The sequence below is a fragment of the Allosaccharopolyspora coralli genome, assembly GCF_009664835.1.
Classification (GTDB): Bacteria; Actinomycetota; Actinomycetes; order Mycobacteriales; family Pseudonocardiaceae; genus Allosaccharopolyspora; species Allosaccharopolyspora coralli.
Window position 1 is genome coordinate 1421324 of sequence record NZ_CP045929.1, and the last position, 230686, is coordinate 1652009.

Annotated in this window: 213 protein-coding genes, 3 tRNA genes, 3 rRNA genes, 1 other RNA gene, 4 pseudogenes and 1 riboswitch (2 of these 225 cut by a window edge); of the genes and pseudogenes, 135 read left to right on the forward strand and 89 right to left on the reverse strand. The window is 68.5% G+C overall.

Translation table 11 applies throughout. The features are described 5' to 3' along the window. From dnaJ to GIY23_RS06810, 11 genes are all read left to right on the forward strand, one after another. Nucleotides 1-954, forward strand: the 3' portion of a protein-coding gene (dnaJ, locus tag GIY23_RS06760) for a molecular chaperone DnaJ (protein ID WP_154075876.1). It extends 225 nt beyond the left edge of the window; the window shows 954 of its 1179 coding nt (coding positions 226-1179); its start codon lies off the left edge, out of view; the stop codon is at nt 952-954. 7 nt (nt 955-961) lie between these two features. Continuing rightward, nucleotides 962-1696, forward strand: coding sequence for a 16S rRNA (uracil(1498)-N(3))-methyltransferase (locus GIY23_RS06765; RefSeq protein ID WP_154075877.1), 735 nt, complete (start codon nt 962-964; stop codon nt 1694-1696). A gap of 155 nt (nt 1697-1851) precedes the next feature. Beyond that, on the forward strand, nt 1852-2217 hold the full coding sequence (locus GIY23_RS06770) for a histidine triad nucleotide-binding protein (protein ID WP_154075878.1): 366 nt from the start codon (nt 1852-1854) through the stop codon (nt 2215-2217). Between the two features lie 140 nt (nt 2218-2357). After that, nucleotides 2358-3461, forward strand: a complete 1104-nt coding sequence (locus GIY23_RS06775) for a PhoH family protein (protein ID WP_154075879.1) — start codon at nt 2358-2360, stop codon at nt 3459-3461. Next, nucleotides 3458-4018 carry an rRNA maturation RNase YbeY gene (gene ybeY / locus GIY23_RS06780; protein WP_154075880.1) on the forward strand — a complete coding sequence of 187 codons (561 nt, stop codon included), beginning with the start codon at nt 3458-3460 and terminating at the stop codon, nt 4016-4018. The genes GIY23_RS06775 and ybeY overlap by 4 nt, the downstream gene beginning before the upstream one ends. Before the next feature lie 5 nt (nt 4019-4023). After that, the gene (locus GIY23_RS06785) at nt 4024-5415 is read left to right on the forward strand and encodes a hemolysin family protein (RefSeq protein WP_154075881.1); all 1392 of its coding nucleotides are present in this window, start codon (nt 4024-4026) and stop codon (nt 5413-5415) included. Next, on the forward strand, nt 5408-5761 hold the full coding sequence (locus GIY23_RS06790; RefSeq protein WP_154075882.1) for a cytidine deaminase: 354 nt from the start codon (nt 5408-5410) through the stop codon (nt 5759-5761). The genes GIY23_RS06785 and GIY23_RS06790 overlap by 8 nt, the downstream gene beginning before the upstream one ends. A 280-nt stretch (nt 5762-6041) precedes the next feature. Then, nucleotides 6042-6950, forward strand: coding sequence for a GTPase Era (era, locus tag GIY23_RS06795; RefSeq protein ID WP_154075883.1), 909 nt, complete (start codon nt 6042-6044; stop codon nt 6948-6950). 110 nt (nt 6951-7060) lie between these two features. Continuing rightward, nucleotides 7061-7801, forward strand: coding sequence for an RDD family protein (locus GIY23_RS06800; RefSeq protein ID WP_154075884.1), 741 nt, complete (start codon nt 7061-7063; stop codon nt 7799-7801). Between the two features lie 149 nt (nt 7802-7950). Beyond that, nucleotides 7951-8709 (forward strand): RDD family protein, encoded by a 759-nt coding sequence (locus GIY23_RS06805; RefSeq protein WP_154075885.1) that lies wholly within the window; start codon nt 7951-7953, stop codon nt 8707-8709. Nucleotides 8710-8713: 4 nt separating this feature from the next. Then, the gene (locus GIY23_RS06810; protein WP_228717579.1) at nt 8714-9133 is read left to right on the forward strand and encodes a DUF2752 domain-containing protein; all 420 of its coding nucleotides are present in this window, start codon (nt 8714-8716) and stop codon (nt 9131-9133) included. Here the strand turns inward: GIY23_RS06810 and GIY23_RS06815 are convergent, their stop codons facing one another. Further along, nucleotides 9134-9481, reverse strand: a complete 348-nt coding sequence (locus GIY23_RS06815; protein ID WP_187352052.1) for a DUF4190 domain-containing protein — start codon at nt 9479-9481, stop codon at nt 9134-9136. A gap of 109 nt (nt 9482-9590) precedes the next feature. Beyond that, the gene (locus tag GIY23_RS06820; protein WP_222850253.1) at nt 9591-9980 is read right to left on the reverse strand and encodes a DUF4190 domain-containing protein; all 390 of its coding nucleotides are present in this window, start codon (nt 9978-9980) and stop codon (nt 9591-9593) included. A gap of 296 nt (nt 9981-10276) precedes the next feature. On the opposite strand from GIY23_RS06820, the gene recO reads away from it, so the two are divergent. From recO to GIY23_RS06850, 6 genes are all read left to right on the forward strand, one after another. Beyond that, nucleotides 10277-11059 carry a DNA repair protein RecO gene (gene recO, locus GIY23_RS06825; RefSeq protein ID WP_154075888.1) on the forward strand — a complete coding sequence of 261 codons (783 nt, stop codon included), beginning with the start codon at nt 10277-10279 and terminating at the stop codon, nt 11057-11059. Next, nucleotides 11056-11667: a GNAT family N-acetyltransferase gene (locus tag GIY23_RS06830; RefSeq protein ID WP_228717580.1), complete on the forward strand. Its 612-nt coding sequence runs from the start codon at nt 11056-11058 to the stop codon at nt 11665-11667. The genes recO and GIY23_RS06830 overlap by 4 nt, the downstream gene beginning before the upstream one ends. 190 nt (nt 11668-11857) lie before the next feature. Then, entirely contained in the window at nt 11858-12709 is an 852-nt protein-coding gene (locus GIY23_RS06835; protein ID WP_154075889.1) for an isoprenyl transferase, read from the forward strand. Next, nucleotides 12706-13131, forward strand: a complete 426-nt coding sequence (locus GIY23_RS06840; RefSeq protein ID WP_154075890.1) for a hypothetical protein — start codon at nt 12706-12708, stop codon at nt 13129-13131. The genes GIY23_RS06835 and GIY23_RS06840 overlap by 4 nt, the downstream gene beginning before the upstream one ends. Nucleotides 13132-13334: 203 nt before the next feature. Beyond that, the gene (locus tag GIY23_RS06845) at nt 13335-14345 is read left to right on the forward strand and encodes a permease (RefSeq protein ID WP_154075891.1); all 1011 of its coding nucleotides are present in this window, start codon (nt 13335-13337) and stop codon (nt 14343-14345) included. After that, nucleotides 14345-15079 (forward strand): TIGR03943 family putative permease subunit, encoded by a 735-nt coding sequence (locus GIY23_RS06850; protein ID WP_154075892.1) that lies wholly within the window; start codon nt 14345-14347, stop codon nt 15077-15079. Before GIY23_RS06845 ends, GIY23_RS06850 begins: the two co-directional genes overlap by 1 nt. A 4-nt stretch (nt 15080-15083) precedes the next feature. On the opposite strand, the gene GIY23_RS06855 is transcribed toward GIY23_RS06850, so the two are convergent. Both GIY23_RS06855 and GIY23_RS06860 read right to left on the reverse strand, forming a co-directional pair. After that, nucleotides 15084-15503, reverse strand: a complete 420-nt coding sequence (locus tag GIY23_RS06855; RefSeq protein ID WP_154075893.1) for a Fur family transcriptional regulator — start codon at nt 15501-15503, stop codon at nt 15084-15086. Continuing rightward, a complete protein-coding gene (locus GIY23_RS06860; RefSeq protein WP_154075894.1) occupies nt 15500-15997 on the reverse strand; it encodes an ArsR/SmtB family transcription factor in 498 nt (165 codons plus the stop codon). Before GIY23_RS06860 ends, GIY23_RS06855 begins: the two co-directional genes overlap by 4 nt. Nucleotides 15998-16145: 148 nt before the next feature. Between GIY23_RS06860 and GIY23_RS06865 the strand changes: the two genes are divergently transcribed. The 7 genes from GIY23_RS06865 (at nt 16146) to GIY23_RS06895 (ending at nt 22548) form a co-directional block, all read left to right on the forward strand. Continuing rightward, nucleotides 16146-16526 (forward strand): antibiotic biosynthesis monooxygenase family protein, encoded by a 381-nt coding sequence (locus tag GIY23_RS06865; RefSeq protein ID WP_187352053.1) that lies wholly within the window; start codon nt 16146-16148, stop codon nt 16524-16526. A gap of 133 nt (nt 16527-16659) precedes the next feature. Beyond that, complete coding sequence (locus GIY23_RS06870; protein ID WP_154078666.1) at nt 16660-18045, forward strand: glycine--tRNA ligase; 1386 nt, start codon at nt 16660-16662, stop codon at nt 18043-18045. Nucleotides 18046-18151: 106 nt separating this feature from the next. Beyond that, nucleotides 18152-18811 (forward strand): YdcF family protein, encoded by a 660-nt coding sequence (locus GIY23_RS06875; protein WP_228717581.1) that lies wholly within the window; start codon nt 18152-18154, stop codon nt 18809-18811. Nucleotides 18812-19063: 252 nt separating this feature from the next. Next, on the forward strand, nt 19064-20350 hold the full coding sequence (locus GIY23_RS06880) for a deoxyguanosinetriphosphate triphosphohydrolase (RefSeq protein WP_154075896.1): 1287 nt from the start codon (nt 19064-19066) through the stop codon (nt 20348-20350). A gap of 159 nt (nt 20351-20509) precedes the next feature. After that, nucleotides 20510-20695: a hypothetical protein gene (locus tag GIY23_RS06885; protein ID WP_154075897.1), complete on the forward strand. Its 186-nt coding sequence runs from the start codon at nt 20510-20512 to the stop codon at nt 20693-20695. 89 nt (nt 20696-20784) lie between these two features. Further along, nucleotides 20785-21888 (forward strand): serpin family protein, encoded by a 1104-nt coding sequence (locus GIY23_RS06890; RefSeq protein WP_154075898.1) that lies wholly within the window; start codon nt 20785-20787, stop codon nt 21886-21888. Between the two features lie 93 nt (nt 21889-21981). Next, a complete protein-coding gene (locus GIY23_RS06895; RefSeq protein ID WP_154075899.1) occupies nt 21982-22548 on the forward strand; it encodes a carboxymuconolactone decarboxylase family protein in 567 nt (188 codons plus the stop codon). A gap of 191 nt (nt 22549-22739) precedes the next feature. On the opposite strand, the gene GIY23_RS06900 is transcribed toward GIY23_RS06895, so the two are convergent. Further along, on the reverse strand, nt 22740-23678 hold the full coding sequence (locus GIY23_RS06900) for a sigma-70 family RNA polymerase sigma factor (RefSeq protein ID WP_228717582.1): 939 nt from the start codon (nt 23676-23678) through the stop codon (nt 22740-22742). 77 nt (nt 23679-23755) lie between these two features. Between GIY23_RS06900 and dnaG the strand changes: the two genes are divergently transcribed. From dnaG to GIY23_RS06920, 4 genes are all read left to right on the forward strand, one after another. Beyond that, entirely contained in the window at nt 23756-25654 is a 1899-nt protein-coding gene (gene dnaG / locus GIY23_RS06905; RefSeq protein WP_154075901.1) for a DNA primase, read from the forward strand. Beyond that, nucleotides 25651-26190 carry a hypothetical protein gene (locus GIY23_RS06910; protein WP_154075902.1) on the forward strand — a complete coding sequence of 180 codons (540 nt, stop codon included), beginning with the start codon at nt 25651-25653 and terminating at the stop codon, nt 26188-26190. Before dnaG ends, GIY23_RS06910 begins: the two co-directional genes overlap by 4 nt. 46 nt (nt 26191-26236) lie before the next feature. Beyond that, nucleotides 26237-27001, forward strand: a complete 765-nt coding sequence (locus GIY23_RS06915) for a trans-aconitate 2-methyltransferase (protein WP_154075903.1) — start codon at nt 26237-26239, stop codon at nt 26999-27001. 110 nt (nt 27002-27111) lie between these two features. Further along, nucleotides 27112-27186, forward strand: a tRNA-Asn gene (locus GIY23_RS06920). 252 nt (nt 27187-27438) lie between these two features. On the opposite strand, the gene GIY23_RS06925 is transcribed toward GIY23_RS06920, so the two are convergent. Continuing rightward, nucleotides 27439-28728 carry an IS256 family transposase gene (locus GIY23_RS06925; RefSeq protein ID WP_154075433.1) on the reverse strand — a complete coding sequence of 430 codons (1290 nt, stop codon included), beginning with the start codon at nt 28726-28728 and terminating at the stop codon, nt 27439-27441. Between the two features lie 254 nt (nt 28729-28982). Between GIY23_RS06925 and GIY23_RS06930 the strand changes: the two genes are divergently transcribed. The 3 genes from GIY23_RS06930 to GIY23_RS06940 all read left to right on the forward strand — a co-directional run bounded on the left by GIY23_RS06930 (nt 28983) and on the right by GIY23_RS06940 (nt 32081). Further along, nucleotides 28983-29189: a hypothetical protein gene (locus GIY23_RS06930; protein ID WP_154075904.1), complete on the forward strand. Its 207-nt coding sequence runs from the start codon at nt 28983-28985 to the stop codon at nt 29187-29189. A 322-nt stretch (nt 29190-29511) separates the two neighbouring features. Then, nucleotides 29512-30288, forward strand: a complete 777-nt coding sequence (locus tag GIY23_RS06935) for an IS5 family transposase (protein ID WP_154075434.1) — start codon at nt 29512-29514, stop codon at nt 30286-30288. Nucleotides 30289-30800: 512 nt separating this feature from the next. After that, the gene (locus GIY23_RS06940) at nt 30801-32081 is read left to right on the forward strand and encodes a DUF418 domain-containing protein (protein WP_154075905.1); all 1281 of its coding nucleotides are present in this window, start codon (nt 30801-30803) and stop codon (nt 32079-32081) included. 25 nt (nt 32082-32106) lie between these two features. Here the strand turns inward: GIY23_RS06940 and GIY23_RS06945 are convergent, their stop codons facing one another. Further along, nucleotides 32107-32367: a DinB family protein gene (locus tag GIY23_RS06945; protein ID WP_154075906.1), complete on the reverse strand. Its 261-nt coding sequence runs from the start codon at nt 32365-32367 to the stop codon at nt 32107-32109. 126 nt (nt 32368-32493) lie between these two features. On the opposite strand from GIY23_RS06945, the gene GIY23_RS06950 reads away from it, so the two are divergent. Next, nucleotides 32494-33705: an APC family permease gene (locus GIY23_RS06950; RefSeq protein ID WP_154078668.1), complete on the forward strand. Its 1212-nt coding sequence runs from the start codon at nt 32494-32496 to the stop codon at nt 33703-33705. A 244-nt stretch (nt 33706-33949) separates the two neighbouring features. Here the strand turns inward: GIY23_RS06950 and GIY23_RS06960 are convergent, their stop codons facing one another. The 3 genes from GIY23_RS06960 to GIY23_RS06970 all read right to left on the reverse strand — a co-directional run bounded on the left by GIY23_RS06960 (nt 33950) and on the right by GIY23_RS06970 (nt 38416). Further along, the gene (locus tag GIY23_RS06960; protein ID WP_154075907.1) at nt 33950-35410 is read right to left on the reverse strand and encodes a catalase; all 1461 of its coding nucleotides are present in this window, start codon (nt 35408-35410) and stop codon (nt 33950-33952) included. A gap of 699 nt (nt 35411-36109) precedes the next feature. Then, nucleotides 36110-37111, reverse strand: a complete 1002-nt coding sequence (locus GIY23_RS06965; protein WP_222850254.1) for an IS30 family transposase — start codon at nt 37109-37111, stop codon at nt 36110-36112. Nucleotides 37112-37280: 169 nt separating this feature from the next. Further along, nucleotides 37281-38416, reverse strand: a protein-coding gene (locus GIY23_RS06970; RefSeq protein WP_154075908.1) for an IS3 family transposase whose coding sequence is annotated in 2 segments (ribosomal slippage) — nt 37281-38218 and nt 38218-38416 — 1137 coding nt in all. Because the reading frame shifts where the segments join, the coding sequence is not laid out codon by codon here. A gap of 231 nt (nt 38417-38647) precedes the next feature. On the opposite strand from GIY23_RS06970, the gene brnA reads away from it, so the two are divergent. After that, entirely contained in the window at nt 38648-38884 is a 237-nt protein-coding gene (brnA, locus tag GIY23_RS06980) for a type II toxin-antitoxin system BrnA family antitoxin (RefSeq protein ID WP_154075909.1), read from the forward strand. A 98-nt stretch (nt 38885-38982) separates the two neighbouring features. Here brnA and GIY23_RS06985 read toward each other — a convergent pair whose 3' ends face one another. Next, nucleotides 38983-39366: a tyrosine-protein phosphatase gene (locus GIY23_RS06985; protein ID WP_154075910.1), complete on the reverse strand. Its 384-nt coding sequence runs from the start codon at nt 39364-39366 to the stop codon at nt 38983-38985. Between the two features lie 85 nt (nt 39367-39451). Here GIY23_RS06985 and GIY23_RS06990 point away from each other — a divergent pair. Both GIY23_RS06990 and GIY23_RS06995 read left to right on the forward strand, forming a co-directional pair. Continuing rightward, nucleotides 39452-40620 (forward strand): IS3 family transposase gene (locus GIY23_RS06990; RefSeq protein WP_154075584.1). Its coding sequence is split into 2 segments (ribosomal slippage): nt 39452-39713 and nt 39713-40620, totalling 1170 coding nucleotides; the frame shifts between segments, so codons are not numbered across the junction. A 175-nt stretch (nt 40621-40795) separates the two neighbouring features. Next, nucleotides 40796-41931 (forward strand): IS3 family transposase gene (locus GIY23_RS06995; protein ID WP_154075908.1). Its coding sequence is split into 2 segments (ribosomal slippage): nt 40796-40994 and nt 40994-41931, totalling 1137 coding nucleotides; the frame shifts between segments, so codons are not numbered across the junction. 9 nt (nt 41932-41940) lie between these two features. On the opposite strand, the gene GIY23_RS07000 is transcribed toward GIY23_RS06995, so the two are convergent. Continuing rightward, a complete protein-coding gene (locus GIY23_RS07000; protein WP_222850255.1) occupies nt 41941-42270 on the reverse strand; it encodes a tyrosine-protein phosphatase in 330 nt (109 codons plus the stop codon). A 132-nt stretch (nt 42271-42402) separates the two neighbouring features. Beyond that, nucleotides 42403-43065 carry a GntR family transcriptional regulator gene (locus GIY23_RS07005; RefSeq protein WP_154075911.1) on the reverse strand — a complete coding sequence of 221 codons (663 nt, stop codon included), beginning with the start codon at nt 43063-43065 and terminating at the stop codon, nt 42403-42405. Between the two features lie 118 nt (nt 43066-43183). On the opposite strand from GIY23_RS07005, the gene GIY23_RS07010 reads away from it, so the two are divergent. The 4 genes from GIY23_RS07010 (at nt 43184) to GIY23_RS07025 (ending at nt 47556) form a co-directional block, all read left to right on the forward strand. Continuing rightward, nucleotides 43184-43840: a flavin reductase family protein gene (locus GIY23_RS07010; RefSeq protein ID WP_154075912.1), complete on the forward strand. Its 657-nt coding sequence runs from the start codon at nt 43184-43186 to the stop codon at nt 43838-43840. Between the two features lie 14 nt (nt 43841-43854). Continuing rightward, nucleotides 43855-45168 carry an MFS transporter gene (locus GIY23_RS07015; RefSeq protein ID WP_222850256.1) on the forward strand — a complete coding sequence of 438 codons (1314 nt, stop codon included), beginning with the start codon at nt 43855-43857 and terminating at the stop codon, nt 45166-45168. Nucleotides 45169-46114: 946 nt separating this feature from the next. Further along, nucleotides 46115-46837, forward strand: coding sequence for a GAF and ANTAR domain-containing protein (locus GIY23_RS07020; protein WP_154075914.1), 723 nt, complete (start codon nt 46115-46117; stop codon nt 46835-46837). Nucleotides 46838-46995: 158 nt separating this feature from the next. Then, nucleotides 46996-47556 carry a site-specific integrase gene (locus GIY23_RS07025; RefSeq protein ID WP_228717695.1) on the forward strand — a complete coding sequence of 187 codons (561 nt, stop codon included), beginning with the start codon at nt 46996-46998 and terminating at the stop codon, nt 47554-47556. A gap of 86 nt (nt 47557-47642) precedes the next feature. Here GIY23_RS07025 and GIY23_RS07030 read toward each other — a convergent pair. From GIY23_RS07030 to GIY23_RS07065, 8 genes are all read right to left on the reverse strand, one after another. After that, nucleotides 47643-47720, reverse strand: a tRNA-Met gene (locus GIY23_RS07030). A gap of 65 nt (nt 47721-47785) precedes the next feature. Next, the gene (locus tag GIY23_RS07035) at nt 47786-48190 is read right to left on the reverse strand and encodes a hypothetical protein (RefSeq protein WP_154075915.1); all 405 of its coding nucleotides are present in this window, start codon (nt 48188-48190) and stop codon (nt 47786-47788) included. 66 nt (nt 48191-48256) lie between these two features. Further along, nucleotides 48257-48853, reverse strand: coding sequence for a TetR/AcrR family transcriptional regulator (locus GIY23_RS07040; protein WP_222850257.1), 597 nt, complete (start codon nt 48851-48853; stop codon nt 48257-48259). A gap of 35 nt (nt 48854-48888) precedes the next feature. Then, nucleotides 48889-50220, reverse strand: coding sequence for a phenylacetate--CoA ligase PaaK (paaK, locus tag GIY23_RS07045; protein WP_154075916.1), 1332 nt, complete (start codon nt 50218-50220; stop codon nt 48889-48891). Then, the gene (gene paaI / locus GIY23_RS07050; RefSeq protein WP_154078671.1) at nt 50217-50615 is read right to left on the reverse strand and encodes a hydroxyphenylacetyl-CoA thioesterase PaaI; all 399 of its coding nucleotides are present in this window, start codon (nt 50613-50615) and stop codon (nt 50217-50219) included. Before paaI ends, paaK begins: the two co-directional genes overlap by 4 nt. A gap of 404 nt (nt 50616-51019) precedes the next feature. Continuing rightward, the gene (locus tag GIY23_RS07055) at nt 51020-51436 is read right to left on the reverse strand and encodes a hypothetical protein (protein ID WP_154075917.1); all 417 of its coding nucleotides are present in this window, start codon (nt 51434-51436) and stop codon (nt 51020-51022) included. Next, nucleotides 51420-51659, reverse strand: coding sequence for a DUF397 domain-containing protein (locus tag GIY23_RS07060; RefSeq protein ID WP_154075918.1), 240 nt, complete (start codon nt 51657-51659; stop codon nt 51420-51422). The genes GIY23_RS07055 and GIY23_RS07060 overlap by 17 nt, the downstream gene beginning before the upstream one ends. Before the next feature lie 270 nt (nt 51660-51929). Then, nucleotides 51930-52826 carry a helix-turn-helix domain-containing protein gene (locus tag GIY23_RS07065; RefSeq protein WP_154075919.1) on the reverse strand — a complete coding sequence of 299 codons (897 nt, stop codon included), beginning with the start codon at nt 52824-52826 and terminating at the stop codon, nt 51930-51932. A 305-nt stretch (nt 52827-53131) separates the two neighbouring features. Here GIY23_RS07065 and GIY23_RS07070 point away from each other — a divergent pair. Then, nucleotides 53132-53970, forward strand: a pseudogene (locus GIY23_RS07070) (SAM-dependent methyltransferase). A gap of 85 nt (nt 53971-54055) precedes the next feature. Here the strand turns inward: GIY23_RS07070 and GIY23_RS07075 are convergent. Then, nucleotides 54056-54265: a YbdD/YjiX family protein gene (locus GIY23_RS07075; RefSeq protein WP_154075920.1), complete on the reverse strand. Its 210-nt coding sequence runs from the start codon at nt 54263-54265 to the stop codon at nt 54056-54058. After that, nucleotides 54262-56397, reverse strand: a complete 2136-nt coding sequence (locus tag GIY23_RS07080) for a carbon starvation CstA family protein (RefSeq protein ID WP_154078672.1) — start codon at nt 56395-56397, stop codon at nt 54262-54264. The genes GIY23_RS07075 and GIY23_RS07080 overlap by 4 nt, the downstream gene beginning before the upstream one ends. Before the next feature lie 417 nt (nt 56398-56814). On the opposite strand from GIY23_RS07080, the gene GIY23_RS07085 reads away from it, so the two are divergent. The 3 genes from GIY23_RS07085 to GIY23_RS07095 all read left to right on the forward strand — a co-directional run bounded on the left by GIY23_RS07085 (nt 56815) and on the right by GIY23_RS07095 (nt 60014). After that, entirely contained in the window at nt 56815-57345 is a 531-nt protein-coding gene (locus GIY23_RS07085; protein WP_228717585.1) for a SigE family RNA polymerase sigma factor, read from the forward strand. Then, nucleotides 57342-58397, forward strand: coding sequence for a hypothetical protein (locus GIY23_RS07090; protein WP_154075921.1), 1056 nt, complete (start codon nt 57342-57344; stop codon nt 58395-58397). The genes GIY23_RS07085 and GIY23_RS07090 overlap by 4 nt, the downstream gene beginning before the upstream one ends. Before the next feature lie 192 nt (nt 58398-58589). Continuing rightward, nucleotides 58590-60014 (forward strand): dihydrolipoyl dehydrogenase family protein, encoded by a 1425-nt coding sequence (locus tag GIY23_RS07095; protein ID WP_154075922.1) that lies wholly within the window; start codon nt 58590-58592, stop codon nt 60012-60014. Between the two features lie 56 nt (nt 60015-60070). Here the strand turns inward: GIY23_RS07095 and GIY23_RS07100 are convergent, their stop codons facing one another. After that, nucleotides 60071-60901, reverse strand: a complete 831-nt coding sequence (locus tag GIY23_RS07100) for a hypothetical protein (protein ID WP_154075923.1) — start codon at nt 60899-60901, stop codon at nt 60071-60073. 410 nt (nt 60902-61311) lie between these two features. Between GIY23_RS07100 and GIY23_RS07105 the strand changes: the two genes are divergently transcribed. After that, nucleotides 61312-61788 carry a DUF3145 domain-containing protein gene (locus GIY23_RS07105; RefSeq protein ID WP_228717696.1) on the forward strand — a complete coding sequence of 159 codons (477 nt, stop codon included), beginning with the start codon at nt 61312-61314 and terminating at the stop codon, nt 61786-61788. Nucleotides 61789-61862: 74 nt separating this feature from the next. Next, nucleotides 61863-62453, forward strand: coding sequence for a hypothetical protein (locus GIY23_RS07110; RefSeq protein ID WP_228717586.1), 591 nt, complete (start codon nt 61863-61865; stop codon nt 62451-62453). Here the strand turns inward: GIY23_RS07110 and GIY23_RS07115 are convergent, their stop codons facing one another. From GIY23_RS07115 to GIY23_RS07145, 7 genes are all read right to left on the reverse strand, one after another. Then, on the reverse strand, nt 62454-63014 hold the full coding sequence (locus GIY23_RS07115; RefSeq protein WP_154075925.1) for a dihydrofolate reductase family protein: 561 nt from the start codon (nt 63012-63014) through the stop codon (nt 62454-62456). It abuts the gene before it with no gap. A gap of 316 nt (nt 63015-63330) precedes the next feature. Next, on the reverse strand, nt 63331-64767 hold the full coding sequence (locus tag GIY23_RS07120) for an acyl-CoA carboxylase subunit beta (protein WP_154075926.1): 1437 nt from the start codon (nt 64765-64767) through the stop codon (nt 63331-63333). Between the two features lie 42 nt (nt 64768-64809). Next, the gene (locus tag GIY23_RS07125; RefSeq protein WP_154075927.1) at nt 64810-66057 is read right to left on the reverse strand and encodes a beta-ketoacyl-[acyl-carrier-protein] synthase family protein; all 1248 of its coding nucleotides are present in this window, start codon (nt 66055-66057) and stop codon (nt 64810-64812) included. Further along, on the reverse strand, nt 66054-66293 hold the full coding sequence (locus tag GIY23_RS07130) for an acyl carrier protein (RefSeq protein ID WP_154075928.1): 240 nt from the start codon (nt 66291-66293) through the stop codon (nt 66054-66056). Before GIY23_RS07130 ends, GIY23_RS07125 begins: the two co-directional genes overlap by 4 nt. 72 nt (nt 66294-66365) lie before the next feature. Continuing rightward, nucleotides 66366-67331 carry a beta-ketoacyl-ACP synthase III gene (locus GIY23_RS07135; protein ID WP_154078675.1) on the reverse strand — a complete coding sequence of 322 codons (966 nt, stop codon included), beginning with the start codon at nt 67329-67331 and terminating at the stop codon, nt 66366-66368. 14 nt (nt 67332-67345) lie between these two features. Beyond that, on the reverse strand, nt 67346-68287 hold the full coding sequence (locus GIY23_RS07140; RefSeq protein WP_154075929.1) for an ACP S-malonyltransferase: 942 nt from the start codon (nt 68285-68287) through the stop codon (nt 67346-67348). A gap of 203 nt (nt 68288-68490) precedes the next feature. After that, nucleotides 68491-69705, reverse strand: coding sequence for a PucR family transcriptional regulator (locus GIY23_RS07145; RefSeq protein WP_187352054.1), 1215 nt, complete (start codon nt 69703-69705; stop codon nt 68491-68493). Between the two features lie 247 nt (nt 69706-69952). Between GIY23_RS07145 and GIY23_RS07150 the strand changes: the two genes are divergently transcribed. Then, complete coding sequence (locus GIY23_RS07150; RefSeq protein WP_228717587.1) at nt 69953-70699, forward strand: mechanosensitive ion channel family protein; 747 nt, start codon at nt 69953-69955, stop codon at nt 70697-70699. Between the two features lie 109 nt (nt 70700-70808). Continuing rightward, on the forward strand, nt 70809-71378 hold the full coding sequence (locus GIY23_RS07155) for a peptidoglycan recognition protein family protein (RefSeq protein ID WP_228717588.1): 570 nt from the start codon (nt 70809-70811) through the stop codon (nt 71376-71378). Between the two features lie 20 nt (nt 71379-71398). On the opposite strand, the gene GIY23_RS07160 is transcribed toward GIY23_RS07155, so the two are convergent. Continuing rightward, nucleotides 71399-71626, reverse strand: a complete 228-nt coding sequence (locus GIY23_RS07160; protein ID WP_154075931.1) for a DUF3263 domain-containing protein — start codon at nt 71624-71626, stop codon at nt 71399-71401. A 159-nt stretch (nt 71627-71785) separates the two neighbouring features. After that, a riboswitch (FMN riboswitch) is annotated at nt 71786-71918 on the forward strand. A gap of 102 nt (nt 71919-72020) precedes the next feature. On the opposite strand from GIY23_RS07160, the gene GIY23_RS07165 reads away from it, so the two are divergent. Further along, the gene (locus GIY23_RS07165) at nt 72021-72665 is read left to right on the forward strand and encodes a nicotinamide mononucleotide transporter family protein (protein WP_154075932.1); all 645 of its coding nucleotides are present in this window, start codon (nt 72021-72023) and stop codon (nt 72663-72665) included. A 219-nt stretch (nt 72666-72884) separates the two neighbouring features. On the opposite strand, the gene aceE is transcribed toward GIY23_RS07165, so the two are convergent. Next, on the reverse strand, nt 72885-75746 hold the full coding sequence (gene aceE, locus GIY23_RS07170) for a pyruvate dehydrogenase (acetyl-transferring), homodimeric type (protein WP_154075933.1): 2862 nt from the start codon (nt 75744-75746) through the stop codon (nt 72885-72887). A 233-nt stretch (nt 75747-75979) separates the two neighbouring features. Here aceE and GIY23_RS07175 point away from each other — a divergent pair, with 233 nt between their 5' ends. The 3 genes from GIY23_RS07175 (at nt 75980) to GIY23_RS07185 (ending at nt 77124) form a co-directional block, all read left to right on the forward strand. Next, nucleotides 75980-76414, forward strand: coding sequence for a DUF3052 domain-containing protein (locus GIY23_RS07175; protein WP_154075934.1), 435 nt, complete (start codon nt 75980-75982; stop codon nt 76412-76414). Between the two features lie 139 nt (nt 76415-76553). After that, on the forward strand, nt 76554-77015 hold the full coding sequence (locus GIY23_RS07180; RefSeq protein ID WP_154075935.1) for a peroxiredoxin: 462 nt from the start codon (nt 76554-76556) through the stop codon (nt 77013-77015). 37 nt (nt 77016-77052) lie between these two features. Next, nucleotides 77053-77124: transfer RNA gene (locus GIY23_RS07185), tRNA-Val, on the forward strand. Nucleotides 77125-77256: 132 nt separating this feature from the next. On the opposite strand, the gene GIY23_RS07190 is transcribed toward GIY23_RS07185, so the two are convergent. The 3 genes from GIY23_RS07190 to GIY23_RS23465 all read right to left on the reverse strand — a co-directional run bounded on the left by GIY23_RS07190 (nt 77257) and on the right by GIY23_RS23465 (nt 79335). Further along, nucleotides 77257-77586: a hypothetical protein gene (locus tag GIY23_RS07190; RefSeq protein WP_154075936.1), complete on the reverse strand. Its 330-nt coding sequence runs from the start codon at nt 77584-77586 to the stop codon at nt 77257-77259. A gap of 436 nt (nt 77587-78022) precedes the next feature. Then, nucleotides 78023-78619 (reverse strand): DUF4190 domain-containing protein, encoded by a 597-nt coding sequence (locus tag GIY23_RS07195; RefSeq protein WP_187352055.1) that lies wholly within the window; start codon nt 78617-78619, stop codon nt 78023-78025. A 293-nt stretch (nt 78620-78912) separates the two neighbouring features. Then, nucleotides 78913-79335 (reverse strand): MmcQ/YjbR family DNA-binding protein, encoded by a 423-nt coding sequence (locus tag GIY23_RS23465; protein ID WP_154075938.1) that lies wholly within the window; start codon nt 79333-79335, stop codon nt 78913-78915. Nucleotides 79336-79465: 130 nt separating this feature from the next. Between GIY23_RS23465 and GIY23_RS22630 the strand changes: the two genes are divergently transcribed. Continuing rightward, nucleotides 79466-79747, forward strand: a complete 282-nt coding sequence (locus GIY23_RS22630; protein ID WP_187352056.1) for an alpha/beta fold hydrolase — start codon at nt 79466-79468, stop codon at nt 79745-79747. Beyond that, the gene (locus tag GIY23_RS07205; RefSeq protein WP_187352057.1) at nt 79744-80658 is read left to right on the forward strand and encodes an alpha/beta hydrolase; all 915 of its coding nucleotides are present in this window, start codon (nt 79744-79746) and stop codon (nt 80656-80658) included. Before GIY23_RS22630 ends, GIY23_RS07205 begins: the two co-directional genes overlap by 4 nt. A 62-nt stretch (nt 80659-80720) precedes the next feature. Here GIY23_RS07205 and GIY23_RS07210 read toward each other — a convergent pair whose 3' ends face one another. After that, the gene (locus GIY23_RS07210) at nt 80721-81419 is read right to left on the reverse strand and encodes an IclR family transcriptional regulator (protein WP_187352058.1); all 699 of its coding nucleotides are present in this window, start codon (nt 81417-81419) and stop codon (nt 80721-80723) included. 62 nt (nt 81420-81481) lie between these two features. Here GIY23_RS07210 and GIY23_RS07215 point away from each other — a divergent pair, with 62 nt between their 5' ends. The 6 genes and pseudogenes from GIY23_RS07215 (at nt 81482) to GIY23_RS23200 (ending at nt 85382) form a co-directional block, all read left to right on the forward strand. After that, complete coding sequence (locus GIY23_RS07215) at nt 81482-82240, forward strand: alpha/beta fold hydrolase (RefSeq protein WP_154075941.1); 759 nt, start codon at nt 81482-81484, stop codon at nt 82238-82240. Next, complete coding sequence (locus GIY23_RS07220) at nt 82240-83481, forward strand: cytochrome P450 (protein ID WP_154075942.1); 1242 nt, start codon at nt 82240-82242, stop codon at nt 83479-83481. Before GIY23_RS07215 ends, GIY23_RS07220 begins: the two co-directional genes overlap by 1 nt. A gap of 162 nt (nt 83482-83643) precedes the next feature. Beyond that, nucleotides 83644-84330 carry a TetR/AcrR family transcriptional regulator gene (locus GIY23_RS07225; protein ID WP_154075943.1) on the forward strand — a complete coding sequence of 229 codons (687 nt, stop codon included), beginning with the start codon at nt 83644-83646 and terminating at the stop codon, nt 84328-84330. A 222-nt stretch (nt 84331-84552) separates the two neighbouring features. Continuing rightward, nucleotides 84553-84711, forward strand: a pseudogene (locus GIY23_RS22790) (TetR family transcriptional regulator); the annotation flags it as partial. A gap of 34 nt (nt 84712-84745) precedes the next feature. After that, nucleotides 84746-85039, forward strand: coding sequence for a TetR family transcriptional regulator C-terminal domain-containing protein (locus GIY23_RS22795; protein ID WP_222850259.1), 294 nt, complete (start codon nt 84746-84748; stop codon nt 85037-85039). A gap of 208 nt (nt 85040-85247) precedes the next feature. Then, nucleotides 85248-85382: a hypothetical protein gene (locus GIY23_RS23200; protein ID WP_267313238.1), complete on the forward strand. Its 135-nt coding sequence runs from the start codon at nt 85248-85250 to the stop codon at nt 85380-85382. Nucleotides 85383-85553: 171 nt separating this feature from the next. Here the strand turns inward: GIY23_RS23200 and GIY23_RS07235 are convergent, their stop codons facing one another. Then, entirely contained in the window at nt 85554-85964 is a 411-nt protein-coding gene (locus tag GIY23_RS07235; protein ID WP_187352059.1) for a VOC family protein, read from the reverse strand. A gap of 55 nt (nt 85965-86019) precedes the next feature. Here GIY23_RS07235 and GIY23_RS07240 point away from each other — a divergent pair, with 55 nt between their 5' ends. Next, nucleotides 86020-86748: a PIG-L deacetylase family protein gene (locus GIY23_RS07240; protein ID WP_222850260.1), complete on the forward strand. Its 729-nt coding sequence runs from the start codon at nt 86020-86022 to the stop codon at nt 86746-86748. A 191-nt stretch (nt 86749-86939) separates the two neighbouring features. Here GIY23_RS07240 and dapA read toward each other — a convergent pair whose 3' ends face one another. Then, nucleotides 86940-87848 (reverse strand): 4-hydroxy-tetrahydrodipicolinate synthase, encoded by a 909-nt coding sequence (dapA, locus tag GIY23_RS07245; RefSeq protein ID WP_154075946.1) that lies wholly within the window; start codon nt 87846-87848, stop codon nt 86940-86942. Nucleotides 87849-87919: 71 nt separating this feature from the next. Between dapA and GIY23_RS07250 the strand changes: the two genes are divergently transcribed. The 3 genes from GIY23_RS07250 to GIY23_RS07260 all read left to right on the forward strand — a co-directional run bounded on the left by GIY23_RS07250 (nt 87920) and on the right by GIY23_RS07260 (nt 90615). Beyond that, nucleotides 87920-88837: a LysR family transcriptional regulator gene (locus GIY23_RS07250; protein WP_154075947.1), complete on the forward strand. Its 918-nt coding sequence runs from the start codon at nt 87920-87922 to the stop codon at nt 88835-88837. 357 nt (nt 88838-89194) lie between these two features. Next, entirely contained in the window at nt 89195-89674 is a 480-nt protein-coding gene (locus GIY23_RS07255; protein WP_154075948.1) for a hypothetical protein, read from the forward strand. Between the two features lie 359 nt (nt 89675-90033). Next, entirely contained in the window at nt 90034-90615 is a 582-nt protein-coding gene (locus tag GIY23_RS07260) for a TMEM165/GDT1 family protein (RefSeq protein WP_154075949.1), read from the forward strand. Nucleotides 90616-90628: 13 nt separating this feature from the next. On the opposite strand, the gene GIY23_RS07265 is transcribed toward GIY23_RS07260, so the two are convergent. The 5 genes from GIY23_RS07265 to GIY23_RS07285 all read right to left on the reverse strand — a co-directional run bounded on the left by GIY23_RS07265 (nt 90629) and on the right by GIY23_RS07285 (nt 99793). After that, complete coding sequence (locus GIY23_RS07265; protein ID WP_154075950.1) at nt 90629-91204, reverse strand: hypothetical protein; 576 nt, start codon at nt 91202-91204, stop codon at nt 90629-90631. A 156-nt stretch (nt 91205-91360) separates the two neighbouring features. After that, nucleotides 91361-92635 (reverse strand): TIGR02679 family protein, encoded by a 1275-nt coding sequence (locus GIY23_RS07270; RefSeq protein ID WP_228717589.1) that lies wholly within the window; start codon nt 92633-92635, stop codon nt 91361-91363. Continuing rightward, complete coding sequence (locus tag GIY23_RS07275) at nt 92632-96822, reverse strand: TIGR02680 family protein (RefSeq protein ID WP_154075951.1); 4191 nt, start codon at nt 96820-96822, stop codon at nt 92632-92634. The genes GIY23_RS07270 and GIY23_RS07275 overlap by 4 nt, the downstream gene beginning before the upstream one ends. Beyond that, entirely contained in the window at nt 96819-98096 is a 1278-nt protein-coding gene (locus GIY23_RS07280) for a TIGR02678 family protein (protein ID WP_154075952.1), read from the reverse strand. The genes GIY23_RS07275 and GIY23_RS07280 overlap by 4 nt, the downstream gene beginning before the upstream one ends. Next, nucleotides 98093-99793 carry a DUF2397 domain-containing protein gene (locus GIY23_RS07285; RefSeq protein WP_154075953.1) on the reverse strand — a complete coding sequence of 567 codons (1701 nt, stop codon included), beginning with the start codon at nt 99791-99793 and terminating at the stop codon, nt 98093-98095. The genes GIY23_RS07280 and GIY23_RS07285 overlap by 4 nt, the downstream gene beginning before the upstream one ends. A 114-nt stretch (nt 99794-99907) precedes the next feature. Here GIY23_RS07285 and GIY23_RS07290 point away from each other — a divergent pair, with 114 nt between their 5' ends. Next, a complete protein-coding gene (locus GIY23_RS07290; RefSeq protein WP_154075954.1) occupies nt 99908-100840 on the forward strand; it encodes a cobalamin biosynthesis protein in 933 nt (310 codons plus the stop codon). A gap of 193 nt (nt 100841-101033) precedes the next feature. Here GIY23_RS07290 and GIY23_RS07295 read toward each other — a convergent pair whose 3' ends face one another. The 3 genes from GIY23_RS07295 to GIY23_RS07305 all read right to left on the reverse strand — a co-directional run bounded on the left by GIY23_RS07295 (nt 101034) and on the right by GIY23_RS07305 (nt 103241). Then, nucleotides 101034-101849 carry an SURF1 family cytochrome oxidase biogenesis protein gene (locus tag GIY23_RS07295; protein ID WP_154075955.1) on the reverse strand — a complete coding sequence of 272 codons (816 nt, stop codon included), beginning with the start codon at nt 101847-101849 and terminating at the stop codon, nt 101034-101036. Between the two features lie 61 nt (nt 101850-101910). Beyond that, nucleotides 101911-102780 (reverse strand): fructosamine kinase family protein, encoded by an 870-nt coding sequence (locus tag GIY23_RS07300; RefSeq protein WP_154075956.1) that lies wholly within the window; start codon nt 102778-102780, stop codon nt 101911-101913. Continuing rightward, nucleotides 102777-103241: a low molecular weight protein-tyrosine-phosphatase gene (locus GIY23_RS07305; RefSeq protein ID WP_154078679.1), complete on the reverse strand. Its 465-nt coding sequence runs from the start codon at nt 103239-103241 to the stop codon at nt 102777-102779. The genes GIY23_RS07300 and GIY23_RS07305 overlap by 4 nt, the downstream gene beginning before the upstream one ends. Nucleotides 103242-103383: 142 nt before the next feature. Here GIY23_RS07305 and cobC point away from each other — a divergent pair, with 142 nt between their 5' ends. From cobC to npdG, 16 genes are all read left to right on the forward strand, one after another. Beyond that, nucleotides 103384-104448 (forward strand): Rv2231c family pyridoxal phosphate-dependent protein CobC, encoded by a 1065-nt coding sequence (gene cobC / locus GIY23_RS07310; protein ID WP_154075957.1) that lies wholly within the window; start codon nt 103384-103386, stop codon nt 104446-104448. Further along, nucleotides 104445-105302, forward strand: coding sequence for a Nif3-like dinuclear metal center hexameric protein (locus tag GIY23_RS07315; protein WP_154075958.1), 858 nt, complete (start codon nt 104445-104447; stop codon nt 105300-105302). Before cobC ends, GIY23_RS07315 begins: the two co-directional genes overlap by 4 nt. Beyond that, nucleotides 105299-106039 (forward strand): zinc ribbon domain-containing protein, encoded by a 741-nt coding sequence (locus tag GIY23_RS22970; protein ID WP_228717590.1) that lies wholly within the window; start codon nt 105299-105301, stop codon nt 106037-106039. The genes GIY23_RS07315 and GIY23_RS22970 overlap by 4 nt, the downstream gene beginning before the upstream one ends. A gap of 2 nt (nt 106040-106041) precedes the next feature. Next, complete coding sequence (locus GIY23_RS07320; protein ID WP_228717698.1) at nt 106042-107175, forward strand: bifunctional RNase H/acid phosphatase; 1134 nt, start codon at nt 106042-106044, stop codon at nt 107173-107175. A gap of 10 nt (nt 107176-107185) precedes the next feature. Continuing rightward, nucleotides 107186-107571, forward strand: an RNA gene (gene rnpB / locus GIY23_RS07325) — RNase P RNA component class A. 515 nt (nt 107572-108086) lie between these two features. After that, a complete protein-coding gene (locus tag GIY23_RS07330) occupies nt 108087-108293 on the forward strand; it encodes a hypothetical protein (protein ID WP_154075960.1) in 207 nt (68 codons plus the stop codon). 658 nt (nt 108294-108951) lie between these two features. Further along, nucleotides 108952-109248 carry a hypothetical protein gene (locus GIY23_RS07335; protein WP_154075961.1) on the forward strand — a complete coding sequence of 99 codons (297 nt, stop codon included), beginning with the start codon at nt 108952-108954 and terminating at the stop codon, nt 109246-109248. Nucleotides 109249-109254: 6 nt separating this feature from the next. Next, a complete protein-coding gene (locus GIY23_RS07340; protein WP_154075962.1) occupies nt 109255-109788 on the forward strand; it encodes a hypothetical protein in 534 nt (177 codons plus the stop codon). Continuing rightward, nucleotides 109763-112687: an ATP-binding protein gene (locus GIY23_RS07345; protein ID WP_154075963.1), complete on the forward strand. Its 2925-nt coding sequence runs from the start codon at nt 109763-109765 to the stop codon at nt 112685-112687. Before GIY23_RS07340 ends, GIY23_RS07345 begins: the two co-directional genes overlap by 26 nt. Next, nucleotides 112684-114600, forward strand: coding sequence for a hypothetical protein (locus GIY23_RS07350; RefSeq protein ID WP_228717591.1), 1917 nt, complete (start codon nt 112684-112686; stop codon nt 114598-114600). The genes GIY23_RS07345 and GIY23_RS07350 overlap by 4 nt, the downstream gene beginning before the upstream one ends. A 40-nt stretch (nt 114601-114640) precedes the next feature. Next, nucleotides 114641-115234, forward strand: coding sequence for a hypothetical protein (locus GIY23_RS07355; RefSeq protein WP_154075964.1), 594 nt, complete (start codon nt 114641-114643; stop codon nt 115232-115234). A gap of 67 nt (nt 115235-115301) precedes the next feature. Then, a complete protein-coding gene (locus GIY23_RS07360; protein WP_222850334.1) occupies nt 115302-116225 on the forward strand; it encodes a C40 family peptidase in 924 nt (307 codons plus the stop codon). 283 nt (nt 116226-116508) lie between these two features. Further along, nucleotides 116509-116991 (forward strand): hypothetical protein, encoded by a 483-nt coding sequence (locus tag GIY23_RS07365; protein WP_228717592.1) that lies wholly within the window; start codon nt 116509-116511, stop codon nt 116989-116991. 63 nt (nt 116992-117054) lie between these two features. Then, a complete protein-coding gene (locus GIY23_RS07370) occupies nt 117055-117243 on the forward strand; it encodes a hypothetical protein (RefSeq protein WP_154075966.1) in 189 nt (62 codons plus the stop codon). A gap of 6 nt (nt 117244-117249) precedes the next feature. Next, nucleotides 117250-118731, forward strand: coding sequence for an RNB domain-containing ribonuclease (locus GIY23_RS07375; protein WP_154075967.1), 1482 nt, complete (start codon nt 117250-117252; stop codon nt 118729-118731). 458 nt (nt 118732-119189) lie between these two features. Beyond that, on the forward strand, nt 119190-119855 hold the full coding sequence (gene npdG, locus GIY23_RS07380) for an NADPH-dependent F420 reductase (protein ID WP_154075968.1): 666 nt from the start codon (nt 119190-119192) through the stop codon (nt 119853-119855). A gap of 1 nt (nt 119856) precedes the next feature. Here the strand turns inward: npdG and GIY23_RS07385 are convergent, their stop codons facing one another. Beyond that, nucleotides 119857-120603, reverse strand: coding sequence for an SDR family oxidoreductase (locus GIY23_RS07385; protein WP_154075969.1), 747 nt, complete (start codon nt 120601-120603; stop codon nt 119857-119859). A 58-nt stretch (nt 120604-120661) separates the two neighbouring features. On the opposite strand from GIY23_RS07385, the gene GIY23_RS07390 reads away from it, so the two are divergent. Next, complete coding sequence (locus GIY23_RS07390; RefSeq protein ID WP_154075970.1) at nt 120662-121642, forward strand: glutathione S-transferase family protein; 981 nt, start codon at nt 120662-120664, stop codon at nt 121640-121642. A gap of 199 nt (nt 121643-121841) precedes the next feature. Here the strand turns inward: GIY23_RS07390 and panB are convergent, their stop codons facing one another. Beyond that, entirely contained in the window at nt 121842-122693 is an 852-nt protein-coding gene (gene panB, locus GIY23_RS07395; RefSeq protein ID WP_407646869.1) for a 3-methyl-2-oxobutanoate hydroxymethyltransferase, read from the reverse strand. Between the two features lie 241 nt (nt 122694-122934). On the opposite strand from panB, the gene GIY23_RS07400 reads away from it, so the two are divergent. From GIY23_RS07400 to GIY23_RS07450, 11 genes are all read left to right on the forward strand, one after another. After that, a complete protein-coding gene (locus GIY23_RS07400; RefSeq protein ID WP_228717593.1) occupies nt 122935-124515 on the forward strand; it encodes an alpha/beta hydrolase in 1581 nt (526 codons plus the stop codon). Nucleotides 124516-124571: 56 nt separating this feature from the next. After that, a complete protein-coding gene (locus GIY23_RS07405) occupies nt 124572-125915 on the forward strand; it encodes a glutamine synthetase family protein (RefSeq protein ID WP_154075972.1) in 1344 nt (447 codons plus the stop codon). Between the two features lie 93 nt (nt 125916-126008). Next, on the forward strand, nt 126009-129815 hold the full coding sequence (locus GIY23_RS07410; protein WP_228717594.1) for an FkbM family methyltransferase: 3807 nt from the start codon (nt 126009-126011) through the stop codon (nt 129813-129815). A gap of 492 nt (nt 129816-130307) precedes the next feature. Continuing rightward, nucleotides 130308-131843 (forward strand): 16S ribosomal RNA (locus tag GIY23_RS07415). 305 nt (nt 131844-132148) lie between these two features. Beyond that, a 23S ribosomal RNA gene (locus GIY23_RS07420) occupies nt 132149-135243 on the forward strand. A 181-nt stretch (nt 135244-135424) separates the two neighbouring features. Further along, nucleotides 135425-135542 (forward strand): 5S ribosomal RNA (gene rrf, locus GIY23_RS07425). The 16S, 23S and 5S rRNA genes sit together here, the layout of an rRNA operon. A gap of 147 nt (nt 135543-135689) precedes the next feature. Next, nucleotides 135690-136544: a GNAT family N-acetyltransferase gene (locus GIY23_RS07430; RefSeq protein ID WP_187352060.1), complete on the forward strand. Its 855-nt coding sequence runs from the start codon at nt 135690-135692 to the stop codon at nt 136542-136544. Nucleotides 136545-136554: 10 nt separating this feature from the next. Beyond that, nucleotides 136555-137307, forward strand: a complete 753-nt coding sequence (locus GIY23_RS07435) for a type 1 glutamine amidotransferase (protein WP_154075974.1) — start codon at nt 136555-136557, stop codon at nt 137305-137307. A 66-nt stretch (nt 137308-137373) separates the two neighbouring features. Next, nucleotides 137374-140433, forward strand: coding sequence for a bifunctional [glutamine synthetase] adenylyltransferase/[glutamine synthetase]-adenylyl-L-tyrosine phosphorylase (locus GIY23_RS07440; protein WP_154075975.1), 3060 nt, complete (start codon nt 137374-137376; stop codon nt 140431-140433). A 58-nt stretch (nt 140434-140491) separates the two neighbouring features. Beyond that, nucleotides 140492-141427 (forward strand): NADP-dependent oxidoreductase, encoded by a 936-nt coding sequence (locus GIY23_RS07445; protein WP_154075976.1) that lies wholly within the window; start codon nt 140492-140494, stop codon nt 141425-141427. Between the two features lie 461 nt (nt 141428-141888). After that, nucleotides 141889-142626 (forward strand): aminoglycoside N(3)-acetyltransferase, encoded by a 738-nt coding sequence (locus tag GIY23_RS07450; RefSeq protein ID WP_228717595.1) that lies wholly within the window; start codon nt 141889-141891, stop codon nt 142624-142626. Nucleotides 142627-142833: 207 nt separating this feature from the next. Here the strand turns inward: GIY23_RS07450 and glnA are convergent, their stop codons facing one another. Then, a complete protein-coding gene (gene glnA / locus GIY23_RS07455) occupies nt 142834-144258 on the reverse strand; it encodes a type I glutamate--ammonia ligase (protein WP_154075977.1) in 1425 nt (474 codons plus the stop codon). Between the two features lie 222 nt (nt 144259-144480). Between glnA and GIY23_RS22975 the strand changes: the two genes are divergently transcribed. Next, complete coding sequence (locus GIY23_RS22975; protein WP_228717699.1) at nt 144481-144978, forward strand: RDD family protein; 498 nt, start codon at nt 144481-144483, stop codon at nt 144976-144978. A gap of 143 nt (nt 144979-145121) precedes the next feature. Here the strand turns inward: GIY23_RS22975 and GIY23_RS07465 are convergent, their stop codons facing one another. From GIY23_RS07465 to lpdA, 7 genes are all read right to left on the reverse strand, one after another. Continuing rightward, the gene (locus GIY23_RS07465; protein ID WP_154075978.1) at nt 145122-145850 is read right to left on the reverse strand and encodes a DUF4191 domain-containing protein; all 729 of its coding nucleotides are present in this window, start codon (nt 145848-145850) and stop codon (nt 145122-145124) included. A gap of 139 nt (nt 145851-145989) precedes the next feature. Continuing rightward, nucleotides 145990-146991 (reverse strand): lipoyl synthase, encoded by a 1002-nt coding sequence (gene lipA, locus GIY23_RS07470; RefSeq protein ID WP_154075979.1) that lies wholly within the window; start codon nt 146989-146991, stop codon nt 145990-145992. Between the two features lie 111 nt (nt 146992-147102). After that, entirely contained in the window at nt 147103-148038 is a 936-nt protein-coding gene (locus tag GIY23_RS07475; protein WP_154075980.1) for an oxidoreductase, read from the reverse strand. Nucleotides 148039-148117: 79 nt separating this feature from the next. After that, nucleotides 148118-148864: a lipoyl(octanoyl) transferase LipB gene (gene lipB / locus GIY23_RS07480; RefSeq protein ID WP_154075981.1), complete on the reverse strand. Its 747-nt coding sequence runs from the start codon at nt 148862-148864 to the stop codon at nt 148118-148120. 29 nt (nt 148865-148893) lie between these two features. After that, the gene (locus GIY23_RS07485) at nt 148894-149781 is read right to left on the reverse strand and encodes a TIGR01777 family oxidoreductase (protein ID WP_154075982.1); all 888 of its coding nucleotides are present in this window, start codon (nt 149779-149781) and stop codon (nt 148894-148896) included. 185 nt (nt 149782-149966) lie between these two features. Continuing rightward, a complete protein-coding gene (sucB, locus tag GIY23_RS07490) occupies nt 149967-151766 on the reverse strand; it encodes a 2-oxoglutarate dehydrogenase, E2 component, dihydrolipoamide succinyltransferase (RefSeq protein ID WP_154075983.1) in 1800 nt (599 codons plus the stop codon). 51 nt (nt 151767-151817) lie between these two features. Then, complete coding sequence (gene lpdA / locus GIY23_RS07495; RefSeq protein WP_154075984.1) at nt 151818-153188, reverse strand: dihydrolipoyl dehydrogenase; 1371 nt, start codon at nt 153186-153188, stop codon at nt 151818-151820. Between the two features lie 234 nt (nt 153189-153422). Between lpdA and GIY23_RS07500 the strand changes: the two genes are divergently transcribed. Next, on the forward strand, nt 153423-153770 hold the full coding sequence (locus GIY23_RS07500; protein WP_154075985.1) for an oxidoreductase: 348 nt from the start codon (nt 153423-153425) through the stop codon (nt 153768-153770). A gap of 48 nt (nt 153771-153818) precedes the next feature. Here the strand turns inward: GIY23_RS07500 and GIY23_RS07505 are convergent, their stop codons facing one another. Together GIY23_RS07505 and GIY23_RS07510 are read right to left on the reverse strand one after the other, a co-directional pair. Next, entirely contained in the window at nt 153819-154334 is a 516-nt protein-coding gene (locus GIY23_RS07505; RefSeq protein WP_228717596.1) for an OsmC family protein, read from the reverse strand. A gap of 174 nt (nt 154335-154508) precedes the next feature. After that, nucleotides 154509-156002 (reverse strand): leucyl aminopeptidase, encoded by a 1494-nt coding sequence (locus tag GIY23_RS07510; protein ID WP_154075986.1) that lies wholly within the window; start codon nt 156000-156002, stop codon nt 154509-154511. Between the two features lie 251 nt (nt 156003-156253). Here GIY23_RS07510 and GIY23_RS07515 point away from each other — a divergent pair, with 251 nt between their 5' ends. Together GIY23_RS07515 and GIY23_RS07520 are read left to right on the forward strand one after the other, a co-directional pair. Then, a complete protein-coding gene (locus tag GIY23_RS07515; RefSeq protein ID WP_228717597.1) occupies nt 156254-157507 on the forward strand; it encodes an APC family permease in 1254 nt (417 codons plus the stop codon). A gap of 4 nt (nt 157508-157511) precedes the next feature. Continuing rightward, a complete protein-coding gene (locus GIY23_RS07520; protein WP_154075987.1) occupies nt 157512-158159 on the forward strand; it encodes a DUF402 domain-containing protein in 648 nt (215 codons plus the stop codon). Nucleotides 158160-158470: 311 nt separating this feature from the next. On the opposite strand, the gene GIY23_RS07525 is transcribed toward GIY23_RS07520, so the two are convergent. Continuing rightward, the gene (locus GIY23_RS07525) at nt 158471-158767 is read right to left on the reverse strand and encodes a hypothetical protein (protein WP_154075988.1); all 297 of its coding nucleotides are present in this window, start codon (nt 158765-158767) and stop codon (nt 158471-158473) included. A gap of 137 nt (nt 158768-158904) precedes the next feature. Between GIY23_RS07525 and GIY23_RS07530 the strand changes: the two genes are divergently transcribed. From GIY23_RS07530 to GIY23_RS07540, 3 genes are all read left to right on the forward strand, one after another. Continuing rightward, nucleotides 158905-160008 carry a branched-chain amino acid aminotransferase gene (locus tag GIY23_RS07530; RefSeq protein ID WP_154075989.1) on the forward strand — a complete coding sequence of 368 codons (1104 nt, stop codon included), beginning with the start codon at nt 158905-158907 and terminating at the stop codon, nt 160006-160008. 183 nt (nt 160009-160191) lie between these two features. Beyond that, nucleotides 160192-161283, forward strand: coding sequence for a WD40/YVTN/BNR-like repeat-containing protein (locus tag GIY23_RS07535; RefSeq protein ID WP_154075990.1), 1092 nt, complete (start codon nt 160192-160194; stop codon nt 161281-161283). 7 nt (nt 161284-161290) lie between these two features. Further along, nucleotides 161291-161575 (forward strand): ubiquitin-like small modifier protein 1, encoded by a 285-nt coding sequence (locus tag GIY23_RS07540; RefSeq protein ID WP_154075991.1) that lies wholly within the window; start codon nt 161291-161293, stop codon nt 161573-161575. 307 nt (nt 161576-161882) lie between these two features. On the opposite strand, the gene cobS is transcribed toward GIY23_RS07540, so the two are convergent. From cobS to GIY23_RS07565, 5 genes are all read right to left on the reverse strand, one after another. Further along, nucleotides 161883-162626 carry an adenosylcobinamide-GDP ribazoletransferase gene (cobS, locus tag GIY23_RS07545; RefSeq protein ID WP_154075992.1) on the reverse strand — a complete coding sequence of 248 codons (744 nt, stop codon included), beginning with the start codon at nt 162624-162626 and terminating at the stop codon, nt 161883-161885. A 1-nt stretch (nt 162627) separates the two neighbouring features. Beyond that, on the reverse strand, nt 162628-163746 hold the full coding sequence (gene cobT, locus GIY23_RS07550) for a nicotinate-nucleotide--dimethylbenzimidazole phosphoribosyltransferase (protein WP_154075993.1): 1119 nt from the start codon (nt 163744-163746) through the stop codon (nt 162628-162630). Between the two features lie 41 nt (nt 163747-163787). Next, nucleotides 163788-164345, reverse strand: a complete 558-nt coding sequence (gene cobU / locus GIY23_RS07555) for a bifunctional adenosylcobinamide kinase/adenosylcobinamide-phosphate guanylyltransferase (protein WP_154075994.1) — start codon at nt 164343-164345, stop codon at nt 163788-163790. Further along, nucleotides 164345-165328 (reverse strand): aldo/keto reductase family protein, encoded by a 984-nt coding sequence (locus tag GIY23_RS07560; RefSeq protein ID WP_154075995.1) that lies wholly within the window; start codon nt 165326-165328, stop codon nt 164345-164347. Before GIY23_RS07560 ends, cobU begins: the two co-directional genes overlap by 1 nt. A 74-nt stretch (nt 165329-165402) precedes the next feature. Next, nucleotides 165403-166044, reverse strand: a complete 642-nt coding sequence (locus tag GIY23_RS07565; protein WP_154075996.1) for a DUF3043 domain-containing protein — start codon at nt 166042-166044, stop codon at nt 165403-165405. A 205-nt stretch (nt 166045-166249) separates the two neighbouring features. On the opposite strand from GIY23_RS07565, the gene GIY23_RS07570 reads away from it, so the two are divergent. Then, nucleotides 166250-166615, forward strand: coding sequence for a HesB/IscA family protein (locus tag GIY23_RS07570; RefSeq protein ID WP_154075997.1), 366 nt, complete (start codon nt 166250-166252; stop codon nt 166613-166615). Nucleotides 166616-166760: 145 nt separating this feature from the next. Here GIY23_RS07570 and GIY23_RS07575 read toward each other — a convergent pair whose 3' ends face one another. Next, the gene (locus GIY23_RS07575) at nt 166761-166973 is read right to left on the reverse strand and encodes an RNA-binding S4 domain-containing protein (protein ID WP_154075998.1); all 213 of its coding nucleotides are present in this window, start codon (nt 166971-166973) and stop codon (nt 166761-166763) included. Between the two features lie 196 nt (nt 166974-167169). On the opposite strand from GIY23_RS07575, the gene GIY23_RS07580 reads away from it, so the two are divergent. Both GIY23_RS07580 and GIY23_RS07585 read left to right on the forward strand, forming a co-directional pair. Then, nucleotides 167170-168615 carry an alpha-amylase gene (locus GIY23_RS07580; RefSeq protein ID WP_154075999.1) on the forward strand — a complete coding sequence of 482 codons (1446 nt, stop codon included), beginning with the start codon at nt 167170-167172 and terminating at the stop codon, nt 168613-168615. Between the two features lie 142 nt (nt 168616-168757). Further along, a complete protein-coding gene (locus GIY23_RS07585; protein WP_154076000.1) occupies nt 168758-169774 on the forward strand; it encodes a LacI family DNA-binding transcriptional regulator in 1017 nt (338 codons plus the stop codon). A gap of 211 nt (nt 169775-169985) precedes the next feature. On the opposite strand, the pseudogene asnB reads toward GIY23_RS07585, so the two are convergent. Further along, nucleotides 169986-171913: pseudogene (gene asnB / locus GIY23_RS07590) on the reverse strand (asparagine synthase (glutamine-hydrolyzing)). A gap of 385 nt (nt 171914-172298) precedes the next feature. Between asnB and ctaC the strand changes: the two are divergent. The 3 genes from ctaC (at nt 172299) to GIY23_RS07605 (ending at nt 175488) form a co-directional block, all read left to right on the forward strand. After that, nucleotides 172299-173252 (forward strand): aa3-type cytochrome oxidase subunit II, encoded by a 954-nt coding sequence (ctaC, locus tag GIY23_RS07595; protein WP_407646836.1) that lies wholly within the window; start codon nt 172299-172301, stop codon nt 173250-173252. 99 nt (nt 173253-173351) lie between these two features. After that, nucleotides 173352-173750 (forward strand): cytochrome c oxidase subunit 4, encoded by a 399-nt coding sequence (locus tag GIY23_RS07600; protein WP_154076002.1) that lies wholly within the window; start codon nt 173352-173354, stop codon nt 173748-173750. A 142-nt stretch (nt 173751-173892) separates the two neighbouring features. Next, a complete protein-coding gene (locus GIY23_RS07605) occupies nt 173893-175488 on the forward strand; it encodes an alpha/beta hydrolase (protein WP_228717598.1) in 1596 nt (531 codons plus the stop codon). A 161-nt stretch (nt 175489-175649) separates the two neighbouring features. On the opposite strand, the gene GIY23_RS07610 is transcribed toward GIY23_RS07605, so the two are convergent. Beyond that, the gene (locus GIY23_RS07610) at nt 175650-176468 is read right to left on the reverse strand and encodes an MBL fold metallo-hydrolase (protein WP_154076003.1); all 819 of its coding nucleotides are present in this window, start codon (nt 176466-176468) and stop codon (nt 175650-175652) included. Nucleotides 176469-176590: 122 nt separating this feature from the next. Between GIY23_RS07610 and GIY23_RS07615 the strand changes: the two genes are divergently transcribed. Next, a complete protein-coding gene (locus GIY23_RS07615) occupies nt 176591-176872 on the forward strand; it encodes an Lrp/AsnC family transcriptional regulator (RefSeq protein WP_154076004.1) in 282 nt (93 codons plus the stop codon). A gap of 276 nt (nt 176873-177148) precedes the next feature. On the opposite strand, the gene trpD is transcribed toward GIY23_RS07615, so the two are convergent. From trpD to GIY23_RS07630, 3 genes are all read right to left on the reverse strand, one after another. Further along, on the reverse strand, nt 177149-178195 hold the full coding sequence (trpD, locus tag GIY23_RS07620; protein ID WP_154076005.1) for an anthranilate phosphoribosyltransferase: 1047 nt from the start codon (nt 178193-178195) through the stop codon (nt 177149-177151). Nucleotides 178196-178259: 64 nt separating this feature from the next. After that, a complete protein-coding gene (locus GIY23_RS07625) occupies nt 178260-178670 on the reverse strand; it encodes a hypothetical protein (RefSeq protein WP_154076006.1) in 411 nt (136 codons plus the stop codon). A 237-nt stretch (nt 178671-178907) separates the two neighbouring features. Next, nucleotides 178908-179363 (reverse strand): hypothetical protein, encoded by a 456-nt coding sequence (locus GIY23_RS07630; RefSeq protein WP_407646837.1) that lies wholly within the window; start codon nt 179361-179363, stop codon nt 178908-178910. Between the two features lie 85 nt (nt 179364-179448). Here GIY23_RS07630 and ctaE point away from each other — a divergent pair, with 85 nt between their 5' ends. From ctaE to GIY23_RS07655, 5 genes are all read left to right on the forward strand, one after another. Beyond that, nucleotides 179449-180060 carry an aa3-type cytochrome oxidase subunit III gene (ctaE, locus tag GIY23_RS07635; protein WP_154076007.1) on the forward strand — a complete coding sequence of 204 codons (612 nt, stop codon included), beginning with the start codon at nt 179449-179451 and terminating at the stop codon, nt 180058-180060. Nucleotides 180061-180121: 61 nt separating this feature from the next. Beyond that, on the forward strand, nt 180122-180931 hold the full coding sequence (gene qcrC, locus GIY23_RS07640) for a cytochrome bc1 complex diheme cytochrome c subunit (RefSeq protein WP_154076008.1): 810 nt from the start codon (nt 180122-180124) through the stop codon (nt 180929-180931). Then, nucleotides 180928-182061, forward strand: coding sequence for a cytochrome bc1 complex Rieske iron-sulfur subunit (qcrA, locus tag GIY23_RS07645; RefSeq protein ID WP_154076009.1), 1134 nt, complete (start codon nt 180928-180930; stop codon nt 182059-182061). Before qcrC ends, qcrA begins: the two co-directional genes overlap by 4 nt. Further along, nucleotides 182058-183740 (forward strand): cytochrome bc1 complex cytochrome b subunit, encoded by a 1683-nt coding sequence (gene qcrB / locus GIY23_RS07650; RefSeq protein WP_154076010.1) that lies wholly within the window; start codon nt 182058-182060, stop codon nt 183738-183740. Before qcrA ends, qcrB begins: the two co-directional genes overlap by 4 nt. Before the next feature lie 160 nt (nt 183741-183900). Then, entirely contained in the window at nt 183901-184335 is a 435-nt protein-coding gene (locus tag GIY23_RS07655) for a PPOX class F420-dependent oxidoreductase (RefSeq protein WP_154076011.1), read from the forward strand. 96 nt (nt 184336-184431) lie between these two features. On the opposite strand, the gene GIY23_RS07660 is transcribed toward GIY23_RS07655, so the two are convergent. Then, entirely contained in the window at nt 184432-186138 is a 1707-nt protein-coding gene (locus GIY23_RS07660) for a DEDD exonuclease domain-containing protein (protein ID WP_154076012.1), read from the reverse strand. A gap of 429 nt (nt 186139-186567) precedes the next feature. Further along, nucleotides 186568-186846, reverse strand: coding sequence for a zinc finger protein (locus tag GIY23_RS07665; protein ID WP_154076013.1), 279 nt, complete (start codon nt 186844-186846; stop codon nt 186568-186570). A 210-nt stretch (nt 186847-187056) separates the two neighbouring features. Here GIY23_RS07665 and GIY23_RS07670 point away from each other — a divergent pair, with 210 nt between their 5' ends. The 5 genes from GIY23_RS07670 (at nt 187057) to GIY23_RS07690 (ending at nt 192638) form a co-directional block, all read left to right on the forward strand. Next, nucleotides 187057-187938, forward strand: coding sequence for a helix-turn-helix domain-containing protein (locus tag GIY23_RS07670; RefSeq protein WP_154076014.1), 882 nt, complete (start codon nt 187057-187059; stop codon nt 187936-187938). Between the two features lie 20 nt (nt 187939-187958). Continuing rightward, a complete protein-coding gene (locus GIY23_RS07675) occupies nt 187959-188159 on the forward strand; it encodes a DUF397 domain-containing protein (RefSeq protein WP_154076015.1) in 201 nt (66 codons plus the stop codon). A gap of 111 nt (nt 188160-188270) precedes the next feature. Next, nucleotides 188271-189647 carry an NYN domain-containing protein gene (locus tag GIY23_RS07680; protein WP_154076016.1) on the forward strand — a complete coding sequence of 459 codons (1377 nt, stop codon included), beginning with the start codon at nt 188271-188273 and terminating at the stop codon, nt 189645-189647. 476 nt (nt 189648-190123) lie between these two features. Further along, complete coding sequence (locus GIY23_RS07685) at nt 190124-191167, forward strand: C40 family peptidase (protein ID WP_228717599.1); 1044 nt, start codon at nt 190124-190126, stop codon at nt 191165-191167. 130 nt (nt 191168-191297) lie between these two features. Continuing rightward, the gene (locus tag GIY23_RS07690) at nt 191298-192638 is read left to right on the forward strand and encodes a hypothetical protein (RefSeq protein ID WP_407646838.1); all 1341 of its coding nucleotides are present in this window, start codon (nt 191298-191300) and stop codon (nt 192636-192638) included. A 184-nt stretch (nt 192639-192822) separates the two neighbouring features. Here GIY23_RS07690 and GIY23_RS07695 read toward each other — a convergent pair whose 3' ends face one another. After that, nucleotides 192823-194631: an AMP-dependent synthetase/ligase gene (locus GIY23_RS07695; protein WP_154076018.1), complete on the reverse strand. Its 1809-nt coding sequence runs from the start codon at nt 194629-194631 to the stop codon at nt 192823-192825. A gap of 330 nt (nt 194632-194961) precedes the next feature. Between GIY23_RS07695 and GIY23_RS07700 the strand changes: the two genes are divergently transcribed. The 5 genes from GIY23_RS07700 (at nt 194962) to GIY23_RS07720 (ending at nt 198855) form a co-directional block, all read left to right on the forward strand. Next, on the forward strand, nt 194962-195750 hold the full coding sequence (locus tag GIY23_RS07700) for a metallophosphoesterase family protein (RefSeq protein WP_154076019.1): 789 nt from the start codon (nt 194962-194964) through the stop codon (nt 195748-195750). A 62-nt stretch (nt 195751-195812) separates the two neighbouring features. Further along, complete coding sequence (locus GIY23_RS07705; protein WP_154076020.1) at nt 195813-196256, forward strand: SRPBCC family protein; 444 nt, start codon at nt 195813-195815, stop codon at nt 196254-196256. A 21-nt stretch (nt 196257-196277) separates the two neighbouring features. Continuing rightward, nucleotides 196278-197495, forward strand: a complete 1218-nt coding sequence (locus tag GIY23_RS07710) for an ArsA family ATPase (protein ID WP_154076021.1) — start codon at nt 196278-196280, stop codon at nt 197493-197495. 5 nt (nt 197496-197500) lie between these two features. Then, on the forward strand, nt 197501-197914 hold the full coding sequence (locus GIY23_RS07715; RefSeq protein WP_154076022.1) for a hypothetical protein: 414 nt from the start codon (nt 197501-197503) through the stop codon (nt 197912-197914). Further along, nucleotides 197908-198855, forward strand: a complete 948-nt coding sequence (locus tag GIY23_RS07720; RefSeq protein WP_154076023.1) for an ROK family protein — start codon at nt 197908-197910, stop codon at nt 198853-198855. The genes GIY23_RS07715 and GIY23_RS07720 overlap by 7 nt, the downstream gene beginning before the upstream one ends. A 328-nt stretch (nt 198856-199183) precedes the next feature. On the opposite strand, the gene GIY23_RS07725 is transcribed toward GIY23_RS07720, so the two are convergent. Next, complete coding sequence (locus GIY23_RS07725) at nt 199184-199774, reverse strand: DUF308 domain-containing protein (protein ID WP_154076024.1); 591 nt, start codon at nt 199772-199774, stop codon at nt 199184-199186. Further along, nucleotides 199771-200532, reverse strand: a complete 762-nt coding sequence (locus GIY23_RS07730; protein WP_154076025.1) for an alpha/beta hydrolase — start codon at nt 200530-200532, stop codon at nt 199771-199773. Before GIY23_RS07730 ends, GIY23_RS07725 begins: the two co-directional genes overlap by 4 nt. Nucleotides 200533-200794: 262 nt before the next feature. Between GIY23_RS07730 and GIY23_RS07735 the strand changes: the two genes are divergently transcribed. The 5 genes from GIY23_RS07735 (at nt 200795) to GIY23_RS07755 (ending at nt 205881) form a co-directional block, all read left to right on the forward strand. Then, nucleotides 200795-201571 (forward strand): lysophospholipid acyltransferase family protein, encoded by a 777-nt coding sequence (locus tag GIY23_RS07735; protein WP_154076026.1) that lies wholly within the window; start codon nt 200795-200797, stop codon nt 201569-201571. Nucleotides 201572-201624: 53 nt separating this feature from the next. Next, the gene (locus GIY23_RS07740; protein ID WP_154076027.1) at nt 201625-202128 is read left to right on the forward strand and encodes a polyadenylate-specific 3'-exoribonuclease AS; all 504 of its coding nucleotides are present in this window, start codon (nt 201625-201627) and stop codon (nt 202126-202128) included. A 290-nt stretch (nt 202129-202418) separates the two neighbouring features. Further along, a complete protein-coding gene (locus tag GIY23_RS07745; RefSeq protein WP_154076028.1) occupies nt 202419-203444 on the forward strand; it encodes a 6-phosphofructokinase in 1026 nt (341 codons plus the stop codon). A 196-nt stretch (nt 203445-203640) separates the two neighbouring features. Next, on the forward strand, nt 203641-205032 hold the full coding sequence (locus GIY23_RS07750) for a class II 3-deoxy-7-phosphoheptulonate synthase (RefSeq protein ID WP_407646839.1): 1392 nt from the start codon (nt 203641-203643) through the stop codon (nt 205030-205032). Nucleotides 205033-205434: 402 nt separating this feature from the next. Next, complete coding sequence (locus GIY23_RS07755) at nt 205435-205881, forward strand: STAS domain-containing protein (RefSeq protein WP_187352061.1); 447 nt, start codon at nt 205435-205437, stop codon at nt 205879-205881. On the opposite strand, the gene mptB is transcribed toward GIY23_RS07755, so the two are convergent. From mptB to GIY23_RS07770, 3 genes are all read right to left on the reverse strand, one after another. After that, nucleotides 205866-207506 (reverse strand): polyprenol phosphomannose-dependent alpha 1,6 mannosyltransferase MptB, encoded by a 1641-nt coding sequence (mptB, locus tag GIY23_RS07760; RefSeq protein WP_228717601.1) that lies wholly within the window; start codon nt 207504-207506, stop codon nt 205866-205868. The two genes, GIY23_RS07755 and mptB, sit on opposite strands and share 16 nt — an antisense overlap. 138 nt (nt 207507-207644) lie before the next feature. After that, the gene (gene pknB / locus GIY23_RS07765) at nt 207645-209642 is read right to left on the reverse strand and encodes a Stk1 family PASTA domain-containing Ser/Thr kinase (protein ID WP_228717602.1); all 1998 of its coding nucleotides are present in this window, start codon (nt 209640-209642) and stop codon (nt 207645-207647) included. Beyond that, nucleotides 209642-209788, reverse strand: a complete 147-nt coding sequence (locus GIY23_RS07770) for a hypothetical protein (RefSeq protein ID WP_154076031.1) — start codon at nt 209786-209788, stop codon at nt 209642-209644. The genes pknB and GIY23_RS07770 overlap by 1 nt, the downstream gene beginning before the upstream one ends. Before the next feature lie 88 nt (nt 209789-209876). On the opposite strand from GIY23_RS07770, the gene GIY23_RS07775 reads away from it, so the two are divergent. Together GIY23_RS07775 and GIY23_RS23380 are read left to right on the forward strand one after the other, a co-directional pair. Then, nucleotides 209877-210242, forward strand: coding sequence for an Rv2175c family DNA-binding protein (locus GIY23_RS07775; RefSeq protein WP_222850261.1), 366 nt, complete (start codon nt 209877-209879; stop codon nt 210240-210242). A gap of 494 nt (nt 210243-210736) precedes the next feature. Then, nucleotides 210737-210841 (forward strand): annotated as a pseudogene (locus GIY23_RS23380) (hypothetical protein); the annotation flags it as partial. 185 nt (nt 210842-211026) lie between these two features. On the opposite strand, the gene crtI reads toward GIY23_RS23380, so the two are convergent. The 3 genes from crtI to GIY23_RS07795 all read right to left on the reverse strand — a co-directional run bounded on the left by crtI (nt 211027) and on the right by GIY23_RS07795 (nt 214488). Next, entirely contained in the window at nt 211027-212499 is a 1473-nt protein-coding gene (gene crtI, locus GIY23_RS07785; RefSeq protein ID WP_154076033.1) for a phytoene desaturase family protein, read from the reverse strand. Then, the gene (locus GIY23_RS07790) at nt 212499-213602 is read right to left on the reverse strand and encodes a polyprenyl synthetase family protein (protein WP_187352062.1); all 1104 of its coding nucleotides are present in this window, start codon (nt 213600-213602) and stop codon (nt 212499-212501) included. The genes crtI and GIY23_RS07790 overlap by 1 nt, the downstream gene beginning before the upstream one ends. A 166-nt stretch (nt 213603-213768) precedes the next feature. Beyond that, nucleotides 213769-214488 carry a DUF3153 domain-containing protein gene (locus GIY23_RS07795; protein WP_222850262.1) on the reverse strand — a complete coding sequence of 240 codons (720 nt, stop codon included), beginning with the start codon at nt 214486-214488 and terminating at the stop codon, nt 213769-213771. Nucleotides 214489-214594: 106 nt separating this feature from the next. On the opposite strand from GIY23_RS07795, the gene GIY23_RS07800 reads away from it, so the two are divergent. Further along, on the forward strand, nt 214595-216274 hold the full coding sequence (locus GIY23_RS07800) for a DUF885 domain-containing protein (protein WP_154076034.1): 1680 nt from the start codon (nt 214595-214597) through the stop codon (nt 216272-216274). A gap of 219 nt (nt 216275-216493) precedes the next feature. Here GIY23_RS07800 and GIY23_RS07805 read toward each other — a convergent pair whose 3' ends face one another. Then, nucleotides 216494-217066: a GNAT family N-acetyltransferase gene (locus GIY23_RS07805; RefSeq protein ID WP_154076035.1), complete on the reverse strand. Its 573-nt coding sequence runs from the start codon at nt 217064-217066 to the stop codon at nt 216494-216496. Between the two features lie 471 nt (nt 217067-217537). Between GIY23_RS07805 and GIY23_RS07810 the strand changes: the two genes are divergently transcribed. Next, nucleotides 217538-217990: an SAV_6107 family HEPN domain-containing protein gene (locus GIY23_RS07810; RefSeq protein WP_187352063.1), complete on the forward strand. Its 453-nt coding sequence runs from the start codon at nt 217538-217540 to the stop codon at nt 217988-217990. Continuing rightward, complete coding sequence (locus GIY23_RS07815) at nt 217987-218751, forward strand: maleylpyruvate isomerase N-terminal domain-containing protein (RefSeq protein ID WP_228717603.1); 765 nt, start codon at nt 217987-217989, stop codon at nt 218749-218751. The genes GIY23_RS07810 and GIY23_RS07815 overlap by 4 nt, the downstream gene beginning before the upstream one ends. A gap of 38 nt (nt 218752-218789) precedes the next feature. Here the strand turns inward: GIY23_RS07815 and GIY23_RS07820 are convergent, their stop codons facing one another. Both GIY23_RS07820 and GIY23_RS07825 read right to left on the reverse strand, forming a co-directional pair. Next, entirely contained in the window at nt 218790-223436 is a 4647-nt protein-coding gene (locus GIY23_RS07820) for an ATP-dependent helicase (protein ID WP_154076036.1), read from the reverse strand. Between the two features lie 70 nt (nt 223437-223506). Continuing rightward, nucleotides 223507-223677: a hypothetical protein gene (locus GIY23_RS07825; protein WP_154076037.1), complete on the reverse strand. Its 171-nt coding sequence runs from the start codon at nt 223675-223677 to the stop codon at nt 223507-223509. Between the two features lie 172 nt (nt 223678-223849). On the opposite strand from GIY23_RS07825, the gene GIY23_RS07830 reads away from it, so the two are divergent. The 4 genes from GIY23_RS07830 (at nt 223850) to GIY23_RS07845 (ending at nt 226832) form a co-directional block, all read left to right on the forward strand. Next, nucleotides 223850-224044 carry a DUF3046 domain-containing protein gene (locus GIY23_RS07830; RefSeq protein ID WP_154076038.1) on the forward strand — a complete coding sequence of 65 codons (195 nt, stop codon included), beginning with the start codon at nt 223850-223852 and terminating at the stop codon, nt 224042-224044. 341 nt (nt 224045-224385) lie between these two features. Further along, the gene (gene recA / locus GIY23_RS07835) at nt 224386-225426 is read left to right on the forward strand and encodes a recombinase RecA (RefSeq protein ID WP_154076039.1); all 1041 of its coding nucleotides are present in this window, start codon (nt 224386-224388) and stop codon (nt 225424-225426) included. 8 nt (nt 225427-225434) lie between these two features. Beyond that, complete coding sequence (locus tag GIY23_RS07840; protein WP_407646840.1) at nt 225435-226031, forward strand: regulatory protein RecX; 597 nt, start codon at nt 225435-225437, stop codon at nt 226029-226031. 75 nt (nt 226032-226106) lie between these two features. Further along, nucleotides 226107-226832, forward strand: coding sequence for an HAD family hydrolase (locus tag GIY23_RS07845; RefSeq protein WP_154076041.1), 726 nt, complete (start codon nt 226107-226109; stop codon nt 226830-226832). Nucleotides 226833-226880: 48 nt separating this feature from the next. Here GIY23_RS07845 and eda read toward each other — a convergent pair whose 3' ends face one another. The 4 genes from eda to GIY23_RS07865 form a co-directional block, all read right to left on the reverse strand. Next, nucleotides 226881-227501 carry a bifunctional 4-hydroxy-2-oxoglutarate aldolase/2-dehydro-3-deoxy-phosphogluconate aldolase gene (eda, locus tag GIY23_RS07850; RefSeq protein WP_154076042.1) on the reverse strand — a complete coding sequence of 207 codons (621 nt, stop codon included), beginning with the start codon at nt 227499-227501 and terminating at the stop codon, nt 226881-226883. Between the two features lie 14 nt (nt 227502-227515). Beyond that, the gene (gene edd, locus GIY23_RS07855; protein ID WP_154076043.1) at nt 227516-229366 is read right to left on the reverse strand and encodes a phosphogluconate dehydratase; all 1851 of its coding nucleotides are present in this window, start codon (nt 229364-229366) and stop codon (nt 227516-227518) included. Nucleotides 229367-229525: 159 nt separating this feature from the next. Continuing rightward, nucleotides 229526-230392: an amino acid ABC transporter permease gene (locus GIY23_RS07860; protein ID WP_154076044.1), complete on the reverse strand. Its 867-nt coding sequence runs from the start codon at nt 230390-230392 to the stop codon at nt 229526-229528. Further along, nucleotides 230389-230686, reverse strand: partial view of an amino acid ABC transporter permease gene (locus GIY23_RS07865; RefSeq protein ID WP_222850263.1) — the 3' end only. Its footprint extends 353 nt past the window's final position; only the last 298 of its 651 coding nucleotides appear in the window; the start codon falls outside the window, past its right edge — the gene reads right to left on this strand; it ends in the stop codon at nt 230389-230391. The genes GIY23_RS07860 and GIY23_RS07865 overlap by 4 nt, the downstream gene beginning before the upstream one ends.

Sequence of the window (230686 nt, forward strand, 5' to 3'; positions counted from 1 at the left end):
GGCGGCGCAGGCGGCGGCCCGGGCGGCGGCGACCCGTTCGCCGGGTTCGGCGGCCTCGGCGACATCATGGACGCCTTCTTCGGCGGGGGTGCCGGCGGTGGCGGTCGTGGCCCTCGCAGCCGCGTGCAGCACGGTTCCGACGCGCTGCTGCGGATGGAACTGACGCTCGAGGACTGCGCGGCGGGCGTCAACCGCGACATCACCGTCGACACGGCGACGGTCTGCGAGACGTGCGACGGCGGCGGCTCCCGTGCGGGCAGCGCGCCGTCCACCTGCGACACCTGCCACGGCCGCGGCGAGATCCAGTCGGTGCAGAAATCCTTCCTCGGCCAGGTCATGACCTCACGCCCCTGCCCCGTCTGCAACGGCTTCGGCGAGGTCATCACCGATCCGTGCCAGCAGTGCAGTGGCGACGGGCGGGTGCGCTCGCGGCGCACCATCACGGTGAAGATCCCCGCCGGTGTCGGCGACGGCATGCGCGTGCGGCTCGCCGGTGAGGGTGAGGTCGGCCCCGGCGGTGGCCCGCCCGGCGACCTGTTCGTCGAGGTCGAGGAGCAGCCGCACGAGCGGTTCACCCGCGACGGGGCGGACCTGCACTGCACCGTCGAGGTGCCGATGACGGCCGCCGCGCTGGGTACCACGATCACGCTCGACACCCTCGACGGCAGCGAAGAGATCCCCGTCGAGCCCGGCACCCAGCCCGGCCACGAGCACGTGCTCAGCGGTCAGGGCCTGCCGAAGCTGCGCTCCAACGGGCGCATCCAGGGGCACGGCGACCTGCACGTGCACCTCGACGTCGTGGTGCCGACGAAGCTCGACGACCAGCAGAGTGAGCTGTTGCGTCAGCTCGCGACCGCGCGAGGTGAAGAACAGCCGGAGCCCACGGTCACCCCGAACGGCAACGGTCACGGCAACGGATTCTTCTCCCGGTTCCGCTCCTTCGGCCACCGCTGACTCCGGCATGTCACTGCCGGTGTTCGCGGTGGACACCCTGCCTGTGCCCGGCGTCGCGACACTCGACGGGCCCGAGGGCAAACACGCCGCGACGGTGCGCCGGATGCGAGCGGGGGAGCAGTTGCTGCTCAGCGACGGCCGAGGCGGACTCGCGACATGCGAGGTAGTCGAGGTCGGCAAGGCCGAACTCACGCTGAACGTCCTGGACACCAGTCAGGTGCGGCCGCCGCGAGTGCGTGTGCGGCTCGCCCAGGCGCTCGTGAAGGGCGACCGGGGCGAGCTCGCGGTGGAGACCGCCACCGAAGCGGGCGTCGACACGATCGTGCCGTGGAAGGCGGCACGCTGCGTGGCGCGCTGGGACGACGGCCCGCGTGGCGCGAAAGCGCTCGGCAGGTGGCGCAGCGCCGTCGCCCAGGCGGCGAAGCAAGCACGACGACCGTGGACTCCGGAGGTCACCGAGCCGGTCACGACGAAACAGCTCCTCACCGTCGTGCGGCAGGCCGACGTGGCGATGGTGCTGCACGAGTCCGCGACGAGACCGCTCACCGACGTCACGCTCCCGGATGAGGGCGAGATCCTCCTCGCCGTCGGGCCCGAGGGTGGCGTCAGCGACGAGGAGCTCACCGCGCTCTCCGAGGCCGGAGCGGTGCCGGTGCGCCTCGGCCCCGACGTGCTCCGCGCGTCCACCGCCGCGTCCGTCGCCCTCGGCGCCCTCGGCGCCCTCACCTCCCGCTGGTCGTGAGCCCGTCGGCTGGGAGGCCCGTCGGCTGGGGTCGGGGCGGGTCGGTCGCCCGGGTGGGGCGTGGGCCTGGTCTTGGCTCGCGTTGGCATGCGTGAGCCTTTGTGGTGGTTATAGGCACCAAAAAGGCTCACGAGGGGGCGGGATAGCCTCGAGGGATGAGCGATGAGGACAGCTTGTTCCGGAAGATGATCGACCGTGAGATCCCGGCCGACATCGTGCACGAAGACGACCGCGTCATCGCCATCCGGGACATCAACCCGCAGGCACCCACCCACGTTCTGGTGGTGCCAAAGACCCGGTACCGCAACGTCGCCGAGCTGGCCGAGGCCGATTCCGATCTGCTCACGGAGCTGTTCCGGGTCGCCACGAGGCTCGCGGAGCGCGACGGCGTCGCCGAGTCCGGATACCGGCTGCTGTTCAACACCAACGCCGATGCCGGTCAGACGATCTTCCACGTCCACCTGCATCTGCTCGGAGGTGAGCCATTGGGCGCGCTCACCGGCGGGCCGATGCATGGCTGAGTGATCCTGCACGCAGCGTCGTCGGCGGCAAACGCGTGGCGCCGTGTTCTACCATCGGGGCAGCGAAAGACCTCATCCCAGGAACGCACACCGACTCGCGCGCACCGCGCAGGAAGCAGGCCCGAAAGCACGTGGCCGGAATGACAGCAGGAGGTGCCGCCTCGTTCGAGGATCGGCAGCCGTCGGAGACCGCACAAGCCCAATCGCAGGTCACCATCCCCGACACCGCCGTGCTGGCGTTGCTGGGATCCCGGGACGAGAACCTGCGCGTCATCGAGGACGCGCTCCCTGCGGACGTGCATGTCCGCGGCAACGAGGTCACGCTCACGGGTGAACCGGCCGAGGTGGCGTTCGCGGAGCGCGTGTTCGCCGAGCTCATCTCGGTCGTCTCGCGGGGCAGCACCCTGAGCCCGGACGCGGTACGCCGCAGCGTGGGGATGCTCGCCGCCGACCACAACGAGTCGCCCGCCGACGTGCTCAGCATGGACATCGTCTCCCGGCGTGGGCGCACCATCCGGCCGAAGACGCTGAACCAGAAGCGCTACGTCGACGCGATCAACTCGCACACCGTCGTCTTCGGCATCGGTCCGGCAGGCACCGGCAAGACCTACCTGGCGATGGCGAAGGCCGTGCAGGCGCTGCAGGCCAAGGAGGTCAACCGGATCATCCTCACCCGGCCGGCGGTCGAGGCGGGGGAACGGCTCGGATACCTGCCCGGCACGCTGCACGAGAAGATCGACCCGTATCTTCGACCGCTCTACGACGCCCTGCACGACATGATCGACCCCGAGTCGGTGCCGCGGCTCACCCAGGCGGGCACCATCGAGGTCGCGCCGCTGGCGTACATGCGCGGGCGCACCCTCAACGACGCGTTCATCATCCTGGACGAGGCGCAGAACACCACGCCCGAGCAGATGAAGATGTTTCTCACCCGGCTCGGGTTCAACTCGAAGATCGTCGTCACAGGTGACATCACCCAGATCGACCTGCCCGGGGGACAGCGCAGCGGTCTGAAGATCGTCCGGGAGATCCTGGACGGAGTGGACGACGTGCACTTCTCGATGCTCGACAGCCACGACGTGGTGCGGCACCAGCTGGTGACCGACATCGTCAACGCCTACGAGGTGTGGCACGCACGGGAAGAGCAGGACCAGGACGGCGGATCCGGCGGTCGCGAGAGGTCGGAGCGTCACGGCGACCGCCGCCCCGGCCGTAGGGACGGACAACGACGGGGACCGGCATGAGCATCGAGATCGCCAACGAGAGCGGTGTGGCGGTCGACGAGGAGTCGATCGTCGGGATCGCCCGCTTCGCGCTGGACAAGATGAACGTGAGCCAGGCGGCGGAGTTGTCCGTCGTGGTCGTGGGCCTCGACGTGATGACGGATCTGCACGAACGGTGGATGGATCTGCCGGGGCCGACGGACGTCATGTCGTTCCCGATGGAGGAGTTCGACGCGCCGTCCCGGCCCGATGCGACCGACGGCGGTCCGGCGCTGCTCGGTGACATCGTGCTGTGCCCCGAATTCGCGAAGGATCAGGCGCGCAAGGCAGGGCACGGTCTGGCGGACGAGCTGCACCTGCTCACCGTTCACGGCGTGCTGCACCTGCTCGGATACGACCACGCCGAGCCCGACGAGGAACGGGAGATGTTCGCGCTGCAGAACAGGATTCTCGCCGACCACAAGCAGGCGCGGACCGAGGCGGACCGCCTCACCGCGCAGCGCTCGGCGGACGCCCGCGTCCTCGGGGCGGTCGGCCTCGACGAACCGGGCGGCGAGGGCCGGCCCGGACGGGGCTGAGGACGGTGTTCCCGAGCTTCACTCCGTTGCTGGTGTGGGCGGTGCTGCTCGTGGTCGCGGCGGGCGTGTTCGCGGCGGCGGACGCGGCCATCGGGACAGCGTCCCGGGCACGGGTGGACGAACTGGTGCGCCAAGGCCGCGCGGGGTCCGCGCAGCTGGCGAAGGTCGTCGCCGATCGGCCCCGGCACGTGAACCTGTTGTTGCTGTTGCGTCTGGCCAGCGAGCTGTCGGCGACGGTGCTGGTGACGGTCGCGGCCCTGGAGGCCGCCGACTCGCAGGCGTGGGCGGTCGCGGTCGCGGTGCTGATCATGGTCGTGGTCTCGTACGTGCTCGTCGGCGTCGGACCGCGGACGCTGGGCAGGCAGCACCCGTACGGGATCGGCCTGTCGGTGGCCGCGCCGGTGCACCTCATGGCACGCGTGCTCAACCCGCTGACCCGCTTGCTGATCATCATCGGCAACATGATCACGCCGGGTCGGGGGTTCCGCGAGGGCCCGTTCTCCTCGGAGCTCGAGTTGCGGGAGATGGTCGACCTGGCGAACCAGAGCGGTGTCGTCGCCGCGGGTGAACGCGAGATGATCCACTCGGTGTTCGAACTCGGCGACACCGTGGCCCGCGAGGTGATGGTGCCGCGCACCGAGATCATCTGGATCGAACAGACGAAGTCGGTGCGGCAAGGGCTCGCGCTGTGCCTGCGCTCCGGGTTCTCCCGGGTCCCGGTGATCGGGGAGAGCGTCGACGACATCGTCGGCCTCGTCACCCTCAAGGATCTCGCGCGGGTCGTGGTCGAGCGCGGCAACCTGCACGAGTCCGGGCCGCGCGTGGCGGAGCTGATGCGGCCGGCGAGTTTCGTCCCCGATTCCAAGCGCCTCGATGAGCTGTTGCAGGAGATGCAGCTCTCCCGCAGTCACATGGCCATCGCGATCGACGAGTACGGCGGCACCGCCGGGCTGGTGACGATCGAGGACGTCATCGAGGAGATCGTCGGCGAGATCACCGACGAGTCCGACCGCGAGGAGCGTCGGCCGGTCGAGCACGTCGACGAGACGACGGTGCGAGTCAGCTCCCGGCTGCCGGTGGAGGACCTCGGCACGGTGTTCGACGTGGCGCTCGACGACTACGACTCCGAGGTGGAGACCGTGGGCGGGCTGCTGGCGTTGCGGCTCGGCCGCGTGCCGCTGCCCGGAGCGGAGGCCGAGGTGGAGGGGCTGCGGCTGCGTGCCGAGGGCGGCAAGGATCATCGTGGCCGGATCCGGATCAACGCGTTGCAGGTGCGCCGCAGCGACGGCGGGCCGGTCAGCACCACCACGGCTGCCGACTCCGAGCGCTCCGAGACGGCAGCAGGCGGGGCGCAGAGTCGTGGTGCCGAACAGGAAGGGACGAGTACTCGTGGCTGAGCACGTTCAGGCGCAGGCGGAGATCGACGCGGAGGACGCGAAGATCGTGACGCTGGCCCGGTCGGGGCGCGCGCGCACCGGCGCCGCCGAGGGCGCAGCCGTGCGGGACACCGACGGCCGGACCTATGCCGCGTGCACGGTGGCGCTGCCGTCGCTGACGCTCACGGCGTTGCAGGCGGCGGTCGCCGCCGCGGTGGCCAGCGGCGCCGAGGGGCTCGAAGCGGCGGCCGTGGTGACCGATTCGGAGCAGCTGGACCCCGACTCCGTCGCCGCCGTCCGCGACCTCGGCTCGTCGGCACCGGTGTTCCGCTCGGACGCCGGAGGCACTGTCCGGGCGCGTGTCTGAGAGAGCAATTTGGAACTCGGGTGGGTGGTCCGTGACCGTCGCCCCAGTTCGCGCCTTGCGGCGTTGGGGTGCTCTTGAGTACCAACCTGTACGCGGCGAGAACCCCTGCGTTGCGAGGCACGAACTCCGAACGCCGGAGCCCCTCACCGTGCTCCGGCTGGTCACGTGTGAGGCGTGCCCTACGGCCACACATGCCAGTTCCCCAATGCACTCTGATTCGTAGCCTCCCGCGCGGGGAGCCCGGTGCGGGTTTCCCGAGGGCTGCGGGGACAATGGGGCAGTGACCAGCACTCCTGATGCGCACCGTTCCGGTTTCGCCTGCTTCGTCGGACGGCCCAACGCGGGCAAGTCGACGCTGATGAACGACCTCGTCGGCTCGAAGGTGGCGATCACGTCGAGCAAGCCGCAGACGACGCGGCACGCCATCCGGGGCATCGTGCACCGCGAGGACGCGCAGTTGATCGTCGTCGACACGCCCGGTCTGCATCGCCCGCGGACGCTGTTGGGCGAGCGGCTGAACGATCTCGTGCACGAGACGTGGTCCGAGGTCGACGTCATCGGGTTCTGCGTGCCTGCGGACCAGAAGGTCGGCCCCGGGGACCGCTACATCGCCGAGCAGTTGGCGAAGGTGGCTCGCCGCACGCCGGTGGTCGGGGTGGTCACCAAGACCGACCTGGTCGGCAAGCAGCAGGTCGCCGAGCAGTTGCTCGCGCTGCAGGAGTTGATGGACTTCGCCGAGCTGGTGCCGGTGTCGGCGGTCGACGACTACCAGATGAACACCCTCGCCGACCTGCTCGTCTCCCAGCTTCCGGAAGGCCCGCAGCTGTACCCGGACGGTGAGCTCACCGACGAACCGGAGGAGACACTGGTCGCGGAGATGATTCGGGAGGCCGCGCTGGAGGGCGTGCGCGACGAACTGCCGCATTCGCTGGCGGTGACCATCGAGGAGATGGTGCCGCGGGACGGCCGCGACGACCTCGTCGACGTGCACGCGGTCGTGCACGTCGAGCGGCAGAGTCAGAAGTCGATCGTCATCGGCCGGGGCGGTGAGCGCCTTCGCGAGGTGGGGACGACCGCGCGCAAGCACATTCAGGCGTTGCTGGGCAGCAAGATCTATCTCGACCTGCACGTGAAGGTCACGAAGGACTGGCAGCGCGATCCGCGTCAGCTCCGCAAACTGGGATTCTGATCACCGATCGAACGGAACGGCCCCGGGCTCGGGGCCGTCGTAGGTAACGTACGCGCGACCGGGACGCTCGGTGCCGATCGCTGCGCATTCTCGATGAAGGACTTGTTGACGTGAGCTATCCGTATGGCCCTCCGCCGTCCGGCCCGAACCCGCAGCAGCCCTACGGCCCCGGTTCGGGACCGATCCCGCAGCCGGCGCCGCCGTACGGGCAGGACCCGTACGGACAGTCCGGTTACGGCGCGCCGCAGGGTTACGGGCAGCCGTCGGACGCGGTACCGCCCCATGTCGGCGTCCCTGCCGAGTGGGGCACCCGGCTCGGTGGCTATTTGCTCGACGGGCTGATCGTCAGTGGTGCTCAGATCGTCGCGATGCTCGCCGGGGCGATCGTGGGGGCGATTCTCGGGGTCTTGGTCGGCCTCGGGGACCCGGGCGTCGGGGGAGTCGTGGGGGGCCTCGCCTTTTTCATCATCCTGATCGCGGGCACGTTCGGCTTCGCGTTCTGGAACATCGTCTACCGGCGTGGCGTCTACGGTCAGACGCTCGGGCAGAAGATCGTGAAGCTCAAGACGGTCAGCGAGGAGACCGGCCAGGTGATCGGCGCGGGGAACGCCTTCCTGCGTCAGTTGTGCCACGTGCTGGACACGCTCGCCTGCTACGTCGGGTGGTTCGCGCCCTTGTGGGAGCCGAAGAAGCAGACCTGGGCGGACAAGATCATGGCCACGGTCGTGGTCTCGGCCGAGACGGGTTCGCCGTTGCCGCTCACCAAGCGGGAGCAGAAGGAACAGCAGGAGGCCGCAGCGGGCGGCGGTTACCCGGGGATGCCGCAGCCGGGTTACCCGCAACAGTGGTAGTCGTGTGCGCTGTCCGGTAGGTCGACAGTGTGGTTCGGTCGCAGAATCTTCCTGAGAGTGCATGTGGGGCTAGGGCACGCCTCATGTTCCACAATGCCCCTTGAGCGGCGAGGCGCCCCAGCAAGGTCGGACGAGACGAGGTTGAAGTCGTGAATCATCCCTACGGCGATCCGTCCGGGCAGAACCCGTACGACCAGGCACAGCACGGTCCGGGCTCGGGGCCGATGCCGCAGCAGATGCCGTACGGCCAGGGCGGTTACCCGGCGCCCATGCCCGCGTCGGACCCGTACGCCCAGGCATACGGCCATCCGGGTTACGGGCAGGCGCCCACGCCGGTTCCGCCGCACGTAGGGGTGCCGTCGGAGTGGGGGACGCGGGTCGGTGGCTCGGTGCTGGACGCACTCATCATGATGGGGGCCGCCCTTGTCGTGATGCTGGTCGCGATGGGCGCGGGGGCCGGGGTCACCGTGCTGGTCGTCGCCTTGGGGGGCGGTGAGTCCGCTGCGGTAGCCACGCTGTTCGCGTCGTACATCGTCGGGCTGCTCGCCATCCTGGCTCTCGGCTTCTGGGCGCACGTGTACCGGCGCGGCGTCTACGGCCAGACCTTCGGCCAGAAGATCGTGCGGATCAAGACCGTGTCGGAGGAGACGGGCCTGCCGCTCGGGGTCGGTGCCGCCTTCGCCCGCAACCTGTGCCACATCCTCGACAGCCTCCCGTGCAACGTCGGGTATCTGGCGCCGCTGTGGGAGCCGAAGAAGCAAACGTGGGCCGACCGGATCATGAGTTCCGTGGTGGTCTCCGCCGAGACAGGCACCGCGCTGCCTCCGACGAAAAAGGAACGCAAGCGAGCGGCCTCCGGCGACGTGTACTCGCAGCAGCCCTCTCGCGGCGGGCCTCGACAGTGGTGACGGCGTGTTCACCCGAGCAGTGATGTTCCCGGTGCGGCGGATCCCCCGCACCGGCCTGCTCGTGCTCGGTGTCGGCGCGTTCGGCCTGGTGCTGGGCAGTGGGGTGATCCCGGTGCCGTGTCCGCTGAAGTTGCTCACCGGGCTCGACTGCCCCTTGTGCGGGGGAAGCAGGGTCGCGGGCGCGTTGCTGCAGGCGGACCTCGCCCGGGCGCTCGACGTCAACGCGTTCGCCGTCCTCGTGGTGCTACCGCTGGTGGCGGTGGTGCTGGTGGCGATGGCGCGGGTCGAACTCGGCCGGGCGAGATTCCACTGGCCCGCAGGCAGACTCGGCAGCGTCCTCGGTTACGTGCTGCTCGGCGCGTTCCTCACCTGGGGCGTGGTGCGCAACCTGCCGTTCGAGCCGTTCACGGTGCTGCGGGCGTGATCAGACCGTCGGTGCGTGGTTGATCATGAAGATGATGAAGGCGACGTAGGCGGCGATGAGCAGGGTGACCAGGATCGTCGCGCAGTAGCCCACGATGAGTCCGGCGAGCGCGAGCGTGTCGCCGTCCTGGTGCGGATTCTCCCGGATCTGCTTGCGCGCGATGTGCCCGCAGATGATGCCGCCGATCCCGATGCCGCTGACCGACAGGATCAGCGCGACCAGCGCGAGGTTGTTCATCGGCTTCGACACCGGGTAGTACGGATACGGACCGCCTTGCGGTGGCGGCATGGCAGCCGGGTGAGCGGCGGCCGTCTCGTGTCCTGCTTCGTCGGTGTGTGGCTGGTTCACTCTGCTCCCCCTCGTGATCGTTTCGGTTCGAGTATGACGCCTACGAACGCGAGTTGGTTGCATCGCAGTCGTGATCCCCCTGAGGCGTGGATCACGTGATCGGTGAACGTCAGTTCTGTGAGCCGATGAACGCGAGTACGCCACCGACCACGACGTAGAGCGCGCACAGACCGACTAGCCCGTAGCCGATGATGAGGCCTGCCAACGCCATCCCGGCTCCCTGCTCGCCCTTCTCGCGAATCTGCTTGCGGGCGATGTGCCCGCAGACGATCGCTCCGATCCAGGACAGACCGCAGAGTGGGAGCAGCGAAAGGACGAGCGCGATCACAGCCAGTGGGTTCGTCCGACCCGGCGTCGGGTAGCCAGGATGGCCGTATCCCGGGTGGCCGTAGTGCGGAGCCGACGGCGTCTGCGCCGGGAATCCGGAGGAGTTCGGGTGGAACGAGCCGTAGTACTGCTGCGGCTGCTGTTCCGGGTACTGGCCGTACGGGTGGGTCATGGACGTCCTCTCAGAAGCTGTCTCTCGTCTGCTGTGGTGGTCTCTTGCCGCTCGTGGTTGGGGTCGCATCGAGTACCAGTACGTACGCAGACGACCCGGGAATGCCGGAGCTCCTCTCCAGTGCTCATGCTGAGCATGCGAGACCATGCCTGACGGCCATCAGGACAAGATCAAAGACTCAGGTGTTGATCGTCGGCGACGGTATCCGCTGGAGCCTCGTCGTGTGCCGGGAACGTGCGGATCGATTCCTGCGCCGTGTCGGACGTCTCGTCGTGTCGGAGTGCGACGATGGCGGCGTGAGTCTTTACCGGGATACGGCCGTGGTGCTTCGGGTGCAGAAGCTCGGTGAGGCCGACCGGATCATCACGATGCTGACCCGCCGCGGCGGCAAGGTCCGTGCCGTGGCGAAAGGCGTGCGGCGCACGAGCTCGCGGTTCGGGGCACGGTTGGAACCGTTCTGCCACGTCGACGTCCAGCTCTACACCGGGCGCACGCTCGACGTGATCACCCAGGTGCAGACGCTCGACGCGTTCGGCGTGCACATCGTCGACGACTACCAGCGCTACACCTCGGCGTGTGCGGTCCTGGAGACGGCGGACCGGCTCGCGGCCGAGGAGGGCGAGCCGGTGCTGCGGATGTATCTGCTCGTCACAGGTGCCCTGCGTGCGTTGGCGGGGCGGGAGCGGGACGCCTCATTGGTGCTGGACGCATTCCTGCTCCGCGCGATGTCGTACGCGGGGTGGGCGCCTGCGCTCTCGGAGTGCGCGCGGTGTGCCTGCGCGGGGCCGCACGCGGCGTTCAACGTTCCTGCCGGTGGTGCCGTGTGCGCGGAGTGCCGTCCGGCCGGTTCGGCGCGTCCGTCTCCGCACACCATGACCTTGCTGGAAGCGTTGCTGCACGGCGACTGGGACGCGGCGGAGGCCACCACCCGGCCGGTGCGCAGAGAGGCCAGCGGCCTCGTCGCCGCACACCTGCAATGGCACCTCGAGCGGCAGCTGCGCTCGTTGCCGCTGGTCGAGCGGGTCGTGCCGGATCTGATCCGGGAACGCGCCGCCGACCTCGAGGAGCAGCAGTCGTGATCGTGCGACCGTATCGACGCGGTGACCGCGCCGCCGTGCGCGAGATCTGCCTGAGCACCGGTGACGGCGGGGAGCCTGCACGCGGCATCCTCGACGACCCGGACCTGATGGCCCACGTGTTCCTCGACCCGTACCTGTTGTTGCAGCCGGAGCTCGCGTTCGTCGCCGAGGTCGACGGGATCGTGCTCGGCTACGTCGTCGCCGCGCTCGACAGCGAGGAGTTCTTCGCGCGCTGGCAGTTGGAATGGGCGCCCCGCTTCTGCGTGAGCCATCCGAACACGCCGCACGTCGTCGTCACCCGGGCCGACAGCCTGCTGCGTGCCTACCTGCATCACCCGAGGCTGTTGCTGCCGTCGGGGCTCACCGTTCATCCGTCGCACCTGCACATGAGCCTGCTCGCGGGAGCGCGCAGGCACGGTGCCGGTCGCGCGCTCCTGCGGACGGAGTTCGCCGCGCTGGCACGGGCCGGCTCGCCCGGCGTGCAGCTCGGCGTTCAGGACGACAACACCGGTGCGCAGGCGTTCTACGAGGCGGCCGGGATGGTCCGGTTGCCGCCGGACGACCACGCCGCGGTGCGCTACGGCAGGCACCTGCGCTCGGCCGCCTGAGAAGGCATTGGGGATCTGGGGTAGGTGGTCCGGTACCCGCCGCCCAGGTTCGCGCCTCGCGGCTTTGGGGTCCTGGTGACTACCAGGTCTGCGGGGGTCCGAGGCCGTTGCCGTCGCCCTCCGGCCCGGTGCCGGACCCCGATCCGCGACAATGGTGGGCGGCCGGGAGTCGACGAAGGAGAACTCACCCATGCTGCGACGCCGTGGGCGGGGCAGGAACAGCGAGAGCGTGCAGGCCCCCGACCCGCACCCGTCCGGCGCGCGCCCGCCGCAGCTGCCGCAGGAACTGGTGCCCAAGCACGTCGCAGTCGTGATGGACGGCAACGGGCGGTGGGCCAACGAACGCGGCCTACCCCGCATCGAGGGGCACAAACGCGGCGAGGCGGTGGTGCTCGAGCTCGCGCGCGGGGCGATCGAGATCGGGGTGCAGTGGCTGTCGCTGTACGCGTTCTCCACCGAGAACTGGAAACGCAGCCCGGACGAGGTGAAGTTCCTGATGGGCTTCAACCGCGACGTCATCGCCCGCCGCGTGGACGAGCTCGACGACATGGGTGTGCGGATCCGGTGGGCGGGACGCAAGCCGAAGCTCTGGCGCAGCGTCGTCAACCAGCTCCAGTCGGCCCAGGAACGCACGAAGTCGAACGAAGTCCTGAATCTGTCGATGTGCGTGAATTACGGTGGCCGTGCCGAGGTGGGCGACGCCGCCCGCGAGATCGCCCGGTTGGCTGCCGCGGGCAGGATCAGCCCGGACCGGGTCGACGAGCGGACGGTGGCGCGGCACCTCTACCAGCCCGAGATGCCCGACGTCGATCTGTTCATCCGCCCGTCGGGGGAGAGCAGGACCTCGAACTTCCTGTTGTGGCAGTCGGCCTACGCGGAGTTCGTGTTCCAGGACACGCTGTTCCCCGACGTCGACCGGACGCATCTGTGGCAGGCGTGCGAGGACTATGCCCGCCGTGACCGACGCTTCGGCGGCGCGGTCGACCGCACCACGGGGTCCGGCGACGCCGTCACCGATACCGCCCGAGGGGGCAACGTATGACTCAGGAGGCCGCGAGTACCGCGGAGCTGTTGACCGCAGCCAAAGAGGCGCTGGAGACGTATCACGAGGTCAGTGTCGACGACGACGGTGCGCTGACGTTCCGGCACTCGGAGGTTCCGTGTGCTGTGCAGGCGATGCAGCTCGCCGAGGGGCTCACGGTGCTGAGCCTGACGTGCGTGGTCGCATGGGACCTGCCGCAGGACGACAAGCTCGCCCAGTCCGCCGCCGAACGCGCAGGTCAGGGCTTGTTCGGCACGCTGGGTGTGGTGCGGACCGAGCGCGGGATGGACGTGACCTTGCGCTACGCGTTCCCCGCCGAGGGCATGGACCCGCCGCCGCTGGGCACGTTGCTGATGCTCGTGGTCTCCACGGCGTCGCAACTGAGGGGTGAACTCGTGGACGTGGACACACCGGCCGAGTAGGAACTCCTTGCGGAAGGTTGTGCTCGGTGGGTCGGGTGGCGGAGAGGCAGCGGCTTCGCCGCTGACATGACGTGACGACAGCTCCATCCGCAAGGACGCGGGAACCCAGTCGGCCCGGTGTGCCTCTCCGCAGCGCCACTCGGTGAGGGGACTCCTCGGCAAGTCGGCAACGGGAACCATTGTCGTTCTGGCAGGCTGCTTCCGTGACGATCACGGAGCCCGTTGCACGGCGAACGCCGCCCCGGCGTGGAGGTGTCGGTTCGCTGGAAGTGCTGTGCGTGCTGCTGCTCGTCGCTGTGCTCTTTCAGGACACCTGGGCTTCGCTACTGGACGCACCCGCCGTGCGCACTGCGGCGACGATCTTCGTCGCCGTCTGCGTGCAGGCACTGCCGTTCCTCGTGCTGGGCACGTTGGTCAGCGGCGCCATCGCCGCGTTCGTGCCGTCGCACGTGCTGCGACGCACGCTGCCCGCGAACCGTGGCGCGGCCGTTCCGGCCGCCGGTATCGCGGGGCTCGCGCTCCCCGGCTGCGAGTGCGCATCGGTTCCTGTGTCGCGGCGGCTGATGCAGCAGGGAGTGGCTCCCGCGGCGGCTCTGGCGTTCTTGCTCGCGGCTCCCGCGATCAACCCCATCGTGCTGGTGTCCACTGCCGTCGCGTTCCCCGGCGAACCCGCCATGGTGTTCGCACGGTTCGCGGCGTCCCTGCTGACGGCGTGTGTGATGGGGTGGCTGTGGCTCACGTTCGGCAGCTCCGAGTGGATCGCCGAGCGTGCCCTGCGTCGAGTGGCGGCGCGTGAGCGGGAGTCGCGGTGGGCGACCTTCGCCGAGAGCGCTCGGCACGATCTCGTGGAGGCGAGCGGGTTCCTCGTGCTCGGGGCGTTGGCGTCAGCGGTTTTCGGTGTCGTCGTGCCCGCCGAGTGGATGCATTCCCTGGGAGGGCAGCTGGTCCTCGCGATCGTGGTCATGGCGTTGCTGGCGGTGGTCCTCGCGCTCTGCAGCGAGGCCGATGCCTTCGTCGCCGCCGCCATGCCCGGCCTGCCGCTGCTGCCGAAGCTCGTCTTCCTCGTCGTCGGACCGGCCGTGGACGTCAAGCTCATCGCGCTCCAAGCGGGCACCTTCGGCCGCGCGTTCGCCGCACGATTCGCCCCGGTGACCTTCCTGGTGGCGATCGCCTGTTCGGTCGGTGTCGGACTGCTCGTGCTCGGAGGCGCCTGATGCGCCGGGAGACCCAGAACCTGCTGCTCCTGCTGCTGGGTGGCGCCGTGCTCAAGATCGCGCTCACCGGAACCTACGTGCGTTACGTGAAGCCGTCCCTGCTGCCGTGGCTGATCGCAGCGGCGGCGGTGACCGTCGGGTTGGCGTTGTTCGCGATCTTCCGCGACATCCGTGCAGCTCAGCGTGGTGTCGCGGACACCGGTGACTGCCGGGAGCACGGCACGCGCAGCCCGTGGATGTTGCTGCTTCCCGTGTTCGCGATCTTCCTGGTCGCCCCGCCCGCGCTCGGCGCGGACGCGGTGACACGAGCCGGCGACGGGAGCCGGGTGCCGGACCGGCCGAGCTCGGCGGAGATGTTCCCCGAACTCCCGCCTGGGGACGCGCCGCTGCTCAGCGTCTCCGAGTTCGTGACTCGGGTCGTGTGGGACGACAGCGGCACTCTCGACGGCAGGCCGATCCGGTTGCGGGGATTCGTCGTGCACCCGGAGCAGGAGGGGCCGACGCAGCTCGCGCGACTCCGGGTGAATTGCTGTGCGGCCGACGCCGCCCCGATCCGGGTCGATCTCGCCGGAGCGGCGGCGAAACGGTCGAGCACGCTCGCAGCCGACACGTGGATCGAGGTCACCGGAACACTGCGCACCGGCTCGGCGACCGAGGCCAACGGTCAGGTCCCGACCCTGGAGATCACCCAGCTACGGCGCATCGCACCGCCGCAGGATCCGTACGAGTACTGACGGCTCAGCTCGTCGCGCAGGTCGGGCAGGTGCCGACGATCTCCACGGTGTGCCGCACGTCGGTGAACCCGTGTTCACCCGCGATGCTCTCGGCCCAGTTCTCCACGGGCGGGTCGTCGACCTCCACGGTGCGTCCGCAGTGCCTGCACAGCAGGTGGTGATGATGATGCGTGGAGCACAGCCGGTAGACGGCCTCGCCGGAATCGGTGCGCAGCACGTCGATCTCCCCGGCCTCCACCAGCGTCTGCAGCGTCCGGTAGACGGTCGTCAAGCCGATCCCTTCGCCGCGGTGTCGGAGCTGTTCGTGCAGCTCCTGCGCCGACCGGAAGTCGTCGACCTCGCTGAGCAACCGCGACACGGCGGCGCGTTGCTTGGTGCTGCGGAGGCCGGGAAACGAGGCCGCAGGGCGTTCGCCGGCGGTCACACGGTCTCCGTTCCGCGCGTGCCGTCCTGTTCGGAGGCCACGCGGAGACCGCCGTCGGCGGGCTGCGTGGTCTCCTCGGAGTGCAGCACCGCGTCCACGACGATGTGCGCGAGGTGCTCGTCGGCGAGGCGGTACACGACCTCGCGGCCGTGGCGCTCACCCTGGACCACGCCCGCGGACTTCAATACCCGCATGTGCTGGCTGATCAGCGGCTGCGTGACGCCCAACGCCTCGACGAGTTCGTGCACGCAGCAGGCGTCCGAGCGGAGCTGGAGCACGATCGCGATCCGCACCGGGGCGGCCAGTGCACGCAACAGCTCACCGGCGGCGACCAGGGTCTGCGGATCGCGCTGGGGCGCGGGAGCGGGCGCCGTCCGCCCCGGTGTATGCACGTGCGTCTCGGCGCTGTCGGGGTGCGGCCGGTCGTTCGGGGGCGTCTGCTCGGACAGCGCGCTCTCGTCCGTACTCGATCGGTCCGGGCTGACTGCGGGCATGGGTTCCTCTCCGGCGTGGGTGAGCCGTGGGCGAGCCTTCGAGCCCCGCACGGGTGGTTCGCCGTCTCATTCTACGGGTGCCGTCCCTCGCTCCCGGTGGCTGCGAGTGCGGCGCGGCGGGAGTGGCTCGGAGTTCTACAGTGGCTGCGTGCTGCTGCTGTGCCGATTCGACGTGACCGAGGCCGAGGTCGACGAGTTCGTCGACTCCGCCGATCGCGCTCTCGCCCTGCTCACCGCTCGCGACGGGTGTCTCGGCGGGGAGCTGGCACGGGCGATCGAGGAACCGGCGACCTGGGTGCTCACAATCCGGTTCGAGTCCGTCGTCGCCTACCGGCGCGCGCTGTCCGGGTTCGAGGTCCGCGAGCACGTGATCCCGCTGCTCTCCCGCGCCCGCGTCGACGTGCAATCCGCGCACGAGACGGCGCTGACGGCCGAGGGCGGCGCGACGCACCGGCACACCAGTCTGCTCGCGAAAGACGCGGGCACCGTCCGCCTCGGCGAGGCCGCCGGACCCGCCGATCCGCGCTGATCCGCGCGCGGCCTCCCCGTGCGTCGACGAGTTGGTGTCGCTGAGTACCCTGGGTTTTCGGTCGGCGCCCCGGTGACCAGCCCGGATCGCGGTGTCGGCCCGTCCTGACCCGACCAGCGTTCCCGGAGTGACCGTGCCCGCCGACAAGATCGACACGATCGTCAACCTCTGCAAGCGACGTGGCTTCGTCTACCCCTGCGGGGAGATCTACGGAGGTACCCGGTCGGCGTGGGACTACGGTCCGCTCGGTGTCGAATTCAAGGACAACCTCAAACGCCAGTGGTGGAAGTCCGTGGTGCAGGGCCGCGAGGACGTGGTGGGCCTCGATTCGTCGGTGATCCTGCCGACCCAGGTCTGGCAGGCCTCCGGCCACCTCCAGGAGTTCGTCGACCCGTTGGTGGAGTGCACGAACTGCCACAACCGGTTCCGCGCCGACCACCTCGTGGAGGAGTTCGTCGAGCGCACCGGCAAGGACGTCGCCGAGGACGACACGTCCCAGGTGCCGTGCCCGAACTGCGGCGTGCGCGGCCAGTTCACCGAGCCGCGCCTGTTCAACGGGTTGCTCAAGACCTATCTCGGCCCGATCGAGTCGGACGAGGGCCTGCACTACCTGCGGCCGGAGACCGCGCAGGGCATCTTCACCAACTTCCTCAACGTGATGACCACGGCGCGCACCAAGCCGCCGTTCGGGATCGGCCAGATCGGCAAGTCGTTCCGCAACGAGATCACGCCAGGCAACTTCATCTTCCGCACCCGCGAGTTCGAGCAGATGGAGATGGAGTTCTTCGTCCAGCCCGGCGACGACGAGAACTGGCACCAGTACTGGATCGACGAGCGGACCCGCTGGTACACCGACCTCGGCATCGCCCCGGACAACCTGCGCCACTACGAGCACCCGCAGGACAAGCTCTCGCACTACTCCAAACGCACCGTGGACATCGAGTACAAGTTCGGTTTCGCAGGCGGCGAATGGGGGGAACTCGAGGGCGTCGCCAATCGCACCGACTTCGACCTCTCCACCCACTCCGAGCACTCGGGCGTGGACCTGTCGTACTTCGACCAGGCCAGCGGCACCCGCTACCGTCCGTACGTCATCGAGCCCGCGGCCGGTGTAGGCAGGCCGATGATGGCGTTCCTCGTCGACGCGTACCACGAGGAGGAGGCGCCGAACGCCAAGGGCGGCGTCGACAAGCGGGTCGTGCTCAAGCTGGACCGCAGGCTCGCGCCGATCAAGGTCGCGGTGCTGCCGCTGTCCCGCAACGCCGACCTCTCGCCGAAGGCCAAGGACGTCGCGGCGATGCTGCGCAAGAACTGGAACATCGACTTCGACGACGCCGGCGCGATCGGGCGCCGGTACCGGCGGCACGACGAGATCGGCACGCCGTTCTGCGTGACCGTCGACTTCGACAGTCTCAACGACCACGCGGTCACGGTCCGCGAACGCGACACCATGACCCAGGAGCGGGTCGCGATCGACAAACTCGAGGACTACCTGGCCACCCGCCTGCTCGGCTGCTGATGCGGCACCGTCCTGCCGGGGCCCCGAGCAGGTGAAAGGGGTGCCGCGAGGCTCCGATCGGGGGTCTCGACAGGGGCGCCCGCCGGCGTTCTGGAATCATGGGCGTGTGGCTCGATACCGTTCCGCTGAGCAACTGACCGCCCGGCCGGGGCGGTCAGTTCGCCGCGCTGTGTTCGGGGCCCTGCTCGTGCTGCTGCTCGTCGTCGGCGGCACCGGATTCCGGGTCTGGCAGGTCGCGCGCGCCGACGAACGTCGTCCTGTCGACATCGGCGTCGTCCTCGGCGCGGCGCAGTATCACGGTGAGCCCTCGGAGGTGCTCGAGGCGCGGCTGGACCACGCTCTGGAGCTGTACCAGGACGGGCTCGTCGACCACGTCGTCACCGTCGGCGGCCGACAGCAGGGCGACGAGTACACCGAGGCACAGGCGGGGAAGAAGTGGCTGGTCGAGCACGGCGTTCCGGAGGGCAACGTCGTCCCGGTCGACGTCGGCAGCGACACGATCGGCAGCGTCCGGGCGGTGGATCGCTTGGCCGACCGGCGCGGTTGGGAGACCGCGTTGATCGTCAGTGATCCGTGGCACTCGCTACGGGCGAGGACGATGGCCAACGACGTCGGCTTGACGACGTGGGCGTCGCCGACCCGTTCGGGGCCGATGGTGCAGACCCGCGAGATCCAGTTCAATTACGTCCTTCGCGAGACCGCGGGATTGCTGTTCTACCGGCTGACTCACGCGCCCGCCGAGGTCAGCGGCTTCGGACTCGGCTGAGCTACGAGAGTGCGTGGGGTTGCGTTGATGGGTCGGGTGGCGGAACCTCAGCGCCCTCCTCGCTGCGGGATCGATTTCTTGAGTAGCGACCTACGCGGCGAACTCGCCCTCCTCGCGAGGAGGGCGCTGAGAACCCGCGGGTGGTCCGGCTGCGTACATGGTGCAAGGACGGTCGGCAGCGCCCGAGAGGGCAGCTGACCCGCGCGCTCCGGCGGACGCGAGTTGTCGTCGGTGGACCGTAGGCTTGCGGCGATGACCACCGACGATCACGGGTTGCCGGGATACCGCGACGAGGACACCGCACGGCTGCTGCCCGAGCAGCCGAAGGGCGCCGCTTTGCCTGGTGCCGAGTCCTCGGCGAGATCGCCGTTCGCGCGGGACAGAGCGCGCGTGCTGCATTCGGCGGCACTGCGCAGGCTCGCCGGGAAGACACAGGTCATGGGCCCGGGCGAGGGTGACGTGCCGCGCACGCGGCTCACGCATTCGCTGGAGGTCGCCCAGATCGGGCGCGGGATCGCCGAGAACGTGGGTGCGGATCCGGATGCGGTGGACATGGCGGGACTCGCACACGACATCGGTCATCCGCCGTTCGGGCACAACGGGGAGCGCGCGCTCAACGACCTCGCGGGTGAATGCGGCGGGTTCGAGGGCAACGCGCAGACGTTGCGCATCCTGACGCGGCTGGAGCCGAAGCTCGTCGATGGCGACGGCGCGGCGCACGGGTTGAACCTCACCCGTGCGTGCTTGGACGCGACGACGAAGTACCCGTGGCCGAAGGAGCCGGGGGTCGCCAAGTTCGGCGCCTACGAGGACGACCTCGGTGTGTTCGAGTGGATGCGTCGTGGCGCGCCACCGGGCAGGCGCTGCCTCGAGGCACAGATCATGGACTGGGCCGACGACGTCGCGTATTCGGTGCACGACGTGGAGGACGGGGTGCTCTCGGGCCGGATCTCGCTGCGTTCGCTGGCCGGCCGGGAGGAACGCGCGGAGATCGTGCGGATGGCGGCGAAGCACTTCTGGCACGGCGCCGACGACGCGACGAGCTTGTTGGAGGAAGCCACCGCCCGGTTGGTGCGGTTGCCGGCGCTGGCGGTCGTGACGGACTTCGACGGGTCGCTGGCCGCCCAGGTCGCTTTGAAGAACATGACCAGCGAGTTGGTGGGTCGGTTCGCCTCGGCGGCGGTCTCGGAAACCAGGTCGGTCCACGGCGCCGGGCCGTTGACCCGGTACGCCGCGGATCTGGTCGTGCCGGAGCAGGTCGCGGCGGAGGTGGCGGTGCTCAAGGCGGTGGCGGTGCGGTACGTGCTCAGCGACCCGGAGCGGTTGCGGATGCAGGAGCGACAGCGGGTGCTCGTGGCGGAGCTGGTCGAGGCGGTCCTTGACGGTGCTCCCGAGTCGCTGGATCCGGTGTTCCTGCTCGCGTGGGGGCGCGGGGGATCCGACGCGGAGCGATTGCGCGTCGTGGTGGATCAGATCGCATCGCTGACCGACGCACAGGCCGTCGCTTGGCACCGACACAAAGTAACCATGCGTACCTGAACCGAGTGAGTGTGACCTGTTCGGGGGTCAAAATCACCAGTGGATCAGGCACAATGTTTACTCAGAGTGCAGCCCGGGCTGGAACCCCGACCGGCGCGGGCCCACTCCGCGACAAGCGGCCGAACCCCCGACGACCCCGTGCCGCGTTGGAGACCCCCGATGCCGAACAGGCACTACATCCAGAAACTCGTCGCCAGTGGCGAGCCCTACGTGAACACCGACAACCTCGCGGACTGGGTGAACGACCTGCGCTGGCGCGACCCCGAAGCGCAGCGCGCCGCCGAGTACATCGCCCAGGAGCTGCGGCTCATGGGTCTTTCGGACGTCGAGGAATCGCTGCGCTGATCGTCTTCGCGCCACCGGGCTGGCAGACTCGGTACCGGGCCTGGATCCTCCGGGCGACCGAGAGCGAGAACTCCACCGGGAGCGCGACCGTGAGCGAACACCTGCACTTCAGCCTGTCCCTGCATCACGCTCTGGCGCCTGCGGGCGACCGTGGCTTCTGCTGGTCGCCGTACTCCGTGGCGAGCGCGCTCGGTCTCGCGGCGGCCGCTGCCGGTGGTGACACCCGGCGTGAGCTCGCCGCCGCACTGCGACTCCGCGAGGACGACGACCTCGCGGGCCTGCTCGAGACCCTCGACGGCGCCGCGAGGCTCGGTCACTCCGAGCGGGACGACGGGCCCGAGCTGGCAGTGGCGAACACCCTGTGGACGCACGAGGACCTGCCTGTCGAGGAGTCGTACCTGAAGACGCTCGCCGACTGGCCGGGCAACGTCGTGCGGCACGCACCGTTCCGAGCCGACCCGGACCGCGCTCGCCGGACGATCAACGCCGACGTCGCCGAGACGACTCGCCACCTGATCCCGGAGCTGCTGCCCGAGGGCACCGTCGATGCCGAGACGGTGGCGGCCCTGGTCAACGCCCTGTACCTCAAGGTCTCGTGGGCCGAGGCGTTCACCGAGGACAACACCGGTCCGCAACCGTTCGACTCCCCGAGCGGCCGTCGTGAGGTGCCGACGATGCGCGCCGAGCGGCGCAGCGGCTACGCGCACCAGGACGGTTGGCAGATCGCGACGGTGCCGGCCGCCGGCGGTGTCGAGGCCGTCGTCCTGCTGCCCGACGACGACCTGACCACCGCCGAACCGCAGCTCACGCCGCGGCGACTCGAACAGCTCCTCGCGGCACGGTCGCCGCGCAAGCTGGACCTGTGGCTGCCGAAGTTCGAGGCGACGGGCGAAGCCGAACTCGAACGGTCGCTGAGCACCCTGGGTGTCGAGCGGATGTTCACCCCGGCCGCGGACTTCACCCCGTTGACCAGTGAGCCGTTGAAGGTGTCGTCGGTGATGCACCAGTCGGTGCTGCGCATCGACGAAGCCGGTCTCGAGGGTGCCGCGGCCACCGCGGTGATGATGCGGCTGACCTCGGTCGACACGACCGAGCCGCGCACGGTCCGGATCGACCGGCCGTTCCTGTTCCTGGTGCGCCACCGCGACACCGGGGCGCTGTACTTCGTGGCGCGGGTCGTCGACCCGAGCTGAAGTCCGCTCGTGCCGCTGTCACATTCGGCCGGGCCGGCCCGTCAGGTGTTCGAGAGCCCGCAACCGGCGGGCCGCGGACGACGGAGCGCACTCATGCCACGCATTCCTGAGTTGACCACCCGGCAGGCAGGGTGGTTCACCCGACTCTTCTACAAGGCGATCAAACGCCAGTACGGAGCCGTCCTCGAACCGGCCGGCGTGACCGCACACCACACGGGGCTGCTGCTCGGGATGTCGGTCTCGGAGGCGGCTGTCCACGTCGCGGCTCGCGCACTGCCGGCCAGCGTTCGGGAGCTCGCCGTCTACCGGGTGTCGACGAGGATCGGCTGTTCGTGGTGTGTCGACTTCGGCACGATGTTGCAGCGCAACCAGGGTCTCGACATCGAACGACTACGGCACATCGACGACTACGAGACCTCGCCGTCCTTCTCCGAGCTGGACCGTCTCGTGATCGCCTATGCCGACGCGATGACCGAACAGCCGATGCGGGTCACCGACGAGCAGGTGGCCGAACTCGACAGACGGCTCGGGCACAAGGCGATGGTGGAGCTGACGTACATGATCGGGCTGGAGAACTCACGGACACGCTTCAACCACGCCCTCGGCATCACCGACCAGGGCTTCACCTCCGGCGAGGCCTGCCGCGTCCCGACGCCCTGACCGCCAACGAGGTGAACGGCACTTTCGCCCCACCAGACGAGGCGAAAGTGCCGTTCGCGCCAGTGGCCTTGTGAGGTGAACGGCACTTTCGCCCCACGTGACGAGGCGAGGGTGCCGTTCGCGCCAGTGGCCTTGTGAGGTGAACGGCACTTTCGCCTCACGTGACGAGGCGAGGGTGCCGTTCACCTCGATCAGAGGGTGACGTGGGTGAGCTTGTCGGGATTGACGACGTCGAAGATCTCGGTGATCCGGCCCTCCCGGACCGATGCGGTGAACACGCGAGGATGGATCTTGCCGCTGCGGTCGAGGTCGGAGGATGGTGCGGGCAGCACGAAGCCGACATCGCCGTTGACCAACGCCGGTCGCGCCGCGTCGAGCGTCCTCTCGGTGCCGTACATGTCGATGATGCCCAGGATGAACCGACCGACCTTGTCCACGCCGACGATGGGACGCCGAGCCGTCCGCGCCTTGCCGCCGCTGTCACCGTAGAGCGTCACCTCGGGATGCAGAATCTCGGTGAGGGAGCCGAGATCGCCGGATCCGATCGCGGCGAGGAACTCCTCCAGCAGGCGCTGCTGCTCCGGCAACTCCGTCCTGGCCGGTGGCTCGTCGCCGATCCGCTTGCGCCCGCGCGAGGCGTGCTGGCGGGCGGCGGCGACCGTGACGCCGAGGACGTCGGCGATCTCGTCGAACGGCACGTCGAAGCCGTCGTGCAGGACGAACGCGAGCCGTTGGTCCGGAGTGAGTTCGTGCAACACTCGCACGGCGGCCATCCGCACGTCGTCGCGCTGAACGACCTCGTCGAGCGGGTCCGGGGTCCCGTCGGCGGGGGTGACGAGCGGCTCTGGCAACCACGGCCCGACGTACTGTTCGCGCCGATGCGCAGCGGAGCGCATCCGGTCGAGGCAGATCCGGCCGACGACGGTGGTCAGCCACGCCGCGAGGTCGCGGATCCTGCCACGGGCGTCGGCGTCGAGTGCGGCCAGTCGCAGCCACGCTTCCTGGACGGCGTCCTCCGCGTCCTGGAGGCGTCCGGTCAGCCGGTAGGCGATACCGATGAGGTGTCCGCGATGGGAGTCGAAGTCGGCGGCGAGCGCGTCGTCACTGGACACGAACCGGTCACTGGACACGAACCGATTGTGCACCATCGTCGTAGTCCGGGTACGGGTTCGTTCGGGTGCCTGGCGCGACGCCTAGACTGTGCGCCGTGGCAGGGCTGATCCGGGAAAGCGACATCGCGCAGGTGCGGGAACGCAACCGGATCGACGATGTCGTCGGCGAGTACGTGGCGTTGCGCCGCGCGGGTGGCGGCGCGTTGAAGGGTCTGTGCCCGTTCCACGACGAGAAGACACCGTCGTTCAACGTGCGTCCCAGCCACGGCACGTTCCATTGCTTCGGGTGCGGCGAGGGCGGCGACGTCATCGCGTTCCTGATGAAGACCGAACACCTGGGCTTCGTGGAGTCCGTGGAACGACTCGCGGACCGGGTCGGCGTCCAGCTGCAGTACGAGGGCGGCACGCCCAGCCCGAAGCGGGATCGCGGCTCCCGTGCCCGGATGGTGGAGGCGCATCGGGTCGCCGCCGAGTTCTATCAGGAGCAGCTGCGGTCTCCGGAGGCGTTGCAGGCCCGCGAGTTCTTGGCCTCGCGCGGTTTCGGCGAGGACGCGGCCGTGTCCTTCGGGTGCGGTTTCGCGCCCGCGGGCTGGGACACCCTCACGACCATCTTGGTGCGCAAGGGTTTCGAGCTCGACGAGTTGATCAAGTGCGGCTTGTCGAAGGAGGGCCGCCGAGGTCCGATCGACCGTTTCCACCGGCGGCTGTTGTGGCCGTTGAAGGACCTCGCCGGCGACGTGATCGGTTTCGGTGCGCGCCGGGTCTTCGACGACGATCCGATCGAGGCCAAGTACGTCAACACTTCGGCGACGCCGCTGTTCAACAAGTCGCAGGTCCTGTTCGGCATCGACCGGGCGAAGAAGGAGATCGCGAAGCGTCGGCAAGCGGTGGTGGTCGAGGGCTACACCGACGTGATGGCGATGCACCTCGCGGGAGTGCCGACGGCGATCGCCTCGTGCGGAACCGCGTTCGGCGACGACCACATCGCGGTGTTGCGCCGGCTGATGATGGACGACGACGCCTTCCGCGGCGAGGTCATCTTCACCTTCGACGGTGACGAGGCCGGGCAGAAGGCGGCACTCAAGGCGTTCGACGGCGAGCAGCAGTTCGCGACCCAGACCTACGTCGCGATCACGCCGGACGGCCTCGACCCGTGCGAGCTGCGCCAGGAGAAGGGCGACTCGGCGGTGCGGGACCTGGTGGCACGGCGGCGCCCGCTGTTCGAGTTCGCGATGCGCAGCCTGCTCAAGGACTACGACCTCGACTCGGTCGACGGCCGGGTGGCGGCGCTGCAGCGCACGGTGCCGCTGGTGGCGCAGATCAAGGATCCGGCGAAACGTGACGGCTACGCGGCGAAACTGGCCTGGTGGGCGGGCTGGAACGACGAGAACCAGGTGGTTCGCCGGGTGCGCGAGTCGGCGGGAGCGGGGACGCCGTCGAAGCGACGCAGGCAGTCGCGCACCTCCCCGAATCAGGAATCGCTCGGGGTCGAGGTCGAGTTGCCTGCGCGTCCGCCCCGGCACGATCCGCGCTGGTCTCAGCGGGAGGTCCTCAAGGCGGCATTGCAAGCGCCCGCCCTGGCAGGCCCGCTGTACGACTCGCTACCGGAGGAGGCGTTCACCGAGCCTGCGTACGTCGGCGTGCACCGGTCGATACTGGCGGCAGGCGGGACGACTTCGGGTCTGGCGGGTTCGAACCTGCTCGAGGCGGTCTCGCGAAGCTGCGAGGACCAGGTGGGGCGCAGCCTCGTGACTCAGTTGGCCGTGGAGACGCTGGACACGAAGTACGAGGAGGATCACCGCTACGTAAGCGGGATCATAGCGCGGTTGCAGGAGAACCTGGTCGCGCGGCAGATCGCCGACATCAAGTCCCGGGTGCAGCGCTTGTCGCCGTTGGAGGACGCGGACGAGTACCACGCGTTGTTCGGTGACCTGGTGGCCCTGGAGCAGTACCGCAAGGCGTTGACCGAGCAGGCGATGGCGGGTCTGGAATGAACCTCGTGCGGCGTGTGGTGGCACGGTTGACCGGGATGGCCGCGCTGCCCGGGGATTTCACCGGCGCTCTCGACGACCAGGAGCTCGTGTTGGCGGCGGGCGAGTCGGACGCGGGCTCGCTGGTCGCCACGAACCACGGCCTGTGGCTTCCGGAGTCCGGTGGGCACCGCCGGGTGGGCTGGCATCTGGTGAGCAAGGCGACCTGGAACGCGGGGTCGTTCGTGGTGATCGAGGCGGACGAGGTCGACGAGGCGGAGGGTGCGGTGTTGCTGGCCGACCGCGCGGCGCGGCGGTTCTCGCTGAGCTCCCCGGGGAAGTTCCCGCAGAGCGTGCAGGAACGGGTGACGTCCTCGATCAAGTCCTCGCATCACCGCGAACTCGCGGGAGGGGGCGCGTGGTTCGTGCAGCGCAAGGTCCCCGGCCGCGACGGAATCGTGCTTCAGGTGCGCGCCGATCCGGGGACTGACCGCGAGGCGTTGCGCGCCTTCGCCGCCTCGATCGCGAGCCAGCTTCGCCGAGCGAAGCGCCCGGACTGATCGCGCTGATACAGTACGGCCGTACTGTTTTTGAGGAGGCGGTCTCGTGTGGGATGCGGAACGGTATCTGGCGTTCAGTGACCATCGGAGCCGACCGGCGCAAGACCTGCTGGCACGAGTGGGCGCGAGCGAGGTCCGGCGTGCGGTGGATCTGGGGTGCGGCGCCGGAAACCTGACCGAACTGCTGTCGCGGCGGTGGCCGCGGGCGACGATCGAGGCGAGCGACTCGTCGGAGGAGATGGTCGCCGCGGCCCGCGAGCGCGGGGTGGACGCGCGAGTCCAGGACGTGCGCGACTGGATGCCGCAACCGGACACCGACGTCGTGCTCTGCAACGCGGTCCTGCAGTGGGTGCCCGACCACGTGGAGCTGCTGCGGAAGTGGATGCGCAGCCTGCCCGCCGGGGCATGGTTCGCGTTGCAGGTGCCGGACAACTTCGACGCTCCGTCGCACACTCTCGCCTACGAGCTGGCCACGGAATCCCCGTGGCCGGAGCAGGTCGCGGCCGCGTTGCGCGAGTGCTCACCGGTCGCGTCCGTCGACGAGTACGCCGACGCCCTGCTCGACGAGGGTTGCGAGGTGGACGCGTGGCGCACGACGTATCTCCATCTGCTCGACGGGCCGGATCCGGTCCTGAACTGGATGAGCGGCACGGCACTGCGGCCGGTACGGGCCGTCTTCTCCGACGTCGAGTGGGACCGTTTTCAGGCCACCCTCGCCCCGAGGCTGCGCTCGGCGTACCCGGCCCGACCGGACGGCCGGACGTGGTTCCCGTTCGCCCGCACGTTCGTCCTCGCTCGGCGTCCGGACTGAGTCACGGCTGTGACCTGCGACTCCTTACAGGCGCAGGGGGCATGTGAACCGGATGGCGAGCATGCGCTACAGTGGTCACTGTCGGAGCGAGCACAGTCCGATGACAACATTCCTCCGTAGCTCAATGGCAGAGCATTCGGCTGTTAACCGAAGGGTTACTGGTTCGAGTCCAGTCGGAGGAGCCAACGGAGCGGGTTCAGAATCTGGAACTCGCTCCGTATTCGATTTTAGTACTTTCGCTTTTCTGGGGATTCTCGCGCCGGGTAGCCGGTCCGAGTGAAGAAGATGTCGGTTCGGTTCGAGTGCCGTAACGATCCTGCTGCGATCGCCGATGCAGCTCGTGCGTCTCGAACCGTCCGGCGCGACTGTCTTCGCACGTCAGCGGCCCATCCGGGAGCTGAGTGGAGCAATTGTCAATACCTGTGGATGAAGTTTGTTTAGGCTGCTGAGGGTGGGGCGTGGTCGTCGGGGCGTTCGATGAGTTGGCCGGCTGTGAAGCGGGCGCCGGCGCGGACGAGGGCCACGAGGTGGGGTGCGTTGATCGCGCGCCAGCGGGTTTGGGCGGATTCGATGAGCTTGAATGCCATGGCCAGCCCGGCAGCCCGCGAGCCGGGTCCCTTGGTGACCTTCGTTCGATGCCGCACGGTCGCGAAGGTCGACTCGATCGGGTTGGTGGTGCGCAGGTGTTGCCAGTGTTCGGCCGGGTAGTCGAAGAACGCGAGTAGCTCGTCGAGGTCGTCGGTGAGCTTGGCGACGGCCTTGGGAAACTTCGCGCCGTAGGTGGTCTCGAAGGCGGTCACGGCCTCACGCGCGTGGTGTTTGTCCTCGGCGTTCCAGATCTCGGCCAGGGCCTTTTTCGCGCCGGGTTGGGCGGATTTCGGCAGGGCGGCCAGCACGTTGCCGGTCTTGTGGAACCAGCACCGCTGCTCGGCCGTGGTCGGGAAGACCTCGCGCAGTGCGCCCCAGAACCCGAGGGCCCCGTCGCCGATGGCCAGGGTCGGGGCGCGCATGCCGCGGCGGGCGCAATCGCGCAGCACATCGGCCCAGGACTCGGTGGACTCGCGGTAGCCATCGGCCAGCGTGATGAGTTCCTTGCGGCCGTCGGCGCGGACACCGATGAGCACCAGCAGGCAGAGTTTGTGCTCGTCGAGGCGGATGTTGACGTGAATGCCGTCGGCCCACACATACACGTAGTCCACTGCGGACAGATCGCGTGCGGCGAAGGCTCGTTGTTCGGCCTTCCACTGCTCGGTGAGCTTCGTGATCACCGTCGACGACAGGCCCTTGGTCGAGCCGAGGAACTGTCCCAGCGCGGGCACGAAATCCCCGGACGAGAGGCCGTGCAGGTACAGCAGCGGCAACACCTCGGTGATCTTGGGTGACTTGCGGGCCCACGGCGGCAGGATCGCCGAGGAGAACCGCTTGCGCTCGCCAGTGTCGGGGTCGATGCGCTTGTCATTGACCCGCGGGGCGGTGACCTCGACAGCACCGGAGCTGGTCAGCACCTCACGCGGTTGGTGCGAGCCGTTGCGCACCACCAGCCGGTGACCGTGCTCGTCACGCTCTCCGGAGTGCTGGGAGATATAGGCATCCACCTCGGCCTGCAGAGCCTCAGCCAACATCCGCCGAGCACCCTCACGAGCAATCTCATCCAGCAACGACGAGGGCGACGAGCCCTGTGTCGAGCCATCATTACCAGAAGTGGGATCAGGGACTACGCTAAGCATGGGTCGTACCTTCCCGACCAGCGCTGCAACGCCGGTCATGCTTGAGAACCTTCACTCGATCACTGGGAAGGTACGCCCCCTCCCAGCCGATCCACAGGTCCCAAGCATTGCTCAGCTGAGTGAGGCTTTCCGTCCCGGTCGTCCCGCCGAACGGACCGCACCTCGTGTGTGAAGAATGAAGGGACCGTCACCGCGAGTTCCCCGCGAGCGGTGGTGTCGATTGTCGGGGTAGAGAGATCAGGGGAGTGAGGACAATGTCTGCACCGGGTATTGGCAAGGAAACGCACGTCGCGCTGCCGGATTGGTCGACCGTCGAACGGCTGCCGAAGCCGCTCAAAGCACTGGTGTATCTCGTCCTGCTCTCGCTCCTGACGACAGCCGCCATCGGTGCGCTGCTCCTGACGGTGGCGATCATCGGCTTGTTGACGGGCTCGTTCCCGGTGGGCGCCCTCCTCTTCTGACAGCTGTGGTCTCCTGACTGCAACCCGTGAGGGCTTTGCTCGGGTTCTGCGGCTACGGGGCGGCGCTCTCCGGAGTGTCGCCCCGTAGCCGTTCGTGCGTGTGTAAGAGCCTGTTCCTGAACTGATCTTGGGCTGATGGGGCGCTGCGGGGAAGGAGAGGGACTCCTGGTAGATCGAGTGGTGTCTAATCAGTCGCTCTACCGAGGAGTCCCGGGTGCCATCGTGCCTGAGCCTGTCGATACCTGGCGTGCGGGGTCGTGAGTGTTGCCTGTTGGCTACCACGCACCGTCCTTCGTGTAGGTCGCAGCGCTACCCGTCGGATATGACCGATGCTCAGTGGGCTGTGATCGAGCCGTTACTGCCGACGCCGGGGTGGCTGGCCGGTCGGGGTGGCCGCCGGGCCAAGCACTGCCGCCGCGAGATCGTCGACGCGATTCTGTACGTGGTCGACAACGGGATCAAATGGCGCGCCCTGCCAGCGGATTTCCCGCCGTGGTCCACTGTGTACAACCACTTCGCCGACTGGGAACGGCAGGAAGCCACCCAGGACCTGCTTGACGCTCTGCGAGACCGAGCACGGCTGACCGAAGGTCGTCACGCCGCTCCGAGCGCGGGCATCATCGACTCGGCCTCGGTCAAAGCCGCCGAGACCGTCGGTGCCGGTACCCGCGGGTTCGACGCGGGAAAGAAGATCAACGGCCGTAAACGCCACATCGCTGTGGATACCGCTGGCCTGCTGATCTGCGTGCTGGTCACCGGCGCCGGCGTCCAAGACCGCGTCGCCGCCCGGCACCTCCTCACACGGCTGCGTTACCTCTGCCCGAGCGTGCGGCACCTGTGGGCCGACTCCGGCTACACCGGCACCCTGATCGACTGGGCCAGAACCCTGTTCGGGATCAGCATCGACATCGTCGCCAAACTCGCAGGCCAAGTCGGCTTCGTCGTCCTACACCGCAGATGGGTCGTCGAACGCAGCCTCGCCTGGATCAACCAGCACCGCCGCTGCGTACGCGACTACGAACGCCTACCCCAACACCACGAAGCCATCGTCCGCTGGGCCATGATCCACACCACCAGCAAACGCCTCACCCAAGATTAGGAACAGGCTCTAAGAGGTCACCTGGGAACTGGGGCGGTGATCCGGACTGTGGCTCGCGCGGACTGCGGTTCGAGCGGTTGTGCGCCGTCGCTTGGTGCTTCGCCGTGCTGCGACGTGAGGAACGTCTCCAGCGGATATGCGAATCGAAGGTGCAGAAGAGACCGGCGGTGCCTGCTCTCCCGAATCGGGATCGACTCACTGCTTCGGCCGGGTCGCGAAAGCGTTTTCGGACGTCGCGCCGCTACCCTGGGCGACGGGAACGGTAGTGACACGAGCGCCCGAATCAGGCATCTCGCCACTTCGGTCGCGGTGTACCGATCGCATGGCAAGCGGTGCGTTCCTGGTAGAACGGTTCCAGGCTCCTTCTGTTCGGCCATGTGGGTGGTCTTCGTGGGGAGCCGGGGACAACGTCGCACCGCCGTGGGCGGCGGGACGGGATCGTCGATGTGGGCCTTCCCGCCCGGACGGCTATTCGGGCCTCGCTACGGCGAGACGACCTCCCGGGAAGGACCATGACTTCGACCCGACTCGGAACCGCAGCGGCAGCGGACTCCGGTGACACCGCACCGGGTGAGGCGAAGCACGAGCGCGGGAACTCGGACGGCACCGTCGACAGCACCGCCCGACTCGTCGGTATCGACGTCGCCAGGGCGATCGCGATCCTGGGAATGTTCGCGGCCCACGTCGGCCCGACGGACTACGACCATCCGCATTCGTGGGCCTTCCTGCCGTTCCACGGCAGGGCGGCGGTGCTCTTCGCCGTGCTCGCCGGGATCTCCATCGCGATGATGTCCCGTGGTGCGGTCTCCGCGGGCGGCGGTGGATGGCGGAAGGCGTCCGTCCGCATCGGCACCCGGGCGGTCCTGATGCTCGCGCTGGGCGTGGTGATGAACATCGTGTTCGTCGTCCCGGTGTGGGTCATCCTCACCTATTACGGCGGGTTCTTCCTGCTGTCCCTGCCGTTCCTGCGGTGGGGCGCGCGAAGCCTGGCGATCGCGGCCGGCGTGACGATCGTCGGCGCGCCGATCGTGTCGTGGCTGATCCGGCGCGCCTACTTCCCGAAGACGCTCGTCGAGACCCCGCTCCAAGACCTCGGGGCGGAGCAGTTGACGTCCTTCGCGGGGGCGTTCGACTTCCTCACGACCTTGATGCTGACCGGGGTGTTCCCGACGTTCATCTGGATCGGGTACGTCTTCGCAGGCATGGCGCTCGGCCGCCTGGATCTTACGTCGCCTCGGGTGGCCAAGGTCGTGACCGCTGTCGGTGCGGGGCTGGCCGTCGTTTCGTACGGCTCGTCGTGGCTCGCGCTGAACGCCTTCGGCGGTGCGGACAAGATCTACGGCGTCCTGCAGGCGCACGCCGACGCGGAGGGTATTCCGGTCGAGACGTACCTGCAGCTCACGCTGTTCAAGGTGCACGGCACCCCACCGACCGACGAGCCCGCGTGGCTGTTGCTCTCGAGCGCGCACAGCGGCACTCCGTTCGACGGGGGTGGCAGTGTGGGGTTGGCTCTGGTCGTGATCGGTGTGGCACTGATGCTGCAACCGGTCGCCGGCAAGGTGCTGCGACCGCTGGCTGCGGTGGGGGCCCTGTCGTTGACGTGCTACATCGGGCATCTCGTCGTCATGCAGCTGCTCTGGGGCGGCGATCCGGAATACACCGCGCTCAACGCGATCCTTTTCGTCGTCGGCAGCATCCTGTTCGCTCGGGTGTGGCGCCGCTGGTACGGCCAGGGGCCGATGGAGAAGCTGGTCGCCAAGGTCTCCTCCGCGGCGACGAAGGCGGTGCGCTGACGCCCGGAACGGAGTTCCGTGTGTGTCAGCCGGCCGTGGCGCGGAGCAGGTGCAGCTGGCCGAGCTCGGCGGTGTTCTTCATCAGCTCCGCGGTGACCCAGGCGAGTGTGTCGGCCAGGGCTTGCTCCGGAGCGTCGTGCCAAGGGAACGGGGCTTGCTTATCGAGGTCGTCGGCGGTCAGGCCGTTGAGAACGGCGAGCCATTCCGTGCGTAGCGAGCGCAGCCGCTCAACGGACGCCTGTCCGGTTCCCGGCCACGGACAGTCCGACGATGATTCCTGCTGCATCTCCCGTCGGCATCACCTGTTTCCTGTGGACTGCGGGCGTCGTCTCGGTGCGCGATATCGTGGCTCGACGTGAGGTTGGCACGGCGTCTCGGAACGGTGGATGCGGTCGTCGTCGGCTTGTCCTCGATGATCGGCGCCGGTGTTTTCGCCGTGTTCGCCCCGGCTGCTGCCGCAGCGGGAACCGGTCTGCTGATCGGCTTGGCCCTGGCCGCTGTCGTCGCCTACTGCAATGCCCAGAGCTCCGCCGCCTTGGCTGCCCGCTACCCGGAATCGGGAGGCACCTACGTCTACGGTCGCGAACGCCTCGGCGACTGGTGGGGGTTCACAGCGGGCTGGGGCTTCGTCGTCGGAAAGACGGCGTCGTGTGCGGCCATGGCCCTCACCTTCGCGGGCTACGTCACCGACGAGCACGCCGAGCTCGTCGCGTCCGCCGCTGTGATCGCCTTGACGACGGTCAACTACTTCGGTGTCACCAAGACCGCGGCGGTGGCCCGCGTTCTGCTCGGGATCACCCTGCTCGCACTGGCGGTGGTGCTGGGCGGGATCTTCGGTGGTGGCGAGCTCGGCAGAGAACATCTCGGCACGGCAGAGCTGTGGACCGGTGGCGGGGTAACCGGCATTCTCCAGGCGGCAGGCTTGCTGTTCTTCGCCTTCGCCGGGTACGCGCGCATCGCCACCATGGGGGAGGAGGTGCGTGATCCGCAGCGGACCATCCCTCGTGCTGTTCCGATTGCGCTGGTCATCGCCCTAGTCGTGTACGCCGCGGTCGGAGTCGCTGTGCTGCTGAGTCTCGGTCCTGCGCGCCTCGCGACCTCCGCCGCCCCGCTCGTCGACGCCGCTACTGCCGGTGGCGTCGGCGGTCTCGCACCGGTCGCCGCTGTGGGAGCGGTGGTGGCGAGCTTGGGTGCGTTGCTGGCGCTGAGCACGGGAATCGGTCGGACGACCTTGGCCATGGCCCGCCGACACGATCTGCCGGTATGGCTTTCGGCGGTCCATCCTCGTCACCAGGTTCCGCACCGCGCCGAGATCGTGCTCGGCGTCGTGGTGTGCGTGCTCGTACTGACACTGGATCTGCGCGGGGCGATCGGATTCTCGTCGTTCGGCGTGCTCGTCTACTACGCCATCGCGAATGCGTCCGCCTGCACGCTACCGGCGGAGCTGCGACGATTCCCGCGTTGGCTCACCGGTGTCGGAACCGTCGGTTGCCTCGTGCTCGCCGCCACCTTGCCGTGGACGTCCGTCGTCGCCGGAGTCGCCGTGTTCGCCCTGGGACTCAGCGGCCGGGCTCTGCATCGTCGCTTCGGACGGTCCGGTGACTCGCGTCAGTGTTCGTCGTAGTGGCCGTCGTGGGCGGCGTGGCGATGTCCATCGTGGACGTAGTCGACGTGGTCGCCGTGCGGCACGGCGACGTGGCCGCAGCCTCGCCGTGCGTGTGGTCGTGATCGCTGTGCTGCTGATGCGCGGTCGTCTGCGAGCTCCACTGATGCCGTTTTCGCAGTTGAACCAACTGTATGGGTGGGAGCGCGGCTGAAGGCGTGAGCCTTTGTGGTGGTCATAGCCACCACAAAGGCTCACGCCTCGGTCACCGGTTGTTGTTGACGGTACGTTCGATGCGGTCGCCGATGTCGGCGTCGACGTTGCGCCAGTACTCGAAAGCCCGCTTGAGGACCGGCTCCGTGACACCGTCCAGGAGGTGTCCGGCCACATTGGACACGAGCCGTTCGCGCGCGGCGTCGTCGAGCACTTCCCGGACCATCGTGCCCGCCTGCCCGAAGTCGTCGTCGTCGCGACGTTTCGTGTAGGGCTGCTGCACGATCTCTCCGCTGGTGTGCCAGCCGGGAGGCGGGCCGGTCAGGTTCGGGTCCGCCTCGGGGCCGCCGTAGGAGTTCGGCGCGTACACCGGGTCCGAGATCTTGTCGACCCGCATGGCGCCGTCCTTGCTGTAACTGTGCACGGGCACCTGCGCGGAGTTGACCGGGATCTGCTTGTAGTTGCCGCCCAATCGTGCGCGGTGCGCGTCCGCGTAGGAGAACATCCGAGCCAGCAGCATCTTGTCCGGGCTCGGACCGACGCCCGGCACGAGGTTGTTCGGCTCGAACGCCGCCTGTTCGATCTCGGTGTGGTGGTCGGTCGGATTCCGGTTGAGGGTCATGCGCCCGACCTCGATCAGCGGGTAGTCGCCGTGCGGCCAGATCTTGGTCAGGTCGAACGGGTTGAAGCGGTAGGTCTCCGCCTCGGCGAACGGCATGATCTGCATGTAGAGCGTCCAGCTCGGGTGATCGCCTCGCTCGATCGCCTGAAACAGGTCGTTCTGGTGGTAGTCACCGTCGGCGCCCGCCAGGTGATCGGCCTCCTGCTGGGTGAGGAAGTCGACGCCCTGGTCGGTCTTGAAGTGGTACTTGACCCAGAACTTCTCCTCCTGGGAATTGACCCACATGTAGGTGTGGCTGGAGTAGCCGTTCATGTGGCGCCAGGTCTTCGGAATACCGCGGTCGCCCATCAGCCAGGTGACCTGGTGCGCTGATTCCGGCGACAGGGTCCAGAAGTCCCACTGCATGTCCTTGTCGCGGGAGTTCGTGTCCGCGCGGCGCTTCTGCGACCGGATGAAATGCTGGAACTTCATCGGGTCGCGCATGAAGAACACCGGCGTGTTGTTGCCGACCATGTCGTAGTTGCCGTCACTGGTGTAGAACTTCACCGCGAAACCGCGCGGGTCGCGCCAGGTGTCCGGGCTGCCCCGCTCACCGGCGACGGTGGAGAACCGGATCATCATGTCCGTCCGCGTACCCGGCTGAAACACGGCCGCCTTGGTGTACGCGCTGACGTCACCGGTGACCTCGAAGGTGCCGAAAGCGCCGTTTCCCTTCGCGTGCGGCTGACGCTCCGGGATGCGTTCCCGGTTGAACTGGGCCATCTGCTCGATGAGGTAGTTGTCCTGGAGCAGGATGGGCCCGTCCGGTCCGACCGTCAGTGAGTGCTCGTCGCTGACGACCGGGATGCCCGCATCCGTGGTCGTGGGTCGCTTGGCTTCTCCGTGGGTCATTGCTGTGGCCTCCTCGTCGTGGGAAGGATCTGTTCAGCTGCCGACCATCATCGTCGTCGCGCGGCCCAGCAGCACTTCGGTCTTCGCGAAGCCAGGCCATCAGCGTCCGGGATCGGACGGGGCGGCGCAGTGCCGGCGACGTCGCCGCGGTGCCACGCGGTCGAGCACGACCGGCAGAGCGGCGCCGATATTTCGAGCGGAGGGTGTCGCACTCCACCCGAGGAACGTCGTCGCGCGCTGACTCGTGCCGCTGAGCCATAGCAGCCAGGACACTCTTCTCGCAGGCCCCAGTCAACACCGGCGTCACCCTCGTGCTCACCATCGACCATCGACTGGTGCACGGAGGTTATTGCCGGGGCGAGGGATGCCCGACAGCGGTGAACGATTCGTCGTCGACCACCGCTGTCGACGCTACGTAGGCATCGTCAGAACTGTCCCAGGTGTGGGAGTCTCGCGAACGCGAGCGTCATGCCCTGTGCTCGTTCTGCGCGGGAACGCTGGACTTCGGCGACAGGGGCTCGCCGGATCACCCGATCGGAGCAACCCATGATCTCCAGGTGAGTCAAGATTGATGAATCAATCAAATATGTCCGCGCACGGATCTGCGATCCTTTGTGGACGCGCGAGGCCTCGATCGCGGAGGCCGCTCTCCTGCGTGAACCTTGGTCGTTTTCACTGGGGGCGGTGTTACGGGCGGTGTCAGTCGGTGGAAGCAAGTGAGCTGGTGAGGAGCTCGGTGAAGACTTCTGCTGGGGTTCGGTAGTCGAGTATACGGCGGGGGCGGTTGTTGAGTTCTTCGGCCACGGTGTCCAGGTAGGACTGGTGGTCGGTGATGTCGGTTGCTTTGGGGAAGTACTCGCGCAGCAGCCGGTTGGTGTTCTCGTTCGTGCCGCGTTCCCACGGCGAGTGCGGGTGGGCGAAGTAGATGTCGACGTCGGCGGCCAGCGACAACGCCGCGTGGCGTGCCATCTCCGAACCCTGATCCCAGGTCAGGCTGGTGAGCAGATGCGACGGCATGTCGTTGATCTTCGACAGGAGTGCGTCGTGGGTCGTGGTGGCGTCATGCCTGCCGTCGGGCAGCGCCACACAGCAGGTGTAGCGCGACGTACGCTCGACCAGGGTGGCCATGGCGGTTTTGCCGCCCTTGCCCACCACGAGATCCCCTTCCCAGTGTCCGGGCACCCTGCGGTCGGCGACCTCGGCCGGGCGTTCCTCGATCGAGCGCATACCCACGATCCGCGCACCCGAGCTGCGGGCCCGGCCACGGGAGCGCCGCTGGCTACGCCCCGAGCGCAGCCAGATGCCTTGACGAGCCAGTTCGCCGGTGGGCAGCGCATAGATCCAGGTGTAGATCGCCTCGTGAGACACCTGCCAAGCCTGCTGGCCCGGCCGTTCGTGCCGCAACCGGCCCGCGACCTGGTCCGGCGAGCAGCCCTCCCGCAGCTTGGTCGTGACCACCTCACGCAGCACCGGATCTGTATCCAGCTTGCGGATCTTCGGCCGCGCTCGTGCCGACGTGGCCTGTCGTACGGCTACCTGGGCCCGGTAATGCGCCCGGCCGCCATGGCGACGGATCTCGCGGCTGACCACGCTGGGATTCCGCTCGATCCGCTCCGCGATCACCGCCTGGTCCACGCCCTCGGCGATACCGCGCGAGATCTCTTCCCGATCGCCGCCCGTCAACATCGTGCGCTGTCCCACCCGGACACTCCTCGTCGGCCTTCCACACTCCACCGACGACATACCTACACCTAGATCACGTGCTTACACCGGTTGAGATCAAGACGTGCTCGACCTGCAAGGTATGGCACTTCCCCAGGTGGTTCGTGAGGGGCCGGCCTGTTTTCGGACGGCTTGTTAGTGGGTTATTTTATGCCGCGTTCGCATGGTTGTAGTACTCGGCATGGGCTTCGTTCGGGGCCTTGTATCCGATAGCGGAATGGAGCCTGCGGTGATTGTATCGAAGCTCGATATAGGAAGCAATGTCAGCCTTGGCGTGGTCTTTGGTGAGGTAGGTAACTCGATGAACGCGTTCATTTTTCAGGGTGGCGAAGAAGGATTCGGCCATGGCGTTATCGAAGCATATCCCGGTGCGTCCGACGGATTGTCGGATGCCGAGCGAGTGTAGCGTCATCGCGAAGTCGGCGGACGTGTAGTTGCTGCCCCTGTCTGAATGGAAAATCGCGCGGGCGGGAAGGGTGTGGTTGCGGGCAGCCATGTGGATCGCCTTCTCGATAAGTGGTGTGCGGTAGTGGTCGTCGATGGCCCATCCGACGACGGCTTTCGAATAACAGTCGATGACCGTGGCCAGATACACCCATCCCTGTCCGGTCGGGATATAGGTGATGTCGCCAACCAATTTCTCGCCCGGCTCACGGGCGGTGAAGTCACGTTTGAGCAGGTCCGGCAGCACGTGCGTGCTCGCCTGGGTCAGGCTCGGGCGCCAGGGCCGAGGCTGGCAGGGGACGAGCTGCTGATCCCGCATGATGCTGCGCACGAGCTCCGGCGTGGCCGGCTCTCCGCAGCGGGCCAGCCACGCGTGGATGCGCCGGTGGCCGTAGGTGCCATCGGAGTCGTCGAAACACTTCTTGATCAACGTGCCCAGGTAGCGACGGCGCCGGTCGGTGTCCGACTCGGGTCGCGACAGCCAGTCGTAGAATCCAGATTTCGACACGTTGAGCCAGGCACACATGTTCTCCACGGTGTAGCTCTTCACGCCGTGTTCGTCCGTGGTGTCCTTCTCTGCAGCGATGAACGCGTACCGCTGGCTCACCGATACTCGCTGGCAAAGAAGGCGGCTGCTTTTCCCAGAAATTCCGTCTTCATGCGCAGCTGACGATTCTCTTCTTCCAGCTCACGCAGTCGCGCACGCTCGGACACGCTCAACGACGGCTCCGGAGCATCGTGCGCGGCCTCGTACGCGTTCACCCAGTTCCGCAGGGTCTGCTGATTCAACCCGAGCTCGCGAGCAACCTCGGCCACCGTACGACCGGTCTCGGTCACCATCTTCGCCGCTTCATCCCGAAACTCGGGAGAATACGACCGACGCTTCGTTCCAGACACAGACAACCTTCCCTCGAAGGAGCGATTTTAGTTGGCTGCCTGTCCGAAAACGCCACGGCCCTCTATCGTTCGAATTGCTCGGTACCGCGCGCTGGTCGGCGGTGGTGACTGACCGGGGCGAGTGCACGAGGATCATTTCGGTGCGCCGAGCCCGTGACGAGGAGGTGGCGATCTATGAAGGCTGAGGATTTCGACGAGCGCTTCGACCACGGCGAGGACGTGACGTCCGAGCTTGATCGGACGAAGGTCAGACGCCCCAACGCTGAGCAGCGGCGCGTCACTGTGAACTTCCCGGCGTGGATGATCGAGTCGCTGGACCGCGAGGCGAAGCGTCTCGGGGTGAGTCGGCAGTCGATCATCAAAGTCTGGATCGCCGACCGGCTTGAGCACCGCGACCACCACGCCGCCTGACGCGGCCATACTGGCACCAGCCCACTCGTGCTCACTCATGACTCTTGCGCGAGGCTACCCACACGAGTGACCGGCGCTCCGCAGGCTCGGCCCGTTGATCAGGTCGTCAAGCGGGTGCGCAGGGTGGTGAGTTCGGTGTCTGACAGACCGTTGTCGAGGAGGAAGTCGGGCATCGTCAACGACGTCATCGTCGCGGTCAGTGAGGCTTCGATGGTGGTGTTGTGGTTCGCGACGAGCTCTTTCACAGCAGCGAGTTGGTCGCGGATACCGAGTTCCTCGTATCGCTGCTTCATCCGGTCGTAGGTGAGCAGATAGTCGGCGATGATCTCTTCCGGCATCGCTCCGGCCAGCGTGAGCAAGACGACGGCGAGGATCCCTGTCCGATCTTTGCCACTGGCGCAGTGGAATACCACGCCTCCCGGCGCAGCCCGGGCGATCGCCCGAACGGCGGTGACCACCCGCTCTGGGTGCTCAGCCAGCATCGCCGAGTAGTACAGCGGCGAGGCCAGGTTGTCTGAGGTGTATCAAGGATCTTGGACAGGGCCTCTCGACTGAGAGGATGCGTCCGTGCCGGAGAAGCGTCGGAAGTTCAGCCCGCAGTTCAAGGCCGAGGCGGTGCAGCTGGTAGTGAGCACCGGTCGGCCGGTGGTTGAGGTGGCCCGGGAGTTGCAGATCAACGAGGGGACCTTGGGCAACTGGGTCAACACCTGGCGGCGGGAGAACCCGGAACCCGAGCCCGAGATGAGTCCCGTGGAGCGTGCGCGGTTGAGCGAGTTGGAAGCCGAAGTGCAGCGGCTGCGGATGGAAAACGAGTTCCTGAAAAAAGCAGCGGCCTTCTTCGCCCGGACGCAGGACTGAGTCAGCGCTGCGCGCTGATCGAGGCGGAGAAGGCCAACTACAGCATTTCCTGGATGTGTCGCATGCTTGGCGTGGCTCGGTCGTCGTTCTACGCCTGGCGCCACCGCGCCGAGACCCCGACGACCGCCCGGCGGCGGGAGCTTGCCGGACACGTGCGCCGCGTGTTCGACCAGTCCCGCCGGACGTACGGGTGCCGCCGGGTCGCCGCCCAGCTGGCCCGGGACGGCATCGAGGCCAGCGTGGGCCTGGTCGCGGACCTGATGCGCGAGCAGGGTTTGGCCGCGGTGCAACCCCGCGCGTACAAGACCACCACCGTGCCCGGTGAGCAGCCGGTGACCAGCCCGGATCTCCTCGGGCGGGACTTCACCGCCGGCACGCCCGGAACGCGGCTGGTCGGCGACATCACCTACCTGCCCACCAGCGAGGGGTGGCTGTATCTGGCCACGGTCATCGACCTGGCCACCCGCATGGTCGTCGGCTGGGCCATGGCCGCCCACATGCGCACCAGCCTGGTCATCGACGCGCTGGCCATGGCCCGCACCCACGGGCACCTCACCGCCGGGGCGGTGTTCCACTCCGACCGCGGAGCCCAGTACACCTCGAAGGAGTTTTCCCGCTACTGCAAGAAAATCCGCGTCACCACCAGCCTCGGTGGCACCGGAGTCTGCTGGGACAACGCCGCCGCCGAATCGTTCTTCGCGAGCCTGAAAAACGAGTGCTACCACCTGCACCGACACACCACCCGCGCCCGCGCACGATTCGCCGTAGCCGACTACATCGAAGTCTTCTACAACCGCCAACGACTACACAGCAGCCTCGGCTACCGCACCCCCACCGAGGCCCTACACGACCACCACCCGGCCGCAGCAGCGGCCTGACCACAACAAACCAGAGGAACTGTCCAAGATCATTGACACAGCCCAGTCGATTCTAGAGGGCCGTGGCGTTTTCGGACAGGCAGCCAACTAAAATCGCTCCTTCGAGGGAAGGTTGTCTGTGTCTGGAACGAAGCGTCGGTCGTATTCTCCCGAGTTTCGGGATGAAGCGGCGAAGATGGTGACCGAGACCGGTCGTACGGTGGCCGAGGTTGCTCGCGAGCTCGGGTTGAATCAGCAGACCCTGCGGAACTGGGTGAACGCGTACGAGGCCGCGCACGATGCTCCGGAGCCGTCGTTGAGCGTGTCCGAGCGTGCGCGACTGCGTGAGCTGGAAGAAGAGAATCGTCAGCTGCGCATGAAGACGGAATTTCTGGGAAAAGCAGCCGCCTTCTTTGCCAGCGAGTATCGGTGAGCCAGCGGTACGCGTTCATCGCTGCAGAGAAGGACACCACGGACGAACACGGCGTGAAGAGCTACACCGTGGAGAACATGTGTGCCTGGCTCAACGTGTCGAAATCTGGATTCTACGACTGGCTGTCGCGACCCGAGTCGGACACCGACCGGCGCCGTCGCTACCTGGGCACGTTGATCAAGAAGTGTTTCGACGACTCCGATGGCACCTACGGCCACCGGCGCATCCACGCGTGGCTGGCCCGCTGCGGAGAGCCGGCCACGCCGGAGCTCGTGCGCAGCATCATGCGGGATCAGCAGCTCGTCCCCTGCCAGCCTCGGCCCTGGCGCCCGAGCCTGACCCAGGCGAGCACGCACGTGCTGCCGGACCTGCTCAAACGTGACTTCACCGCCCGTGAGCCGGGCGAGAAATTGGTTGGCGACATCACCTATATCCCGACCGGACAGGGATGGGTGTATCTGGCCACGGTCATCGACTGTTATTCGAAAGCCGTCGTCGGATGGGCCATCGACGACCACTACCGCACACCACTTATCGAGAAGGCGATCCACATGGCTGCCCGCAACCACACCCTTCCCGCCCGCGCGATTTTCCATTCAGACAGGGGCAGCAACTACACGTCCGCCGACTTCGCGATGACGCTACACTCGCTCGGCATCCGACAATCCGTCGGACGCACCGGGATATGCTTCGATAACGCCATGGCCGAATCCTTCTTCGCCACCCTGAAAAATGAACGCGTTCATCGAGTTACCTACCTCACCAAAGACCACGCCAAGGCTGACATTGCTTCCTATATCGAGCTTCGATACAATCACCGCAGGCTCCATTCCGCTATCGGATACAAGGCCCCGAACGAAGCCCATGCCGAGTACTACAACCATGCGAACGCGGCATAAAATAACCCACTAACAAGCCGTCCGAAAACAGGCCGGCCCCTCAATTCTTTCCCAGCGCTCGTAGAACGGTGTGCCGATTGGCTCCAGCGGTACCTGCACGGTGGTGATCCCGGCCGGTCTCGGTGCACGGTCTTGCCCGCATTCGTCGGCATGGCGTAGATCGACGACAGTGCGGACCCCGTATGCCCACGCCGCCGCCCACCCCGATTCGCTCAAGTGGTTCGGTGCTTCCATGCGAACCACCGAACCCGGCTTGACCTGCCCCAATCCGCCGAGGTCACGAACATTGACACACCCGTCCCACACCAGCTCTCGGGCACCTGGAACGCCTACCGACACGAGGAGCCTCCACTTCTCGCTTGCTTCTCCTGGTCTTCGTCATTCCGGTACGAGCAGAGCAGACGATGCACTTCCTGACCGACATCACGGCGAGCCTGTGGCGGAGAACGCGCCGACTCGTGACCGCGTGGTCTAGTAGCTCACGGGGTCGGTCCGACCGACTCGCGAGTCCCGGGCGGCGACGTTCAGGGCGAAGTCCACGAGGTAGTCATTGAGGCGTAGGACTGCGCGCTGCGCTTCCTCTGCTTCGCGTTCCACCAGAGCCGTCAGCAGGTCGACGTGCAGCGGCTTTCCCGCCGCGACTTCTGCGGCAGGGTCGACGATATTGGCGAGCCAGAACCGTCGGGAAAGTCCCTGCAGCGGTGTCATCGCGTTCGCCAAGTACTCGTTGTGCGCCGCCGCCGACAACAACCCATGGGTTTCCCGTACGGCTGCGAGATACGGTTCGAGTTCCTCGAGGTCGCGCAGTTGCTCGGTGAGCGTCCCGATGACGGCCAGCTCCGCGTCGGCCGCACGCGCACAGGCCAGGGCCACGGCCAAGGGCTCGGTAGCACGGCGCACCTCCAGTCGGCGTAGCTGCTCATCGACGGAGTTCGAGGGGATCTCGATTCCGCGTCCAGGCCTGATGCGCACCAAGTGGTCCCGGTCGAGTCGTTGCACTGCCTCGCGCAGTGGAGTGCGACCGAGCTCGAGCGCCTCGACCAGTCCAGCCTCCGTCCAGAAATCGCCCGGTTTCAGGCCGCCGGTCTCGATCATCTCGACCAGCGTCGTGTACGCCTGGTCAGCCTTCGTCATCTCCCACTCCTTTGAGCCACAGGTTACCCATACCCCCTGCATACGTTTGATATACGCGACGTATATGTTCTACCGTAGCGTTGTCGCTGTGGCACTGATCACTCAGGGAGCTCGTCTCATGAAGTACAACCCCGCCGCGGAAGCCAGTCCGTTGCCTTACTCCCCGTTCAAGAGCTGCACTGTTCCGCGCCCCATCGGTTGGCTCTCGAGCGTCAGCCCCGACGGCGCGGAGAACCTAGCCCCCTTCAGCCAGTGGCAGAACCTCACCTTCGACCCGCCGATGGTGATGTTCTCCGCCAACCAGTACCCGGACGGTCGCCGCAAGGACACCGTCCTCAACGCGGAGACCACCGGTTGGTTCGTCTGGAACATGGCCACGTACGCACTCCGCGAGGCGGTCAACACCAGCGCCATGGCCCTAGAACCGCAGGAGAGCGAGTTCGACCGCGTGGGTCTCACTCGCGTGTACGCGGACAACCACCCGGCCCCGATGGTCAAGGAGAGCCCGGTGAAGTTCGAGTGCCAGTACCACTCGACCCACCGGATCTCGGGGGCCTCCGCGGTGGGCACCATCGACATCGTCTTCGCCAACGTGCAGACCATTCACATCGACGACGACGTCATCACCCCTGAAGGCCGTCTGGATATCGCGAAGATCGAGCCGATCGCGCGGCTCGGCTACTTCGACTACACGGTGGTCCGTGAGACGTTCGAGATGCGCGTTCCCGGCGCCGACCGCGAAGCGCAGTTGGGCCTGGAAGGACGCGCCGCATGAGCAGCGAGGCCCGCGTGAAGACCACCGTCGCCACCACAACCACCGGGGGCGGCAAAGGGCGCCGCCTCCGCGACCTCGTCGCCGTGAACTTCGGCAACACCCTCGAGTGGTACGACTGGACGATCTACTCGCTGTTCGCCCCATACTTCGCCGTTCAGTTCTTCAACCCCGACGATGCCGCGTCCGCATTGCTGGCGACGCTGGCCGTGTTCGCGGTCGGATTCATCACCCGGCCGCTCGGGGGCTTTCTCTTCGGCGCCTACGCCGATCGCGCCGGCCGCCGAAAGAGCCTCACCGTGGCGATGATGCTGACGGCCGCAGGCAGTCTGGTCATCGCCCTCGCGCCGACCTACCAATCCGTGGGCCTGTTCGCCAGCGTCATTCTCCTGAGCGCCCGGCTGCTGCAGGGCCTCGCCCACGGCGGGGAAATGGGTACGTCCGTGACCTACCTCGTCGAGCGGGCACCGACCGGTCGACGGGCCTTGTTCGGCGGCACCTCGTGGGTGAGCGTCGTTCTGGGCACGATCCTGGCGACCCTGACGAGCCTCTTGTTGACCTCGAGCCTCGGCGAGGGTGAGCTCCGCTCATGGGGATGGCGCCTTGCGTTCGGCATCGGAGGCGTCCTCGGGCTGTACGCCCTGTACCTTCGCCGGCGCCTTACCGAGACGGACGCGTTCGAGGAGACGCTGCAGGCCGACCGATCAGCTCCGACCGATATCCCTGGTGACGCAACCAATCGCCGCCTGCTGCATCATTGGCGTGGAATCCTGGTCGTCTTCGGTCTGTCCGTCGGCGGCTCGGTAATGTTCTACACCTGGCTCATTTTCATGCCGACTTACGCCCAACTGCACCATGGCCAGGCAGCGTCGAGCGCCCTCACCGCGAGCCTGATCGCGCAGGTGTTCTTCCTCGGGGCGGTCCTGGCCGCCGGGTGGCTCGGCGATCGGGTAGGACGCAAGCCGATGGTCATCGCGTTCGGTGTCACCTTCGTTGCCCTCACGGTCCCTGTGAACCTGATGATCGACGGCAGCTTCGGAACGCTACTCACTGCCATGCTGATCGCCCTTGCCGCACTCGCGCTTCTGTTCGGCGTCAACGGCGCCGTCTGGGCCGAGGTGTTCCCAACCAGGGTGCGAGCCTCCGGAGTGGCGGGCCCGCTATCCCTGGCCACGGCGATCTTCGGGGGCACCGCCCCCTATATCAACACCGCCCTGACTCAGGCAGGCCATCACGACTGGTTCCTCTACTACCTCATGGTGGCCGCGGCGATCACTCTCGTCACCGGCCTCCTGATGAACGAGACACGACACGCTCGACTGACGCGCTGAGTCGAGCTCAGCATGGGCGTTGGGCGACCGGTTCCGTGACCACCAGCCCGTCCGTTCGTACTTTGCCGCGGCCTCGACAACGCAGAGGCGCACGACAACGAGCAGCGAATCACACGACGCGATTGGCGCCGCAGACCTGGAGACCCTCGGCTGTGTCTTCCGGGTGCGTTCACGTGCCGCTGTGAACTGGAACTGTGTGGGGCAGGCGGGGCTCGAACCCGCGACCTTTCAGGTAAGGGCGCGGAACGTGGTTAGTTGTCGTTACCTGACACAACCTGGAGGTTTCGCACTCGCACATGTCCAAAGTGGATGTTTTTTTGCGTCTTTTGACGCCGTTGTGTGTGGATAAAGTGTGGAGATGATCTTGGTCGGGCTCGGCGGTCTTCTCTCGCCAGCGGAGGGGTGTGCCTCCATCCCGTCGACCTGGCGTAGCCCGATCACGCCGTGGGGAGGGTGCAACCGGCGAGTGTGGCTGTAGCCGATGGTGTCAGGCTTGCGCCCTCCCCATGGCGTGATAGCCCTCTGGGAGGTCGTCGGGATGGAGGCTGCCCCGGAACCACCCACCTGACCGCAGCGCCCCCGTAGTCGCCGCCATCCTGTTGGCCTGCCCGTCCGGCGAGGACCTCTTGTTGTCAGGTGCCGGTGGCTGGGTTTGCTGAGGTCATACGAGGGGTAGATCGAAGACGGCCGGGTTGCTACTGCAGCCCGGCAAGGGTAGTGCTCCGTTTAAGCAGCCAGGCGTTGCGCGTTGATCCCGGTGAGAGCGTCGGAGAGAGGGTCAACCAATCTCTCTGGCGCTCTTTACTTCCGTGTATGTGCCCCGATTCGCAGGAGAGCTCTTCGGCGCCCTTGTTGGTTCTTGGCCTCCGCTCGTGCAGGCGTGGCAGTCGAGCGGGGTTCGTGGATCACGTATCGTGACCCCAGCGCTGGTCAGGGAGAGGGTGCTATGTCCGCTGAGCTTGATCCGTATACCGAGGAGCTGGCCACTTCGCTGGCACATATGGCCCGGGATTTGCTCTCCGAGGACACAGTCGAGAAGACCCTCGATCGGATCGTCAGCGAGGCGGTAGCCAGGATCGACGGCTGCGACGAGGCCAGCATCATGATTTTGGACCGTGAACGGACGCTGCGCACTGTTGCCTCGACCAGTGAGGTGGGGCAGGAGTCGGACCGTATCCAGGCCAAACTAGGTGAGGGACCGTGTTTTGATGCGGCAGCTGACCCAACCGTGGAGGTCTTTCGGGTCGCGGATATGGGCGGGAGCGGAGAACGGTGGCCGCAGTACGCTCCGCAGGCTCGTGCGCTCGGGGTCGGCAGCATGATCGGTTTCCGGCTGTTCACTAACGAACAGGGCCTTGGTGCGTTGAACTTGTACTCGTCACAACCGGATGCGTTCGGTAAGCGTTCGGAGCAGGTGGGGTGGCTGTTCGCCTCCCACGCTGCGGTGGCCTTCGCCGCTGCTCGTAATGATGCCCAGTTGCATGAGGCGATTGCGACTCGTCAGGGAATCGGCCAAGCAATGGGCATCATCATGCACCGTTACAAGGTCTCCGAGGATGAGGCGTTCGCGGTGCTCAAGCGGGTTTCTCAGGCGCGCAACGTCAAGCTTCGCGACATCGCTCACGAGGTGGTCGAAACCGGCGAGGTTCCGGGAGCGGAGGGCCGGTGAGCGGTCCGTCATCTGGCGGCCCCTGCGTGGTTCCCGGCCGCCTGCTTTCCGCTCCGTGGCCGTGCGCGCCGGCGGGACCGGCCGCCAGGCCGCATGCCCGCCGGCGCTTGCCCGGCCACACGAAACAGCAGGCAGGCGGCCCGCTCGGCAAGTTGGACGTGGACGCGGAGGCGATCGGGTTCGATCTCCCTGACCTCGCCCGTTGGTTCGCGGGTACGGGTTTCCGCACTGGCGAAGCCTTGGCCGTTCACTGGCACCATCTGGACTTGGACGCGGGCATCGTTGTTTGGGCAGGGAACCTGATTCGCGCGCGCGGGACGGGCAACATGATCAATGACGGCAAGACGGACGTGTCTGAGCGATCACTGCCGCTGCCGCTATGGCTCGTCGCCATGCTTCGAGACCGTCGTCGCCGCCTCGCCGAAGTCTTCGACGTTGATGAACGCGAGCTTGACGGCCCGGTGTTCCTGAACTCGCTGGGTGGCCTGCCCGACAAGCACAACGTCGGCGCGCGGTGGCGGCGGTTCCGTGAACGCGCGGGCTATCCGTGGGTGACGTTCCGGACATTTCGACGTTCCATGGCGACCGTGCTGGATGGCGCGGGGTTGACGGCGAGAGAGATTGCCGATCAGCTCGGTCACTCCAAGGTGTCAACGACGCAGGACGTCTACATGGGGCGTCGCATCCCGAGTCGCGCTGCTGCGGGACGCGCTCAATGAGGTTGAGTGGTTCCGGTCCTAAAGTGTGGCAATTGTGTGGGGCTGGTCAAACTGCCAGCGCCAACTAAGCGTTTGACCTGGTGTGATGGTGGGGCAGGCGGGGCTCGAACCCGCGACCTTTCAGATTATGAGTCTGCTGCTCTGACCTGCTGAGCTACTGCCCCTCGAACGCGATCGTAGCGAGACGTGCCGGGCCGGCCGTGGCCAGGGCGCCGCCTGCCCGGGAGCGTCAGTAGCCGTCGCCTCCCCAGAACTTCTCTTCGAGGTGGTCGGCTGTGGCCGCGACGAACGTCAGCGGATCCTCGAACTCGTTGAGGTCGAGGTTCATCAGCGGCAGGGCGTCGCGGATGACGATGTGTTCGTTCATGACGACCGCCCCGCACACCACCGTGGTCTCGCCCATCTCCGTGAGGAACTGGTGCAGATCGACGTCGGCGGCCGGGCCGCACACCGACGCGATTTGCACCCAGTCTTCGTGGCCGTCGAGGACTTCGCGGCAGATGATGACGACCTGGCTGCGGTGTAGCTCGTCGTCCTCGCCGTACTCGATGAGGACTCGAATCTCGTCGGGATCGTCCTCGATCACGTTGTACTCGGAACGGATGTAGCTGACCAGGTCCGTCCACGCGGCCACGATGCCCCCACTGTCTCTCGAGATCGACTTCCCAGAGTAGTGCATCCACTCGGGACGTGCCGGGATTCAGCGTGCCCGAAGACCGTCGAACGCGATCTTCGTGACGGCGTCGGCGAGGTCGTCCGTGTTCAACCCCTGTCGTGGTCGATACCACTCGATGAGTGAGTTGACCATGCCGAACAGCAGCCTGCTCGTCAACGCCGGGTCGACGTCCGGGCGCAGGCTTCCTTCTCGTTCGGCCTCGGTGACCAGCTGCCCAACGAGATGGTCGAACTCGCGGCGCCGCGCCACGGCCCGGCGTTCCACCTTGGAGTTGCCGCGCACCCGCAGCAGCAGCGTGACGAACGCCTGCTCGTCCACGAGCACCTCGACACTGCGCCGCACCACGTGGTGCAACCGGTCGATCGCCGGACCCTCACGGGACTCGTGTTCCTCCATCACCGCGAACAGCGCATCCAGGGCCCGGTCCACGCTCAGGCGGAGCAACTCCTCCTTGCTCGGCACGTGGTAGTAGATCGCCGACTTCGTGATCCCGAGCCGTTTCGCGAGGTCCTCCATGCTCGTGCCGTCGTAGCCACGTTCATGGAAGACCTTCACCGCCGTCTGCAGCAGCGACTCCAGGTCATAGCCCGGCCTGCCACGCCCGTTGGGCCTGTCCGTCATGCCGACCATTGTCGCCATCGCCTCCTGGCGTGCCCTCAGGACTCCGTCGCGCGGTGGTCGCGGACACGTCGAAGCTTGCCGACCGACCGTTCCAGCGTGCCGGGATCCACGATGCTGACCTCGGCGGTCACCCCGACCGCCTCCTTGATCGCCTGCACCAGCAACGCCGGGGCGCCTGCTCGTTGATCCACGGTCGTCTCGTCGCGGGCCTCGACCCGGACTGACATGTGATCCATCCGGTCCACCCGGCTGAGGTCGAGCTGGAAGTGCGGTGACAGTCCCTCCGCGCGCAGCACGATTTCCTCGATCTGGCTGGGGAACACGTTCACACCGCGCAGGATGATCATGTCGTCGCTGCGGCCGGTGACCCTCTCCATTCGCCGGAAGGCGGGTCGCGCCGTGCCCGGACGGAGCCGGGTCAGGTCGCGAGTGCGGTACCGGATGATCGGCAGTGCCTCCTTCGTCAAGGAGGTGAACGCCAACTCGCCGACCTCCCCGTCTTCGAGCGCCGTGCCCTCGATCGGATCGATGACCTCCGGGTAGAAGTGGTCCTCCCAGATGTGCAGGCCGTCCTTGGTCTCGACACACTCGTTGGCGATCCCCGGACCCATCACCTCGGACAGGCCGTAGATGTCGACCGCGTGCATGTCGAGGGTGTCTTCGATCTCGCGGCGCATCTGCTCCGTCCACGGCTCGGCACCGAAGATCCCGACCTTCAGCGACGTGCTGCGCGGGTCGATGCCCTGGCGTCGGAACTCGTCGATGAGCGTGAGCATGTACGTCGGCGTGACCATGATGATCTCGGGCTGGAAGTCCTGGATGATCTGCACCTGCCGCGAGGTCATCCCGCCGGACGCCGGAATCACCGTGCACCCCAGGCGTTCCGCGCCGTAGTGCGCGCCGAGACCGCCGGTGAACAGCCCGTATCCGTAGGACACGTGCACCTTGTGCCCCGGACGTCCACCGGCTGCCCGGATGGAGCGGGCGACGACGTCGGACCACACCTCGAGGTCCCGTTCGGTGTAGCCGACGACGGTCGGCTTGCCGGTGGTGCCACTGGACGCGTGGATCCGCCGTACCTTCTCGGACGGCACGGCGAACATCCCGAACGGATAGGTCTCCCGGAGGTCGTCCTTCGTCGTGGTCGGGAACTTCGCCAGATCCTGCAGTGAGCGGCAGTCCTCGGGGCGCACTCCGATCTCGTCGAACTTCTTCTTGTACAGCGGAACGTTGTCGTAGGCGTAACGAAGTGTCCACTGGAGACGTTCGAGTTGCAGCGCCGCGAGTTCGTCGGGCGAGAGGTGTTCGGCGGAGTCCAGCTCGGTGCCCGCGGGTGCGCGTCCGAGACGGTCGTGAGTCGATGTCATGAGCGCGTCGCCTCCCCGTTCTTGATGCTCCTGCTGTGCCCGCGGAACTCCGCGATGACCTGCGCGTCCGACTCGGGACCGCGCCGGACCGTGATGTCGTAGATGCCGCTGCGGCCGTACCGGGTGCGTTCCTCGGCGTGGGCGAACAGCTCGTCACCCTCGCGGGCGGGCGCCACGAAGGTGATCTCGGCGCTCGCGGCGACCGTGACCGGGCCGTGGCTGTTGCAGGCGCAGGCGAATGCGGTGTCGGCGAACAGGAACAGGTAGCCGCCGTGGGCGATGGCGTGCCCGTTGACCATCGACTCGGTGACGACCATCCGTGCCACCGCACCGCCCTCGACGGCAGACAGCATCTCGATACCCAGCGCCTTCGACGCCGCGTCGTCATCGAACATCGCAGCCGAAGAGGCCGAGATGGTGCTTTCGTTGCTGCTCACGAATGCTTCACCCGCCTTGCACCTGACCGAACAGTCGGTTATTAATGTGTGCAGTGTTCGTCGCCGTCCCGGCGATGTCAACCCGACTGCGGCGACGATCTGTCGGTGATTCCGACGCAGTCCGTTGCGTGAGCCTTTTTAGTCGCTATAGCCACCACAAAGACTCACGCGTCTGACTCAGCCACGGACGACGACGTCGTGAGCAGGGATCGGGACCGGGTTCGGAGTCACGGCAAGCCCGACATCGTCGTGCGGGACTCGCCGGTTTCGCCACCAGTCCTGACGCCAACGGACGCGGCCGCCCGCGAAAAGAGCCGGGGTGCAGCGGTGCTGCACCCCGGCTGACGCGTCTCTTCGGTACTTCAGGCGGTCGCGGCGAGCCATTTCGCGCGGCCGGGTCCGCCCGGGACCCAGCAACCGCGAGCGGCCGCGGACGGTTGCTGCGGGTCCGCCAGGCCGGGTGTGTGCTGGTCGGGCAGCGAGAGCAAGTCGCCGAGCACGTGCACGGCCGTGCCGGTGGACTGCCACGCCATCCGGGACGGCGCGAGGATGTTCTCCTCGTCGCCCGGGATCCGGGTGGCGACCGCGTCGTCCTCGGAGTGCAGTCGCAGCACGTCGACGACGTCGTGATGGGCGCGGACGCCGACCACCGCGACGACCTCACCGTGCTCGTCACACGGATGCAGGAACTGGAAACCGCGTCCGATGAGCTCGTGCAGCAGCGAATCCGTGCCGGGAGTCGCGGGGGCGGTCTCCGGCGCTTCAGGCGAGGAAGTCATCGAACTCGCCGTCCTTGGCGCCGGCCACGAACGCGGCCATCTCTGCGCGGGTGTACAGCAGCGCGGGTCCGTCCGGGAATCGCGAGTTGCGGACGGCCACGTCTCCGCCGTCGAGGGCGGAGACCTCCACACAGTTGCCGAGTGCTCCGCTGCGCGCGCTCTTGCGCCAGGAAGCCTCGGGCAGCTGCGCCGCCGACATGCCGTTGTGAACAACGCTCGACATGGGCTCACCTTCCGGGTTCCACGTACATCTGCACGTGCATCCGTTGCGTGCGGATGACCATATCACTGCGATCTTCGCGAGCAAGTGCACGTGCAGATGAATGCGATGGTTCTACACGTTCGACGGACGTGGAGTCCGGGCGAGCACAGTCCGTGATCTCAGCGCGAACCACCATCAGCGGGATCAAACGCCTGTCGACGCTGGTGAAGCCTTCCGGAGCGCAGGCGAAGTCGGAGCGAGGACCGTCACGCTGTGTCGCGCGACGCGGACCTACATCTCCGTGCGGATCTTCATCAGCATCTGACGGGATATGTCCGGCGTCTCGGCGTCCACCGTCAACCGGTCGAACACCCGGCTGTACTGCTCGATCTCCTCGAGCTTGTCGAGATACATCGCCCCGGCGAGGTGTTCGATGTAGACCAGGTGCGGCAGTTCCGGCTCGGCGAACCGCAGCATCGTGAACGCGCCCTCGGCCGAATAGCCGCTCAGTCGGTACGGCACGACCTGCAACGTGACGTTCGGCCGCTTCGTGATCTCCAGCAGGTGGTCGAGCTGGGCGAGCATCGTCTCGCGGCCGCCGATCGGCCGGTGCAGCACCGACTCGTCGATCACCGCCCACAACCGGGGGGCGTCAGTGCCGGCGAGGACCCGCTGGCGTTGCATACGCAGTGTCACCCGTCGCCGCGCGTCCTGCGACGCGTGCTGCGGACGGCCGCGGCTGGCGATCGCCAACGCGTACGCCTCTGTCTGCATCAGGCCCGGGACGAACTGCAGCTCGTAGGTCTGAATGCGCGAAGCCGACTCTTCGAGGCCGACGTAGTCCTGGAACCACGTCGGCATCAGGTCGGTGTACCGGTGCCACCAGCCGGGTTCGTGCGAACGGCGCACCATGTCGAGGAACTCCGAGCGCTCCCCGTCGTCGGTGACGCCGTAGAGCGTCAGCAGGTCGGCGACGTCGCGCTCCTTGAACCCGACCCGCCCGAGTTCCATTCGGCTGATCTTCGAACCGGAGCCGCGGATCGAGTACCCCGCGTCGGGGCGGCTGATCTCGGCGGCCTCTCGCAGCCTACGGAGCTGAGTGCCGAGCACGATCCGGAGCGCCGTCGGGCCGCTGCCGACCTCGGTGGCCTGACGGTCGCGCTCCTCGGGGGGCTCGACTCCGGCCATCGTCGGCTCCTTCCGTGCGGTTGCCTGCACCTTTGACGGCGCTCGTGTCGCCTTCGTTCCTACCGTGTCGCGCCGCGACAGTCATCTCGGCGGGACACCCGGCTGCGACGGGTGTGTTCTGTCTGGATCATCGTTCGCGCGGCCGCGAACGCTACTTCGGGGATTCGCCGCCGTCACGACGTGATCACCGACAGTACCGACCGTAACGATCCGACGAGAGCGACGGGCCGACGTTTACCGATCGAGTCGATCCTTTTACGCTGTGTGCTTAAGTGATCCACTACTCACACTTCTGCGAGGTCATGATGGCCGAAGCTCAGTCGGCGTTGTCCGAGGACGAGTCTCCCGTCATCATCGACACGACCCAGGCGAGCATCGCCAGGGTCTACGACGCGTTCCTCAACGGCAAGGACAACTACGAGATCGACCGGGAAGTGTTCCGCCGGGTTCAGGCTGTGACGCCCGAAGCGAGTCAGCTCGCCTGGGACAACCGGAGTTTCCTCATTCGCGCCACCAGGTTCATCGCGAGCCAGACCGGAGTCACCCAGTTCCTCGACGCGGGTTCGGGACTGCCCACCGCAGAGAACACCCACCAGGTCGCTCAGCGCCTGCAGCCCGACTCGCGCGTGGTCTACATCGACAACGATCCGGTGGTGCTCGCACACGGGCGGGCGCTGCTGGAGGAGAACGACCAGACGCATTTCAGTGCCGCCGACATCTTCGATCCGGGCAGCGTCCTCAACGATCCGGTGGTGCGCAAACATCTCGACTTCTCGGAGCCGATCGCGCTGTTCCAGATGGGCACGATGCACACTACGACGGCGAGCGTCCGCCCGAGGACATCATGCGCGAGTACATCGAGGCGCTGCCCTCGGGCTCCTACGTCGGGTTGAGCCACTTCTTCGACCCGGAGAACGAGGAGTCGAGTCCGTTGGCGCGCCGGATGGAAGAGACGTTCCTGCACAGCCCGATGGGGACCGGGGTCTTTCGTACCAGGGCGCAGCTCGAGGCGATGCTTGCGGGGCTCGAACTGGTCGACCCGGGGCTCGTCCTGTGTGCGGACTGGTGGCCGGACGGTCCGGCGCTGAACGGCTTGCTGCCGGTGCAGAAGACCATCGCAGGTGCCGTCGGGTACAAGCCCTGACGGCGGCGGCCACGTCGGACCCGACGACGCGGGTGTCCACTGCGGTGGCACGACGTCGTCATCGGGTCCGATCAGCTCGGGGTACTCAGCAGCAGCGTGAGCCCGGGTCGCGGTCACCCCGGTCGATGTGCGCCCGCCAGAACTCGCGTTCGCCCAGCGCCGGGGTGTCCGGGTGGTGCGCGCGATGGTGTTCGAGGTACTGCTCGTAGGCGGTCTCCCCGACGATCCCGCGCGCGATCTGCCAGGCCGATCGGGCGGACCCGGCCAGCCTGGACAGCAGCGATGCGGCCGTCACGAACCCGCCCCGACCTTCTCGCGTTCGCGTTGGGTCTCGCGTTCCTCTCGGGTCATGATGAGACCCGACGGCGCCCACCGAGTGGACTCGACCTTGCCGACCTCGGTGTCGGGGAGTGGTTCCGGTGCCCGCAGCGCCTTCACCCACACCCGCATCGCGTCGACGAGCACGATGATGATCAGCACCGCGAACAGGATGGCCAGCACGCCGTCCACCGTGGAGTTGACGACGACCTTCTGCATCTGTTCGAGGTTCTCGGCCGACCCTTTGCTCGTCTCACCGGCTGCGATCGCCGCCTGGTACTCGGCGCGCTGGGCGAAGAAGCCGATCGACGAGTCCGCCGAGAACACCTTCTGCCAGCTCGCCGTGAGCGTGACCGCCGCGTCGAACGCCAACGGAATGATCGTCACCCACGCGTACTTCGCGCGGCCGGTCTTGATGAGGATCGTGGTGCCGATTGCGAGTGCCACCGCCGCGAGCAGCTGGTTGGCGATGCCGAACAACGGGAACAGCTGGTTGATCCCGCCGAGTGGGTCGTTCACGCCTGCCCACAGGAAGTAGCCCCAGCCGCCGACGATCGCGGCGCTGGCGATCCAGATGCCCGGCTTCCAGCTCACGTCGCCGAACTTCGGCCAGATGTTGCCGACGGTGTCCTGCAGCATGAAACGGCCGACGCGAGTGCCGGCGTCCACAGTGGTCAGAATGAACAGCGCCTCGAACATGACGGCGAAGTGGTACCAGAACGCTCGGGCGCCCTCCCCGCCGAGCACTTGCGAGAAGACCTCCGACAAGCCCACCGCGAGGGTGGGCGCACCACCGCTGCGACCGACGAGTGTCTCTTCCTCCACGGCGGCGGCCGCGGCGGTCAGCTGTTCCGGCGTGATCGAGAATCCGATCCCGGCGACCGCCTGCGAGGCCGATTCCACGGTCGCGCCGAGTTGTGCGTCGGGCATGTTCATCGCGAAGTACAAGCCCGGATCGATGATGCAGGCCGCCGCGATCGCCATCACCGCGACGAACGACTCCATGAGCATGCCGCCGTAGCCGAGGACGCGGACCTGCGATTCCTTCTCGACCAGCTTCGGCGTGGTGCCCGATGCCACCAAGGCGTGGAAGCCGGACAGGGCACCGCAGGCGATCGTGATGAACACGAACGGGAACAGGGCGCCGCTGAACACCGGCCCTTCGCCGTTGAGCGCGAACTCGGTGACGGCGTCGGCACGCAGGACCGGCTGCGCGACCACGATCGCCAGCGCCAGCATGACGATGACGCCGACCTTCATGAACGTCGACAGGTAGTCGCGCGGTGCCAACAGCATCCACACCGGCAGCACCGAGGCCACGAAGCCGTACACGACGAGAGCGAAGGTCAGCTGATTACCGGTGAGGGTGAAGGTGTCGGCCAGGCCCGACTCGGCGACCCATCCGCCGCCCACGATGGCGAGCAGCAGCAGGGTGACGCCGATCACCGAGGTCTCGATGATGCGACCCGGGCGCAGGTACCGTAGGTAGAAGCCCATGAACAAGGCGATCGGGATGGTCATGGCGATCGAGAAGGCGCCCCACGGCGAGCTTTCCAGTGCCTCGACCACGACCAGCGCGAGCACCGCCAACAGGATGATCATGATGGACAACACGGCGATCAGGGCGGCGATGCCGCCGACCGGGCCGATGTCCTCGCGCGCCATCTGCCCGAGGCTGCGGCCGTCGCGACGGGTGGAGAAGAACAGCACCACCATGTCCTGCGCCGCACCGGCGAAGATGACCCCGACGATGATCCAGATCGTGCCGGGCAGGTAGCCCATCTGCGCGGCGAGCACCGGGCCTACCAGTGGCCCCGCGCCCGCGATCGCGGCGAAGTGGTGGCCGAAGAGCACCCGGCGGTCGGTGGGGTGGAAGTCGGTGCCGTTGTTCAAGCGCTCGGCCGGGGTCGCGCGCGTGTCGTCGACCCGCAGCACCTTGTAGGCGATGAATCGCGAGTAGAAGCGGTAGGCGATCGCATAGGAGGCGACCGCGGCGAAGACCAGCCACACGGCCGAAATCTCTTCGCCCCGGCTGAGGGCGAGAATGCCCCAGGCGACGGCACCGACGACCGCCACCAGCACCCACACCACGATCTCGCGGGTGCTCATCTTCTTCTTGCGTGAGGCGGGCCGGTCGGCTGCCTCACTGTTGTCCGTTGTCGTCGACACCGTCCCCGAATCTCCTTTTGTGTGAGTTCGCGTCACAGGGGGCTTGTTCAGCAGCGTTGAGGATCTTCCTGCCGCACCGCGATGTCCAGTCCGCGAAACGGATGTAACCAGGATGTGAGACGGAGCGGGCGCGTGCCGGTGCGATGCTCACGGAGCCAACAGACCGGCGGCAGCCCTCGACGCTGTGGCGGCCGCAGCTCCGCATGCCCTCTGAGTCACGGAGGTGTGGCCGACCGAGATCATCATGCCGGTAGGCTTCCCCGACGGGTGTTCGAGTGCGGGGAGAATCTCCCGGCCGCTTGCCAACCGCGGAGGGGGTGTCGCGCGTCTTGGCTCCACGTGACGGTTTCGATCGCGATGCCCGCGACCGTCGGGCCGGGCGACGGGCTGGCGGGCATGGATGAGCTGACGAGGAAACTGACCGATCTATACCAGGAGCATTACCGGCAGCTGTTACGCATCGCCCTGTTGCTCGTCGACGATCGCTCGGCCGCCGAGGACGTCGTCCACGACGCGTTCCTGCGGGTGTACGACTCGAGGTCACGGCTGCGCGACCCGGACAAGGCGCTGGCGTTTCTGCGGCAGGCGGTGCTCAACCGGGCCCGTTCGGTGTTGCGTCGACGGCTCGTCGCCAAGCGCTACCAACCGACACTCGCCGAGCGCGACTCTCACCCCGACGACACCGGGCGGGGAGTGGACCGGGCGTTGCTCGCGGATGCGCTCGCCAAACTGCCACGCAGGCAGCGAGAGGCGGTGGTCCTGCGCTACTACGCCGATGTCAGCGAGGCGCGAACAGCCGAGCTGATGCGGGTCAGTCCGGGAGCGGTCAAATCGTACTGCTCGCGCGGGGTCGCGCGGCTGTCCGAACTGTTACGGGAGTGGGTGTGAACGACTTCCATCGTGGACAGGGCCGTGACGACCACGAGCGCGCGGTCCACGAGGTGCGCCGTCGTCTCGCGGACGCGGTCGACGACGTCGAACCGGCACCCGATGCGCTGCCCCGGTTGCTCTCTGAGGTGCGCAGGCGCCGGTCGCCGCGACGACCGCTGATCGCCGCCGCTGTCGCCGGTGCCGCGGCGGTCACCGCCGTGGTCGTCGCGATCGTGCAAGTCGGGCCACCGCGCCCGGAACCTGCCGGCGTCGCCCCGAACAGCTACGTCGCGCAGCCGGAGCCGGGAGTGATCGCCACGTTCGACGTCGGCTCGGGTCGCCAGCTCGACCGGATCGCCCGCACGCCGGTACCGGGCGGGACGATCGCCGCCGACGAGGACCGGGTGTACGTCGTCCTTCAGAACGGGGCCGAGCAGGGCATCGTCGAGATCGACGCTGCGGGCGAGCAGCGCATCGTGGAACCGTTGTCGGAACATCGGGACGTCCGGGCGTTCGCAGCCGGGGCGGGCACGGTCGCCTACGCCGGAAACCGTGAGGTCGTCGTGGGTGGTGGCGGGACACAGCGCAGGATCGCCGTGCCACCCGGCCTCGACGTGCTCGACCTCGCGGTCGGCGATGACGGTCGGATCGCGGTGCTGACGCGGTCACAGCAGGGGCACACGCAGGTACACGTCGGCTCCGAGGCCACGGAGTTGGCCGCGTTGCCCACCGTGCCGACGCCCGGCGACTGCGGGGCGATCGCCGTGGAGTGGACCGGAACGGAGGTCGCGGCGTTGTCGCCGGTCGACTGTGACCGGGGTGAGCGTTTTCGTGTGTCCACGTTCGACCCGGGCAGCGGCGAGGTGGTCGGGGGAGGCGTGCCGTTCTCGGTGGCTGGACACCGCGTCGACGCCGACAGCGTGCAGCTGTCCACCGACAAGCTCGGCCGATTCCTCGTCTCGGCGTCCGGGACCCCACAGTGGCTCATCGACGGCGGTACGGTCGACGTGCTGCCGGCGCCGTGCTCGGAAGACACCTGCGCGACGACCCCCGCCACCTTCTGGGGGTGAGGCGAGTGCGTGTCCTTGGTCTTGTCCTGATGCCCTCAGGGCATGGTCTGGCGTGCTCGGTCCGAGCACGGTGAGAGGCTCCGAGCAACGCGAGCGGTGAGCTGGGACGCCGGTAAGCGACCACCACGACAGATCACAGACAACTTCTGGCCCGAGTTGCCTTCGGTGCGCGGGTGCAGTCTGGTGGACGTCATGTCGGATGTGCGCGAATACGATGTCGTCGTGCTCGGGGCCGGGCCGGTCGGTGAGAACGCCGCCGCACGGTCCGTCGCGGGGGGACTGTCCGCACTGCTCATCGAATCCGAGCGGTTCGGCGGCGAATGCTCGTACTGGGCGTGCATGCCCAGTAAAGCCCTACTCCGGTCCGGCCATGCGCTCGCTGCGGCGCGGCGTGTCGGCGGGTCGCGTGAGGCGGTGACGGGCGACCTCGACGCGTCGGCCGTGCTCCGCCGCCGAAACTCTTTCACATCCGAGTGGGACGACTCCGCGCAAGTCAGCTGGGCCCAGAACGCCGGTGTCGAGGTGCTTCGTGGCCACGGCCGGCTCACGGGGCATCGGCAGGTCGATGTGGACGGCGCCGAGGGACATGTGCGGGTCAGTGCGAGAAGGGCGGTCGTCATCTGCACGGGGAGTGTCCCGCGTGTCCCGCCCATCGACGGCCTGGACGGCGTCGAGACCTGGGGCTCGCGCGAAGGTACGTCCGCACAGCACGTTCCTCGAAGCCTGCTCGTCGTCGGTGCGGGGGTCGTGGGCACCGAGCTCGCGCAGGCATGGGCGCGTCTCGGCAGCGCGGTGACCCTCGTCGGCCGGTCCGAACGACCGTTGCCGTCCACGGAGCCGGTGGCGGGCGACCTCGTCGCCGAGGGACTCCGCGCCGACGGTGTCGACCTCCGGCTGTCCACCGACGTCACCGCCGTGTCCGGAGAGGACGGTGCGGTCCGGGCGCGGCTTTCGGACGGCACGGAGGTGCGCGGTGATCATCTGCTCGTGGCTACCGGGCGGCGCCCGGGCACCGACGACGTCGGCCTGGAGACGGTCGGGCTGTCGCCCGGCGATCCGCTGCAGGTCGACGAGCACGGCCAGGTGCGTGGTGTCGACGCCGGGTGGCTGTACGCGGCGGGGGATTCCACCGACCAACCGCAGCTGACACACCAGGGCAAGTACGCGGCGCGAGTGATCGGTGACGTGATCGTCGCCCGGTCCGCCGGACGGAACATCGTCGACAGTCCCGAGTGGAGTCGCTTCACGGCGACCGCCAACGAGCATGCGGTGCCACAGGTCGTGTTCACCGATCCTGCGGTGTGCGCCGTGGGCCGCACCGCCGAGCGAGCCGAACGGGAGGGCTACCGGACCGCCGTGGTCGACCTGGACTTCGGCGTGGCGGGCTCGGCGCTGCAGGCCGACGATTTTCGCGGTGCGGCGCGGATGGTGGTCGACGAGGACCGGGAGGTACTGGTGGGGGTGACCTTCGTCGGCCCGGATCTGGCCGAGCTGTTGCACTCCGCGACGATCGCTGTGGCGGGCGAGGTGCCGTTGCGTCGTCTCTGGCACGCGGTCCCCTCGTTCCCGACCGCGAGCGAGATCTGGCTCCGCCTTCTCGAGGAGTACGGCCTCTGACGGTCGAACGGCACATTCGCCTCGTCTTGTGGGGCGAGAGTGCCGTTCGCCTCGTGTCAATTGGGTGTGCCGAGCATCAGCACGAGGACGGCGGCGAGACAGACCAGAAGTGCTACGAACCCGAGCGTGATGGTTCGACGTCGCGTGAGCGCGTCCTGCGGAGTTCCCGCGACCGCGCGATCGGTCGTGGAGCGCGACGATCCCCGTTGCGCCGACCGCTCAGCGTCCTCGTCGGGGACCTTCTTCAGCCTCGTCGTCTCCGAGCTCGCGAGGCCAGAGGCGACGTCGGGGAAGCCTTCGTCGACGAGCGTGGCCATCCCGAGCCGCTGTGAGCCGGCGCCGAGGATGCGCAGCACACGGGCCGCGGGCTCGGCGCGGCAGGTGTCCTCGTAGGTCGCCAGCTCCCGGACCGCCGAGAGCATCGTCCGAGTCGTCGGGCACAGGACCCGGACACCTCGGTTGAGATCCTGCGTGGGCTGGGTGATCCGGTCCGCGTACGGCCCGACCGCGACGATCGTGCTCACCGGCAGCGGCTCGGCCTCGCGGTCGTGCAGCGTCTTCGCCAGCGCCGTGGCCGCCTGCATCGCCTCCAGAGCCGGATTGACGTCGCCTTCCGTGCGCACCAGCGGCCAGCCGTCGACGGTCCACGGCGTGTGCACCGGCGCGTCCACGGTGAGTGCCGGGTCGGAGAGGTCGACGCCGACGACGACGATGACGCCGCGTGGCAGGACGAGGACGGCGTCGAGGGGACGCGGGCACCCGGGCGGCTGACAACCGAACACGCCGACTCCACCGAACACGCCCCGCCCGGCGCCCCACACCGTCAGCGACGTCCGGACGTCGGCGCCGACGGTGCTCGGTTCGTCGTCGAGCCGTATCAGCCGCATCGCGTCCTCCGTCCGCAGTCGCTCGCTGATCCGTACCGTAGCCGTCCCCGTGCCCGGAGCGGTCCAACCTCGAGGCTCGCCCGATCAGGTGAATTTGATCAGTGTTGTCGCCGCGTGTCGATGCCATCCGGGCCGACGCGACCGGAGGACCGCCGATCAGCGGTTTCGCATGATCGCCGAATCGCGGGCGGAGTCCCCGCACGGGCCCTTGAAGCGGACGAACAGGTCGTCCCTCGCTCGGCTGTCCTGGCGGAGCCCGGTGTTCGGCGTGCAGAATGAGACCACGCGTGATCCACTGTTCGCGTCGCGAGCTGAACGCCGCTGGGCGAGGTCGTAGGGGAAGACGTCCCTCGTCGAGACAGCGGAGGTCAGCAGTGACACGAGGCAGTGATCGTGGTCCAGCCACTGGTGTGGTCTACGTCCACTCGTCGCCGTCTGCGGTCTGCCCGCACGTCGAGTGGGCGATTTCCGGTGCTCTCGGCACGCGGGTCGACCTCAGCTGGACCGCTCAGTCGGCCGCGCCCGGCCAGTTGCGCGCGGAGTGTGTCTGGACGGGTGAGCCGGGGACCGGCGGGACGCTGGTGAGCGCGTTGCGTGCCTGGCCGATGCTGCGGTTCGAGGTGACCGAGGATCCGAGCGTCGGCGTCGACGGCGAACGCTACTGTCACGTGCCCGAACTCGGCCTCTGGCGGGCCGCGACCGGCGCGAACGGCGACATCATGGTCACCGAGGACCAGCTGCGCACTCTCGCGCTGACGAGTACCGGTCAGGAGTCGTTCGGTCACCGCGTCGAGCAGATGCTGGGCTCGGCGTGGGACGAGGCGCTGGAGCCGTTCCGCTGCGGGGGTGACGGGGCACCGGTGACCTGGTTGCACCGGGTCGGCTGACAGACCCCACCCTGCAGTTCCCCACCTCGCGGCTGTCCCCACCGCGGCGGGTACCGATGTGGGAAACTCGCACGGTGCCGTCGAGTTCCGCTCCGCGCCGTGGGCGCCTCTGGCCGTGGGCCGTGCCGGTGACGCTCGTGGTTCTCGTGGCCGCCGTCGGCGGCGGTCTCAGCGCTCGTGCACTCTACGGCGAGTCCGGGGCAGAACCTTCGGAGCCGAACTCCACGACGAGTGCTCCCGCGACGCAGGGTCGCCCGGGACCCGCGGTGGTCGAGTTGGCGCCGGGCGCGGCCGAGCATCCGGACCACCGCACGGTCCGGTCGATGCTGCAGATCCTGTTCTACTCGATCAACGCGAATCGTTACGACCAGTGGCGGACGACGGTCGTCGAGGAACGGCAACGCACCATGCCCGAGGACGAGTGGCGCGACGCCTACGGCTCGACCCGGGACGGCAGCATCCTGGTGCACACGATCCGGCCGGGACCGGACGATTCGGTCCGGGTGCTGTTGTCGTTCACCAGCGTCCAGGATCCTGCCGACGCGCCGTCCGAGATGCCGGTCGACTGTCTCCGGTGGCACGTGGTGTACCCGCTGGTGAAGGACTCGGGCGGGCTCCGCCTCGACACCAACCTGCCCGGCAGCTCCCAGTACAGCCCGTGCTGATCAGCTCGGGGTGATCCCGTAGCACAGGTACACGGTGCCGGTGTCGAAGCGGCGTTCGTCCGTCAGGTTGAGCCGGAGCCGCACACCGTCGGGCAGCGCGCGGGTGCCGCCGCCGACGAGCACCGGGATGACGAACAGGCGGACCTCGTCAACGAGCCCGGCGTGGAAGGCGTGCGTGGCGAGACCGGGGCCGCTCACGCTCAGGTCGTGCGGTGCCAGTTCCTTGAGCTGGTGGACGGCGTCCGGGTTGAACTCCCGCTCCAGCTGGGTTCGGGCGGTGCTGGTCGCGTCCAGCGTCGTGGAGTAGACGATCTTGTCGGTCGCGTGCCAGAGCTCGGCGAAATCCTGCGTCTGAGCAGGATCGTCCGGGCCACCCATGGTCTCCCAGGCGAGCATGGTCTCGTACATGCGCCGGCCGAACAGGTGGGTGCCGATGGGGCGTTCGAGATCGTTGACGAACTCGTGCAGCTCGTCGTCCGGAACAGCCCAGTCGAAGTTGCCGTTCTCGTCGGCGATGTATCCGTCCAGCGACATGATCGCCGAGTAGATCAACTTCGCCATGTTCTCACCCCTCGTGCTCCGGCGTCCGTGACGCCGACACTCCCGCACATCGAAGCGTAGTGCTGGATTCAGGGAAGGTTCGGGCGACGAAACGACTCGCACACGGGTTGATCGCCGGCACGCGCCAGCGGACCCCGGGAAGGCGAAGGGGCCACCTCGTTCGGAACGAGGTGGCCCCTTCGGACGGGTCCTTGCAGACGGAGCTGTCGCCGTGTCGCGTCAGCGGCGGAGCCGCTGAGCGGGAACCCACACAACCGGACCACGGCGCTGAGGTTCCGCCACGCAACCACCAACGCAGATCAATCCGCGCCCCGGTCTAGAGCGGGATGTTGCCGTGCGAGCCGCAACCTGCGGGGGCAGCGGCCAGCGCCTCGGCGATGCGGCGGCGAGTCTCCTTCGGTTCGATGACCTCGTCGACCACGCCGATCGACATCGCGCGACCGACACCGCCTGCGACGCGTTCGTGCTCCTCGGTGAGCTTGTCGCGCAACGCCTCCCGTTCCTCGTCCGGCGCGGCGGCCAGCGCCTTGCGGTGCAGCACGTCGACGGCGGCCTTCGCGCCCATCACCGCGACTTCCGAGTCCGGCCAGGCGAACACCGTGGTGGCGCCGAGTGCGCGCGAGTTCATCGCGATGTACGCGCCGCCGTAGGACTTCCGGGTCACCAGCGTCACGCGGGGGACCACCGCCTCACCGAACGCGTGCAGCAGCTTCGCGCCGCGGCGCACGACACCGCCCCATTCCTGGCCGACCCCGGGCAGGTAACCCGGGACGTCGACCATCACCAGCAGCGGAACCCCGAACGAGTCGCACATCCGCACGAACCGGGCCGCCTTCTCCGCGGAGAGCGAATCCAGGCACCCGCCCTTGCGGATCGGGTTGTTCGCGATGACGCCGACGGTGCGGCCACCGAGCCTGCCCAACCCGACGACGACGTTCGGCGCCCACTTGCCCTGGATCTCCTCGAACACCGCCGAGCCGTCGTCGTCGGAATCCAGGATGCCCCGGATCACCGGCTTGACGTCGTAGGCCCGATTGGCCTTCTCCGGCAGCAGTGCGCCCAGGTCGTGCTCGTCTTGCACGGAGTGCAGGTCGAACAGGCCCGGCTTCGCGAACAGGCCGGTCAGTCGCCGCGCCCGCTGGTAGGCGTCGGGCTCGTCGTTGGCGACGACGTGCACGACACCGGACTTCGTGCCGTGCGCGTCCGCTCCGCCGAGCCCGTCCTGGTCGATCTGCTCGCCCGTGACGCTTTTGACCACGTCCGGGCCGGTGACGAACACCCGCCCGGCCGGAGCCATGATCACCACGTCCGTCAGCGCAGGCCCGTAGGCGGCACCACCCGCCGCCGGACCGACCACGACGGAGATCTGCGGCACCCGGCCGGAGGCGCGGACCATGGCCGCGAACATCTGGCCCATGCCGTCCAGCGACTCGACACCTTCCGGGATCCGCGCGCCACCGGAGTGCCACACCCCGATCACCGGGCAGCGTTCCCGCACCGCGGTGTCGATGGCGTCCACGATGTGCCCGCAGCCCTCGGAGCCCAACGCGCCACCCATCTTCGTGGCGTCGCTGCAGTAGACGATCACCTTGGCGCCGTCGATGCGGCCACGCACCGCGAACATGCCGCTGGCATCCCGAGGATGCAGCGCGACGACGGAACCGTCGTCGAGCAACTGCTCCAGGCGCAGCTGTGGGTCACGCGGATCCAGTTGCTGTTGTTCGGTCTGGGGACGCTCGACCAGTGCGGTCATCACATGCCTCCGGATGAGGACGGGCAGAAGGGGCGGGGCCGGTCAGGCCCGAGCGAAGGCGAGCGCGACGTTGTGCCCGCCGAATCCGAACGAGTCGTTCACGGCCGCGTTCAGCTCGATCTTGCGCGGCTCACCTGCCACCACGTCGAGTTCGACCTTCGGGTCGAGGCTCTCGAGGTTCGCGGTGGCGGGCACGACCCCGTGATGGATCGACAACACGGTGGCGATGCTTTCCACAGCGCCCGCGCCACCGACCAGGTGACCGAGCGCGCCCTTCGGGGCGGTGAGCACCGCGTGGTCGCCGATCGCCTTGCGCACCGCGGCGGCCTCGCCGACGTCGCCCACCACGGTGGACGTGGCGTGCGCGTTGACGTGACCGACGTCGGACGGAGTGAGGTCGGCGTTACGCAGGGCCGAGGTGATCGCGTTGATCTGGCCGATGCCGTCCGGGTGGTTGCCGGTGATGTGGTGGGCGTCGGAGGTGATCCCCGCCCCGGCCAGTCGCGCGTAGATCCGCGCACCGCGAGCCTCGGCGTGGTCGGCACGCTCCAGCACCAGCACCCCGGCGCCCTCACCCATGACGAACCCGTCGCGGTCGACGTCGAACGGACGCGACGCGCGCTGCGGTGCGTCGTTGCGGGTGCTCAACGTCCGCGACTGGGCGAACCCGGCCACCGTGATGGGGTGGATGCACGCCTCCGCGCCGCCGGCGACGACGACGTCGGCACGACCCGACTGGATCATCTGCAGACCGACGGCCAGGCCCTCCGCGCCCGACGCGCAGGCCGAGGCGGGCGAGTGCACGCCCGCGCGAGCCCACAGGTCGAGGCTCACGTGCGCGGCCGGACCGTTCGGCATGAGCATCGGCACCGTCAGCGGCGAGACCTTGCGCACCCCGCCGGACTCGAGCAGGTCGTCCTGCTCCAACAGCGTCAACGGCCCACCGATCCCGGTGCCGAGTGCGACCCCGAGGCGGTCCGGGTCCACGGACTGCGACTCCTCGGTGGGCTGCTCGTGCCCCGCGTCCGCCCACGCCTGGCGCGCGGCGACGAGGGCGATCTGTTCGCAGCGGTCCATCCGGCGCATCTGCACACGCGGCAGCAGCTCGCTCGGCTCGACCGCGAGCGAGGCGGCCATTCGGGCGGGCAGGTCGTACTGCTCGACCCAGTCCGCCTCGATGGGACGGACCCCGCTGCGGTTGTCCAGCAAACCGTCCCAGGTGGACGCGACGTCACCGCCGAGCGGTGTCGTCGCGCCCATCCCGGTGACGACGACGTCCACCGGCGTCATGCGTTCTTGGCGATGTAGTCCACCGCATCGCCGACGGTCTTGAGGTTGGCTAGCTCGTCGTCCGGGATCTTCACGCCGAACTTGTCCTCGGCCTGCACGGCGATCTCCACCATCGACAGCGAGTCGATGTCGAGGTCGTCGACGAACGACTTGTCGATGGTCACGTCGGCGGCGTCGACACCGGCGACCTCTTCGACGATGCTTGCCAGACCCTGGGTGATTTCCTCGTTGGACACGGTCCTCGGTTCCTTCCTGTTTCTCCTGCTGCCGCAGTGCGCCCGCGGCGGATGACGGCGGTGGTGTGCCGCCTAGGGGCAGATCACCACCTGGCCTGCGTAGGACAACCCCGCGCCGAAGCCGACCAGCAGCATCACGTCGCCGCTGGAGATTTCGCCCGCCGAGCGCATGTGGTCGATGGCCAGCGGAATGGAGGCCGCGGAGGTGTTGCCCGAGTAGACGATGTCACGGGCGATCACGAGGTCGTCGCGGGCTCCGTTGCTCTGGAGCTTCTTCGCGATCGCCTCGACGATGCGCAGGTTGGCCTGGTGGGCGACGAAGACGTCGATCTCGGAGAGCTTCAGCCCGGACAGCTCCACGGCGTGCATCGCGACCGGCGCGATCTTCGTGGTCGCCCACCGGAAGACCGACTGGCCCTCCTGGTAGATGTACTTGTTGTCACGCAGGTAGATGGTGTCGACGAGATCGCCCGCGCTGCCCAGCGCGGCCTTACCGATCTGGACCGACTCCGACGGTCCGACCACGGCGGCACCGGCGCCGTCGGCGAAAATGATGCAGTTCGCCCGGTCGTCCCAGTCCAGCCACTCCTGGAACCGTTCCGCGCCGATGACCAGAACACGCCGCGCGCTGCCGGTGAGCACGAGGTCGGATGCGGTGTTGAGCGCGTAGCAGAACCCGGCGCAGGCGGCGTTGACGTCGAAAGCACCGCCGGCCTTGATCCCGAGGCGGTCGGCGACCTGGGCCGCCGCGTTCGGGATCTGCCCGGGCATCGTGCAGGTGGCGATGATGACCTGGTCCACGTCGGACGGTGCCAGGCCCGCGTCGGCGAGGGCTTTCGCCCCGGCCTCGATCGCCATGGCCACCACGGTCTGGTCCTCGTCACCGAGCCGGCGGCTGACGATGCCGACGCGCTGCTGGATCCACTCGTCGTTGGTGTCGACTGTCTTCGCAATGTCGTCGTTGGTGACGATCCGGTTGCCCTGGGTGCTGCCGAAGCCGAGGATCCGCGTTCCGGCGGGTGCGCTGGGCAGACTCATCGTCGGTGCGGTGCTCACACGGTGCTCCCGGTCTCGCCGGCGGACTCGGCTAGCGTGTCGGCGACCTTGTCCAGATCGGCGGGCGTCTTCAGCGGGACGGTCGTGACACCCTTGATTTCGCGGCGCACCATGCCCGACAGGGTTCCGGCGGGGGGAAGTTCGACGAAGGTCCGCACGCCGCGGTCGGCGAGTGTGGCCATGCACGAGTCCCAGCGCACCGGCTTGGTCACCTGCTCGACCAGCCTGCTGAGCACCTCGGGGCCCTGCGAGACGAGGGAACCGTCCGCGTTGGAGAGCAGGGCCAGTGCCGGGTCGGCGGCCGCGACCTTGTCGGCGTGCTGCGCCAGCGCTTCCCGCGCGGGCGTCATGAAGCGGGTGTGGAAGGCCCCGGCGACCGGAAGAGGACGCACCCTGGCGCCCTCCGGCGGGTCCTCGGCGAGCTGGTCGAGCGACGCGACGGGTCCCGCCGCGACGATCTGACCGGCGCCGTTGCGGTTCGCCGGATCCAGGCCGAGCCGGTCGAGGTGCGCGACGACGGCGTCGGCGTCGCCGCCGAGCACGGCCGACATCCCCGTCGGCTCCAGCGCGCAGGCGGCGGCCATCTCACGGCCACGGACCGCGGCGAGGGCGACCGCGTCGTCGGCGGGCAGCACTCCGGCCACCGCAGCGGCGGCCAGCTCACCGACGGAATGCCCGGCGGCGACCGTGGACTCCGGCAGGTCGACACGGCGACCCAGCTCGTCGGCCGCCAGCAACGACAGCGCGACCACGAGCGGCTGAGTGACGGCGGTGTCCTTGATCTCGTCCGCGTCGGCGGTGGTGCCCAGACGCACGAGGTCGAGCCCGCTCGCGTCGGACCACCTCGCGAGACGCTCGTCGGCACCGTCGAGTTCGAGCCAGGGGGAGAGCATGCCGGGTGTCTGGGCACCCTGGCCGGGAGCGAGTAGGGCGATCACAGACTCCACTGAACACCCGGGACGGGTCTTCGGGTGATGTCGACGGACACAGAACTCGACCGCGCAACGTTGTGGAGTGTCTACAACGACATCAGGCCACAGGCCTGGTTGAAACGTGAATCGTTGTTGCCTGTGACCCCAGCATGACAGGTCGGTGCACGTCAGCAGATGGTCGGCTCACCCGACGTTCATCTCGGTGGTCGTCACCACAGGCCGCGGGCCTTGGCGAGTCTCCCGACCGCGACCGCCACCCGCAGCACGTGCGCGTCGCGGGCGTTGGAGGGGGTCCGTCCGGTCAACTCGGCGATCCGGCGCAGCCGGTACCGCACCGTGTTCGGATGCACGAACAGCTGCCGCGCGCAGTTCTCCAACACCCCGCCGACCTCCAGGTAGGTGTCGAGGGTCTCCGAGAGCGCACCGCCCGCGTCGACCAGTGGCATCACCACGGACTCGACCAGCTCCCGTTCCGCTTCGGGGTCTCCGGCGAGGGAGCGTTCCGGAAGCAGGTCCGAGGTCTGTACCGGGCGCGGCGCCGTCGGCCAGCCCGGCACCGCGCGCAGGCCGGACAGCGCGTCCGAGGCGGAGCGGTGCGCCTCCGCCAGGCTCGAGACCGTCGGGCCGACCACGACGGGGCCGTCACCGAAGGCCTCGGCGATGAGCGGAGCGGGGTCCTGGCTGCTGCGTTCTTCCGTGGAGGCCCCGAACACCACGACCAGGCGCGCTCCCTGGACGCCGAGCAGCGCGGCTCGGCCGGCTCGCGCCGCACGGCTGCGCACGGTGTAGACGACGGCCGGTTGGTCGTCGGTCGGGGCGTTGCCGACCATCACCGTTGCCTCCGACGACGGTTCCCAGCCCAGTGCGGCGGCTCGGGACAGCAAGGACTCTTCCGGATCGCCGCGCACGATGCCGTCGACCACCAGTGCTTCCAGTCGCGCGTCCCACGCACCGCGCGCCTCGGCGGCGGCCGCGTAGGAGGTCGCGGCGGCGAAGGCGATCTCGCGGGTGTAGCGCAGGATGGCCTCGGTCAGCAGGGTGCGCTCTTCCTCGCAGGCGGCCATCTCGGGGAGCTGGTGTTCGAAGACGTCGATGGCCGAGCGCACCATCTCGACGGTCTGCCGCAGGCTCACCCACTTCGACAGGTCCTTCGGCGCGGCCCGGAACGCCTCCGTGGTGAGCCGGATGGACTCGGTCGGGTCCTGCAGCCACGCGACGAAATTCGACACGCCGGTCTGCGTCACGAGCAGCACGTTCGCGCGCTGGTCGGCGGGCAGTCGTTGGAACCACGGGTTGTCCCGCTCGATCGCGGTGACGCTCGCGGTGGCCAGACCGCCGGAGGCGCGTTCGAGCCGGCGCAGCGTTGTCGCGGACACCTCGCGCTGCCCGAGACCGGCCCGCTCGGCGGCGCGTTCAGAGTTCATGCCGCCCAGACTCGCACGCGCGGGCGGCGTGCGGGCTGTGCCGGTGTTCGGAGCCACTCGTCATCGGGCCGTGCCGGCCGGGGGCGTAAAGGGGGGCCGGGCATGGGACGGATGCGGCTGGCCGTGCATCACAGTCACACAAAGATCCGTGTTACGTCACTCTTTTGGGTGATCTGTCCGGTTGCCGGGTCGAGGAGCGCGGGAAATGATCTCGCTCAGCAATCACTCCGCACGTAGGGAGAAACTCGTGGGAGCTCTCCAACAGGGACTGACCCAGGCGCTGACCGCAGTCGCCACATTCGTCCCGAAACTCCTCATGTTCCTGATTCTGCTGCTCATCGGCTGGCTGGTGGCCAAGGCGGTGTCGAAGGCAGTGGAACTGCTGTTCAAGAAACTGAACTTTTCTCGTCTTGTCGAGAAGTCCGGCATGGGAAGTCTGACGCAGGGAACGCAGTTCGACGTGGGCGGCTTGCTCGTCAAACTCGTCTACTACTTCATTCTGCTGATCTTCCTGCAGCTCGCGCTCGGAGTATTCGGGCCGAACGCGGTCAGCGACCTGATCAGTCAGGTGGTCGCGTACCTGCCGCGGATCCTCGTCGCCGTCGTGCTGGTGCTCGTCGCCGCCGCGATCGGCCGCGCGGTCGCCGACATCGTGCGCAGCTCGCTGGGCGACCGTCCCGTCGGGCCGCTACTCGCCAACATCGTGTTCGGCTTCATCGTGGCGCTGGGCATCATCGCCGCGCTGAACCAGATGGGCATCGGCCTCACCGTGACCACCCCGGTCCTGGTGACCATCCTCGCCACCGTCGGCGGCGTCATCGTCGTCGGTGTCGGCGGCGGCCTCATCCGGCCGATGCAGGAACGGTGGGGCCGGTGGCTGACCGACATGGAGGGGCAGTTCAGCAACTCCCGCTCGGGTGGCGCCCCGACCGGTCAGCATTCCGCCGGTGGGAGCACGCAAGGCGCCGAAGGCTCCAAGGGGCCTCAGCAGTGAGCTCCACCGTCGGCTCTGACTGAGCTCGATCGACCCACGCGGTTGGCCGTCGTCGGACGGTCCGTGCCGAGTCACGATGGATCTTCGACGGAGGCAGGGGTGATCGGTCATGGACTTCCCGTTGATCTGGTTGAACGGTGTGTTGCGCGACGCCGGGCTGGCCGTGGTGGAAACCGAAGGCTGGCAGGAACGTGCCGCGACGTCCGGGCCGCCTCCGGAGCCGTTCGGCGTGCTCGAACACCACACCGCGAGCTACGCGTCCTACGACGACCCCGCGCCGAGCGTGCAGCTGTGCATCGAAGGCCGCCCCGACCTGGCCGGGCCGCTGTGTCAGGCGGTGATCGGCTACGACGGCGTCGTGCACCTCGTCGCGGCAGGACGCGCGAACCACGCCGGGCAGGCACTGGCCTCCGGCCCCAACCCGGGCGGTGACGGCAACGTCCTCTACGTCGGCTTCGAATGGGACTACCAGGGGGTCGAACAGGGGCCGAGTCCGGAACAGTACGACGCGGGCGTGCGTGCCACCGCCGCGGTGCTCTCCCACCTCGGCAGACCGCCCCACGCCGCACGCGGCCACAAGGAAACCAGTACCACCGGGAAGATCGACCCGGGACACGTCGACATGGACCAGTTCAGGGGCGCACTCGCCGAGACCGGGCAGCGGGACCTTCGCCGCTGATCCAGCGTTCGTCGCGGGGTTCAGGGTGCGTTGCGGCGAACCTGCCGGGTGGCGCGCAACCGGCGCAGCTGGCGGACCAGTCCCGGTTGCTCGGCCAGCGCCGAAGGCTCGTCCAGCAATCGGTTCAACCGCTGGTAATAGCGAGTAGGGGAGAGCCCGAAACGTTCCTGGATGACGCGCTCCTTGTTGCCGGGCTGGTGCCACCATTGGCGCGCGAACTCGAGGATCGCGTGATCGGTGTCGTTCACCTGAAGGCCCCTCCCGGTCAGCCGTCGCTTGCTCGGCGGCCGAGATCGATCTTACCGAGATCCGCACGAGTGTTCGACGGCCCCCGGTTTGTGATCTGCCCCACGAGCGACCCGTTCGCCGCTCGGTGAGGCGCACACTCTGGGGCGGAGTACGTGTTCGTGCGCTCCGGGGCTCGGTGCAATTCCGAACCGGCGGTGACAGTCCGCGAACCGGTGCCCGCTTCGAGCGGGACCGGCCGACCCGGTGAGATTCCGGGACCGACGGTGACAGTCCGGATGGGAGGTAGCGCACGGGTGGCGGCTCGACCGCCGTGCGCACCACGCCCGGCGCGTTCTTGCGCACCCGTCCGCCGTGTCCCTCCCCGGTTACCACGACCGAGGATGAGGAGCAGGCGTGCAGATCGGGCAATGGCTACTCGACAACGGGCCGACGGTGCTCGGCCAACAGATCTCGTGGGCCGAACTGGTCGGCCAAATCTGTGCGTTGGCCGTCGTGTTCCTCGCGCAACGCCGCACGATCGCGACATGGCCGGTGAACGTGGCCGCGACGGGCTTGCTGTTCCTCGTCTACACCAGCGCGCACCTCGGCGGCATGGCCACACGACAGGTCGTGATCCTGCTCATCTCGTTCTACGGCTGGTGGGCGTGGTCCCGGCGCCGTGACGCGGTGCACGGAGTCGCGGTGCGTGCCGCGTCCTGGCAGGAGCGGTTCGTCCTACTCGGGCTGATGGTCGGCGCCACGTCCGCGTTCGCACTGGTCCTCACCGCGTTCGACGCCTCGTGGGCGCCGTGGCCGGACGCGTGGCTGTTCGTCGGTACCGCGCTCGCGTTCTGGGCGCAGGGCAGAGGCCTGGTCGAGTTCTGGCTGATCTGGCTGGCCGTCGACGCCGTCGGGATTCCGTTGCAGATCGCGTCCGGGCTGTACTTCAGTGCGGCGATCTACGGGGTGTTCGCGCTGCTGGTGATCCACGGGTGGTGGAGCTGGCACCGCACCGCCGTCCGCCAACGCGGCGAAGTGGCCGAGCCGGTCGCGGCGTAGTGGGTGCTCGGGTCGATCTGCGTGGATGCTTCCGTGGCGGAACCTCACCTCGCGGCTCGGCGGAGTGCACCCGACCGCAGATCCCCGACCCGCGCGACCACGGAGTGCTAGTGACGACGGGTGGCAGGCTCTCGTGAACCTGCCACCCGTCCGTCGTCTGGGAATCCCACCACCGCCAGACGCGAACTGGGCGGCTTACCCCAGTTCCGAGATGCCTACTCAGGCGTCGCCGGGGTCGGACAGTTGGGGGCCCGCCGCCTGTACGTCATCGAGACGGTAGTGCCGGACGGCTTCGACGACCTTCGACTGCTCGATCGCGCCGTTGCGGGCGAGCGCGGCGAGTGTGGCGACCACAGTGGACTCGGCGTCCACGAGGAATACGCGGCGCGCGGCCGGGCGGGTGTCGGAGAACCCGAAACCGTCGGCACCGAGGCTCATCATGTCGCCCGGAACCCACGAGCGGATGAGGTCGGGCACCGCTCGCATCCAGTCCGAGACCGCCACGACCGGGCCTTCGGCGTCCTCCAGCACCTGCGTCACGTACGGCACCTGCGGGGTGGCCGCCGGGTTGAGCAGGTTGTGACGGTCGCAGGCCTCGGCCTCTCGACGCAGTTGCGACCAGGACGTCGCCGACCACACGTCGGCCTGCACGCCCCAGTCCTCGGCGAGCAGCTCCTGTGCGCGCAACGCCGACGGCATCGCGACGCCGGACGTCAGGATCTGTGCCCGCGGTCCCGAACCGGACGCTTCCTGGTACAGGTACAGGCCGCGGAGCAGCCCGTCGACGTCGAGATTCTCCGGCTCCGCAGGCTGCTGGTACGGCTCGTTGTAGACCGTGAGGTAGTAGAAGACGTTCTCCGCGTCCTCGCCGTACATCCGTCGCAGGCCGTCCTGGACGATGTGGGCGACCTCGAAGGCCCACGCCGGGTCGTAGGAGACGACCGCCGGGTTGGTCGCCGCGAGCAGGAGTGAGTGCCCGTCGGCGTGCTGGAGGCCCTCACCGACGAGCGTCGTGCGCCCGGCGGTGGCACCGAGGACGAACCCGCGTGCCATCTGGTCGCCCGCGGCCCAGAGGAAGTCACCGGTGCGCTGGAACCCGAACATCGAGTAGAAGATGTAGACCGGGATCATCGGCTCGCCGTGGGTGGCGTAACTGGTGCCCGCCGCCGTGAACGAGGCGACCGAGCCGGCCTCGTTGATGCCCTCGTGCAGGATCTGGCCCTGCTCACTCTCGCGGTAGGCGAGCATCAGCTTGTGGTCGACCGGCGTGTAGGCCTGACCGAGCGGGTTGTAGATCTTCTGCGACGGGAACATCGAGTCCATCCCGAACGTCCGCGCCTCGTCGGGAATGATCGGCACGATGCGGGGCCCGATCTCCTTGTCCTTGGCGAGATCCTTGATGAGTCGGACGAACGCCATCGTGGTGGCGACCTCCTGCTTGCCGGACCCCCGCCGAATGACGTCGTAGACCTGGTCACCGGGCAGCACGAGCGGTTTGGCCTTGGTGCGCCGCTCCGGCAGGTTGCCGCCGAGTCGTTGCCTGCGCTCGCGCAGGTACTCCATCTCCGGCGCGTCGTCACCCGGGTGGTAGTACGGCGGCAGGTACGGGTCGCTGTCGAGCTGTTCGTCGGAGATCGGGATGCGCAGGCTGTCCCGGAACAGCTTGATGTCCTCCAGCGTCATCTTCTTCATCTGGTGCGTGGCGTTGCGGCCCTCGAACTGCGGCCCGAGGCCGTAGCCCTTGATCGTCTTCGCGAGGATCACGGTGGGCTGGCCGTTGTGTTCGGTGGCGGCCTTGTACGCCGCGTACACCTTGCGGTAGTCGTGTCCGCCGCGCCGCAGGCCCCAGATCTGGTCGTCGGTGAGGTCCTTGACCATGTCCTTGGTCCGTGGATCGCGCCCGAAAAAGTGTTCGCGGACGAAGGCACCGTCGTTGGCCTTGTACGTCTGGTAGTCGCCGTCCGGGGTGGTGTTCATCAGGTTCACCAGCGCGCCGTCGCGGTCGGCGTGCAGCAGAGCGTCCCACTCGCGGCCCCAGACGACCTTGATCACGTTCCAGCCCGCGCCGCGGAAGAACGCCTCCAGCTCCTGGACGATCTTGCCGTTGCCGCGCACCGGCCCGTCGAGTTGTTGCAGGTTGCAGTTGACGACGAAGGTGAGGTTGTCCAGCCCTTCGTTGGCGGCGACGTGCAGCAGCCCGCGCGATTCCGGCTCGTTCATCTCGCCGTCGCCGAGGAACGCCCACACCCGTTGCTGGGTGGTGTCCTTGATGCCCCGGTCCTGTAGGTAGCGGTTGAACCGCGCCTGGAAGATCGCGTTCATCGGGCCGATGCCCATCGAGACCGTGGGGAACTCCCAGAAGTCCGGCATCAGCCGCGGGTGCGGGTACGAGGGCAGCCCGCCGCCGGGCCCGTTGTGCGAGTACTCCTGGCGGAACCCGTCGAGCTGGCTCTCGCTGAGCCTGCCTTCGAGGTAGGCGCGCGCGTAGATACCGGGGGAGGCGTGGCCCTGGATGAACAGATGGTCCCCGCCGCCGGGGTGGTCCTTGCCCCGGAAGAACCAGTTGAAGCCGACCTCGTAGAGGCTCGCCGACGAGGCGAAGGACGAGATGTGCCCGCCGACGCCGATCCCCGGCCGTTGCGCACGGTGCACCATCATCGCGGCGTTCCACCGCATCCACGCGCGGTACCGGCGCTCGGCCTCCTCGTCACCGGGGAACCACTGTTCCAGTTCGGTGGGGATGGTGTTGACGTAGTCGGTGCTGGTCAGCGATGGCACGCCGACGCCGCCCTCGCTGGCTCGCTGGAGCAGCCGCAGCATGAGATAGCGGGCGCGCTGCTGCCCGCCGTCGGCCAGCAGGCCGTCGAAGGACTCCAGCCATTCCTCGGTCTCCTGCGGGTCGATGTCCGGCAGGTGGGACGCGAGTCCGTCCCGGATGACCCGCACACGCTGCGGAGCGGCGCCCGTGCCGCCGGTGTCGTTGTTGAGCGCGGACAAAGGGATCTCCTCGACGACGTCTCCTGAACGCTGACAGTCGGGGGAGCGCGTGCTGACGCGCGGTGTGCCCGCCGACACGTCCATCGTCCCTCATGCGGAGCACGGGTGCCCGTACCGGATCGGCTACTCGTCAGTACGTCTCTGGCCTGGCCCGTAGCCGTGCGACTACAGTCCCCCGTGCGAACGCGTCGGCGTGTCGTACCCCTGTGCAGTTGCGCGGGTGCGGGTCGGCAGTGTTCGCTGTCGGCCAGATCGTTGAAACGTGTGCGGCGCCGGACGGCGTTCGTGCCAGTGCTAGCTGGAGGAGTGAGAAAGCCGTGGTGGCCCCGGGAGACGCCGGCAAGGGCGAGGTCGACGTCGCCGAAATGCTCGACATCGAGCCGGACATGGTGGTCCAGGAGATCGGGTGGGACGAGGACGTCGAGGACGACGTCCGCGCCGCGATCGAGGAACGGTGCGGGGGTGAACTCCTCGACGAGGACGCCCAGGAAGTGGTGGACGTCGTGCTCCTGTGGTGGCGCGACGAGGACGGCGACCTCACCGACACGCTGCTCGACGTGATGACCCCCCTCGACGACGAGGGCGTGATCTGGGTCCTGACACCGAAGACCGGCCGCGACGGCTACGTCGAACCCAGCGACATCGCTGAGGCCGCGTCGACGTCGAACCTGGCTCAGACGTCGAACGTCAGCCTCGGGGAGCGGTGGACCGGCACGCGGCTGGCTTACCGCAAGGCGAAGACGAAGCGCTGAGAAAGAGCTCGGGCTCCGGCTGCGTGGACGCGCCGCCGGTGCCCGTGTATGCGTAAGCGGTGTAGGTTCGCCCTGTGTGTCCGGCGCGATCGCGTCGGACACGAGTGGGAACAATCGCCGAGGAACACGAGGGGTGAACATGTCGGTCGAGGTCGGCGCCCAGGCGCCGGACTTCACGCTGCCGGACATGAACAAGGAGCAGGTCTCCCTGTCCGGGTTGCGCGCGGAGAAGAACGTTCTACTGGTGTTCTACCCGTTCGCGTTCAGCGGGGTCTGCCAGGGTGAGTTGTGTCAGGTTCGCGACGAGCTCGCCGAGTTCCAGAACGACAAGGTTCAGGTCGTCGGTGTCTCGGTCGACACGCCGTTCGCGCTGAAGGCGTGGGCCGAGCAGCAGGGCTACACTTTCCCGCTGCTGTCGGACTTCTGGCCGCACGGCGAGGTTGCGAAGGCCTACGGTGTGTTCAACGAGAAGGCAGGCATGGCGCTGCGCGGCACGTTCCTGATCGACAGCGCGGGCGAGGTCGTCTTCTCCGAGGTCAACCAGCCCGGCGAGGCCCGGGATCAGGAGGCATGGAAGAAGGCCATCGCGGCACTTCCTTGATCAGTCCACCGGTGCCCGTGTCCGCGGGCACCGGCCGGGGCGCATAGCTCAGCGGAAGAGCACTCGCCTTACAAGCGAGGGGTCGTTGGTTCGAACCCAACTGCGCCCACCCCTGTGACCAGGCATGGAAGCCTGGCGTTCCAGTCAGGAAAACGCGCCAGCCGTTTCCCGCCGCCGACGCAGACCAGCCACCGGCGGCGCGACATGAGGCTCGACTACGCAGATCAATCCGCGAAACGGTTCAACAGTATTGCTGGACAAGGTCGGCCGGGGCCACGTCGTAGAAGCCAGGATCCGAGCACTTCTCGTCCATGAAGTCCGTCCCGGGCGCTTCTGTCGGCTCTTGCTCGCTGTAGGAGTCCTCCTGCTGATACCCCGGGGGCTCGACCGTTGAACCCCCGTTGCCATACGGGGGGTAGCCGCAGAGCGCCGGGTTGTCCCACCGATCGGTTTCGGTGTTGCACAGGCCGTCGTCAGTCCCCGGGGTCGAGTCATTGCCGACGACACCGGTCTCCGGCGCGACCGTCTCCGGTTCGATGAGATCGCACTGGATCTTGGTTTTCTCGTCCATGTCGGCAGGGTCCAGCCCGCAGTTGTCGGTGGGAGCTTGCTCCTCCACGGGGGCCATCAGTTCCGGCGCCGGTGGAGGAGGCGGAGGTGCCGGAACCTGCGTCGTCTCAGCAGGGGGGCGCGGCGGCGTGTCCTCCACGGCGCTCGTGCACCCTGAGAGGGCCAAGATTCCTCCGGACAGAAGTGCGACACACGATAGGTACTTCATTTCGACCCCTCGATCAGGTCAGAACTGATCTTTGTAACGGGCATGTCAGACCGCTGGGCACTCGCACGTTGTGTTGGGGGACCAGGGGAAGTGATTTCTTGCGGTAGTGGCTACCCCAGAAACGACATCTGTGATCGTGTCGTCAACCTGTTTCGGAGAAGGAGAGATTTCAAGCTAGGGGTCATTGGATCGAGCCCAACTGTCCCCATCATCGAGTGGAACGTCGACGTCAGTACATCTTCGAGCAGGCGACAGTGGCGAACTCGCCGCTGGCCTGCTTGTCGTCGACGACCTCGTCGCCGCGGAACAGCGTGCAGCCGACTTCGCCCGTACTGGGGCCGCCGTTGTTCATGTAATCGTCCATGCTGGGGGAGCGGCTCACCGATACCGAGACGAACCCGGATTCCAGATCGATCGTCTGCGCTCCCGTCACGGTGTTGCTCGTGGTGCCTTGGCCGTCGGTCACCGTGACCGAAATTTCTCCCTCTCCCCAGATCTCGGCACGCGCGGACTGCTCGTCGGGGACGGCGGGAGCCGCCGGCTGTGCGCCCTGAACAGGGGCGGCGGCGCCGGCGGGTTGCGGCGGCGCCGGCGGGGCCGTCGAGCCGATCGCAGCCGCCCACGCCATACAGATCACGAGTCCGACGGCGGACAGCGCGGTTCCGGCGATCGCGACTCCTCTGTTGCTCGCCGTGCCCTTGCTCGCACGAACGATTCCCAGGATTCCGAAGATCAATCCCAGAATGACGAGGGGCCAGGCGATCACGCCGATGATAGGAATGACGGAAAAAACGACGCCGATGATTCCCAGAACGAGTGAAGTCACGCCGAAACCGTTCTTCGGGACGGAGATCGGAAACGGCGGTCCAGCGGGTGATGTCGTCATGGTGTCCCCCGATTCGATTTTGGCTCGTCCCAGGTGAGAGCTTACTGTAGAGCCGTCGATTCGAGCCGTCAACGACCGGTGGAAAATGACTCGGTGGGCCGACAGTGAGAGAATCACCGACAGGGCCAGATCGGGGGATTCTCTATCTCGTATCCCGCCGTGAGATGCCCAGCACGATCATTCGGTGGAGTTGTCCACAGGGCGGGGCGGTCGGAGTGGGTTGTTGCTTGGGGTCACCGCGCGGTGGGGTGGGTGTCAAGCCAGCGTCGGGCTCGGGTGGGGGAGGCGCGGGAGAGCCAGGCGTCCTCGACGAGTTCGGTCAGCTCGGACAGCGTGATCTCGCCCAATCGGCAGGCACGCACGAGCACCGAGGGATGGTCGTCGAAGTGTGGCGTGGTGAAGTGAGGTGTCGTCGGATCCTGCACCAGCGCGAGTTTGTCGGACTCCGACGGCACCCAGAACATGATCACGTCCGGGTAGCGCTCGCCGGTGTGCGGATCGACGGCGTCGGGGCGCGGTGTCCGGAAGAACACGAACGACTTTCCACCGACCTGGTAGACGGGGTTGCCCTTCGAACCGTGCTCGACGGTCACGTGTGGCATGGCATGCGCGAGTTCGTGGACATCCTGGACGCGAGCCGGGCGCGGAACTGCCATGAAATGAGGGTACGAGTCATTCGGTCGAACTGACGGTGTCCCTACGGGTCGATGACGTCCGACACCTGCCGGGCTCCGCAGTGCGCCCGTAGACTCGAAATCGAACATTGTGGACGAAACGGGGGGCGACATGACTGACGAGCCGCGGTGGGTACGGCGGGCGAACGTGCGCAGGGTTCGACGGCCGTTGGTGTCCGGCAGCTTCGAGCTCGCCTACGTGCGGACGGGCGGCGCGGACGGCGTTCCCGTCGTCCTGGTCCCGGGAGGCCCCGGCTTGGCTTCGGTGCTGCCCTACTGGAATCTGCGCTCGAAGGCGACCGCGCGTGGGCTCGACGTGATCATGATGGAGCACCGTGGCGTTGGACTGTCCCGACAGGACACGGCGGTCGTGATCTTCCGCGTGAAGCCGTGACGGTGATCGAGGCGGCGGACGATCTCGCCGCTGTTCTCGACGACTGCGGCGTGTCCCGTGCGGTGATCTACGGGACCTCGTACGGCTCGTATCTCGCTCAGGCCTTCGGCGTGCGACACCCGGATCGGGTCGCGGGCATGGTGCTGGACTCGACGATTCTGGAAGCCGACAAGAACGAAACGTCGAAGACGAATATGCGACGGCTGTTCTGGGACGGGAACGAACCGGAGACCAAGGGGGTCACCGCCCAGCTCCGATACCTCGTCGAATCCGAGGCCGTCCCCGTACGCCAGACCGGACCCGTCGTGCAGACGACGTACGAGTTCGGCGGCCTCGCGGTGCTGGAACGCATGGCGGACAACGTCCGCAGCGGCCGGCTCGGAACGTGGAACTGGGTGGCCGGGCTCGGTGAGCGCGAACTGACGTCGGTTACGCGACACGTCATGGAAGGCGATCTCGTCGCAGGCATCGCCTTCGGCGAGCTCGGCTTCGGACTCGGTTCCGACGGACTGCCGCTGGACCCCAATGTGCGGTTCGGCGAGCTCGCCGCCGACGCCCCGCCGTTCATCGGGGAGGCATTCGACCTGCCCGCTTCGTTGCCGGAGTTCGACTGGCCCACGGCTGTGGTGTCGGGTGAGCGGGACATGCGGTCACCGCGGGTGAACGCTGAGCGCGCGGCCGAGTTGATACCGGGGGCGACGCTGGTGCCGTTCGACGATCTCGGGCACAGCCTCCTCGACACTCACCCGCTTGCAGCTCTGCATGTCGCGCACGCCGTCGCGGTCGGCGCGCAATCGACGCTGCCGGAACTGGCACCGCGCATCGCCGCGTTGCCCCGACACGGATCGATGGCGTGGCTCGGCCGCCTCATCGACGCCCGTGTGCGTGCGGAACGTCTGCTGCCGAGATAAGAGGCCGCGACGTGAGGTTCCGCCACGCAATCACCAACGCAGCACCCCTGAAGGCTCAGGCGTCACGTGTCGACTTCCTCGGCGATCGTCGCGGCAATCTCCCGGAGTGTGGGCGCGATCGTCGTCGCGTCGAGCTGGCTCAACGCGACCACGCCGATACTGGCGCCTGCGTGCCCGGACGCGTTCGGCAGACGTGTCGCCAGACCCCACGCACCGGGCTCCAGCTCTGCGGTGGTCGTCGCGTAGCCGCGCGTGCGCGCTCGAGTGACCTCGGTCCGTTCGCCCTCGACCGCAGGGCGCCCGGCGAGGATCGCGAGTCCCGCGGCGCTCACCGTCAACGGATGGCGTATCCCGAGCCGGTAGCCGACGTGCAGCCGCGCGTTGCCCGGTTCCACCACACACGCGCTGACGGCGTCGTCCTGGTCGGCGACCGCGAGAAACGCCGTCGCGGCAACGTGTTCGGCGAGTCGGGTCAGGTGTGGCTCGGCGGCTCGTCGGAGGTCGGCGCGGACGGCTGTGGCGAGTTCGAGCAGGCCGAGGCCCACGCGGTGGTGACCGTCAGCTCCGACAGTGACGAGGTTGTGCGCACGCAACGTGCCGATCAGCCGGTACACGACCGTGCGGTGCAGGCCGAGTTCCGTCGCGATCGCATTGATCCCGAGGCCCTGGCGATGGTGCCGCAGCAGTTCGAGCACGAGCAGCCCGTTGCCCAAGGTCTTCGAGTACGCGCGCGCGTTGACACCCGATGTGCCCTGCGTCACTCTTGTCTCCTCGGGGTGCGAAAGAGGCACTGAAAGAGCGAATGTAGCACGCGGAGGCACATATGGCAGGCGCGTACGAGCGCCACGGGGACGGGCCGCACACCGTCCTGGTGCTGCACGGCTGGTTCGGGGCGGCATCGACTTGGGGTGCGCTGCGCCCCCACCTGGACGGTGAGGAGTTCAGCTATGTGTTCGCGAACTACCGGGGGTACGGCGGGCGGCAGGACGTCGCCGGGGAGTACTCGATCGCGGAGTCGGCGCGAGATGTGCTCGCCGTGGCCGACGAACTCGGTGTCGGGTCGTTCTCCGTCGTGGGTCACTCGATGGGCGGCAGCGTCATGCAGCGGGTGTTCGCCGACGCGCCGGACCGGGTGCGTTCCCTCGTCGGGATCTCGCCGGTTCCTGCCAGCGGTGTCCCGTTCGACGACGAGACCTGGGGTTTGTTCTCCGGTGCCGCCGACGATCCGGCTCATCGTCGGGCGATCGTCGACTTCACCACCGGCAACCGGCTCACCGGCGTGTGGCTGGACGCGATGGTGAGTCAGTCGGCGCGCAACTCGACCCCCGAGGCCGTTGCCGGTCATCTGCGCGCCTGGGCGAAGACGGACTTTCACACCGAGATCGCGGACAGTGAGGTTCCGATCAAGGTGATCGTCGGCGAACACGACCCGGCGCTCGGCGAGGACACGATCCGCGCCACGTTCGGGCAGTGGTATCCGAAGCTGGAGCTGGAGGTCATGGCGAACGCGGGCCACTACGCGCCGGACGAGACGCCGGTGGCGTTGGCGACGTCGATCGAATCGTTCCTTCGGGAGAGGTGATGACCGCCGACGTCTTCGATCCCAGGGTTTTCGCCGACGGACTGCCGCACGAACGGTTCCGGCTGCTCCGGGACACCGCACCGGTGAGCTGGCAGGAGGAACACGAGGTACTCGGGTGGCCTTCCGGGCCCGGGTATTGGGCCGTGACGCGTCATGCCGACGTCAAGCACGTGCTGCGTACACCCGAGGTGTTCTCGTCGTGGCTCGGCGCCACCCAGATCCGGGATCCCGACCCGGACGATCTGGACTTCGTCCGCCGGATGATCCTGAACATGGACGCCCCGGAACATCAGCGGTTGCGCCGGGTGGTGGCAGGCGTGTTCACTCGGCGCCGGCTCGAACGGTTCGCCGACCGGATCGCCGCCCGTGCTCGGAAGCTTCTCGATGCTGTCGCCGACCGGGGACGCTGCGATCTACCGGTCGAGGTGACCGACGACTTCCCGCTGGTGAACCTGGCCGAGTTGCTCGGGGTTCCTTCGTGGGATCGGGACTTGCTGCTGGGCTGGACGAATCGGGTGATCGGATACCAGGACCCGGAGCACGCCGAGGTGGTGCGGGACGAGCACGGGAACCCGATCGACCCGCGCTCACCGGCGCTGTTGGGGGACATGTTCGCCTACGCGCAGGAACTCGCGGAGCACAAGCGCGCGCATCCGCGTGACGACCTCATGACGGCCCTGGTTCAGTCCGCTGTGGATGGACGAAGTCTGACCGACGCCGAGCTGACGATGTTCTTCTTCCTCGTCGTCATAGCGGGAAACGACACGGTGCGCAGTGCGCTGCCGGGTGGAGTCCTCGCGTTGACCGAACACCCGGTGCAGTACCGGAAGTTGCGTGAACACCCGGAACTGGTGCCCGGCGCGATCGAGGAAATGCTGCGCTGGCACCCGCCGGTGCTGAGTTTCCGGCGCACCGCGACTCAGGACACCGAGGTCGCGGGCGTGCGGATCCGCGAGGGCGACAAGGTCGTCGTCTATCACGCCTCCGCGCACTTCGACGAGCGCGCGTTCCAGGATCCGTTCGACTTCGACATCACCCGCGAACCCAACGATCACCTCGCGTTCGGCCAGGGGCCGCACCTGTGCTTGGGGGCGCACTTCGGCAGGTTGCAGCTGCGCGTGTTCTTCCGGGAGCTGGCGCGTCGGATCCCGCAGCTCGACCTCGACGGTTCGCCGACGAGGCTGACCTCCAACTTCATCAACGGCATCACCCATCTTCCCGTCCGTTGGAGTACGCGATGAACCGCTCCGGACTGCGAATCTCCTGACGCTGCAGGCGCCGGTGTCGTGGCGCCGACTGGTGAATGTGAGTTCACGGCGAACGACGTGTGGTTCATCCGGCTCCGGCGGCTCTCGTCGAGTGGCTAGAATGAACGTCGATTCACCGGAGGGAACGGAGGCCGAATGGGGTCCACGCGCCGTGCCACCGAGGTCGACCCGGACGCGGCGGCCCGTGCGGTCCGTGTCGAGCAACGGAGCAGGCAGCTGCTCGACGCCGCGGCACGCCTGATGGAACGCGAGGGTTCGCAGGCGGTGTCGATGCAGGCCGTCGCCGACGAGGCCGGGGTCAGTGTCGGCCTGATCTATCGGTACTTCGGTGGCAAGGACGAGCTCCTGCTGGCGGTGATCGTCGACGTCCTGGACACTTTCGCGTCCCGGATTCCGGCCGCGCTCGAGGCTGCGGAAGCGGACCCGGTGCACCGGCTCGCCGCCGCCTTCCGTGCGTACTGCGAGGTCATCGACGAGCATCGGCACGCGGCCGTGCTCACCTACCGGGAGAGCAAGAGTCTCGGTGTCGAAGGCCGGGAGAAGATCAAGGACCTGGAGATCAAGACCAGTGAGCCTCTGCGGACCCTGCTGCGGCAAGGAATCGACGCGGGGACCGTCGTCGACGTCGACGTCGACCTTGTCGCCTACAACATGCTGCTGCTCGCGCACGGGTGGGCGCTCAAGCACTGGCACTTCGAACGGTCGCTCGGGCTCGACCAGTACGTGCGTGAGCAGACCGCGCTGATCCTGCGCGGGCTGGTCGAGCCACGGCGCAGCCGCGACTACCGCTCGCTGCTCGACCCCGTCGCCCCGGAGTTCTGAGCGTCTGGCGGGTCCTGGTCCTGCCCTTTCGTTGCCACGAGCGTGATCAACGGTGGCCACGGTGGAGCTTCGTCGAGTGTGCCGCCGCGTCCGTCGAGCAGCTCGACGGACGCGAAGACCTTCCGCATGTGCGGCACCACGTCCGCACCGGTACCTCCGGCAAGGCGTCGAATCGCCGTGCGCAGGAGTCGAATCACACCCGCCTGTATTGATGAGGTGTCGATGCCTAAGCAGGTCGACCACGAGGGGCGTCGTGCGGCTCTCGCCGAGGCCGCCCGGCGGTTGCTGCGCCACGACGGTCTGGAAGCCGTGACGATGCGGCAGGTCGCGACCGAGGCCGGGGTGTCGCTGGGGCAGGTCCAGTATTACGTCGCAGGTAAGGACGAGCTGGTGCGGTTCGCCTTGGATCGGGTGAGTGCGCAGGTCGAAGCGCGTCTCGCAGACCGCCACCTCGACACCGCTTGCCGCTCCACTGCGGGAGCACTATGCGGGGTTGGCATCGTTCGTTGCGGCGCAGATCGAGAGAGCCCAGCAGAGCGGCATGGCCGCGACAGCGCGCGAACCGAACGAGGAGGCGGCGGCACTGCTCGCGTTGGTCGACGGGTTGTCCGCGCACGTGCTCCTCGGAGCACGATCTCCGGAGGATGTCCGCCGGGCTCTCGAGGCGCACGTCGACGCGCTCTTCGGTCCGGCTCGACAGTCACGGTGACCACGTAGCCGGCCTGGCTGCCCTCGCGGCTCCGGGTTGCCTGATCAACCGGACAGAGCGGAGCGCCACCCGTTCGGGGGTATTGGTGTAACCGAGGGAGCGGTTCCGGCGACATCCGTATTGAGCCCTCGCCATGTCCGGTCGATGTCGATGATGCCACGACCAGTCTCCGTGGCTCTCGTCTTCGATCCGTGTGGGGAGATTCGTCGTGTTGCGTGCCGTGATGAGCATGATCGTCGTCGCTGCCGGTGTCGGTGGCTACTGGGCCGTGCATCGGCTCGGCCGCTTCCTGGACGAGCCACGGCCGGTGGAGCCGTCCCGCGCCCTGGCTCTCGTGAGCTGATCGCGACGGACGCTTTCGGGGGCCGACCACAACACCAGAGCCGGGGCCGCTCGGCCGCGGTCGGCGGAGCGCTTGTGCGACGACACTTCGCGCGGGGTGGCCAGCCACCGCGGTACGTCGAGCCGCCGCTGTTCGGTCGTGGATCACTGCCGAACTCCGAGGCCGATGACATCACCGGTGATCCTGCGATGAGTCCTGGCGAAGATCAGCTCGCGGGGGCGAAGAACTCGATCGGGATCCCGTCGGGATCATGCGCAGTGAGGTGTGTCCCCAGGTGTCGGTCACCGAATTCGGTGGGGATGCGCCTGCCTCGACCAGTCGTTCCCGCCATCCGTCGAGTTCGTCGGCTGCCACGTGGAACGCGAGGTGATCCAGGCCGACGTTGCGGGGATCGAACCGATCGAGCCCGCCCGCGTGGGCGCGCAGCCCCAGGCGCAGCCTCGGTGTCGCCAGCACGGAGAACCGTCCGATCTCGTCCTCCCCGGAGAACAGTTCCTCCGCTCCGAGCAGTCGCGTGTAGAAGACGCGGCTTCGCGCCACGTCCGTGACGCTCAGCGTGAGATGCCCCAGGATGGCCGACACAAGGTCCAGGGTAGAACGTCGAACTCGTGGACGTGGTGCGCGACGGAGGTGCCGGATGGCGGAGTGGGAACCGATGCCGACCGAGTGGAGGCGGGCGCTGGCCGTCGTCGCTCATCCTGATGACTTGGAGTACGGAGTCAGCGGGGCGATCGCCAAGTGGACCGACGAAGGGCGTGAGGTCTCCTATCTACTGGCGACGCACGGCGAAGCAGGCATCGACGCACTCGACCCCGCCGACTCGGCGGAGGTGCGCGAGCGAGAGCAGCGCGCGGCCGCCGACGCCGTCGGTGTGTCCACGGTGGAGTTCTTGGAGCATCGGGACGGTGTGATCGAGTACGGACCCGCTCTGCGCCGGGACATCGTCGCCGGTATCCGGCGGCACCGGCCCGAGCTCGTGCTCACCATCAACCATCGCGACACCTGGGGCGGAACCGCGTGGAACACGCCCGACCATCGCGCGGTCGGCCGCGCCACCCTGGACGCCTGCGGCGACGCGGGCAACAGGTGGATCTTCACCGAGCTCATCGACGACGGACTGTTGCCCTGGGACGGAGTGCGGTGGGTGGCGGTGGCCGCCACGTCGAGCCCGACGCACGCCGTGGACGTCTCGGACACCGTCGAACGCGCCGTGCGGTCGCTGCTCGCGCATCGCACGTACGTGGAGTCGATCAGCGACGAGTCACCCGAGGACTACTGCCGCAGTGTGCAGGATGCTGCTACCGGTGCAGGGGCGGAACAGTTCGGCGGGGTCCCCGCCGTCGCCTTCGAACTCTTTGCCCGCTGATGAGAACTCCTGATGGAAGGTCTTGTTCGGTGGTTCCTGGCGGCCCCTCAGCCTCAACGCCCTCCTCGCTGCGGGGCGACCTACGCGGCGACAATCGCTGTCCTCGCGAGGAGGGCGCTGAGAACCCGCCGGTGATCCGGGTGGGCACGTGGTTCCTGCTCAGCGGTTTCGCAGCCCTCACTTCCCGCTGATCAACCGGCCAGCAGTGCGGTCTCGGTGCAGTGCGTCAGCGCACGCTGCACCGAGACCTCGCTCGCGGGCAGCAGCGGCAGCCGGACGTCGGCGGTCGGGATCCGCCCCAGCGAATGCAGCACGCCCTTGAGCACCGTCGGGTTCGGTTCCGCGAACAGCGGCGCGGCCAGCCTGGTGAGTTCGTTGCCGAGTGTCCGCGCTCGAACGATGTCGCCGTTGTCCCAGGCCTCGACCAGCTCGGCGAATTCGCGAGTGCGCAGGTTCGACGACGCCGTGATCCCCCCGTGGGCACCGGCGGCGAGCATCGGAGAGGCCGCCATGTCGTCGCCGCACAGGACCGAGAACCCGTCCGGCAGGTCCGAGAGCAGGTCCATCGTGTCGGCATCCACGCCGCCCACCGCCTGCTTGACACCGACGACGTTCGGCAGCGACGCGAGCCTGCGCAGCGCGGTCGCGCTGAGAGCCTGGCCGGTGCGGTAAGGGATGTTGTAGACGACGACGGGCAGGCTGCTGCGTGCCGAGATCTCGGCGAAGTGTGCGACCACACCGTCCTCGCCGGGACGGGTGAAGTACGGAGTCGGGACCAGGACCGCGTCCGCTTCGCCGCGCGCTTCCAGCACCTGAACCTGTTCGACGCTCGACCGGGTGTCGTTGGTGCCCGTCCCGACGATCAGGGTGGCGCCGTGCTCCCGGCATGCCGTCGAGCAGATCGCCACGACCCGCTGCTTCTCCTCGTCGGTGAGCGACGCGGACTCACCGGTGGTGCCCAGCGCGACGAGCCCGGCGGCACCGTCGACCAATGCATCGTGCGCCAGCTTTTTCAGTGCATCCAGGGCGAGCGAACCGGTCGCCGTGAACGGCGTGACGACAGGGACGAAGAGGCCGCGAAGCGGAGCACTGAGGTTCATGGCGACCACTCTGCCGCCCGGAACAATGCAGGTCTATTTCGCATTGGTTCATCAACACCTAAGCTGAACTGATGCTCGATGTCCGGCGGCTCCAACTGCTCCGCGAACTCGCCCATCGCGGCACCATCGCGGCCGTGGCCGAGGCGATGACGTTCACAGCTTCGGCGGTGTCCCAGCAGCTGTCCGTCCTGGAGAAGGAAGCGGGCGTTGCGCTGCTGGAACGCACCGGCAGGCGAGTGGTGCTCACGCCGGCGGGACGCGGTCTCGTCGACCACGCCGACGCGGTCCTGGCGCGGCTGGAACAGGCGCAGTCCGACCTCGCCAGCGCCCGCGAAGGACTCGGCGGCCCGTTGCGGATCGGCACCTTCCCGTCCGCCGGACGCACGATCGTGCCCGCCGCGCTCGCCGACCTGGTGCGGGATCACCCCAGACTCGAGCCGATGGTCGCCGACATCGACTCGGCCCGCGTCGCCGACGCGCTCCGCGCCCGTGAACTCGACGTCGCGTTGATCCACGACTACGACTTCGTGCCTGCGCCGCCCGACACCACAGTCGACACGTTGCCGCTGCTCGAAGAGCGGATGTATCTGGCGTCGCGGGCGGCGCCGGGGCAGCAGGCCGGGTCGGTGGCGACCGGAGCGTCGATCGCGGACCTCGTGCTGCCGTGGCGGGACGCGCCCTGGATCACCGCGATGCCCGGCACGACCGGTCACACCATGGCCCTGCGGACATGTCGAACGGCCGGGTTCGAACCTCGGATTCGTCACCACGTCAACGACTTCTCCGCCGTCCTGTTGTTCGTCGCGGCCGGACAAGGGGTCGCGCTGCTGCCGAGGTTGGGCGTGATGGACCCGCCGCCGGGAGTGCGGCTCACCGGACTGCCCGCGCATCGCCGGTCCAAAGTCGCCTTTCGCGGCGGCTCCGGTGAGCACCCTGCGGTACGGGCCTTCGTCGGATCCCTCCGAACCGCGATCGCCGATGTCCTGTAGGGGAACTTCTGACAGAATGCGTTGCTCGGCGGGTTGGGTGGCGGAACCCCAGGGCCCCGTGAATGTCGACGCGCGGCAGCCCCCTACTGGAGACGCGCTTCAAGGCGCTGCGCCGCTACCGGGACTGCCCGTGACGACTCGGCCAGGTCGTGGCCGCCGCGTTGGTCCTGCTCCACCGAGAACACCGCCGCACGACCTGATGATCACACCGTGATGATCAGTTCGGGAAAGTTCATTGTGCCTGACTGCAGCCCGCACTCCGCCCGACTGCTTGACCCGATCGGGGGTGCCGACACACGTTCGCCGCCGGTGATTGACGCCATCGGTTGCTCCGCGCCCGGGTCTACCGTCGTGTGCATGGATCTTCGAGACGAGGCACGAGCAGGCCACCACACGTTCAGCGTCACCGCGCAGCGGCAGCCGGAGCAGGAGGATCGACCCGCCTCGCTGGTGGTCGAGTTCACCGGAGCAGACGACGACGGACAGGTCATGGTCGAGGGTGCCGTTCACGTGGCCGTGGACGCGCTCGACGACACGGCGCAGGTGCTCGGTCGCACCTTGGACGGTCTCTCGGGGCTGCATGGGACGCGCCGGAAGACTCGCCGCACCGCCGGAGCGACGGCGCCGAACGCGGGTAAGCCATGGACCGACGACCTCAACGAGCAGCTGCGGGAGCAGTGGCTCGCCCGCGGCTCCGGCGTGCCCGCGACCGAGCTCGTCGGTGAACTCGCTCGTGGGTTCGGCCGTACGCGTCCCTCGGTGCGCGCCCAGCTCGCGCGCTGCGGCTGCGACCCGGACGTGCCCGGCAGGCTCCTCCCGAACGACCCGGATCCGTAACGCGAACGGAGGGTGGCCTCGCCACGGCCCCGGGATCGCCCGAACGAACGAAAGGGGAATTGTTCGGCCAAACATTTCTTGCGGCGAGGCGAAACGCATTTTTTCGCACGCCCGAGTGCGATATTCGATTTCACGAGACGAGGTGAATCGCTTGATTGTTCGCCGGTGTCGGGTAATCTCGCCCCGAGAAGGGGAGTAGCCCTCCAATATCGCGGTCGACATGCTGGCGCTCCGTTCGCGCCCGGCTGCGGAACCTCGTCGTCGAGGTGGGCGAGACCTTCGGCCAGGATGTGTTGTCACTGGCCGGAGAGTCTCGCGACCTCCGGCGAGGGCTGGGGACGAGAGGGCGTGGCACAGTCGTGTTGACCGGTTTCGCGGTGAGTTCGGCGGCGATATTCGTGGCCGAACTGGGTGACAAGTCTCAATTGTTGGCGATGACGTTCGCGACGCGGTATCGAGCGTGGCAGGTGTTGCTCGGCATCACGGTGGCGACGACGTTCGTGCACGCGCTTTCGGTCGCCATCGGATTCGGGCTCGGCGCGGCACTGCCGACGAATGCGATCGGAGTCGTCGCGGGTGTGGCGTTTCTCGGATTCGCCGTCTGGACGGCGCGTGGGGATCATCTCACCGAGTCCGAACGAGGCAGGGCACGGCGTTGGGCGGGCTCCGCGGTGCTGGCGGTGACCGTCGCGTTCCTGCTGGCCGAGCTGGGTGACAAGACGATGCTCGCCACCGTGACCCTCGCTACGCGGCACGACTGGCTCGGCACGTGGATCGGCTCCACCGTCGGCATGGTGCTGGCGGATGCCCTCGCACTCGTCGTGGGTCTGCTGCTGGGCAAGCACCTACCGGAGCGCGTCGTGCGATACGGCGCGGCGGGCCTGTTCGTCCTGTTCGGAGCGTGGCTGCTGATCGAGTCCGTGCCTCGGGCACTCGGCTGAGCGTCCTGCCGCGTCAGCACCCTTCGGTGATATAGCCCTGCTGGCAGCCCCACTCGTGTTGCTGCTGGCCACTCGTCGGCTCCTTGCCGCACGCCGTTCCGCACTGCTGGTATCCGTACAGCGAGTCGTAATCCTCTTCGCTGTACGGATAGCCGGTCTCCTGCCGGTACTGCTCGTACAGATCGCCGGGTGTCTGGTTCGTACCGGACGAGGAACCGGGTTCCGGCTCGGCCGGCACGGACTCCTCGCTGCCGAAACCTCCGAAGTCGCAGTAAGGACCGACGGGGCTTTCCGGTACGAGGACGTTGTTCCCAGTGCAGTTCGGCATCTCTTGCGCGGGAGTCGGCGCCGTGACCGACTCGGGGAGCAGACCGCACTGCACCTTCGTCGCGTCGTCCATGTCGGACGGCGCGAGACCGCAGTTGTCCGTCGGAGGAGCAGGCGGCGGCGACGGGACGGGAGGCGCGGGTGGTGGAGCAGGGGACTGCACGACCGTCGTCGGCGGCTGCGGGTTCGTGTCGGTCGCGGGTGCACCGGTGGTGCACGCCGTCGCGAGAAGGAGCGTCGCAGCGAAGACCAGGCCTCTCATGGCACCTCCCTGAGTGAGGAAGGTAGCGCGATCCTGCGCGCCCCGGAGGAACAAAAGTTCCTCTGAGCGTCTCGAGAATCCGATCCTGCAGCGAGGAGGGCGCCGAGTTTCCGCTATCCGACCCACCGAGCAAACCCCTCAGCAAGGAGCCCTGTGTCAGTGCAGCGAGCCGTCGCGGAGGTCGTCGAGGAGGCGTACCAACGTGACTTCCTCGTCGACGGCTTGGCCGGTGCCCGCCATCAGCTCCCGCAATGCCGGGTCCCACGGGGTGTCGACCGGGGTTCCGATGAGCGGGGGCAGGTCGAGGCGTTCCTGCGACGCCCGGTCGAGCTCCTCGCGATAGTCGGCCGCACTCATCCGCCACGGCCGAACCTGGTGGTGCGACCACAGCCCATTCAGGATGCTCACCCCTGGCCAGTCGAAATCGCCATGATGGCGCAGCCTCGCGCCGTTCGGCGCAAGTCGGTCGAGCAGTTGCAGGGCCACCGTCGACGGACGACCCGACAGGCACAGCAGCGGATGCCGTATTCCCTCGTGGACGGCGGCTTCCAACACACGGGGGTTCTCGCAGACGGCGATCACGCTGCCCGGAGGCACGAGTGTGTCCGGCGCCGCCGCCAGATCCCGATGCGTGAGGTGGGTCGGCAGTCCCAGCTCGGTACGGTCGAGAACGCCACGAGACCACGGGTCCGCACCGACGAGCGGCAATGCCCAACATGCCACGGTGGCCGATACTCCGTCCGAGGTCACGCCGACCCGTTCCCACAGTGCGTGGCGATCGTGTTCCCGGGTGGGCGCTTCCACGCCGTGGGCCAGTGCGATGGCCTTGAGGACCACGCGGCTCAACGCTGTCCCGCTGTCGAGCTGGTACGGCGCGTCGAGCTGGGTCGCGAGGTCCGCACGGGGAATCCACGATCTCGGCGAGGCCTCCGGGTCGAGAACGACGTGCGCGAGAGCGCCTGCCGCTCGCCGAGCCGTGAGTTCCAAGTCTTCCCGGGCGACCCGCCCGTACTGGTTCCACCACTCTATCCACGGCCGCGTCCAGGGTCGGCCGCTGAGCCCGTGCTCGGCGAGTGCCGCCTCCAGCACCGACGCCACTCGTTCGAGGCGCTCATCCTGCCTCGCCGGAGACGACGCCCTGGTCACCGGACGTCCGTGCAGGATCTCCAGCACCTCTTCGAGTCCGAGCCCGAATCTCGCACGCACCGCTTCGTCCAGTTTGGCCACGTTGAGCCTGGTTCCGAGACCGGTCATCGGCCTGCCGTAGACCTCACCGACCGCACGGCGCGAGTCGTCGTCCGGTAACGCGAGTCGGAAGGTCGCCGCCGGCTTCGGCTGTTCCAAGGCCTCCCGCGCCTGCTGCCACAGTCCCGTCAACTCGGGACCGCCCCAAGCGCGACGGACGTCGTCGGCGGTGGGCTCGTCGCTCACTCCGGTCGCTCCAGGCCGTGCCCGTCCCAGGTGGTGTGCGTGCAGGCGATGCCGTGCCCGCTCCGGGGGCGCAACACGTCGTAGATGTGCATCTTCGGGATCTTCGGCGAGACTCCCCAGCCGCTCGGCCAGGTGATCATCCAGTCCATGTCCAGATCGACGAGTAGTCCCAGCATTCGCGCGATCGTCGGATCGTCGAGTCGCTCGAACGCCTCGTCGAGCAGCACGAGCCGTAGTGGCCCCTGCCCGCCGGAGGACACACTGACGGCGTCGTAGAACGCCGCCGCGGCGGCGAACAAGGTGACGTACGAGATCAGCCGGGTTTCACCCGACGAGAGCTGCTTGAGCCGGCGTACCCGGGGCTTGTTCTCGGGGCCGGTGTCGCGGACCCGGACGGTGAACGTGTACCAAGCTCGGTAGTCCAGCGCCCGCGAGAGGATCTCCGCGTAGCCGCCGGTGCCCGAATCGCGTTCTGCTTCGATGAGCTCGGTGAACACCCGCCGCAGCACGCCGTCCTGGTCCTCGCTGCGGTCCGCGAACGGGGTCCGCACCAGCTCGATCGCCTGCTTGATGTCGTCGCCGAGCGCGGGGGAGGGCTGCCATTCCAGCTGGACGTGGACGCCCTGGCTGGAACGGGCGCCGTCGAGGACCTCGTTCATCCGCGTGCAGAGGTCTTCGGCCACGTCGATCTGGTTGCGCAGCCGTTCGGCGAGGTCCCGGATCAGGTAGTCGGCGAAGATCGACTGGTAGCGCTCGTTGAGGTAGCCGCGTTGGTCGGCGAGCCGCTCGCTGACCAGCCGGGTCGCCTCCGCCACCGGACGCGGTCCTTCCTCACCGGTCACGGTGACGGTGAGCAGTCCGTGCTGTTCGCCCGCGTGGATGTCGTAGTTGCCGGTCAGCGACTGCTGCAACGTCTGCAGGCGGTTCAGCACCGTCGACTCGGACGAGCCCTTGCGCTCGCTGGCGATGAGCTTGTCGGCGGCGTCGTCGGCGTCCGGGATCCGCGGAGCTTCGCTCGCTTCGTCGTCGGTGGCCTCGACGTTCGCGGCCGCCCACAAGCCCGGGATGCGCAGTGCCTGCGCGAAAACGGATTCTGCTGTGTCCACTTCGGACGTACGAGTGTCGAGCTGTGCCCGCTTGGAATCGCGTTGGGTTTCCAGGCGTGCTACCGCCTCGCGAACCGTGCTGATGTTCTCGCGTCTGCGCGGCAGTTCCTTGCGCAGGTCGGCCCGTTCGCGTTCCAGGCCGCTGACCTTGTCGGCGATCTGCTTGGCTTCGCCGTCCACGGCCGAGGTCAACTCCGCGAGTCCCGTGGCATGCTCGGCGAACTCGGCGCAGCGTTCGTCGGCCTGGGACTCGGCCGCCATCCGGTCCGCGACCGCGACGTCGTGGTGCAGCGAGAACTCACGCAGGTCCGCCAACGTCGCCAGGCAGCGGTCGTGGACGACGTCGCGCAGTGCGTCGATGGCGGTGCGGGCCTGGATCGCCGCGCGGTGCGCCTCGTCGAGTGCGCCGGTCTCGGCGGGCAGGCCGGCCTCGGTGGCGTCCCTGACCAGTTCGGCCTGGGCCGCTCGCCACCGGTGTTCGGTGTGGTCGTATTGCTCGCGGTTCTGGGATGACTTCCGGTCCGCTTCCGCGGCCGCCTCGACCGCCGAGCGCACGTTCGCGTGCGCGGTGAGCACGTCCTCACCGTCCGGGAAGCGATCGAGGTGCTGCTCGGCGGCCGCGGCCAGTTCGGTGGCGTCACTGTGGCGGGACTCCGCGTCGCCGGTCCGGTCGCGAAGCTCGGCGAGTGCGTCCTCCAGCTCGCCGATACGCCGGGCCCGCGCGGATTCGCGGGCTCCCGCGCCGACGTACTCGGCGGACTCCTTGCGCCACGTGCCGTGCAGGACGCCTGCCGACCACGAGCCGTCGGCCGAGACCGACAAGGCTGCCTCGTGGCCGTCCAGGGCGATCGAGGCGAGCACCTCGGCGATCCGCGACTCCGGGACGGGGCAGTTCGCTTCGGGCACCGGGCGTAGCACCGCGTTCGCGGGTGTTCGCGGCCCCTCGCCGGGCAGCGGCGAGGCGAGCAGGTCCGAGAGCGTGGCGTCGGCGACCGCACCGTCGGCCTTCACCCACGCGTTGAGCAGCCCGCTCGCCTGGAGGGCGCCTTCGAGGCCCGCGCGCTCGTCCTCACTCAGCCCGGGGGCGAAGTCGACCAGCTGGAACAGTGGCGCCCCCGCATCCGGGTCGCGCTCGGCGTCGGCCCAGAACGGACGCTCGGGGCTCCGCTCTCCTCCGGAACGCAGTTCGCAGAGTTCGGCCTCGTGCTCGCGGCTGCGTGTCCGCAGATCGTCCAGCTCCCGTTCCACGTCCGAGACCGCGCGGCGCGCGGCTTGCAACTGCGGTCGGGCCCAGGTGCGGGCAGCCTCGCGAGCCTGGCGGGGTGCGCTGCGGTCCGCGACGACCTCGTCGGCCGCAGGAGGCTCCGGAGCCGGGGAGTTCTCGGTGGACGCGGTGTCCGTCGCGGGCCACTCCGAACGCCACGCGTGAGCACGCTCCGTCCACGCCTCGGCGACCTCGGCGAGGCGTTGGTGCGCCTGGTTCCGCCGCCCCGCGGCCTCGGTCGCCGCCAGGCGCGCCTGGCGGGCCAGTTGCTGGGACTCGGCCACCTCGGCGGCGTTCGTGTCCAGCTCGACCGACTTCTGGTGCAGCGACAGCGTCAACGCACCGCGCTGTTGCGCGACCGACGATGCCTGGCGCCCGCGGTACGCGGCATTCCGGAACTCCTCCACGAGATGGTCGGCGTCCAGCTCCGGTGCGTGCCTGCGCTGCACCGACACCGGCTCCGCGTCCGGTTCCGGCGCCCCGCGCACGGATGCGGCTTCCTCCACCGGCTCCACAGTGGGAACACGCGGCAGGTGCGGCACGAGCGTGCCGTCCAACCCGGCCGTCGTGAGTTGGTGCGTCGCGTCCTGAGCGGCCTGGCCTGCCGCGTCGGTGTCCTGGACCAGGCGGCGGAGCAGCCCGAGCAGCGAATCCAGTGAGCGCTGCTCGTTCGCCCGGTGCGTGGTCGCGGTGTCCAGCGCAGACACGGCCTCCGAACGTTTGCTGTCGACGAGCCGCTCGCGGTCCCGGAGGTTCTGCAGTTCGGTGTAGGCCGGATGCGACCGCAGCGAGTCGATGCTCGCTTCCAGCTCGCCTTCCCGCTGCTCGAGCTCGGTGATCCGTTGCTGCTCGGAGTCGCGTTCCGTCTGCTTACCGGAAACCTGGTCGTCCAATGTGGACACCTCGGTGCGCAGCGTGTGCAACCGCTGCCGCGCCGAACGCATCGACTCCGCACGGTCCCGCAACGCTGCGAGCGCGTAGCCCGAATACGTCGACAGGAAGGCCGTGAGTGCCTTGTCGGCGCTGGTGAGCCGCACGATGTTCGACCGGATCGACTCGAGGTCGTCGAACGAGGTCGCCAACCGCTCGATCAGACTCGCCTCCAGCGGCGGCAACGCGTCCGAGAGGATCTGTTCGAGCTGACCCTCCAACACCTTCAGGCCGACGTCCGGGTTGCGCAGCGTCCGCTGCAGATGCAGTAGATCGCCGTAGCGGGCCGCGGGAACGCCGTAGACCGTCGCGGCGATCTTCGCGCGGAAGGACTGGTCGTCGAGGACGCAGTCGGCCCCGAGCAGGTCGCGCAACTGCGCCTGGCCGAGCGGAACCCGGTCCGGGCCCACCAGATGCAGCTGGTGCCCGACTCGGCGGGTCGTGATGAACCGCCACGAGTCGCTGATCGCTTGCGAGGTCTTCGACGCTTTCACTCCGACCCCGCAGGTGAGGAACTCCTCGCCACCGTCCGGCAGATCGCGCCGCAGCTCGACCCACGCGTAGCCGATGCGGTTCGGCCCGCCCGGATACTCGTCGAGCATCAGCCGCCGGACACTCACGGTGTCGAAGCCCTTCGACCCGACCTGGCGCAAGTCGCCGTCCAGGCACAGCGGCAGCAGCAGTTCCAAGGTCCGCGACTTGCCGGACCCGTTGGTGCCCTGGAAGATCGCCCGCCCGCCGGAGAGGTCGAACGTGTGCTCGGCGTACTGCCAGATGTTGACGACGCCGCCGCGGTGCAATCGCCAGCGGCGCGAGACCCACGGGTCGTCAGGGCCGTCGGTGGGGCTGCCGAGGTCGTCGACCCGGGGCGCGGCCTCGGTGCTCATTGCGCTTCCTCTCGCGTGTCGGCGGAGCCAGCGGGCTCCTTCGTCGCGTCCGCCTCGTCCGCGCCGTCGAACAGGGACCAGCTGGGTTCGACCGGTGCGGGTGGTGGTTCCGATTCCCGGCTCTGGGCGGGTGTGGCGTCCGGTTCGGGGATCCAGCGGTGCGCGGCGGGGCTGAGCCACCAGCCGTCCGGCCGGTCCTGATCCAGCAGACCGAGGCGACGGAGCAGTCCCGTTACGTCGTCGACCAGGGCCTCCGGGTCCTCGACCGCGACGCGCGACCACGCCGCCGGGTACGACTCCACCAACGTCGCGCAGACCTCGGCGACCTCGTCCCGAGTCACCGGATGGCGGCCGTCGGCTTGCCGAGGCTCGTGCAGGCCCAGCAGGTCCGGCAGCGCGAGTAGCGCGATCCGCGCCACCGTGCCGGGGCCGGGGAACGTGAGGTCGGTGAGGTAGTCCTCCGGGTCGGAGACCACGATTCCTTCACTGCGGGTCTCGGTCACGAGCCCGAAGAACCGCTCCAGCAGCTCCGACTCCGACCGCAGGTGCTCCAACAGCCAGGTTTCCTGCTCGGCGGGGAAGTCCCGGAACACGACCACCGGATCCTCCACGAGCCTGCGCCGCACGGCGTGTTCCACCTGGCGCGGTCCCACCGCCGTGGCGCGCTCGATCAGCTCGTCCGGACTCGTCGCGTCGCCGAGTGGTCCGGACACGAGCTGACCCAGCAGGTCGGTGTCGATCGTGATCAGCGCCTCGGCGGAGGAATCCGTGGCCAGCGGCGACACCGCCCCCTCGGTCTCGGTGATCACGCCGAGCGAGACCAGGTGACGCAGCGCCGCCGTCAACGCGCGGCGATCAGCCGGGTCGTCGGCCACGGCGACGCCCGCTTCCACCGCGGCCGCGCGCACGTCGACCACCAGCCGCGAGAGCAGGACCTGGCGGCCGATCCCGGTCAGCGCCGCCAGGGTCAGCGCCAGGTGTGCGTACCCGCGGGGGCCCAGCGACGGTTCCCCGCGCGTCGCGTCGCTACCGGGCCCGGCCTTGTGCAGGCGCGCGAACCGGCGCTCCACGACCAACCGGTACCCGAGCAGCGACGAGAAGACGTCCTGCAACACCGAGCGCCGCCGGTGGATCATCGGCAGCAGGTCACCGTCCTGGCCGCCCGCGTGCAGCATCGGCCGCCGCAGCAGTACCCGGGCGCAGCGCACGACGTTCGCCGCGTCGATGTCCGGCAGCTCGTCGAACGACGCGACGGTCCGTTCCCGCGCGCTCATCGAGCCGCTCCGTGCGCCAAGTTTCGAGTGTCCTCAGTGGACTCGTCCTCCGGGACCGCGCCGTCCCCTTCGACCTCGATCACGGAGTCCTGCAGTGTCAACGAGCCGCCGACGCTGCGGATCGTGGTCGCGTGCCCTTCCTTCGGGTGCACCGTCACCCGCAGGCGATGCACCGGATCGAGCGCGGTGCCTGCGTCCTCGGCGGAGTCGCGACCCGCCATCGCCAGCGTCAGGAGTTCGCAGAGCACGCCGAGTGCGTTGCCGGACAGCGTCCGGTCGCTGAGCTCTCCTTGCGTCGCGGCGAGTTCGCTGACCGCCGCGCTGCGCACCGCGTCCTGCTCCCGCGCTTCGGCCAGCAACGTCTCCTCGGTCATCGGGTCGTCGAGCACCCGCGACGTCCGGCCGCGAGCGCCACGCTCACCCCGGGTGCGCACGCTCACCGGCACGTCGATGACCGGGCCGTCCCGCCACGCGACCTCGTGGTTGTCGCTGTCGTGATCAGGCGCGGGCAGCAGGTGCCGTGCCGACTGCGTGCCGAACGCCGCCGCGTACAACCGGTGCCCCTGGTCGCTGTCGGACTCGTGGAACCAGCGTGCCAACGTCAGCAGTTCCGAGCGTCGGCCAGGGACCGGACCGCTGCCGGACGTCGCGCGCTTCACGCTCGCCAGCAGGGAGCCGATCGCCCGCGCCGTCGCCTCCCGCAGCGCGGCGACCTGGCTCGGCCGGCCGGGGGAGTCGACGAACCAGTCGGTCAGCTCCTGCCAGTCCGCCGACGTGCGGCCCCGTGCCCGTTCGACGTCCGTTCCTAGCTCGCCGGCCGGTCCGAGTGCGCGCACCAGCTCGTCGCGCACGCCGGCCAGTCCGGACAGCGAGGTCGCGATCGCCGGCGTGTAGCGCAACACGTCCTCGACGACCATCTGGATGTACTCGACGAGCAGGTTCCGGAAACCGGAGATCTCGTCCGGGGCGAGGTGGTGGCGTGTGACGACCTGGCCGAGGTAGGCGTAGAAGTCCCGCACCGTCGCCGCGAGCTCCGAATGTTGCAGGAACACCGTCGTGACGTGCTCGGCAAGCCGCTCCCGGCTCTGTCGTGCGGCCTTGCCGTCCGGGTCGCGCCGTTCGGCGGACCGGACGTCCGAGAGCACGGAGCCGATCTCGCCGAGCCCGCGCTCGATCGCGGGCAGCAGTTCGCGGGAGACCTCGCGGGCGCCCTCCGGGACCTGCAGCAGCGTGTCGACGTCGCGCTGCACCCGGACGGCGAGCTTGCTGACCTGGTAGCGAACGCTACCGTGCTGGAACTCGGCGATGCTGGAGGCGATCGTCTCCCGGCGTCCGACGACGAGATTCCCCCAGCCCACCAACTGTTTCAGACGGTCGATCACAGTGTCCACATCGGACTCGCCGGGGCCGATCCGGCCCTCGCGTTCGGCCACCGCGAGCGCGGCGGCGACCTCGCTCGCGGACAGGTCCGCGAGCAGCGTCGAGGTGAACAACCGCATGATCGTCAAGTACGTCCGGTGCTCGGTCGCGCGCACGTAGGCGAACAGCTGCAGACGCTGCTCGCCGTCCGGCGTCGACTCGGGCGCTGAGGCGTCCGTCACCGGCGCGGCGTCCGGCTCCGGCGGGACGAGACCACCCGCACCGGCAGCCGCCACACCCGCGCGCAGCGCGTCCGCTTCGTGATCAGGGGCCGTCACGATCCGCCACGATAACGTCTCCGCTCCCCACACCTGGTCACGCGTCGGGTGCTCGCCGGCGGAGCAGTGCCACGCGATAGATTGCTCGGCGAGCCGGACCTGGGGAGGGACACGATGCGAGCGGGACGTGCCGTCGGGTTACTACTCGGCGTCGCTGCGGACGCGGCACTCGGCGACCCACGGCGGGGGCACCCGGTCGCCACCTTCGGCGCCCTCGCCCACCATCTCGAACGGCGCCTCTACCGCGACGACCGAGCCGCCGGTGCGGCCCACACCGGCCTGCTCGTCGGGGGTGTCGTGCTCGCAGGCGTCGCAGCGGAACACCTCACCCGTCGAAGCCCGGTCGCACACGCCGCCACGACCGCCGTGATCACCTGGACGGTCCTGGGCGGCGCCTCCCTGGCCGACGAAGGGACCAGCATGGCGAGCACCCTCGACACCGGCGACCTCGCCGGTGCGCGGAGGCAACTGCGCAACCTCTGCGGGCGCGACGCCGAGAACCTCGACGGGCAGGGCCTCGCCCGGGCCAGCGTCGAATCCGTCGCGGAGAACACCTCGGACGCCGTCGTCGGGCCCCTGGTGTGGGGAGCCGTCGCGGGGTTGCCGGGACTGCTCGGCTACCGCGCCGTCAACACGCTGGACGCCATGGTCGGGCACCGCTCGCCGCGCTACCGGCGGTTCGGCTGGGCGGCGGCGACCCTCGACGACCTCGCCAACCTCCTTCCCTCCCGCGTTGCGGCCGTGCTCACCGCCGGGTGCGCCCCCGTGGTCGGCGGTTCGGCGAGCGGAGCGTGGCGCACCTGGCGGCGGGACGCCGCCGCGCACCCGAGCCCGAACGCCGGACAGATCGAGGCCGCGTTCGCCGGGGCGCTGCGGATCCGGCTCGGTGGGCGCACCATCTACGGCCACGCCGTCGAGCAGCGGCCCGTCATGGGGGAGGGACGCACTGCCGACGCCGGTGACGTCACCCGCAGCGTCGAGTTGTCGCGGGTGATCGGCGCCGCGACGGGTGCACTCGCCGCCGTCACCGCCCTACTCCGCCGCTGACCACGAGGCGAACGGCACCTTCGCCTCGTGTGGTGGGGCGAAGGTGCCGTTCGCGCCGTTGGGGGTGTGGGGTGAACGGCACGTTCGCCTCGTGTGGTGGGGCGAAGGTGCCGTTCGCGCCGTTGGGGGTGTGGGGTGAACGGCACGTTCGCCTCGTGTGGTGGGGCGAGAGTGTCGTTCGCCTCATCCGGGGTCAGAGGGATTCGCGTTCGCGCCGTTCTTCTTCGGCGACGGCCTCGGCGACCGAGACCTTGCGGCGGCGCGGCTCCTGGCTGTTGAGCCCCCGCCCCGTGGCTTCCGAATACGCGAGGTAACCGATCGTGAGGACCGCCATCGTGCCGAACGCGATCCACTGCAAGGCGTAGGAGAAGTAGGGTCCGCTCTCCAGCCGGGGCAGCGGCATCGGCTGGAGCACTCCCGGTTGTGCGCCGGCCAAGGTCACGTAACCCGGCCGGATGTCCAGCCCCGCGCCCTGCCCCACGGTTTCCGCGTTGACCGCGTGCGTCCAGCGGCGACCGTCGTGGGTGAACGTCGGACGCTGCTCGCGGTCGGTTTCGTCGGCCCGAACCCGCGCCTCCAGCGTCACCGGGCCCTCGGGTGCCGCCGCGAAGTCCGGGGCGCGCGTGGCCTGCACCGGGCGCACGAAACCACGGTTGACCAGCACGACGTCGCCGCCCTGAAGGCGGAACGGGGTGAGTACCTCGAACGCCGACTCGCCGAGCACGGTTCGTTGCCACGCCAGCGTCTCCGCCTGTGGGAGGTATTCGCCGCGCAGGGTCACCTTCGCCCACTCGGTGCTCTCGTCCGGTACCTGGCCTCCCGGCAGTACCTCGTTCAACGGGCGGGGTTCGGCGTCGAAGGACTCCGAGATCGCGTCGTTGCGTGCCTGGGCCTGGTCACTGCGGTTGAACTGCCACGGCGCCAGCAGCGTGAAGCACACGACCGCGAACAGCACGGCCAGCACGATCGAGGCCACCCAACCGGGCCGGAGCAGGAACTTCACGCGCACCCCACCACCGTAAGCGGCCGAACGCCGTCACCGTCCTCCGGGATGCCCGATGAGGGCCGCGTCACCCCTCCGTGAGCGCGTCCCGAGCAGCGCTGACGGCCTGCATCCCGTAGCCGCGTCCGAACAGCACGGTGTGCACGAGCAGCGGGAACAACTGGTGCAGCCCGATCCGTGCTCGCCAGCCGTCCGCGAGCGGAGTGACCTCCTCGTAGGCGGCGACGATGCGCTCCAGGTGCGGGCACCCGAACAGGTGCAGCATCGCGATGTCGGTCTCCCGGTGGCCGCCGTGGGCGGCCGGGTCGATGAGCCACACCCGGTCGTCTGAACCCCAGTGCACGTTGCCGCTCCACAGGTCGCCGTGCAGCCGGGCAGGAGGCTCTGCGGGGCCGGCGAGGTCGTCGAGCCGCGCGCAGACCCGCATGATCGTGTCGCCTTTGGTGCCGCTCAGTACGCCTTGATCGGTCGCGCGGCGCACGTACGGCTCGACCCGGTGGGTGGCGTAGAACGTCGGCCAGTCCGATTTGACCTCGTTGCGCATCGGGGCGAGCCCGATCCACGCGTCGGCCGGACCGTCCGGAGGTGGGGCACCGAACCCGTCGGCCCCGGAGGCGTGCAGTGTCGCCAGTTGCCGCCCGAACGTCTCCGCTGCCGTCGAACTCGGACGCCCCGAGGCCACGTGGTCGGTGACGAGCCAGTGTTCGTCGTGCCCGTGCACGGCGGGAACCGGCACGGTCCCCGAGTTCGCGAGCCACCGCAGCGACGCCGCCTCGGCGGGCACCGCGCCAGGCATCCCGTCGGTGCGCTTCACGAACACGGTCTCGCCGTTCGAGCACCGCACTTCGAAGGCCGCCGAGGTGTCACCGCCGGTGAGGCGGCGTTCGCCTGCGGTGGCGCTGCCGGTGAGCGCGACCACCGCGTCCTCGGCGTTCACAGCCGCTCCCGAACCCAGTCGATGAGCCCTGGCATGGCGGCCTCGACCTGGCCGAGAGCGTCCTCGAACCCGTGGTCACCCCCGTAGTACGGGTCCGGCACCTCGGCGCCCTCGTGGGAGCCGGGGTCGAACGACCGCAACAGCCGCACCCGCCGGCTCGTCTCGTCGCCGAGCGCGTTGCGCACCACTCGCTGGTGACCCGCGTCCATCGCCACCAGCAGGTCCGCGGTCAGGTGCGAGTCGTCGAGCTGGCTCGCCACGTGGTCGGTGTCGTAGCCGTGCTCGGCGAGGACCGTGACCGTGCGGGGGTCCGCAGGCTCGCCCGCGTGCCACGGGCCGGTTCCCGCGCTGCTGACCTCGACGACCTCGTCGAGACCCTCGCGGCGCAAATACTCGCGGAACACCAGCGCCGCCATCGGAGAGCGACAGATGTTGCCGGTACAGATGAAGGAGACGTGCACGCTCACTCCTGTGATGCTCGATCTTCTCGCCCGGCGACCATACGACGCCTGGGCGGTTCGGCGCCCCAGCGGGAGCGGAGGCGGCGCCCGGCTCGTGAGTCCCCTCGGCCGGAGACAGCCCCCACGGCCTAGACTTTCCCGGATGAGCGGGGAGGACTTGCTGCGCCACCACGGCGACGTCGACGCGGCGCCAGGTCTTCTCGACTTCGCGGTGAACGTCCGGATCGACCGGCCGCCAGCGTGGCTGCGGCAGCGTCTCGCCGACGCGCTGGACAGGCTCGGGCACTATCCGTCCGCCACCGACGAGCTCGCTGCTCGCAACGCAGTCGCCGCGCGGCACGGTCGCGGCGCCGACGAGGTGGTGGTGCTCGCGGGCGCGGCGGAAGGGTTCGCGCTGCTCCCGAACCTGCGGCCCCGGCTCGCGGCGTTGGTGCATCCTTCGTTCACCGAGCCCGACGTGGCGCTGCGCGACGCGGGCGTGCCGGTGACCAAGGTGCAGCTCGACCCGGACGACGGGTACCGCCTCGACCCGGCCGCGATCCCCGACGAGGCGGACCTGGTGGTGCTGGGCAATCCGACCAATCCCACGTCGGTGCTGCATCCCGCCGAGGTCGTGCGCCGGATCGCCCGTCCGGGGCGCGTCGTGGTCGTCGACGAGGCGTTCGCGGACGCGGTTCCCGGCGAACCCGAGTCGCTCGCGGCGGAGCCGGTGCCCGGGGTGCTGGTGCTGCGCAGTCTCACCAAGATGTGGGGCCTGCCGGGCTTGCGTGCCGGTTACGCACTCGGCGACCCCGAGCTGCTCGGAGCACTGGTCCACGGGCGTGCGCATTGGCCGTTGAACACGCTCACGCTCGAAGCCGTCGTCGCCTGTTGCGAACCGTCAGCGCTCGCCGAGTCCGCGGAAGCGGCGCGGGAGATGGCCGAGGCGCGCGAGGCTCTGGCGTGGGAGCTCGACTCGCTGCCCGGCGTGGAGGTCCACGGCCCCGCCGCCGCGCCGTTCCTGTTGCTGCGCGTCGAGCAGGGCGCGCGGGTGCGGGAACTGCTGCGCGCACGGGGAGTGGCGGTGCGCAGAGGAGACACTTTCCCGGGTCTGGGAACCGACCACCTCCGGGTCGCCGTCCGATCCCGGGACAGCAACATCCGGTTGGTCAAGACGATGGACGAGGTGCTCGGCGGCAGGCCGGGCGGAACGGGGGTGCGGGAGTGACCGTGCGCGTGCAGGACGTGGTGGCGGCGCTGGAGAAGGCGTACCCACCGGAGTTCGCCGAGTCGTGGGACGCGGTGGGGCTCGTCACCGGGGATCCGCGGGCCGCCGTGCAGCGCATCGCGTTCTGCGTCGACCCCGTCGAGGCCACAGTGGACGAAGCGATCGGCTTCGGGGCCCAGCTGCTCGTCGCGCACCACCCGCTGTTGCTCAAGGGCGTGCACGGTGTTCCCGCCGACACGTCGAAGGGTCGCTTGGTGCACCGGATGATCCGGGCGGGCATCGGCCTGTACTGCGCACACACCAACGCCGACACCGCCGCGCCCGGCGTGTCGGACGCACTCGCCGAGGCGCTCGGCCTCCGGGTGCGGGAACCGCTGTCCCCGCACGAGCCCGGCGCACGCACGGGCCTCGGTCGCATCGGGGAGCTCTCCGAGCCGGAACCGTTCGAGACGTTCGTCCGCCGGGTCGCACACGGACTGCCGACGACCACGTGGGGCGTGCGCGGGGCGGGCGATCCGGACCGGCCCGTCCGCACCGTCGCCGTGTCCGGGGGCGCCGGGGACGGGCTGCTCGAGGCCGCGACCGCCGCCGGTGTCGACGCGTTCGTCACCGCCGACCTGCGGCACCATCCGGCGGGCGAGCATCTCGCCGTCGGCGACCTCCCGGACACCGACGTCCCCGCGCTCGTCGACGTCGCGCACTGGGCGAGCGAGTGGCCGTGGTGTCAGCAGGCGGCCGACATCGTCGCCGAGGCGTTGCCGGATACTGTCGAGGTTCTCGTCTCCACCCGCCGCACCGACCCGTGGACCGTCCACGCGAGCGGTGCGGCCGACCCCGGGAGGGCGCCCGCGTGAAAGCCGACCCCGCCGTGCAGCGACTGCTGCTCGACCTCGCCGACGTCGACGCCGAGCTCAACCGCGTGACGCACCGCAGGCGGACGTTGCCCGAGCTCGAGCAGATCGGTGCGGCCGAGCGGGACCTGCAGGCCAAGCGCGACTCGCTCGTCGCGGCCCAGACCTCGCACGGTGACGTCGACCGGGACGCGAAGCGACTCGAGACCGAGGTCGAGCAGGTCCGCGCTCGCGAGGATCGGGACCGCAAGTTGCTCGATTCCGGATCCCTGGGGTCCTCCAAACAGATGGAAGAGGTCCAGCACGAGCTGCAGACCCTCGCCCGTCGTCAAGGCGTCCTGGAGGACGAGCTGCTCGAGGTGATGGAGCAGCGGGAGGCGTTGGAGTCCGACGTCGAACGCACCCGGATCGCCGTGGAGGAAGCCGAGACCACGCTCGAGGACGCGAGGAGCCGCCGGGACGAAGCGCTCGCCGATCTCGACACCAACGAGGCGAAGCGGCTCGCCGAGCGGGAAGGTCTCGTCGGGCGCGTTCCGGACGACCTGCTCGCGCTCTACGACCGGATCCGGGAGAACAAGGGCGTCGGCGCGGGCCTGTTGCAGTACCGGCGATGCGGTGCGTGCCGGATCGAACTGGACCGTGCGGCGCTCGCGCACGTCGCCGACGCCGCCGACGACGAGGTGGTCCGCTGCGAGGAGTGCGGTGCGATTCTCGTCCGTACCAAGGAATCCGGGCTGTGAAGCTGGTCGTCGAGGCCGACGGCGGCTCCCGCGGCAACCCCGGCCCCGCCGGATACGGAGCGGTGCTCCGGGGCGACGGGGGAGCGGTACTCGCCGAACGGTCCGGTGGGCTCGGGGTCACGACGAACAACGTGGCCGAGTACCGGGGCATGATCGCCGGGCTCGAAGCCGCGCTGGAGTACGGCGGCACCGAGGTCCGGGTGCGGTTGGATTCGAAACTCGTCGTCGAGCAGATGTGCGGGCGGTGGAAGGTCAAGAACGAGACGCTGCGGCCGATGCACACCCGGGCGACGGACCTCGTGAACCGGCTCGGGGCGGTCACGTTCGAGTGGATTCCGCGCGCCGAGAACACCCACGCCGACCGGCTCGCGAACGCGGCCATGGACGAACAGGCGGGGGACGGGTCGGCGCAAGCGCCGAACGCCGCTGGAGCTGAGACGGCCGGGTCCGACTCCACTGCGTCGACCACTCCGGCGTCGGCGAGCTGGACCGGCGCCCTCGGTCGGCCGACCCGACTGATCCTGCTGCGCCACGGCCAGACCGCGATGTCGGTCGACCGCCGCTACTCCGGGGGTGGCGACGTGCCGCTGACCGATCTCGGCGTGCGGCAGGCGGAGGCGGCGGGCAAGCGCCTGGCGTCGATGGACCTCGGTGGAGTTCCGGTGCTGTGCTCACCGCTGCAACGCACCCGGCGGACCGCCGAGGCGGTCGTGTCGCAGACCGGCAGCGAGTTGCGGGCGCACGAAGGCCTGGTGGAAACGGACTTCGGCGCATGGGAGGGACTCACGTTCCGCGAGGCGGCCGAGCAGTACCCGGAGCTGCACCGTTCGTGGCTGGGCGATCCCGACGTCGAGCCTCCCGGCGGCGAGAGCCTCAACGCCGTGTACGAGCGAGTGAGCGTCGCCTGTACGGACATTCTCGCTCGCTACGCCGCAGAGACCGTGGTGCTCGTCAGTCACGTCACGCCGATCAAGGCGCTGCTGCGCCTGGGACTGGGCGTCGGTCCGGCCGTGTTCTATCGGCTGCACCTCGACCTCGCGTCGCTGTCCATTGTGGAGTTCTACCCGGATGGCAACGCCTCGGTGCACCTCGTCAACGACACCGCGCACCTGAGCGCGACAGGTGTTCTAGAGTAGTGAGCGCGGATGAGTCGGTCGGGCGGCCGCGTCGGGCGTGGCCCGTCGAGGAAAGTCCGGACTCCACAGGGCACGGTGGTTGCCAACGGCAACCCGGGGCGACCCGCGGGAAAGTGCCACAGAAAGCAGACCGCCCGGTTCGACCGGGTAAGGGTGAAACGGTGGTGTAAGAGACCACCAGCACCCCGGGTGACCGGGGTGGCTCGGTAAACCCCACCGGGAGCAAGGTCAAGAGGGCGCTACGGCGCCTGCGCAGGCGTTCGAGGGCGGCCCGCCCGAGTCTGCGGGTAGACCGCTGGAGCCTGCCGGCGACGGCAGGCCGAGATGGATGGTCGCCGAATGGGAGCACCGCAAGGTCCCCAGGAACAGGATCCGGCTTACAGATCGACTCATCCGCCCGCACACCGGCGCGAACGACCTCCTCAGCCCGCGTTGTGGAACTTGGGTAGGTGGTCCATGACCGGCGTTCAGAGTTCGCGCCTCGCGGCGTTGGGGTCCTCTTGAGTACCAGGCTGTACGCGGCGAGAACCCCTGCCTTGCGAGGCACGAACTCTGAACGCCGGAGCCTCTGATCCTGCTCAGGCTGAGCACGAGAGACCGTGCTCTACGGGCACAACTTGCCAGTTCCCCAACGCCCTGTCAGCCCGAGTAGCACGCGTCGAGCGCCAACACGGGGTACTCGTAGCCTCTCGCCGGCGGTACTCGAGTGAGTCCGGCCCGTGCCGCCATCCGGGTAGCGCGTTCGTTGTCCGATCCGGTCTCCATCAGCACCGGCAAATGCGCTCCGGCCGACCCGTAGGTCACCGCTGTCCTGGATGCCCGCTTATCCGCCGGATACCGCGATGCGGCCGGGCGGATGATCACTCGCGTGTCGGCATTCGTCGCTCGCTGTTGTTGGGGACACTGGGGGGATGAGCGAGCAGGACGGCCCCGCCTTCGCGGACGGGCCGCACACGGTGTGCTTCGGGTGCGGCGGGTTCCGCAAGATCAGCGAACCGCGGGTCTACGTCATTCAGGCGACCGCGGAGCTGCAGACCGGCATGACGATGGGGGAGTGGCGGACGTGTCCGTACTGCTCGGGAGGGGCGCAGCTACCGGGCCTGCAAGCGCCCGCCTGAACAGTGGCGAGCACGGGCGCCCTGCTCCGGTACGGACACGCCGAAGTGTCGATCTCATGAGTACCTGGTCGGGTGGTGCTGCCGACAGGAACCGCCGGCGTGAGCTCGCGTTGGACGCCGGTCGACCCGAGGGCCGGTCGTCGTGACGATCAGCGGCGACCTAGCGATCTTCACAGGTCAACGGCAGAAGCTGGGTACTCCTGCGTCGACGTGGCCCTGCCGGAAGTCGACGCGTCCGGCCCGCTACGCTGAGCACGTCTCATGATCAGCCGGTGATCGCGCGTAGTGATCGATCCACGGTAGGGGTCAGCGAAAAGTCCCGTTCGGATGATTCCGTCTGTTGCGCGGTGGTGTGATGTGCCGAACGCCACTCCGGGAAAAATCAGCACCGTGTGTCACGAAAGGTGCGATTCCAGCGTGGAGGATCACACCACTGTGGAGGATGCCGCGTCGGTGACCAGGGATCTCTTCTCGTTGCGCGACATTCGCGGACGTTGCGCCATGTGGTCTACAACCACACTCCGCCACTGGGCTGGACTCAGGTCGGTACCTCTACTTCCGGCGGCTCCTGTCATGTTCTACTCGTACGCGCCGCGTGTGTCCGCATGCGCGCAGGCGAACCGACCCGACCGCACTCCGCTCGCACAGGGGTAACGACATGACCACGACCGCCATGGCCCTGGACACGCTGGCGCAACTCGACCCCGTGGCCCAGACCGGCCTCGGAACCGAGGGTATCCGCGGGTGGATCCTCAACAACCTGCTCCCGCTGCTGCTCATCACGGTCGCGATCCTGTTGCTGTGGCTCGGCGGCGGGAAAGGCGACAACGCCGGTGTGATGCGCCGCGTGGGCGGCGTGTTCATCGCACTGGCCATCATCGGGCTGGCGGTCACCGGGTCCGGTGTCGACATCGGCACGTTCATCGCCGGTCTGTTCTCCACCAGCAGCGGGTGATCTCTGTTGCGCATACGCACCGACGACGAGGTCTACCGGGTGGACGCGGTGTGGCTCGGACCTCCGAAGGCGACCTTTCCGTGGCGGGCGCGCTACGTGGCGTGGGGCGTGGGGATCGTGGTTTTCCTCCTCGTGCTCACCATCGAGCGGCGCATGAACATCGGCTTCAGCTTCTTCTCGACCGCGTGGGCCGTGATCATCACGATCACCGTCACGCGGATCATCTGTGCCAAGATCACGCACGAGCGTCCGCTCGGCGCGGTCCTGGTGATGTGGTTGCGAGAACTGACCGCCCCGAGAGAGACCACGACACCGCGGGGCGGTGCCGCGGGCGCTGCCAAGATCAAGGTCCGTCGTGAGCGCCCCCGGCCCCGGAAGGGCGACTCCGGTGGAAGCGCCGCCGCACGTGCCGCCACGAAGAAGACCCGTCGTCCCGGGAAGACGCGACGAACGAACAGGACCGCCGGTCGGAACCCGACCGGCGCACGTGCACGCAGCAGCAAGGAGGTTCGCGGTGTTCGGTCGCCGGCGAAGCCGTGACCAGGGAGCGGCCCAGCCGTCGCGCGCCGGATCCCAGCGGGGAGCGCGCAAGCCGAAAGCGGGGCGTCGGGAGCGCCGACTCGACGGCGAGCAGTCGGTTCCGAGCTATACGCCGTCGATCGCCGCCCGCTCGATCGACGGGCATCTGCTCCGTACCGGTCAGGACGTCTTCGCGTGGTACCGGCTCTCGCCGCAGCGCTGGTCGTTCCGCTCCGACGCGCAGCGCCAGGACCTTATCAACGCCATCGCCGGGCAATACGCCGAGTTGCAGGGGCGGTGGATGCACCTGCGTGTGACCAACCGGCCGTACCCGATCCGGATGTGGGCCGAGGCGCACGTGCACAACGCGCGCAACCCCGTTCCGGACACTCCGGGCGCGTTGAGCTTCGACGACTACATGATCGGTGAGCAACAGCAGCTCATGGGCCGGTCCATGGCCGAGAAAGAGGTCTACCTCGGAGTCCAGGTCCAGACCCGCAACGTCGTCGACCGCGCCGTCGAACGTGCCGCGCCGTTGCTGCGCAGGGTCTTCCCGGAGGCAGTCGACGCCGAACTCACCGCGCTCGACAGCGAGATCGAACACCTCGACCAGGTCATCGGCTCCGCTGGGCTCGACGGGCGTCCCGTCACGGCCGAGGAGGTTTCGTGGCTGATGCACCGTTCGTGCTCGCTCGGCCTGCCCGCGCCCCGCAACCTGCCTGCGGTCCCGGGAGCGTTGTGGGAGCCGGAGGACCTGGCCTCGTTCACCGATGCCGCCGACATGCATCAGGAGCCGTACTCGCCGACGGTGACCGTGCGCGGCCGGACGGGATCGAACTCGGGCGTCAATCGCCACGTGGCCGTGCTGACGGTCGGTCAGACCCACGGCCTGCAGATCCCCGAGATCGACGACCCGTGGATCCAGCACTCCGACCGGCTGCCCGCGCCCGTCGAATGGTCCGCGCGGATCTACGTGCGCAAACCCGAGGACGTCGGTCACGAGCTGCAGCGGCAGATGAACAAGGTGCGCTCCCAGGTCCGGCACTACACCGAGGAACACGACCTCGAACCGCCGACCTCGCTGGCGCGCCAAGCAGGCAGGGTGCTCGAGATCGACGACGAGATGACCTCGGGGTTCACCGCGTTGGCGACCCGAGTGCGCTCGTGGTGGCGGCTCGCGGTGTCCGGGCCGAGCGAACGGGACGCGCTGCGACTCGCGCAGCAGATCCTCGACCTGTACAAGCCGAAGGTCGCCATCGAACACCCCGAGGCGCAGTACGCCATGGCGCGCGAGTTCATCCCGGGAGAGCAGCTGGCTTCCGGCGCCTACCTGCGGCGCGGCTCCGTGGTCTGGGCCGCCTCGGCCGTCCCGCAGGCCACCGCCGAAGTGGGCGACCGGCGAGGTGTGCTGCTCGGCGAAACCTGCACCGCGACGCGCCGTCCGGTGGCGTGGGACCCGTGGATGGCCCAGGAGGTCCGCGACGCGTCCGGTCTCACCGCGATGGTGGCCGGTCTGGGCGGCGGCAAGTCGTTCCTCGGCGGCGGTCTCGTCTACAAGACGTTGCGTTCCGGAGCGTCCTGGACGTTGCTCGACCCCTCGGGTCCGCTCGCGGAACTGTGCAAGTTGCCGGAACTGAAGCCGTACGCGCGGCCGATCAACCTGCTCAACGCCCAGCCCGGCATCCTCAACCCCTATCGCGTGGTCGCCGACCCCGCGCTGGAGCACTTCGTCGACGAGGACGACCCGGAACGCAGCTGGCGCCGCGAGCGTGCGCTGGCGGCGGCGACACGGCGGCGGCTCGTGCTCGACGTGCTCACCGGACTCCTGCCGTACGAGGTCGCGCGGATGCCGCAGACCCGGATCGTGCTGCTGCGCGCGGTCCGTGCCGTCGGCGGCCGGTTCGACGCCCACCCCGGGATGGTGTTCGAGGCGCTGCGTCGCGACGCCAGCGAACACCACGAACACGCGGTCGTCGTCGCCGACTTCCTCGACGAGCTCCGCGAACGCATGTCGCTGCTCATCCCGGAAGCCGACGCCGACCCGTACTCGGAATCGCGTGAGGACCGGCTCACCGTGCTCACCATGGCCGGTCTGACGCTGCCGAAGGACGGCGTGGGTCGGGAACACTGGACCGACGCCGAGGCACTCGGGGTGCAGCTGCTGAACCTGGCGGCCTGGCTGACGCAGCGGTCCATCTACGAGCGGCCCAAGAACGAGCGCAAGGGTGTGTGGATCGACGAGGCGTTCTTCCTGTCCGAAGTGCCGACCGGCCGGGTCCTGATGAACCGGTTCGCCCGCGACTCCCGAAAATGGAACGTGCGCGTCCTGCTGTCCAGCCAGATCCCGTCGGACTTCCTGCGTATCCAAGGGTTCGTGTCGTTGCTGGACTCGGTGTTCGTCGGCAGGGTCGACGACGAGCAGGCGCAGTCGGACGCGTTGCGGTTGCTGAAGGTCCCGGTCGACTCGGGCTACGAGACGGTGGTCTCCGCTCTCGGAAGGCGCCCGGGTCCGGCACGCAACAACACCGAGCGCGACCGCTCCCCCCGGCAGTTCATCTTCGGTGACGGTGCCGGCGGTGTGGAACGCATCCGCATCGACTTCGGTGGTCCGCACCTCGAACACCTCCGTGAAGCGCTGGACACGACACCGGACGCGCACGCGGAGACCGAGCGTCAGCACGTCCCGGACTTCACCGACGCGGTGAACTCCGACGCTGCCTTCGTACCGAGCGGCGACGACGAGGTCGAGGAGTTCGACGAGCTCGAGCTCGAATCCGTCGGAATCAGCGAGTACGAAGGCGCCGAGCAGTACGAGAGTGCCGGCAACGACGACAGGGTGGGTCACGCGGTCTCGTCCGGCGCGAACGGGCACCCCGACTCGAACGGCCACTCGGGACGGACGGGGGACGACGCCCGGTGACTCTGTTGGCGGTGCTGGTGGTCGCCGTCGCGCTGGTCGCGGCGTGGCGGCGGCCGAAACGCGCACACTCCCGCGAGCACCCCCGCAGGCGTGGACCGCTGCTGGCCACCGCGGCGATCGTCGCGCTGCAGGTGCTGATCGGAACCCCGGCCAGCGGTCAGCCGTTCGACTGCAAGGAGGCGCCGAACCCGGAACGCCCCGGAGCGGGCATGGTCGGTGCCCTCGACCCGGCTCCGATGGGCACCGGCTACCCGGGCAGTGCCTACGACGAGTACGGATACGCCGGACTCGTCTGGCACACCTACGACCTCGGCTGCGGGCCGCAGGGCATCACCAACCCGAACGCGCTGGTCGACACCTGGGTCGGCAACGAACTGTTCAACATCGGCAAGAACCTGGTCGGTGCCACGAACGGGTTGCACTACGCGCTGCTCAGTGGTGACCTCCTGGGGCCGTTGGACGATGCGATCGCCACCGGCTCCACCGCCCTCTACGAGAGCGTGTTCGCACCGTGGTTCGGCGTCGTGGCCCTGGTTCTGGCGGTGCTGCTGTTCCGCTACATCTGGCAAGGCGATCTCGCGGCCATAGGCAAGCGCACCCTGTGGGCCTTGGCGGCCTTGTGGTTCGCCGCCGCCACCTACCTGACGCCGCTCGTCTACACCCACGCGCTCGATGACGTGGTCATCACCGGGACCTCGGCCGTGCAGGCGGGTTTCCTCCGTGAGGTCGGGATCGACGAACGCAACGCGCTGCCGACCGTCCTGCACGACCAGGTCGTCTACCGGAACTGGGCGCGCGGTGAGTTCGGCTCGCCCGACTCGCCGCAGGCTCAGGAGCTGGGCCGCGAACTGCTCGCCGCCCAGGCCTGGTCCAAGCGCGAGGTGCTGCGGGGTGAGGACGCCGGGTCGCCGGAGGAGAAGAAGCAGCAGTTCGAGGACGTCGCCGGGCGGATGGGGAGTGCCTACACGACGTTCCAGGGCGTCGACGGCAGCCGTGTCGGCGCGGGCCTGCTGGCGACGTTGCAGGGGCTCGCCTACACCTCGTTCCAACTGCTGGCGAAAGCCTCGATCCTGCTGGCCCAGGTGCTGTTGCGGATGGTGATCCTGGCGGGGCCGCTGATCGGTCTCGCCGCGCTCGTCTATCACCAGGTACTGCGTTCGATCGGCAGGGTCGCGGGCGCCGCGATGCTCAACGTCGTGATGGTCTCCGCGATGGCCGGGCTGCACACGATGATCCTGACCTGGATCTTCGACCCGTTGCGCGGCTTCTCGGTGCTCACCCAGATGCTGCTCGCGGCCTTGGTGACGACCGTGTTCCTGTTGCTGGTCAAGCCGGTGCGCCGGATCGGCCAGATGGTGCAGCTCACGGTCGGCCGGAGCGGTACCGATGCCGACACCTCGCCCGGCATCTTCTCGCGGTTCCGGGGACGAAAACCCGAGCAACCGCAGGACGATTTCTGGGATCAGGTCCGGTCCTCGGACGACTCCGACGCCGGCGGCACCCGGCGAGCGCGCGGCAGGCCGGAGGCGGACACGGCGTCGGTCGCCGGGGTGGCGCAGCGGCTCGACCGGGATGGTGCACCCGAACTCACCGGCGGCGGTTCGCCGACCGCTCGCGTGGAGTCGGCACCGACGCTGCCCGCTTCCGGGACCGCCACGCCGCAGCGTCCGGGAACACCTCGGGCGCTCCCGGAGGGGCGGAGCAGCCGCGTCGTCGACACCGCACCCGTCGCGGCTGCGCGCTGGGACGTCGTCAACGAACCGGTTCTCGTGCCGTCCCGCGCGGGACGGCCCGCCTGGTCGGAGGGCACGTCCCGGCCGCACGAACCCGACGTGGTCTCGGGACGTCAGGTCGACGTGGTGTTCCGGCCGTCGCGCGGCCTGGAGGTGGCCGATGGCCAGTACGACCGGTGACGGGCGCCCGCCCGCACGGGTGAGTTGAGGGAGGACACCGATGCCGATCCGCACCCACAGGGGCAGGGCTGCGGTGTACCGGAGGCTCTGGGGCTGGCCGCTACGATCGCCGAAGCACCTGCTCGCGGCGGTCGTGCTGTTCGCGGGCCTGGCCACCGGCGTCGGGCTACTGTTGCCGGAACCGCAGCTCGACTCACCGCAGCAGCGAGGTTCCCAGCAGGCCTCCAGCGGTGGTCCGGACGAGGCCGCCGTGGCCGCCGAGCGGCGCGCGGCCAAGGCGCCACCGACGATCTCCGTGCCGCAGGGAGGGCCCGCACCGGCCGCACCGTCACCCGAAGGGCTCACCACCGCCGAGGCGTGGGGCAGGGCCTGGGTCACGCACCCACCCGGAACCGATTCCCAGCAGTGGTTGCAGCGCTTGCGCCCGCACACCACCGCCGAGTTCATCACCGTCATGTCCTCGGTGGACCCGGCCAACGTGCCGTCCACCGAGGTCACGGGACCCGCCGCGCCGTTGGAGTCCACGTCCGGCTCGATGGACGTGCGGCTGCCGACGAACGCGGGCGAATTGGAGATCCTGGTGATCAGGACCGGTCAGGGCTGGAAGGTCGCCGACTACACGAAGGTGGGCTGAGGTGCGCAAACTCGTGGTGGTCCTGGTGATCCTCGTCGGTTTCGGAGGGCTGGTCGGGGTGGGCGCGATGACGGCCCTGCTCGGCAGTGTCGGACAGGGTGGGCGTAGCTGGTCGAGCTGCAACACCGGGCTGGGCCCGTGGGGCGACGGCGCCGCCCGGGGTGAACAGGACGCGGCCACGCTCAACGACGAGTCGATGCGCATCGTGCGACGCATCATCGAGATCGGACAGTCCCGCGAGATGTCGCCGCGCGCGTGGCAGATCGCGATCCAGGCGGGGAAAACGGAGTCGAACCTGGCCAATCTGACCTACGGTGATCGCGACTCGCTGGGAATATTCCAGATGCGTCCCTCGATGGGCTGGGGCAGTGTCGCGCAGGTCACCGACGTCGATTACCAGATCAACAAGTTCTACGACGTGCTCCTCGACGTGGACGGCTGGGAGGACATGCGTCCGGGCGTCGCCGCACAACGCGTCGAGCGGTCCGCCTATCCGAGCCGCTACCACAACTGGGAGGCGATGGCCGCTCATCTGGTGAGCACCGAGGGGCAGGCAGGCAGTGTCAGTGGCTGCGAGGAGATGCCCGCGTCGGGGGTGCTCGCAGGCAAAGCGATCACCTTCGCCGACGACCAGATCGGCAAGCCGTACGTGTGGGGCGCGGCGGGCCCGGACAGCTTCGACTGCTCGGGACTCACCCAGAAGGCGTGGGAAGCGGCGGGAGTGACGATCCCCAAGTACTCGCGATCCCAGTACGAACAGGGCGGCAAGCACGTCTCACTGAGCGAAGCACAGCCCGGTGACCTGGTGTTCTGGGGATCGGGCCGCGATCCGAAGGCGATTCATCACGTCGCGCTCTACCTCGGCGACGACGAGATTCTGCAGGCTCCGCAGCCGGGCGAGTCGGTGGAGCGGACGAAGCTGTGGGACGGCGGCGAGCTACTGCCGACCGTGGTGCGGCCCGCCCCGGACATGCGGTCCGATGCGCAGTGAGAGCGCGTCCGGGAACTGGCGTTTGTGCACGTCGGGCACACCTCACACGCGCTCGGCCACCGCTAGGTGAGACCAGTCCGTGCCTGGCAAGGCAGGGCGGTTCGCTGCGCACGCGTGGTATCCAAGAGGGCCTCAACATCGCGGGGCGAGAACTGGGGCGGCGGTACTGGACGACCCGTCCACGTTCCCAGTGCTCTCTGGGAGCTCCGACTCGAGCGGATCTATCGGGTGGCCCGGTCGGCGGGTGACAATGATCCGGCTGTCGTTACTGGGAGGATGATCGATGTTCACGCCTGACCCGATCCCGCGCCGGAGCGGTCCGCCCGCGTCGAGCACCCCACTCGGTGACTACCTCTCCGAGGCGACGCACGGCGTCGACGACGGTTACGCGGTCCTGCCGCGCTCGCTGGCGGAGAACATGCCGTTGCCCTGGCAGCAACAGATGCGGCATCTGCTCGCCGAGTTCCATCAGGCGTTCGGGCACGTCCCGTGGCCGGTGTACAGGGTGGTGCCCTCACGCTCGGAGCGCCTGGTGGACCTCGATGACGACCAGCTCGCCGAGGTCGGCTGCACGGTCGAGGTCGGGGACGACGGCGAACTGGAGTACCGGCGACGCGACGGCCGCGTGATCGAGGACCCGAGCCACCACGAGGTGCTGGTCTCGTGCCTGGACCCGATTCCACGCCACGATCCGGATTCGCCGTACGCCTCCGGCCCGACGGCCCCCGCGGCCCCACCGCCCGCTCCGCCACCGCCCGCGTGGTGACGGGGCGGCCGTCTCGTGGCCCTGTCACGTGACATGCGTGGGGTGGCGTGCGAGGCTCGAAACATGGACGCCAACGAGGGTTGGTACTTCTGCTTGAAGCACCGTGAGGTCGAGCCGGGGGCGGGATGTCGCGCGGCGAACCGCCTGGGGCCGTACCCGGACAAGGCGACCGCGGCGCAGGCGCTGGACATCGCGCGGGAACGGACCAAAGCCGCCGACGAGGCGGACCGTCGCTGGGACGAGAAAGGCTGACCGGCGATGGCGACGGCACGGACGACCAGCGTGGGTTCCGGCGTCGTCGCCGCAGGCCATGGCGGGCCATCCGGCCCGCGACGTGTCGGTGTCGGCCTGGATTTCTCGGCCGTGCGCGCGGAGTTCGGTCTCCCGCAGGATTTCCCCGCCGCGGCGTTGACCGAGGCGGAACGGGCGGTCGCCGAGCCGACGTTGATGACCGGCCTACGGGTGGACCACACGGCGTTGCCGCTGGTCACAGTGGACCCGTTGGGGTCGAAGGACCTGGATCAGGCGGTGCTGGTGCAGTGTCGCGGCGGTGGCTTCCGGGTGTGGTATGCGATCGCCGACGTGGCCGCGTTCGTCCGGCCGGGCGGTCCGCTCGACCAGGAAGTGCGCAGGCGCGGTCAAACGTTGTATTTGCCCGACGGGGCAGTCCCACTGCACCCCACCCTGCTCTCGGAGGGGGCGGCCAGTCTCCTGCCGGATCAGGTTCGCCCGGCGGTGTTGTGGACGATCGACCTGGACCGCGAGGGGGCGATCGCCTCGTGGGACGTGCACCGTTCCTGGGTCCGTTCGGTGGCGCAGCTGGATTACGAGACCGTGCAGCGGGACATGGAGACCGACGCCGCACATCCCTCGATCGCGTTGTTGCCGGAGGTGGGGCGGCTGCGACGCGCGCAGGCAGCGGGACGCGGCGCGATCGAACTCGGCGTCCCGGAACAGCAGATCGTGGCCGACGACGCGCGAGGGTGGCGCCTGCTGTTGCGGCCGCGGACGTTGCTCGAGGAGTGGAACGCTGAGATCTCGCTGCTCACAGGCATGTGTGCCGCAGAGATGATGTTGGAATCGGGTGTCGGTGTGCTGCGCACTGTGCCGGGCCCGGACGACGAGTCGGTGGCCGCGTTGCGTGCCTCGGCCGCCGAACTCGGCGTCGAGTGGTCGGAGGACGACCAGGCCGCGGAGGTGCTCGCTGCGCTGGACCCGACGAGACCGGAAGCGATGGCACTGCACGTTTCCGCCACCCGCCTGCTGCGCGGCGCCGGATACACGGCTTTCGACGACGGCGCACCGGACAGGGCGCACCACGCGGGCATCGGCGCCGCGTACGCGCACGTGACGGCTCCACTGCGGCGGTTGGTGGACCGCTACGGCACGAAGGTGTGCTTGGCGGTGTGTTCGGGCCGAGACATCCCGGAGTGGGTGCACGAGGCACTACCGCAGTTGCCCTCCGCTATGGGTGTCTCGGACCGCACGGCCGCGCAGGTGGACCGCGCGTGTCTCCAGCTGGCAGAGGCGTGGGCTTTGGCCGGACGCGTCGGCGAGGTGTTCGAAGCGACGGTGCTGCGGGCCGGGACGGGTGACGAACCGGTCGGGGAGGTGTTCGTCGCGGACCCGCCGGTGCTTGCTCGCTGCACGGGTGTCGGCGCGTCGCAGGGACGCCGCTTGAGCGTCCGGCTCGTCGAGGCGGACGTCGCTCGTCGCACCGTCTCCTTCCAAGCCGCGTGACCCGAGGCGAACGGCACTTTCGCCTCGCGGGACGGGGTGAACGGCACTTTCGCCTCGCGGGACGGGGTGAACGGCACTTTCGCCTCACGACACGGCGCGGCGGAGTGAGCGGCACTTTCGCCTCACGGGACGGGGTGAACGGCACTTTCGCCTCGCGAGACGGGGTGAACGGCGCTTTCGCCTCACGACACGGCGCGGCGGAGTGAGCGGCACTTTCGCCTCACGGGACGGGGTGAACGGCACTTTCGCCTCGTGAGACGGAGTGAGCGGCACTTTCGCCTTACGGGACGAGGCGAACGGCACTTTCGCCTCGCGGGACGGGCGAACGGCACTTTCGCCTCGCGGGCGCGGCGCGAGAGTGCGATTCGCCCGGGGCGTGCGCTGTCTCACAAGCGCTGGCGGGAGACTCGTGCGGTCGGTAGATCAGGAGCGAGTTTCTCCAGTGGAAGGCGATCGGGATGACGGACGTGCGCGAACTGACGGTGGGGGTCCTCGGCGGAACCGGTGCCCAGGGCAGAGGGCTGGCCGTGCGCTGGGCACACGCCGGACTCCGAGTGGTCATCGGATCTCGCAGCGCCGACAGGGCGCAGACTGCGGCCTCGGAGATCGCGGAGATCTCGGGCGGTGATGTCACCGGCGCGGACAACGCCGCGTGCGCCGCCGCCTCCGATCTCGTCCTGGCAGCCGTCCCGTGGGACGCGCACGAGCCGACACTGACGACGGTGCGTGCCGAGGTCGCGGGCAAGATCGTCGTGGATTGCGTGAACCCGCTCGGTTTCGACAAGCAGGGCCCGTACGCCCTGCCGGTGTCCGAAGGCAGCGCGGCTCAGCAGGCGGAGGCGCTGTTGCCGGATTCTCGGGTGACGGCGGCGTTCCATCACGTCTCGGCGGTATCCCTCGCGGACCTGTCGGTCGAGCTGGTCGACCTCGACGTGCTCGTGCTCGGCGACGACCGCGAGGCGACCGACACCGTTCGCGCGCTCGCCGACGTCATCCCGGGGGTGCGCGGCGTCTACGGCGGCCGGCTGCGGAACGCGCACCAGGTGGAGGCCCTCACCGCGAACATCATCGCGATCAACCGGCGCTACAAGGCGCACGCGGGCCTGCGGATCACCGACGTGTGAATCACATCGTCGCGCGCCGTCCTCCGTCGACGGTCCACGCCGCGCCTGTCACGTAGGACGACCGGGGTGAGAGCAGGAACGCGGCGACCGAGCCCAGTTCTGCGGGATCACCCGACCGGCGGAGTGCGGCTGCCTGTTCCGCATCGTCTTTGGCGCGAGGGTTGACCTGGGCGATGAACCGGCTGCGTTCGGTGTCGAACCGGCCCGGAAGCAGTGCGTTCACCCGGATCCCCGCGGGACCGATCTCGGTCGCGAGGTCCTTGACGTAGCCCTGCACGGCGGGGCGGGCGATGTTGGACGAGGCAAGCCCCGTGATCGGCTCCGAGCCGGAGGTCGAGGTCAGCACCACGATCGAGCCGCCTTCTCCGAGGTCGGCGGCGACCGCTCGGATCATCCGGACGGGTGCGATGGTCGCGATCTCGATACCGGTGCGGATCGCGTCGTCGTTGAGTTCGCTCGGTGTGCCGGGGGGCGGTCCGCCGTGGCTGACGAACAGACCGTCGAGCCGCCCGAACCGTTCGCGCGCGGCGTCGATGAGCTTGCTCGGCGTCCGGGAGTCGGTGATGTCGGCGGTGACGCCGTGCGCGGCGTCACCGAGTTCGTCCACTGCGGCGGAGACATGTTCGGCCGAGCTCGAGGACACGAGGACGCGCGCCCCTTCGTCGACGAGCGCGCGCGCCGCGGCGAAGCCGAGTCCTCGGGTCCCGCCGGTGACGATGAAACTGCGAGCACCCAGTCCGAGATCCATACGCGGAACTCTAGATCGTCGGAGGCCGTGAGTCAGGGACGGCTCGTAGGCTGGGGGCATGGCTGCACAGTTCACGCAGGAAACGTCGGCGCGTGGCGAGTGGGTCCGCCAGGCCAACCACTTCACGGATCGCATCACCGCCGAGGGTGGGTCCGGTTTTCCGGTGGAGCCGGGGCGCTATCGGCTGATCGTGAGTCTCGCGTGCCCGTGGGCACACCGCTCGGTGATCGTGCGGCGGCTGCTCGGCTTGGAGGACGTGCTCTCGCTCGGAATCGTCGATCCGCTCCGGGACGAGCGCGGTTGGCGGTTCACGCTCGACCCGGAGGGGCGGGACCCGGTCACCGGCCTGTCGTTCCTGTCGGAGGCGTATCTGAAGGGGGACCCCGAGTTCGCCGGGCGGTACACGGTGCCCGCGGTGGTCGACCTGCGGACGGGCAGCGTCGTGACGAACGACTATCCGCAGATCTCGCTGGACTTGTCGACGGAGTGGACGCGATTCCACCGGCCCGGTGCGCCGTCGCTGTACCCACCGGAGCTCCGCGCGGACATCGACGAGGTCAACGCCGTGGTGTTCAACGACATCAACAACGGCGTCTACAAGTGCGGTTTCGCGACTTCCCAGCAGGCTTACGAGCGTTCGTTCGAAGCCTTGTTCGCGCGACTCGACGAGATGTCGCGGAGGTTGGAGTCGCGCCGCTACCTCGTGGGTGAGCACATCACGGAGGCCGATGTCCGGCTGTTCACCACGTTGGCGCGTTTCGACGCTGCCTACCACGGACACTTCAAGTGCAATCGGTACAAGCTGACCGAGATGCCGACGCTGTGGGCGTACGCGCGCGACCTGTTCCAGACACCAGGGTTCGGCGACACGGTGGACTTCGAACACATCAAACGGCACTACTACGGCACGCACCCGCAGATCAATCCCAATGGGATCGTGCCTGTCGGCCCGGACCTGTCCGGATGGAGCACCCCGCACGGCCGCGAAGTCCTCGGTGGTTCTCCCTTCGGCGACGGCACCCCACCACCCGCGCAGTGACGACCTACCGCACCGCCTTCTGACGCCTCCGCACCGCCAGGACCGGCACCTCCCGCACCGTTCGACAGGGCGTTCTCTCCGTTCCTCCGAGACCCGTGACCCCACGTCCACCCATTCGAGTGGGGACAACTCGCCTCCCTGTGGACAGCGGGGTGGCAAATTCGCGCGAATTTGCCACCCCGTGAGGCCCGGGGAGGGGTCAGTGGAAGGTGTGGTCCGGGGCGGGGAACTGGCCGCCGCGGACGTCCTCCGCGAAACTCGTCGCTGCCTGCGCGAGGATTCCGCCGAGGTCGGCGTACTTCTTTACGAACCGGGCCGTGCGCCCGGTGTTCATGCCCGACATGTCCGTCCAGACGAGCACTTGCGCGTCACAGTCCGGTCCGGCGCCGATGCCGATCGTCGGAATGGTGAGTTCCGTGGTCACGTGCTTCGCGGCCTCGGCGGCGACCATCTCCAGCACCAGGGAGAACGCCCCCGCGTCCTGCAGTGCGCGAGCGTCGTCGAGGACGGCCGAGGCGTGCTCGCCGCGGCCCTGCACGCGGTAGCCGCCGAGCGCGTGTTCACTCTGCGGCGTGAACCCGATGTGGCCCATGACCGGGATCCCGGCGGCGGTGATCGCCTCCACGTGTGGGGCGAACCGCCGACCGCCCTCCAGCTTCACGGCGTGGGCACGGCCTTCTTTCATCATGCGGACGGCGGTCCGCACCGCCTGTTCCGGTGATTCCTGGTAGGAGCCGAACGGCAGGTCCGCTACGACCAGCGAGGTCTGCACGGCACCGCTGACGGCGCGAACCAACGTGATCATCTCATCGACCGTGACCGGCAGCGACGTGTCGTAGCCGTAGACGTTGTTGGCCGCCGAGTCTCCGACGAGCAGCACGGGAATGCCTGCCTCGTCGAAGATGCGCGCGGTGTACATGTCGTAGGAGGTGAGCATCGGCCATGCTTCGCCGTTGCGCTTCATCTCCTGCAGGTGGTGGATCCGGACGCGCTTGCGCGTCGACCCCGATCCGTACGGAGCAGCGGTTTCCGCGGAGTGTGCAGCAGTCATCATCGACCGTCCCTGAAGTCCTCGAGGCCCGTCACGCGGGTCCCCGGGCGGTTGGGTTGCTCCGTCAGAGTCGCACGCGAGTCGAGTGGCCGAACCGGGTTGCGGACAAACTCACACCTGTGCGCAAAGCGAACACTGTCCGGAGCGACATGGCCGACACGGAATGAGCCTGTGGCTGCTTCTCGCGCCTCCGCGTCGGGGTGGTGCGGTGGTGCTCCCCAGCGCGTGTCACGATCCTCGAATGAGCCGCCTACTGGCCGTGATCGCTTCGGTGTGCATGCTGTGCGGCGCCGTCGCCTGCACTCCGTCGAACGACCAGCAACCGCTGCAACCGCGCAGCGAGACGCCCGGCCCCGCCGGTGAGGTACCGGCCGGACTCGAAGCGTTCCACGGCCAGACTCTCGATTGGGGGCCGTGCGCGGAGTACGCGACGACCGAGAGCGATAGCCAGTCCTTCGCGGATCGCACGATCGAATGTGCGCGCGTCACCGTTCCTCGGGACTACGCCGATCCCGCCGGAGAGACCATCACGCTCGGTGTGCTTCGCAAACCCGCGTCGGACCCCGAGCAGCGCATCGGCAGTCTGCTGGTCAACCCCGGTGGGCCCGGCGCTTCCGGCATGAGTTCGGCAGCAGGGCTGACCGGCGTCACCCGCGACACCGAGCTCGGCGAGAAGTTCGACCTCGTCGGCTTCGACCCGCGCGGGATCGGCGCGAGCGAGCCGCAGATCCGCTGCCTCACCGGCCCCGAGAACGACGCCGACCGCTTGGACAGCGACGCCGACAACTCCCCGGCCGGTGTCGCCGAGACCGAGGCCGAGAACAGGGAGTACGGCCAGAGTTGCGCGCAACGCACCGGACCCGAACTGCTCGCCAACGTCGGCACCCGGGACGTGGTGCGGGACCTTGACGTGCTCCGGTCCGCGCTCGGCGACGAGAAGCTCACCTTCCTCGGCTTCTCCTACGGCACCCGGATCGGTGCCGAGTACGCCGAGCAGTTCCCCCGCAACGTCAGGGCGATGCTGCTCGACGGCGCGATCGACCCCGGCCAGACGACCGTCGAATCGCTCGTCGCGCAGGGGGCAGGCTTCCAAGGCGCTTTCGACGCGTTCGCGCGGTGGTGCGCCGACCAGGAGACCTGTGCGCTCGGCGCGGATCCCGGCCGAGCCGTGGCCGAGTTCCAGCAACTCACCCGGCCGTTGGTGGATCGCCCCGCCGACGCAGGCGACGGCCGCCGGCTGTCGTACACCGATGCGACCACAGCGGCGATCCAGGCGCTCTACGCCCAAGAACTGTGGGGGAGGCTCAACGTCGGTCTGCGGGAACTGTCCCAGGGGCGCGGACAGCTGCTGATGCAACTCGCCGACGTCTACTACGGGCGGCAGTCCGACGGCAGCTACTCGACCGTCACCGACGCGTTCAACGCGATCCGCTGCGTCGACGACCAGCGGGTGCGGGACAGGGCGGAGGTCCGCGAGGCCGACCGCCGCTACCGGCAGGTCGCACCGTTCCTCGACGACGGCAGGGGTGCGAACCCGGCTCTGGATCAGTGCGCCTTCTGGCCGGTTCCGGTCACCGGCGACCCGGAACCGCCGGAGGCCGGCGACCTGCCCCCGACTCTCGTCGTCTCCACGACCGGCGACCCGGCGACGCCGTACGAAGCAGGCGTGGAGCTGTCCAAGGCACTCGGGGGCGGCCTGGTGACGTTCGAAGGCACCCAGCACACAGCGTTCCTGCAAGGCAACGACTGTGTCGACGAGGCCGGTATTCGCTACCTCGTGGACCTCGAACTTCCCGAACCCGGGCAGCGCTGCACCAGCTGACACACCCGGTCACCGCCGACCGGAGACCATGCGCCGAGTGAAGTTAGGCTGCGGGCATGAACCGGCAGCAGGAGTTCGTGCTCCGCACGTTGGAGGAACGCGACATCCGCTTCGTGCGGTTGTGGTTCACCGACGTGCTCGGCATCCTCAAATCGGTGGCCATCTCGCCCGCCGAACTCGAAGGCGCCTTCGCGGAGGGCATCGGGTTCGACGGCTCCGCGATCGAGGGATTCTCCCGGATCTACGAGTCCGACATGGTCGCCAAACCGGACCCGGGCACGTTTCAGGTGCTCCCGTGGGAAACCTCCGATGGTGAGCACTACTCGGCGCGGATGTTCTGCGACATCACCATGCCGGACGGTTCGCCCTGCTGGGCGGATCCGCGTCATGTGCTGCGCCGTACCCTGTCCAAGGCGACCGAGTCCGGTTTCACCTGCTACGTCCACCCCGAGATCGAGTTCTTCCTGCTCAAGAACCTCCCCGACGACGGCAGCGAACCCCTGCCCGCGGACTCGGGCGGCTACTTCGACCAGGCCAGTCACGACGCCGCGCCGCACTTCCGGCGCAACTGCATCGAGACGCTGGAGGCCATGGGGATCTCGGTGGAATTCAGCCACCACGAGGGCGCGCCGGGCCAGCAGGAGATCGACCTGCGCTACGCCGACGCGCTGACCATGGCCGACAACGTGATGACCTTCCGTTATGTGGTCAAGGAGGTCGCACTCACTCAGGGCGTGCGTGCCTCGTTCATGCCGAAGCCGTTCAGTGCGCAGCCGGGCTCGGGTATGCACACCCACCTCAGCCTCTTCGAGGGCGACCGCAACGCGTTCTACGACCCGGAGGACCCGTACGAGCTCTCCGAGACCGGACGCGCGTTCGTCGCGGGCGTTCTCAAGCACGCCAGGGAGATCAGCGCGGTCACCAATCAATGGGTGAACTCGTACAAGCGGCTCGTCGTCGGCGGCGAGGCGCCCACGGCCGTGTGCTGGGGCCACGCGAACCGGTCGGCGCTGGTACGGGTGCCGATGTACTCGCCGGGCAAGTCTTCCTCGCGGCGCGTCGAGATCCGCAGCATCGACTCGGCCTGCAACCCGTACCTGACGTACGCGGTGATCCTGTCGGCCGGTCTTCGCGGCATCGACAAGGGCTACGAGCTGCCGCCTGCCACCGAGGACGACGTGTGGTCGCTGACCGAGAGCGAGCGCAGGGCGGCCGGGTACGCGAGCCTGCCGCAGAATCTCAACGAGGCCCTGGCCGAACTGGAGTCCTCCGAACTCGTCGCCGAGACCCTCGGTGAGCACGTGTTCGACTTCTTCCTGCGCAACAAGCGTCAGGAGTGGGACGCCTACCGCAGCCACGTCACCCCGTACGAGTTGCGCACGCTGATGCCGATGCTGTGATCCTGTCGGCGTCCGGAATCCCGTCGGCGTCCGGAATCCTCGCGGGGGCGCCGGGAGTTCACCCGGAACCGGCCGGGAGATAGGTTCGGCCTCGTGACTGATCCACAGGCGCATTCCGAGGGCCAGGATTTCCGAGACGAGCAGGACGTCGTGGAGACCCTCGACGATCCGGCACCGCCAGCCCCGCACGGTGAGTCGTTCGGGTCGGACACGCAGCACGAACCGTTCTGGCCGGTCGACGTGCCGGAGTCGGTCCCGGCCGGCCCGGAGCTCGTGGCGTGCACGGTGGCCGGTTCGACGCAACTGCCTGCGACCGAAGTCCTGCGCCGTTCGTTCCAGCGGCAGCACCCGTCGGCCCGTTTCGTGGTGCTGGTGACCGACCCGATGCTCGCTGCGGACGCACCCCCGGGCCTGTCGGTGCTCACGCCGGGCGAGATCGGCGTCGACACCGTGGAGTTGGCGCGGCTGGCGATGGCGTGCACTTCGACGCAACTGGCGGCCGTACTGCGGCCTCGGCTGCTGCGTCACCTTCTCGGTCAGGGAACCGTGGTGGTGCACCTCGGTACGTCCGTCGAGGTCTTCGGCCCGCTCGACGCGGTCGTCTCCGCTGCCACCTCCGAGCGGCCGCTGGCGCTGGTACCCCGGGTGCTGCGGCCGTTGCCTTCGGACGGCTTGCGGCCCGCGCCCGGCGATCTCGCGGCTGAAGGGACGTTCGAACCCGACCTGTTCGCGGTGGGCCCCGGGGCGGAAGGTTTCCTCGACGTGTGGGCCGAGCAGGTCTGTCTCGCGCCCGGTGTCGCCGCCACTTTCCTCGACGGCGCACCCGCGCTCGTCGACCACCAGGTCGTGCGCGACCCCGGCATGTCACTGTCGGTGTGGAACGCCGCTCACCGTGAGCTGCACACCGTGGCCTCCGGTGCGCAGGACGCGGTCTCGATGGACCAGTACCTCGTGGACGGTCAGCCGCTGCGGACCGTGCACTTCACCGGGTTCCAGCCGCAGCGGCCGTGGTTGCTCTCGGCGGACTTCGCCGATCGTCCCCGGCTGCTGCTCTCCGAGAATCCGCATCTGGCCCGCCTGTGCGCGACCTATCGCAACGCGCTCATCGAGGCGGGCGACACCGGTCGGATCGCCGACCGGTACGAGTCGCTGCCGGACGGCCCGACCATCCCGGCACCGCTGCGTGCCGCCTACGCGAAGGCCTGGGCCGACACCGAACGGTCGGGCGAACCGTGCCCGCCGAGTCCGTTCGAACCGGGCTCCGATGCACGCGCGACCTTCCTGCGGTGGGCGTCGGAAGCGCCGGACGCACGGCACCGGCAAGCCGGCCTCTCCCGGTGGACCGCTGCCGTGTGGGAGTCCGATCCCGTCCTGCGGCGCGATTTCCCGGACCCGCTCGGTGGCGACGCGGCCTCTTTCCGGGATTGGTGTGCCGACGTCGGTGTCGGAAGCGGGCGGGTCCCGCCGGAGTCCGTCGGAACGGCGACGGACACCACGACCGCACTCGTGGACCAGCTCGGCGTGGCCGTGTTGGGCGCCGGCAGGATCGCCGAGCTCGTGCGCAGCGCCGTCGGGACCTCGGGCTTGCCGACGGCCGACGCACCGCACTACCCGGTCGTCGTCCGCTGCGATCCGACCGTGCCCGTGCCCGCCGGGCGCTATCTCATCGACGTGCGCACCGACGCCATGCCCTCGCCCGAGGCCGCCGAGACATGGGTCCTGTCGCAGGCCAGCCGGACGGCGGCCCGAGCGCACGGTGACTCGACCGTCCGCGTCGTCCCGCTGCCCGTCGCCGATCACGGCCCGGTCGGTCTGGCCTCACGCAAAGGGATCCGTGCCGGCCTGGAGATGGACGACCAGTTCGTCGTCGCGACCTTCGTCGACCACACCGACGAGCGTCGCGGCAACGTGCTCGCGGCCGTCAACGCGTTCCTCGCGGCTTTTCCCGAGCGCGAGGACGTGCGCCTGGTCGTCGCGGTGTCGGGCGCGGCGCGGGCGTCCGAGGCAGCCGAGCGGCTTCGGCTGGCTACCGTCACCGATCCGCGTATCCACCTCGTCGACGACCGTGCCGACACCACGAACCCCTCTCGTTCGGCTCTGCTCGCAGCGGACTGCGTGCTGTCGTTGCACCGCGCCGACGACGGCGGTGACGGGGACGCGTTGACGCTCGCGACCGTCGCGTCCCGAGGCATCCCGGTGATCGCCGCGGAGCACGGTGCCGCCGCGGAACTGCTCGGACCGCAGGGTGCGACGTTGATCGCCTGCCGTTCGGGCAGCGAGCCGGACGTCGGAACGGCGGCGGTCACGCTCACCGCACTCGCCGGAGACGTGGCCGCATTGGCCGAAGCCGGTCGAGCGGCCCGGGACCACCTGCTCACCGAGCACACCGCCGCGCGCGCCGGGCAGCGGCTGCGCGAACGCGTCGAGAGCGCTTACCGAACTTGGCGCAACAAGTGGGCGAAGGACCGGGCCGGCCATGCCGACGACCCGTTGCACCCGCTGCTGGTGGCACGGCATGCGCTGCACCGGCCGCCGGACGTCGGCGCGGGCGGGCGCAATGCGATGGCGCCCGCGATGCGCAAAGCAGTGTTCCGTGTACTCGGTCACTATGACCAGCACTTGCGGGAGATCCTGCGATCGTTGCTCGACGGGGTCGAACAGACCTCCACCGAGTTGTTGCGCAGACAGTCGGCGCTCGACGGTGGTGACCTCGACGTCGACGGCCTCCGGCGGGATCTCGCTCGTGTAGAGCAACGGCTCGACCAGCTCGACGCACGGCACGCCGACGCCGACGACGGGCTCGTCCGGACTCGCGCCGATGTGGCCGAGCAGGACCGGCGGTTGCGGGAACTCGAGAGCTCGGGAGCGGGAGCCGATCCCCGGGTGGACGCGTTGACGGAGCGAATCGACCGGTTGACCAGTGCGGTCGAGCGCACACTCGATCGTGTCGATGCCGTCGAGCGCAGGCAGTCCGACGACGAGCGGGCTCGCGAGCATCAGTCCGAAGCGGGCGTGCGGGCCGCGTCGCAGGACGCGAACCACGCGCTCCAGCGCACCGACGTACTGCAACGCATCCTGCTGCGCGAGCACGAGCGAACGACCGGGGGTTCCGACGGGACGAGCACGCCGGTGCTCTGCGACGCGGGACTGCTCCGGTTGCCCTCGCAGGACTCGATGATGCTGCCCTGGTTGTCGTCGCATTCGACGTGGGACGCGGAGGTCTCGACCCTCATCGACTCACTGTTGGAACCCGATGGCGTGTTCCTCGACGTGGGGTCTTACGTGGGTTACCAATCCGTGCGCGTGCTCAGCAGGCTCGGCACGAGCGGAGCGGTGGTCGCCGTCGAGCCGTGCCCGGAAAGCCGCGCACTGCTGAACCACAACGTCGAAATGAACGTGCCTGCCGCGGTCGCGGAGCGGTTGGTCGTCCTGGACGCCGCTGCCTGGGACGGGCCGGGTGAACTGCTCGCCGAGTCCTCGCTCGCCGGTGGCGTCGACGCTCGGTCGCCGGACGATGACCACTCCGGTGAGGCGGTTCCGGTGCGGGCGGTCCGCCTGGACAAGGAGTGGGACCGGCTGGACGCGGTCACGGGCCTGTCGTTGTCGGTGGTGCACGTGGACGTCGGAGGCCGGGTCCACCGGGTGCTCGGTGGGCTCGTTCGCTTGCTCCGTAAGGAGAAGCCCTCAATCGTGTGTACGTTCACCCCGTCAGCCGTGTACGCGCTCGGGGACGATCCGGCGGCGGCGCTGCGTGAGTTCGGAACGTGGGGCTACGACCTGGTTCCGGTCGGCCGGAGCAACCCGGTGGGTGCGGACGAGCTGTTGGCGGCGATGGACTCGGCCGGCTCCACGAGCGTGAAGCTATGGCTGCGACCGAAGGGACGACCCGAGGACCAGTAGTCGATCTCGACCTGAGAGAGATGATCGTGTCAAGGGGCTGAGCAGGCGATTTGACATGCACGGAGCGTGTGCGTAGCTTCGTTTCTACCGCTTGGAGCAACTCCGGGGCGCGCGGCTTGCAGCTGCGAAGCGAACCGGGTAACATGGAGCGGTCGCCCAAAACCAGCCTTCACGGTGTGAGTCGTGTGGTGCAGTGAGGGGCGCGTTGACAACTCGACATGCAGGGTCCGATCGACCGGCGAGACGCGGGGGTGACCCCCCGGGAAACACCGTCTGAAGGGCCTGCTAACGTGGAGTCAACACAGAAAACGAAATGACGCACCGATTTCAAGGTCTCTTCGGAGGCGGCGAAACGTTGCGTGTGTTCTTTGAGATCTCAACAGTGTGCCGATGTTTTGTGGTTGGTGGTTTGGCTGCCTGGCCTGCGTTGTGTGGGTTGGGTGGTTTTGTTTTTGTGCCAACTGTTTTTGTTGGTCAGGTTTTGAATGATCCTTGTTGGAGAGTTTGATCCTGGCTCAGGACGAACGCTGGCGGCGTGCTTAACACATGCAAGTCGAACGCTGAAGCCCTTTCGGGGGTGGATGAGTGGCGAACGGGTGAGTAACACGTGGGTAATCTGCCCTGTACTTCGGGATAAGCCTTGGAAACGGGGTCTAATACCGGATAGGACCTGTCCTCGCATGGGGGTGGGTGGAAAGTTCCGGCGGTATGGGATGAGCCCGCGGCCTATCAGCTTGTTGGTGGGGTAGTGGCCTACCAAGGCGACGACGGGTAGCCGGCCTGAGAGGGTGACCGGTCACACTGGGACTGAGACACGGCCCAGACTCCTACGGGAGGCAGCAGTGGGGAATCTTGCGCAATGGGCGAAAGCCTGACGCAGCAACGCCGCGTGGGGGATGACGGCCTTCGGGTTGTAAACCTCTTTCGACATCGACGAAGGGGCCCTGTTGTGGGGTTTTGACGGTAGGTGTAGAAGAAGCACCGGCTAACTACGTGCCAGCAGCCGCGGTAATACGTAGGGTGCGAGCGTTGTCCGGATTTATTGGGCGTAAAGAGCTCGTAGGCGGTTTGTCGCGTCGGCCGTGAAAACCTGCCGCTTAACGGTGGGCGTGCGGTCGATACGGGCAGACTTGAGTTCGGTAGGGGAGACTGGAATTCCTGGTGTAGCGGTGAAATGCGCAGATATCAGGAGGAACACCGGTGGCGAAGGCGGGTCTCTGGGCCGATACTGACGCTGAGGAGCGAAAGCGTGGGGAGCGAACAGGATTAGATACCCTGGTAGTCCACGCCGTAAACGTTGGGCGCTAGGTGTGGGGACTGTTTCCACGGTTTCCGTGCCGTAGCTAACGCATTAAGCGCCCCGCCTGGGGAGTACGGCCGCAAGGCTAAAACTCAAAGGAATTGACGGGGGCCCGCACAAGCGGCGGAGCATGTGGATTAATTCGATGCAACGCGAAGAACCTTACCTGGGTTTGACATGCACCAGATTGCCGTGGAGACATGGTTTCCCTTGTGGTTGGTGTACAGGTGGTGCATGGCTGTCGTCAGCTCGTGTCGTGAGATGTTGGGTTAAGTCCCGCAACGAGCGCAACCCTTATCCCGTGTTGCCAGCACATGATGGTGGGGACTCGCGGGAGACTGCCGGGGTCAACTCGGAGGAAGGTGGGGATGACGTCAAGTCATCATGCCCCTTATGTCCAGGGCTTCACACATGCTACAATGGCCGGTACAATGGGTGGCGATACTGTGAGGTGGAGCGAATCCCATAAAGCTGGTCTCAGTTCGGATCGGGGTCTGCAACTCGACCTCGTGAAGTCGGAGTCGCTAGTAATCGCAGATCAGCAGTGCTGCGGTGAATACGTTCCCGGGCCTTGTACACACCGCCCGTCACGTCACGAAAGTCGGTAACACCCGAAGCTCATGGCCCAACCGGTTGTCCGGGGGGAGTGGTCGAAGGTGGGACCGGCGATTGGGACGAAGTCGTAACAAGGTAGCCGTACCGGAAGGTGCGGCTGGATCACCTCCTTTCTAAGGAGCAAACATCGTGTCCATGTCTGGTGTGGTTGCGTGCGTGTTGCGTGTGTGGCTGTGCTGGGTGTGGGGTGTGCCTGCTGTGCATGGGCGGATGTTCCGTGTGGTGGGTGTGCTCGAAGAGTTGTGGAAACGCTAATCACTGGTCGGCTGGTTCTGCTCGTGTTGTGGGTGGGGTTGGTCGTGATGTCGGTGCACTGTTGGGTTTTGAGGGAACACACGGGTGTGTGTTGTCTGGTTGTTGTTTGAGAACTGTATAGTGGATGCGAGCATCTTGTTTTTGTCTTGTGTTTCTGGTTTGTGTGTAAGTTGTATTGGGCACACGGTGGATGCCTAGGTACCAGGGGCCGATGAAGGACGTGGGAGGCTGCGATATGCCTCGGGGAGTTGTCAACCGAGCTGTGATCCGAGGATGTCCGAATGGGGAAACCCAGCCCGAGTGATGTCGGGTTACCTGCATCTGAATGTATAGGGTGTGGGGGGTATACGCGGGGAAGTGAAACATCTTAGTACCCGTAGGAAGAGAAAACAATTGTGATTCCGTGAGTAGTGGCGAGCGAAAGCGGAGGTTGGCTAAACCGTGCATGTGGGAGACCCGGCAGGGGTTGCGTGTGCGGGGTTGTGGGGCGTTGTTGGAGGGGTCTGCCGGCCCTTCAGCGTGGCTGCGTGGGTTAGTTGAACAGGTTGGGATGCCTGGCCGGAGTGGGTGAGAGTCCCGTAGGCGAAAATCTGCGTGGTGTGTGTGATGGCGTGCCCGAGTAGCAGTGTTTCCGTGGAGGGCGCTGTGAATCTGGCGGGACCACCCGTTAAGCCTGAATACTGCCTGGTGACCGATAGTGGAGAGTACCGTGAGGGAATGGTGAAAAGTACCCCGGGAGGGGAGTGAAAGAGTTCCTGAAACCGTGTGCCTGCAATCCGTCAGAGCTGTGGCTGCCCCTGTTGGGGTGGTGGTGATGGCGTGCCTTTTGAAGAATGAGCCTGCGAGTTGCTGCTGCGTGGCGAGGTTAACCCGGGTGGGGTAGCCGGAGCGAAAGCGAGTCTGAAGAGGGCGTTGGAGTCGCGTGGTGCAGACCCGAAGCGGAGTGATCTACCCATGGCCAGGGTGAAGCGCGGGTAAGACCGTGTGGAGGCCCGAACCCACCAGGGTTGAAAACCTGGGGGATGAGCTGTGGGTAGGGGTGAAAGGCCAATCAAACTTCGTGATAGCTGGTTCTCCCCGAAATGCATTTAGGTGCAGCGTTGCGTGGTGCCCGGGTGGGGTAGAGCACTGGTTGGTTGATGGGCCTTTACGGGTTACTGACGTCAGCCAAACTCCGAATACGCCTGTGGTGGAGCGTGGCAGTGAGACGGCGGGGGAAAAGCTTCGTCGTCGAGAGGGAAACAGCCCAGAACACCGGCTAAGGCCCCGAAGTGTGTGCTTAGTGGGAAAGGATGTGGGATCGCAGAGACAACCAGGAGGTTGGCTTAGAAGCAGCCATCCTTGAAAGAGTGCGTAATAGCTCACTGGTCAAGTGGTCCTGCGCCGACAATGTAGCGGGGCTGAAGTACACCGCCGAAGCCGTGTCGCTCACACTGTGTGTGGGTGGGTAGGGGAGCGTCCTGTATCCGGTGAAGCATCTCTGTGAGGGGGTGTGGAGGGTGTGGGAGTGAGAATGCAGGCATGAGTAGCGAGAGCAGAGTGAGAATCTCTGCCGCCGGATGACCAAGGGTTCCTGGGGCAGGTTCGTCCGCCCAGGGTGAGTCGGGGCCTAAGGCGAGGCCGACAGGCGTAGTCGATGGAGAACGGGTTGATATTCCCGTACCCGTGTGCACGCGCCCATGGCGAGTCCCGTGAGACTAACCACCCGCTGCTGACGGGGGTCTTCGGATCCTGGTTGGTGGTGCGTGGGACCTGAGTGGGTAGTAGTCAAGTGATGGGGTGACGCAGGAGGGTAGCCCTGCCGGTGAGTGGTAGTACCGGTGTAAGCCTGTAGCCCGTTGTCCAGGGAAATCCGGGCAGCGTGTGGGTGAGAGGTGAGGCGTAGCCGTGGTGGTGAAGTGGGTGATCCCGTGCTGTCGAGAAAAGCCTCTAGCGATGTGTGTGCACGGCCCGTACCCGAAACCGACACAGGTGGTCAGGTAGAGAATACCGAGGCGGTCGGGTGAACTGTGGTTAAGGAACTCGGCAAAATGCCCCCGTAACTTCGGGAGAAGGGGGGCCATGTCTGGTGATCCACCGTGCGTGGGGAGCTGGGTGTGGCCGCAGAGACCAGGGAGAAGCGACTGTTTACTAAAAACACAGGTCCGTGCGAAGTCGTAAGACGAGGTATACGGACTGACGCCTGCCCGGTGCTGGAACGTTAAGAGGACCCGTTAACCATCTTTGGGTGGTGAAGCGGAGAATTTAAGCGCCAGTAAACGGCGGTGGTAACTATAACCATCCTAAGGTAGCGAAATTCCTTGTCGGGTAAGTTCCGACCTGCACGAATGGCGTAACGACTTCTCCGCTGTCTCGACCACAGGCCCGGTGAAATTGCAATACGAGTAAAGATGCTCGTTTCGCGCGGCAGGACGGAAAGACCCCGGGACCTTTACTATAGCTTGGTATTGGTGTTTGGTTCGGCTTGTGTAGGATAGGTGGGAGACTGTGAAGCGTTCACGCTAGTGGGTGTGGAGTCGTTGTTGAAATACCACTCTGGTCGTTCCGGGCATCTCAACCTCGGGCCCTGATCGGGTTCAGGGACAGTGCCTGGTGGGTAGTTTAACTGGGGCGGTTGCCTCCTAAAGGGTAACGGAGGCGCCCAAAGGTTCCCTCAGCCTGGTTGGCAATCAGGTGTTGAGTGTAAGTGTATAAGGGAGCTTGACTGTGAGACTGACGGGTCGAGCAGGTGCGAAAGCAGGGACTAGTGATCCGGCACTGGCTGGTGGAAGCGGTGTCGCTCAACGGATAAAAGGTACCCCGGGGATAACAGGCTGATCTTCCCCAAGAGTCCATATCGACGGGATGGTTTGGCACCTCGATGTCGGCTCGTCGCATCCTGGGGCTGGAGTTGGTCCCAAGGGTTGGGCTGTTCGCCCATTAAAGCGGCACGCGAGCTGGGTTTAGAACGTCGTGAGACAGTTCGGTCCCTATCCGCCGCGCGCGTAGGAGACTTGCGGAAGGCTGTCCCTAGTACGAGAGGACCGGGACGGACGGACCTCTGGTGTGCCAGTTGTCCCGCCAGGGGCACGGCTGGTTGGCTACGTTCGGAAGGGATAACCGCTGAAAGCATCTAAGCGGGAAGCCCGTTCCCAGATGAGGTCTCCCACCCCGTTGTGGGTTAAGGCCCCCACCAGATCAGTGGGTTGATAGGCCCGACATGGACACCCAGTAATGGGCGGAGTGGACGGGTACTAATAGGCCGAGGACTTACCACAACCACACCACAAACACACGCGACAACCACGCGATCTTGCATCCACTATACGGTATCTGAAACAACAACCACCCCCACCACACACACGTGTGGAACCGGGGGCTCGGCACAGTTGAATACGCACAACACATCAAGACTTCCACCCCCCACCCGTGTGGGGTTGCCGGGGGTGGTGTTGAGTGTGTCGGTGGCGATAGCGGAGCGGGAAACGCCCGGACCCATCCCGAACCCGGAAGCTAAGCCCTCCAGCGCCGATGGTACTGCACCCGACAGGGTGTGGGAGAGTAGGACACCGCCGACATTCCACCCAAAGAAGGCAGTGCGGGGCAGCCCACCAAGGCAGCCCCGCACTGCCCTTTTTTATGCACAACCAGCTTCGCTCGTTCGGCTGAGGTGTAGACGAAAAATGAGTAGGGGAACTTTTCGTACTCGATTATCGTCGGCGAGCATGAAGGCGTCCTTTCACCGTTCGCTCGCGGAGTTCTGGCAGCGCGCCCGCGGGCTCTACGAGGCGGACCCGGTCACGCACACGAACGCGGTATGGATCGCGGCGTCGGCGGAGGTCTACCGCGACTCCGTTCCGATGTTGTGCACGCTGGCCACCGATGGGGGAGAGCTTGGTGCGGCGTATCTGCGGACGCCGCCGCATCCGGGCCTGGTGAGTGCTCTGCGGCCCGAGTGGACGCCGGTAGCGGTCGAGGCCCTCCTGGAACGGGATCCGCAGCTGCCGGGGGTGCAAGGGCCGGTGGAGGAGGCAGAGGCTTTCGCGGAGGCATGGACGGCACGCACAGGGACCGAGGCCGTGACGCACATGGAGCAGTCGCTGTATCGGCTGGGCGACCTCCGCGTGCCCGGGCCGCCCCGCGGGGTGGCCGAGAACGCACACGACGGCGATCTCGCGTGGTTGGCACAAGCGCACCGGGAGTTCGCCGTCGAGGCGGGCGGTACGTATCAGGTCGAAGAACCGGACGTGGTCGCGATGCGTGCGGTCCTCGACGCCGGCCAACGAGGCGTGTTGTGGAAGGTGGACGGCGAGCCGGTCGCGTGCGCCTTCTGGACACGCCCGGTGGTCGGGATGAGCCGGATCCTGCGCGTGTACACCGAACCTGCGCATCGCGGTCGTGGGTACGGCTCGGCGGTGACGGCGGCAGCGTCACGGCGCGCACGGGCAGCGGGAGCGAACGAAGTCGTGCTGTTCACCGACCGTGCGAACCCCGTTTCGAACTCGATCTACCGCCGTCTCGGCTATGTGCCCGTCAGCCGGATGGTGATGCTGGACTTTGTCGCCGCGCCGGGAACGTAGGCTCGGGGGTATGGACACCGCGCGCATCCTGGTCGTGACCCCGTCGGACGAGGCTCCGCCTGCCCGTGTCGCGGAGTGGCTGACGGAGGCTGGAGCCGAGGTCGATGTCGTCGCGCCCGCCCGCGAGGGGCTTCCCGCCGACATGGAGCGCTATTCGGCGCTGGTGGTCATGGGCGGGGCGATGGGTGCACTCGACGACGTCGAACACCCGTGGCTGGCCGGTGTCCGCGGGTTGCTCAGCGATGCGGTCCGCAACCGCACTCCCACGCTCGGCGTGTGTCTCGGTGGGCAACTGTTGGCCGCGGCCACGGGCGGCCAGGTTCGTCCCGGCCGCAAGGGTCCGGAGGTCGGCACGTTGCTCGTGGCGAAACGTGACGCGGCGACGGAAGACGTGCTCCTGGGCGATCTTCCGATGACGCCGGACGTGCTGCAGTTCCACGGTGACGAGATCGCGTCGTTGCCGCCGTCCGCGCAGCTGCTGGCATCATCGCCGACGTACGACAACCAGGCGTTCCGGGTCGGTGACTACGCGTGGGGCTTGCAGTTCCACATCGAGACCGACACGGAGCTCGTCCTGGCATGGGCAGGGGAGCACCCGGACTTGGCGGAGACGGCGCGTGCCGGCCAGCTGGAGCGGGAATGGCTCGATGCGTTCCACGACGACATGGCACAGACGTGGCGGCCGATCGTCGAGCGGTTCGCCCGGTTGGCGGCACAGCCGCCCGAGCAGCGTCCGACGAGCCGGTTCCTGCCGATGGCGTGAGCCGCACCGCCGGGCGCACGGGTGGTCGCTTCTGCGACGGCTGAGGCTCCCGCTACGGTCGGATGCATGGCCCACAGCAGTGCGCGCTCCGGATCGACGCCGTCTCCCGCGCGGTACGGCTTCAGTGATGCGGAGCGGGCCCGGTCGCAGCTGATCGCGGCGGGCTGGTGGTCCGAGTCCGGCCCGGTCCCGGCGTTCGCCGAGGTGGTCGCCGCGCTGTCCCGCGCGGCCGATCCGGATCTGGCGTTGCTGGCGGTGGACCGCTTCCGGGAGTCGGTGGGGGAGTGGGACGCGGTCAGTGCTGAGCTCGCGTCCGACCCGGGCCTGCGGGGCAGGCTGCTCGCCGTGTGGGGCGTGTCGAGCGCGTTCGCCGACCATCTGGTCGCTCATCCGGAGGATTGGCAGCGTCTCCGGTCGTCGCGTGCGCGCGGCCCCTCGAGCGTGGAGGAGTACACGGCGGCGCTGTTGTCGGCTGTGGGCGCTGAGGGCGGCACAGGGGAGCCCGGCACTTCCGACGGACCGGTCGCCGCATTGCACGGTACGGAAGCGACGAGTGCGTTGCGCGCCGAATACCGTGGCCTGGTCCTGGAGATCGCGGGCGCTGATCTCGGGGCGGTGGTCGAATCCTCGCTGGACGCGCCGTCGTACGAGCGCGTGGCCGCGGCACTGTCGGACGTGGCGGTGGCGGCGTTGCGGGCGGCACTGGCCGTGGCGGTGCGTGAGGTCGGACAGGAGATGGCCGCGGCACGGTGGTCGGTGATCGCGATGGGCAAGTGCGGAGGGCGGGAACTCAACTACGTCAGCGATGTCGACGTCGTGTTCGTGGCGGATTCCGAGGCCGACGTCGCGCCCGCGACGCGGCTCGCCAGCACCGTGATGCAGGTGGCGGGCAAGGCGTTCTTCGAGGTTGACGCGGCGCTGCGACCGGAAGGCAAGTCGGGGGCCCTGGTGCGCACGCTCGATGGACACCTGGCGTACTACCGCCGGTGGGCGCGCACGTGGGAGTTCCAGGCGCTGTTGAAAGCCCGTGCGGTGGCAGGGGATCCCGAGCTGGGGCAACGGTACGAGGACGCGGTGCAACCGCTGGTGTGGACGGCGGCCGAACGGAAGGACTTCGTCCCCGACGTTCGGTCGATGCGCAGGCGGGTGGAGGACCACGTGCCCGCGGAGCTGGCCGAGCGGGAGTTGAAACTCGGGCGCGGTGGCTTGCGCGACGTCGAGTTCGCGGTGCAACTGCTGCAGATGGTGCACGGCCGCAGTGAAGAGTCGGTGCGCTCCCAGTCCACTTTGGATGCTCTGTTGTCGCTGGGGGACAACGGCTACGTCGGTCGCAACGACGCCGCCGACCTGGTCGAGTCGTACCGGTTCCTGCGCGCTGTCGAGCACCGGTTGCAGCTGCGGAAATTGCTGCGCACGCACTTGTTTCCGGCTGAAGGGGACAACGAGACACTGCACTCGCTGGCACGGTCGCTGGGCTTGCGTTCCCGGGGCAAGCAGAGCGCGGGCGACGTGCTGCTCGCCGAGTTCCGCAGGCACGGCAACCGAGTGCGCCGCCTGCACGAGAAGTTGTTCTACCGGCCGCTGCTGGAGGCCGTGTCGAAGGTTCCGACCGCTGCGATGCGGCTCACCACCGGAGCGGCGGCCGACCGGCTCAGCGCGCTCGGCTACACCTCGCCGGAGGGAGCTCTGCGCCACATCGAGGCGTTGACCTCGGGAATGTCGCGGCGTGCCGCGATCCAGGGCGCGCTGCTTCCCGTGTTGCTGGATCTGTTCGCCGAGACGCCCGACCCGGACGGTGGTCTGCTCGCATACCGGAAGGTCTCGGAGGCGCTGGCCGAGACCCCGTGGTACTTGAGGCTGCTCCGCGACGAAGGGGTGGTCGTCGAGCGGCTCGCGACCTTGCTGGGCACGTCGAAGCTCGTCCCGGAGATGCTGGTGCGTGCTCCGGAGGTGTTGCGGTTGCTGGCCGACTCGCCCGCACTCGCCGAGCGTGACCCTGACGAGGTCGCGACCTCGCTGCGCAGCGCGGTCTCGAGGCATCCGGATCCGGAACGGGCCGTGGCGACGGCTCGGTCGCTTCGGCGCTACGAGATGCTGCGGGTGGGCTGTGGGGATCTGCTCGGGCTCATCGAGCCCCACCGGGTGTTTCGCGCGTTGTCGACGGTGTGGGTCGCGGTGCTGGAGGCCGCGTTGGAGGCTTCGGCCCGCGACGTCGCGAAACGTCCTGAGTGGATGAACGACGCGGGTGTTCCGGCGCGCATCGCGGTGATCGGCATGGGCAGGCTCGGCGGCGCCGAGCTGGGTTACGGTTCGGACGCGGACGTGTTGTTCGTGTGTGAACCCGCGGACGGGGTGGAGGAGTCGACCGCGGTGCGGTTCGCCACGGCGGTCGTCGAGCAGGTCCGGAGACTGTTGGGGGCGCCCAGCCAGGACCCTCCGCTGGAAGTCGACATCGGACTCCGGCCGGAAGGCAAGCAGGGTGCGCTCGTGCGCACGCTCGAGTCCTGCGTGAGCTATTACGAGCGTTGGGCCGATGTCTGGGAGGCGCAGGCGTTGCTGCGTGCGCGTCCGGTGGCGGGCGACGGTGAGCTCGGGCGCCGGTTCTGCGCGGCGATCGACCGGTTCCGCTATCCCGCCGATGGTCTGGACGAGGCGAAGGTGCGGGAGATCCGCCGGATCAAGGCGCGCGTGGATTCGGAGCGGTTGCCACGCGGTGCCGATCCGGCGACACACACGAAGCTCGGGCGTGGCGGACTCGCCGACGTGGAGTGGACGTTGCAGCTGCTGCAGCTGCAGCACGCGCACGCGCACGAATCGCTCCGTGTGACCTCCACTGTGGAGGGTTTGCGGGCGGCGTCCGAGGTCGGTGTGCTGGACGCCGACGACACCGACGAACTCGTCGAGGCGTGGACGCTCGCGATGCGCAGCCGTAACGCCGTGATGCTGGTACGCGGGAAGGCGGGTGACCAGCTACCCAAGCAGGCGCGGGAACTCGCCGCGGTGGCCGCCGCTCTCGGATATCCGGCGGGCGTGGACACCGGCGAGGTGATGGACGACTATCTGCGTGTGACGCGCCGGGCCCGCACGGTCGTGGAGCGAGTGTTCTACGGCGAAGCCACGGACTGACCCGGACGAGTGGGGCGGGCGGGGAATAGCGCTGCGTCGTCCGCCCGTTGCGCGGAGTATGAAGGCTGTTGCGCTCACCGAGTACGGTGCCTCCGACGTGTTGTCGTTGCAAGAACTTCCCGACCCGCTGGTCGGCCCGGACCGCGTCCTCGTCGACGTGCGCGCCGCCGGCGTGAACCCGGTGGATTACAAGATCCGGGGAGGCTATCTGCGCGGAGCGTTTCCGCACCACACGCCGTTGATTCCGGGTTGGGACGTCTCCGGGGTGGTCACGGCTGTCGGACCGGCGGTGACCCGCTTCGAGGTCGGAGACGAGGTCGTCGGGTACGTGCGCGAGGACCATGTGCAGAACGGGACTTATGCCGAGAGGGTGAGCGCGCCGGAGCGGACGTTGGCGCCGAAGCCCTCGTCGCTGAGTTTCGAGCAGGGGTCGGCGCTGCCGCTCGCCGGGTTGACCGCACTGCAGCTGCTACGTGCCGTCGGGGTCGGTGACGGTGACACGGTGCTGGTGCACGCCGCGGCAGGCGGCGTCGGACATTTCGCCGTCCAGATCGCGCAGAAGCTCGGGGCATCGAAGGTCATCGGCACGGCTTCCGAACGCAACCACGAGTTTCTGGGCGAGCTGGGTGCCGAACCGGTCACCTACGGCGACGGGCTGCGTGGACGCGTCGGAGCGTTGGTCGGGGGTGACGGCAAGGTCGACGCTGCAGTCGACTTCATCGGCGGTCAGGCACTGACGGAATCCCCGGGCCTGGTCCGTGATCCGGCCCGACACGGGTCTGTGGTGGATGCCGCCACGGTGCTCGACCAGGGCGGCCGGTACGTCTTCGTCCGTCCCGACTTCGATGACCTCACGTGGCTCGGCGAGCTCGTGGACTCCGGCGCACTGCGCGTCGAGGTCGCCCGCACGTTCCCGCTCGCCGAGGCGGCCGAGGCGCAGCGACTCCTCGAAGAAGGCCACGTCCGAGGCAAGATCGCCCTCACCACCCGGTGAGGACGCGTGGGCCAGGCGCGATCGAGTTGTCTACAGAGGCGGTGGGGCTGCGTGAAGCGACTCGACGAGCAGACTGAACGTGATATGCGGGCCGATGCTCGCGCACTGGAGAACGAAGCCGCGAGGACCGGTCCTTGCCCGTCCGGCACGCTCGTCACGCGCCCGAATCAGCCGGGTGGCACTTCCAGCCCACACGAGTGAGCCGATCCCGGACTGAATGTTGTCGCGCAGGAGTGCCGTCCGTGGCTGCTTGAGCGGTTCGATCATCCACGGCGGCCTGACCGAACGATCCGGATTCTGCGGTCCGAGGCACGACCGTTCGATCACCTATGTCGGTGATCGTTGCTGCAATGCTCCGAAGGTCGAGACTACCGAGGGAGCAACCCATGAGTGACGCCGGTGGCGGGCTCGTGTACGACGACTTGATCGAGGGGTGGCGGCGCACCGGAGTGCGACCGGGAATGGTCTTGATGGTGCACTCGTCGCTGTCGAGCCTGGGGCATGTCCGTGGCGGAGCTGCGACGGTGGTGCGGAGTTTGCGCGGAGCGGTCGGGCCTGCTGGCACGGTTGTCGTCCCTACGTTGACGCCACACGTTGCCGACCCCGCTCCTGAATGTGTCGGCGTACCGTCCGCGACGGTACAGGCGCAGAGAGCCAGTGTGCCGCTGTTTCAGCAGGACACTCCCAGTAGCACTGGTGCGATCGCGGAAGCTGTCCGGCTGCTTGCCTGTGCTGAGCGCAGCGGTCATCCGCAGGCGTCCGTCGCCGCGGTGGGTGCGCACGCGGCCGAGATCACGCGCGAGCAGAGCTTGGCATACGCGATCGGACGCGATTCGCCCTTCGGGAAGATGCACGAGCTTGGGGCTCACGTCCTGCTGATGGGTGTTGGGCACAATCGCAACACCTTCTTGCATTACGTGGAATCGCTGCTCCCACGGCCCCGGTTGAAGGTGCGGCGCTTCCCGTGGTCGGCGGGGGACGAACGCGTGTGGGTCGAGACGGAGGACGTTGCCGACGACAACGACACGCATTTCCCGGTCCTCGGGGAAGAGTTCGAGCGATGGGACGGAGTGCAGCCCGTGCGGGTGGGGAACGCGCTGTGCCGTGTGGTGTCGGCGCAGGCACTGGTCCGGTTCGCCACGGCGCGACTCGATGAGCTGCTGTGCGGAAGCGGCACGGTCAGAGGGCGCGCGGGTTGATCTGCGTGGGTAGTTCCACGGCGGAACCGCCCCAGGAATGGCGCGAACGGCACTTTCGCCTCGCGAGACGAGGCGAAAGTGCCGTTCGCATCACGCTGGCAGCGAACCGGAGAGATCGTCCACCACGATGCGCACCACACACCTCCACTCGTGCGAAGCGGCCGCCCCCGGATCGGGAGCGGCCGCCGCGTCGAGCCGATACGTCGATCACACGTCGAAGTACAGCGCGAACTCGTGCGGGTGCGGACGCAGCCGGATCGGGTCGATCTCGTCCGTCCGCTTGAGCTGGATCCACTCCTGGATGAGGTCCTCGGTGAACACCCCGCCCTCGAGCAGGTAGTCGTGGTCCTCCTCCAGGCGGTCGATGACCTCCGCCAGGCTGGACGGCACCTGCGCGACGCCGGTGGCCTCCTCCGGAGGCAGCTCGTAGAGGTCCTTGTCGATCGGTTCCGGCGGCTCGATCTTGTTCTTCACGCCGTCCAGGCCCGCCATGAGCATCGCGGCGAACGCCAGGTACGGGTTGCCCGACGGGTCGGGGCAGCGGAACTCGACGCGCTTGGCCTTCGGGTTGGTGCCGGTGATCGGGATCCGCATGCACGCGGAGCGGTTGCGCTGCGAGTACACCAGGTTCACCGGTGCCTCGAAGCCCGGAACCAGGCGGTGGTACGAGTTGACTGTCGGGTTGGTGAACGCGAGCAGGCTCGGCGCGTGGTGCAGGATGCCGCCGATGTAGTGGCGAGCCATGTCCGAGAGGTTGGCGTAGCCCGCCTCGTCGTGGAACAGCGGCTCGCCGTCGTTCCACAGCGACATGTGGGTGTGCATCCCCGAACCGTTGTCGCCGAACAGCGGTTTCGGCATGAAGGTCGCGGTCTTGCCGTTCTCCCACGCGGTGTTCTTCACGATGTACTTGAACAGCTGCAGGTCGTCCGCGGCGTGCAGCATCGTGTTGAACTTGTAGTTGATCTCGGCCTGGCCGCCCGTGCCGACCTCGTGGTGGGCGCGCTCCACGGTGAACCCGGACTCCTGCATCTGCACGGCCATCTTGTCGCGCAGGTCGGCGAAGTGGTCGTAGGGCGAGACCGGGAAGTACCCGCCCTTCATGCGGGTCTTGTAGCCGAGGTTTCCGCCTTCTTCCTCGCGGCCGGTGTTCCACCAGCCCTCGACCGAGTCGACCTCGGCGAACGACTTGTTCGGGCCCTCGTCGAAACGCACCGAGTCGAACACGTAGAACTCGGCCTCGGAGCCGAAGAGCGCCTTGTCCGCGATGCCCGACTCCGAGAGGTACTGCTCGGCCTTGCGGGCGATGTTGCGGGGGTCGCGGCTGTAGGGCTCCAGCGTGAACGGGTCGTGCACGAAGAAGTTGAGGATCAACGTCTTCTCCGCGCGGTACGGGTCGACGCGCGCCGTGTACGGGTCCGGCAGCAGCAGCATGTCCGACTCGTGGATCGACTGGAACCCGCGGACCGACGAGCCGTCGAACGCGAGCCCCTCGGTGAAGGTGTCGTGGTCGAAAGCCGACGCAGGCACCGTGAAGTGCTGCATGACGCCCGGCAGGTCGCAGAAGCGGACGTCAACGAACCGCACGTCTTCCTCGGCGATGAAGTTCAGGACCTCGTCTGGATTTGTGAACACCCTCGATGGCTCCTTCGTGGTCGGGGACGACTCGCGGCGTCGGTGCCGGTCGATCCTGTGCCCGGGACGTTCCCGGGAAGCGCTCGATGTCGTTCACCCTAGGTGAGCGGTGTTGCCCGGTCGTCACCCCGATGTTTCGTTGGCGTTAACGGATCCGAGCCGTGCGACCGGGCGAGTGCGCCGGTCGCACCGTCGCGCCGTACCCTGGAAGCCGTGGGAAGAATGACCGGTTCCCGGCGGTCCGGGGCGGGTGCGCGGCGCCACGGCGATGCCGACGGCGCCCAGCACGGCGACGGCGCTGGTGCCCGATACAACGATGCCACTGGCGAGCCGCGCTGGCGAGGGGAACGCCTCGGCCTGCCCGAGAGCGGGCCGGGAGCGGCCGCGCCCACAGGACGGCGAATGGTCGGCTTCCTGCTCGACATCACGATGTCCGCGCTGGTCGCAGCACTGGTCACCATGCCGGAGTATCCGGGGCACTGGAGCCTGCTGGCGTGGGCGTTGCTGTCCGTGGTGCCGGTGAGCCTGTTCGGCGTCACCCCGGGCATGGCGCTCATGGGGATCTGGGTGGCACGGATCGACGGCTCGTCGATGGTGGGTCTGTGGCGGGCCGCCGTGCGCTGCGCGCTGACGCTGCTGCTCATCCCGGCCATGGTGTGGAACGTCGACGGCCGCGCGTGGCACGACCGCCTTACCGGCACTCTGGTGCTGCGTCGCTGAGCGACCAGCTGTGAACGTGGGTAGGTGGTCCAGTACCGCCGCACGCACTCCGAACGCCTGAGCCCCTCAGCGTGCCCGTGCTGAACACGGTGACCATGCCCCGACGCATCAGGGCAAGATCAAAGGCAGGCACTCCGACCGGGTCATCGACCGCGCCGCATCGTCCGCTGCATGTTCCGCATCTTCGCGCCCTGCGGCATCGGCCCCTTCGGCATGGCGTTGCCGCGGGAGGCGAGTGCGGTGAGCCGGTTCTCGATCGAGTCGATCTGCGCGACGCTGATGTTGCGCGGCAGCTTCGACAGGTGCGTCTGCAGCTTGCGCAGCGGAACCTCGTTCTCGTCGTTTCCGACCACGACCTCGTAGATCGGCGTCTCGCCGACGACTCGGGAGACGCGCTTCTTCTCCTGCGACATGAGGTTGCGGAGCCGGTGCGGGGTGCCTTCGCCGACGAGGACGATGCCGGGCCGCCCGATGAGCCGGTGCACCGCGTCGAGCTGCGCCGTGCCGGCGACGGCCTGAGTAAGCCGCCACTTACCGCGAAGGTTGTCGAGCGCCCACCCGGCCGCCCCTGGCTGCCCTTCCGCCTTGCGGTAGACGGTGCGTTGCACCCGGCGGCCGAAGATGATCACCGCGCCGAGCAGGCCGAATGCGATGCCGACCGGCAGGAACATCCAGTGCATGTTCCAGATCAGGCCGAGCAGAAACGCCACCGCGGTGACGCCCAGCAGCACCCCGACCATGATCGGGATGAGCAGCTTGTCCTCCTTGCGCTGCATCTGGAACGCCTGGAAAAGCTGCTGGCGGCGTGCCTTGGACGCCTGCCGTTTCTGCTTGCGCGCCTCTTTTTTGGCGGCTTTGTCTTGCGAGGCCATGACTCCCAGAATACGGCTGCCGGTCCCGTTGCCACAGTCGCGGGTCGATGGCGCGGTTCCGGGCCTCGTGAGCTCGACGAACCGCCGGACACGCCGGTGGCCCGGCCGCACGCTGCGGCCCGGGCCACCGAGGGTGCAGTCAGCGCGAGAGCAGGCTGCTGGCCTCCTGCGCGGCGGGCTGCGCCTGCGCGAGGTGCTGCAGGTTCTCCGGCAGCGGCATACCGCGGTGCTGCGTCGCCTTCGCGTACAACCGGCCCGCGCGGTAGCTCGAGCGGACCAACGGGCCGGCCATGACACCGGGGAATCCGATCTCCTCGGCGGCCTTCGTGTGCTCGACGAACTCCTCGGGCTTGACCCAGCGGTCCACGGGGTGGTGCCGGGGGCTCGGGCGCAGGTACTGGGTGATGGTGATGATGTCGCAGCCGGCGTCGTGCAGGTCCTGCAACGCCTCGGTCACCTCGTGCGGCTCCTCGCCCATGCCGAGGATGAGGTTCGACTTGGTCACCAGCCCGTCCTCGCGGGCCTTCGTGATGACCTCCAGCGACCGGTCGTAGCGGAACGCCGGGCGGATCCGCTTGAAGATCCGCGGCACCGTCTCGACGTTGTGCGCGAGCACCTCGGGCCGCGAGCCGAAGACCTCGGCGAGCTGGTCCGGCTCGGCGTTGAAGTCCGGGATGAGCAGCTCCACACCGGTGCCCGGGTTGAGCGCGTGGATCCGGCGCACCGTCTCGGCGTAGAGCCAGGCGCCGCCGTCGTCGAGGTCGTCGCGGGCCACGCCGGTCACCGTCGAGTAGCGCAGACCCATCGCCTGGACCGACTCGGCCACCTTGCGCGGCTCGGTGTCGTCGAACTCGGCGGGTTTGCCGGTGTCGATCTGGCAGAAGTCACAGCGCCGGGTGCACTGGTCACCGCCGATGAGGAAGGTCGCCTCGCGGTCCTCCCAGCATTCGAAGATGTTCGGGCAGCCCGCTTCCTCGCAGACGGTGTTGAGCCCTTCGCGTTTCACCAGGCTTTTGAGCTCCTGGTACTCCGGGCCCATCCGGGCGCGGGTCTTGATCCACGACGGCTTCTTCTCGATCGGCGTCTGGCTGTTGCGCACTTCCAGACGCAACAGTTTCCGCCCCTCCGGTGCCACAGTCACGTCCGTCAGGCTACGCCCTCCGGGCGGTGTGGATCGACACCGCGTCGTTCTCACTCACCGCGAACATGCAGGTCGTGAGCAGGGTCACGCCGACGAGGTGTCCCTGCGGGCTCAGGCAGGGTCGGGATCGATTCCGGTGAGGTCGGCCGTGACCGACCACAACGCACGGCCGGTGCGTTCGTCCGACGCGGCCCGCAGCTTCTTCGCCAGTGCGGGCCAGCCCCGCAGCTCACGGAAACCGTTCGGCCCGTAGTACTCGCCGCCGCGCACACCCGGTGCCGTAGCGGCGTAGAGCTGCGGGAGGACGCCCCGCTCGACGGGCTGGGTGACGACCTTGTTGCCCAGCCGGGTCAGCTTGTCCACCACGGACGATGTCGTGCGCATTCGGATCGAGTTCCCCGGCAGTTCGGTCTCGCTCATCCCCGGATGGGCGGCGACGCTGACCAGGTCGAGCCCGGCCGCCTGGACGCGCCGGTCGAGCTCGACGGCGAACATGAGGTTGGCCAGTTTCGACTGGGTGTAGCCCTTGGCGGGAGTGTAGGAGCGGCTGCCGAAGTTGAGGTCGGCGACGTCGAGGTTGCCGCCGAGGTGAGCGATGCTGGACAGCGTCACCACCCGTGCACCCGGCCGGGAGCGCAGCGCGGGCATCAGTAGCCACGTCAGACCCGCGTGCCCGAGGTGATTGGTGCCGACCTGCAGTTCGAAGCCGTCGGCGGTCGTGCGGTGCGGAACCGCCATGATTCCGGCGTTGTTCATCACCACGTCGAGGGTGTCGCCGGTCAGTTCGCGCACCGACTCGGCCGCTTTGCGCACCGAAGCCAGGTCGGCGAGGTCCAACGTCACCAGTTCGGGGTCCGTCGACGACACCGCGCGTACTCGGTCGACCGCTGCGCGCCCACGTTCCGGGTCACGGCAGGCCATGAGCACCCGGGCGCCCCTGCTCGCCAGTAGTTCCGCGCTGCGCAGGCCGAGCCCCGAGTTCGCTCCGGTGACAAGGACGGTGCGGCCCGTCTGGTCGGGGATGTCGGCCTCGGTCCACTTCGTCATGTCGTTCTCGCTACCGCCTCACGGCTGTTCGTGACCGGAGCTCTCAGCGCCCCGCGATCGTCTGGTGTCCTACCCGCTCTCAGCGGAGGTCGGGGTCGAGGGCGAGGGTCATGCCCGCGGCCTCCGGCGTGGCGCGGGTGAGGTCCCGTTCGGCGACGGGGAGCGTGCCGTCGAGGACGTCGAGCACCGCCTGCCGCACCAGCGGCATCGCCTCGTCCACCGTGACGTCCCGCTCCAATTCGGCGGACAGCGAGGTCACCCCGGCGTCGGCGATGCCACACGGCACGATCCGGTCGAATTCGCCGAGGTCGGCGTTGCAGTTCAGCTCGAGGCCGTGCATCGTCACGCCCCGCTGGACGCGGATGCCGATCGCCGCGATCTTGCGTTCCGGACGGCCGTCACCTGCCGCGAGCCACACACCGCTACGTCCGTCGACCCGGCCGGTGTCCAGGCCGAACTGGTCGCACACGTGGATGAGGGCCTGTTCCAGCCTGCGCACATAGGCGACCACGTCGATGGGGTCGGCGAGCATCACGATGGGGTAGCCGACGATCTGGCCCGGACCGTGCCATGTGATCTTTCCGCCGCGATCCACGTCGACGACCGGCGTGCCGTCCTGCGGCCGGTCCTCCGGTTCGGTGCGCTTGCCCGCCGTGTACACCGACGGGTGCTCCAACAGCAGGAACGTGTCCGGGCCCTTGCCGTCGGCGCGGGCGTCCAGGGTCTGTCGTTGCAGCTCCCACGCGGACAGGTAGTCGATCGTGCCGAGGTGCCGGACCTCGACCGGCTCGGCGGAGGTCCGGCAGGAAATGTCAGCGCCAGTCACGTCGACCAGCGTACTCACGGGCCGGGGTGTCACGGCGCCACGGCGGCCAGTGCGGCCTCCAGCGTGGGGTGCTGGAACGGGTAGCCGTGCTCGATGAGCTTCGCCGGAATCGCCCGCTGGCCCACCAGCGCGCCCTCGTCGGCGAACTCGCCCAGCACGGCCCGCAGCGCGAAACCGGGTACCACCCACGGCGCCGGGCGGCCGAGCGCGGTCGCCAGAGCATGGGTGAACTCGACGTTGGTCACCGGCACCGGCCCGGTCACGTTCACCGGCCCGGACAGCTCGGGGTTCTCCAGCACGAACCGGATCGCCGAGACCTCGTCGTCCAACGAGATCCACGGCATGTACTGCCGTCCGCTTCCGATCCGTCCCCCGAGCATCAACTTGAACAACGGCTTCAAGGGACCGAGCAGGCCACCGGCGGGGGAGAGCACGAGGCCGGAACGCAACAGGGCAACCCGGGCGCCGCCGTCGGCGGCCGGTGCCGTCGCCTGCTCCCACTGTCTGCACATGTCGGCGAGGAACCCCGAACCGGAGCCGGAGTCCTCGGTGACCTGCTCATCGCCGGTGTCGCCGTAGTAGCCGACGGCGGAGGCGTTGAGCAGCGCCGGGATGCCCTGCTCGGCCACTGCCCGGGCGAGGACCGTGGTGGCCTGGGTGCGGGACGAGACGAGTTCACGCTTGCGCTGCTCGGTCCACCGCTTGTCGCCGATACCGGCGCCGCACAGGTTGATCACCGCCTCGGCGCCGTGGAGCGCACCGTCGTCGAGATGCCCTCGTGCGGGATCCCAGCCCCGCTCGTCCGGTGCCTCCGGCTCCCGCCGCACCAGCCGGATCACCTCGTGTTTGCCCTGTCGCAACGCAGGCACGAGGCTGGTGCCGAGCAAACCGGACGACCCGGCGATCACAACGCGCATGACTCGATGCTCCCGCACTGATCGTTTCGGCGCACCCCGTTCGGCCCACAGTGGACCGTCCAGTTCCTCACACGGTCACGAAGAGTCACCGGAACGCCACGGGGGCCGCCCGTCGAGTGACGAGCGGCCCCCGGGAAGGCGCGTGAGTCTTTGTGGTGCCTATAGCCACCACAAAGACTCACGCCTCACAGACCGAGGTCGGCCTCGAACGAGCCTTCTTCGAGGCGCTGCTTGAGCGTGGTGAGGAACCGCGCCGCGTCCGCGCCGTCGACCAGGCGGTGGTCGTAGGACATCGCCAGGTACAGCATCGAACGGATCCCGATCGTGTCCTCGCCGTTGGCGTCGGGGACGACCACCGGGCGCTTCACGACGGTGCCGGTCCCGAGCATGCCCACCTGCGGCGGGTTCAGGATCGGCGTGTCGAACAACGCTCCCCGGCTGCCCGTGTTGGTCAGCGTGAACGTGCCGCCGCTGAGCTCGTCGGGCTTGATCTTGTTGTCCCGGGTGCGCTCCGCGAGGTCGGCGATCTTGCGGGCGAGGCCGCCCAGGTTGAGATCACCGGCATCGTGGATCACCGGGGTGAGCAGGCCGCGCTCGGTGTCGACGGCGACCGCGAGGTGCTCGGCACCGTGGTAGGTGATCTCCTTGCGTTCCTCGTCGATCGAGGCGTTGACCACCGGGTGCAGCTTCAACGCCTCGACGGTGGCCTTGGCGAAGAACGGCAGGAACGACAGCTTCACGCCCTCGGAGGCCTCGAAACCGGCCTTCGCACGGTCCCGCAGGCGGGCGATGTTCGTGACGTCGACCTCGACCACCGTGGTGAGCTGCGCTGCGCCGTGCAGCGACTCACGCATCCGCTGTGCGATGACCTGACGCAGCCGCGACATCTTCTGCGTGGTGCCCCGCAGTGCCTGCGCCTCGGCGGAGGGCTCGACCGCGACGGCGCTCGGCCGGGCCGGAGCCGCCGGTGCGGACGCCTGCTGTGTCTGCTTTCCGTCGACGGCGGCCTGGACGTCCTGTTTGCGGATCCGGCCTCCGACCCCGCTGCCCTTGATCGCGGACAGGTCGATGCCGTGCTCGTTGGCGAGCTTGCGGACCAGCGGTGTCACGTACGGTGCGCTACCCGCGTCGGCCTGCTGTGCCGGAGCCGCTTGTGCCGCGGCGGGCTGCTGTCCCGGGCTGGGCTGCTGCTCCGGTGCGGAGGTTTCCCGCGCTGGTGCCGGTGCCGGAGCCTCGCGCGCGGGCTCCGCCGGGGCTTCCTCCTTCGCCGGTGCGGCGCTCGCCGCGGCTTGCTGCTCGGCGGGAGCGGACTGCTGCTGCTCGGCGTCGGTGGAGGCCGGGGCGGCGCCCTGTTCACCGACGACCGCGAGCTTGCCGCCGACCTCGACGGTGTCGTCCTCCTGGGCGGCGATCTCGAGCACCGTGCCCGCGACCGGGGACGGGATCTCGGTGTCGACCTTGTCGGTGGAGACCTCCAGCAGTGGCTCGTCGACCTCGACGCTGTCGCCGACCTGCTTGAGCCACCGGGTGATCGTGCCCTCGGCGACACTCTCGCCCAGTGCGGGCATCTCCACGTCGGTGCCCGACGAGCCGCCTGCCGCCTCTTGCTGGGCGGGGGCTTGCTGAGCCGGGGCCTCTTGTTGGGCGGGGGCTTCCTCAGCCGGGGTTTCCTGCTGAGCCGGGGCTTCCTGCTGAGCAGGCGCCTCCTGTGCGGGCGCCGACGCCTCGGCGGAGGAGGACCCCTCCGCCGAGTCACCGATCACGGCGAGCTCGCCGCCGACGTCGACGGTGTCGTCCTCCTGGGCGACGATCTTCTGCAGGACGCCCGCCGCGGGGGACGGGATCTCGGTGTCGACCTTGTCGGTGGAGACCTCCAGCAGCGGCTCGTCGACCTCGACGGTCTCGCCTTCCTGCTTGAGCCACCGGGTGATCGTGCCCTCGCTGACGCTCTCGCCGAGGGCCGGCATCTGAACGGAGAAGGTCATCTGCTTGCTGACTCCTCGATGTGTGGCGGGGTGCTTGGCGGGGTGGCCGGCTCAGCCGTGGACGTGCAGTGGCTTGCCTGCCAGGGCGAGGTGGGCCTCGCCGAGCGCCTCGGTCTGGGTCGGGTGGGCGTGGATGAGCGGCGCGACGTCCTCGGGCAACGCCTCCCAGTTGTAGATGAGCTGGGCCTCCGCGACGAGCTCGCCGACCCGGTTGCCGACGATGTGCAGGCCGACGACGGGACCGTTCTTGGCGCGCACGACCTTCACGGCTCCGGGGCTCTTGAGGATCTGGCTCTTGCCGTTGCCTGCGAGGTCGTAGGTGAACGCCTCGACCTCGCCGTGCTGCTGCTCGGCCTCGGACTCGGTGAGTCCGACGGAGGCGACCTCCGGCTCGCAGTAGGTCACACGGGGAATGCCCGCCTCGTCGATGACCTGAGGGTCGAGTCCGGCGATGTCCTCGGCGACGAAGATGCCCTGGGCGAAGCCGCGATGGGCGAGCTGCAGCCCGGGCACGATGTCACCGACGGCCTTCACGCCGGGGACGCTGGTGTTGAGCCGCTCGTCGGTGGTGACGAAGCCGCGCTCCATGCTCACGCCGACCTGCTCGTAGCCGAGGCCCTCGGTGGTCGGACCGCGGCCGACGGCGACCAGCAGCAGGTCCGCGTCGAGCGTGTCGCCGGTCTCCAGGCTGACCTGCACGCCCGAGTCGGACTGCTCGGCGCCGGTGAACTTCACGCCGGTCTTGAACTTGATCCCGCGTTTGCGGAACGCGCGCTCCAGCTGCTTGGAGGCGAAGACGTCCTCGTTCGGGACGAGGTTCGGCAGCGCCTCGACCACGGTGACCTCGGCACCGAAGGAGCGCCACACGCTGGCGAACTCGACGCCGATGACGCCTCCGCCGAGAACGACGACCTTGTCCGGCACGGTGTCCATGGTCAGCGCCTGCTCGGAGTCGACGATCCGGCCGCCCAGCTCGAGCCCGGGCAGCGTCTTGGAGTACGAGCCGGTGGCGAGCACGACGTTGCGCCCCGTGTAGCGGGTTCCGTCGACGTCGACGGTGTTGGCGTCGACGAGGGTGCCGTTGCCTTCGACGAAGGTGACCTTGTGGGCCTTGGCCAGTCCCTGCAGGCCCTTGTAGAGCTTGCCGACGATGCCGTCCTTGTAGCTGTTCACCCCCGCCATGTCGATGCCCTCGAGGGACGACTTGACGCCGAACTGGTCGCCCTCGCGGGCGGCGTCGGCGATCTCGGCAGCGTGCAGCAGGGCCTTCGTGGGGATGCAGCCGCGGTGCAGGCAGGTACCGCCCAGCTTGTCCTTCTCGATCAGGACGACGGACATGCCCAGCTCGGCGGCGCGGAAGGCACAGGCGTAGCCGCCCGAGCCGCCACCGAGAATGACCAGATCGGCGGAGTTGTCGGTCACTTTGCGTACTCCTCGACAGGCAACGTTGACGTTCGGTGAGGTACCGGGGTCCGCAGCCGACGGAAGTTCGCCCGGGGCCGAGGCACCCAGGCCATCTTGTCACCACGGCTGACCTCGACGCGACGTGGGCTCGCCGGAAACCCGTGGGGACGACTGAGATCACAATCCGGGACGAACCTCACACCTCACCCATGCTCACGGTGGCACTATCGAGGGTGAAAGGAGGCGAATGCGGTGGGTTTGTTCGATCGGCTACGCCGTCGCGGGAAGAAGCCGAGCCGGGCGGCGGTCTCGGACGACGTCGATCACCTGCGCGAATGGGCGGAGACCCGGCGCGGCGTCGAGGCCTTCCTCGAGCCGCCGACCGTCATGACGCAGACGACCTTGATGCTCGTCGCCCACGACGGTGAATGGACGCGACGCCGGGTGGCCGGGCACGATGCGGCGTTCAAGCTGGCTCGTAAGCTCCGCATCCCCATCTACGAGGTGGCCAAGGTCGGCTATCCGCAACGTATGCGCGACCGCCAAGCGCGGGAGCGTGCGTTGCGGAAACGCGCACACCGGCAGTCGTTGGAGGACTGAGCACCACGGAGTCGGGGGACGCCGTGCTCCGCAGGCCGGGGACCCGAGTCAGTTCGCGACGCGCACCGATACCTCGTGACGCACCGGGAAGTTCACCGATCGCGCGATGTAGCAGAGTTCGTGCGCGCGCTCGTGCAACGCCTCGGCGACCGCGACGCTGGCGTGGTCCTCCACGGTGACCTCCGGGGCGAGCACGACCTGCTCGAACCAGCCCGGCCCGTCCGCGCTCTCGGCCATCGTGCCGCGCGCCGCGTCGTGGTAGCCGATCACGACCACGCCGGATTCCGCCGCGAGGTGCAGGTACCAGAGCATGTGGCACTGCGAGAGCGACGCGACCAGAAGCTCTTCCGGGTTGTAGCGATCGGCGTCGCCACGGAACGTCGGGTCAGCGGAGGCCTCGATGGGCTCCCGGCCGTCGACACGTACCTCGTGGATGCGCTGGTAACTGCGGTAGCTGCTGGTGCCGTGACCGGTGTTGCCGGTCCACACCACCTCGACCGCGTAGTCGTGTCGTGCGCGCACGGCCGGGGCGTCACGGCGGTCCTGTTCGATGTTGTCGGTCACCCGGCCATCGTCGCATCCCTCCCGGCCCGTGTAGTGATCTTTTCGAGCGGATCACAGTGGCTGGTTCGCGGGTGTGACGACGGTGCGAGGGGCCTGAAGGCACAGCCGCCCCGCAGAAGCCTCTTCCGGTCGATTTCCGCGACGGGACGGCGGCGCCCCGGTGCCTCGTGTGCGTCAGCCGTTCTCGGCGATGTCGGCCAGGACCGCGCCGATGGTGCGGACCGGGACTCCGGTGCCGCCCTTGCCGGTGTAGCCCCACGCGCCCTTGGTGTTCCAGGCAGGGCCTGCGATGTCGATGTGTGCCCACTGCACGTCCTCGGCGACGAACTCACCGAGGAACACTCCCGCCGCGAGCATGCCGCCCCAGCGGTTGCCGGTGATGTTGGCGAGGTCGGCGAGCTTGGAGTCGAGTTCGCCGCGCAGTTCCTCCGGCATCGGCATGGCCCAGCCGCCCTCGCCGACGCCTTGCGACAGCGAGGCGACCCGGTCGCGGAACTCCTCGCTGCCGAGCACGCCCGGGGTCCGGGTCCCGAGTGCGACCAGCTGGGCGCCGGTGAGCGTGGCGGTCTCGACGAGGTAGTCGGGTTCGTCCTCGCATGCGCGGACCAGCGCGTCGGCCAGGATCAATCGGCCCTCGGCGTCGGTGTTGAGCACCTCCACGGTCTTGCCGCCGTACATCGTGAGGACGTCACCGGGACGGTAGGCGGTTCCCGACGGCATGTTCTCGGCCATCGGGATGGTGGCGGTGATCTCCAGCGGGAAGTTGAGCTCGGCGGCCAGCACCATGCTCGCCACGATCGCCGCGGCCCCGGACATGTCCGAGGTCATGTCCTCCATGTTCGCCGCGGGCTTGATCGAGATGCCGCCGGTGTCGAAGGTGATTCCCTTGCCGACCAGCGCGACCTTCTTCGAGCCCTTGGTGCCCTTGTGTCGCATCCGCACCAGACGCGGTGTGCGCGTGGAGCCACCGCCGACGCCGAGGACGCCGCCGTAGCCGCCCTTGCGCAGGTCGTCGTCGTCGAGCACCTCGACGTGCAAGCCGGCGGTCTTGCCGAGTTCGGCGGCCCGCTCGGCGAACGAGGCGGGGAACAGGTCGTTCGGCGGCGTGTTGATGAGGTCGCGCGCCGTCGTGACGGCCTTGCCGATGGCGGTCGCGCCCTTGAGCGCGGATTTGTTCGTGTCGTCCTTGGCGCTGTCGACGACGAAGTCGACCTTGCTCACCGGGTCGTCGCCCTTGTCGGACTTGTACGCGGTGAACGTGTAGGCGCCCATCACGGTGCCCTGGACCGCGGCGGAGAGGTCGAGCGCGGACAACGTGGTCGCGGCGTGCGAGACACCTGCCAGAGAGCGGGCGGCGGCACCCGAGGCCCGGCGCACGGCCTCGGCACCGATCTGACCGTTCGCGTCCGGCTTGCCGAGCCCGACCGCCAGGAGCACGTCGGCGCGCAGCCCGTCGCCTGCGGGCAGTTTCACGACCTCGTCGGCCTTGCCGGTCGCGCCGAGCGTGCTCAGAACCTTGCCGAGGTCACCCGAGAACGCGGACGCGACCCGCTCTGCGCCCACGGCGAGTTCGGGGCCGTCGGAACCTTGGACGGTACCGACGACGAGTGCGTCCACGGTCAGTTTGGCTGCCGCGGTATCGGTGAGGTTGAGCTTGGGTGTGGTCACGTGCGGGTCCTCCGGAACCGGTCTGCGTGGCCGTCGCAGGGTGGCGGCGGCCAGCATCGGATAGGCATGCTGTCGAGCACTCTAGAACGCCGCGTCGTGCTCAGAGCGCACCGGCGGGCGGTGAAGATTTCCCGGTCGGATCGCTCGTACTCCGGTGATCCGGTTCTAGACTCGGCGGGGCCCGCTCGAGCAGTGACCGTTGTCGAGCGCGCACGGGAGACAGGATCGATCGGCCGAACGAGGGCGGTGCGGTGGCACAACAGCCTGCGACCCATGAGGGCGAATCGCCTTCGGTGCTGCGTACGAGCGCCGCAGCGGTGGCGTTGGCACTCGGGGGGATGCTCGGCGCCGGGGTGTTCGTCGGCGTGGGCGCGGCCTCGGCCGCCGCGGGCGGGCTGGCCCTGCTCGGACTCCCGCTCGCCGTGCTGGCGGCCGTGTGCTGCGCCGTCTCCTCGGCGGAGAGTTCCGAGAGCTACCGCGGTCCGGGCGCCGCGTACGGCTGTGTGCGGGCGAGGCTGGGTATCGTGCCTGCGCGAATCGCCGCGAGCAGCCACTTCGTCGGTTACGCGGCCCTGATCGCGGCGCTCGCGGGGGCGATCGGCGAGTATGCGGTGCCCGGCGGTTCGCTCGGCATCTCGCTGGCCGTGCCGTTCGTCGTCGTGCTCGCGGCGACCACGGGTCTGCGCCTGCGCGGGACCGCGGCGTGGCTATGGCTGCTGGGCACGTGCACCGTGCTCGGACTCGTCGTCGTGACCTGTTTGGCCATCTCCCCGCCGGAGCGGACGCCGGGGGTGGACGTGGAACCACTGGGGATCGTGGCCGCGGCCGGGACATTGTTCGTCGTGTTCCTCGGGTTCGAGCGGTTGACCGCACCGGACGACGAGTCGCAACGGTTCCCTCGGGTGACGATCCGGCGAGGGCTGATCGTCTCGCTCGTCGCGGCGACCATGATCACCGCCGTGGTGGCGGTGGCGTTGCTGCGGCAGTTCGGCGGAGCACGACTCGGGCTGGCCCCGGCTCCGTTGCGCGACGTTCTTGCGGCCGCGGGTGCGCAGGGACTCGAACCGTGGGTCGGCGTCGGCGCGGCGCTGGTGATGCTGCCGGTGCTGCTCGGTGCGGTGGAGACACTGCGTTCGACCGCACTGGCGGTCGTGCGGGACCGGGATCTGCCTGCCGGACTCGCCAAGACGGGCTCGCACGGCACGCCGTGGCTTCTCGACATGCTCGGGGCCGCGGCCGCCGGTGCGTTGACGGCGTTGCTCGATCCGGCTGCCGCCCTCGCACTGGGCGCATGCTGCGTCCTGGTGCACTACGCCTTCGCCAACGCCGGTGTCCGGATCCTGCTCGCCGAGGACCGGACATGGCCGCAGCGCACCGCCTGCCTCGGGATGGCGCTGTGTGTGGTCCTCGCCGTGAGCATGCCGGTGCCCGCGCTGACCGGGGCGGCCGGTGCCGCCGTGCTCGGCCCGCTCGTCGGTGGCCTGGTCTCGAGACGATGGAGCTGAGCCTGTGCTGACCCGGTGGAACGAAGGGGACCGGCTGTTGTACCGGTTCTGCAGGCTGGACGGCTCGCTCGGCACGGTGCACCCGGCGCGGGTGGTCTCCGACGAGGCGGACCGGGTGCTGTGCTGGGTGTTGCCCGGTACCCCGATCCGGATCACCACCTCACCGGACGGCCGCACGCCACGGCAGATGCCGCTCGACGAACGGTTCAGCGGGCGGAGGGTGCCCGCACGGTCGACATGGCGGACCCACCCGACGTTGCGGCTGGTGTTCGAGCACGAGTGGTCGTCGGTGTGGTGGTTCTTCCATCCCGACGGGACCTTCCGGAACTGGTACGTGAACCTGGAGGTGCCGTTGGGCCGGGACGCCCACGGGGTGAACAGGGTCGACGGAGTACTCGACCTCGAAGTGACGCCGGACTTGTCGTGGTCGTGGAAGGACGAGGACGAGGTGGAGTGGGCACTGCGCGCGTGCCGGCTCGACACCGGGCATCTGCGGCGACTCCGGTCCGAGGGAGAACGGTTGATCGAGCTGGCCGACGCGGGAAAGTTCCCGTTCGACGGCACCCACTGCGACGCGCGCCCCGATCCTGCATGGACCGTCCCGGAGCTGCCGGACGAACTCGTCGGGGCGGCCGAACCGACCTCCCGGTGAGGCCGCAACCGTCGGTTCGGCAGCGGCGGCTCGTCGAACGGTGCGCTCAGCACTGGGGCGGCGGTACCGGACCACGTCCCCAAGATCCACTATGCGCTCTCAGCCTGTCTGTGTTCTTGTTCTGATGCCCGTCAGGGCATGGTCTTGCGTGCTCAGCCCGAGCACGGTGAGAAGCTCCGGTGTTCCAGGTTCTCGCTCGCAAGGCCGGGGCCGCCGCTGCGTACGTGCTGGTACTCGAGGCGACCCCAACGTCGCGAGCGGCAAGCTGGGACGCCGGTAGGTGACCACCACCGCAGACCACCGACAGCTCTTCAGACGGCCATGAAGAAAAACAGCGTCAGGAGCGCGACCAGGGCGGCTGCCCCTCCGACAGCGCCGCCGGTGAGGTTCTTCGGGAAGAGCACGCCGTGCTTGTTGCGCCACCACGCACCCGCCGCGAACACGCCGCCGGCGCCGAGCAGGCCGCCGAAGAAGCCGAGCCATGCCCAGCCGAAAAGCACCAGCAGGCCGCCGCCGAGCACCATCAGCGCGCCCATGCCCGCGGCGAGCAGATCCTGCGAGACGGTCGTGGGCCCGGTGGTGGCGGGCAGGTTCTGCGAGTGGGTCATGCGCACATCATAGAAGCGTCGTGCCGGTGCGGGTCGGCCGAGCGGTTCTTCCGTCGAGAATCACCGGGAAATTGTCGGAGACCCAAGTTTCGGTGCTCCAGTTCTCAGTGGTCGTAGCGGCGGTATACGGTACGCGCATGACTGATGCTCTGTCGTTCACCCGGACATCCAACCCCACGCCGGCCACCGCGGAGCGTCGCGCTGAGATCCTGGCGAACCCGGGATTCGGGCAGTACTTCACCGACCACATGGTGACCATCCCCTGGACCGCCGACCGTGGCTGGCACGACGCGAAGGTGGAGCCGTACCACGGGTTCCAGTTCGATCCCGCGACGACCGTCCTGCATTACGCGCAGTCGATCTTCGAGGGGCTCAAGGCCTACCGGCAGCCGGACGGCTCCGTGGCAGCGTTCCGCCCCGAGGCGAACGCGGAGCGGTTCCGCGACTCCGCACACCGGATCGCGATGCCGAAGCTCTCGGACGAGCTGTTCCTGTCCTCGCTTCGGGAGCTCGTCGCCACCGACGTGGAGTGGGTGCCCGGCGAAGGTGAGAGCTCGCTGTATCTGCGGCCGTTCATGTTCTCCACGGAGACGAGCCTCGGCGTCAACCGTCCGGCGAACGCCTATCTGTACGTGGTGATCGCGTCCCCGGCGGGCTCGTACTTCGCGGGCGGCATCAAACCGGTGACGGTGTGGTTGAGTCGGGACTACGTGCGCGCGGCCCCGGGCGGGACGGGCGCGGCGAAGTTCGCGGGCAACTACGCGGCGAGCTTCCTCGCCCAGCAGCAGGCCGTCGAGAAGGGCTGCGACCAGGTCGTGTGGCTCGACGCGGTGGAGCACAGCGTCGTCGAGGAGATGGGCGGCATGAACCTGTTCTTCGTGATGGGGTCGGGTTCGGACGCGAAGCTCGTGACGCCGGCGTTGAGCGGGAGTCTGCTGCCCGGCGTGACCCGCCGGTCGCTGCTGACGCTCGGCGAGCAGCTCGGTCTGGAGGTCGAGGAGCGCCGGATCACCACCGACGAGTGGGAGAAGAAGGCGGCATCCGGCGAACTCACCGAGGTGTTCGCGTGCGGTACGGCCGCCGTCGTGACGCCGGTCGGGTACGTCAAGCACGACGGCGGTGAGTTCACCGTCGGCGACGGCAGCCCCGGCCCGGTGACGATGCGGCTGCGCGAAAAGTTGACCAGCATCCAGAAGGGCCTCGAAGCCGACGAGAATTCCTGGATGACGAAGCTGAGCTGAGCACGTCGGCGGAGCGCTCCCTGCGGCGTCCCTCGTTCGAGGGGCGCCGCAGTGCTGTTCGTGGCGCTGTCGGTCCCCGGGAGTAGCCTCCGCGCTGTGACTGGGGTCACTCCGTGGGGGCGATGGATTCCGCTCCCGGCGGACGTCGGTACAGCAGGAACACGACCAGCGGTGGAGGGGAACATGGCACGAACGGTGCTGCTCGCGATCGGGACGCGCAAAGGACTGTGGCTCGCGATCAGCGAGGACGACCGGCGGAGTTGGGAGATCACCGGCCCGCACCTGCCGATGAACGACGTGTTCGCGGTCGCCGTGGACACCCGCGACGGTGCGCGGATTCTCGCAGGCGCCCACAGCGAACACTTCGGGCCGAGCGTGTGGACCAGTGACGACCTCGGCAAGACCTGGCAGGAACCGGATCACGCCCCCGTGGCGTTTCCCGCCGACACCGGCGCCTCGCTCGGCAGAGTGTGGCAACTGGCTCCCGGCCCGGTGGATCAGCCCGATGTCGTGTACGCGGGCGCCGAGCCTTCGGCGTTGTTCCGGTCCGAGGACGGCGGCCGCACCTTCGAGTTCGTTCGCGGTCTGTGGGACCACCCGCACCGGTCCGACTGGTGGCCCGGTTACGGCGGACAGGCGATTCATTCGGTCCTGGCCCACCCGCACGACCGCAACCGGGTCGTGGTGGCGATGTCCACGGGCGGCGTCTACCGGACCGACGACGGCGGCGCGAGCTGGCAGGCGAGCAACAGGGGAATCCGCGCCTACTTCATGCCGGAGAACGAGTACCCGGAGTTCGGGCAGTGCGTGCACAAGATCGCGCAGCACCCGGCGAAACCCGAGCGGTTCTTCGCGCAGAACCACCACGGCGTCTATCGCAGCGACGACGGTGCCCTCACTTGGCAGTCGATCGCGGACGGGTTGCCGAGTGATTTCGGCTTCCCCATCGTGACCCACCCGCACCGGCCGGACGTCGTCTACGGGTTCCCGCTGGTCGCCGACGCCGAACGGTTCCCGCCGGACGGGCGGTGCCGGGTGTACCGCAGCGAGGACGCGGGCACGACGTGGACCGCGCTGGAGACGGGGCTGCCGCGTGAACGGTTCTGGTCGGCCGTCATGCGCGACGCGTTGTGCCTCGATGACGCGGACTCGGCAGGTGTGTACTTCGGCTCGCGCTCCGGCGAGGTGTACGCCAGCAGGGACGAGGGTGAGAACTGGTCGCTGCTGGGCAGCCACCTGCCCGACGTGCTCTCGGTGCGGGCCGCGACGGTGTGAGGTCGAGATGGTGGTGACCGTTCAAGTGCCGAGGATGCTGCGTCCGCACGCGGAGAACGCCCCGGCGTTGGAGATCGAGGTCGAGTCCGGCGCGACGCTCGGCACCGTTCTCGACGTCGTCGCGGCGCGGCATCCGGCGTTGGAACGCCGGTTGCGGGACGAGCAGAAAGTGTTGCGGCGTCACGTGAACTTCTACGTCGACGGCGACGAATGCCGACATGCGGGCGGAACGGCGTTGCCACTGGCCGACGGAGCCGAAGTGCACGTCGTTCCCTCCGTCTCCGGCGGCTGATCGGAGAACGACTGCTTGGCTGAGCTTCCCGCCAGACGACAGAGGCTCGTTCGGTGCCGGTTTCGGTGAGCAAGAACCTCACCTCGCGGCTGGCTGCGGAACCAGGTCGACGCTGTCCTCGCCAGCCACGAGGTGAGAAACGGCGGTGACCAGCCTGCCTAGCCAGCGAAAACCCGATGCCGCAGGGTGCCTGACCGCAAGCCTCGATCCGCGCGACCACCAACCTGCTCGTGGCCCTCGCACGAGTGGCAGCGAAGGTGTCGAGGACTCAGAGTGCATGTGGGTACTGGCCTTGGGGTTTTCCCTCTCATGCCAGGGCGAGTACTGCGAGCGCGAGGGTGGTCGCGATCTCGCAGGAGGCGCCGAGGACGTCACCGGTGATTCCGCCGAAGCGGCGGCGGGTGTGGACGCCGAGCGCGAACACCGTCGCGCCCGCGAGCACGACGGCGACGGGGCCGAGCCACCAGGCGCTGTCGATCACGAAGACGCCGAGCACCGCCAGCGTCGTCCACCACACGGCGACCAGGGCCAGCGCCTGCGATCCGGCGACCAGCGACCCCAGTCCCTCCGGCCGGGCAGCGGGAATTCTGGCGCGGCAGGACAGCACGAAACCGGCGCGGCCCACCGCGACGCCGAGGATCACCGCGAGCCAGTGTCCGCCGACCGCGAGCGCCCCGAGGGCCACGGCCTGTCCGCTCACCGCGAAGATCAACGCCACCACCGCGAAGGGGCCGGTGCTCCCGTCGCGCATGACCTCCAGAGCCCGCTGCGGTGATCCGTAACAACCGAGACCGTCCACAGTGTCCGCGAGACCGTCGATGTGCATCCCGCGGGTCGTGAGGACCAACGCCGCCACCGTGACCAGACCGGCGAGCAGCGGAGGAGCGCCGAACGAGTGGATCGCCCACAACAGGGCCGCGGCGACACATCCCAGCAACGCGCCGACGACCGGAGCCCAGCTGATCGCGCGTCCCGCCGAGCGGGTGTCCACCTCGGACACGTGCACGGGCAGCACGGTCAACCACGACAGCGCGAGACGGAACCCGTCCACGTCAGGCGTCGGGGGGCGTCGCGGCGGTGGCTTCCTCAGCTGTGGGCCCGCCGATTCCGGCCTCGGCGAACGTCGCCATGTCGGCGAGCACCCGTGCCGCGGCGGTCACGATCGGCAACGCCGTCAGTGCCCCGGACCCTTCGCCGAGCCGCATTCCCAGGTCGAGGACCGGCGTGAGGTCGAGGTGTTCGAGCACGATCCGCGCCCCGGGCTCCACGGAACGGTGTCCGGCCAGCCACCACTTGCTCGCACCCGGGGCGAGTTCCTCGGCCACCATGGCTGCCGCCCCGACCACGACCCCGTCGAGCACGACCGGCGTCTTTCGCACCGATGCCTGCGCGAGGAACCCGGCGAGCGCCGCGATGTCGGCGCCTGCCGAGGTGCGCAGCAGCGCGATCGGGTCGCCGACGACGGGTCGCGCACGCCGCAGCGCGTCGCGGATCGCGGAGGTCTTGCGCATCCACGCCGTGTCGTCGATGCCGGTACCCCGCCCGACGACCGCGACGGGCTCTGTGGAGGTGAGCGCCGCGACGAGCACGGCCGCCGGTGTCGTGTTCCCGATCCCCATGTCGCCGGCGACGAGCAGATCGGCGCCGGCGTCGATCTCCTCGTCGGCGATCGTGCGACCGGCCTTCACGGCGTCGACGACCTGCTCGGCGGTCAAGGCGTCCTCGCGGTCGATCGAGCCGGAGCCACGCCGAACCTTGTGCGCGCTCACCAGTTCCGGGGTGTCGGTGTCGACGGCCATGTCGACGACGCGCACGCTCGCGCCGGACGCAGCGGCGAGCACGTTCACCGCCGCGCCTCCGGTCAGGAAGTTCGTCACCATCTGCGCGGTGACCTCACGTGGATAGGCCGACACGCCTCCGGTGGCGACACCGTGATCGCCGGCGAAGACGACCACGCGGGGACGGGCGAACGGGCGTGGTGGACAGGCACCCTGGCGGGACGCCACCCACACGCCGAGATCTTCCAGCTTGCCGAGGGACCCGGCAGGCTTGGTGAGCTGCTCCTGGCGTGCCACGGCCTCCCGGTGTGCCTGCTCGTCCGGTGCCGGGACCTCCGCGAACGCGACCTGGCGGTCGGATGCGGTGTCCTGTTCGGGTCCGGGCGCGCTCACGCCTTACCTCCGTGGTCGTGTGCGGGGGTGCGGCCGGGGCCTCAACGCAGTCGCAGTGGGACCCCGGCGACGAGCAGAACGACGTGATCGCACTGCTCGGCGAGTCGAGCGTTCAACGCGCCCAGCTCGTCACGGAAGAGTCTTCCAGATCGAGTGCCGGGCACGACCCCCAGCCCGACCTCGGCCGAGACGAGCACGACCCGCGCTCGGCAGTCGCGCAGCGCGACGACCAGTGAATCGCACCGGGCCGCCACCTCCCGCAGCGCGGCTGGATCACGCTCCCACGCCGCCGCGTCGTCGAGGACTCCCGTCAACCATGTCGCGAGGTCGTCGACGAGCAGCGGCGGGTCGTGTTCCACGGCCGTGTCGAGCACCGAGCACACCTCGTCCGGCGCACCGGCCTCGACTGTGATCCATGACGACGGCCGACGGGCTTCGTGCTCGGCGATGCGCTGAGTCCACTCCGCGTCCGAGGGGTCGCGCCGCGAGGTCGCCACGTAGGTCACGACCTCGTCGGCGGGAACCAACCCCTCCGCGTGCGCGGACTTTCCCGAACGCGCCCCGCCGAGCACGAGTGTTCGCCGGGGGTGGTCGGTCATCAGGACTGCGTCAGCCGCGGGTCGGTCTGGGGCAGGTCACCGAGCACGGCGTCGATACGGTCGAGCACGTCCTGCTCCAGCACCACTCCGCAGGCCTGGACGTTGTCGGCGACCTGCTCCGGCCGGGACGCCCCGATGATCGCCGCCGAGACGTTCGAGTTCTGCAGCACCCACGCGAGCGCGAGCTGGCCGGTGTTGAGGCCGAGGTCGGAGGCGATCGGCTTGAGCTCCTGGACCGCCGAGAGCACGTCGTCGCGCATCCACCGGGAGATGAAGTCCTTCCCGCTGTTCTCGTCGGTCGCGCGCGAGCCCGCGGGTGGTGGTTGGCCCGGCAGGTACTTGCCGGTCAGGGCACCCTGCGCCAACGGGGACCACACGATCTGACCGAGGCCCTCGCGCTCGGAAGCCGGCACCACCTGGGACTCGATCACCCGCCACAGCATCGAGTACTGCGGCTGGTTCGAGATCAGCGGCACCCCGAGTTCCCTGGCGAGCTCGGCGCCTTGGGTGATCTGCTCGGCACTCCACTCCGAGACGCCGACGTAGAGCACCTTGCCCTGCCGTACCAGATCGGCGAACGCGCTCATCGTCTCTTCCAGCGGCGTCGTCGGATCGAACCGATGCGCTTGGTAGAGGTCCAGGTAGTCGGTCTGCAGCCGCCGCAGCGAGGCGTGGCAGGACTCGGTGACGTGTTTGCGGCCGAGGCCGCGGTCGTTCGGTCCCTCACCGGTGGGGAAGTAGACCTTGGTGAAGATCTCCAGACTCTCCCGCCGTTGCCCGGCCAGCGCGCGGCCGAGCACCGCCTCCGCCCTGGTTCCGGCGTAGACGTCGGCGGTGTCGAACGTCGTGATGCCCGCGTCGAGGGCGGCACGCACACACTGTGCCGCGGTCTCCTCCTCGACCTGGGAACCGTGGGTGATCCAGTTGCCGTAGGCGATCTCGCTGATGGACAGGCCGCTGCGGCCGAGACGACGAAACTCCATGACGGCGACCCTAGATGATGACCACGACGCCGGAGGACGACCGCGCCGCGGTCACGATCCTCGTCCGGGCGAGCTCAGCCCGGCTTCGGCGTCTCGCCGGGGCGCAGTCGCGGCCGCGGCACCCGCAGCTTGCGGATCTGCATCGCACGGGTGAAGGCGTACCAGCCCAGGGCGAACGACCGGTCCGGCGCGTTGGGGTACTTCGCCCGGACCTCACGCACCACCGCGCGGCCGAGCAGCGAGCCCTCGAACGCCATCGTGATCAGCAGGATCATGCAGGCCAGGGTCGCGTACTGCTGGATCACCATGTTCTGGATCAGCGTGGTGACGAACACGACCAGCACCAGCGGCATGAACAGCCCCATGAAGTGCCGTCGTGAGTCGACCAGGTCCCGCACGTACGCCCGCGCCGGGCCGCGGTCCCGCGGCATGAGGTAGCGGTCGTCGCCGGCCATCATTCGCTCGCGGCGTTCGGTCGCGGCCTTGCGGCGCTCCTGCTTGTTGCCGCGCATCCGCTTGACGGCTTCACGTTGCGTCTTCGGCGGCGGGGGGACGGGACCACGGCGCTTGCCCTCGGCCTCGCTGCGCTTCGGCGTCGGGCGCCCCTTGCCTGGGGTGTAGCCCGGTTGCGTCTGCTGCTCATCGGTGACCGTGGACGTCTCGGCCCCGCTCTCGGACGCGGTCTGCTCAGCGGTGTTGCGGCGAAGGAACCTCACCCCACCAGGGTAGGCGACACGGTGAATCGTGATGAAAGAGACCGTCGCGCGGGAGAGCGTGGGCGTGCGTCGACTACGCTGTGGTGTGCCACCATGGAGGAGAGGCTTCCCGGCTTGTCGGCACCGGCTGGGCCGGGAATAGCCGCCGACCCTCGACCGTTCGACGTCTCAGGACGCGAACGTGCAAGACCGCATAGGGAGAGCCATGACCGCCCAGGACAGCACGATCGAGAGCGAGGCACCCGCGCACGGTGTCACGATGACCGACTCGGCAGCCACGAAGGCCAAGGCCCTGCTCGACCAAGAGGGCCGGGACGACATGCACCTGCGCATCGCGGTTCAGCCGGGCGGGTGTGCTGGTCTGCGCTACCAGCTGTTCTTCGACGAGCGCGCTCTCGACGGGGACGCCAGCCGCGAGTTCGAGGGCCTGAACGTGGTCGTCGACCGGATGAGCGCGCCGTACGTGCAGGGTGCCGTCATCGACTTCGTCGACTCGATCGAGAAGCAGGGCTTCACGATCGACAACCCGAACGCGGGCGGTTCCTGCGCCTGTGGCGACTCGTTCCACTGACTTTCGCGCTCGCGCCGCCCCACTGAACCCGGGTGCGCGGCCCGCGGTCCGAAAAGCGGCCCCCGACCGACCGTCGGGGGCCGCTTTTCGTGTGCTTTGAACGCCCTGACCGGCGATGATGCGTCCGCTCACGCGGAATCACCGCTCAGCGGTGGGTGAGGGTGACTTCCTCGTCACCGAGGGTCACGCGGTCGCCGATCGCGAGCTGCCGACCCCGCCGAGTCTCCGTCTCCCCGTTCACCGTGATCTCGCCTTCCTCCAGCAGCCCTTTGGCCTCGGCTCCGTCCTCGGCGAGCCCCGAAAGCTTGAGGAACTGGCCCAGCCGGATGCTGTCGTCGGAGATCTCCACCTCGCGCATGGTTCCCGATTCTCGTCGGCACCCGCTCCGCGCGTGCGGTCGGGGTGGCCCCCGAGCCCGACGTAGACCGTCGGAACCAGGGCACGGTGCAAACTTTTGCGAATGTCCTGGCCTTTCACGACCGTTCCCGATGAAGTATTGCTCTTTCGCGGCGCAAGTATTTGTGATGTGGGGCACGCCGACGAAGGAGGAAGGAATGCGATTAGCCGTTTTGGCTCTGGCGGGCGGACTGGTGGCCGCGATGGCGTCACCCGCTGCCGCGGAGCCGAAGGCTCAGCCGGACCCCACGCGTGAGGGACCGATGGTGCACCTGTTCCAGTGGCCGTGGGAGTCCGTCGGCACGGAATGCCGCGACTTCCTCGGCCCGAACGGGTACGCCGGGGTGCAGGTGTCCCCGCCGCAGGAGCACGTCGTCCTCGATGATCAGGGACATCCCTGGTACCAGGACTATCAGCCGGTGAGCTACCAGCTCGAAACACGCCGGGGTTCGGCCGAGCAGTTCGCGGCGATGGTCTCCAGCTGCAACGCGGCGGGCGTGAACGTCTACGTCGACGCGGTCGTCAACCACATGACCGGGAGCGGTTCGGTGGACAGCGGGCCGGGCAGTGCCGGCTCGGAGTTCTCGAAGTACGACTATCCGGGAATCTTCGCCGACGCCGACTTCAGCGAGTGCCGCCGCGACATCGAGAACTACGACGACCAGTGGGAAGTGCGCAACTGCGAGCTCGTCGGCCTCGCCGACCTCAAGACCGGCTCCGACAAGGTCCGTTCGACGCAGCTCGACTACCTCAACCGGCTCGTCGGGATGGGCGTCGCCGGATTCCGCGTGGACGGTGCCAAACACATGCCGCCGGAGGACATCGGCGCACTCGTCAACGGTCTCGTCGAAGTACCGGGCACCGGTCAGAAGCCCTATGTGTTCCAGGAAGTCATCGGGGACTCCACGACCAGCCCCACCGAGTACGTCGGCAACGGTGACGTCACCGAGTTCACCTACCACCACGAGGTGTCGAACGCGTTCGCCAACGGCGCGGTGTCGGGACTGAACACGCTGGCGGACTCGATGTCGGTCGGGAGCGAACAGGCGGTCGTGTTCGTCGACAACCACGACACCCAGCGCAGCAGCCCGACCCTGACCTACAAGGACGGCGCACGGCACGACCTCGCGAACGCGTTCGCCGTCGCGTACGGGTACGGCACGCCGAAGGTGATGTCCAGCTACACCTTCGACGATCCCGACTCCAGCCCGCCCGCCGACGACGGTGGCATGACGGCTCCGGTCGACTGCGACGGTGCCGGGTGGGTGTGCGAACACAGGAACCGGACGATCGCCGGAACGGTCGGACTGGCCAACGCCGCCGGGGGAGCGGAAGTCAACAATTGGTGGGACAACGGTCGCGACCAGATCGCGTTCGGCCGCGGCGAGGCCGCTTTCGCCGCGTTCAACGCCGGAGAAGGCGAGATGGCCGGCGACTTCGCCTCGTCGCTGCCCGCCGGGACATACTGTGACGTGATGTCCGGTGCGCTCGTCGACGGAAGCTGCACCGGTGGCACCGTCGAGGTCGCGCAGGACGGCACGGTGAGCACGACGATCCCGGCCACCTCCGGAATCGCACTGCACACCGGAGCAAAACTGAGCTGAGGAGCGAACGGCACTTTCGCCCCGTCACACGAGGCGAACGTGCCGTTCGCGCCATCGGGCTTGTGGAGCGAACGGCACTTTCACCTCGTCTGGTGGGGCGAAAGTGCCGTTCGCTCCACCGCTCGAAGTGGGGAGGACGGCGATGACGGGCCTGGCGAGGATCGCCGCCGAGGCCGGTGTGAGCGTCTCGACGGTGAGTCGGGTGCTCAACCGTAAGCCGGGTATCCACGACGAGACACGGAGGCGGGTGCTCGCGGCCCTGGACTCCATGCCGCACACCCCGCGGGGTGTCGGAGCGCTGCGTCGGACCGGGGTCGTCGGCCTGCTCGTCCCCGAACTGGCGAACCCGGTGTTCCCCGCGTTCGCCGAAGCGCTCGAATCCCGCGCCGCCCGGAAGGGGTACGCGTCGCTGCTGTGCAACACGCGGGCGGCGATGACCGAGGACGAGTACGTGTGCATGCTCAACGCACGCGGGGTCGAGGGCATGATCTTCGTCTCTCCCGAGATCGCCTCGCTCACTCGCGCCCGGAAAGGCGTGCCCGGTCGGTACCGCAGGCTCATGGCCGACGGCGTGCGGGTGGTGTTCGTCAATGGCGGCGCGCCGACCGTCGACGTGCCCGACGTCGCCATCGACGAGTATCTCGCCGGCTACACCGGAACCCGGCACCTGCTCGATCTCGGGCACCGGCGGATCGGCTTCGTCAGTGGTCCCGCGAGCGCGTTGGCGTCCCGCCTGAAACGGGACGGTTGGTCGGCGGCGCTGGACGAGGCCGGCGCCGCGTCGAGGCTGATCGCACACGACACGTTCAGTGCCGAAGGCGGCGCGCGGGCGATGGCCGAGCTTCTCGAGTCGTCCCGGCCGACGGCAGTGCTCTGTTCCTCCGACGTCATGGCCTTCGGCGCGATACGACTGGCGGGCGAGCGGGGCTTGTCCGTTCCGGCGGACCTGTCGGTGGTCGGCTTCGACGACATTCCGCTCGCGGCCTACAGCCACCCGGCTCTGACCACGCTGGCCCAGCCGATCGACGAGATGGCCGCGGCTGCGGTCGACCAGCTCGCTCTGCTCCTCGATCCTGACGTGCCCGCCCTTCGCGGTCACGACCGCAGGTTCGCACCGAGCCTCGTCGTCCGGGAGTCCACCGCACCCCCGCGCGCCTGACCGGGCGTTGGGAACTGGCGGTTGCGCCCGTGGGCACGCCTCTCACGTGCCAGCCTGAGCAGGGTGAGAGGCTCCGGCGATCCAGTTCGTGCCTCGCAACACAGGGGTTCTCGCCGCGTACGGTCGGCGTGGACTCAAGAGGACCCCAACGCAGCGAGGCGCGAACTGGGCGGGCGGTACCGGACCCCTACCGAAGTTCCAAAATGCGCTCTCAGAGCTTGACCGGGTAGTGCGGCTCGGGAACCTCCGGGGAGAGTCGTCCCTCGACGAAGATGCCGTGCCAGAGCATGAACACCAGCAGCGCCCACAGGCGCCGCGAGTGGTCCAGCACCCCGGAACGGTGCTCCTCGAGCATCTGCAGCACCGCGGTCTTGTTCAGGAGGTGATCCGTCTGGGACTGCTGGATGATGTTGCGCGCCCAGTCGTGCATCTCGTCGCGTAGCCAGTACCGGATCGGCACCGGGAACCCGAGCTTGCGCCGGTTCAGGACGTGCGGGGGCACGATCTTCTCCAACCCCCGCCGCAACGCGTACTTGGTGGTCTCGGGAGTGATCTTCTGGTCCAGCGGAACGCCGCTGGCGACCTTGAACACCTCCGGGTCCAGGAACGGCACCCGCAGTTCCAGCGAGTTCGCCATGGTCACCTTGTCGGCCTTGACCAGGATGTCGCCGCGCAGCCAGGTGAACAGGTCCACGTGCTGCATCCGGGTGACCGGGTCCCAGTTCTGCGACGTGCGGTACGGCTCCGCCGTGATGTCGGTGTGCGAGACACCGGGGTCGTAGCCACGCATCACCGCTCGCAGCTGGTCCTCCCGGAAGATGCGCGCGTTGCCGTAGTAACGCTCCTCCAGGCTCAGCGCGCCGCGACGCAGGAGGTCCTTGCCGCGCACGCCCTCCGGGATCGCCGTCGAGACCTTGCCCATCACCTTGCGCAGCGCACCCGGCACCCGCTCGAACGGGGCGAGGGACAGCGGCTCGCGGTAGATCGTGTAGCCGCCGAACAGCTCGTCGGCGCCCTCGCCGGAGAGCACGACCTTCACGTGCTGGCGGGCTTCCCTGGCGATGAACCACAACGGAACCAGTGCCGGGTCCGCCACCGGATCGTCGAGGTACCAGACGATCAGCGGCAGTGCCTCCATCATCTCCTCGGGCGTCACGGTGCGGACGACGTGCTTGACGCCGATCGCCGCCGCCGACTCCGCCGCCACGTCGACCTCCGAGTAGCCCTGCCGCTCGAAGCCCGTGGTGAAGGTGATGAGGTCCGGGTTGGCTCCTTGGCCAACGCCGCGATGGCCGTCGAGTCGATCCCGCCGGAGAGGAACGCGCCGACGGTTACGTCGGCGCGCATGTGCTTGGCCACCGAGTCCCGCATGGCGTCGGCGATCTTCTCGTGCAGCGCGTCGGCCTGTGCCTCGCCGTCGACCGGGCGGGGCGAGAAGTTCGGCTGGAAGTAGCGCTCGGTGACGACTTTGCCGCCGGGGGAGAGGGTGAACGACGTGCCCGACTCGATGCGGCGGATGCCGCTGTGCAGCGATTCCGGCTCCGGCACGTACTGCAACTGCAGGTAGTGCTGCATCGCGCGGTGGTCGAGCTCCTCCGGGAGGCCCAGGGTCGTCGACAGGCTCAGGAGGCTCTTCTTCTCGCTGGCGAACGCCACCCCGTGCGGGCCGTGTGCGTAGTACAGCGGCTTGATGCCGAAGGGGTCGCGCGCCCCGAAGACCACTTTGCGCTCGGTGTCCCAGATCAGGAACGCGAACATGCCCCGCAGCTGCCCGAGCATCCCGGTACCGAGGTGGTGGTAGGCGGCGACGATCGTCTCGATGTCCCCGTCGGTGTTGAACCGCGCGCCGTACCGTTCGACCAGGTCGGCCCGCAGTTCCAAGTAGTTGTAGATCTCACCGTTGCCGAGGATGGCGTAGCGCTGCGGGTTCTCCGGCGGACCCCACACCAGCGGCTGGTGCGCGTGTTCGAGGTCGATGATCGACAGCCGGTTGAAGCCGAAGACCACCTCGCCGCCGTGCCAGGTGTCGCTCTCGTCCGGTCCTCGGTGCCGCTGACAGGGCAGCGCGTTGGCTACCGCTGTGACGGAGTGACCGGCGTTCTCTTCGGTGGGACAGACCAGTCCAAGCAGGCCGCACACGTGTCTGGTGCACCTCTCGTCTCGGCGGGCGGGGCGCCCACTCGTACTCGCCGGGCGGTCGCCAGCGAGCTCGGGCGGCGGCGTCGGCGCCCACGGTGGGGCAGGGCGCGCCCAGTATCGGGCATGCCTCCGCGGGCGCGCAGGCGGGCACGCCCTTCGCGTGTCGGACGCCCCGTGAGGCATCGCCGGTGGTGATCGAGCGCGGCGCTCGGAGTGATCGGGCGCGGTCGCGGTCGCGCGGGTGTGCGCCGGGATGAGAGGGCTGTCACGATCGTCGAAATCGTGCGACCCCGGAGCAGTATGACGGCTACTGCTGGGCTAGGCTCCCCGCAGAATTCCGGCGACCGGCGGGCCGTCCCCGTAGGCGCGACGCGGGTCCCGGTGAATGATTTTCGCATCGAGGAGGCGTCGCGCAGTGGGCCTGAGCGAGAGGACCCGAGTGCCACGGCCGATCAAGGTCGCCGGGCTCGTCGGCCTGGTGGGGATCGCGGCCACTGGCTGCACGACCGAGGAGGTCCTGCGGTTCGGCTGGCCGGACGGCGTCACTCCGCAGGCCGATTCGATGCGCTTGTTGTGGACGTGGTCGGTCATCGCGGCGCTGGCCGTCGGTGTGCTGGTGTGGGGTCTGATCTTTTGGTCCGTGGCCTTCCACCGGAAGAAGAGCGAGCAGCTGCCCCGGCAGTTCCAGTACAACCTGCCGCTGGAGATCGTCTATACCGCGGTCCCGTTCGTGATGGTCGTGGTGTTGTTCTACTTCACGGCCACCACCCAGAACTACGTGCTGGCCGAGGAACAGGATCCCGACGAGACGGTCAACGTCGTCGGCTTCCAGTGGAACTGGGAGTTCAACTACCCCGGCTACCAGACGCCGGACGGTCAGCAGGTGCGCACCGTCGGCAGCAGCTCGGAGATCCCGCTGCTGGTGCTGCCGACCGACCGTACGATCCAGTACAACCTCAGCTCGACCGACGTCATCCACTCGTTCTTCGTGCCGGAGTTCAACTTCAAGCGGGACACCTTCCCGTACCCGGAGAAGAACAACCAGGACAACACCTTCTCCAACACGATCGACCAAGAGGGTTCGTTCGTCGGCCGCTGCGCCGAGCTGTGCGGCACGTACCACTCGATGATGAACTTCGAGGTGCGGGCGCTCTCGCCGGACAAGTTCGACCGGTACATGCAGCTGCGGACCCAGAACAACCCGGCCACCGGCGCTCCGTACACGGCGGCCGAGGCGCTCCAGAACATGAACTGTGGTGAGCTGTGCAGCCCGCGTGCGGTGACGGGCGTCCCGTTCGACACCGACCGCACCTCCGGCGAAGCGAGCGGCGGTCAGTAGCAGCAAAGCCCTGACGGGCGGAGAACATCGGTACGCCCTGCCGGGCGGCGAACGGAGAACGCGAGCCCGGCGCGGGCATGCGGTGAGAGCGAGGAACCCATGAAGGTCGAAGCGAAGATCTTCAACGTCATTACCGTCTTCTTCTTTGTCTCGGCACTCGTCTACGGCCTGTGGTCTCGGGAGCCCGTGGGCACGGTCGCGCTGATCCTGGTCGGCGCCCTGTCGTTGTTGATCGGCAGCTACTTCGAGTTCGTCGCGCGCCGCATCGAACCGCGCCCCGAGGACAATCCTGACGCGGAGATCAGCGACGGCGCCGGTGACCTGGGCTTCTTCAGCCCCGGCAGCTACTGGCCCCTCGGGCTCGCCGCCGCTGCCGCCTTCGCCGGACTGGCGCTGGCGTTCTTCCACGCGTGGATGATCGTGCTGTCCGTCGGTGCGTTGTTGATCACAATCGCGGGTCTGGTCTTCGAGTACCACACGGGTCCCGACCACGAGTGATCCGCGCGCTCGGCGATGGCCGGCCGAGCTGCTCTCCGGGATATCTGGGCACGGCACACCCCCTTTCGGCGGCTGTGCCGTGCCGATCTTTTCTCTAGTGTCGGTTCGGCAGTGACCGGCACAGAGAAATGGATAACTGGGGATGACGCGACGAAGTACTTCGCGCGCCGCTGCGGCGTGGGTGACGACGGTGTTGATGACCGGTCTGGTCGCGGGCTCGGGGGTCGCGACGGCTGAACGCCCGGTGGCGCCGATGGGTACCAACGGCGCCGAAGCGCCGCAGCTGGGGTGGGGACCCTGTGCCGACGCACCCGGCTACGAGTGCGCCACCGCCGAGGTGCCGCTGTCGTATCGGGATCCGGGCGGTCAGACGATCCGGCTCGCGGTGGGCAAGCTGCCCGCTACGGACCAGGAGAACAAGATCGGCACGATCTTCTACAACCCCGGTGGTCCGGGCGGGCCCGGCAGGATCCCACCGGCGATCACCGAAGGTCTGCACGAGAAGTTCGACATCGTCGGCTTCGATCCTCGTGGCGTCGGCGCCAGCACGGGCCTGCGGTGTCTGACACCGGAGCAGGAGAGTGCGATCGGGACGTTCCCGGTGACCCCGCGACAGGAGCAAGAGATCGTCGCCGCCGCCGAAGCGGCCTCGGAGACCTGCGCGGACTCGGCGGGACCGTTGCTGCACCACATGTCGACGGCGAACGTCGCCAGGGACATGGACCTGCTACGGGAAGCGGTGGGCGAGGAACAGACCAACTACTACGGCGTCTCCTATGGCACGCATCTCGGTGCGGTCTACGCGAATCTGTTCCCGGACCGGGTGCGAGCGATGACCATCGACTCGGCTCTGGATCCGGTGGAGTGGACCACCGGCTACCCGGGCGAACAGTTCACGCCGATGAGCTACCGGCTCGGCAGCGCCGACGGCGCTCAGCGAGCGCTGGGCGCCTTTTTCGCGGAATGTCAGCGTGACGAACGGTGCGCGTTCCGGGCCCCGGGAGAGGACCTGCAGGCCAAGTACGACGAGGTCCTCGACCGGTTGCTGGAGCGGCCGGTGCAGATCGTGCCCCCGGGCGGAAGCGAGCCGATGGAGATCACGTACCAGGTCGCGGTGCAGTCGACCCTGGGTGCGTTGTACAACGCGGCGAACGCGCCGATGCTCGCCGACTTTCTGCAGACGCTGCACCAGCAGACACGTCCGGAGGCGGCCGGCGAGGGCCCGCCGCCGGTGGTGGCCGTTCCCGACCCGGCACCACGTCCGGGTTTCGCGCCGCAGACGCATCTCGGTGTGGAACAGTCGTTGAGCGTGCTCTGCGCCGAGACGAGTAACCCGGCGAATCCCTACGAGTGGGGGCGCTACGCTCGGAAGGCCGACGAGACCGCACGCGGGTTCGGTTCCTCGTGGACGTACCTGAGCCTGCCGTGCGCGACATGGCCGTCGAAGGACGTCGACCGGTACGCCGGTCCCTGGGACCGGCAGACGGCGAATCCCATCCTGACCATCGGCAACAGCCTGGGCGACCCCGCTACACCGTATGAGGACACGGTGGCGATCACCGAGATGCTCTCCGACGCCCGCCTGCTCACGCTCGACACCTTCGGACACGGTGCTCTGCGGCAGAGTGTCTGCGTCGACGACGCCATGAATCGGTACTTCGAGACCGGCGAGCTCCCGAAGGAGGGCGCGGTGTGCACTCCTGATCGGAGTCCCTTCGACCCGGCACCGCAGCCCTGAGCGGTTGCGCGGTTGGTTGGCGGAATCTCACCTCGCGGCCACGACGACGCTGTCCTCGCCGGTCGCGAGGTGAGAACTTGCGGGTGGCCGGCCTGCGTACGGGCGGAGAACCTGCCGGGTGCAGCGTGCCTGACCGCAACACGCAACCGCGCGACCAAGGGTCAGCCGAGGTGGTCGTTCGCTCCGCTGACCCAGTCGACGTAGCGATCCGCCGAACGCCGCACGGAAGTTTTCGCGTCGGTGTGAACCGAGCGCCCCGTCAGGCCGTGCAAGCGGCCGAACTCGAACGGTTCGAGGCGGTCGACGATCTGCCGGACCAGTCCGACCGACAGCGGGATCTGGTTCGGGTAGCTGCGCATGAAGGTCACCCAGCCCGCGTCGGCGACGGGCATGATCATGTCCCCGCTGAGTACCGTGCCCTCGCCGTGCGTGACATGCGCGACCATCCCGCCCGGGAAGTGACCACCCACCTCGACCAGCGTGACGCCCGGCAGGATTTCGCAGTTGCCGTGGGTACTGTGCAGGACCGGGTCGTTCCGCTGCACCCACTCCCGGTCGCGTGCGTTGACGAGAACCGGCACTCCGCCGAGGTGGTGGCTCCAGCTCACCTGCGAGCCGTACATGTGCGGGTGACTGGCCACGATCACCGAAGCACCACCGAGCTGCTCGACGGTGGTCGTCAGCGGCTCGTCCAGGTGATTCGGCGGATCCCACAGGAGATTCCCGTGCGGTGTCTGCACGAGAAACGTCCGCTGGCCGATGGCGAAGCCGGGACTCCGGGACAGTCGGTGGACGCCGGGGTCGACTTCCTCGTGCACCAGCTCGTGCGGTTCGGCGGCCAGCTCCCGCAGCGTGGTCCACCACTGGCCGGTTTCCGGCACCCACTGCCGTTCGTCCGTACAGATCAGGCAGTTTCGACTCGGTGGGCGTTCGGACTCGGGATGTTCGACGCCACAGGTACCGCAGATCCAGATCGTCATGACGGTCAGCTTCCACCTTCCAGCGAACTGGAGGTCAAGCATGGGCTTCGACCGGTATTCGGCGCGTGCCGGCACCCACCGACTAGGATCTTCACCGCAGCGTCGCACACAGGAGGTTCGCCGTGATCACCGCGATCGTGATGATTCAGACCGCCGCGGATCGGCTCACCGAGGCCGCCCAGGAGGTCGCCGATCTCGACGGCGTCGCGGAGGTGTACTCCTGCGCCGGGGACGTGGATCTCATCGCGATCCTGCGGGTCACCGACCACGAGGAGATCGCCGACATTGTGCCCGGCCGGATCAACAAGGTCGCAGGCGTCGTCGACACCGACACCCACATCGCGTTCCGCTCGTACTCCCGCAGCGACACCGAGGCCACGTTCTCCATCGGTCTCGAGGAATGAGGCTGAGAACTCCCGTCAGAAGGTGTTGCTCGGTGGGTCGGGTGGAGACACGTCAGCGCCGTCCTCGCTGCGGGATCGGTTCTCCAGTAGCAAGCTAAGCGGCGAACCGCTGTCCTCGCGAGGAGGGCGTTGAGAACCTGACGGAGCTCGTGCTGCGTCCGTGGCGGTTCCGCCGCTGACGCGACGACGACCGCTCATTCCGCAAGGTGCGGTTCGGCTACGGAACCACCCGGCAGAACAACCCGCGCACCCCTCTTGGTCTGACCCGCGCAGCTGTTAGTCCGACTCGGCCTTGAGCGTGGTGGAACGTTCGGCCCAGTGTTGCAGCAGCGCCGCCGCCTTCCCCGAGTCGAGGGCGCGTGCCGCGCGGGACATGCCGTTGTCCAGTTGGCCGTGCAGGTCCGGTTCGGGCCCGTCGTGCGCGGCGAGCGCGGCGGCGGTATTGAGCAGGACGGCGTCGCGCACCGGTCCGGTGCGGCCCGCGAGCAGCGCGTGCACGACCTCCGCGTTCACGGCCGCGTCGCCACCGCGCAGGTCGTCCGCGGTGGTCAGCGGTAGCCCGAAGGCCGTCGGGTCGATCCTGCTGGTGGTCACCTTGCCGTCGTGCACCACCCACACCGCGGTGGCCGCGGTCGTGGTCACCTCGTCCATGCCGTCGTCGCCGCTGACCACCAGGGTGGAGTTGCCCCGGGTCGCGAACACGTCCGCGAGAACCGGCGCCATGACGCGGTCGGCGCAGCCGATGAGCCCCGAGGACGGGCGCGCCGGGTTCGTCAGCGGACCGAGCAGGTTGAACGCGGTCGGAATGCCGATCTCCCTGCGAGGCGCCGCCGCGTACTTCATGGCCGGGTGGAACACGGGTGCGTAGCAGAAGCCGAGCCCGATCTCCTCGACGCACCGCTGCAGCGGTGCGGGCGGAAGATCGATCGCGATCCCGAGCGCTTCCAAAACGTCGGCAGTGCCGCATTTCGAGGACGCTGCCCGGTTGCCGTGCTTGACGACGGTCGCCCCGCACGCCGCGGCCACGATCGCGGCCATCGTGGAGATGTTGACGCTGCCCGAGCGGTCTCCTCCGGTCCCGACCACGTCGAGCGAGCGGGCGGTGTGGTCGACCGCGCGGGCGTGAGCGAGCATCGCGTCGGCCATGCCCCGGATCTCCTCCGGGGTTTCGCCCTTCGCGCGCAGGCCCACGACGAACGCGGCGACCCGCGCCGGGGTCGCCTCGCCGGTCATGACGAGATCCATTGCCCACGCGGTGTCCTCGGCGGACAGGTCGCCGCCCGCGACGACGTGTGCCAGCAGGTTCGACCAGCTCCCGGCCATCGTGTCCACGAACCTCTCGAATCGAACGGGTGGCCGAGCGTGCCCGGAAGTTCCGGGGTGGTGCTCAGCCCTGGACGACCGGTGCCCGCTGTCCGCGGAGCACCTCGGCGACGGTCTCGGCGGCGGCCAACGGGTCCAGCGGGTGGACGAGGACCGCGTCGGCCTGCGACCAGGTCGCGAGCCATCGGTCGTCCTTGCGGCGCACGGTCACCACCACCGGCGGGCAGTCGGTGATCTCGTTCTTGATCTGCCGGGACACGCCCATCCCACCGGTGGGCTGCGCTTCACCGTCGAGGATCGCCAGGTCCGCGTTGCCCGCGTCGACCTCGACGAGCAGGTCTGCGATGGTGCCGACCTCGAGGTAGGAGACACGGCCGAGATCGGGCGCGGGGCGGCGGCCGACGGCGGTCATGATCGACTCACGCACCTCGGGGCGGTGACTGAACACGAGCACGGTGGTGGTCGGTGCGCTCATCGGCGTACTCCTCGCTCGGTCATGTTCTCGCGGTGTCGATCGACGCCGCCCGCAGCGACGTCGATCGGTTTCCGCATCGTATCGGCTGCGCCGCACGCGAATGTAGTGGAGTACGGGTGCCGCCGTGCCTGGAACCCCGCGATCCGTGCCGTTCGCGGTGGTCGGGCGTGTCCGATAAATGTGATGATCGTCGCGCCGGTGGCGGGGTGAGCCCCGCGTGGTGCGCGGTGCTGATCGTCACGAGCCACGATCGTGCGGTTGGAGGGCGTCCCAGCCCAGCGCACGGCCTCGCAGGCGCTGCAGCAGGCTCGCCATCCGGGACGCCTCCTGGGAACAGGACAACGCGTCGAGGTGCTGCACGCGGACGGCGACGAACCGGTTCGCTGCCGGATCGAGCCCGGCGGGCACGGGATGTGGGTCGGCCTCACAGGCACGCAGAGTCCATCCTTCCTCGGCGAGCAGCTCGCGCGCCGACGGCACCGACTCGACGGGCAGCACCAGGTGATGACGCAGGACTGCGTGCCGCCGGGGATCCCACTGTGAGGCTCTGTCCAGCACGGACGAGGCGGCTTCGGTGTCGTCGAAGGCGTCGGCGACTACCGTCAGGCCGGGCGTGTCGATCGTGAACCCGGCAGTGTCGGCGGCTCGTCGGCGCCGGATCAGCCGAGTGGCCCATGCCCGGAACGTCCTCACGGAGGGTCACCTCCCCGGTGCGATCAGATCAAAGCGGTGTGTTCCTGGTGACCCGATCGAACACACAGCGACCGCGCAAGCCATAATGCGTCGCGTGACAACGGCAGCGCCTTCGATCAGTCAACGCGTGCACTCGCTGAACCGGCCCAACATGGTCAGCGTCGGCACCATCGTGTGGTTGGCCAGCGAGCTGATGTTCTTCGCCGGGCTCTTCGCCATGTTCTTCACGGTGAAGGCACAGAACGTCGGTCCGTGGCCGCCTCCGCCCGCGGAGTTGAACCTCGCGTACGCCCTCCCCTTCACGGTCATCCTGGTGGCCTCGTCGTTCACCTGTCAGTGGGGTGTGTTCGCGGCGGAGCGGGGGGACGTGTACGGCCTCCGCAGGTGGTACGTGGTGACGCTGGTGATGGGGACGATCTTCGTCCTCGGGCAGGCCGGTGAGTACTACACGCTCGTGACCGCTCACGCGACCACCATCGCGTCCTCGGCCTACGGAACCGTCTTCTACATGACGACCGGGTTCCACGGACTGCACGTGATCGGCGGTCTCGTCGCGTTCGTGTACCTCATCATGCGCACGAGACTGAGCAAGTTCACGCCGGCACAGGCCATCGCCGCGATCGTCGTGTCCTACTACTGGCACTTCGTGGACATCGTGTGGGTCGGGTTGTTCGCCGTGATCTACCTCGTCCCGTGATCGTCGCCGTACAAGGTCGCTACCGAACACCCCGTACCGGACAGCAAGGGTTGCCGCATCCATGACCACCACCAAGAAACGGAACCGCGCGGGTTCGAAGCTCAAGCGCCGACTCTCCGGCGTGCTGGCGCTGGGCGTCGCCCTGGTGAGTGCCGGGGGGCTCTACACGCTGCTGACCCCGGAGCCGCAGACCGCGGAGGCGCAGGCGGAGCCCGCGCTGGTCCGGCAGGGCGAGCAGCTCTACAACAACGCCTGCATCAGCTGCCACGGTCAGAACCTGCAAGGGGTGCAGGATCGCGGTCCGAGCCTGGTCGGTGCCGGCGAGGCTGCCACGCACTTCCAGGTCGCGACCGGCCGGATGCCGATGGTGCGGCAGGAGGCGCAGGCTCAGCGCAAGCCCCCGAAGTTCACCCCTGAGGAGATCGACGCGCTCGGGGCCTTCGTGCAGGCACGGGGTGGCGGCCCCGAGTCGCCGGAGAACGCGGGCGAGGGGCTCGCGCAGGCCGATCCGGCGCGTGGTGGCGAGCTGTTCCGGCTCAACTGTGCTTCGTGTCACAACTTCACCGGCCGTGGCATCGCGATGTCGTCCGGCAAGTTCGCGCCGAACCTCGACGAGTCCGACCCGCGTGTCATTCACGAGGCGATGCTCACCGGGCCGCAGAACATGCCGAAATTCTCCGACCGGCAGCTGACGCCGGAGGAGAAGAAGGACATCATTGCGTATGTCGAGTCCGTGACGAACGGAAACAACAACCCCGGCGGATCGACCGGTGTCGGCGGCTACGGTCCCGCCTCCGAGATGATCATTGCCTGGGTCGTGGGCATGGGCGCGCTGATCGGCATCACCCTGTGGATCGGAGCCAGGGCATGAGTGACGAACAGAAGAAGGTCCCGACCGAGGCCGAACTGGCCGAGATGAGCCGGGACGAGAAGGTTCGCCTGGGCACCGAGCTCGACGACGTGGAGTTGGTCGAGTACCAGGACCGGTGGCCCGTCGAGGGCACCCGCGCCGAGAAGCGCGCCGAACGCAGCATCGCGATGTGGTTCGTGATCGCCGGGCTGTCGACGGTGGCATTCATCGCCGTCTTCCTGTTCTGGCCGTACCGCTACGTCGATCCGTTGTCCGACCCGCAGGGCAACCTGATCTACTCGCTCTACACGCCGCTCGTCGGGTTCTTCTTCGGCCTGTCGATCCTGGCGGTCGGCATCGCCGTCGTGCTGTACACGAAGAAGTTCATCCCGCACGAGGTCGCGGTGCAGCAGCGTCACGACGGGCACGGCTCCTCGGAGGTCGACCGGCAGACGACGACCGCGTTGCTCGCCGACGCGGGTGACCGCAGTGGGATCGCCCGGAGGTCCCTGATCAAGCGCACCGCCGGGTTCGGTGTCGGTGCGTTCGGCCTCGGCGCGGGTCTGCTCGCCATCGGCGGCTTCGTGCGCGACCCGTGGGCCGACGAAGGCGCCGACTCGCTGCAGCACACCGACTGGATGAAGCGGTACCAGGGCGAGAAGATCTACATGCGGCGCAGCACCGGGCACCCGCACGAGGTGTCGCTGGTGCGTCCGGAAGACATCGACGCGGGAGGGTTCGAGACGGTGTACCCGTTCCGCGAGTCCGACCGTGAGGACGACCACGAGCTCGCCATGGCGTTGAAGAGCGGCGACTCGGCGGTCATGCTCATCCGGCTCCGCCCGGGGAGCACCCCGCAGAAGCGCAAGGGGCAGGAAGACTTCAACTACGGCGACTACTACGCCTACTCGAAGATCTGTACCCACGTCGGCTGCCCGACCTCGCTGTTCGAACAGCAGACCGGACGGCTGTTGTGCCCGTGCCACCAGTCGCAGTTCGACGTGGTCAACACCTACGCGAAACCCGTCTTCGGCCCGGCGACCCGGTCGCTGCCGCAGCTTCCGATCACGGTCGACGAAGAGGGATATTTCGTCGCGAAGCACGACTTCATCGAGCCCGTCGGCCCGGCCTACTGGGAGCGAAACGCATGAGTTCCATCACCACGCCGACGAAGTCGGAGAGCGCGCTCCAGCAGCGGGTGGCCTCGGCAGCGGACGACGCCGACCAGCGCTACCAGATGGCCACCGGGCTGCGTCGCCAGCTCAACAAGGTCTTCCCGACGCACTGGTCGTTCCTGCTCGGTGAGATCGCGCTCTACACGTTCATCATCCTGATCGTCACCGGCATCTACCTGACGCTGTTCTTCGACCCCTCGATGGAAGAGGTCGTCTACGAGGGTTCGTACCGCAACCTGCAGGGCGTCGAGATGTCGAAGGCGTTCGCGAGCACCCTGGACATCTCGTTCGAAGTCCGTGGCGGCCTGTTCATCCGCCAGCTGCACCACTGGGCGGCGTTGCTGTTCGTGGCGGCGATGATGCTGCACATGGCGCGGATCTTCTTCACCGGCGCTTTCCGTCGCCCGCGTGAGGCGAACTGGGTCATCGGCGCGCTGCTGCTGATCCTGGGCATGTTCGAGGGCTTCTTCGGCTACTCGCTGCCGGACGACCTGCTCTCCGGTACCGGTGTCCGGGCGACCCTGTCGGGCATCACGATCTCCGTGCCGGTCATCGGCACCTGGGCACACTGGGCGCTGTTCGGCGGCGAGTTCCCGGGCATGGAGATCATTCCGCGCCTCTACACGCTGCACATCCTGGTGCTGCCCGGCATCATGCTCGGCCTCATCGCCGCGCACCTGGCGTTGGTCTGGTACCAGAAGCACACCCAGTTCCCCGGCGTGCGCCGCAAGGAGGACAACGTCGTCGGCATCCGCATCATGCCGACCTTCGCCCTCAAGGGCGGTGCGTTCTTCGCGCTGGTCACCGGTGCGTTGTCGATCATGTCGGGTGTGTTCCAGATCAACGGCATCTGGCACCTGGGCCCGTACAACGCCTCGCAGGTCTCGGCGGCGTCGCAGCCGGACTGGTACTTGGCGTGGGCGGACGGCATCCTGCGTATCTGGCCCGCGTGGGAGCTCTATCTCGGGCCGTACACGGTGCCGCCGGTGTTCTTCGCGGGTGCGATCGGCATGGGCGTGTTGTTCACACTGCTCATCAGCTACCCGTTCATCGAACAGAAGCTCAATGGGGACACGGCACACCACAACCTGTTGCAGCGTCCTCGCGACGTGCCGGTGCGGACGAGCATCGGTGCGATGGTCATCGCGTTCTTCTCGGTGCTGATGATCTCCGGTGTCAACGACGTGGTGGCGTTCCAGCTCAACATCTCGCTGAACGCGATGACGTGGGGCGGCCGGATCGGGATCCTGCTGCTTCCGCCGCTGGCGTACTGGGTGACCTACCGGATCTGCCTGGGTCTGCAGCGCGCGGACCGGGAGGTCCTGGAGCACGGTGTCGAGACGGGCATCATCAAGCGTCTGCCGCATGGCGAGTTCATCGAGGTGCACCAGCCGCTCGGCCCGGTCGACGACCACGGTCACCCGGTGGAGCTGCCGTACCAGGGCGCTCCGGTGCCGAAGAAGATGAACAAGCTCGGCGCGGCCGGTCACGCCGTGGAGGGCAGCCTGCTGCGGCCCGACCCGCCAGAGGAGACCGCGGCGCTCGAACGGGCGCATGCGGAAGCTTCCCGGGAGGAATCGGCACGGGAAGCGGAACGCGAGGAGCGCGAGTCCGCGCCGGAACTCGCGGGCCGCCCCCAGCAGCCCGAGCAGTGAACTGAGGCTCCGAACCGGTCCGGCATCCCATCGGGGTGCCGGGCCGGTCGCGTTTCGATGAGCCGCGCACCCTCTCAGCGGTGATGATGCGGTGATTCCCGGGTGGGCGTCCGGCCGGGCGCTGCAGGCGTGGAGTTCGCGTCGCCGGTACGTTACGGCCATGGCGAGTCTGGCGGACAGCGAAATCCGAGCGTTCCTGGAGCACGGGACACGGACTGCGATGGTGGGGTTCGCCGCGCGGGACGGACGCCCCTTGGTGGCGCCGGTGTGGTTCGTGCTGGACGACGAGGACGTCGTGTTCAACACCGGGCGGGACACCGCGAAGGGCCGAGCGCTCGCGCGCGATCCGCGGCTGTCGCTGTGCGTCGACATGCCCGAGCTGCCGTACGGGTTCGTTCAGGTGCAGGGCGTCGCGGAGATTTCGGACGATCCGGTCGAGATGCTGAGTTGGGCCACGCGCCTGGGCAGCCGGTACATGGGGGAGAACCGTGCTGTGGAGTTCGGGCGTCGCAACGCGGTGCCCGGCGAACTCCTCGTGCGTCTACGCCCGACGAAAGTCATCGCCGAACTGGACATGACCGGCGAGTCGTCCTGAGTAGCAGACCCGTGAGGCCGTGCGGGTCGTCCTGCGTTGGCGGTGGCTACTCGACAATCGATCCCGCAACGAGGAAGGCGCTGAGGTTAGGACTCCTCAGTCTTCGCCGCCGTAGGGTGTCCGGCCGGCGACGGCACGCTCGAGCCAGGAGGTCCAGGACGCGGTCGCTGCGACCGGCTCGGCCCACGGCTGGCTGCACCGCACCATCCGCGCCCCCGTGAGCCATCGCAGCAAGACCCGGACTTCGTCGGCGGTCGCTCCCCGCAACGGCCCTTCCGTGGGTCGGACGGTCTCGGCGGAGGCTTGCAGTGCGTCGACGACCGGCATCGGCGGAGCACCTCGGGCGGCGGTTCCGGCCGCCGCGAGCCGTCCGTGCCGGACGACGGCGAACTGCCAGCCACCGGAGCCGTCGGGACGGGCGGCGACGAGCTCATCGATACCGGCGAGCGTGGACATCCGCTGTCCGCGGTCGAGGGCTCGGACGAGGGCGGCGAGTTGGTCGCGGTGGTCGGCGGCCTGCTCGAACCGCTGTGCGGACGAGAGCCGGTCGAGTTCGCCGTGCAACCTGTGCAGCACCGCGTCGTCCCGACCGGCGATGACCCCGCGCACCCTGGCGACTTCGGGCTCGTACTGCTCGACGGTTTGCAGCCCGGCGCACGGGGCTCCGCAGTGGCCGAGTTCGTGGACGGCGCAGGGGCGAGAGTTCTGATGGGTCGCGGGGATCCGCTCGGTGCAGCGGCGGATCGTGGTCGCCGTCTGTAGCGTGTCGACCGCGTCGGCCGCGGCACGGCGTGACGGGAACGGCCCGAACGCCCCCGCCCGCGGTGTCCGCACCACCGACAACCGTGGGAACGGCTCGTCGGTGAGCACCACCCACCACGCGCGTCGCGGGAACTTCGAGCGTCGGTTGTACGGCGGGGCGTGCGCGGCGAGTAGTCGGAGTTCGCGGACCTCGGCCTCGAGCGGGTGTGCGCATTCGACGTGGTCGATGCGTTCGGCGAGGACCACCATTTCCTTGATGCGACGGCGTTTCTCGCCCGCTGTGAAGTACTGGCGCACGCGGCGGCGCAGGTTCGATGCGGTGCCGACGTAGAGGACCTCGTCGTTGGGTCCGCGGAACAGGTACACGCCGGGGGTGTCCGGGAGCCCGTCGGCCAGCGTTCGTTTGCGGCGCTGCTGTGGTGAGACGTCGGGCAGGTGGTCGAGAAGTTCGTCGAGGCTGTGCACCCCGAACGCGCCGACCCGCTCCAGCAGGGAATGCAGGACGTCGGTCGTGGCCCGTGCGTCGTCGAGCGCGCGATGCACGGGTTCGGTGCGTGCGTGCAGGACCCGCGCGAGCGTGCCCAGCTTGTGATTGGGAGTTTCGTCCCGGGTGAGGACCCGTCGCGCGAGTTTCGCCGTGCAGACGACGTCCGGTTTCGGCCACACCAGTGCGTGTCGGCCGCACGCGGCCCGCAGGAATCCGATGTCGAACGGCGCGTTGTGCGCGACGAGGACCGCGTCCCGCACGAACTCGAGGAACGCGGGCAGCACTGTGGCGAGTCGCGGTGCGCCGGTGACCATGGCGTCGGTGATCCCCGTGATGGAGACGACGGCGGGCGGGATACCCCGTTCGGGGTCGACGAGGGTGGCGAACTCGCCGATCACCTCGCCGCCTCGAACCTTCACGGCACCGATCTCGGTGACCGTGTCGTGCTCGCTGCTCCCGCCGGTGGTTTCGAGGTCGACCACCACGAAGGTGATCTCGGCGAGCGGCACGTCTCGCCCGGCTCCGAGCTGGTCGAACGAGAGCTGCGTGGTCATCGCGGCGCACCCTAACCTCGATCACCGACACGGCCGAACGAGCAACGACCCAGCACCACTGAAGTCGGGGTGGCCGGTGCACCAGAGGGGAGAGGTGGTGCACCGGCCGCGGATCGCGTGCAGGACTGAACGTCGCAACTGCACGCGACCCGAGTTCGGGGGTGCCGACAGGGCTGTCGTGTGAGAGGGCGTTGTGGAACGTGGGTCGGTGGTCCGGTACCGCCGTCCCAGTTCGTGCCTCGCGGCGTGGGGGTCCTCTTGAGTACCAGGCCGTACGCGGCGAGAACCCCTGCCTTGCGAGGCACGAACTGAAACGCCGGAGCCCCTCACTTTGCTGCGGCTGGGCACGTATGACCGTGCCCTACGGGCACCAAGGACAGTTCCCCAATGCACTCTGAGGGGTTCGGACCGCGTCGGGTGGGGGATCGGTCAGTCGTGTCGTTCGGATCGGGAGCCGTACGATCCGGGGTTCGGTGCGGGAGGGTCGGGGCCGGGAAAGCGGATCACCGCGCCGACGATGCGGCGGGCTTCGAGGTTGCAGTCGGCGCAGGTGGGCCACAGCCACGGAAGGTCGCCGGTGCGGGCGCGGACGTCGAGGCCGCACAGGGTGGTGACGGCGAGTCCCGAGGGGTAGCCGCCGCCCGTGGTCGGGTGGCGGCTCGCGTGGCGCCGCCCGTTGGCGGGCACCCAGCGGAACGGATGCGACATGCGGCCTCGTCTTCTGGTGATGGCGCGGTCTTCTGGCGATGACGTGCCCGGCCTCGGACGAGCGGGACATCGATACCGAGCTGTGTTCGAGACATGATCAACCGTAATACATGTACGAACATGACGACCATCCTCAGATCGAGGGAACTCGATCGTGACCGTGGTTCGGTGGGGGAGGATGATCGGCGGGCCGACATCGAGGGAGAGCCGATGGCAGAGGACAATGTCGCCGAGATCGGCGGCGGCCCCGGGCCGAACCTACGTCGCCGAGAACTCGGCCGGGAATTACGACAACTTCGAACCGAAGCCGGATGGAGCGTGGCCCAGGCTGCGAAATACGCGGGCTTCACCGACGTCACCGTTCGACGGATCGAGACCGGGAGCCAGACGATACTGCCCCGCAACGTCCGGGTGCTCTGCCAAGCCTACGAGGTGGATGCCGCACTCGTGGAGCGGCTGATGCGCCGCGCCGAGGAGTCGAACGAACGGGGCTGGTGGACCAGATACTCGGAGACGATGCCGGACTGGTTCGCCAAGTTCGTGGGCCTCGAATCCGACGCCGTGGAACTCCGGAACTACTCACTTCTCTACGTCGACGGTCTGCTGCAGACACCCGCCTACGCCGAGGCGTTCCTGTCGCTGCGTCCCGAGGACCCCGGCGACACGGTCCGGCGGGCGGTCGAGCTCCGGCAGGCGCGCCAACAGCGGCTGCTGGGTGACGACAACCCGACGACGCTGCACGTCGTGCTCGACGAGGCGGCGCTGCGGCGGCACGTCGGCGGTGTCGAGGTGATGCGTGAGCAGCTGCGGCACCTCGTGACGATGGCCGAACGGCCCAACGTCACACTCCAGGTCGTGCCCTTCGAGGCCGGGGCCTACGCGGGGGCACAGAACCTGTTCTCGATGCTGCGCTTTCCGGACGGCACCGACGAGGTCGACGTCGTGTACGCGGAGAACCAGCGGGGAGCCGTCTGGATGGAACGTCCAGCCGACATCCGGCATGTCACAGGGGTGTTCGAGCAGATGACGAAGGTGGCGCACACTCCGGCTCGGTCCGCCGAGTTCGTAGCCGGTCTGGCCGCATCGTTGTGACGGAACGTCGAAGGAGGAACATGTCCGAGGGGTTCGACGCCGTATGGCGTAAGAGCAGCCGCAGTAGCGAGCAGGGCCATTGCGTGGAGATCGCGCAGAACATGCCGGGGGTCGGCGCAGTTCGGGACTCGAAGGCGCCGGGGCAGCCTCCGCTGGTCTTCCGCAGCGGTCAGGTACGGGCGTTCCTGAGAGCGGTGAAAGCGGGTCGCCTGGACCGCTGAGGTGCCCCGCCGACAGCAGGATCGCGCGGGGTGATGCGGGAACGCGAACGGGTGACCGCCGAGGCTCGCTCCGGTGCCGAATCCGGTGTACGCGGGGACTAATCTGGAGGGATGAACTCGGTGCCCGAGGACCGTCAGGGGCAGGAAGGCTCCCCGGCGGACGATTCTGTTGTGGACAGTGCACAGCAGACGGGAGGCGTCGTCGCCGAGTTGGACGTCGACTCGTTCGCGCCGCCGCTGCGCGCACGGCTCGCCGACCTCGCCGCCGCTGCGCTCGGCGACATGCGCGCCGGCGACGTGCCGCCCCCGCTGCGCGCGGTGGTGCGGTTCGCTCCGGCCAAACGCGCTCGACTCGGGCAGGAACCGCTCGTGAACGCGTTGCGTGAGTACCCAGTCTTCCGTGCCGCCGTCGTGGACTGGTGTCGGTCGCACCGGCCGGCGGCCGTCGAGCTGCACCAGCAGGACGCGGTGGGCGCCGCGGCTGCGGCCGTCCTACTGGACCACGCCTGTGCCCCCCACTACGTCGAGCTGACGGCCTTGCGGCACGAGCAAAGCCACCAGCGTTCGGAACGGGACTCGGCCATCGCGAAGGCGGACAAGCTGGCCGTGGAGGTCGAAGGGCTGCGCCGGGACCTCGCCGAAGCCCGCGAAGTGGCGGAACACGCCGGGGACGCCGGCGGCGCCGAGGCCGATCGACTCCGCAAACGACTCCGCGAACAGGGGATGCGTCTCCGGGAGGCCAAGGACGCGGCCGAGGGCGCTCGAGCGGAGGCCGAGCGGGCGCGCTCGGACAGCGAGGCCGCGGTCGTCGAGCTCACCGCCGAGCGGGATCGCGAACGTGCACGGGCGCAGGACGAGCGGCAACGGGCCGAGCGCGCCGTGTCCGAGGTGGACGTGGCGCGTCAGTCCGCCCGCGAGGCCCGCAAAGGCGACGAGGTCCGGCTCTCGCTGTTGTTGGAGACGATGGAGGGTGCGCTCGGCGGCCTGCGTCGCGAACTCGGGACGGGCGAGCAGGGGCCACGCCCGGCCGACACGCTGTCCGGGGTGCTGGCCACCGGAGAAGCCACGGACGTCGGGGACCTCGCCGGGCTCGACCGGCTTCTCCGGCTGCCTGCGGTCCATCTCGTCGTCGACGGCTACAACGTGACGAAGACCGGCTATCCGGAGCTGCCGCTGGCCGACCAACGGGACCGCTTGGCCCACCAGCTCGCGACGCTCGCGGCGCGCACCGGAGCCGAGGTGACCCTGGTGTTCGACGGCGCCGACGTGGTGTCCGTGCCGGGAGCGGGACCGCGCGGGGTGCGGGTGCTGTTCAGTGAACCCGGGGTGCAGGCCGACGACGTGATTCGGGGACTCGTGCGCGCCGAGCCGTACGGGCGCCAGATCGTCGTGGCGACCTCGGACCGGGCTGTCGTGCGGTCCGTCCGGGAGCACGGCGCACGTCCTGTGTCGTCGGCGCTCCTGCTGTCTCGCCTGACGAGGTCCTGACGGTTCGGACGGCGAGTTCGGTCCACCCGAACGACGTCGTGCCGTTCGGCTCGCGAAGCGACCGCTCGCCGACACTCGGGTCGTCGTGGCGGAGATCATAGCGCTCACAGCGGGCCCACCCGGATCACTCCGACGGGCACAGCGTGGCAATCTCGCAGGGAAAGGACGGTCGGTTCCGGTCACTCTGTGCTGATGCCGTTCGTACATTCGAGACCTTGTGAAGACACGCACATCTTTTACCCCCCGGTTCTGGACGTAGAGGCTCACCTTTCGTAATCTGATCGGGACTTCGCGGCGATCAGCTACTCACACCGGGTGGCTCTGCGAGTCGCCGCCGAATCGGCTTGTCGGGGAGTCGAACCGGAACACCGCCCCACGCGGCGGTCCGGGCGCTGCGTCGCGCCCACCGGTCGGGCTGTCGACCACACGTCGAGATGCCCGTTTCAGCGGCCAGGACACGAAGGAGCAGTGCGCGAGTGGCCTCGCACAGACTGAAGCGCTCGATGCGCGGAGCCTTGGCAGCGACAGCGGTCGCGGCCGTCGTCGGCATCACCGCGACCCCGGCGAGCGCCGACCCGCCGCTACCCGACAACGCCTCGGACGCGGTCAAGCAGCTCAGCGACCTGCAGCACGAGGCCGAGGTGCTCACCGAGGAGTACAAGAAGGCCGAGGACGATCGCGCGGCACGGCAGGCCGACCTCGATCGCGCGAACGCGGACGCGGACCAGGCGCAGCAGGTCGCCGAGAGCGCCCGCGCCGAGGAGGACCGGTTCCGCGGGCAGGTCGACCAGCTCACTTCCGCCTCCTACCAGGGCGCGCGGATGAACAAGATGTCCGCGCTGCTGGTCAGCGAGTCCCCGAACGATTTCCTGGACCGTGCGTCCGCGCTGGACGTGCTGGCCAAGGACAACAACGAGGCGGTCACCTCCCTCGCCGCCGCCGCTGACCAGGCCGAGGCCGCGGAGCAGCGCACCCAGGACGCGCGCGCCCGCGCGGCCGAGGCGGAGGCCGAAGCGGCTCGTATCCAGGACGAGATCGGCTCCAAGAAGGCCGCCATGGAGGACCAGATCTCGGTCGTCAAGGACCGCCTGGACGAGCTCAGCGCCGCGGACCGCGAAACGCTCACCGGCGGCGGGCAGACCGACTACGAGGCGCCTGCGGGCACGGGTGCCGCTGCCGAAGCCGTGCAGGCAGCACTGAGCGTCCAGGGCTCGCCGTACGTGTGGGGCGCGAAGGGCCCCAGCTCGTTCGACTGCTCCGGGCTGACGTACTGGGCCTACGAGCAAGCGGGCGTGACGCTCGGCGGCTCGACGAAGACGCAGGTCAACGAGGGGAAGAGTATCTCGGCCGGACAGCTGCAGCCGGGCGACCTGATCTTCTACAACAGCCCGGTCTCCCACGTGTCGATGTACGTCGGCAACGGCAAGGCCGTGCACGCACCGACCTCCGGCGACGTCGTCAAGGTCGACGAGTACAAGGACATCGGCGACGTCACCTCGATGCGTCGCCCGACGGCCTGACCGACGCTTCGCCGCGAATCTCGACCGAGCGAAGGCCCGGCCCGCACCTGCTGCGGGGCCGGGCCTTCGCTGTGCTCGGAGCCGCTGACGCGGACGTGTGATCGTGCTGTGTCGGACTGTCCACTTTAGGATGCGCCGTGTGCAGGGGTCCGGCTCGATGCGCGGGTGGACCGCCGCGATCGGGTCGGCGGTGGTTCTCGCCGGTCTCGTCGTCGTCGGAATCCCGCAGCAGGCTCCGGCGCCGCCGGGTGATCTGAACGGCGTCGCCGCAGGCAGGCCCGACCTACCGCCCCAGCAGGCGGGACAACTCGCCGACCGCGGGGCGCGGATCGACGCGTTGCTCGCGCGCCGCGCCGAGGCGATCCGCGCCCGGGACGAGACCGCCTTCCTCGCAACGCTCGATCCGCAGGCGTCTCCCGCGTTCCTGCGGGAGCAACGCGAGCTGTTCAAGAATCTGGCCGATGTCCCGTTGACGCACTGGTCCTACGAGGTCGATCCGTTCGACACGGCGCGCCTCACCCCCGGCTCCGGCGACGCCGGTGCGCTGTGGGCGCCCAAGGTCGTACTGCGGTACGCGGTGGCGCAGGCCGACGTCGTGCCGACGACACGACCGATGGGCTACCTGTTCACGCGCAGAGGCGAGTCCTGGTATCTCACGGACGACGACGACCCGCACGATTCCGGTCGCCGGACCTGGCGCGGGCCGTGGGACTTCGGACCGGTCGAGTCCGTCCCGACCCGCAGCGGCATCGTCATGGCACATCCCGGAACCCGCGAACTCGCCGACCGCGCCGCCGAGGAGCTCGACGACGCGGTGGCGGTCGTGACCGAGGTGTGGGGCGAAGACTGGCCGCGCCAGGTCGGTGTGCTCGTCCCGGACAGTCGTGCGGAGTTGCAATCGCTGGTGGGTCCTCAGTTCGCCGTCGACGGAATCGCAGCGGTTGCCGTGGCGGACCGAGTCGACCCGTCGCGTGGCGTCGTGCAGGGGCCGCGAGTGGTGCTCAACCCCTCGACGGCGGGTTCGCTGTCGCAGACCGCGCTGCGGGTCGTGTTGCAGCACGAGATCACCCACGTGGCGGCCCGCGGCGAGACGGTGGACGGATCGCCGATGTGGCTGTTGGAGGGCTTCGCCGACTACGTGGGGTACCGGGACAGTGGTCTGCTGCCCCGGGAGATCGCGCCCGACCTCGCCAGGCAGGTGCACCACCAGGGGCCTCCTGGGCAGTTCCCCTCGGACCGCGACTTCCATCTCGCGGGACATCGGCTCGACCTCGCCTACCAGCAGGCGTGGTCCTTGGTGGCGTTCCTCGTGGACGAGGTGGGCGAGCAGCGGGTGGTCGAGCTCTATCACCGGATCGCGGGATCCGGTTCGCACGCGGCCGTCGGCACGGCGCTGGCCGACCTCACGGGCATGGACAGCCGAGAACTCGTCGTCAGGTGGGCCGCGAGCCTGCCCCGGACCTTCCGGTAGAGGCGGGAACCCACGCCGAGACAGCCGATGCTCGTGCCCGTCTGTGGGCACGAGCACCGACTGTTCTGTGACGGAGCCGAGAGGGTGCGCGGATCGCTCTGCGTCGACGGTTCCGTGCGGAACCCGCAGGTGGCCGATGAGCGTAGGCGTGGGGACCCCGCAGCCCTCGATCCGCGACCACCGATCAGGTGTAGAGACCCTGGATAGTGTCCGCGTGATTCTCGGCGACCTTGGTGCGCTTGAGCTTCATACTCGGCGTCAGCTCGCCGGTGGCTTCGGTGAAGTCGTCCGGCAGGATGCGGAACTGCTTGATCTGTTCCGCCTTGGACACGCCTTGGTTGGCCTCGTCGACTGCCTTCTGCACCGTGGCGCGCACGTCGGGGTCCTCGACGAGATCCGAGGCCGTCAGCGACGTCGACTTGCCGTTGTCCTCCAACCACGCGGGCAGGAACTCCGGGTCGAGGGTGACCAGCGCGCCGATGAACGGCTTCTGGTCACCGACCACCATGCACTGGCTGATCAGCGGATGGGAGCGCAGCGCGTCCTCCAACCCCGCCGGGGCGACGTTCTTGCCGCCCGCGGTCACGATGATCTCCTTCTTGCGGCCGGTGATCCGCAGGAAGCCGTCCTCGTCGAGGGAACCGAGGTCGCCGGTGTGGAACCAGCCGTCTTCGAGGGACTCCTCGGTGGCGCTCGGGTTGTTCCAGTAGCGGGTGAAGACCACGTCTCCCTTGACGAGGATCTCGCCGTCGTCGGCGATCCGCACCGCTGTGCCGGAGATCGGCTTGCCGACCGTTCCGATCTTGGCGTCGCCCTCGACGTTCACCGTGGCGGCGGCGGTCGTCTCGGTGAGGCCGTAGCCTTCCAGCACCGGGACGCCGATACCCCGGTAGAAGTGCGCGAGCCGCTCACCGAGCGGAGCGCCACCGGAGACGGCCGCGATGCACCGACCCCCCAGAGCGGCCCGCAGCTTGCCGTAGACGAGCTTGTCGAACACGAGGTGCTTGGCCTTGAGGGCGATCCCGGGGCCCGAGCCGTCCTGTGCCTTGCTGTACTCGACGGCGGTCGCCTCGGCGGCGTCGAAGATCTTGCCCTTGCCACCGGAGTGCGCCTTGTGCTTGGCCGTGTTGTAGACCTTCTCGAACACACGCGGCACGGCGAGGACGAACGTGGGGCGGAACGAGCCCAGGTCGGTGACGAGGTCCTTGATGTCGGCGGTGTGGCCGAGCGTCAGCCGTGCGTAGACGGTGGCGATGGAGATGGCCCTGGCGAGCACGTGCGCCATCGGCAGGAACATCAACATGGAGTTGCCCGGCTGCATCAGCTGCGGGAACGCGTCGAGGTCGGCGCGGATCTCGGCGAGCAGGTTCCGGTGGGTCAGCTCGCAGCCCTTGGGGCGGCCGGTGGTGCCGGAGGTGTAGATGAGGGTGGCCGTGTCGTCGGCCTTCACACCGTTGCTGCGGTCCCGCACGTCGCTGTCGGCGACGTCGGCTCCGAGTGCGGTGAGCTCGTCGACCGCTCCGGCCGCGCCACTGTCGGTGGGCCCGTCGATCTGCCACACGTGACGTACGTCCGGCAGCTTGTCGACCACCTTGTCGACCTCGACGCGATGGGTGCCGGTCTCGACGAACAGGGCCCGCGCCCCGGAGTCGGACAGGATCCATTCGACCTGGTCCGAGGCCGAGGTCTCGTAGATCGGAACGGTCACGCAGCCCGCCGCCCAGATGGCGAAGTCGAGCAGGGTCCACTCGTACCGGGTGCGCGACATCAGACCGATCCGGTCGCCGGGCTCCAGGCCGGCGGCGATGATGCCCCTCGCCACCGCCAGAACCTGCGCGGCGAAATCGGCCGCGGTCACGTCGACCCAGGTGCCGTCGACGGATCGTCGGAAGCTCACCGTGCTGCCGAAGCGTTCCGCGTTTGCCCACACCATGTCGGTGAGGTTCTCGTCGTCGGCCACGGACGTCGTGGCGGGGACGCTGAACTCTCGCACGTCGTACCTCCGGTAACACGCCAAATGTCGGGAGACAACCTAACGCCGAGAGCTACCGGACGGTAGACCTGGTGTCCCGGTCGTGTGGCCGGGCGGCATTTGGTCCGAATTGCACGCCCCAGTCTATGCCGGTCGGAGCGTCGCTCGGATACGGGCGTCGGGCATCGGGACGAACCTGTGATCCGGCTGGTCGCGGCGTCGTGGTTCCGGGGAGCGGAGCAGCTCCGGGATACTCGAGGGGGTGCTGCGGACGACGTCCGCGCGACGCTAGGTTCGGGTGGGAAGTGAACGCGTCGTCACCGCGTTCGAGCAGGTCGGAAGGAGGCCGGAGTGCGGGTCCACGTGGTCTCCGACGTACACGGCAACGTGGAGGACCTCAAACGGGCCGGCGACGGCGCCGATGCTCTGGTGGTCCTCGGCGACCTCATCGACTTCGTCGACTACCAGGAGCACGACAAGGGAATCCTCGGCGCGGTGTTCGGGCCGGAGAAGGTCGGGCACTTCGCGTCCTTGCGGCGCAACCAGCGGGGCTCCGAACTCGCAGCGTACGCACGTTCGCTGTGGGAAAGCCTCGACGACCCGGAGCGGGTCGTGCAGGACGCCGTGCGGGCACAGTACGAGGAACTGTTCGCGGCGATGCGCGCGCCGACGTACGTGATCGCCGGAAACGTCGACAACCCGTACCTGTGGCCGGAGTTCGCCCGTGACGGCCTGTATTTCGTCGACGGCCGGAGCGTGGAGATCGGGGGGCTGCGGTTCGGGTTCGTCGGAGGCACGATCCTGCCGCCGGGCGCGACGCTGCGCCGGGGCTCGCCGTGGGTGCCGTACCTGCGCGAGGAAGCGGAGTTCGACGCGGCGGTCGAGGCTTTGGACGAGATCGACGTGCTGTGCAGTCACGTTCCGCCCGCGCTGCCGGAACTCACCTACGACGTGGTCGCACGCCGCGCCGAGCACGGATCCGCCGCGCTTCGCCGACGCATCGACACCGACCGGCCCCGGTGGTCGCTGTTCGGGCACGTCCACCAGCCGCTGTGCGGCCGGGTGCGGCATCGGCGAACCGAGTGCCTCAACGTCGGGCACTTCAAACGGACCGGAACGCCCCGCACGCTGCGGTGGTGACCACGGCCGCTTCCGGGCGACGGTGCGGTGTCGTTCGCGGCCGACCCTGTAACCTGCGCGGCATGGTCGATCAGTCCACCCAATCCATCGTGATCGAGGCCCCGGCACCGGAGATCATGTCGGTGATCTCGGACTTCCCCGCGTATCCGGAGTGGGCGGAAGCGGTCAAAGAGGTCGAGGTTCGCTCCCGGACCGCGGGCGGCGTGCCCGAGCACGTCCGTTTCGTGCTCGACGCCGGTGTGGTCAAGGACACCTACGTCCTGGCCTACGAATGGGCTGACGACGGACTGTCGGTGAGCTGGACGTTGTCCGAGGGGCAGGTCCAGAAGGCCCAGAACGGCAGTTACCGGCTCAAGGAACTGGGGGACGGGCGCACGGAGGTCACCTACAGCCTCGCCGTCGACCTCGCGATCCCCATGATCGGCATGTTCAAGCGCAAGGCCGAGAAAATGATCATGGACACGGCGTTGAAGGAGCTCAAACGTCGCGTCGAGTCCGTTCAGTAACGGAGTCCACGAAGGACCGTCGTGCGCATCCTGTTGTTCACCGGCAAAGGCGGGGTAGGCAAGACCACCCTCGCCGCTGCGACCGCCGCACACCTCGCCGCGCACGGCGGCAAGGTGCTGGTCGTCTCGACCGACCCGGCGCATTCCCTCGGCGACGCCGTGGGTGTCCCGCTCGGATCCGAGCCGGTCCCGGTCGCCGTACCCGAACACGAAGCGGAGCTGCATGCCGCCGAGGTGCACACCCGCAGCCTCGTCGACACGGCGTGGGCGGACCTGCGGGAACACTTGAGGACGTTGTTGCAGGGGTCCGGGGTCGACGAGCTCGACGCCGCCGAGTTGACCACTCTGCCCGGCATCGAGGACCTGCTCGCGCTGGCGGAGGTGCAGCGTCTCGCCGTGACTGGGCCGTGGGAGACCGTGATCGTCGACTGCGGGCCGACCGCCGAGACGCTACGACTGCTTGCGCTGCCCGAGGCCGTTTCCGGCTATCTCGAGCGGATGTTCCCGACGCACCGGCGCGTCGTGCGCGGCCTGCTGGCCGGGATCGCGGGCAGCGGCAACGTCGATCGCTGGGACGGCGTCGCGGATGCCTTGGGCAGGCTCGCCGAGCATCTCGCGGCGTTGCGCGAGCTGTTCCAGGCCGAGGGCACCAGCGTCCGGCTGGTGCTCACGCCGGAGTCGGTCGTCGCCGCCGAGACCCGGCGGACCCTCACTGCGCTCGCGCTGCACCAGATCACGGTCGACGGGCTCGTCGCGAACCGCGTCGTCCCCGACCCGGGTTCGGCGCGGGGCGCGGCGGCGGCATGGTTGCGGACGCGGCGCGACGAGCAGCGAGCGACGCTCGACTCGGTCCGCGCAGCGACGGAGGTGCCGATGCGACTGGTCGAGCATCGCGCACAGGAGCCTGTCGGTCCGGCCGCACTCGCCGAGCTCGGTGCCGACCTCTACGCGGACGACGATCCACTCGAGGGCACCCGGGGCTCCCGAGGACTCGACGTCGTCCGTGAGGGCACCGGGACCGACGCCGAGTACACCTTGCGCGTACCGGTTCCGTTGCACGACGGGGCGGAGCTGGACCTCGCGAGGGTCGACGACGAGCTGGCCGTGACCGTCGACGGTCGCCGACGCCTGTTCGCGCTGCCCGCGGTCCTGCGCCGGTGCGTTGTCGTCGGAGCGGTCGCCGGAGACGACGGTATGGCAGTGACCTTCCGACCCGACCCCGACCTGTGGATGCGGTGATCGTCGTGGACAGCACTGGGCAGGAACACCAGGACGGTCGCGAGCAGGTCGTCGACGAGCTGCGGCAGCTGCTCGAGGCGCTCGCAGGCCGCGCCGAGGAATACCTTCTCCGCGCCGGGCAGCAACAGGACGCGGTCCACACCGGACCCGAGAGCTGCGGCTGGTGCCCGGTCTGTGCCGTCCTGGCGATCATGCGCGGAGAGCGGCCGGAACTGACGGCTCGGCTGGTCGAACAGCTCGCCGGGCTCCTCACCGTGCTCCGTCAGTTCGCCACCGAGCACCCCCGAGCGGACGAGCCGTCGACGACGCGGCACGACGAGCCGGAGCGGCCGGACGTCCAGCGAATCACCCTGCAGCGCGTCGCGGGCCGCGTCTTGCGAGAAGACGAGTCACCGGGACGGCGGGAACCCGGTTGTTGACGGTCGGTGTCGACGTCGGTGGCACGAGCGTCCGTGCGGGCGTGGTCGACCCCCAGGGCACGGTCCTCGAGGTTCGCCGCACCGCTACGCGACGCTCCACCGCCGACCTCGACGCGGCGGTCTCCGGTGTGGTCACCGACCTGGCGCGCAAGTACACCGTCGCGGCGGTCGGGCTCTCGGTCGCCGGTTTCGTCAGCGAGGACCTGCGGGTCGTGCGTTTTGCCCCGCACCTTCCGTGGCGCGGCGAGGCCGTTGCCGACCGCCTCGGTGAGCGGATCGGGTTGCCCGTCGTCCTCGACCACGACGCGAACGCCGCCGGAGTCGCCGAGCACCGTCACGGTGCGGCTCGCGACGCCGGGGTCGCGGTGCTCGTCGCGCTCGGCACCGGCATCGGAGGAGCGCTCCTCGTCGACGGCCAGGTGTATCGCGGGGCGCACGGTGTCGCGCCGGAACTCGGTCACCTGCGGTTGGTTCCGCAGGGCAGGCCGTGCCCGTGCGGGAAACGGGGCTGCTGGGAGCGGTACTGCAGCGGCACCGCGCTCGTGGACGTGGCCACCGAACTGCTCGTCGACGCCCCGGCTACTCCGTGGGCACAGCGTCTTCGGGCGGATCCGTCGGTGCTGACCGGCGTCGAGGTCGCCCGCGCGGCACGGGACGGTGACTCGGTGGCTCTCGAGGCGGTCGCGCAGCTCGCGCGCTGGCTGGGGGAGGGACTCGCGTTGGTCGCCGACGTCTACGACCCGGACGTCGTCGTGCTCGCGGGCGGAGTTTCCGGTTCGGCGTCGTTGTTTCTCGACGACGCCGTCGAGCACTACACCTCGGCGATCACCGGTGCCGGGCATCGGCCCGTCGCCGCGGTGCGGCTCGCGCACTTCGGCGACGAGGCAGCGATCGTCGGCGCCGCGGAACTCGCCCGCCACCATGCCGACCGTTCCGGATGACCGGAGTCGCCAGTTCGTGCCTCGCAAGGCAGGGGTTCCGAGGAGCCCGAGACCAGGAGGCGCGAACTGGGGCAGCGGCCATGCGCCCCTACCCGAGTTCCCAGTGCCCCTCACGTCAGAGGGCGGAAACTGGCATGTGTGCCCGTGGGGCACGGTCACACGTGATCAGCCTCGACAGGGTGAGGGGCTCCGGCGTTTCAGTTCGTGCCTCGCAAGGCAGGGGTTCTCGCCGCGTACACGTGGTACTCAAGAGGACCCCAACGCCGCGAGGCACGAACTGGGGCGGCGGTACCGGATCACTCACCCAAGTTCCAAAACGCCTTCTCACTCAGAGTTGTGCGCCGTCGTCCGAATCTTGGGGCGGGGTGTGACGCAACCGCAGCAGCAACCAGGCGATCCCGCCGCTGATCGAGACCAGCCCGAGGGGCAGCGCGACCGTGCTCACCGAACCGAGCAGGCCCGGCACCACCAACATCACGACACCGAGCACGATCAGTCCGATGCCACCCCAGGTCGACGGCTGCGGCGGGGTGATCGGTGGCGGCTCCGGCGGCTCGAAGTGCCCTTCGTCGTCCTCGGTCTCCGGCCCCGGCTGCCAATCCCGCGGCCCCGTTCCCTCGGCGCTCGGGTTCACCGCGGCCGTCGAGTCGGTACTGGTCGAATCCGGGCTGGTCGAGTCGGTGTTGGTGGAGTCGCGCCGCGAATCCGGGTTCGCGGTGTCGCCTTTCGCCGGGTCGGCACTCCTCGCCCCAGCCTCGGTCGAGTTCCCGCCCTCGGAGTCGAACCGGTCCACGGCACGCGTGTCGGAGCCGTCCGGCCATTGACCCAACGGCGCGTCCCGTTCCAGACCGGCGACGATCTCGGCGAACCGGGCGTCGATGTCCTCGGGCCCGTCGGCACTGTCCCGGCGCGTGCTCATGCCACCTCACCGACCCGGTCGATTCTCTGCACGAACTCGACGCTACCGGCGAAAACGGTGGCAGCGTCGTGGTCCAGGGTGGCCACGTGATGGCTGTCCTGCAGGACGACCTCGGTGACGTCGGTACCGGCGACCCGGTCGAGTACCAGCGTCGAGTTCACCGGCTCCACCACGTGATCCACCGCCGAGCGGTACAGCAGCAGCGGGCGGCGCACCGTCCCCAACTCGGCGCGCACGAGCTGCCAGAGTTCCCGCAGGCTCGCCAACGCCCGCAGTGGTGTGCGGTCGTAGCACAGCTCGACGGCGTCCGGCTTGGCGATGTCGCCGCCGAGGCCTGCGATGCTCGGCACGACACGCGCGAGGACCGGAAGCAGTGCCGCGGTTCGGCGTCGTGTCGTCACCGACGGATTGACCAGCACCAGCCCCGCGATCTCGGGATGCTGTTGGGCCAGCCGCAGCGCGAGGGTCCCGCCCATGGACTGCCCGAACACGAACACCGAGCGACAGCGCGCCTGCAGCTCCTGCAGCGAGCCTTCGGCGGCGTCGTACCAGTCCCGCCACCGGGTGCGCTCGAGCTCCCGCCAACTGGTGCCGTGCCCGGGAAGGCGAGGGCAGCGGACCGTCCACCCCTCCGCCGCGAGATGTTCTCCCCACGCACGCATGCTCTGCGGTGTGCTGGTGAAGCCGTGGCACAACAGGACGCCGATGTCTTCCGAACCGTCGTGGGCGAACGGCTCGGCACCGGGCAGTACGGGCACTGCGACCTCCCCTTCGGCGGTTCACCGCCCGTCTCGGCACGCTCGTCGTTCGATGGATTCCTGCTCGTCACCGGTCGGCGGTGGTCGGCAGATGTGCGCTCGTGCCATCGTCGCACGCGACCACCGCGTTCGGGGTGATTCGGACACGGGACGCCGAACGGATCGTCGCACGGAGCTCGGGTGGCGTATCCCGCGTTGTGTGCGGATCAACGTCTCCGTAGGCTGAGCGGGACTTTCGGGGCGTCAGGGAGGCAGCGGAACAGTGCTGTACTGGGTCATGAAGCACCTCTTGCTCGGTCCCGTCATGAAGCTGTTCTGCAGACCGGCTGTCGAGGGCCACGAGCACGTGCCCGACGAGGGAGCCGCGATCCTGGTGAGCAACCACGTGGCGGTCGCCGATTCGTTCTTCATGCCGTTGATGATGAAGCGGCGGGTCACGTTCCTGGCCAAGCGCGAGTACTTCACCGGAACCGGTCTCAAGGGCCGCTTCAAGCGCTACTTCTTCTCCGGGGTCGGTCAGGTCCCCATCGATCGCTCCAGCGGTGCCGCTGCGCAGGCCGCGCTCGACACCGGCGTCCGGCTTCTCTCCGAGGGCAGGCTGCTCGGTGTCTATCCGGAGGGAACGCGTTCCCCGGACGGCAGGCTCTACAAGGGAAAGACCGGCGTCGCGCGCATGGCGCTGGAGTCCGGAGTCCCGGTGATCCCGATCGCCATGTTCGGCACGAACAAGGTCAACCCCATCGGCTCGAAGATGTGGTATCCGCACAAGGTCGAGGTCAAGGTCGGGGAGCCGTTGGACTTCTCACGGTACGAGGGATTGGCCGGGGACCGGTTCGTCGAACGTTCGATCACCGACGAGATCATGTACGCGCTCATGGAGCTGTCCGGTCAGGAGTACGTCGACATCTACGCTGCGAAGGCCAAGGACGACCTGGCCGCGCAGGGCAAACACATCGCGGGTTGGGAAGTCGACGGCAACCAGAAGGACGACGACGCGCGCACCTCCGGCGGCCGGGTACCCCAGACACGTGCCGGTTGAGGTGCCGTCGGGCAGCCGTCGGCCGGGCACTCTCGACCGTCTAGGGTTGGCCGGTGCGGTTCTTCTACGATTGCGAGTTCATCGAGGACGGCCGGACCATCGACCTGGTGTCGATCGGTGTCGTCGACGAACACGGGCGCGAGTTCTACGCGGTCTCGACCGAGTTCGACGAGAGCAAAGCCGGTCAGTGGGTGCGCAGGAACGTCCTTCCTCAGCTGCCGCCGCCGTCGGACTCGCGGTGGATGTCCCGGTCGCGGATTCGTGACGCGCTCTACGAGTTCCTGACCGCGGATGACGGTGACGTCCAGCTGTGGGCGTGGATCTCCGCCTACGACCACGTCGCGTTCGCCCAACTCTGGGGGGCGATGCCCGCGTTGCCGTCGAAGCTACCGAAGCTCACCCGCGACCTGCGGCAACGGTGGGAGGACGCGGGGAAGCCGACGTTGCCGTCGCCGCCTGCCGACGCGCACGACGCGCTCGCGGACGCGCGCCACAACCTCGTGAAGTGGAACGTGATCCAGGAGGAACTCGGCAAGCGTGGCGGCCCGGTGCACTGAGAACCTATGAGATGCGGGGATTGATTGGCGTGGGTGGTTCCGTGGCGGAACCTCAGCGCCCTCTCGCTGCGGGAACGCTTTCTTGAGTAGCGACCTAGGCGGCGAAAATCGTGTCCTCGCGAGGAGAGCGCTGAGAACCGGCGGGTGGCTGGTGTACTAGGCGGTGGAAACTGCCTACGCAGTGTGCCTGACCGCGACTCTCATTCCGCGCGACCGCTGACGCTTGCTGCACCGATCCAGCCCGTGCCAGAGTGGCACCGATCACAGTGGCGAGTACGAGCGGAGGCGGCATGCGGATCGGAGTCCTCACCGGGGGTGGCGACTGCCCGGGACTCAATGCGGTGATCCGGGCGATCACACGCAAAGGCGTCGAGACCCACGGCCACGAGATCGTCGGATTCCGCAGCGGGTGGCGCGGCTCGATGGAAGGACTCAGCCGGCCGCTCGGGGTCGACGACGTCGAGGACGTCCTGGACCGGGGCGGCACGATCCTGGGCTCCTCCCGCACCAATCCGCACGGCGAGGCCGACGGAGTCGCGCGGGTGCAGGCGACGCTCGCCGAGCAAGGCATCGACGCTCTCGTGGCCATCGGCGGTGAGGACACCCTCGGGGTGGCGCAGCGGCTGCACACTGCAGGCGTGCCCGTGGTGGGTGTGCCCAAGACCATCGACAACGACCTCGACGCCACCGACTACACGTTCGGCTTCGACACCGCCGTGCACATCGCGACCGAGGCCATCGACCGGCTGCGCTCGACGGCCGAGTCGCATCATCGGGCGCTGGTCGTCGAGGTGATGGGCCGCCACGCGGGCTGGATCGCACTGCATTCGGGACTGGCGGGTGGCGCGAACGTCATTCTCGGGCCGGAGAAGCCGTTCAGCGTGGACCAGGTCTGCGAGTGGGTGCAGCGACGGTTCGAGCGGCAGAACGCGCCGATCATCGTCGTCGCCGAGGGAGCGGTTCCCGAGGGTGGCGGCGAGATGTTGCAGACCGGGGAACGGGATGCGTTCGGGCACGTGCGTCTCGGCGGTGTCGGAACCTGGCTCGCGGACAGGATCGCGCAGCGCACCGGTGAGGAGTCGCGTGCCGTCGTGCTCGGCCACGTGCAGCGGGGTGGCACGCCGACCGCCGCCGACCGGGTTCTGGCGACCCGGTTCGGCCTGCACGCGCTGGACGCGGTCACCGACGGCGACGTCGGGACGATGGTCGCGTTGCGAGGCACCGACATCGTGCGGGTGCCGTTGGCGGCGGCCACGGCGGCGTTGAAGACGGTTCCCTTGCAGCGGTACGAAGAGGCCGAAGTCCTGTTCGGTTGAGGGCGGGGAGTGATCTGCGTGAGGTGGCGACGCGAGAAATCGACCCCGCAGCGAAGGTTCCGCCGCCCGACCCGCCGAGCAAGACCTCCGGAGGAGTTCTCAGCTCGGAACGGACTCGATCCAGTGGATGTCTCGGCTGGTGGGAGACGCCCTCCCGATGGATGGGCGACCTGCGCCACGGCCTACCCTGGACGGTGTGAGCGCGAACTGGACCGTCGACGTTCCTGTCGACACCCTTCCCGAACTCCCCCCGCTACCGCAGGATCTGCGCACTCGGCTCGACGACGCCCTCGCGCGGCCCGCCGCGCAGCAGCCGACGTGGCCCGAGGATCAGGTTCGCAGCGTGCGGACGGTCCTGGAGAGCGTGCCGCCGGTGACGGTGCCTTCCGAGGTGTTGCGACTGCGTGAGCACCTGGCCGCCGTGGCGCACGGCGAGGCGTTTCTGCTCCAGGGCGGGGACTGCGCGGAGACGTTCGCCGACAACACCGAGCCGCACATCCGAGCGAGCATTCGCACGTTGTTGCAAATGGCGGTGGTGCTGACCTACGGCGCCAGCATGCCGGTCGTCAAACTCGGCCGGATCGCCGGACAGTACGCCAAGCCCCGGTCCAGCGAACTGGACGCGCTCGGGCTGCCGTCGTACCGCGGTGACATGGTCAACTCCCTCGTGGCGACCGAGCAATCCCGGGCGCACGACCCGTCGCGGCTCATCCGCGCCTACGCGAACGCGAGCGCGACGATGAATCTCTCGCGCGCGCTGACCAGCGCGGGTATGGCGGCGTTGGCGAAGGTTCACGACTGGAACAAGGACTTCGTCCTCAACTCGCCGGCGGGGGAGCGCTACGAGTCGGTGGCCGCCGAGATCGACCGCGGCCTGCGGTTCATGTCCGCGTGCGGTGTCGACGACTCCAGCCTGCACTCGGTCGAGTTCTACGCCTCGCACGAGGCGCTCGTGCTCGACTACGAGCGCGCGATGCTGCGGTTGGACATGTCCGGCGACCAGCCGAGGCTGTTCGACCTCTCCGGCCACTACCTGTGGATCGGGGAGCGCACGCGACAGCTCGACGGCGCGCACATCGCGTTCGCCGAACTGCTGTCCAACCCGATCGGTGTGAAGATCGGGCCGTCGACCACCCCGGAGAAGGCGGTCGAGTACGTCGAGCGGCTCGACCCGAACAACGAGCCAGGGCGCCTCACGCTGATCGCGCGGATGGGCAACGGCAAGGTGCGCGAGGTACTGCCGTCGATCGTGGAGAAGGTCGAGGCCTCGGGGCACAAGGTCATCTGGCAGTGCGACCCGATGCACGGCAACACCCACGAGGCATCGACGGGGTACAAGACCCGGCACTTCGACCGGGTCGTGGACGAGGTGCAGGGCTTCTTCGAGGTGCACCACCACCTCGGGACACACCCCGGTGGCATTCACATCGAACTGACCGGTGAGGACGTCACGGAGTGCCTCGGCGGCGCCCAGGACATCTCCGACACCGACCTCTCCGGCCGGTACGAGACCGCGTGTGACCCGCGGTTGAACACCCAGCAATCCTTGGAGCTCGCGTTCCTCGTCGCCGAGATGCTGCGGACCTGAGCCGACCGACGCCCCAGCACACCCCCGTGCCATCGGCGCGGGGGTGTGCTTTATTCGCACCAGAAACGGGTGGCGACGTGCTGTGTGCGACGCGGTTCGAAGTTCACCCGAGTGGGTCGGACCGGAGTCCGTGGCGGTCGATCTCGATGCCTCTGACGCTGTGTGCTGGGGGTATTCCGTCCACGTTGCGCTACCGGGGCAGGGGTGGCGCTAGCGTGCCGCGTTTGCTATGACCCCCCCGTCCGGTGATCGGCCCCGGGTACCGCGATGCGGTGCGTCGGTAGTGTCGGCGCCGGAGTCGAACCCGGCATCCGAGGGACCGGTTCGCTCCGAGGGAAGCGTCCGGCATGGGGGTCCGGACGGTTCCGATCCGGACGAACACCGCTGAAAGGGGATCACGCTGTGTCCGTTGCCTCCGAGGAAATCCTGCGACCCGTCAGCCTGGTCCAGGACGAGCCCGACGTCACCGTGCCTGCGCCACGTGGAGTCGCCGTCGAAGAGACCACGCCGGAGCGGTCGTCACGGTGCAGTGTCACCGTGGCCCATCCGACTCCGGGCGCGGCTGTGCTTCAGGTCGGCGGGGAACTCGTGCAGGACGACGTGTGGCCGTTCAAACGAGCCATCCTCGACGAGGTTCGGACGGACGTGCACACGGTGATCGTCGACCTCAACGAGGTCGCGTTCCTCGACGTGACCGCGTTGCACACGCTCAGCGCGGCGAAACAGTGCGCCAAGTTGAACCGCACCGAACTGCTGCTGGTCACGGAGAACAATCCGGCCGTGCTGCGGGCGCTGCGTGCCGGCAGGGTCGCGGCAGCCTCACTTCTCGAGGATCAGCGCACGGTCTGATCCGGCGTCGTGTCGACGGGCGTTTCCCGCGCCCGTTCGACACTCAGGAATCGACTGACGTTCAACGGGTCGAAACGAATGAGCGAAAGCCCCGCGAGCACCGCCAGCGCCACGCTCGCTGCCATGAACGGCCAGTTGTACAACGCGACCTCGCCGTCCGGGTAGTAGGCGAGCACGAGCACGACCGAGGCACCGACCACGAAGGTGAGTGCCCGCCTGCCCCACGGCAGCGCGGCGGCCAGGGCGAGACCCCACGTGAGGTACCAGGGGAACATCGTGGGCGAGAGCAGGGCACCGAACGCGAGCACGATGGCCGCACGGCGAATGGTGTCCGGACCGCCGTGGCGTGCGTGCCACCAGTGCCAGCCGATGATGCCCACCAGGGCGACCGCCCCGATCACCCGGCCTGCCTGGATGAACGGCCAGCCCGGCACGTCGTCGGCGAACAGCGACGCGACCGAGTGCGCGGCCTGCCCGAGCCCGGTCGGTGCGGACAGATAGTTCACGAACATGCCTGGTGCCGACAAAGCCGAGATCCACCCGAAGCCGACCTTCGCCAGCAGCATGCAGGCGCCGAATACTCCGACGAACACGCCGAGCGACGGCACGACCGCGCGCAGGAACCGCTGCCACAGCGGGCCCGTCAGGTGCGAGGCCCAGACCCAGACCAGGAACGGGAGCGCGAGTGCGGCGGTGGCCTTGATTCCCATCGCCATCGTCACCAGCGCGATGCCCCACAGGTAGCGACCGTCGAGTACAAGCAGCGTCCCCACCGCGAGGAAGCCGATCATGAGCATGTCGTTGTGCGGCCCGCCGATGAGGTGCACGACGGTCATCGGGCTCGCCGCCGCCAGCCACAACGCGACGGGGAGCTTGCCGCCGAGGTGGTGGACCAGACCGGGAAGGCTCAGCACCAGCATCACCAGCCCGCCCAGCAGCACCAGGCGCATCGCGATGACGCTGGAGATCATGCCGTCGCCCGCGACGAGGATCACGCCTTTGGAGATACCGATGAACAGCGGGCCGTACGGTGCGGGGGTGGTCTGCCAGAACCAGTGCACGTTGTCCGGGATCGGTCCGGTCAGCGCGGCCGGGCCGATCGCGTACGGGTCGAGTCCGTAGAGCGCGAGCAGCCCCTGCCCGAGGTAGCTGTAGACGTCGCGGGTGAACAGCGGAGGGGCGATCAGCAGTGGCGTGATCCAGACCGTGGTCGCCAGCAGCACACCGCGTGACTGCACCAACCCCGCGAGCACTCCACGACCGAGACGGACCCAGGCCCACACGAGCAGGCCGAATCCGACGTAGACGACCGCTCCGGAGAGATCCTTGCCGTGGCCGTAGCGCATCGCTGAGAGTGGTCCGGAGGACAGCACCGGATCGTGCACCAGCACTCCGGCGGCACCGATGGACCCGAGGAGCAACAACACCGATCCGACGGCGCCCAGCACGATGGTGCGCAACGGCAGCGGTCCGTGCGGACCGCTGTTCACTTCGGCCGAGGCCGCGCGGCCGAGCCGCGTCAGAGCCTGGGGCCTCAGAACGGGAGTTTCGGGCATCGTCTTGACATAGTCCCACAGTGATCCCGGGAGCCTGCGCACTACCACGGACACGCCGGAGTCGATCATGGGGGCCTGGCTCGACGCGACGTTCGATCCGAAGTGAAAGCGCAGGTCGGAGTCGTCCTACGTCGATCGCGCGAGGTGTCGTCCCGAGCCCGCGCGAACCTGTCCACGCACCCTGGCTCCCGAAGTGCGCGGGTTCGATCAGAACGAGTTGACGCGCACCGTCGACCGTGGCTCCACCTTCGTTCCGGAGAAGGGGAACTGTCCGAGCACCACGCTGTTCGGACGATCGAAGAACGACTGCACCTCGAGGTTGAGCCCCAGCTCGGCGACCTGGCGCCGAGCCTCCTCGACGGGGACGCCCATCAGGGACGGCACGGTCACCGCGTTCGACAGCGTGACCCCGACACGTGGTCTGCCCTCCAGCAGGACTTCCGTGCCCGCGGCGGGTTCGGTGCTGATCACGTGGTTGTTCTCGACGTCGCCGGAGAACTCCTGCCCGGCCTCGAACGGCGCGAAACCGGCTTCGGTGAGTGTGGCGAATGCCTGCTCGCGGCTCATGCTCGACACGTCGGGGACAGGGACCGGCGGCGGCCCCCGACTCAGGATGAGCGTCACCGGCGCGTTGAGTGGCAGTTCCGTCCCCGGGCCGGGATCCACCAAGAGCACCCTGCCTTCGGGCACGGTCGTGCTGTACTGATCGCGCTCGCCGTCGGTCTGGGGCGTGAGCTTGGCGTCCCGCAACGCGCGTTCGGCCTCGCCGACCTCGGTGCCTTCGGTGATCTCGGGCACCGTCGGCTTGCCGAGCGAGACGACGAGCTCCACCTCGGAACCGCCTGCCACGTCCGAGCCCTGCTGCGGCGACGAACTGATCACGACACCTGCGGGGATCGTGTCGTGATGCTCCCGGACGACGGTCGAGCTCAGTTCGGCGCCCGCGAGCGTCTGCTCGGCGACCTCCTGAGTCTGGCCCGTCACGTCCGGGACGGCGACGTAGCGACCGGAACCCAGCCACCACGCGGTCCCCCCGATGAGCACCGCCAACCCGAGCACGACGATGCTCCACAGCGCGAAGGTGCGCCTGCTCCGCTGTCGACGGCTCTGCTCGCTTTCCGGCTCCCGCAGCGCGCGGAGCCCGGCGTCCAGCGGCGTGTCCGGCTCGTCGGGAACGGGCTCCTGCCGTGCGAGAGCCATCGTGCCTTGCGGGCCCCCGGCCGAGTACGGCGCGGTCGCGGCGCCGACCGCGGCGAAGCGATCCGTCGGCGGGTCGTCCGTCGCGATCAGCGAGGTCTCCTGCTCGGTCCACGGTATCGGTACCGCGACCGGGGCGATGCCGAGATGACCGCGTACGCGACGAAGTTCCTCGAGGAACGCCGCCGCGCCTTCCGGCCGGGCGGAAGTGTCGCGTCGAGTGGCGCGCAACACGAGATCGTCGGTCGCGGGTGCGAGCTCCGGAACCTTCTCGCTCGGCGGCGGGACCTCGTTGTTCACGTGCTGATAGGCCACCGACAGGGCGGTGTCGCCCTCGTACGGCGGAGCGCCGGTGAGCATCTCGTAGAACACCACGCCCGCGGCGTAGACGTCACTGCGTGCATCCGCCGCGCCGGTGGTCACCTGCTCCGGCGAGAGGTAGGCCACAGTCCCGAGGATGACGTTGCCGGAGGTCGCGTTGCTCGATGCGGCCGCGCGGACGAGCCCGAAGTCGGCTACCCGCACGGTGCCGTCCTTGCCGATGAGGACGTTCTCCGGCTTGATGTCGCGGTGGACCATGCCCGCCTGGTGGGCGGCGGCGAGCGCGGCTAGCACGCTTTCCATCACCGTGACCGCCATCGGCAGCGGCAGTGTTCCTTCCTGGTGGATCAGGTCGCGCAGAGTCGCGCCCTCGACCAGTTGCATCACCAGGAACACGTGCTCGCCGTCGGCGGCGGTGTCGACCCCCTGGTCGTAGACGGCGACGACGTTCGGGTGGTGCAGCTTGGCCGCCGCGCGTGCCTCGCCCTCGAAGCGTTCGGTGAAGGCCCGGTCGCCCGAGTACTGGCTGTCCATCACCTTGATCGCGACCGGCCGGTCGAGCCGGGTGTCCAGCCCGCGGTACACGGTCGACATACCGCCCCGCGCGATGAGCGAGTCCACCCGGTAACGACGCTCCAGCATCGCGCCCAGCAGTGGTGCGCTACGCCCCCGTGGCCCGGAGTCCATCAGATGCCTGCCCCGGAGTTCCCGTGTCGCTGCGCGCCGCGGTACGGCGCACGCCCGCCGGGGCCGAGTCCCGGGCGGGCCCCCTGCGTGGGGCAGCGGCGAGGTGGCGCGTCGCGTCGCGGCGCGTCGAGGCAGTGCGTGCTCACACCTCGATCGTAGAGACGGGTCGGGAGCGAACGGCTCGGTGGTGTCGGGGTGCGGCGTTCGACCATGGAATGTGGCATCGTGTCGGGCGTGAGTGCGATCCCCAACGCCCCGGATGTGCTCGAGCCCGACGTAGAGGTGATCCCGCTGCCCGATGTCGCGGAGCGACTCGGGTTGCCGGTGACCCGGGTCCATCAGCTCATCCGCGACGGCCACCTCATGGCTCTGCGCAGGGACAAGATCCTCAGCGTCCCGGATGTCTTTCTCGCAGGCGACGCCGTGGTCAAAGGCCTCGGCGGCACGATCACGCTGCTGCGCGACAACGGTTTCAGCGAGGACGAGATCCTGCGGTGGCTGTTCACCACCGACGACTCGCTGCCCGGGACCCCGATCGACGCGTTGCGTGGCGATCGGGGGCGGGAGGTCAAACGCCGCGCGCAGGCCATGGGGTTCTGACGTCTCGAGGTGAATTCGACGCTTCGGCCCACGCCGTGATGTGAACGTGATGCACGCGGCGGATCAACGTGAGATGAAACTCCGCCGATCACGGATGCATCACGATGATCGTCACTGTGAGACTGTCCCCGAAAGGGGGACGAGTCTCGATGCATCAGGCGATGGCGGCGCACGGCGGAATCGTTCCGCTGCTGGGTTTCGCCGTTCCGCTCGTGGTTCTCCTGGCCGTGCTGGGCGCCGTCGTCCGAGGGTGCTGGTTGCGTCCGACGCCCGCGATTCGGCTCTCGGCGCTCGACGCCGCGTTGGTCCTGTCGGTGATCGCGGTGACGCATCTCGTGTGGGGTGCGCGCACGCCGGTCGCACCGACCGAGGTGCGTGTCGTGCCGGGCAGTGACCTGCTCGTGGCCGTGCAGGCCGAGCCGGGTGCGATCTGGCCCTGGATCCAGCTGCTCGGGAACCTGTTCCTGCTGTTCACGGTGGGCTTCGTGGCTCCGATGCGCTGTCGGTGGTTGCGCGATCCGCGCCGCGTCGCGGTCGGGGCCGCAGTGGCGGCGTGCGTGATCGAGACGGTGCAGTACGTGGCGTTGACCGGGCGAGTCGTCTCCGCGGACGATGTACTGCTCAACACCTCGGGTGCGGTGCTCGGTGCCTGCTGCGCTCGACCGTGGTGGTCGGCGCCGACGCAGCGGGAATCATCCGGGGAATGCACACGGCAGGAAGCAGGAGTGAATTCGACGTCCGCGATTTCTGCGGCGACGAAGAATCGCAGTGGATCGTCGGCGATTCAACCGGTCACTCGTCGCGCGGCGAGTTTTCCCGACAACAGGACGGTCGGGACTCCGACACCGGGAGTCGTGCCCGAACCCGCGAGTACCACGTTGTCGTATCCGCGCACGAGGTTGCGTGGGCGGAACGGCCCGGTCTGGGCGAAAGTGTGCGCAGCCGAGAACGGTGTCCCCGCCGCGTGCCCCGACGAGGCCCAGTCCGGCGGCGTGACCAGGCGTTGCACCTCGACCGAGTCGGCGAAACCGGTGAAGCCACGGCGTTCGAGTACCCCGAACAGCTCGTCCCGGTAGGCGGGACCCATCGACGACCAGTCGAGCGTGCCGGTGTCCAGGTTCGGGCAGGGCGCCAGCACGTAGTGCAGTTCCCGGTCGCGCGGCGCGAGCGCCGGGTCGGTCGCGGTGGGACGGCTGATCAACAGCGACGGGTCGCTCATCAGCCGTCCTCGCTGAATGATCTCGGTGAAGGTGTCGCGCCACGCGGCTCCGAACGAGATCGTGTGATGCGCGGTGCCCGGCCAGCTACGTGTCGTCCCCGCGTGGATCACCACAGCGGACGGAGACCATCGCAGGGGCCGTGGTCGTCGCCGCTCCGCTCCGAGCAGCCGGTCGACCACCGGAAGGTCGGGGGTGAGGACCACCGCGTCGGAGGTGATCGTTTCGCCAGAGCGGGTGTGCACGGTCGTGACCCGGTTGCCGGACCGTTCCAGCCGGTCGACGGTCTCGCCGAACCGGAACGTCACGCCCGCGTCGGCGGCAGCGGCGGCCATCGCGCGTGGCACGGAGTGCATGCCGCCCGCGGGGAACCACACCCCGTTGACGGTGTCCATGTACGAGATCACCCCGTACAGCGCCAGCGCTCGCCGCGGATCGAGACCCGCGTACAACGCCTGGAACGAGAACACCCGGCGCAGACGCTCGTCGTGCAGGAATCGGCCGATCGCGGGCCCGAGTCGTCCGAACCCGCCCATGACCAGCAGTCGCGCGAGTTCCGGACGCACCAGGTCCAGCGGCGAGTCGAAGTTCGCGTCGATGAACCGACCGAGCTCGCAGCGGTACAGGTCGGTCAACCACCGCCGGAGCCTGCGGTAGCCGTCCGCCTCGGACGGACCGGCGAAGGCGCGGATCTCGTGTTCCATCGCGTCCGCGTCGGTGTGCACGTCCAGTGTCGACCCGTCCGCGAACGACGCGCGATAGGCGGGCGTGAGAGCACGCAGCTCGAGCCGCGTGTCGAGTGAGTCGCCGACCGCGGCGAACGCTTCGTCCAGCAGTTCCGGCATCGTGAGCACGGTCGGGCCGGTGTCGACGCGGTATCCGTCGAGTTCCAGGAGCCCCGCACGGCCACCCGGCGTGTGCTCACGCTCGACGACGGTCACCTGCCGTCCGGCTCCCGCGAGATGCAGCGCGGCGGCGAGGCCGGACAGGCCCGCCCCGACGACCACGACACGATCGGTGGCGCCGCCGACGACCCGCATCAGCGCGTCCGGTCGGTGACGGCGATCGCCAGGTCCGCGAGCGTTCCCGCCGCGGGCTCGGGGATCGCCACCGAGTCGAGTGCCCGTCCGGCGCGGCCCGTCAGCTGCTCGATGCGCTCCTCGACAGCGCGTACCGCGCCGAGGTCGTGGAGTACGCCGCGGACGGTCTCGACTCGTGCCGGGTCGAGTTCCGGGTCGCCGAGGCAGGAACGCAGCAGGTCCAGCGCGTCGTCGTCGCCCCGACTCCGCGCGGTTTCGAACGCCTCGGCCATGAGCAGCGTCCGCTTGCCTTCCCGAAGGTCGTCACCGGCGGGCTTGCCGGTGACGTCCGGGTCGCCGAAGACACCGAGCAAGTCGTCGCGCAGCTGGAACGCCACTCCGATCTCGGAACCGAACTCGCGCAACGCAGTGGTGACCGAGTCGTCCGCGTCCGCGATCGCGGCGCCGAGCTCCAGCGGTCGCCGCACCGTGTAGGAGGCGGACTTCAGTTCGTCGATACGCAACGCCGCCGCCGTCGACTCGTCACCCCGGGCCTGACCGAGCACGTCGAGGTACTGCCCGGCAAGGACCTCGGTCCGCATGGCGCGCCACGCAGGCAACGCTCGCTGCAACGCGTCCGAAGCCACCCCCGCCGTGTGCAGCAGGTCGTCCGCCCAGGTCAGTGCCAGGTCTCCGAGGAGGATCGCCGCAGCGGCCCCGAACTGGTCGGCATCGCCCCGCCAGTTCCGTTCGCGGTGTGTCCGGCCGAAGCGGACGTGGATCGTCGGTTTCCCGCGTCGTGTGGCCGAGGCGTCGATGAGGTCGTCGTGCACGAGCGCACACGCCTGGATCAGTTCGAGCGCGCTCGCCGCGCGCACCATGGCCTCGGCGGCCGGGCCGGAGTGCGCGCCACCGCCTGCGCGCCAACCCCACCAGGCGAAAGTGGGGCGCAGTCGCTTGCCACCGTCGAGGATGAACCGCGCGAGTGCCTCGGCGGCCTCGGCGACCGCGACGTCGAGTTCGCGGCAATCCGCGAGCCGCTGCTCGAGGTAGCCCTCGAGCGCTCGATGCACGTGCTCGGGCAGGTCGGTGTCGGTGCTCGCCACCGGGTGATGTGTGCGCACGCGTCCATCCTGCGTGAGGCCGGCCGTGCGTCGCAGGACGGGTCGGCCAGAGGGGTGCGCGGGTTGATCTGCGTGGGTGGTTACGTCGCGGAACCGCACCTCGCGGCTGGGTACGGGAGCCGCCCTCGGGGCACGCCCGGGCCCCCGGCGCGAGCGATCGTCACGGTCATGCCCGCTGCGGGATCTCCCGCTGCTGTCGCGCGTGCGCGAGCAGCGCCATCACCCCGACGGCCGCCGCGACGAGGAACGTTCCCCCGCCGAGTAGCAGTGTCCACCCGATCCAACTCTGATCCTGCGAACCCGAGTACTGGAACGTCGCGGTGATCGGGGTGACCTCGCCCACCTCCGGTTCCCATGTGATCAGCCCGGCACTTTCCTGCCCGTCGGTGGTGGTGACGTCTCCGGGCGCGCTCACCTCGATCGTGACCGTCGAGTCCGTGTCGGCCAGCGGGGTCAGGTCGACCTCGCCGTCGAGGTTCACCAGCGATCCGGTGCGGGACAGTTCCAGCCGGTACCGACTGTCGTCGTTGCTCATCGACTCGGCGAGCTGTTCCAACTCGGTGAAGGTGAGCTCCTCGAAGGACAACCGCGACCCGGAACGATCCCCGTCGCGGTACGGCTCCGAACGGACCTTGTCCTCGAACCCGTCGGGAACGGCCAGCTGAAAACCGCGAGCGTCGACCGGCGTCGGGGTGACGGCCACGATCTCACCGGAGACGAGATCGTTCTCGGTGATCGTCATGGTGGTTCGCGCGTCCAGGCACCCCGACGTGAGCACGCCGGCCAACACGATCACCAGTACCGCCGCCGCCAGCGACCGCGCCGACCTCGGCTTTCCCGGCCGCTCGCCCCGGGCCGGGCGTCGTTCGCGCCCTGATTCCGTCACATCCCGGATCGTGCCACCGGCGTGGATTCCTCGCCGGAGATGCGAGATCCGACGATCAGCGCTACGTCGCTCGAAAACCGCTCGTGCGGCGCGATAACGTCACGACATGTCTTCCGAGCACCAGGGTGTGCACCAGATCTGTGACCGCTACGTCGAGGACTACGCCGCCCTCGACCCGATCGCCGCGACCTACCTCGGGATCCCGGGCGGCGACCATCTCGTGACCGACTACTCGCCCGACGGTCGGCGCACGCGCACCGAGCTGGCGCGAACCGCGTGGAAAGACGTGCGCGCCGCCGTTCCGGCCGACGAATCGGAGCGGGTGGCGCAGGCGGTCTTCCTGGAACGCGTGGGGATCGACCTGGAACTCGCCGACGCGGGGGAGGACATGGCCCAGCTCAACGTCATCGCCTCTCCGGTTCAGGACCTGCGGCAGGTGTTCGACCTGATGCCCGCCGAGACCCCCGAGCATTGGCGCACCATCGCGCGACGGCTCGAGAACCTCCCCGGCGGGGCGGACGGCATCGCCGAGTCCCTGCGTGCCGCGGCGGACAACGGGCAGGTCGCCGCTCGGCGTCAGGTCTCGAAGGTCGCCGACCAGTGCGACCGGTGGGCCGGGCGCACGGGCGGGGAGTCGTTCTTCGCCGACATGGTGGCCCGCGCCGACGTCGACGACACCGTGCGGGCCGACCTCGCCTCGTCCGCAGCGAAAGCCGCCGAGGCCTACGCGGGCCTCGCCGACTTTCTGCGCACCGAGCTGCTGCCGAAGGCTCCCGCCAAAGACGCGGTCGGCGAGCGGCGGTACCGGCTGTGGTCCCGGTACTTCACCGGCGCCGCGTTGGATCTGCGCGAGGCATACGAGTGGGGCTGGCGGGAGTTTTCCGCGATCAGGGCCGAGATGGAACGCATTGCCAACGGGGTCAGGCCCGGCGCCACCCTCTCGGAGGCCGCCGCGGTGCTCGACGCCGACGAGCGTTACCGCGTACGCGGTCAGGACGCCTACGCCGCGTGGATGCAGCGGGTTTCCGACGAGGTGCTGGAAGAGGTGCGGGGTAAGCACTTCGCGCTGCCGGACGCCTTGATGACGCTGGAATGCAAGATCGCCCCGCCCGGTGGTGGTGTCGGCGCCTACTACACCGGGCCGAACGACGATTTCACCCGTCCGGGGCGCATGTGGTGGTCGGTGCCGGAGGACAAGGTCGGCTTCCCGACGTGGCGCGAACTCAGCACCGTCTACCACGAAGGGGTGCCCGGACATCATCTTCAGGTCGCCACCGCCGTCTATCAGGCGCAGCAACTGAACAAATACCAGCGGTTGATGACGTTCGTGTCGGGACACGGGGAAGGCTGGGCGCTCTACGCCGAGCAGCTCATGCGCGAGCTGGGCTACTTCGAGGACGAGGGAAACCTGCTCGGCATGCTCAACGACCAGCTGTTCCGCGCCGCCCGCGTGATCGTGGACATCGGGATGCACCTCGAGCTGGAGATCCCCGCTGGCACCGGCTTCCACGAGGGCGAGCAGTGGACGCCTGAGCTCGGGCTCGAGTTCATGCTGACCCGCACCATCACCGACGAGGCGCAGGTCCGGGACGAGATCGACCGCTACCTCGGCTGGCCGGGACAGGCGCCGTCGTACAAGCTCGGCCAACGGCTGTGGCTGGCGGCCCGGCAGGACGCCCGCGACCGCCACGGTGACGCTTTCGACCTCCAGGAGTTCCACCGTCGCTCGCTGGAAATGGGGCCGATGGGGCTGGACACCCTGCGGGAGCAACTCGCACGCCTGTGACAGGGCGTTGGGGAGCTGGGGTAGGTGGTCCGGTACCGCCGCTCCAGTTCGCGCCTCGCGGCGTTGGGGTCCTCGTGAGTACCACGTGTACGCGGCGAGAACCCGCGGATGGTTGGTCTGCATACGTGGTGGAAAACGGTCGACGCCGTGTGCCTGACCGTGGCCGTCACTCCGCGCGACCACTCATCTCGGCCGGTCGGGGTGCCGTCCGGGCCGGCCTCACGACTCCAGCGGCAGCGAACGTCCCAGGACCGCGAATGGCCGCGGATCCCCGGTGAAGCGATAGTCCCGCAGCACGTCCACGAAACCGACCCGGCGGTAGAGCTTCCACGCCCGGGTCGGACCTTCCGGAGTGGACAGCAGGACGGACGTGCCTGGCGCCCCTTCCAGCAGACGGCGCAGCAGCGCCTCTCCGAGCCCGCCGCCCTGACTGTCGGGATGCACGTGCAGCTCGGTCAGTTCGAAGTAGTCGGTCATCCAGTTCTCCACCGCCGCCGCGTCGCCCGCGGCGAGCAGCCCGCGCCGCACCTGCTCGTGCCACCACTGACCGCTTGCGCCCAGGTAGCCGTACCCGACGCCCACGAGTTCGTCGGCGCTGTTGAGCGCACCGACGGATCGCCATCCCGGCCGCAGGACGTGGGCCGACCACATCGGCGCCCGGTGCGCAGACGTGCCCGCCGGATAGCCCATGGCGGTGATGTAGAGGCCGAGCGCCTCGTCCATGCGCGCGCGGAACTGGTCGGCGCTGAGGTCGACGACACGGTCGTGGCGGGGCGAGGGAGCTGCGGTCACGTGCTCGAACTGTAAAGGGTGCACGGATCGATGTGCGTGGGTGGTTCCGCGGCGGGTTCTCGGCTCGCGGTCGGCTGCGGATCGGCGACATCAAGGAACGCCCGACATCACGCCGCCGCTGTCCTCCACTTCGAGAGTCTCCGTGTGAGAGCCGTGCTGCGGTGAGGCGAGCACCGACGGACGGCGCCATCACGGCAACTCGAACAGGTGAGCTACGTCGACGCGCTTGAGTCCCGTCTCGATCGCCGCTAGTCTGACCTTGTTCGAACAATAGTTCGATAGATCGACACCCGGTCGCGTCCGTCGTGGTGGGGCCACACCACGACGAAACGTCGTCGAGGTCGATCGAGCATCCCGTCCGGCGGCGGGGTGGGGGAAGCGCCCCGCCGCCGGACGGTCGCCGGCTTCCCCACGGCTCACCCTCGCGGGCTTGGACGGCCCGCGCCTGACGAGTCAACGAGGAGGAGTCCGATGACGTCGAACGTGTTCATTCCCGGCCCCCGCAGGGAATCCGAGGTTCCACGTGGCCACGGCCGTGTTCCTGCCGAGCCACCCTCGCCGCCAGCGGGAGCGTTCTCGCTCCTGCTCCAGGCGCGGAAGGTGCTCGCTCGTGCCGAACTGGGTGAGACCACGCACGACCGGTACGCGACCGGGTACCTGGCAGCCGTGCGGGCGGCGCACGCGGTGGTTGTGCTCCGTGAACCGGATCAACCGCGATCGCGGCCGATCAGTGTCTGGGCCCTCCTCGGCGGTGCGGCGCCGGAGCTCGGCGACTGGGCGTTGCTGTTCGACGCGTGTTCGGAGCGCCGCGCCGCAGCCGAGGCGGGCGTCGTGCAGGTGACGAGGCACGAGTCGGATTTGATGATGACCAGGGCGCGCGAGTTCGTCGGCCTCGTCGGCCGCAGCCTGACGGTCGTCCGGTGAGGGGTGTGCTCCGCGTCGATCACGGCCGCATGCTCGACCGGCTGGGAATCGAAGTCACCTTGCTCGTCGATGCAGCTCGACACGGTGTACCGGAGGCACGTGTCGGTGGTGCTTCCGGCCGCACCGTCCGGGAATCCGTGCGGCACGTAGGAGACGTGTGCGAGGACGCGTTGTCGTGGCTGGGTGTGGACGAGGACGACGCGGCCCGGTGGGCGAGCGGCGAGGGATCCGACGTCGAGGCGTTGTCCCGGCGGGTAACCGACCGCAGCGCCGACCTGCTCGCCGAACTTCGTCGCCGCCCACCGGACGACCCCTGTCCGACGTGGTGGCCGGGCGATCACACGACCCGGTTCTGGTTGCGGCGTGCGCTGCACGCGGCACTGGTGCACCGGACGGACGTCGAAACGGCCGTGTGGCACGCGCACGCGACCGTCGACGCCGTTCTCGCGCTCGACGGTATCGACGAGGTTCTCCGGGCGTGGCTCGCGCACCGGCTGCACGCACTGGGTGTGGTGCCGCAAAGCACATGGGTGGCGCGGGTTCAGGCGGGGGGCGAGGCATGGCTGGTCTCGGCGGAGGCCTGCGGTATCGGCGTGCATCGTGACGACGCGGGCGGCTCGGTCGACGCGACCCTCTCTGGCACGCCGCAGCACGTCTACCTGTGGTTGTGGGGGCGGCTTCCGGACCGGATGGTCACCACCGCGGGCGACCACCACGTGATCGCTCAACTGTGGAGTCTGCTCCGCATCGCGACCCGGTGACGCTCGTGCCGGCAGCGGATCGCGAGCACATCGGGCAGTCATGCGCGCAAGCGCAGACCCTTCGGCGTCGCGCGGAATCCCGCATCGGTGAGGATCTCCGCCAAGCGGGAGCCGAGTGCCCCCTCGCCGTCGGCTCGTTGCACTGCCAGTGCCCCGAGCCACCCGTCGTGGACAGCCCGGGCGAGCGCTTCCGCACCACGACGCAGCGAGGGCTCGTCTTCGGTGAACGACAGCAACGATTTTCCGCCCCGTTCCACGTACAGCACGAGTGCACCGTCCACCAGAACGACGAGTGCGCCCGCTTTCCGTCCCGGGCGATGCCGTTGTTCGGCCACCGGGCTCGGCCACGCCAGGGCTGCGCCGTACGGCTGTGCGGGATCCGCGGCCGCCAGTACGAGTGCCTGTTCGTCGCTGTCGCGCGGCTCGCCACCGGTGTTGCGCGAGTGCGCTCGCAGGCGATCGATCGCTCCAGGCACGGCGAACTGCGCGCCACCGAGCCCCTCGACGACATATCCGCGCCGGCACCGGCCGGAGTCCTCCATCGTGCGCAACACCTGATACACGGCGGCGAAACCGCCGCTCACCCGCTCGGTGTCGAGGCAACCTCGGGTGAGCACGCCGTGGCGTTCCAGAAACGCCTCAGTTCGGGCGTGGGCCCGTCGGGTCGGATCCGGTGCGGGTTGCGGTGCCGTCGACCAACGTCCGGCGACGGTGGGCGGCCCGGTGCGGCTGGGCATGGACGGGCGGGCGCCACGCAGTCGCGCGTACCGCCCACGCGGACTGCCACGTCGCGCCTTGTGTGCCGCGCGGCCGCCGGACAGCAGCGCGCGCAGCGGGGCCACAGTGTCGTTCGTCGCCACGCCTGCCCACACCAGATCCCAGAGCGCCGCCGTCACGGCCGCATCGTCGGGGACGTGTTCACCCTGTTCGGTGAGCACCGTGCTCGCCCGATCGACCAGCTGACGGAAGAACTGCGCTCCACCCTCCAAAGTGGACATCACAGATCGGTGCAACGGAGAGTCCGCCGAGCCGTCCGCCTCCGGCGGATCCGGAAGCAACAGGTCCGCGAGTTCGGTCGGCACCATCGAGATCCAGCCGTCGCCACCGGCGAGGGCGCCCGAACCCACCCAGCTCACCTCGCCCGTCGAGGTCAACTCGTCGAGCAGTGCTGGCGAGTAGCCGGGCAGGCGCGACGGCAGGATCAGCGATTCCCATGCGCTGGCCGGAATCGGCACGCCCGCCAGCTGTTCCACCACGGCCAGGACGTCGTCAGCGGTCGGCGCCGATCGCGGCCGCGCCCCGATACCGTGCCACGCGGGAAGAAATCGGCCCAGTGCCGACGGTTCGACGGGTTCGACCTCGGCACGAAGCCGGGACAGCGATCCGCGTCGCAGTCGTCGGAGCACTTCGGCGTCGCAGTACTCCAGGGCCTGACCGCCACCCGCGTCGAGCGGTCGGAGCTCACCACGCACGAGTCGCCCGGTGCCCGCCAGGCGATCCAGCACCGAGGTGACCACCGCGACACCGAGGCCGAACCGCCGCGCCGCCTGCTCGGCAGGGAAAGGCCCGTGGCAGCGTGCGTACCGGATGAGCAATTCCGCCAACGGATCCGCGACCGGCTCGGTGAACGTCTCCGGGACACCGACCGGCAGCGCCGCGCCCAACGCATCACGTACCTTTCCGGCGTCTTCGATCGCGATCCACCGCGCTACACCGGCGATCCGCACCTCGATGACTCGCCGTTGGGACCGCAGTTCGTCGAGCCACTCCGGGCGGATCCCGCGCTCGCCGGCCTCTTCGGCGTCGAGGTCACCCAGGAAGCGCAGCACGTCCGCTGCGGTCTCGACGTCCTTTGCCTTGCGCTCCGGCGTGCGTCGTTGCAGCTGCTCTTCGACCTCGGCGACCACGTCGGGGTCGAGCAGGTCCCGCAACGCCTCCGAACCGAGCAGTTCCGCCAGCAGGGTCGAGTCGAGACTCAGCGCCGCGGACCGGCGTTCGGCCAACGGTGCGTCGGTCTCGTAGAGGAACATCCCGATGTAGCCGAACAGCAGGCTCTTCGCGAACGGCGACGGTGTAGGGGTCTGCACCTCGACCACGCGCACCGTCCGCGACCGCACCTGTGTCATGAGTTCGACGAGGCCGGGCACGTCGTAGACGTCCTGCAGGCACTCTCGCATCGCCTCCAGCACGATCGGGAACTGTTCGTACTGCGAAGCCACCGCCAGCAGTTGCGCGGCCCGCTGGCGCTGCTGCCACAGCGGCGACCGGCGCCCCGGATCGCGCCGCGGCAGCAACAACGCTCGCGCCGCGCACTCCCGGAATCGGGCCGCGAACAACGCCGAACCACCCACTTCCGCGGTGACGACCTGCTGGACTTCCTCCGGTGCGAGCAGCACCTCCTCGGCGGTCGGCAGCACCTCCGCCCCGGACTCGTCCACGGCGTCCGCAAGTCGCACCACGATCCCGTCGTCCGACGAGGCGATGTGCGGGTCGATCCCGCGGCGTTCCCGCAGCCGCGCGCCGATCGCCAAGGCCCATGGTGCGTTGACCTGCGCCCCGAACGGGGAATGCACGACCATCCGCCAGTCGCCGAGCTCGTCGCGGAACCGCTCCACGAGGATCGTGCGGTCGTCCGGAACGTGGCGGGTCGACTCCCGTTGTTCGGCCACGTAGGACAGCAGGTTTCCGCGTGCCCATGCGTCCAGACCGACCGACTCCAGTCGTTCGTCGGCCACCGAACGTCCGGCCGCGACCAGTTCCCGGACGAACGCTCCCCAGGCCCGGCCCAGTTCCAGCGGACGTCCCGGGGAGTCGCCCTTCCAGAACGGCATCCGTGCCGGTTGTCCGGGGGCGGGCACCACCACGACCCGGTCGTGGGTGATGTCCTCCACGCGCCAGGACGAGGTGCCCAGCAGGAACGTGTCGCCCACCCGGGACTCGTAGACCATCTCCTCGTCGAGCTCGCCGACCCGCACCCCGCCCGAACGGGACGTCTCGTCCCCACTCGGTGTCACCACGGTGAACAGACCCCGGTCGGGGATGGTCCCGCCGGAAGTCACGGCGAGCCGTTGCGCACCGGGCCGCGTCGTCAGCACGTCGTTGATGCGGTCCCACACGATTCGGGCGCGCAGCTCCCCGAACTCCTCGCTCGGGTAGCGGCCGGCGAGCATGTCCAGCACCGCCTGCAGGGCGGAGTCCGGCAAGCCCGCGAACGGAGCGGCGCGACGCACCACCGTCGCCAAGCGCGACACCGGCCACGAGTCCATCGCCACCATGGCCACGACCTGCTGCGCGAGCACGTCCAACGGGTTGCGCGGGTAGGCGAGCGCTTCGATCAGGCCGGCCGCCATGCGTTCGGAGACCACGGCACAGCTGATGAGGTCACCTCGGAACTTCGGGTACACCACGCCTCGGGAGACCGCGCCGACATGGTGACCGGCGCGCCCGATGCGCTGCATCCCCGACGACACCGTGGGCGGCGCCTCGACCTGGACCACGAGGTCGACCGCCCCCATGTCGATCCCCAGTTCGAGCGAGGACGTCGCGACGACACACGGCAGGTGCCCGGACTTGAGCTCTTCCTCGACCAAGGTGCGCTGGTCCTTCGACATCGAGCCGTGGTGCGCCTTCGCGACCGTGGACGCAGCACCCCCGGTGACCCCGGACTGGCCCACCGCCGCGGCGGGGAAGCGGCCGAGCCCTGCACGCTCGTGCTGGTCGGCCTTGGAATCGACCGCCTCGTCCGGCTCGGTCTCCTGCGCTTCGTCCGCGAGTTCGTTGAGCCCGGACGTGAGGCGCTCGGCGAGCCTTCTGGAGTTCGTGAACACGATCGTCGACCGGTGTTCGCGCACCAGCTCCAAGACTCGTCCCTGTACGGCGGGCCAGATGGAGGTGCGCTGTTCGGCACCTGCGGCGGAGCCTTCGATCTCGCCGGTAGGGGTACCGAGCGAGGCCAGGTCCTCCACGGGGACCTCCACCCGGACCTCGACCTGCTTCGCGCTCGGCGGCTGGACGGTCCGGACGGGTCTGCCGCCGGAGAGCCACGCGCTCACTTCGTCCACCGGCCGGACGGTCGCCGACAAGCCGATGCGTTGGGCCGGCGAGTCCAGCAGTTCGTCCAGTCGTTCCAGTGACAGCGCCAGGTGCGCACCGCGTTTCGTGCCCGCCACTGCGTGCACCTCGTCGACGATGACGGTCTCCACGCCCCGCAACGACTCCCTGGCCGCCGAGGTCAACAGCAGAAACAGCGACTCGGGCGTGGTCACGAGGATGTCCGGCGGCGTTCTCGCGAAGCTGCGCCGCTGATCGGCGGGGGTGTCGCCGGTGCGCATCCCGACGGTGATGTCCGGTGGTGTGTCGCCTGCCCTGCTCGTCGCCTGCCGGATGCCCGCCAGCGGGGACCGAAGATTGCGTTCCACGTCGACTGCGAGCGCCTTCAGCGGCGAGACGTAGAGCACCCGGCAGCGCCGTTTCGGTTCCGATGACTTCGATTGGGTGGCCAGCCGGTCCAGCGCGGACAGGAAAGCCGCGAGTGTCTTTCCCGAGCCGGTCGGAGCGACTACCAACGCGTGTTCGTCGGCGCCGATCGCGTCCCACGCTTGCGCCTGTGCGTCCGTCGGGGCGGCGAAGGCGCCGCGAAACCACTCCTGCGTCGCCGCCCCGAACCTGTTCACGGGATCCGTCACGTCACCATGCTGCCGTATGCCGCCGACAGCGGGCCGTCCAGCGGACGCAGGCGGAACTTCTGCTCGTGATTCACCGTCCTCGCTGGTGCCAGAGAGCGCGGAGCAGCAGAACGATCACGACCAACAGGCCCAGCGACATGACGACCTTGGCCACCGGTCCGGCGCCGGTCGGGTCGCCGCCCTGGGCGAGCGTGGCGAGTGCGGGCAGGTCGAGAAGCACCTGCTGGGCGACTGGCATCACCACACCAGCCTACCGGCGGTCACAGGCCGACTCCGGCGTCGTGCGGCGCGACTGGAGGAGGGTGCGCGGGTGTGGAGCGTGGTCAGGCACATTGCGTCGACTGCTTGCCTGCTGCGTACACCGCCCCGACCACCAACGCAGATCAGCCCGTGCTCCCTCTAAGCTGGTGCCGATGCGCCACACCGTGTTCCGCGATCGCATGGCCACCGAGTTCGGCCGCCTTCGTGCGGAGATGCTCGCTCAGGACCACGTCATGTCCGCCCTCGGTGGACGCACCGTCGATGAGGCACTCGAGGCCGGGATCGACCCCAAGCAGGTCTGGCGCACCTTGTGCGAGGAGTTCGAAGTCCCGTCCGATCGCCGTTGAACCCCGACTGAAGCTCCCCCGGACGGCCGTTGGTGCGGAGGCGGACGTCAGGCGGCGCGTGATCGCGATTCCGTGTTCCCGTGCGGTGTCTGTCGGCATTCGGTGTCGTGCTCCGTGTGCGCCTGACTGGGTGTCGCATGGGCGTGTCTGCGCCGAATCGAACATTCGTTCGGCTATGGTGGTCGTCGTCAGGAACCGAACAGCGCCGCTCTCCCGATGCCACGGACAGGGTGCCGGTGAGGCCGAGTGTCCCGGTCCCCGGAATCGGACTGTCGGTCCCTGCCCGTAGCGTTTCAAGTACGCCCACAGATCAGTTCGACGCGACCCGAGGTGGATCCCCGATGGCAGCAACACCCGACAAGGGCAAGGCGTTGGAGCTCGCTCTCGCCCAGATCGACAAGCAGTTCGGCAAGGGATCGGTGATGCGCCTCGGCGAGGACACGCGCCCACCGGTCGAGGTGATCCCGACCGGGTCGATCTCGCTGGACGTCGCGCTCGGCATCGGTGGACTGCCCCGGGGCCGCATCGTGGAGGTCTACGGTCCGGAGAGCAGTGGTAAGACCTCGGTCGCGCTGCACGCCGTCGCGAACGCGCAGCAGCAGGGTGGCACCGCGGCGTTCGTCGACGCCGAGCACGCACTCGATCCCGAGTACGCCAAGGCGATCGGGGTGGACACGGATGCGCTGCTGGTGTCCCAGCCGGACACCGGTGAACAGGCGCTGGAGATCACGGACATGCTGATCCGCTCCGGCGCACTGGACGTCATCGTCATCGACTCCGTGGCCGCGCTGGTGCCTCGCGCCGAGATCGAAGGGGAGATGGGCGACAGCCACGTCGGTCTCCAGGCCCGCCTGATGAGCCAGGCGTTGCGTAAGCTCACCGGGGCGCTCTACAGCTCGCAGACCACCGCCATCTTCATCAACCAGCTCCGCGAGAAGGTCGGCGTCATGTTCGGTTCTCCGGAAACGACCACGGGTGGGAAGGCGCTGAAGTTCTACTCGTCGGTGCGGTTGGACGTGCGGCGGATCGAGACCTTGAAGGACGGTTCCGACGCGGTGGGCAACCGCACCCGCGTGAAGGTAGTGAAGAACAAGACCGCGCCGCCGTTCAAGCAGGCCGAGTTCGACATCATCTACGGCGTCGGGATCAGTCGCGAGGGTTCGCTCATCGACGTGGGCGTGGAACAGGGCATCATCCGCAAGTCCGGTGCTTGGTACACCTACGAAGGTGACCAGTTGGGCCAGGGTAAGGAGAACGCCCGCAAGTTCATGCGGGAGAACCCCGACGTCGCGAACGAGATCGAGAAGCGCATCAAGGAGAAGATCGGAATCGGCGCTCAGGTTGACGCGCCGGAGACCGAGTCGGCTCCGACGGAGTTCTGATTTCGTGAGTGGTCGTGAGTAGCGAGGCTCCGCGACGGGGGAGGAGCGGTCGAGGTCGTTCCACTCCCGCTGCGGACACTCCGGACACCGCACAAGATCAGCCCGGGTCGGCGACCACGGACTCTCCGGAGAGCCGGGCGCGGGACGTCGTCTACCGTCTCCTGGCGGTTCGTGCTCGCAGCGAAGCTGAGCTACGGCAAGCGTTGCTGCGCAAGGACATCGAGGAGGACGTGGTGGACGCGACGCTGCGAAAGTTCGTCGACGCCGGGCTCGTCGACGACGCGGAGTTCGCCGAAAGCTGGGTGCACCAGCGTCACCAGTATCAGGGACTGGGGCGCAAGGCGCTCCGGTTCGAGCTGCGGCGTAAAGGGGTCGACGACACCGTCGTCACCGAGGCACTCTCCGGTATGGACGAGGACGCCGAGTCGGAGCGGGCCCGGGAACTGGTGCGCCGCAAGCTGCGAACGTTGTCCTTCGTGGACGATCACGTGAAGCGGCGCCGTCTGCTGGGAATGCTCGCGCGAAAGGGATACGGAGAAGGCCTCTCGTTCCGTGTCGTCCGCGAAGAGGTCGAACGCGAGCAGTGCGGCGAGGACGACCTCTGACCCAGAGGTTCGTCACGCACCGACTCCTGCTCGTCGCCGGTATGGAAACTCGGCTTCGAAGAAGGGTGTGAGTCAATGTCGGCCCAGAGTGAGCCGTCGCAAGTGCAGCACATCGTGTGGGACTGGAACGGCACGATCCTTGACGACAACGACGCGGTCGTCGCCGCGGTCAACGTCGTCTGTGAGGCGTTCGGCCGCGCCCCTGTCGACCTGGACACGTGGCGAGCCACCTACAGCCGGCCACTGCGCCACTGCTATGAACGGTTGTTGGATCGGGACCTCGACGAGGACGACTGGGCTCGTGTCGACCGTCTGTACCACGAGGCGTATCGGGACCTGCTGCCGTCCTGTGCCCTCGCCACAGGAGTCCCGGAAGCACTGGACTCCTGGCGAGGTCCGCACGCAGTTCCGGTCGTGACCTCAGAGGGTGGGCAGCCCCCGGCGACCGGGCGCAGTCAGTCGTTGCTGTCCATGTGGTTCCACGACGAGCTGGTGCCACTGGTCAGCGAGTACGGTCTCGACCGGCTGTTCGCCCGTGTCGACGGCCTGCGCTCCGAGATCGGCGGCGGCTCCAAGGCGGTTCACCTGGACAAGCATCTCGGTGAACTCGGTGTCGACCCCGGCGAGACCGTGCTCATCGGCGACGTCCTCGACGATGCCCACGCTGCCGAGCACGTGGGCGCCCGCTGCATCCTGCTCACGACCGGTGTCATGAACCGTTCCGCATTGGAGACCAGCGGTTTCCCAGTCGTCGATTCCGTTCCCGAGGCCCTGGCACGGATCCACGACGAGCCTGCCTGACGCCCGGATGCGCACCGCAGCCCACCAGCCCCACGGCACGACCACCAGTCACCGCAGTGCGGCAGCCTCCCGAGCCAACGTTTCGATACGGTCCCACTCGCCTGCGGCGAGCAGCTTCGGATCACTGAGCCATGAGCCGCCGACGCAGCCGACGTTCGGCAACGCCAAATAGTCGGCGGCACTCACCTGGCTGATCCCACCGGTGGGGCAGAACCGCAGTTCCGGCAGCGGACTGCTGAGGGCCTTCAGGTAGGGGATGCCGCCGCTGGGTTCGGCGGGGAAGAACTTCAGTGCACGGGCCCCGCGTTCGGCGAGCCGTAGCGCCTCGGACACGGTGCTCACTCCGGGGAGGTTCGGCAGACCGGTGCTGTCGACCTCGTCGAGCAGCCGTTCCGTCCATCCCGGCGTCACGAGGTACCGCGCACCCGCGTCGGCGGCGGCTTTCGCCTGGCCCGACTCGGTCACGGTTCCCACCCCGACGACGATCTCGGGCACCTCGGCGGCGATCCGTTCCACCGACGACAACGCCGCGTTCGTGCGGAGCGTGACTTCGATGGTGCGGATCCCGCCGTGCAGCAAGGCCCTGGCGAGCGGGACCGCGTGCTCGGCGTCCTCGAGCACGGCGACAGGGACCACGGGGCTGAGGTCGAGCAGGTCGGTGGAGCGCATGGTGATCCTCCGGGTCAGGCGAACACGTCCTGGTCCGCATCGGTGCGCGGCGCGAACACGCTCGCCCCTCGCTCGGCGCCACCGACGGCGCTGCGAAAGGCGGCGAAGAGCTCGCGCCCGGTTCCGAACTGGGCGGGGGACGCCGCGGGCGCCGGTGTCCGTGCGGTGAGTTCGTGGGCGGGGACGAGCACTTCCAGGGTTCCCGTCGCGACGTCGAGACGGATGACGTCGCCATCGTGCACCAATGCCAGCTCGCCACCGGCACTGGCCTCCGGTGTCACCTGGATCGCGGCGGGGACCTTGCCGGACGCGCCGGACATCCGGCCGTCGGTGACCAGCGCAACCTGGTGGCCCCGGTCCTGCAGCACGCCGAGCCCGGGAGTGAGGCTGTGCAGCTCGGGCATCCCGTTGGCTTGCGGGCCCTGATTGCGGACCACGACCACGACGTCCCGGTCCAGCTCGCCCGCACGGAAGGCCGTCGAGAACTCCTCCTGGTCGTCGAAGACGCGGGCCGCTGCGGTGACCGAGCGGTGTTCCGGTCGCACGGCCGAGACCTTGATGACGGACCGGCCGAGGTTGCCGTCGAGCACTTGGAGGCCCCCGTCCTGTGAGAACGGCTCGGAGACGCCGCGCAAGACCTCGGTGTCGAGGCTGTGCCCGGGTCCGTCCTGCCAGACGAGATCCTCGCCGTCGAGGAACGGCAGCTGTCGGTACCGGTCGAGACCGGGCCCCGCGACCGTCTGCACGTCGCGGTGCAGCAGACCGGCATCGAGCAGTTGCCCGACGAGCGTCTGCACACCGCCCGCGGCGGCGAAATGGTTGATGTCCGCGGTGCCGTTCGGGTACACGCGGCTGAGCAGCGGGATCACCGAGGACAGTTCGGAGAAGTCGTCCCAGGTGAGTTCGATGCCCGCGGCCGCCGCGATCGCGACGAGGTGCATCGTGTGGTTGGTGGACCCTCCGGTGGCCAGCAGCGAGACGACGCCGTTGACGATGGTCCGCTCATCGACCAGTTCGCCGACCGGCAACCGCTGTTCACCCCGGGAGAGCTCGACGGCGCGGCGGGCGGCGTGTTCGGTGAGAGCCTTGCGCAGCGGTGTACCGGGCGGGACGAAGCTGGAGCCGGGTAGGTGCAGGCCCATGGCCTCGACGACGAGCTGGTTGGAGTTCGCGGTGCCGTAGAAGGTGCACGTACCGGGGGAGTGGTACGAAGCGGACTCGGCTTCCAGCAGGTCGTCCCTGGTGGCTTTGCCTTCGGCGAACAGTTGGCGCACGCGGCTCTTCTCGCTGTTCGGCAGCCCGGAGGCCATCGGTCCTGCCGGCACGAGCAGGGTCGGCAGGTGTCCGAAGGTCAGGGCGCCGATGAGTAGTCCGGGCACGATCTTGTCGCACACTCCGAGCAGGAGGGCGGAATCGAACATCTCGTGCGAGAGCGCGACGGCCGTCGACATCGCGATGACGTCGCGTGAGAACAGCGAGAGTTCCATGCCGGTGCGGCCTTGAGTGATGCCGTCGCACATCGCGGGGACTCCACCGGCGAACTGGGCGACGCCGCGGGCGCGTCGGGTGGCGTCCTTGATCCAGGCCGGGAACTCCGCGTAGGGCTTGTGCGCGGAGAGCATGTCGTTGTACGCGGAGACGATCGCGACGTTGGGCAGCGCGAGTTCCTTGACCGTCGCCTTGTCCGGCCCGGTGATACCCGCGAATCCGTGCGCGAGATTGCTGCACCCCATCTCCGCTCGGGCGGGTGCGTCGGACGCGGCGTTCCGGAGTCGCTGCAGGTACGCCGATCGGGTCGCGTGGCTGCGTGCCGCGATGCGGTCGGTGACGGCCTGAACGGTCGGGTGGGTGGCTTGCTGCGCCATACGTCGCCTCCTACGCGGGGTCAATCGTGCGCGAGGACGGCGTCGTTGACGTCTCCGCCGGGCGGTGACGGCGACCACTGTACTGGTTCGGAAGGGATCCACAAAACCGATACAGACGAGATGCCGGCGCTCGCCAGTCCGGAGTGCCGGGGAGACGGGTCAGTCCCCTGCAACTTCCTTTTCGACCGCTGTGGCGTCGGTCGCGGCCTTGCGGCCGTGACTGATCCGGTGCTCGACCCAGATGGCGAGCCTGCTCAGCGCGTAGTTCAGCACGATGAACACGATCGCGATGACGATGTAGGTCTGAATCGGATTGCCGAGGTTCTGGATGATGATCTGGCCCTGCCGGACGAAGTCCTCGTAGCCGATGATGAAGCCCAGTGAGGTGTCCTTGAGGATCACCACGAGCTGGCTGATCAGCGCGGGCAGCATCGCCCGGAACGCCTGCGGAAGCAGCACCGTGCGGAGAACCTGGCCGCGAGTCATCCCGACCGCGTAGGCGGCCTCGGCCTGGCCCCGGGGCAGCGCGAGGATTCCTGCGCGCACGATCTCGGCGATGATCACCATGTTGTACGCGGTGAGGCCGATGACCAGGTACCAGACCAGCGACAGGTCGACGCCGAACTCCGGCAGCACCCGCGAGGCGAAGAAGATCGCGATGACGACCGGCACACCACGCAACAGTTCGATGAGCCCGACGACGGCCCAGCGGTACCAGCGTGCGGCGGTGACCCTGCTCAGCGCCAGGATCGTGCCGAGGACCAGCGAGAGGACGACGGCGAGCGCGGCGGCGAGCAGGGTGTTGAGCAGGCCTTGGCCGAGCAGGTTCCACAGCGGCCCGAAGGTCCCGTTCGTGGGGTCGATCAGCGGACCCCACTTCTCGACGGTGAGTTGTCCCTGGGCTCCGAGCGTGACGAGCACCCAGGTCAGGACCGCGAGGATCACGACGCCGACGCCGACGCTGGAGAACAAGGAGCGCCGCTTCGCCTTGGGGCCCGGCTCCTCGTACAGCACCTGGGTTGTCATCGGGCGATCGCCACCTTCCGCTCGACGACGCCGAGCAGCAGCCCGGCCGGGATCGTGATGATGAGGTATCCGATGACGACGCCGGTCAGGACCGGCAGTGCGGCCTCACCCCGCGCTGAGGTGAGGGTGGTACCGACGGCGAAGAGGTCACCGCCGACGCCGAACGCGCCGACGATCGCCGAGTTCTTGATCATGGCGATGTAGACGTTTCCCAGTGGCGGGATGACGGTCCGCACCGCCTGGGGCAGCACCACCAGCGAGAGTGTCTGACTGAAGTCCAGGCCGACCGCCCGG

Bases quoted from the DNA above. Each gene is read 5' to 3' on its own strand.
- GIY23_RS06765 (WP_154075877.1), top strand. From the start codon at position 962: ATGTCACTGCCGGTGTTCGCGGTGGACACCCTGCCTGTGCCCGGCGTC.
- GIY23_RS06770 (WP_154075878.1), top strand. From the start codon at position 1,852: ATGAGCGATGAGGACAGCTTGTTCCGGAAGATGATCGACCGTGAGATC.
- GIY23_RS06775 (WP_154075879.1), top strand. From the start codon at position 2,358: ATGACAGCAGGAGGTGCCGCCTCGTTCGAGGATCGGCAGCCGTCGGAG.
- ybeY (WP_154075880.1), top strand. From the start codon at position 3,458: ATGAGCATCGAGATCGCCAACGAGAGCGGTGTGGCGGTCGACGAGGAG.
- GIY23_RS06820 (WP_222850253.1), bottom strand. From the start codon at position 9,980: ATGACCCACCCGTACGGCCAGTACCCGGAACAGCAGCCGCAGCAGTAC.
- GIY23_RS06835 (WP_154075889.1), top strand. From the start codon at position 11,858: ATGCTGCGACGCCGTGGGCGGGGCAGGAACAGCGAGAGCGTGCAGGCC.
- GIY23_RS06840 (WP_154075890.1), top strand. From the start codon at position 12,706: ATGACTCAGGAGGCCGCGAGTACCGCGGAGCTGTTGACCGCAGCCAAA.
- GIY23_RS06850 (WP_154075892.1), top strand. From the start codon at position 14,345: ATGCGCCGGGAGACCCAGAACCTGCTGCTCCTGCTGCTGGGTGGCGCC.
- GIY23_RS06860 (WP_154075894.1), bottom strand. From the start codon at position 15,997: ATGCCCGCAGTCAGCCCGGACCGATCGAGTACGGACGAGAGCGCGCTG.
- GIY23_RS06880 (WP_154075896.1), top strand. From the start codon at position 19,064: ATGACCACCGACGATCACGGGTTGCCGGGATACCGCGACGAGGACACC.
- GIY23_RS06885 (WP_154075897.1), top strand. From the start codon at position 20,510: ATGCCGAACAGGCACTACATCCAGAAACTCGTCGCCAGTGGCGAGCCC.
- GIY23_RS06895 (WP_154075899.1), top strand. From the start codon at position 21,982: ATGCCACGCATTCCTGAGTTGACCACCCGGCAGGCAGGGTGGTTCACC.
- GIY23_RS06910 (WP_154075902.1), top strand. From the start codon at position 25,651: ATGAACCTCGTGCGGCGTGTGGTGGCACGGTTGACCGGGATGGCCGCG.
- GIY23_RS06925 (WP_154075433.1), bottom strand. From the start codon at position 28,728: ATGCTTAGCGTAGTCCCTGATCCCACTTCTGGTAATGATGGCTCGACA.
- GIY23_RS06930 (WP_154075904.1), top strand. From the start codon at position 28,983: ATGTCTGCACCGGGTATTGGCAAGGAAACGCACGTCGCGCTGCCGGAT.
- GIY23_RS06935 (WP_154075434.1), top strand. From the start codon at position 29,512: ATGACCGATGCTCAGTGGGCTGTGATCGAGCCGTTACTGCCGACGCCG.
- GIY23_RS06940 (WP_154075905.1), top strand. From the start codon at position 30,801: ATGACTTCGACCCGACTCGGAACCGCAGCGGCAGCGGACTCCGGTGAC.
- GIY23_RS06945 (WP_154075906.1), bottom strand. From the start codon at position 32,367: ATGCAGCAGGAATCATCGTCGGACTGTCCGTGGCCGGGAACCGGACAG.
- GIY23_RS06950 (WP_154078668.1), top strand. From the start codon at position 32,494: ATGATCGGCGCCGGTGTTTTCGCCGTGTTCGCCCCGGCTGCTGCCGCA.
- GIY23_RS06960 (WP_154075907.1), bottom strand. From the start codon at position 35,410: ATGACCCACGGAGAAGCCAAGCGACCCACGACCACGGATGCGGGCATC.
- brnA (WP_154075909.1), top strand. From the start codon at position 38,648: ATGAAGGCTGAGGATTTCGACGAGCGCTTCGACCACGGCGAGGACGTG.
- GIY23_RS06985 (WP_154075910.1), bottom strand. From the start codon at position 39,366: ATGCTGGCTGAGCACCCAGAGCGGGTGGTCACCGCCGTTCGGGCGATC.
- GIY23_RS07005 (WP_154075911.1), bottom strand. From the start codon at position 43,065: ATGACGAAGGCTGACCAGGCGTACACGACGCTGGTCGAGATGATCGAG.
- GIY23_RS07010 (WP_154075912.1), top strand. From the start codon at position 43,184: ATGAAGTACAACCCCGCCGCGGAAGCCAGTCCGTTGCCTTACTCCCCG.
- GIY23_RS07020 (WP_154075914.1), top strand. From the start codon at position 46,115: ATGTCCGCTGAGCTTGATCCGTATACCGAGGAGCTGGCCACTTCGCTG.
- GIY23_RS07040 (WP_222850257.1), bottom strand. From the start codon at position 48,853: ATGACGGACAGGCCCAACGGGCGTGGCAGGCCGGGCTATGACCTGGAG.
- paaK (WP_154075916.1), bottom strand. From the start codon at position 50,220: ATGACATCGACTCACGACCGTCTCGGACGCGCACCCGCGGGCACCGAG.
- paaI (WP_154078671.1), bottom strand. From the start codon at position 50,615: ATGTTCGATGACGACGCGGCGTCGAAGGCGCTGGGTATCGAGATGCTG.
- GIY23_RS07055 (WP_154075917.1), bottom strand. From the start codon at position 51,436: ATGACTTCCTCGCCTGAAGCGCCGGAGACCGCCCCCGCGACTCCCGGC.
- GIY23_RS07060 (WP_154075918.1), bottom strand. From the start codon at position 51,659: ATGTCGAGCGTTGTTCACAACGGCATGTCGGCGGCGCAGCTGCCCGAG.
- GIY23_RS07065 (WP_154075919.1), bottom strand. From the start codon at position 52,826: ATGGCCGGAGTCGAGCCCCCCGAGGAGCGCGACCGTCAGGCCACCGAG.
- GIY23_RS07080 (WP_154078672.1), bottom strand. From the start codon at position 56,397: ATGAGCACCCGCGAGATCGTGGTGTGGGTGCTGGTGGCGGTCGTCGGT.
- GIY23_RS07085 (WP_228717585.1), top strand. From the start codon at position 56,815: ATGCCCGCGACCGTCGGGCCGGGCGACGGGCTGGCGGGCATGGATGAG.
- GIY23_RS07095 (WP_154075922.1), top strand. From the start codon at position 58,590: ATGTCGGATGTGCGCGAATACGATGTCGTCGTGCTCGGGGCCGGGCCG.
- GIY23_RS07100 (WP_154075923.1), bottom strand. From the start codon at position 60,901: ATGCGGCTGATACGGCTCGACGACGAACCGAGCACCGTCGGCGCCGAC.
- GIY23_RS07115 (WP_154075925.1), bottom strand. From the start codon at position 63,014: ATGGCGAAGTTGATCTACTCGGCGATCATGTCGCTGGACGGATACATC.
- GIY23_RS07120 (WP_154075926.1), bottom strand. From the start codon at position 64,767: ATGACCGCACTGGTCGAGCGTCCCCAGACCGAACAACAGCAACTGGAT.
- GIY23_RS07125 (WP_154075927.1), bottom strand. From the start codon at position 66,057: ATGACGCCGGTGGACGTCGTCGTCACCGGGATGGGCGCGACGACACCG.
- GIY23_RS07135 (WP_154078675.1), bottom strand. From the start codon at position 67,331: ATGAGTCTGCCCAGCGCACCCGCCGGAACGCGGATCCTCGGCTTCGGC.
- GIY23_RS07145 (WP_187352054.1), bottom strand. From the start codon at position 69,705: ATGAACTCTGAACGCGCCGCCGAGCGGGCCGGTCTCGGGCAGCGCGAG.
- GIY23_RS07155 (WP_228717588.1), top strand. From the start codon at position 70,809: ATGGACTTCCCGTTGATCTGGTTGAACGGTGTGTTGCGCGACGCCGGG.
- aceE (WP_154075933.1), bottom strand. From the start codon at position 75,746: ATGGACGTGTCGGCGGGCACACCGCGCGTCAGCACGCGCTCCCCCGAC.
- GIY23_RS07180 (WP_154075935.1), top strand. From the start codon at position 76,554: ATGTCGGTCGAGGTCGGCGCCCAGGCGCCGGACTTCACGCTGCCGGAC.
- GIY23_RS07190 (WP_154075936.1), bottom strand. From the start codon at position 77,586: ATGGACGAGAAAACCAAGATCCAGTGCGATCTCATCGAACCGGAGACG.
- GIY23_RS23465 (WP_154075938.1), bottom strand. From the start codon at position 79,335: ATGGCAGTTCCGCGCCCGGCTCGCGTCCAGGATGTCCACGAACTCGCG.
- GIY23_RS22630 (WP_187352056.1), top strand. From the start codon at position 79,466: ATGACTGACGAGCCGCGGTGGGTACGGCGGGCGAACGTGCGCAGGGTT.
- GIY23_RS07215 (WP_154075941.1), top strand. From the start codon at position 81,482: ATGGCAGGCGCGTACGAGCGCCACGGGGACGGGCCGCACACCGTCCTG.
- GIY23_RS07220 (WP_154075942.1), top strand. From the start codon at position 82,240: ATGACCGCCGACGTCTTCGATCCCAGGGTTTTCGCCGACGGACTGCCG.
- GIY23_RS07225 (WP_154075943.1), top strand. From the start codon at position 83,644: ATGGGGTCCACGCGCCGTGCCACCGAGGTCGACCCGGACGCGGCGGCC.
- GIY23_RS07240 (WP_222850260.1), top strand. From the start codon at position 86,020: ATGGCGGAGTGGGAACCGATGCCGACCGAGTGGAGGCGGGCGCTGGCC.
- dapA (WP_154075946.1), bottom strand. From the start codon at position 87,848: ATGAACCTCAGTGCTCCGCTTCGCGGCCTCTTCGTCCCTGTCGTCACG.
- GIY23_RS07250 (WP_154075947.1), top strand. From the start codon at position 87,920: ATGCTCGATGTCCGGCGGCTCCAACTGCTCCGCGAACTCGCCCATCGC.
- GIY23_RS07255 (WP_154075948.1), top strand. From the start codon at position 89,195: ATGGATCTTCGAGACGAGGCACGAGCAGGCCACCACACGTTCAGCGTC.
- GIY23_RS07265 (WP_154075950.1), bottom strand. From the start codon at position 91,204: ATGAGAGGCCTGGTCTTCGCTGCGACGCTCCTTCTCGCGACGGCGTGC.
- GIY23_RS07275 (WP_154075951.1), bottom strand. From the start codon at position 96,822: ATGAGCACCGAGGCCGCGCCCCGGGTCGACGACCTCGGCAGCCCCACC.
- GIY23_RS07280 (WP_154075952.1), bottom strand. From the start codon at position 98,096: ATGAGCGCGCGGGAACGGACCGTCGCGTCGTTCGACGAGCTGCCGGAC.
- GIY23_RS07290 (WP_154075954.1), top strand. From the start codon at position 99,908: ATGCGAGCGGGACGTGCCGTCGGGTTACTACTCGGCGTCGCTGCGGAC.
- cobC (WP_154075957.1), top strand. From the start codon at position 103,384: ATGAGCGGGGAGGACTTGCTGCGCCACCACGGCGACGTCGACGCGGCG.
- GIY23_RS07330 (WP_154075960.1), top strand. From the start codon at position 108,087: ATGAGCGAGCAGGACGGCCCCGCCTTCGCGGACGGGCCGCACACGGTG.
- GIY23_RS07335 (WP_154075961.1), top strand. From the start codon at position 108,952: ATGACCACGACCGCCATGGCCCTGGACACGCTGGCGCAACTCGACCCC.
- GIY23_RS07355 (WP_154075964.1), top strand. From the start codon at position 114,641: ATGCCGATCCGCACCCACAGGGGCAGGGCTGCGGTGTACCGGAGGCTC.
- GIY23_RS07360 (WP_222850334.1), top strand. From the start codon at position 115,302: ATGACGGCCCTGCTCGGCAGTGTCGGACAGGGTGGGCGTAGCTGGTCG.
- GIY23_RS07365 (WP_228717592.1), top strand. From the start codon at position 116,509: ATGTTCACGCCTGACCCGATCCCGCGCCGGAGCGGTCCGCCCGCGTCG.
- GIY23_RS07370 (WP_154075966.1), top strand. From the start codon at position 117,055: ATGGACGCCAACGAGGGTTGGTACTTCTGCTTGAAGCACCGTGAGGTC.
- GIY23_RS07375 (WP_154075967.1), top strand. From the start codon at position 117,250: ATGGCGACGGCACGGACGACCAGCGTGGGTTCCGGCGTCGTCGCCGCA.
- npdG (WP_154075968.1), top strand. From the start codon at position 119,190: ATGACGGACGTGCGCGAACTGACGGTGGGGGTCCTCGGCGGAACCGGT.
- GIY23_RS07385 (WP_154075969.1), bottom strand. From the start codon at position 120,603: ATGGATCTCGGACTGGGTGCTCGCAGTTTCATCGTCACCGGCGGGACC.
- GIY23_RS07390 (WP_154075970.1), top strand. From the start codon at position 120,662: ATGGCTGCACAGTTCACGCAGGAAACGTCGGCGCGTGGCGAGTGGGTC.
- panB (WP_407646869.1), bottom strand. From the start codon at position 122,693: ATGACTGCTGCACACTCCGCGGAAACCGCTGCTCCGTACGGATCGGGG.
- GIY23_RS07400 (WP_228717593.1), top strand. From the start codon at position 122,935: ATGAGCCGCCTACTGGCCGTGATCGCTTCGGTGTGCATGCTGTGCGGC.
- GIY23_RS07405 (WP_154075972.1), top strand. From the start codon at position 124,572: ATGAACCGGCAGCAGGAGTTCGTGCTCCGCACGTTGGAGGAACGCGAC.
- GIY23_RS07430 (WP_187352060.1), top strand. From the start codon at position 135,690: ATGAAGGCGTCCTTTCACCGTTCGCTCGCGGAGTTCTGGCAGCGCGCC.
- GIY23_RS07435 (WP_154075974.1), top strand. From the start codon at position 136,555: ATGGACACCGCGCGCATCCTGGTCGTGACCCCGTCGGACGAGGCTCCG.
- GIY23_RS07440 (WP_154075975.1), top strand. From the start codon at position 137,374: ATGGCCCACAGCAGTGCGCGCTCCGGATCGACGCCGTCTCCCGCGCGG.
- GIY23_RS07445 (WP_154075976.1), top strand. From the start codon at position 140,492: ATGAAGGCTGTTGCGCTCACCGAGTACGGTGCCTCCGACGTGTTGTCG.
- GIY23_RS07450 (WP_228717595.1), top strand. From the start codon at position 141,889: ATGGTCTTGATGGTGCACTCGTCGCTGTCGAGCCTGGGGCATGTCCGT.
- GIY23_RS22975 (WP_228717699.1), top strand. From the start codon at position 144,481: ATGACCGGTTCCCGGCGGTCCGGGGCGGGTGCGCGGCGCCACGGCGAT.
- GIY23_RS07465 (WP_154075978.1), bottom strand. From the start codon at position 145,850: ATGGCCTCGCAAGACAAAGCCGCCAAAAAAGAGGCGCGCAAGCAGAAA.
- GIY23_RS07475 (WP_154075980.1), bottom strand. From the start codon at position 148,038: ATGACGAAGTGGACCGAGGCCGACATCCCCGACCAGACGGGCCGCACC.
- GIY23_RS07485 (WP_154075982.1), bottom strand. From the start codon at position 149,781: ATGCGCGTTGTGATCGCCGGGTCGTCCGGTTTGCTCGGCACCAGCCTC.
- sucB (WP_154075983.1), bottom strand. From the start codon at position 151,766: ATGACCTTCTCCGTTCAGATGCCGGCCCTCGGCGAGAGCGTCAGCGAG.
- GIY23_RS07525 (WP_154075988.1), bottom strand. From the start codon at position 158,767: ATGACCCACTCGCAGAACCTGCCCGCCACCACCGGGCCCACGACCGTC.
- GIY23_RS07530 (WP_154075989.1), top strand. From the start codon at position 158,905: ATGACTGATGCTCTGTCGTTCACCCGGACATCCAACCCCACGCCGGCC.
- GIY23_RS07535 (WP_154075990.1), top strand. From the start codon at position 160,192: ATGGCACGAACGGTGCTGCTCGCGATCGGGACGCGCAAAGGACTGTGG.
- GIY23_RS07540 (WP_154075991.1), top strand. From the start codon at position 161,291: ATGGTGGTGACCGTTCAAGTGCCGAGGATGCTGCGTCCGCACGCGGAG.
- cobU (WP_154075994.1), bottom strand. From the start codon at position 164,345: ATGACCGACCACCCCCGGCGAACACTCGTGCTCGGCGGGGCGCGTTCG.
- GIY23_RS07560 (WP_154075995.1), bottom strand. From the start codon at position 165,328: ATGGAGTTTCGTCGTCTCGGCCGCAGCGGCCTGTCCATCAGCGAGATC.
- GIY23_RS07570 (WP_154075997.1), top strand. From the start codon at position 166,250: ATGACCGCCCAGGACAGCACGATCGAGAGCGAGGCACCCGCGCACGGT.
- GIY23_RS07575 (WP_154075998.1), bottom strand. From the start codon at position 166,973: ATGCGCGAGGTGGAGATCTCCGACGACAGCATCCGGCTGGGCCAGTTC.
- GIY23_RS07580 (WP_154075999.1), top strand. From the start codon at position 167,170: ATGCGATTAGCCGTTTTGGCTCTGGCGGGCGGACTGGTGGCCGCGATG.
- GIY23_RS07585 (WP_154076000.1), top strand. From the start codon at position 168,758: ATGACGGGCCTGGCGAGGATCGCCGCCGAGGCCGGTGTGAGCGTCTCG.
- ctaC (WP_407646836.1), top strand. From the start codon at position 172,299: ATGATTTTCGCATCGAGGAGGCGTCGCGCAGTGGGCCTGAGCGAGAGG.
- GIY23_RS07600 (WP_154076002.1), top strand. From the start codon at position 173,352: ATGAAGGTCGAAGCGAAGATCTTCAACGTCATTACCGTCTTCTTCTTT.
- GIY23_RS07605 (WP_228717598.1), top strand. From the start codon at position 173,893: ATGACGCGACGAAGTACTTCGCGCGCCGCTGCGGCGTGGGTGACGACG.
- GIY23_RS07610 (WP_154076003.1), bottom strand. From the start codon at position 176,468: ATGACGATCTGGATCTGCGGTACCTGTGGCGTCGAACATCCCGAGTCC.
- trpD (WP_154076005.1), bottom strand. From the start codon at position 178,195: ATGGCCGGGAGCTGGTCGAACCTGCTGGCACACGTCGTCGCGGGCGGC.
- GIY23_RS07625 (WP_154076006.1), bottom strand. From the start codon at position 178,670: ATGAGCGCACCGACCACCACCGTGCTCGTGTTCAGTCACCGCCCCGAG.
- ctaE (WP_154076007.1), top strand. From the start codon at position 179,449: ATGCGTCGCGTGACAACGGCAGCGCCTTCGATCAGTCAACGCGTGCAC.
- qcrC (WP_154076008.1), top strand. From the start codon at position 180,122: ATGACCACCACCAAGAAACGGAACCGCGCGGGTTCGAAGCTCAAGCGC.
- qcrA (WP_154076009.1), top strand. From the start codon at position 180,928: ATGAGTGACGAACAGAAGAAGGTCCCGACCGAGGCCGAACTGGCCGAG.
- qcrB (WP_154076010.1), top strand. From the start codon at position 182,058: ATGAGTTCCATCACCACGCCGACGAAGTCGGAGAGCGCGCTCCAGCAG.
- GIY23_RS07655 (WP_154076011.1), top strand. From the start codon at position 183,901: ATGGCGAGTCTGGCGGACAGCGAAATCCGAGCGTTCCTGGAGCACGGG.
- GIY23_RS07660 (WP_154076012.1), bottom strand. From the start codon at position 186,138: ATGACCACGCAGCTCTCGTTCGACCAGCTCGGAGCCGGGCGAGACGTG.
- GIY23_RS07665 (WP_154076013.1), bottom strand. From the start codon at position 186,846: ATGTCGCATCCGTTCCGCTGGGTGCCCGCCAACGGGCGGCGCCACGCG.
- GIY23_RS07670 (WP_154076014.1), top strand. From the start codon at position 187,057: ATGGCAGAGGACAATGTCGCCGAGATCGGCGGCGGCCCCGGGCCGAAC.
- GIY23_RS07675 (WP_154076015.1), top strand. From the start codon at position 187,959: ATGTCCGAGGGGTTCGACGCCGTATGGCGTAAGAGCAGCCGCAGTAGC.
- GIY23_RS07680 (WP_154076016.1), top strand. From the start codon at position 188,271: ATGAACTCGGTGCCCGAGGACCGTCAGGGGCAGGAAGGCTCCCCGGCG.
- GIY23_RS07690 (WP_407646838.1), top strand. From the start codon at position 191,298: ATGCGCCGTGTGCAGGGGTCCGGCTCGATGCGCGGGTGGACCGCCGCG.
- GIY23_RS07705 (WP_154076020.1), top strand. From the start codon at position 195,813: ATGGTCGATCAGTCCACCCAATCCATCGTGATCGAGGCCCCGGCACCG.
- GIY23_RS07725 (WP_154076024.1), bottom strand. From the start codon at position 199,774: ATGAGCACGCGCCGGGACAGTGCCGACGGGCCCGAGGACATCGACGCC.
- GIY23_RS07745 (WP_154076028.1), top strand. From the start codon at position 202,419: ATGCGGATCGGAGTCCTCACCGGGGGTGGCGACTGCCCGGGACTCAAT.
- mptB (WP_228717601.1), bottom strand. From the start codon at position 207,506: ATGATCGACTCCGGCGTGTCCGTGGTAGTGCGCAGGCTCCCGGGATCA.
- pknB (WP_228717602.1), bottom strand. From the start codon at position 209,642: ATGGACTCCGGGCCACGGGGGCGTAGCGCACCACTGCTGGGCGCGATG.
- crtI (WP_154076033.1), bottom strand. From the start codon at position 212,499: ATGCGGGTCGTCGGCGGCGCCACCGATCGTGTCGTGGTCGTCGGGGCG.
- GIY23_RS07800 (WP_154076034.1), top strand. From the start codon at position 214,595: ATGTCTTCCGAGCACCAGGGTGTGCACCAGATCTGTGACCGCTACGTC.
- GIY23_RS07810 (WP_187352063.1), top strand. From the start codon at position 217,538: ATGACGTCGAACGTGTTCATTCCCGGCCCCCGCAGGGAATCCGAGGTT.
- GIY23_RS07830 (WP_154076038.1), top strand. From the start codon at position 223,850: ATGCGCCACACCGTGTTCCGCGATCGCATGGCCACCGAGTTCGGCCGC.
- recA (WP_154076039.1), top strand. From the start codon at position 224,386: ATGGCAGCAACACCCGACAAGGGCAAGGCGTTGGAGCTCGCTCTCGCC.
- GIY23_RS07845 (WP_154076041.1), top strand. From the start codon at position 226,107: ATGTCGGCCCAGAGTGAGCCGTCGCAAGTGCAGCACATCGTGTGGGAC.
- eda (WP_154076042.1), bottom strand. From the start codon at position 227,501: ATGCGCTCCACCGACCTGCTCGACCTCAGCCCCGTGGTCCCTGTCGCC.
- edd (WP_154076043.1), bottom strand. From the start codon at position 229,366: ATGGCGCAGCAAGCCACCCACCCGACCGTTCAGGCCGTCACCGACCGC.
- GIY23_RS07860 (WP_154076044.1), bottom strand. From the start codon at position 230,392: ATGACAACCCAGGTGCTGTACGAGGAGCCGGGCCCCAAGGCGAAGCGG.